Genomic DNA, 192374 nt, shown 5'->3' on the forward strand with positions numbered 1-192374 from the left:
GCGCCCTCCTGATCCTGGCCGGGCTCGGCTGCTTTGTGGCCTTCAACCTCGCAGGCACCACAGTGGATGCACAGGGATTCCTGCACGAGCCCTTTGCCCTGCTGCCCCTCGGCTATCTGCTGCTCTTCAGCGGCATGGTGCTCAACTTGCGCCCTCTGCTGCGCAGGGCCCTCGCCAAAGGGGAAGAAAACCGGCCCTGATGCATCGGGGCTCAGCGATAGCGGCTGATCTCGATGAGGTTCCGATCCGGATCCAGGCAATAGACAGATTCGATGGGGCCGCAGGCACCGCTCTTCGTCACCGGCCCCTCCACTATCTCGACCCCCTGGCTCGCGAGCTGGGCCATCACCTGATCCAGGGGCCAGCGGGTGATGAGGCAGAGATCCCCAGAGCCCACCTGAGCCCGGTTGCGCGGCTCCTCCCCCAGCAACTGCAGATTGATCTTCTGATTGCCAAAGCGCAGGGCCCGGCGCCCCGCCCCGAAGGTGATGGGCTCCATCTTGAAGGCGCGGCTGTAAAACCCCACCGCCCGCTCTATGTCGCTGACCGTCAATACCAGATGGTCGATATGGCTGATCATGCTTGCTCCCTGTGGTGGTGATTGCCACCCCATCATAGCCGCCCACCCCAACGGAAACTGTGGAATGGTGCACAAGGAGTCATCTAACTATCTATTTTATCAGGAAATAGCACATTCTCGTCCCCCGCAGGGCGACGACACAGCCAAGGGGGGTGGGGCGACGGCCACTGGGCAAGATGCGCATCGGCACAGGTAGTGCCGTGATGACAGATACCATTGTGGTCATATCCCTGCTTTTCAAGCGGGAAAATTTGGAACCCGCCTTTGGACTGGGCGTGGGAGGGCCTTGCCATCGGGGGATAAATTCAGTGCTTTTACTCTGATCCAGGGTCCATTTTGGTACGTATCGCTGGCCGGTTTGGGGCACCTCTGGTGTACAATCCCCAGCCCGATTTTCCTCTCCAGTCCGGCCATGGCTCAGGCCGTTTTTCATCCCAGAGTGAGTGACAGTGACCGCGACCCACCCCATGCTCGACAGTTATTACAGCCAGGATCTGGTGTTTTTCTCCATCCTGGTGGCGGTGCTCGCCTCTTACACGGCGCTGAACATGACGAGCCGGGTGAGCCAGAGTCAGGGACGGGCCGCCGCCCTCTGGCTCGCGGGGGGCGCCTTCGCCATGGGGCTTGGCATCTGGTCCATGCACTTCATCGGCATGCTCGCCTTCAACCTGCCCATAGCGCTCGGTTACGATCTGACCCTCACCGGCCTCTCCCTGGTGGCGGCCATCGGCTCCTCGGCCTTCGCGCTCTGGTTGGTGAGCCGCCCCGAGCTGCCCTGGCCTCACGTCGCGGGGGGCGCCCTGCTGATGGGGGCCGGCATCGCCACCATGCACTACATCGGCATGGCGGCCATGAAGATAGATCCCGGCATTCATTACCACCGCGGCCTCTTCGTGCTCTCCATCCTGATCGCCGTGCTCGCCTCCGGCGCCGCGCTCTGGATAGCGTTTCGCCTGCGCAACAGCACGCCGCGCGCCTTCTTTCGCAAGGCCCTCGCCTCCCTGGTGATGGGGGCCGCCATCATCGGCATGCACTACACCGGCATGGCGGCGGCCCAGTTCCCGGAAGGGAGCCTGTGCGGCGCCCTCTATACCGGCCTCGATACCCAGTGGCTGGCGACCGTGGTCATCATAGTGACCCTGGCGGTGTTCGCCATCGCCCTGGTGCTCTCCCTGCTGGATGCCCACGCCGCGCGCCTCTCGACCTCCTTGCACCTGGCTCACGACGAGCTGCTCAAGCTGGCGCTTCATGACAGCCTGACCCGGCTGCCGAACCGGCTGCTGTTTGCCGACCGGCTGGAGCAGCGCATCCAGGAGTGTCAGCACAGCCAGCGCAGCTTCTCCCTGCTGTTTCTCGATCTCGACGGCTTCAAGATCATCAACGATGCCCACGGTCACCACACCGGTGACCTGCTGCTGGCCGAGGTGGCGGCGCGCATCACCGGGCTGCTTGGGGGGAGCGACACCGCCTCGCGCTTTGGCGGCGACGAGTTCGTGCTGGCCCTGGCGCCGGGGGATATCACCCAGACCACCGCCTTCGCCGAGCGGCTGCTGGCAGCCCTGGCCCAGCCCTACCCCTGGGAGCACCACAGCCTGCACATCACCGCCAGCATCGGCATCGCCGTCTATCCCCAGGATGGCACCAGCCTGCACGAGCTGATCCTCAACGCCGATGCCGCCATGTACTACGCCAAGGAGCGGGGGCGCAACGACTACTACTACTTCGACAGCGCCATGAATGCCAACGCCCACCAGCAGTTCCTGCTGCAAAAGGAGCTGCGCCATGCCCTGGAGCGGGGGGAGCTCGCCCTGCACTATCAACCCAAGTACGACGCCCGCAGCGGCCAGGTGGTCGGCGCCGAGGCGCTGCTGCGCTGGCAGCATCCGGAACATGGCGCCATCTCACCGGCCAGCTTCCTGCCCCTGGCGGAGAAGACCCGGCTCATCATCCCCATCGGCAACTGGGTCATCGACGAGGCCTGCCGTCAGATGAGCTCCTGGCGGGAGGCGGGTCATCACGACTGGAGTGTGGCGGTCAATCTCTCCACCATACAGCTGGCCAGCCCCGGCTTGCTGGAGGTGGTGGAGGCTGCCCTCTCCCGCCACCGGCTCGAGGCGCGCCACCTCACCCTGGAGATCACCGAATCCACCGCCATGCAAAACGCCGAGGAGAGCCTGACCATCCTCAATCGCCTGGCAGAGCTGGGGCTAGGCATCTCCATCGATGACTTCGGTACCGGCTACTCCAGCCTGCTCTACCTCAAGCGCTTCCCCGCCAACGAGCTCAAGATAGACAAGGGCTTCGTCACCACCCTGGAGCAGGGAGGCGACGATGCCACCATCATCGGCGCCATCATAGCCCTGGGCCAGGCCCTGGGAATGCGCATCGTGGCCGAAGGGGTAGAGACCCCGGAGCAGCGCACCCTGCTGACCCAGCTCGGCTGCGACACCCTGCAGGGCTATCTGCTGGGGCGCCCCATGGCGGGGGAGCAGTTGCTTGCCCGCTGTGCCCCCGATGCCCCCGGCTCGCGCTGGAGGGTGTGCTCGCCTGACGAATGGGTGAGGCGTGCGCCCGTATGATCGGGGCAATCATCTGCCCGATTGCGCTCCTTCACGGCGCAAGGTAGTCTGCCACAAGACTCGAATGCTCCTTTTCTTGTCGGGCGCGTCGAGTGTTCCCCATAGCAGACCCCCCGTTCAGAGGAGCAACACCCGATGGCCAGATACCAGTTCTTCAGCGTCCCCGCCTCCCGTCGTCAGCAATACACCTATGTCGACATGGCCTCCCCCACCTTCCTCATCGAGAAGGAAGCGCTGCTGGCGCAAGGGTTCGAGGTGGAAGAGGATTTCATTGACGCGGCCACGCCCCGCGAGGCGGTGGAGAAGTACAAGTCAGACTTTCTCTATGTGGCGGACGAGATAGGCAAGTCAGACGAGAGCTATGCCGCGGCGACGGCGATGCTGGAGATGGGCAAACAGATCATTGGCCGCAAGGCGGGCTGAGCAAAGCGGGCCATCGGGGCAAGGCGCCAGATGGCCGACAGACCGTCAGCTGCGGGTCAGCTGCTGGAGCATGGCGATCAGCTCCTCTTCGCTGCCGGGCTCACAGGTCAGTTGCAGGCTGGGCGCGGCGCCCCCCATCAGCATGTAGACCTGGGTGCTGCAGTGATCGTAGTGATACCACTTACCGTCGATACAGACGTCGGTATAGCATCTCGGATCCTTTTTGAGTTCCATACGCACATCCTTATGTTACATCCCGACAACATCACTCCTGACCGTAAAATAACCGGCCCGAGTCCCCTTTGACCTGGATCAAGGGAGATGAGGGGCAGAGGTGGATAGTGGCCGGATCCCGGGTCTGAGCAGTCCCAGATGTCTCCTGCCAGGAGGAAGCAGCCCCCCTCTGCTCCCCGCCGTGCGAATGGCGCAACAAAAACGGCGCCCGAAGGCGCCGTTTTTCATTCCCGTCTTTTGACCGACGGGGAAACAAGCCGCTGGCTTATTCGTCTTCCAGGTAGGCGTAGCCTTGCAGACCCAGCTCCAGCTCGTCGAGCAGGGCCTTGCGGGTCGCGTCGTCCAGCGCCGGGTGGGAGACGATCCGCTGGTAGTTCTCGCGGATCACGGAGGGGTCGATGTTGACGTAACGCAGCAGCTGGTCGACGGTGTCGCCGCGCACCACGTTGCGGATGTCCATCTTGCCTTCCTCGTCCAGCCACACTTCCGCGCAGTGGGTGTCACCGAACAGGTTGTGCAGATCCCCCAGGATCTCCTGGTAGGCACCCACCAGGAAGAAGCCGACGTGGCACTCTTCGTTCTCGCCATACTCCGGCATCGGCAGTGTGCTCTCGACACCCAGACCGTCGACGTAGTGCTCCACCTGACCGTCGGAGTCACAGGTGATGTCCATCAGGATGCCGCGGCGGGTGAGCGGACGCTCGAGGCCGGTGAGCGGCATCACGGGGAACACCTGACCTATGCCCCAGGCATCGGGCAGGGACTGGAACAGGGAGAAGTTCGCGAAGCACTTGTCTGCCAGCTTCTCGGAGAGCTCGTCGGCCAGGGCGCGGTGGTTGCGGTTGACCGGGTTGAGCAGCTCCTTGAGCGCCAGGCAGGTGTTCTGGTGCAGCATCTCGGCCCAGGCGCGCTGCTCGAGGTTCAAGAGCCCCATGGTGAACTGGGCGTTCACATCCCCCAGATCCGCCACAGAGTCGTGGAAGATCTCCAGCAGGGAGGGATCTTCCCCGCGCAGGTCCAGCCAGCCTTTCCACATGTTCTGCAAAATGGTCGGGGCGTCTTCATCCGGCGCATGGATGTCGTTCACTTCCACCCCTTCGGCACCAATCAGATTGGTGACCAGCACGGCGTGGTGGGCGGTCAGGGCACGGCCGGACTCGCTGATGATGGTCGGGTGCGGCAGGTCGAACTCGCGGCACACATCGCCTATGCCCCACACCACGTTGTTGGCGTACTCGGAGAGGCTGTAGTTGGCGGAGCAGTGGCTCTGGGAGCGGGTGCCCTCATAGTCCACACCCAGGCCGCCGCCCACATCGACCACGTCGATGGGCACGCCGAGGCGACGCAGCTCGGCATAGAAGCGGCCGCACTCGCGGATGCCGCCCTGGATGTCGCGGATGTTCGCTATCTGGGAGCCCAGGTGGAAGTGCAGCAGTTGCAGGCAGTCCAGCTTGCCGAGGCTGCGCAGACGCTCCACCAGCGCCAGGATCTGGGAGGCGGAGAGGCCGAACTTGGACATGGAGCCGCCGCTCGATTCCCACATGCCGGAGCCGGTGGAGGCGAGCTTGGCGCGCACCCCGATGTTGGGCTTGATGTTGAGGCGAACTGACTCGTCCAGCACCATTTCCAGCTCGGAGGGTTTCTCCACCACTATGTAGACCTTGTGGCCCATCAGGTTGCCCAAGAGGGCGTGGCGGATGTATTCGCGGTCCTTGTAACCGTTGCAGACGATGACGGACCCTTGCTCATGATGATGGGACAGCACGGCCAGCAGCTCCGGTTTGGAGCCGGCCTCCAGCCCAAGCCGCGGCTTGTCGCTGTAGGACTGACTGATGGTCTCGATGACGCGACGCTGCTGGTTTACCTTGATCGGGTAAACGCACAGGTAGTCCCCTTCATAGCCTGACTTCTCGATGGCCTGACCGAAGGCGTTGAACAGCGCATCGACCCGGCTCTTGAGGATGTCGGGGAAACGCAGCAATACCGGGGTAGTCAGTCCGGACTGGCGCAGCTGTTCGATGGCCTCGGACAGCACGATATGCGCCCCGGGACGAGACTTGTCGGGGGAGACGGTCACATGACCGGCGTCATTGATATTGAAAAAACCCGCACCCCAGTAGGGAACGTTGTAGACCTTCAAGGAGTCCTTGCTGGACCAGTTAGTCATGGGCTATGCCTCGCAAATGAGCGGCCAGAAGGCCGCCTTCGTTACCCTCAATCACATCCAGACCATCGATTGCAACATGCGGCGCGCAAGGGCTGCCTGCGGGCACCCGGTGCGTCACGGCCGGCGGCGGCAGGCGTTGTTGCCTGACCCTGGGCCTTGTCGCAGCCAGATCCTCTGTTGCACATCGCGGCAAGCCAAGGCTGCCTGGTGGATCTTGGGAAGTAACGAGTCTTGATGTGGGGCTGGTGGCTTTACATCAAGCTCAACGGTATGCGGTGCCACTGTAATGGGGCGCCGCGGTACTTTGATGACAACCGGCATCAGCCACGCCGTTCGTTCATCATTCGGCAGCCATCCCGACAAAAGGAGAGAGGTTCAAGGAAGAGAAGGGTAGACGTCAGCACGCACGCGTGTTGATGAACGACAACCACCACAGCCCGCTCAACGCCAGTGACCGCCCATGACAAGGGAAGATGATGAGCCGTTGGCCCACTCGGTCAGTAGGTGATGAGAGTCTGTTGTTCTCCCTGATACCGGAGCCTAACCGGTATTAAAGAAACCATTCCCCAGCAGTGTCTGTCGTTTCTGCGTGCCTCGCCCTATAGGCGTCTGATCCTGTCGGTGTCTGGCGGCCTCTGCCTGCTCAGGGTTACCCTCGGATCGGCGCGGAGTGTACACACTTACCGGCGCCACTGACAATAAAAAATCGTGTTAAAAAACGGGTTTTGATCGATGGGCCAAATCTTGCTGCCAGCAAGGCTGGCTCTGGGATGGCGAGGGATGAGGCCGCTCAGGATAGGCCCTGAAAATAACAGGGGAACCGGCCATTTTTCCCGACCCCTTGCCACTGCTGGGCCGGGGGGAAATTCAGCCCTTTCGCATATGCATGATGAGTTTTAAATTCGGAATTTTTATTCACAAAGCCCTCGAATTGAGCCCCCTTCCCCAGCGTCCCCCCGGGATCCGGGTCCGACAAATCCATCAAAAACTGCGCTGACGCAATAATCAGCCCGGCCGTCTTGTCCACAATGGTGCCTCTTTTGTGGTTTGAGGCCTGCCAATGGATACCCTGCTTGAGCGTTTTCTGCGTTACCTGACTTTTCATACCCGCTCCGATGCGACCAATCCTGCCTGTCCCAGCAGCGAGGGCCAGATCGTCTTCGCCCGCGCCCTCTGCGAGGAGATGACCCAGCTTGGGCTGACCCAGGTCACCCTGGATGAGCACGGCTACCTCACCGCCTGCCTGCCCGGCAACCAGCCACAGGCGCCCGCCATCGGGCTCATCGCCCACATGGACACCGCCGATTACGAGGCAGAACAGGTGGTGCCCCAGCTCATTGAGAATTATCAGGGAGGCGACATCTGCCTCGGCAAGGGGGACGAGGTGCTGGCCATTCGCCAGTACCGCTGCCTGAAAAACTACCTGGGGCAGGATCTCATCACCACGGACGGCACCACCCTGCTGGGGGCCGACGACAAGGCGGGCATCGCCGAGATCCTCACCGCCGCCCAGTACCTGCTGGCCCACCCCGAGATCCCCCGCGGGGATCTCTGGATAGGCTTCACCCCGGACGAGGAGATAGGCCGCGGCGCCGATCTGTTCCCCCTGGAGAGATTTCCGGCCAAGTGGGCCTATACCGTGGATGGCGGTGAACTCGGCGAGCTGGAGTATGAAAACTTCAACGCCGCCAGCGCCACAGTGCGCTTCATCGGCAACAACGTGCACCCCGGCACCGCCAAGGGCAGCATGATCAACAGCCAGACCCTGGCCGCCCGCTTCCACGCCGAGATGCCCCCCGAGCAAACCCCGGAGTGCACGGCAGGGTACGAAGGCTTCTTCCACCTGGCCCGGATGGAGGGCACGGTGGAGGAGAGCACACTGCACTACCTCATCCGCGACTTCGACGATGACTGCTTCGCCGCCCGCAAGGCCCAGCTCAAGGAGCGGGTCGCCTCCCTGCAGCTGGACAACCCCAAGGCGCGCATCACCCTTGAGATAGAGGACAACTACCGCAACATGCGCAGCCAGATAGCGCCGCACATGCACATCGTCGAGCTGGCCAGGGCCGCCATGGAGGCCGCCGACGTGGTCCCCAGGATCAAGCCCATTCGCGGCGGCACCGACGGCGCCCGCCTCTCCTTCATGGGTCTGCCCTGCCCCAACCTCTTCACGGGTGGCCACAACTTCCACGGCAAGCACGAGTTCATCCCGCTGCAATCCATGGAGAAGGCGGTCGCCACCCTGGTGGCCCTGGTGCGGCTCACCTCGGCCTGGCGGGAGCAGTGACGCGCTCCTGAGTGGGCTGGATGGGAGTAATAGCGGCGGTATAAGCGGGGCCTGGCGGGAGCAATAACGGTGGTATGAGCGGGGCTCTCAGCCCCAAGTCATCAAACCGTCACGGCGCTGCCACAAAGGGGAAACCGGGGCGCGACACCCTGAGGCAACGTTCCGCGGAGCCTTGCCCATGTTCAACGTCGATACCCTGCTGGGGCAGCATCTGCCCCGCCTCGCCACCCAACCCCTGATCCGTCCCCTGCTCCGGCAGGGGCTGAGCTGGCTGCTCAACGAGGAGGCCTTCGCCGAGTTTGCCGAGCGCCATCCTCACCTGCGCGGCCTCGACTTCGTCGAGCAGGCCCTCGGCGCCCTCGATTTTGACTACAGGGTGAGCGAGGCCGAGCTCGAGAACATCCCCGCCAGCGGCCGGGTCATGATAGTCGCGAACCACCCCATAGGATCCCTGGACGGGCTGGCCCTGCTGCGCCTGCTCGGCCGCATCCGCCCCGACGTCAAGATAGTGGCCAACCAGCTGCTGGCACAGATTGCCCCCCTGCGTCCCCTGCTGCTGCCGGTGGACAACCTGGGGGGCAAGACCGACCGACGCGCCATCCTGGCCATGGGGGAACACCTGGCCCAGGAGGGAGCCCTCATCATCTTCCCCGCTGGCGAGGTGTCGCGCCTCGGCCCCAAGGGGGTGAAGGACGGTCCCTGGCAGGGGGGCTTCATCAAGCTGGCCAGGCGCACCCGCACCCCCCTGGTGCCCATCCATCTGGACGGGCGCAACGGCCTCCCCTTCTATCTCGCCTCCTGGCTCCACAAGCCCGCCTCCGCCCTGCTGCTGGTGCGCCAGCTGTTTCGCCAGCAGGGGCGACGCATCTCCCTCACCCTGGGGGAGCGCATCCCGCCCCAGAGCCTCGGGGAGCTCGCCCCCAAGACCGCCGCCGCCCTGGTGCGCCGCCATCTCTATCGCCTCGGCAAGGGGAAGAAGGGCCCCCTGGCGACCGAGGCCCCCATCGCCCTGCCGGAGGAGCGCCGCCAGCTCAAGCAGGCCATGGACGGCTGCGAGCTGCTCGGGCAGACCCCGGATGGCCAGCGCATCCTGCTCTATCGTCGCCACGAGCAGGGCCACTCTGTGATCCTGCGCGAGCTGGGGCGCCTTAGGGAGATCGCGTTTCGCGCCGTGGGGGAAGGTTCGGGCAGGCGGCGGGATCTCGATGCCTTCGACGATGACTACCACCACCTCATCCTCTGGGATCCGGCCCGCCTCGACATCATAGGGGCCTACCGCTTCGCCCCCGTGGCCGAGCTGCTGGCGCGCAAAGGGGTGAGCGGCCTCTACAGCCACACCCTGTTCGGGTTTGAAGAGAGGCTGCTGCCCCGGCTGGAACTTGCCATCGAGCTTGGCCGCAGCTTCATCCAGCCCGCCTACTGGGGCAAGCGGGGGCTCGATTATCTCTGGTTTGGCATAGGGGCCTACCTGGCCCGCTACCCCCAGTATCGGTATCTGTTCGGACCCGTGACCCTCTCCGGCAGCCTGCCGCCGGCGGCCAAGGATCTGCTGGTGGCCTTCTACCGCCAGCACTTCGCCCCCGAGCTGGCCCTGGCCCCCTCGCGCCGCCCCTATCCCGAGACGGCGCCCCTGTTCGAGGGGCGCGATTACGGCAGCGATCTCCAGGCGCTCAAGGCCCGCCTCGATCACCTGGGCTGCGCCATCCCCACCCTCTACAAGCAATACTCCGAGCTGTGCGAGCCGGGGGGCGTGCAGTTCATGGACTTTGGCATAGACCCCGACTTCAACCACTGCATCGACGGTCTGGTGTGGGTGGACGTGAGCCGCATCAAGCCCCACAAGCGGGCCCGCTATATCGGCCAACCCGCCCGGGCAGAGGCCGCAGGTTAGCCGCCATGGCAAACAAAAAGGGAGGCTGTCGCCTCCCTTTTGCACTGTGTGGTTGCCTTATTCGGCTGCGGGCTTGCGATCTGCGTGACCAAGATCGCGCTCCGGGGCGATGACGTCCCGCACCCGCTGCTTGATCTCTTTCGCCTCGGGGAAGCCCTCGTCGGCCACCCTGTCCCACACCTGGATCCCGTTTACCAGGATGCGAAACTCCCCCTTGCTGGCGGGCACCAGCGCCACCTCCCCGAGCTCGCTGTCGAAGGTGGAGAGCAGCTCCTGGGCCAGCCAGGCGGCGCGCAGCATCCAGCGGCAGAGGGTGCAGTAGCGGATCTCGATGCGCGGCTTGCTGACGGAGGTCTGTATTTCTGTCATGCGATGACTCCATGAAAATCGGTTAACCAGTGGCGGGCTATGCGCTGCATGGTGGCCTGGGGCAGCTCGAGCAGGGCGGCGGCCGACCTCTGCCCGGCCAGCTGGTGCACCCCTTCGATGATCTCCGCCAGCACCAGATAGACGTACTCGCCGATGACGGCGCCGTGGACGAAGTTCACCGCCTCGCCGCGATTGAGCAGGAAGATGGTGCTGCCATCCGGGCGCGTGAGCGCCAGCACATGGGGGCACACCTCCTCGCTCGGCCAGGGCAGCAGGGAGAGGCAGAAGGCGAACTCGTCGTCCGCCGAGGTGACAGAGGCCACCATGGCACCGGGGCGCAGCGCCTGCAAGTCGGCGATGTCCAGGGCCCCGTTGCCGGTGCAACAGATCACCAGCTCGGCGCGGTCGAGGGCCTCGGCCTTGTTCACCAGCTTGAAGCCGTGGGAGAGCGCCTCCACCTGGCGCAGGGCATCCGTCTCCACCAGCTCCAGATGCAGGTTGCGGCAGCGCAGCTCGCGGGCGATGCTGCGCCCCACCTTGCCATAGCCAAACAGGGCGGCCTGGCAGACATTGAAGGTGCGCCTCAGGGTCCGCGCCAGGGACTCGGCGGAGTAGACCACGCTCAGGCCGATCTGGATGTCTTCCGCCTGCTTGAGGGGGCTGCGCGCCACCGAGATGACGGGGGCGGCCAGCGCCTCCTGTTCATAGCGCTGATGGCCGTTCTCCGTCATCTCCACCACCCCGAGAAAGCGCTCGCCGAAGTGCTCGAAGAGCACCGCCTGGGTCTTGGCGAAGTAGCCGCCTATGTCCAGGATGATGAGCCGCTCGTGGGGGGCCACCAGGGGGGCTATCTGGGCAATGACGCCCTCGGGATCCGAGGTCCAGTGGCGATTGAGGGGCAGCACTGGATAGTGCTGCTGGGCCCAGGCCAGGGTAGGTCCGTGAACGGACTTGGGTTTGGGCAGGATGGCGCCGACCCGCCCCACCCGATCGAGCACCTGGATGAAGTGGGGCCGGTCGGGAAGCAGGTGGGTCACCAGCAGAATGCAGAGATCCCCGAGGCGTCCCTGCTCGGTGAAATGGCGAAAAAACAGATGCTCAGATCCCTGACTGCGCAACTGTGGCCTCCTTAGCGTGCCGCGAGAAAGCAGGCAAACAGAACCCGGCATAGCCGGGTTCTGTGTGTGTCCAGATAATTGAAAATCCTTTTTATCTGAAAGCGCCATGGGGCTCAATCTTTATCTATGCAGACTTTGACTAACCCATCAATTTATAAGGTAATAGCCTGTTTTTCATGCAGAAATTAATAAAGTGATGCCTCTGGCCAGACCCACCACAGACTCAAACCAGCACCGATTGCCCCCACCAGGATCAGCAGACCCCAACGAGACAACCCCGGGCGCTTGCGCAGAGCCCACTCCAGGGGCGGCAGCAACCAGACCGGCAGCAGCACCAGCAGCGGGACTTCCACGTATTGCCAGGCCAGCATCTGCACGAAGGCGAGCGTCAGCCCCAGGGCGGCCGGGGTCACCTTGATGCCCGCAAAGGCACCGAGCAGGGCACGGAAACCGGCGAAGGCGGCCAGGGCCCCCGCCAGCTGGGCGATCAGCAGGCTGCCATCGATGCCGATGACCAGCGCCAGCCAGATGAAGCCCAGGGCAAAGCCCAGCCCCTCCTCGCTGTCACCGCGCCAGCCCGTCCAGCCGAACCAGGCGATGGCGGGCAACAGGGCCAGCCAGATGCGCGGCTCGATGGCGAGGACCGAGGTCAGCCCCTGCCACCACACCAGGGCGCCGAGTACCGCAAACAGCACCAGGGCGGCGCGCTTGTCCTCAACCTGAGCCGCGATGGCGGGCACCAGCAGGGCCAGCGGCAGCCACTGCCACGCCTTGACCGGCAGGCCATAGGCGCCCCCCAGCAGGCAGCCCACCAACCAGAGCGCGAGCGCCCCCCACAGGTAGCCCAGCCGTGGCCAGCGCCATGACAGCAAAGCGGCCCCCAAAGGAGCCGCCAGGGTCTGTAGCAAGAGTGCTGCGCCCATTACTTGCGCACGCCTTCGACGAACAGGTTGATGCTCATCTCGTCCGGAATGCCCGGCAGCATGTAGTTAACGCCAAAGTCGCTGCGCTTGATGGTGGTGGTGGCGTTGAAGCCGCTGCGGTAGCCGCCCCAGGGATCCTTGCCTTCGCCGATGTGGACCATGTCGAAGGCCACGTCCTTGGCGACGCCGTGCAGGGTCAGGGTGCCCTTGAGCACGCCCTTGTCCTTGGTGCCTTCATAGCCGGAGCTGACGAAGGTCATCTTGGGGTACTGCTTGACGTCCAGGAAGTCGGGGCTGCGCAGGTGCTTGTCGCGGGCCTCGTGGTTGGAGTCCACGCTGGCGGCGTCGATTTCGAAGCTCGCCTTGGCGGCGGTCGGATTGGCATCATCCATGCTGAAGGTGCCGCTGAAGGTGTTGAACCGGCCGACCAGCTCGGAGAAGCCGAGGTGGCCCACCTTGAACTGGACTGTGGTGTGAGCCGCATCGACATCGTAGTCGGCCGCCATCAGGGGAGCCGCCATAAACAGGCAGGAAGCCAGCAGGGCCTTGGTCATTTTCATTCCGATCGTTCCTTCATTAGGGGGTTCACATCGATACCCGACATGCTAACCTCCGAGCAGGAATGGATAATCATCGATTTATTAAAATAATTATCAACCGAGAGTGGAATATGGATCAGATTGCCGCCATGCGCACCTTCATCAAGGTGGTGGAGTGCCAGAGCTTTACCAAGGCCGCCCATCAGCTCGGCATCTCGGTCGCCATGACCTCCAAGCTGATGCAGCAGCTCGAGGAGTCATTGTCGACCCGGCTGCTGTCACGCACGACCCGCCAGGTCAACCCCACAGAGGCGGGCCAGTTCTACTACCAGCGCTCCCTGGCCCTGCTGGCGGAGCTGGAAGAGACCCACAGCCAGCTCACCCACAACAACCAGCAACCCCAGGGCACCCTCAAGCTCTCTGTGCCCATGGACTTTGGCTACCTGCACCTCTCCCCTGCCCTGCCGCTGTTTCGGACGCGGTTTCCCGAGCTCAAGCTGGAGATAGAGTACAGCGACCGGCGGGTGGCCCTGGTGGAGGAGGGTTTCGATCTGGCGCTGCGGATCGGCAACCTGCCGGACTCCTCCCTGGTGGCCAAGCCGCTCGCCACCATGAAGTTGGTGGTGTGCGCCAGCCCGGAATACCTGGCCCGCAGGGGCACCCCAAAGACCCCGGAGGATCTCAAGCAGCACGACTGCCTCATCTATACCCTGACCCAGCCGGACTGGGTCTTCAAGCGGGATGGGGAGCAGCAAAGCGTGCGCCCCCAGGGGCCCCTTCGCGCCAACAACGGGGTGGCCCTGACCCGGGCCGCCTGCGACCACCAGGGCATCATCTTGCAGCCCACCTTCATCGTCGGGGATGCGCTGCGCTCAGGCACCTTGGTGCCCCTGCTGCCGGAATGGGAGAAGGGACAGGTGGGACTCTATGCCCTCTATCCGCACCGCCGTTTCGTCTCGGCCAAGGTGCGCTGCTTCATCGAGTTCGTCCAGGAGCGCTACCTGGCTCCCCACTACTGGGACAGGGAGACCTGAGCCCGGGCCGGAGGGTGCTCAGGGGGTGGGGACGACCGGCAGCTCGGCCACCAGCAGCAGACTGTGCTGGGTCAGCCGCCAGCGCGGCAGACGCCGCGCCAGGGTGGCGAGCTGCTCCTCCCCCAGCTCATAGGGCAGGGTGATGTGCAGGCAGTGGCAATCGAGCATGGCCGCCAGTTGCAGGATCAGCGCGAGGTTGGCCTCGTCCGTCTTGCGCTTGTTGATGCGCTTGCCGAGCTCCTGGCGAAAGTGGGTCTCGGGATCCTGGGTCATCGCCTGCCAGCCGTAGCCGAACAGCGGGACCAAGGCGCTGACGATGCCAAGGGCGGTGAGCGGCTGCTTGGGAGGGTGGTAGAGGGCATTGAGGTCCAGCAGTATGGGGCTTTGATGGGGCTCACGACTGCCGGATAAAATAGTATTACTCATTGGATAACCTTATTGATTCCTCTAGACTTCGCCGCATCTTTGACCTGACATGCCAACGAGGTGCTGATGCTAAGCGATATCGAGATCTCCCGCCAGTCCCCCCGTCTCACCATCCAGGCGCTGGCCGAACGCCTCGCCATCCCGCCCCACCAGCTCAGCCCCCAGGGCCACCACAAGGGCAAACTCAGTCTCGACCTGCTCAAGTCCCAGCCCAAGCAGAGAGGCAAGCTGGTGCTGGTGAGCGCCATCACCCCGACCCCCCTCGGCGAGGGCAAGACGGTCACCACCCTGGGGCTCTCCATGGGCCTCAACCACATAGGCCAGCCCAGCATAGCCACCATACGCCAGCCGAGTCTGGGGCCCGTGTTCGGGGTCAAGGGAGGTGCCGCCGGGGGCGGACATGCCCAGGTGGTGCCCATGGAGGAGATGAACCTGCACCTCACCGGGGACTTTCACGCCCTCAGCGCCGCCCACAACCTGGCGGCGGCGGCCCTGGATGCCCGCCTGTTCCACGAGCAGAAACTCGGCGACCAGTTCAGCGCCAGAACCGGTTTGCCGCGCCTCGAGATAGACCCGGCCAACATCCTCTGGCCGCGCACCCTGGACATGAATGACCGGGCGCTGCGCCACCTCACCCTAGGCCAGGGTGGCCCCGCCGATGGGGTGGAGCGTGCCGATCGCTTCGTCATCACCGCCGCCTCCGAGCTGATGGCCATTCTGGCGCTGGCGAGCGATCTGAAAGACTTGCGCGCCCGCATCGGCCGTATCCAGCTGGCGCTGGACCACCGCGGCAACCCCATCACCGCCGAGCAGCTGGAAGTGGCGGGGGCCATGACGGTGCTGCTCAAAGACGCCCTGCAGCCGACCCTGATGCAGACCACGGAGCAGACCCCGGTGCTAGTGCATGCCGGCCCCTTCGCCAACATCGCCCACGGCAACTCCTCCGTCATCGCCGATCGCATCGCCCTGGGCCTCACCGACTATGTGGTGACCGAGGCGGGCTTTGGCTCCGACATGGGGCTGGAGAAGTTCTTCAACATCAAGAGCCGCCAGTCCGGCATCACCCCCGCCTGCGTGGTGCTGGTGGCCACGGTGCGCGGTCTCAAGGCCAACAGCGGCCTGCTCGACATTCGCCCGGGCCAGCCGCTGCCGGCGAGCCTCCAGGGGGAAGACCTGCCCACCCTGAAAGAGGGCTGCGCCAACCTCGCCTGGCATATCCAGAACGCCCGCCGTTATGGGGTGCCCGTGGTGGTCGCCATCAACCGCTTCCCCACCGATAGCCAGGCCGAGCTGGATCTGCTGGCCCGCGAGGCGCTGGCCGCCGGCGCCTGTGACGCCGCCATCTCCCACGCCTTCACCGACGGGGGCAAGGGCGCCAGCGAGCTGGCCCGGGCCGTGGTCGCCGCCTGCGAGCAGCCGAGCCAGGTCAAACTGCTCTACCCAAACGAGATGAGCCTCGCGGCCAAGCTGGCCACCCTGGTGGAGTGCGGCTACGGCGGGCGCGGGGTGCGGCTCTCGGACAAGGCGCGCCAGCAGCTGGCCCGGCTCTCGGCCGAGGGCTGGGATCAGCTGCCTATCTGCGTGGCCAAGACGCCGCTCTCCATCAGCCATGATCCGGCCCTCAAGGGAGTACCGACGGATTTCGAGGTGCCCATCGAGGAGGTGAAGCTCTGCGCAGGCGCCGGTTTCGTCTATGCCCTGGCGGGCCCCATCATGACCATGCCGGGCCTGGGCAGTCTGCCGGCCTACCGTCATATCGATATCGACGATGACGGCGAAATAGTAGGACTGAGCTGATGGTTAGTGGCAGTTGCAGGCCAAGCCACCGCCTCAACAGCCTGCCACCGGTTAGCGCCGTATCGATATCGACGGGGACGGCAAGCTAGTCGGACTGAGCCGACAGCCTCCACGCTCAAGATCGTCGGAAACAACAAGGCCCCGCCAATGGACGGGGCCTTGTTGTTAGTAGCCATACAACTCGCCGGCTTGCCCCTAGAGGCTGAAGCGCTGGGTCATATGGTGCAGGTTGTTGGCCAGCTTGCTCAGCTCGACACAGGCCTGGGCGGTCTGCTGAGCACCCTGAGCGTTCTCGTCGGCGGCATTGTGGATGTTCACTATGCTGCGGTTGAGCTCCTCGGTCACCGCGTTCTGCTCTTCGGTGGCGGTGGCGATCAGGGTGTTCATGTCGCTGATCTGGGTGACGGCGCCGTTGATGCTGTCGATGCTCTCCCCCGCTTCCCGTGCCAGCCCGACGCTCTCCTGCATCTGCTGGCGGCTCAGTTGCATGGCATTGCCCGCTTCGGCGGTGCGCTCCTGCAGCAGCTCAATCATCTTGCTGATCTCGGCGGTGGAGGCCTGGGTACGCTGGGCCAGGGAGCGCACTTCGTCCGCGACGACCGCGAAACCACGCCCCTGCTCGCCGGCCCGGGCCGCCTCTATGGCGGCATTGAGTGCCAGCAGGTTGGTCTGCTCGGCGATGCCGCGAATGACATCCAGCACCATGCTGATGCTGGCGCTGTCCGCTTCCAGCTGCGACACCACAGTGCCCGCCTGCTCAATCTGCCGGGAGACCTGCTCTATGCTGCCGATGGCGCTGCGCACTACCTGGTTGCCCTGGGTCGAGGTGCGGGAGGCATCCTTGGCCGCGCTCATGGCATCCGTGGTGTTGCGGGCCACCTCATTGACGGTGGACTGCATCTCGTTCATGGCGGTGGCCACCTGGGACACCTCGCTCTGCTGGCTGGCCATGCCCCTGGCGGACTGCTCGGAGATGGCGCTCACCTCCTCCACCGCGCTGCTGAGCTGGCTCACCGAGCCGGCTATCTCGCTCACCAGGTCCGCCAGCGACCCCTGCATGCGGTCGATGGCCGAGCCGAGCTGACCCAGCTCGTCGCGGTTGAAGCGACTGCCGCGGATCCACTCCTGCAGCTCCCCCTTGCCGAGATCGCCGCCCGCGATGCGCTGGGCCTGGCGGGCCAGCATGATGAGCGGGTCGCGGATCTGGCGGGTCAGCACCACGGAGAGGCAGACCACCAGCACCAGACCGATCAGCAGGGCCAGGGTGACGCTCAGCTTGGCGGAGTCATACGCTCCCACCACCACCTTGCGGGAGGCATCGGCATAGCCATGGTTGATGCGCACCAGGTCGCCAACCGACTTGGCCAGGTTGGTGTAGAGGGTGATCCCCTCCCCCATGAAGAGGTGCTGGGCCTCGGTCATCTGACCGGCATCCTGCATCTGCCGGATGCGCTGGTGCAGGCCGAGGTATTTCTCCCAGTCCGCCTTGACGATGTCGAAGGTGCGGCGCTCCTCCAGATCCTCCGCCCAGATGGTGGCATCGTGGGCCGCTATCTGCTGCCCGGCCTCCCTCAGGCTCTTCTCGCTCTCATTGCGGTAATGGGCCTGCTGCTGGGGATCATCCGCTACCAGAAAGACATCCAGCTCGTAGCGGCGCACCGCATTGATGGTCTCGCCCAGGGTGCTGGTGCGCACCACGGCGGGCAGTATGCTGTCGGTGAATCCGATGGCGGCCCGGTTCATGGTGCTGAATTCAAACAGTGAAAAGCCGCCGATAAAGGCCATCATCAGGCCGAGTACGGCAAAGCCGGCGGAGAGTTTCTTGCCTATCGTCATGGTGTTCATGGCATGTCCTGCATATGGGTCATCAAGTGGCATTCGTCGGCGCCGGCCCTTCGAGGCGCGAGCACGCTAGCTGCCATCCATAGCAGTCATTCAAACCTCATCCGTATCGGCACGAACGAGGGGGCCAAACGGGTGCCAAACAGGCCATCCCGTGGCACGGAGAGCTGTATCGGCCCGCGCGGGCATCACTTTAGGATTTTTTCAGAAAATAAACCGGAGCGGCAGACGGGAGGGAAGAAGTCGGGGCATGTCGGTGGGACATGCCCCCAGGTGACTAGCCTTTCAGGCCACCGAGAAACTCGGCACGGGTGTCTGGCTGGGTCTTGAACACACCGCCGAGGGAGGTGGTGGTGGTATAGGAGGTCGAATCCATCACGCCGCGCGCCTTCACGCAGAAGTGGGTCGCCTTGATGCTGATGGCCACGTCCCTGGTGCCGAGCAGGGTCTGCAACGCCAACAGGATCTGCTGGGTGAGCCGCTCCTGCACCTGGGGACGGCGGGCGAAGAACTGCACTATGCGGTTGATCTTCGACAGCCCGATCACCTTGCCACGGGGGATGTAGGCCACGTGGGCCAGCCCGTCTATGGTGACGAAGTGGTGCTCACAGGTGCTGGTGAGGCTGATGTCCCGCACCATGATCATCTCGTCCACCTTCATCTTGTTCTCGATCACCGTCACCTTGGGAAAGGTGGCATAGTCGAGGCCGGAGAAGATCTCGTTCACGTACATCTTGGCGATGCGGTGCGGCGTCTCGGCCAGACTGTCATCGGCCAGATCCAGCCCCAGCGTCTCCATGATGGCGCGCATATGGCCTTCGATGTTTTCCTTCTTCTGCTGGCCGTTCAACCCATTGGCCACCAGTGGTGTCTCCAGGCCCTCGGCCTCGAGCGCTGCCCTGACCAACAGGGCTTCCTGGCTAAAGCTCGTCATCTTGTTTCTCTCCCACGCTCAGGGACTGTGCTGGCCATCGACGTGGTGCCGTGGCGCAATGTTACAGGGCGATTATTGTCATAATTCAAACTAACTCAAGCCCGGCACCTGACTTTATGCCAAACCGCCCTGTTTTACCCTCTTCCCCTCCCGTTCGGGGCGCCGGGCACAGGTCTGGCACTCCACATGCAAGCGCGCCTCTCACGCCACCCACAAGGAGGTAATTCAAGGAGTTGACCTCCCTCTCATCGCGGCAAAAATCGGCTTTCCCCCGCGTTCCTGCGCGATCCGCCTGCCCATACGGACGGATTTTTGGGATAATCCGCCCCCTATACACCAGAGAGGTCATGATGATGGGATTCGATACCGGTGCACTCCTCCCCTTGGACAAGGCCCTGCAAGGGATGCTGGAACAACTCGGCTGCCGCTGCGAGACGGAGCAGTTGCCGCTGCCCCAGGCGCTGGATCGGATACTGGCCGAGGAGATAAGCTCCCCCCTGTCGGTGCCCCCCTTCGACAACGCCGCCATGGACGGCTATGCCGTGCGCCTGGCGGATCTCGCCGCCGGCGCCCCGCTCCCCGTCGCGGGCAAGGCCTTCGCCGGCCAGCCCTATGAGGGCGAGTGGCCGGCCGGTCACTGCATCCGCATCATGACCGGCGCCCCTGTGCCGGCGGGCACGGAGGCGGTCGTGATGCAGGAAGAAACGCAGGAAGGCGGCAACAGGATCACTTTTCTGACGACTCCCTTCCCTGGCCAGAACATCCGCCGCCGGGGCGAGGATCTGGCGCAAGGAGCGCAAGTACTGGCCAGCGGCCTGCGCCTCAGCCCCCGGGAGCTGCCGCTGCTGGCCTCCTTGGGCATCGCCACGGTGACGGTGCGCCGTCCCCTCAAGGTGGCCATCTTCAGCACGGGGGACGAGCTCAAGCCCCTGGGCACGCCCCTCGCCCACGGTGACATCTATGATTCCAACCGTTACGGGGTCAAGGCCATGCTGACCCGCATGGGCATAGAGTGCCTGGATCTTGGCATCATCCCCGACGATCCGGCCGCCCTGCGCGCCGCCTTCCAGCAAGCTGACCGCGAGGCGGATGCCCTGATCACCACGGGGGGCGTCTCGGTGGGGGAAGCGGACTTCACCAAGCAGTTGCTGGAGGAGCTTGGCGAAATCGGCTTCTGGAAGCTCGCCATCAAGCCGGGCAAGCCCTTTGCCTTCGGCCGCCTGCCAAACGCCTGGTTCTTCGGCCTGCCGGGCAACCCCGTCTCCGCCATGGTCACCTTCGATCAGCTGGTGCAACCGGCGCTGGCCAGGCTGGCCGGCCACCACTTCGCGCGCCCCCTGCCGCTACAGGCCATGGCGGCCGAGCCCCTCAAGAAGGCGCCGGGACGCCTGGACTTCCAGCGCGGCATCCTGAGCCAGGGGCCTGACGGCCTGGTGGTGCGCAGCACCGGCTCCCAGGACTCCGGGGTGTTCAGCTCCCTGTCCCGGGCCAACTGCTACATAGTGCTCGAGCAGGAACGCGGCAAGGTGGCCGCCGGTGAGACGGTGACCGTCGAGCCCTTCTCGGGGCTGCTGCTGTGAGCGAGATCCTGAGCGATGCGGAGCTGCTTCGCTACAACCGTCAGATCATTCTTAAATCTTTCGATTTCGAGGGGCAGGAGGCGCTCAAGCAGGCCCGGGTGCTGGTGATAGGCGCCGGGGGTCTGGGCTGCGCCGCCAGCCAGTATCTGGCGGTGGCCGGGGTCGGCCACCTCACCCTGGTGGATTTCGATCGGGTGGAGCTCTCCAATCTGCAGCGCCAGGTGCTGCACAGCGACGAGCGCATCGGCATGCACAAGGTGGACTCCGCCGCCAAGACGCTGCGGGCCCTCAACCCCTGGCTAGAGGTTGAAACCCACGCCCTCCTCGCCGACGAGGCGCTGCTCGATGCCCTGTTGCCAGAGCACCAGCTGGTGCTCGACTGTACCGACAACGTCGCCATCCGCAACCTGCTCAACCAGCGCGCCCGCCGGCACAGGGTGCCCCTGGTGTCCGGCGCCGCCATCCGGCTGGAGGGGCAGCTCTGCAGCTTTACCTGGCAGGAGGACGAGCCCTGCTACGCCTGCCTGAGCGCCCTGTTTGGCGAGCAGTCCCTGACCTGTGTCGAGGCCGGGGTGCTGGCCCCCGTGGTCGGTCTGGTGGGCAGCCTGCAGGCGCTGGAGGCCATCAAGCTCTTGGCGGGCATGGGCAAAAGCCACAGCGGCCGCCTGCTGATGATCGACGGCCTGGGTGGCAGCTTTCGCGAGCTGAAGCTCCCCAAGCGCCCGGACTGCCCGGTCTGCTCCCAGCCCTGAGCGGCAAACCGCGCTATCAAAAATGCCGAACCCAGGGGTTCGGCATTTTTGTGCCCATACAGGCTCAGTGAGTCGCCAGGATCCGCTGCAACAGATGATTGAACCCGGCGGGATCTTCCGCGGGCCAGGCGTGATGGCCCTCTGGGGTATGGATGCTGGCGTTGGGCAGGGAGGCGAACTGCTCCACCCGTTTGGCAAGCGGCAGGTAGTCGTGACTGGTGGAGATGATGGCCACCGGCTGCCAGAGGCTGCCGAGCCGGGCGCGCACCGACCAGCCGGGCAGCGCTTCCAGCAGCGCCTTGTAGGTCTTTTTCTTGTTGCTGCGCACGAAGCGCAGCCGGAAGGTGTGGCGCACCTGGGCAAGCTCGGGACCGGGGAAGAGTTCGCGCCCCAGCCACCAGGCCAGCGGCCGCATGCCAAACCAGCGCAGCCACTTGAGGCGCATGGCATGGCGCTCCTGCTCCCTTGGCGTCTCCAGCAGAAACTCGCTGAAGCCGTTGACCAGCACCAGCCCCCGCACCTTGTGGGGCAGTCGCAGCGCCAGCTCCAGCGCCACCATGGCACCCAGGGAGAGCCCCACCACCCAGGCGGGTTCCGGCTGCTCCTCGAGCCAGCGGGCCACGTCCGCCGCCAGGGTGGGCACATCGAAGGGCCCCTCCTGCATGCTCTGGCCGTGGCCGCGCAGATCCAGCGCCACCACCCGGTAGTGCTGGGAGAAGTGCTCGATCTGGGCCTGCCAGTCGAGGCTGGAGGAGCCAAGGCCGTGCAGCAGGAGCAGCAAGGGGCCCTCCCCCGCGCTGCGCAAGGCCAATCCATGGGATTTCATTACCTGGTTGCGACGCACCCGTGCTCTCCCTCTCGACTCGAAAGCGGCCATTGACGGCCTTGCTGCCCATGCTGTGGCGACACGCTCCTCAGCCCTCTCCCACCAGGCTCACCGCCTTGATGTAGGCGTAGAGGCGCTGCCCCGGCACCAGCGCCAGCCGCTGCGCGGAGCGGCTGGTGATCCGGGCCAGCAGTATCTGCTGCCCCAGCGCCAACTGCAACAGGGTTTGCCCCGGCCTCACCTCCCGCGCCTCCAGCAGTCGGGTCTCGAGGCAGTTGGAGAGGCTGGAGTGCGCTATGGGGGCGGTGGCGATCACCAGATCCCGCCCCGCCACCTTGATCTGCAACTCCCCTGTCTCGTCGGGGGCATGCTCCATGGTGACCATCAGGCTCTGATCCCCGAGTTGCAGGGTCGCCATCTGCTCAGCGTCGTCGTAGTGGGCCAGGGTTGCCGTCAGCATGACACCGGCATCGTCGCGACTGGCGAGGGAGAGGTCGGTGCGGGCGAAGATCTCGCTCGGCCTGCCTTGCGCCTCCAGCCTGCCATCTGCCAGCAGCACCAGCTGATCGCAGAGCAGGCTCACCTCCTCCATGGCGTGGCTCACGAAGATCATGGGGATGCCGCTTTCGCGCTGCAACCCCTTGAGCACATGGGCCTGATGGATGCGGCTGCGGCTGTCCAGCGCCGAGAAGGGTTCATCGAGCAGCAGCAGATCCGGCTCTGCCAGCAGGGCCCGCCCCAGGGCCACCCGCTGGCGCTGGCCGCCGGAGAGGCCGTGGGCGGGCTGCCCCAGCAGATCCGCAAAGCCGAGCCGCTCCGCCAGCGCCTCGGGCTGCCAGCGCCCTCGCCCCTTGCCCGCCGCCAGCTGCAGGTTGCCAAGCACCGTCATATGGGGAAAGAGGCGGGAGTCCTGGAACACCAGCCCGATGCGGCGCGCCTCCGGCAGCAGGGCCGCCAGCTCCCGCCCCTGCCAGCGCAGGACGTCCGAGGGGGCACGGTCCAGCCCGGCGATGATGCGCAGCAAGGTGCTCTTGCCACAGCCGGAGGGGCCAAAGAGGCCGAGAATGCCGCCAAGGGGCAGCGCCAGATCGCATGCCAGGGTGAAGGCGCCGAACGCACGGCTGGCCTTGAGGTGCAGGCTCATCCGAACAACCTCCGCTGCCGGCGCTGCAGCACACCGTAGACCAGCACCAGCATCACCAGGGAGAAGCCCATCAGGCCACCCGCCAGGTAGTGGGCGTGCCGATAATCCATGGCTTCCACGTGATCAAACAGGGCGATGGAGAGCACCTGGGTCTCGCCGGGGATGTTGCCCCCTATCATCAGCACCACGCCAAACTCCCCCAGGGTGTGGGCAAAGCCGAGGGCCGCCGCCATCACGAAGCTCGGCAGCGTCATCGGCAAGATGATCTGAAAGAAGCGCTCAAGGGGCCCCAGCCCCAGGGTGGCGGCGGCCTCGAGCTCCTTGTTGCCCATGTTGACGAAGGCGGAGGTGAGCGGCTGCACCACGAAGGGGAGCGAATAGAGGATGGAGGCAAACAGCAGGCCGAGGAAGCTGAAGGCGAGCGGGGTTCCGAAGGTCTCCCGCCACCAGGCGCCGAGACCATACTCCGGCGAGAAGGCGAGCAGCAGATAGAAGCCGAGCACGGTCGGCGGCAGCACCAGGGGCAGCGCCACCAGGGCCTCCACCAGCGGCCGCAGCCGATGCTGGCTGCGCGACAGCCACCAGGCGAGCGGCGGCGACAGCAGCAGCAGGATGGCGGTGGTGCTGGCCGCCAGCTTGAGGGTCAGCCAGACCGCCAGCAGATCCCCTTCACTCATCGCCGACCTCCCGGTTGATAAATGCCCCCAACGGCATGGTATCCATCCTCATTGCAAAGAGTGGCCAACCCGAAGGCCGACCACTCAGGGTATCGCATCTGAACCATCCCCTTATCGGGGCAGGGCATAGCCTGCAGCCTTGATCTGCTCCTGACCGGGGCCCTTGAGCCAGGCCACCAGGGCATCGACTGCTTCCCCCTTCTTCAAGATCAGCCCCTGCTGCTCTATGGGGGGGTAGAAGCTGGCCGGTACCGCCCAGGCTTCGCCAGTCTTGCCCGCTTCCACCAGGTTGGCCCAGGCGACGAAGCCCAGCTTCGCATTGCCGGTGTCGACGAACTGCCAGGTCTGGCTGATGTTGGTGCCGGTCAGCACCCTGTATTGCTTGGGATCGAGCTTGAGGTGGGCCAGGGTTGCCATGGCCGCGGCGCCATAGGGGGCGGTCTTCGGGTTGGCGATGGCCAGCTCCCCCTGCCAGTTGCGCAAGGTGGCCTCGTCAGGGGCAGGTCCCCCCTTCTGCCACAGGCCGAGCTGGCCGATGGCGTAGGTGAAGCGACCGCTCCCCTTGCCCTCCGCCTCCAGTTTTTCAGGGGTGGCCACGTCGGCGGAGAGGAAGAGATCGAAGGGGGCGCCGTGGGTGATCTGGGTGTAGAGCACCCCGGTGGCCGCCGAGCTGATGACGACGCTGTGGCCTGTCTTGGCGGTGAACTCCTTGCCGATGCGCTCTATGGTGCCCTTGAAGTTGGCGGCCACCGCTACCCTGACCTCATCGGCCCGAGCGGCCCCGCTGTGCAAGGCGCCGGCCACGAGGCCGAGCAACACCACAGACAACTGTTTCTTCATTCCCTGTCTCCTTGAGGCTCCGGCGAACCCGAAGCAAGTGGTGGCGAGCGCCCGCGGCGCTCGCCTGTCATCGAACCGGGCTGGCTAGGGCGCTTGCCGCCAGCGGGCAGCGGCGGCGTCATCACTCGCCTTGGCCTCGACCCAGCGCTGAACGCCCTCGGCGGTCAGCTCTTTTTTCCAGAACGGTGCCCGGGTCTTCAAAAAATCCATGATGAAGTGGCAGGCCTCGAATGCCGCGTCCCTGTGGGCGCTGCTCACCGCCACCAGCACGATTTGATCCCCGAGCAGCAGATCGCCGATGCGGTGAATGAGGGTGCACTCCTGCAGCGACCAGCGGCCACGGGCCTCTTTGACTATGTCCGTCAGAGCCTTCTCGGTCATGCCGGGGTAGTGCTCGAGGGAGAGCCCCTTCACCTCCTCCCCCTGATTGAAGTCGCGCACCTTGCCGACGAAGGTGACGATGGCGCCACTGTCATGGCGGGCGGCGAGGCGCTCATACTCCTCCCCCAGGGAGAAGTCGGCCCGCTGCACCAGGATGCGATCCACGGTCATTATCTCGCTCATTCTCAACCTCCGGTCACCGGGGGGAAGAAGGCGACTTCATCGCCATCATTGAGCGGCGTATCCAGCGGCACCAGGGTCTGGTTGACCGCCACCAGCAGCTTGCCCGATTCGAGCGCCAGGGCCCACTTGTCGCCGCGCTCGCACAAGGCCCCACGAAGCGCTTCGGCCGTGGCATAGTCGCTGGGCAGGCAGAGCTCGTCGCAGCCCACCAGCTCCCTTACTTGCGCAAAAAACAGTACCTTGATCATGCCTTCTCTCCTGCCTGGGAGCCCAGCTGGAAGTGGCCGGACTTGCCGCCCTTCTTCTCCACCAGCCTGACTTGCTCGATCACCATGTCCTTTTGCACCGCCTTGCACATGTCGTAGATGGTCAGCGCCGCCACGGACGCCGCGGTGAGCGCCTCCATCTCCACCCCTGTCTTGCCGGACAGCTTGCAGAGGGTACGGATATGGACCCTATTGTGCTCGGGCTGGGCCTCAATCTCTACCTCCACCCGGGTCAGGGCCAGAGGGTGGCAGAGGGGAATGAGATCGGCGGTCTTCTTGGCCGCCATGATGCCGGCGATGCGGGCGGTGGCGAACACGTCCCCCTTGTGGTGCTGACCGCCGAGGATAAGGGCCAGGGTCGCGGGGGCCATGGTCACGAAGGCCTCGGCGCGGGCCTCCCGCTGGGTGACCTGCTTGTCGGTGACATCCACCATGTGGGCTTCGCCGCTCTGGTTGAGATGGGTCAGGTTCATCTATTCCCCTATCGAAAAACAAGATGGATAATCGAGAGAAACTCCCGAGATCATAGATGGGACACGAAGTTGCACGGCCTGGTGCGGGCGTCCAGCTGATCCCGGATGAGCTGCTCCCAGCCGAGCTGGCAGGCGCCGGTGGAGCCCGGCAGGCAGCAGATCAGGGTGCGATTGGCGAGCCCCGCCAGGGCGCGGCTCTGCATGGCCGAGCCCTTTATCTCGGCGAAGGAGAGCTGGCGGAACATCTCGCCAAAGCCCTGTACGGTGCGCTCGAACAGCACCCCTACCGCTTCCGGCACCCGGTTCTGTTCATTGAAGCCGGTGCCACCGTTGATCAGCACCACCTGGACCGCCTCGTCGACGATCCACTGGCTCACCTGGGCCCGGATCCGGAACAGGTTGTCGGCGCACAGGGCCCGATCCGCGAGTTGGTGCCCCGCCTGGGTCAGAGCCGATACCAGATAATCCCCCGAGCTGTCGTCGGCGGCGGTGCGGCTGTCGGAGACCGTCAGCACGGCGATCTTGAGAGGGATGAATTCGCTGTTTTTGGGTGCCATGTTTCTGGATGCCATAGGACAAATCCTGTCAATCATTCATTGACCACGAGAGGAAGAAGAGGGGTACGCGTCGCCCGGCCATGCCGGTCGGTGAAAGCGCGCCGACAGGGGCGCCGCGTTGCCGGGAAGGGATTCTATCAAAAGATGTCTGGCGCAGGGGTTAAAAGGCCCATAAAAATCAAAGGCCATCGAAGCGGCGCTATCCGCTCCGATGGCCCGGCGCCTTAGAACCCTTCCACGCCCTTCATGTCAGGCAGCTGATGCGCTATCCCCTTGTGACAGTCGATGCAGGTATTCTGACCGCTTGCCAGGTTGGTGGAATGCATCTGGGCCGCCCGCCGCCCCTGCAGGGAGAAGTCCATGTACTCGAAGTTGTGGCAGTTGCGGCACTCGCGCGAATCCGTCTCCTTCATCCGCTGCCACTCCCGCTCCGCCATCTCCCGGCGGTGGGATTCAAACTTCTCGCGGGTATCCACCTTGCCGGTCAGCATGCCCCACAGCTCCTTGGAGGCCTGCACCTTGCGAATGATCTTGTAGGTCCATTCGTGGGGCACGTGGCAATCCGGGCAGCTGGCGCGCACCCCGGAGCGGTTCGCATAGTGGATGGTGTCGCGGTACTCCACGAAGACGTTGTCCTTCATCTCGTGGCAACCGGTGCAGAACTTCTCGGTGTTGGAGGCCTCCATGGCGGTGTTGAAGCCGCCCCAGAAGATGACACCGCCGAAGAAGCCCATCAGCAGCAGCACCCAGAGGGCTGCCTTCGAGGGGGACTTGAAGGTGGTCCACAGACGCTGGATAAAGCCGGGTAATTTCATCTGGGGGTCCCTCAGTTCAGCGCTTCAACTGGTTTAAACGTATTTTCCACCAGCGGCTTGGCATCCGCTTGCGGCACGTGGCACTGCAGGCAGAAGTAGCGACGGGGGGACACTTCGCCAAGGGTCATGCCGTCGCGGGTCTCGAAGTGCGTCGGGCTTATCTTGGGCGCCTTCATCTTGCTGGCGTTCTTGAAGCTGTGGCAGGCCAGGCACTTGTTGACCTTGTTGTCCACCTCGTAGTTGCGGGTATCGTGGGGGATCAGCGGCGGCTGATGCATGTACTGGCGATCATAGAGATCCCCATCCTTGCGGTAGTTCTTGAGCGGGGCGGCATCCGCCTCGGTCACCAGATCCGTGCTCCCCCGCTCCGACTTGATCCCCCCCGTGCTGTTGGTGATCTCGGGGGTGGCTGCCATCAAGGAGCCCGCCATCAGGCAGGCCAGCATTGCTCCAATCAGCTTTTTCATTATTTGTTCTCCGACGTTTTCTCTGCCTTGACGGCAAAACCTGTAGTGATTTCGAAAACTTGCTCCGCGCAGACATCGATGCAACGGCCGCAGTTGGTACACTCCTGAGCCACAATCAAGGGCCCGTGACCGCGCCTGGCCCCGTGAACCGGGCCGCGCAGGATGGGACGCTCCGGGCAGACCGCATAACAATCCATGCAGTTGCTGCACCGCTCACGCCCCCTGGCAGAAATCTTGATAAACCCGATCCGGTTGACCAGGGCATAGAAGGCCCCCACCGGACAGAGATGACCACACCAGCCCCGCTCCACCACGAACAGATCGAACAGGAACAGGGCCACCAGCAGACCCCAGCCCGCCCCCATGCCAAACAGCAGGCCGCGCATGGCCAAGGAGACCGGATTGACCAGCTCCCACACCAGCACGCCGGTGATGGCGGGGGCCACCAGCACCATGGCCAGCAGCCAGTAGCGGGTGTTGCGGTTGAACTGGCCGTTGCCCTTGAGCCCGAGCCGGGCCCTGAGCCAGGCGGCGGCGTCCGTGACCAGGTTGACCGGGCAGACCCAGGAGCAGAACACCCGCCCCCCGACCAGCCAGTAACCGGCCAGCACCACTGCCGCCCCCAGCCACAGGGTGGTGATGGGCCAATGGCCCGCCGCCACCGACTGCAGCAGGGTGAGCGGATCCGAGAGGGGCACCGTCTCCAGCAGCAGGGAGCTGGAGAGGTTGCCCTTGAGGATCCAGACCCCCGCGAGCGGCCCCAGCAGGAAGAGCCCCAGCACGCCGAACTGGCAGAGACGGCGCAGCAGCAGGAAGCGGTGGGCGCGCCACCACCCCAGCCTGGCGCTGGCCTCGGCCCCCGGATAACGACTCATAACCCCTCCGGTTTGCGGGTGGGCAGGGTGAGTCGCTCACCGATGAGGGACTTGCCCGCCTTGGCCTTCTCTTCCCAGCCGAGCCGGTAGTGATGACCCAGCTCCCCCTTGGCAAGCCCGCGGGGCACCACCTTGATGGCCGCCGTCTCCAGCACGCAGGCGTGCTCGCACTTGCCGCAGCCGGTGCACAGATCGCTGTGTACCGTGGGCAGGAACATGGCGTGCTTGCCGGTGCGCGGATTGCGTTGCAGTTCGAGGGTGATCGCCTTGTCTATCAGCGGGCAGACCCGATAGCAAACATCGCAGCGCAGCCCCAGGTAGTTGAGGCAGGTCTCGTGATCGATGAGCACCGCCACCCCCATGCGCGCCTGATCGATGTCGGTCATCCCCTGGTCCAGCGCCCCGCTCGGGCAGGCCGCCACGCAGGGGATGTCGTCACACATCTCGCAGGGAACGGCGCGGGCCTCGAAATAGGGGGTGCCCGTGGTCACGGGATCCAGCAGCCGGGCGAGCTTGAGGGTGTCGTAGGGGCAGGCCAGGGCGCAGAGCCCGCAGCGCACGCAGGCACCAAGGAAGTCTGCCTCCCCCAGTGCCGCCGGCGGCCGCAGTGCCTGGGCGGGCACCGCCTGCGCCTGCTGGCGGGCCACCGAGCCCAGACCCACACCCAGGAGGCCCACGGAGCAGGCCCCCTTGGCAAGGTCGGCCAGGAACTGGCGACGGCTGCGACTCATCCCCCCGGCCCCGCCTTACGCCTTCATGACCTTGACGGCGCACTTCTTGTAATCCGTCTCTTTGGAGAGGGGATCCGTGGCGTCCAGGGTCAGCTTGTTGACCAGCTGGCTCGCATCGAAGAAGGGCATGAACACCAGGCCTTTGGGCGGACGGTTGCGGCCGCGGGTCTCGACCCGGGTCTTCACCTCGCCCCGGCGGGAGGCGACGATCACCTCTTCACCACGGCGCACGCCGCGGGCCTTGGCATCTTCCGGGTGCATGAAGAGCACCGCATCCGGGAAGGCGCGATAGAGCTCGGGCACCCGGCGGGTCATGGTGCCGGTGTGCCAGTGCTCCAGCACGCGACCGGTGGAGAGCCACATGTCGTACTCTTTATCCGGTGCTTCGGCGGCAGGTTCATAGGGCAGCGCGAAGATGACCGCCTTGCCGTCCGGCTTGCCGTAGAATTTCACCCCCTCCCCCGCCTTCACATAAGGGTCGAACCCTTCGCGATAGCGCCACAGGGTCTCCTTGCCGTCCACCACGGGCCAGCGCAGGCCGCGCGCCTCGTGGTACTGATCGAAGGGCGCGAGATCGTGGCCGTGACCGCGACCGAAGGAGGCGTACTCCTCGAACAGCCCCTTCTGCACGTAGAAGCCGAAGTGTTCCGCCTCGTCGTTCAGCGCCCCCTTGCTCTGCTCTTTCGGGAACTGGTTCACCTGACCGTTGGCATAGAGCACCTCGAACAGGGTCTTGCCCTTCACTTCCGGCATCTTGGCAATCAGCTCAGCCGGCCACACCTCTTCCACGGTGAAGCGCTTGGAAAACTCCATCAGCTGCCACAGGTCGGACTTGGCCCCTTCCGGCGCCTTCACCTGCTGGTGCCAGAACTGGGTGCGGCGCTCGGCGTTGCCATAGGCCCCCTCTTTCTCCACCCACATGGCGGTGGGCAGGATGAGGTCAGCCGCCTGCGCCGTGACGGTCGGGTAAGGGTCGGAGACCACGATGAAGTTGGCCGGGTTGCGATAACCGGGCAGCCCCTCCTCGTTCATGTTGGGACCGGCCTGCATGTTGTTGTTACACATCACCCAGTAGGCGTTGAGCTTGCCGTCTTTGAGCATGCGGTTTTGCAGCACGGCGTGATAACCCACCTGCTCGGGAATGGTGCCTTCCGGCAGCTTCCAGATCTTCTCGGCGATGGCGCGGTGCGCAGGATCGGTGACCACCATGTCGGCGGGCAGGCGGTGGGCGAAGGTGCCCACTTCCCGCGCGGTGCCGCAGGCGGAGGGCTGGCCGGTCAGGGAGAAGGGACCCGAGCCCGGGGTGGAGATCTTGCCGGTCAGCAGGTGGATGTTGTAACAGAGGTTGTTCGCCCAGACGCCACGGGTGTGCTGGTTGAAGCCCATGGTCCAGTAGGAGACCACCTTCTTGTCCGGATCCGCATAGATCTGGGCCAGTTTTTCCAGCTTCTCTTTGGAGACGCCGGAGAGCTTGGCCACGGAGTCGACGTCGTAATCCGCCACAAACTTCGCGAAGTCGTCGAAGCTCATGGGGGTGGAGTCGCCGCTGTCCGGGTTTTTGGCCTTCTGCTGCGTCGGGTGAGTCGGGCGCAGGCCATAGCCGATGTCGGTGACCCCCTTGCGGAACTGGGTGTGCTTGTTGACGAAGTCCCAGTTCACCTTGTCGTTCTGGATGATGTAGTTGGCGATGTAGTTGAGGATCGCCAAGTCGGTCTGGGGCGTGAACACCATGCCGTTGTCCGCCAGCTCGAAGCTGCGGTGCTCGAAGGTGGAGAGCACGTGCACCTGCACATCCGGGTTGGAGAGGCGGCGATCGGACATCCGTGACCAGAGGATGGGGTGCATCTCGGCCATGTTGGAGCCCCAGAGCACGAAGGCGTCGGCCTGCTCGATGTCGTCGTAGCAGCCCATGGGCTCATCCATGCCGAAGGTACGCATGAAACCGACCACGGCGGAGGCCATGCAGTGACGGGCGTTGGGATCCAGGTTGTTGGTGCGCAGGCCCGCCTTCATCAGCTTGGCGGCGGCATAGCCTTCCCAGACGGTCCATTGGCCGGAGCCGAACATGCCCACCGCGGTCGGTCCCTTCTCTTTAAGGGTGGCCTTGAACTTCTCGGCCATGATGTCGAACGCCTGATCCCAGCTGATGGGGGCGAAGTCGCCATTCTTGTCGAACTTGCCATTGGTCATGCGCAGCATGGGCTGGGTCAGGCGATCCTCGCCGTACATGATCTTGGAGAGGAAGTAGCCCTTGATGCAGTTGAGGCCACGGTTGACCGGCGCATCGGGATCGCCCTGGGTCGCCACGACGCGGCCGGCCTGGGAGCCCACCAGCACGGAGCAGCCGGTGCCGCAGAAGCGGCAGGGCGCCTTGTCCCAGGTGATGGCAGTCTTGTCGGTGCTGGTAATAAGGTTCGCCGCCAGGGTGGGGGCACTGACTCCGGCCACGGCAGCGGCTGCCGCCACCGCATTGGCCTTCATAAAGTCGCGTCGACTCAGCTTCATGACATATCCTCGCATTGCTTAATCACATCAATGACAGCCATTGTCACGAGCCGCGCTGGCTCAGCGTCATGGCGCTTTATTGCTATACATCGGGCATCGCGAACCGCGCGGCCCAGCCTCGTGGCGCTATTCCCTGCCCTCGGCTTCGACTTCATCAAACTGGTGGTAGATCAGGGCGGCGGAGAGCACGCCCGGCATGGCATTGATCGCATCGATGGCCGCCATGATGGGGCGCTGGCTGGGCCCTTCCAGGGTCACCACCAGCTTGCCTTCGTCGCTGACGGCATGGATCTCGGCTCCGTCCAGGGCCGCAATCTGCTCTGCGAGCCGGTGGCGCAAGGGGGGCTGGGTCAGTACCACCAGGCTGGATACATGGAACTCTTCTCGGGTCATATGGTTGTTTTCCAACTTGCTCATCCCTTGCTTCATGTGGCAGATCCCTCATGGGGGGCACCCACCCTGATACTGCCGACCGGACAATCCGCCACGCAGGCACCACAGCCATTGCACGACTCGGTATGGATGCTGGGGGTGGGTACTCGCCCCAGCTGAGGAGAAAAACGGATGGCCTGCTGCTCGCAGCTGTCCTGACAGCGCTGGCAGAAGACCTGGGCACTGGCCAGGCAACCGGCTTCGATGTGAGCCACATAGTCCCAGGGCGCCTGGGTCGTCGGCCTGAACACAGGTGCCTGGCAGGCGCTGACGCATTCGCCACAGAAGGTGCACTCGCCACGCTGGAAGTCCACCGTCGGGAAGCCGCCGTCCCCCTTGATCAGGATCTGCTCCGGGCAGGCCGTCAGGCAGTCGCCACACCGGGTGCAATCGGCCACGAAGTCGGCCCAGGAGACGGACCAGGGCAGCTGCACCTCGGGTCTGGGCGCGCTCAGTCGTCCTCGAAACAGACTGCGGCGGGACAGATTGACCCCATCAGGCATATCAATTCCTCTTCACAGGACAGAATTCGAGCGCGGAACCAGTGACTGGCATTTTCAATACCAATTATAAGCGTGGGTGTATATTGCGACTCTCACAAGTCCAGTGATATACCACCAGGGAGATAAACAGGGGGGATTATTGCGCTGGATCAAACCCTTGGCGCAATAAGGCAGCAGAGGGGCAAGGTAAATTACCCCTATGTGAGGATTGCGTATTAATCGATGGCTATTTCGCTCTGACGGCCGGCACTCAGCCGCCGATGGAGGCGAGATGGGGGGTCATGCCGGCATTGCCCTCGTGCAGACGATGGGTGGCGGCCTTGCCGGAGAGCGCCTGGCGGATCCGCTGTTGCAGGGCCTCCTGCTGACTGTCGTCACTGAGCAGATCCCGCAGCTCCACCCCGTTGTCACCGAACAGACAGAGGTGCAGCTTGCCCACGGAGGAGACTCTCAGCCGATTGCAACCGGCGCAGAAGTCCTTGCTGTAGGGCATGATGAGCCCGACGCCCCCCTGTGATTCGGGGTGCATGAACACCTGGGCCGGGCCGTCGTCCACCGCGCGCAATTGCTGGACCCAGCCATTGCCAAGCAGTTGCGCCTTGATGAGCTCGCCGCTGGTGTGGTGGTCGCGAAACAGGTTGTCCATCTCCCCGGTCTGCATCAGCTCGATGAAGCGCAGCTCGATGGGCTTGTGCCTGATCCAGGCCAGAAACTGATCCAGTTGCTGGTCGTTGAGCCCCTTGAGCAGCACCGCATTGATCTTCACCGACTTGAAGCCGGCGGCCAGTGCCGCCTCTATTCCCTCCATCACCTCCGCCAGCTTGTTCTCGCCGGTGATCTGGTGAAACTGGCGTGGATCCAGGCTGTCGACACTGACATTGAGGGCATTGAGCCCGGCATCGAACCACTCCTGGGCACGCTCCTTCAAGCGGTAGCCATTGGTGGTCATGGCCACCTTCTCGATACCGGGGGTATTGGCCACCGTCTCTATGATGGCGGTGAAGTCACGGCGCAGGGAGGGCTCTCCCCCGGTCAGGCGCACCTTGCGGGTACCCATGGCGGCGAAGCCCGAGACGATGCGGCGGATCTCCTCCAAGGAGAGAAACGACTTACGCCCCTCCTTGTTTCCATCCGGGGGGCGATAACCGTCCGGCAAACAGTAGGTACAACGGAAATTGCACACATCGGTAATCGACAGGCGCAAATAGTAAAAACGACGGGAAAAACCATCTTCAAGTGGCAACATAAACACCTTTCCAAATACGGGAGGCCAGGGCATTTCTTTCCTGACCCTTTCAGCTCGAACGACGGCTGACGGCGTTTTCCCCCTATCTCAATGACTTAGGCAAAAACGCTCGGAGTTCATCTAGTTTTTCGATGCTAGCACATGTTGGAGTACACTCCCATGCTACTTTGTGGGGTCTTTGTCTGATCTGAAGGAAGCCAATCGGCATGGGAAAGTGGTTCAAAGTACACTCGGTCAGCAGCGCCATCGGCCGCTCCATGGTGCTGATCCTGTTCATGGCCAGCCTGATCGCCGTGGTGGCCATGGTCACTCTCTTCTACTCGGTACCCGACGCCAAGGCGATCAACCTGTCGGGCTCATTGCGGATGCAGGCCTATCGCATGGCCTACGAGATCGAGAAGGATCAGGCCGTCCTCGGCCGGCTCGACCAGTTCGAGCAGACACTCCACGCCTCCGAGTTGCAGGAGACCCAGCGCTGGATCACCCCCGCCTCCCTGCGCCGCACCTATGGCGAGGTGCTGCTGCAATGGCAGATGATGCGCGAGCACATCGAGAACGCCACCCCCAGCCGCTACACCGACAACACGGAACAGTTCGTCGCCGCCATCGATGACTTCGTCAACCAGATGCAGTATCACGTGGAGTTCAAGGTGCGCATGCTGGCCCTGGCGGAGGGGCTGGGCTTGCTCGCCATCATCACCATCGCCTGGTTCACGGTGCGTTTCACTCGCCAGCAGGTGGTGGCCCCCCTCAATCAGCTGGTCCATTGCGCCCGCCAGATCCAGCGCCAGGAGTTCGACCTGACCCTGCCCCCCCACTGCGAAAACGAATTGGGGGAACTGTCCGGCGCCTTCGCCACCATGGCGGACGAGCTCGGCAAGCTCTATCGGGAGCTGGAGAGCAAGGTGGAAGAGAAAACCGCCAAGCTGCAGCAGGCGAACGACACCCTCTCCTTCCTCTATTCCACCGCCCAGAAGCTGCACGCGGCGCCACTGAGCCGGCGCACCCTGCAGAAATTGCTGGAGCGGGCCGCCGCCCATCAGCACATCGACCATATCCGCCTGACCCGCTTCGAGCACAACGCCATGCCGGTCTACATCACCGGGCGCACCGGCTGGCCGGGCGATCTGGAGGCCGTGGTGAGCTTCTATCTGCAGATGGATGAGGAGGAGTACGGTAGGCTCGACATGATCAGCGCACACCCCATCGACGAGCGGCTGATGAAGAACTTCTCCATGTTGCTGGCCCAGGTGCTGCACAAGGATCAGACCCTACTGCAACACCAGCGCCTGCTCTTGATGGAGGAGCGGGCCGTCATCGCCCGCGAGCTGCACGACTCGCTGGCGCAGGCGCTCTCCTACCTCAAGATCCAGTCCACCCTGCTCAAGCGCTCCGTCGCCAAGGGGGATAATGGCAAGGCCAAGGCCGCCATGGAGCAGATAGACGAAGGGCTCAGCAATGCCTATACCCAGTTGCGCGAGCTGCTCGGCACCTTCCGCCTCAGCATTGGCGACGCCAACCTCGGCGAAGCCATCGGTGTCATGCTGGAGCAGCTCAAGCCCCAGACCCGGGCCGAGATCAGGCTCCAATACGGACTGACCGACACGGATCTCGAGGCGGGGCAACACATTCACATCCTGCAACTGATCCGTGAGGCAGTGCTCAATGCCATCAAACATGCCTGCGCCCAGCGCATTGACGTTAGCTGTGAGACCCTGGCTGATGGTAACATCCAGGTTCAGATTGCAGATGATGGTGTCGGAATAGGGGGCGCAAGCTCGGCGGTGAATCACTACGGTCTCAGCATCATGAACGAGCGTGCCAGCAAGTTGCACGGTCAGTTGACCATCAGCGAGCCGCCCTCCGGGGGCACCCGTGTACACCTGACCTTTCCCACCAGCCTAACAAGAGACGCCTGATGGACGAGATGAAATATAGTGTTCTGGTCGTAGATGACCATCCCCTGATGCGCAAAGGCATTGTGCAACTGCTGGAGCTGGAAGATAACATCGAAGTGATAGGCGAGGCTTCTAACGGCACTGACGCCGTGGCCATGGCCAAGGAGTCGGAGCCGGACCTCATCCTGCTCGATCTCAACATGAAGGGCTTGTCCGGCCTCGATACCCTCAAGGCCCTGCGCGCCGAAGAGGTCACCTCCCGGGTGGTGATCCTGACCGTCTCCGACGCCCGCCAGGACGTGGTTGCCCTGCTCAAGGCCGGCGCCGATGGTTACCTGCTCAAGGACACCGAGCCCGACATGCTGCTGGGCCAGCTGGCCGATGTCATGACCGGCAAGCAGATCCTGAGCGAGCCGCTGCGCCCCTACCTCGAGAACATCTACGAGCTGGATCACCTGCAGCAGAAGCTGGAAAGCTTGACCCGCCGCGAGATGCAGATCATGCGCGAGATTGCCAAGGGTCTCTCCAACAAACAGGTCGCCTCCGTGCTCCACATCTCGGAAGGCACCGTCAAGGTGCACGTCAAGAGCCTGCTGAAAAAGCTCGAGGCCCAGAGCCGGGTGGAAGCCGCCGTCATGTACCTGGAGCAGCGCAACTAGGCTCCCGTTACCTGCCCCTTCCCATGTCAGCCAGGGCCCCGTCATCCCGGGGCCTTTTGCTGGCTGCCTCCCTCGCCTCACATAACGTCACAGACCCCGCATCTTATTGAGAAAATGAATTATTATGTTCAGGAGACGGCACATGGAGGGCACAGGGCATGACATCCGAACAGATCGAGCTGGTACAGAGGGCCTGGGGCAGGGTCACCGCCCTGAACAACACCTATGTCCAGGAGGTATATGAGGAGCTGTTTCGGCTCTCGCCTGAATTGATCGACCTCTTTCCCGATCCTGCGGGAATGCCGGTCGCCAAGGTATCGGATACCCTGAACACCGTGATCACCAGCCTGGAGCAGCTGGATGCCTTGAGCTTCATCATCCGGGATCTCGGCAGGCGGCATCAAAAATTCAAGGTGCAGTCACACCAGTTCGACCTGTTGAAACAGGCATTGACCCTGGTGCTGGCACGACGGCTGGGAGAGCATTTCACGCCGGCGCTCTCCGATGCCTGGTCACAGATGTACGACGAGATTGCCGCCCTGATGCTGGAAGGGCTCAGTCAGCCCACCGAATCCGTCGCATAGCCCCCTCTGCCATCACGCCCGAGAGAGAGTGCCGCTTAAGATGGACGGCAGATACCCATTTTGCAGAGGAATCATTTGCATTATGCGAACGCAGCCCCATTCTGCAGATGGGGCATGTACGAGCCCCTGCAAAGCCACCTGAATCCCTTCCTGAGCTATCCTCTCCCTGCCCTTGAATCAAATCTTAATAGCTTGATTACTAATGGATATTTAAATTATCGGCATCATTTTCCTGCCGTTCCTCCATTTTCCCCGAGCTCTGGCACAGTCACTGCATTGTCATATCCAGATGCAACTTATCGGAGGATGGAACATGAAACTTCAACACTTGGCACTGTTCCCCTTGCCCTCACACATACTGCCGGGCGGGAAACTCCCCTTGCGTCTGTTTGAGCCTCGCCACCTGCAGATGCTCAAGGAGTCCTTCATCGAAGATCGCGGCTTTGGCATCGTGATGGAAGAGACCACCAGCACGGGCACCTGCGGACGCATACTGCCGGTCGGCACTCGCGTCAAGGTGACTGATTTCTATACCCTCAACGATGGACTGCTCGGGGTCACAGTGCTCGGTCTGGAACGATTCTGCATTCATGAGCTGGAAACGGATGAATCCGGATTGCGCCACGCTCAGGTGGAAACCCTGCCCAACTGGCCGAGCGCGCACTCGGACTTCAGCGACAAGCAGCTGGTCAGCAGATTGCAGGAAGTATTTGAACAATATCCGGAACTGGATGAGCTCTACCCGGACAAGCAGTTCGACGACGCGGCCTGGCTCTGTCAGCGCTGGCTCGAAATCCTGCCCATGCCGATCTATGAGAAACAGATGTTGATTGCCAAACAGAACAGTGAAGCGGCGCGCCAGTTCCTGCGCCGACTGATCGCACAGTGAGTCAGAGAGTGAGTCAATACGTGATTTGCAAAACGCGAATATCCTGACCGGAAATTCTTACAATGAAAAGGCGGAATTCGCAATTTGCAATCACCGGTGGCGATAACAACAGATAACTCCGCTACCAGCCGCAAATAACAGGTCATGAAAAGTTGGCACGACTTTTTCATATAAGACCGTACAACCCGATTTATCCCGTGCTCTCTTCAGTATTTGCTGAAGAATTGGTCAACCACCAGGTTGACCATTTTTTTTACCCAAAATCGGGCTACGGAAGCCGGCAATGGCGCAGCAAACAGCTGCGCAGCCGGGCCAGGCTGATGGGCTTGGCCAGAAAATCGTTCATCCCCTGGGCCAGACAACGCGCCCTGTCCTCCGTCATGGCATTGGCCGTCAGCGCCACTATGGGAACCTCGCACCCCATGGCACGCAAACGGCGGGTGGCCTCCAGCCCATCCATCTGCGGCATCCGCATATCCATCAGGATGAGATCCGGTCGCCGCTCGCCGACCTGGGCCAGCGCCTCCAGGCCATTGCTTGCAAGCCTCACCCGGCACACCAGCTTTTGCAGCATGAGTGACACCACCAGCTGATTGACCGGGCTGTCCTCCACCACCAGCACATCCAGATCCAGCATGGAGAGCCCCTCGATGGCGGGGCTGGTCGACGCGATGCAAGGTGAGGCCATCCCGGGCAACTCGAACCAGAAGCAGCTGCCCTGCCCGGGGGTGCTCTGCAGGCGGATCTCCCCCCCCATGAGTTGCACCAGCCGCCGGCAGATGGCGAGCCCAAGCCCGGAGCCGGAGAAGCGACGGGTGGCCGAGCTGTCGACCTGATAGAACGGCTCGAACAGCAGCGCCTGATCCTCGGGGGATATGCCGATCCCGGTGTCGCTGACCGACACCCTCAGCCGTTCATCCTGCCATTCCAGCGCGAGCCGCACGCTACCGGCGGCGGTAAATTTCACCGCATTGCCGAGCAGGTTGCCGATCACCTGGGACAGGCGGACCGCGTCCCCCTGCAGATGAGATGGCACTTGCTCATCCAGCTGCCAATGCAGCGCTATGCCCTTGGCGCAGGCCTGCGCCTGCAGCGGCTCCACCAGGGCCCGGCACAGCTCGGCGGGTTGGAAGGGCTCGCAGTGCAGGGCCAGGGTATGGGATTCAATCTTCGAGAAGTCGAGCACATCGTCGATGATGGTCTGCAGCAGATGGGCAGAGTGGGTGGCGTGACCGAGCAGGGTCTGTTGCGGGGTCTCGAGCCGGCCATGTTGCAGCAGATCCAGCATCCCCAGCACCGCATTCATGGGGGAGCGGATCTCGTGGGTCATCATGGCCAGGAACTGGGACTTGGCGCGGTTGGCACTTTCGGCCTCATCCCGCGCCCGCGCCAGCTCCTGCTCGCGGCGGATCTGGCTGCCAATCTCCCGCGCCGTGCCCCGATAACCGATGAAGGTACCGCTGGCGTCATGGCAGGGCTCGGCATTGATCTCCATCCAGCAGGGGCCGCTCACCAGCGTCACCTGGGCGCGCATCGCCCGCACCGGCAGATGGCGCGCTATCTGGTGCTGATACTTGCACCAGGCGGGATCCTCCTTGTCGTGGGCAAAGTCATAGAGGCTGCGCCCCGCCTGGCGAACCAGAGCCTCCCCCTGATAGCCGGGGGCGGAGACATAGCTCAGCCTGTGCTCGGGATCCGTCTCCCAGAACCAGTCGGACGCCATGGCGGCAAAGCTGCGAAAGCGTTGCTCGCTCGCTTGCAGCGCCAGGGTCTTGAGGTCGACCTGCTCCTGCAGGCGCGCCCGATAGGCGATGTTGACCAGCGCCTGGGAGATGAGCGGGCGACAACGCTGCATCGCCGCCTTGCTCTGGAGATCGAAGGTGCCCGCGGCACTGTGCCGGCAGATGAGCACCCCCGAGAAGCCCGGCGCCTGCAACCCCGTCATCATGACGCTGGCCCAGCCCGCCGCCCCCGCCAGGGAGGCCAGCTCGGGCAACTGGGCCGGATCATAGATGACCAGGGTTTCACCTGCGATGGCGCGGGAGAAGAGCGGCGTCAGCGGCCAGGTGCGACCGACCTCCCCGGGTTGGGTGCTCAGATGGGTGCTACCCCGCCCCCCATCCCAGGCAACCACGTCAGCCTGTTCGAAGCCGATGAAGGGCTTGAGCGCCAGAATGAGGCTATCCAGCACCTGCTCCAGGCTCTTGGCCTGTGCCAGCGTCGCCACCCCGCACAGCAGGGCCTGTGACTCCTGACGGTATCTGGCCTCCCGCTCCCGGCAACGCATCAGCTCCACCAGCGTGGTTTGCAGCTTGTCGCCCAGGGTCTCGAGTTCGCTATTGCCTATCATCTTGTGTCCAGCACCTTGTCAGCTCTCGAGGAAGATTACGCTCGATACCATGAGGTTGCCATGCGCCAGCTCACCGTGGGGCAATCGCCCCTGCTCGCCGAAGGTAAATGGCGTGATAAAGGGAATCTCCCCCAGCCGTTGGCTGAAATGGCCGACGACATCGCCGAGCGCGTCTCCCAGCGCCAGACGGCAGCCCGCGCAGAACACCACCAGGGCGCCGATAGGCTGCAGGTTCCCCGCCATGCCATATTCGGGTTCGATGCGTACCGCATTCAGGCTGCGCTGAAGCAGGCCCTCCTGACTGCTGTACATGAGTTGCAGGCGCTCCCCCAACCGGGTTTCGGTAAAGAGGCGCAACCCTTCCCGCTCCGTCACCGCCTCGGGGTGGGAGAGCTTGTAATAAGGCATCTCATCCAGGGTTCCGACCTGGCGGGCCAGCGGGGAGAGGGTCGTCTCCCGCAGAATGGGACCCACTGCCCAGGGGAGCTGGCGCTCCGTCCAGCGGGCATAGACCCGGGCCGCAGGTTCATTGTCTATGGTCAGCACCTCGCGGCCATCCAGCGCGGTAATGATGCCATGGCGCTCGGTGGGCACATAACCCGAGTGGAACTGGAAGGCCAGCTGGCAATCGGGATAGAGCACCGCCACCACGCAGCCCTGGCGCCCCTCCCCCTCATCCCAGCACAGCTGCCACTCGCCGGCGACACCGTCGTCCGCCGCCGACCCGCCGACGACGGGAACCGTCGCCCCGAACTCGGCATCTATGCCCGCCAGCACAGCCTCTTCCTGCCCGGGGCTGGTGTGCAGCAGGATGAGTTGCGGCAACTCGCCGGGACGCCCGCCATCGGCGATGGCGCGGCGCAGCAGCTGGCGCACATCCAGCTCGTCCCCTGCCTGACCGGCCACGCCATAGGCTCCCTTGTCGTCATAGAGGGCCGCCACTGCCAGACTCCAGCCCAGCCGGCCATGATGGCCAGCCTGGGTCAGGATACCGCCACAGGAGCTGCACCCGATGAGCCGGGTTTGGGGAAAGCGGGCCTTGAGCGCACGGCGCAGTACCGCGGCATCGTGTGCTTGGGTAAAATAGACCAGCAACAACGACGGGGAATGAGGTGATTGAGCGAGCAACCGTTCAGCTATCTGTTGGGCGGCCAGCGGGGTCGTCTCGGCAAGAGAGTGAGCCGTCAGGAAGTTCAACACCATCTCCTAGTGGTATGTGATGCCGGGTCATCAAGCAAAAATCATACCTTTATCAAACAATTACCTGGCCAGGCGGACTAAACTGATGCGCACTGGCCTCCCACAGGATGACTGCATGTGGCAGAAAAATATCAATGACTTTGACCGGGTCGTCGCCATCGGCGGTGGTCACGGCATGGGTCGGGTGCTCTCTTCCCTCTCGTTTTTAGGCACTCGGCTGACCGGTATCGTCACCACGACGGATGATGGCGGCTCCACCGGGCGCCTGCGCAAGAGCCAGGAGTGCATCGCCTGGGGAGATCTGCGCAACTGCCTCAATCAGCTGGTGACCGAGCCCAGCATCGGCAGCCAGCTGTTCGAATACCGCTTCACGGGTCGCGGCGAGCTGGCGGGTCACAACCTCGGCAACCTGATGCTGCTGGCCCTCGACAACCTCTGTGTCCGCCCCCTGGATGCCATCCGGCTCATTAGCGACATGTTGCACATAGCGCCCAGCCTGCTACCCATGTCCGAGCACCCCACGGATCTGTGTGCCCACACCGTCTGTGGCGATCAGATCCTGGGGGAAGTCTCCATCGATCAGCTCACCACGCCGCCACGGGCCCTGAGCCTGAACCCGGTCGTACCCGCCACCCGCGAGGCGATCGACGCCCTGAGCCAGGCCGACATGATCATTCTGGGGCCAGGCAGCTTCCTCACCTCCATCATGCCGCCCCTGTTGCTGAGCGAGGTCGCCGAGGCGATCCGCGGCAGCGGCGCCATCGTCGTCTTCATCAGCAATCTGGTGGCCGAAAACGGGCCGGCTGGCAAGCTGACGCTGTCCCACCAGCATCGCTGGCTGGAAGAGCGGATCGGTCAGGGCCGGATAGATGCCATCCTGGCCCCCGAAGGCCATGGCGCTCCCGAGCTGCAGCATTGCCTGGTTCAGGCCAGTCTGGGTGAGGCGGCCCTGCCCCATCGCCACGATCGCCTCAAGCTTCGACAGGCGCTGGATGCGGTGATACTGAGCTGGTACGCAGAGCGTGACAAGGCGGGCTAATCCGCCATTGCGACCTAGTGATACTGGGCCAGATGGGAGAAGACCTGCGGCAGGGAGTGCTCGAGCTGTTCGAGCAGGCGAGCGGCCTCCTCCACATCCTCCCGGCGACAGGCAAGCTCCAGCGCCATCACCTGCTGATAGCTGGGCTCGGCACCGTAACTGCCACAGGAGGACTTCATGCTGTGGGCGAGGCGGGCCAGGGCGGTCCAGTCCCGCTGATCAAAGAGCGGCCTGAGCTGGGCGAGCTGCCCGCCCACCTCTTCGACGAACACCGAGATGACGACCGGCATCATGTCATGACCTATGTCATCTGCCAGTTGTCGCAGCACTTTCTGATCCAGCCACTCCATCTTCTCTTCCCTATGATGGTATTCAAACAGACCACAATATAGCCGACCCGCACACCGGCTGTCACCCGCGCTGCGACAAGAGTCGGTTGAAGCGGCTTGCCGCCATCAGAATGTGAGCCAGTTCAAGTTATCAACACGCAGTCCCAGGCAGGAAAGAGATAAATGTTGTCAAAAAATTAACAATGACATAACAATGCAGGCCATGAGAATGATGCGGCTCAGCAACACCTCTCTCATCCCTTTTGCCTGTATGGCTGCTGCGAAGAACCAGGGTAGGATTCTACCCTGGTATTTTTTTATTGGCGGGTCAGCAGCCTGGCTGCATTGCCGTATTCCAGCTCACCCAGCCTGAACAGGCAGAACTCCCCGGGCGCCATCTTCACCCAGCTCTCATTGCCGGTGAGCGGGCGGGTGGCTATCAGCGTCACCACGTCATTCGGGGTGGTCTCGCTCTGGAAGTCGATGGCCACGTCTTCATCCAGCAGACGGGCCTCGCCAAAGGGGGCCCTGCGGGTCAGCCAGTAGAGGTTGTTGCTGCAATAGGTCATCACGAACTCCCCGTCCGACAGCAACATGTTGAATACCCCGAGTCCGCGCAGCTCGTCGCACAGGGTCGCGAGATAGCGGAACATGGCGGGGAAGTTCGCCGGACGCTTGGGGTATTTCTGCTCCAGCCTGTCGAGCAGCCAACAGAAGGCGTGCTCGCTGTCGGTGTCCCCCACTGGACGGTGGCGCCCGGTCCGCAACCCCTTGTAGCCGGTCAGCTGGCCGTTGTGGGCAAAGGTCCAGTAGCGTCCCCACAGCTCGCGGGTGAAGGGGTGGGTGTTCTCCAGCGACACGCACCCCCGGTTGGCCTGCCGGATATGACTGACCACGGCGCGGCTCTTGATGGGCAGCGCCTGCACCAGCTTGGCGATGGGTGACTGGGCACTGGGTTCGGGATCCTTGAAGGTGCGAAAACCCCGCCCCTCGTAGAAGGTGATCCCCCAGCCATCCTTGTGGGGGCCCGTCTTGCCGCCCCGCAGCATCAGCCCGGTAAAGCTGAAGCAGATGTCGGTCGGCACATTGGCGCTCATGCCGAGCAGTTCGCACATGTCCAGTCCACTCCCTGAATTAATTGATCATCTCTGCGTCAATCAGCGAACTCAAGCTGGATGCGAGGCGCCAGGATCGGTCATTTGCCCCCCCGGCTGCCTCACCCGCCTTCTCTGATTACTTGGCCATCTCTTTTTCGACCAGCTGGATCAGGATGTGAATGACCTTGATGTGCACTTCCTGGATGCGGTCGGCATAGCCGAAGTGCGGCACCCGGATCTCGACATCGGCCAGGCCCGCCATCTTGCCACCGTCCTTGCCGGTCAGGGCGATCACTTTCATGCCCTTGGCGCGGGCAGCCTCGATGGCTTTGAGGATATTGCCGGAATTGCCGCTGGTGGAGATGCCGAGCAGCACGTCGCCACGGCGGCCGACCGCTTCCACGTAGCGGGAGAAGACATAGTCATAGCCGAAGTCGTTGGAGACGCAGGAGAGGTGGCTGGGATCGGAAATGGCGATGCCGGCATAGCCAGGGCGGTTCTCGCGATAGCGGCCGGTCAGCTCTTCGGCAAAGTGCATGGCGTCGCAGTGGGAGCCGCCGTTGCCGCAGGAGAGCACCTTGCCCTCCTCCTTGAAAGAGTCAGCCAGCAGTTTGGCAGCCGCCTCTATGTTCTTCAGATTTTGCTCATCGGCCAGAAAGGCCTGGAGCACGCCGGCAGCTTCGGTCAATTCATTGCGGATAAGTTCTTGGTACATGGCGTCTGATGTCTCTTTGTATCGTCCAACATAGGGTTCTGCATTGTCGCACAAGCCAAGCCAATCGTCGCCCCCCCGCCCGCCAAGATGCGGCCCCGCTACGTTAGGCCGATCACGGTGTCAAGGTAACGAGCTTGTAAACATCTTGATAATTTTGTGCACATGAATTACAACAGGGGCCATATCCAACAGGTCAGACCTCTGGATCAGTTAACCCACGTTTCCCAACTTCGGCAACTCATGCAAGGAGCGAAAAATGACGACGACCCTCACTCTGTTCGGGGTGATCCTGGTGATCGGCGCCATGGCTTACCGCCGGGCGTCACTGTTTACCTCCACGCTTGCCACGGCCGCCGCCCTGGTCGCCGGCGCCCTCTATGGCCATGTGCCCCTGCTGGTGTGGGTGCTGTTCGCGGTGATCGCCATCCCGCTCAACCTGGTGGAGTTTCGTCGCAACCAGCTGACCAAACCCCTGTTCAAGATCTACAAATCCATCATGCCGGAGATGTCCCGCACCGAGAAGGAAGCCATAGAGGCGGGCACCACCTGGTGGGAAGCGGATCTCTTTGCCGGCAATCCGAACTGGAAGAAGCTGCACGCCATCCCGGTCAGCACCCTCTCCGCCGAAGAGCAGGCCTTCATGGACGGCCCGGTTGAAGACGTGTGCCGCATGGTCAACGACTGGGAAGTGACCCACGAGCGGGCCGATCTCTCCCCCGAGGTGTGGCAATACCTGAAGGACCACAAGTTCTTCGCCATGATCATCAAGAAGAAGTACGGTGGCCTGGAGTTCTCCGCCTACGCCCAGTCCTGCGTGCTGCAAAAACTGTGCGGCGCCAGCGCCGTGCTCGCCTCCACCGTCGGCGTGCCCAACTCCCTGGGCCCGGGCGAGCTGCTGCAACACTACGGCACCGAAGAGCAGAAAGACCACTACCTGCCGCGCCTGGCCGTCGGCAAGGAGATCCCCTGCTTCGCCCTGACCAGCCCGGAAGCGGGCTCGGATGCGGGCTCCATTCCCGACTTCGGCGTCGTCTGCAAGGGCGAGTGGGAAGGGGAAGAGGTGCTCGGCATGCGCCTGACCTGGAACAAGCGCTACATCACGCTCGCCCCCATCGCCACCGTGCTGGGGCTGGCCTTCAAGCTGCGCGACCCGGATCACCTGCTGGGTGAGGAAGAGGAGCTTGGCATCACCTGTGCCCTGATCCCCACCGACATCAAGGGCGTCGAGATAGGCCGCCGTCACTTCCCCCTCAACGTGCCGTTCCAGAACGGGCCGACCAGGGGTAACGATGTGTTCGTGCCGCTGGACTTCATCATCGGCGGCCCGGCCATGGCCGGTCAGGGCTGGCGCATGCTGGTGGAGTGTCTGTCGGTCGGTCGCGGCATCACCCTGCCCTCCAACAGCACAGGGGGCGTCAAGATGCTGGCCCTGGCCACCGGAGCCTACAGCCGCATCCGTCGCCAGTTCAAGCTGCCCATCGGCAAGATGGAAGGCATTGAAGAGCCGCTGGCACGCCTCGGGGGCAACGCCTACATCATGGGGGCCGCCGCCAAGCTGACGGTGACCGGCATCGATCTCGGCGAGAAGCCGTCCGTCATCTCCGCCATCGTCAAGTTCCACCTCACCGACCGTGCCCAGAAGTGCATCATAGATGCCATGGACATCCACGGCGGCAAGGCCATCTGCATGGGCCCGAACAACTACCTGGCCCGCGGCTACCAGGGTGCGCCCATCGCGGTGACCGTTGAGGGTGCCAACATCCTGACCCGCAGCATGATCATCTACGGTCAGGGTGCCATTCGCTGCCACCCCTACGTGCTGCCGGAGATGCTGGCGGCCAGCCACCCGGACAAGGAGCAGGCGCTGAAGGATTTCGACAAGGCGGTGTTCAGCCACGTCGGCTTTGCCATCAGCAACCTGGTGCGCAGCTTCTGGCTGGGTCTGACCGGCGCCCGCTTCGCTGCTGCTCCTTACAAGGATCAGACCAAGGGCTACTACCAGCAGCTGTCGCGCCTCAGTGCCAACCTGGCGTTCCTGTCCGACATGGCCATGGGCACCCTGGGTGGCGAGCTCAAGCGCAAGGAGCGGGTCTCCGCCCGCCTCGGCGACGTGCTGAGCCAGCTCTATCTCGCCTCCAGCGCCCTCAAGCGCTATCAGGACGAGGGGCGCCAGCAGGCCGACCTGCCGCTGCTGCACTGGGCGCTGCAAGACGCCATGTTCAAGGCCCAGGAAGCCATCGACGAGTTGCTGCGCAACTTCCCGAATCGCTGGATTGGCCTGGCCCTGCGCGTCATCGTGTTGCCGCTGGGTCGCGACATGAAGCGTCCCTCCGACAAGCTGGACAGCCAGGTGGCCCGTCTGCTGCAGACCCCGAGTGCCACCCGCGACCGTCTGGCCGAAGGGCAGTACCTCACCCGCGAGGAGGGCAACCCCTTCGGGTTGCTGGAACAGGCCCTCGATGACGTGCTGACCGCCGAGCCGCTGTTTGACAAGGTGTGCAAGGCAGAGGGTCGCAAGCGTCCCTTCACCCAGCTGGACAAGGTGGCGGACGCCGGCCTGGCCCTGGGGGTCATCAACCAGACCGAGGCCGACCTGCTGCGCCGTGCCGAAGAGAGCCGCCTGCGCACCATCAACGTCGATGACTTCGACCCCATCGACCTGGTGGCCAACAAGGCGCTGTTTGAAGCGTCGGCCTATCACAGGGCAGCCTGATGCCATGAATGCCAAAACGCCTCCTTAATGGAGGCGTTTTTCATGCTGGCATCTGCCCGGCAACCCCGGAGGCAGAAAGAGCGATCGGCTGGATCATATTTTGGATATCAATCCGTTTCCTATCTTGAATGAAGCGGTTAAGGTAAGCACAGGATCACAAACAGGATTGCGTAATGGATGATCAAATCCTGATTATTGACGATGAAGAGCTGCCCCAGACAGCACCGCGACCCGCCGGCTGGAAGGTGATGATAGTGGACGATGAGCCCGAGGTGCATCGCATCACCAAGATTACCCTGAGCAAGTTTGAGTTCGACGGCAAGCCCATCGATTTTCTGCACGCCTATTCGGCCGCCGAGGCCAAGTCCCTGCTCGCCACCACCCCGGATGTCGCCCTGCTGCTGCTCGATGTGGTCATGGAAGCGGATCACGCCGGTCTGGAGGTGGTCAAGTTCGTGCGCGACGAGCTGCAAAACAAGATGGTGCGCATAGTGCTGCGCACCGGCCAACCCGGTCAGGCGCCGGAAGATGACGTCGTCACCAACTACGACATCAACGACTACAAGGACAAGACAGAACTCACCTCCCAGAAGCTGCGCACCCTGCTGCGCGCCAGCCTGCGCTCCTACCGGGACATTCGCACCCTGGAGAGCAATCGCCAGGGGCTGGAGAAGGTCATCGAGGCCTCCAAGGGGATCTTCGAGCAGCGGGCACTGCGGCAGTTCGTCGAAGGGGCCCAGACCCAGCTCAGCGCCCTGCTCAACCTGGAAGAGTCCCAGATCTATGATGTGAAGCATCTGGCCTACGAGGTGCGGGATCAGGTGCTGGAGCCCCTGCTCAGCGACGGCCCGGCCCTGCGCCTCAGTGAAGCGCCGGCCATACTGCGCTGCGCCATGGACAAGGGCGCCAACGTCTACGACGGCAACCAGCTGGTGCTCTACTGCCAGAACCCCCGTCACCACCTGCTGTTCCACATCGAGACCACCCGTCCCCTCAGCCAGATGGATACCGGCCTGCTCAGCCTGTTCACCGAGAACATCATAGTGGCGCTGGAGAACATCCGGCTCAACGAGGTCATCGGCGACAACCAGCGCGAGATCATCTACCGCATCGGCGAGCTGGTGGAGAGCCGCTCCAAGGAGTCCGGCCTGCACGTCAAGCGGGTGGCGCTCTACACCGAGCTGTTCTGCCAGCTGCTGGGCATGAACGAAGACAGGTGCGAGCTCATCAAGCGCGCCTCTCCCCTGCACGACATCGGCAAGGTGGGGATCCCGGATGCCATCCTGCACAAGCCGGGCAAACTCACCCCGGATGAGTGGGAGATCATGAAGACCCACGCCCAGCTGGGGCAAGACATGCTCTCCGGCAGCGATCTCGCGCTGTTCCAGATAGGGGCCACCATAGCCGGGAACCATCACGAGAAGTGGAACGGCAGCGGCTACCCCCGCGGGCTAAAGGGAGAGGCCATCCCGCTGGAGGGGCGCATAGTCGCGCTGGCGGACGTGTTCGATGCCCTGGGGTCGGATCGCTGCTACAAGCAGGCCTGGCCACTTGATGAGGTGCTGGCGCTGATCAGGGCAGAGAAGGGAGAGCACTTCGATCCCCTGCTGGTGGACCTGATGCTGACCAACCTCGAGAAGTTCCTCGAGATCCGCGAACAGTACAAGGACGTCTATATCGGCGCCCACTGAAACAGGGATCCAGCGAGCAGCCACCTCGCCATCATGCAGAAGCCGCCCACAGGGCGGCTTCTTTGCGTTGAGCGTGGCTACTGCTCCGGCAGATTGAGATCCAGCTTGGGCTCCGCCGCCGGGGTCGCGGCCTCGCTTTGTGCCTTCTGGGCCGCCATCGCCTTGTGCAGGGTGCGGCGCTTTTGCAGCAGTATGAAGCCACCCGCCCCCAGCAGGAGCAGCAGCAGGCCGCCACCTCCCAGGGCCCAGGGCAACCAGACCGGGCTCTCCCGCTCCTCAAACCTGGCCTGGGCCGGTACCGCCGCCGAGGTGGGAGACGCCGCTGAAGGAGTGGGCGCCGGTGGCGGCATGATGGTGAACGACTTGACCGGCAGCTGCAGTTGCACCTCGCGGCCGAGTCGGGTGGTGCCAAACAGGGTCGCCTCCACCCTGTACTGGCCTGCCGCCTTGAGGGCGGAGAGATCGACGCCAAGGCGGGGCTCGGTTGCCACCGCATTGAAGGCCATGCTGACCCCTGCGCTGTCGATGGCCTTGCCCTGGATCACCACTGAGGCCGGATCCAGCTCGTCGGCATCGATGAGCAAGGAGAGCCTGGCCCCGGTATCGCCGGAAGGGGCATCCAGGGTGTAGCTCAGCGGCCAGGGGAAGAGCAGCACCTGCTGGGACTCGGCACGGGAGAACACCTGATTACCGGTGCTGTAGAGGGCGCGATACTTGCCTGCCGGTACGTCCAGCACCGCCTCGGCGGTCAGGACGCCATCCCCGGGCACCTCGTCGAGCCCCTTGCCATCATCCAGATAGTGCCCGAGGGTCTCCTCGACGATGGGTTCCCCGCTCTGGGCCGCATCGTTGAACTGCTGCAGCTTCACCGTCATGCCGAGATCGGAGAGGTAGTAGTCCGCCCCCGGCGCTGCCCCGTCGATCAGCAGCCTGGCTTGCAGCTTGACCCGCTCCCCCTGATAGAGGCGGGTCGGCAACGGCTCGCTCTCGAGCCGGATATCGGTGAGCAGGCGCACCCTGTTGTCGGGGTCCACCTCGCCGATGGCCTGCCAGGGACCCGGCATGGGGTTGCGCACCGTGATGAGATCCTGATCCTGCTGCGTCAGCCAGCCCACATCCGGCGGCGTGACCTTGCCCACATAGAGCTTGCTGCCATCCGGCCGCACCAGGATCACCGACGGCGTGCCCGGCTTGCGCTTGATGATGAAGGTGATCTCCTTGACCCCGTAATCGATGCGAAAGCGGTTGTCGAGCAGCGGAATGTCGGAGGGGGCAAACACCTCGTTGGCCATGCCGGAGAGGGAGGTCAGCAGCAGCACGCCCCCCCAGAGCGAACTCATTGCCGCCACAGGCAGGCTCCCCCTTTCTTCTGAACCAGATCCAGCCTGGCCTCATGGGCGGCGACCACCTCGTCGCTGGCGCGCACCACCTTGAGGGGCGCGCGGTTGCTCTCCAGCCGGCGGATCCCGGTGTCCTGGTTGCTGTCATTCTCGTTGCTCTCGCTGGCCAGATTGAGCTTGGTCTGGCCACCCGTCATCAGCAGGTAGACGTCCGCCAGGATCTCCGCATCGAGCAAGGCCCCGTGCAGGGTACGGTGGGAGTTGTCGATGCCGTAGCGATCGCACAGCACATCCAGGTTGTTGCGCTTGCCGGGGAAAAGGTCCCGCGCCATCGCCAGGGTATCCGTGATGCCGCAGATGTCCGCCGTCTTGAAGTCGAGGCCGAGCTTGCTGAACTCATAGTCCATGAAGCTCACGTCAAAGGGCGCGTTGTGGGCGATGATCTCGGCACCGCGGATGAAGGCGATGAAGTCGTCGGCTATCTGGCTGAAGGAGGGCTTGTCCGCCAGGAAGGCATCGGTGATGCCGTGCACGGCGATGGCCTCGGGGTCCACCAGCCGATCCGGCTTGATGTAGACATGGAAATGGTTGCCGGTCAGTTTGCGGTTGATCACCTCCACACAGCCGATCTCGACGATGCGGTGCCCGAGGTAGACGGGGCCGCCTGCCGTGTTCATGCCTGTGGTTTCAGTATCCAGAATGATCTGGCGATTCAGTTGGGGTGTGCTCATGATCGAATCCATGTCAAACTTCGGTTTTATTCGCTAGTTTACCCCAAGACACATGCTAAAAAAGATTGATTTGTATACGGATGGTTCCTGCCTCGGCAATCCGGGCCCCGGCGGCTATGGCGCCGTCATGGTCTATGGCAAGCACCGCAAGGAGTTGGCAGGGGGCTATCGGCTGACCACCAACAACCGGATGGAGCTGATGGCCGCCATCATGGGGCTGCGCACCCTGAACGAACCCTGCCAGGTTCGCCTGACCACAGACAGCCAGTATGTGCGCCAGGGCATCACCCAGTGGATCATCGGCTGGAAGAAGAAAGGCTGGATGACATCCAACCGCCAACCGGTCAAGAACGTCGATCTCTGGCAGGCGCTGGACGCGGAAGTGGCGCGCCACCAGATCGAATGGCTCTGGGTCAAGGGCCACTCCGGTCACCCGGAGAACGAACGCTGCGACGTGCTGGCCCGGGATGCCGCCAGCGGCAAGCAGCTCGCCGAAGACACGGGCTACCAGCCCTGAGATGCCGAAGCGTCTCTATCAATGAAGGGAACAGCCAGCGGTCTGTCGTGGCATCCTCGTCACCAGCCCTGGCGCGCCATGCCAGGCGCCGCCATCGACTCCGGCAGGCGCCAGCGACGGCGCACCGGGGTGACGGGGAAACGCCGCTTGCGGGCGGCTATCACATAGACAGAGGCAAAGGCCCTGCAGTAATCCCGCCCCAGGCTCTCCCGCCACCAGCCGATCCGGCTCTGCTTCCCCATGAAGGAGAAACCGAAGCGCTCGTCAAACATCACCTCGCACCCCAGCAGTTGCAACCAGTCGGTCACCCGGGCCGGGGTGAACATGCGTGCCGACCAGGGCAGGTGTTGTCGCATGAAGGGGAGGTAATGACCCAGGCCGACCAGGCTGGTGGGGTTGTAGCCGCTGACGATGAGCCAGCCGTCATCGGTCAGCACCCGCTCAGCCTCGCGCAGCACCTGGTGGGGATCCGGTGAAAAGTCGAGGCAGTGGGCGAGCAGGCAGGCATCCACGCTGGCGGTGCGGATCGGCAAGGCAAGGGGATCCCCCTTGATATCCAGCAGGCGCCCGCCGGGTGCGACACCTAGCTGGTGGCGAATGGTGGAGCTGCCGCAGGAGAGCTCGGCGCTCAGGGCGCCAATTTTCAGCAGATGGTAGCCAAACAGATGAGGACACCAGTTGTCGAGCCGCTCCTGAAGCTCGGCCGCCACCCAGTCCCCCATGGGCAGTGCCGACCAGCTGGTCGGGATCGCGATCTGTTGTTCGGTACGTGCCAGCTGCATAATGGGACCAATCCGGGGTGCGAATGCCATCTTGTTATATAAGATCCCTTCCACAAAGAGAACACAAAGAGAAGCCGACCCATGTATACCGTCATCACAGTTCCCGCCTTCAGCGACAATTACATCTGGTTGATCCGACACGAAAATCACTGCCTGGTCGTGGATCCTGGCGAGGCGGCCCCCGTGCTGGAGCGGCTCGAGACCCTAGGGCTTGAGCTCGATGCCATCCTGCTGACCCACCATCATCGCGACCATGTGGGCGGCGTCACGGATCTGCTCCACCATTTCCCCCATGCCCGCCTCTATGGCCCCAAGCATGATCCCATGCCGGATCACCACGGCCAGTGGCTCGATGACGGGGATCAGATCAACTGGCACGGCCTGAGCCTGGATGTCCTCCACATCCCCGGCCATACCTTGGGCCACATCGCCTATCACGGCCATGGCATGCTGTTTTGTGGCGACACCCTCTTCAGTGCCGGCTGCGGCCGCCTGTTCGAAGGCAGCCCAGCCCAGATGTATGGATCCCTGCAGCGGCTCGCGGCCCTGCCCGATGACACCCTCCTCTATTGTGCCCATGAATACACCCTCTCCAACCTGCGTTTCGCCCATGCGGTCGAGCCGGACAATCTGGCGATCCAGCGCCGGATCGGGGTGATCAGCAAGCTGCGTCAGCAGGGCCTGCCGAGCCTCCCCTCACGCCTGGGGGATGAGCGGCATTTCAATGTTTTTCTGCGCTGCAATGAGGACTCAGTGAAATTTTCTGCTGAGAAATACGCCCTTAAATGCTTGGAAAATCCAGAGGATACCTTCACCGTGCTGAGGGGCTGGAAGGACGTTTTTTGAACAAACCTTGATCAGGGGGCCATTGCCCCTTATGATGCGAGCTGTTTTTCAAGAGATGACCTGAGCGAGATGAAGCTACGAACGGCCTTATTGGCGGCGCTGTTTCTCAGCGGCTGTCAAAACCTGAGCCATCAGGATGACCGGGCGGTAACGGCAATCGAGCCGATCAAATCCCCCCAAGTCAGCAAGAAAACATACAAAAAACATTCGGCACGCTTCCTGTTCGGCGATGAACAGATTGAAGAGCTGGATGACACGGATAACCTGTGGGTGCGTATCAGCGATGATATGCAGCTGGACTCGCACGAAAATGCTCGTGTCCGCCAGCAGCGTGATTGGTTACTGCGTAATGATAAGCATATGGCGACCATTGCCAGCCGGGCTGAGCCCTACCTGTATCTGATGGTAGAGGAAATCGAACGGCGTGAGCTGCCAATGGAGCTTATTACCATCCCCATGATCGAGAGCATGTTCGATCCCAATGCCCGCTCCCGCAGCAATGCGGTGGGTCTTTGGCAGTTCGTGCCTGCGACCGGCAAGAACTTCGGCCTGCGCCACGACAACTGGTATGACGGCCGCCGCGATGTATTGGCGTCCACCAATGCCGCACTGGACTACCTGGAGTATCTGAACCGTTTCTTCGACGGCGACTGGCTGCAGACCCTGGCCGCTTACAATGCCGGCGAAGGCCGGGTACGCAACGCCATCATCCGCAATCAGAAGGCCGGTCGGCCGACCGATTACTGGTCGCTGGACCTGCCACGTGAGACCCGGATGTATGTACCCAAGATCCTGGCCATGGCCGACATGATCCGCAATGCGGACAAATACAATGTCACCCTGCCGGTGCTGGCCAACAAGCCGCAGCTGCGGACCATCAACACAGGTGGCCAGATCGATCTGAACGTGGCGGCCCAGCTGGCAGGCGTCTCCGCTTCCCAGCTCAAGGCCCTCAATCCGGCACTCAAGCGTGGCATGACCTCGCCGCGAGGCCCCTACAACCTGTTGGTACCCATCGAGTACGCCGACACCCTGGAGCTGGCCCTGGCCGATCTGCCCCAGCGTGAACGTACCCGTGGCGTGCGCTCCTATCAGGTCACCAGCGGCGATACCCTCTCCCGCATCGCCCAGAACCACGGGGTGAGCGTGCAGCAGCTCAAGCTGGCCAACAACCTGCGCGGCAACAATCTGCGCCGTGGCCAGAGCCTGATAATCCCCAACGGGGGACGCGCAAGCCAGGCCGTTCAGAGCAAACCGCAGCAGCTGGCGAGCCGCAGTGGCAGCAAGATCCAGTATCAGGTGCGTTCGGGTGACAATCTGTGGAGCATCAGCCAGGCCCACGGGGTGACCCACGCCGATCTGGCCAAGTGGAACGGCCTGAGCGCCAAGTCAGCCCTGAAACCGGGCATGAAGCTGGTGGTCTGGCCCAAGCAGGGCAAGGGCAGCAACAAATCCATGGTCTATCAGGTGCGTCGCGGGGATTCCCTCTCCTCCATCGCCGCCCGCTTCCAGGTCGCCGTCAACGACGTGATGCGCTGGAACCAGCTCGGCAAGAGCGACTACCTCAAGCCGGGGCAGGAGCTGACCCTGTTCGTGAAGAACAACAGCTGATCGCTTCTCACCGAATAAAAAAATACCCCGCGAGTGCGGGGTATTTTTTTATCTGCATACACCAGCCGAAGCCAATCCCCCTTGTTGGGCGTCAGACTCAGGGAGTGATGGCCTGGGCCGCGAACCGCGCCATGATGGGATTGTGATCCGAGGCATCGGTGGCCGGTGAGCTCACCTCCACCAGGTCCAGGTTGCGGTAGTAGAGGTGATCCAGCGGACGGCCAAAGGCAGTACGGCGCAAGTCGGGCACGGGGATGGCCTCCTGCAGGCCGAGCTCGCCGACCAGCTTGTTCAGCCAGAACTCGCGCTTGTCACTCCAGGTGTTGAAGTCTCCCCCCAGGATGACAGGGCCCTGATGGCGATGGATCAAGGCGGTCAGATCGTTGATCTGCTCGCGGAAGGTGGCCATCCCCAGCTCGAAGTTGACCGCATGCAGGTTGACCACCAGCACGCCGTCAGGATCCCCCTGCAAGGGGTAGAGGCTCACCAGACCGGACTTGGGGATGCGCAGCAGCGGCTCGGGGGAGCGCACGCCACAGACGAAGGCCTGCGGCGTCTTGGCCACCGTCATGACACCGAAGGAGACGCCGCCCTGGGTGAACGCCTGCAACTGCTGCCACTGGAAGTCGCCGGCACGCAGCCATTGCAGCATCTCGGGCCGGGTCGCAGACTCCTGCAGCAGCACCAGATCCTGGGACTTGGCATATTCATCCAGCCCTTCGCGCCAGTTCTTGCGCTGCCCCTTGTAGAGATTCCAGACGGTGATGCCAAACTCGCGGGGCAAGGCAGTGGAGGCCAGCGCCACTAGGGGGGGCTTCTGGCAATCAACGCCGGGCACTATGCCCGCCGCCGTGACCAGGTGATCCTGATCCGGCACCTCGAAACAGCCAACCAGTCCCAGCGTCAGCAGGGACGTCCCCAGAATCCGATAACTATTTTTCATTGGCTAACAATCACCTGCCTCTGCAAGGCGCCATGATCCTCACAGAGGCCATGGACGCCGACTAGTCTCATTATTCGTGTCCGGCCCGACTCATCCATGAGGGATCCCGCAATGGCGAGACAGCACCAGTACCGCGTGACATTTTATGATCAACAAGGAACCTGTCATCAAGTGGAGCTTTCCACCGTCTATCAGATCAGACGGGATCCCCAGTGCGATCTCTGCCTGTTCGACACGGATCAGTGCGTCGGCTCGGAAGAGATGCTGGAACGCATGATACGGCAAAAAACCGGGCTTGAGCAGGAAATATCCATCATCAACGCCCGGCTCATCTGAGCAGGTTCAGACCGGAACGGGACGGGATTTGCCCTGATCGTCGATGGCCACGTAGGTAAAGACCCCTTCCGTCACGCAGTAACGCTGGGCCTCATTCTCCCGCAGCACCGGCTTGACCCAGACCTCCAGCTTGAGGCGCATGGAGCTGCGCCCGACCTTCAGGCAGCGACCATAGCAACACACCACGTCGCCCACCTTGACCGGACTGTGGAAGGTCATGCCCTCCACCGAGACGGTACAGATGCGTCCTTTTGCCAACTCCTTGGCCATGATGCCCCCACCTATATCCATCTGGGACATGATCCACCCCCCGAAGATATCGCCATTGGGGTTGGTATCGGCTGGCATCGCCAGGGTTCTCAGCAACAGCTCCCCATCGGGATGACGCTTTGTCTCTTCCATCATTACCGCTCTCTCTATATGGATGGCGGCATGATAGGGGGCGATCCCGCCCTTGGCAAACCTCAATTGCCGAGCCGACCCGCGCCGCGCGGGGCTCCCGTGCCTAACCACATGCAAAGAAGACCAGGTTGAAACCCATCCTGACTCAGCCTTGCAATGACGCCTGCGCGGCAAACCAGTGGGCCGGATCCGGCCAGCGGTAGACGAAACCCAGTTGCTGGGAGATGCGCTCTCCCTCGATGGGGGAAAAGTCCCCCGCCGGCTCGATGAACTGCGGGGGCGCCAGTCCGAGCAGACGGCTCGCGAAGGGATAGAGCTGCTCCCGGCGTGGGTGGACCGGGGCACTCAGGTTATAGGCGTCCCCCTCCTGCCCCGCCGCCAGCATCAGCTGGCAGGCCGCCACAACATCGTCCAGATGCACCAGGTTCACCGCCTGCCCTCCCCCCGCCAGCGTCTTGCCCGCGAGGAAGCGCCCGGGGTGTCTGTCCGGACCGTACAGACCGGCCGGGCGCAGCACCATGGCGCAGGAAAAGCCTCCCTCCTGGACAGCCAGTTCCGCCGCCCGCATCCGCTCACCCCTGGCGCTGGCCGGACTCGGGATCTCATCCTCCCCCTGCCCTGGCGCCCACACCGAGGTCGCGCTGACAAAGAGCACCTTGCCAGCGCCGGCCGCCCTGGCCAGCTGGCACAGCCGTGCCACCGACGCCGGGTAGTCTTCGGTCTTGCTGGGGGGCACGCAGATCACCAGATCGCGGCAGCGAAACGGCAGCGGGCCCGCCATGTCCGGGGCCAGCAGCAGCGGCCAGGCCGCGATGCCCCCGTCACGCAACCGGGTCGCCTTCTCGAGGGAACTGACCGTCACGGCGACGGACTGACCCTGCCCCTGCAACGCCCTGGCCAGCGGCAACCCCAGCCAGCCTGCTCCCACTATTCCCGTCTGATACTCGTGTTCGGTCGTCATTGGCAAAATCTCGGCAAAAAAAAACGGCCATCCATGATGACCGTCGAAAGTAACGAAGGAAATAGCCGGATGAACCGGTTACCTCCCACAGCGGGAAAATCGGGAGCGCACGCTCCTAATTCGTGGGCCTATCCTAGTGGCAGCGCGGTCAAAAAGCTTTGAAGCGGATCACAGTTGAAAAGGATTTCTGAAAGCGCTTTCACCGTTTGATGAAAAAGCTGGCCCGCTTGGGGCCAACTTCATGACTCAGGCCACGGACTCCCGACGCACCAGTTCAGCTTCAAACTTGAGCGCCAGGCCCTCTACCGGCTTGTGATCCAGCAGGCGCAAGGCCAGCTCGGCGGCCCGCTCTCCCATCTCCTCGATGGGGTAGCGCACCGTGGTGAGCTTGGGATAGATGTAACGGGCATAGGGTATGTCGTCGAAGCCGACCACCGAGACCTGCTGCGGTATCTTGTAGCCCCGCTCCAGCAGGCAGGAGATGGCCCCCGCCACCATGGCATCGTTGAAGCCCAGCACGGCCGTGAAGGGAACACCGCGCTCCAGCAGCTCGCTCATGGCCACATAGCCCCCCTTCTCGTCGGCGAAGGCGCGACCGATGAGGGCAGGATCCAGCTCGATGCCGGCCCGTTGCAGGGCGACGCGATAGCCGGCCATCCGCTGCTGGCCATCCACGAACTCCTCGTCATCCGAGGTGATGAAGGCGATCCGGCTGTGTCCCGCGTCCAGCAGGTGCTGACAGGCCGTGGTGATGCCCGCCTGGTTGTCGAGCCAGACGCAGCGCTCCTCGCAGCCCGGCACCTGGCGATTGATGAAGACGATGGGGGTGGACCCCGACGCCAGCTCGCTCAGCTCTTCGTCCGGCAGCGCCTTGCTGTGCAGGATCAGGGCGTCGCACTGGCGTTGCAGCAGCGCCTGGATGGCGTGACGCTCCCGGGCCGCGTCGTGGTTGCCGGAGACCACTATGGTGAACTTGTTCGCCTTGTCGACCATGCTCTCGATGCCACGCATCATCTGGGCGAAGAAGGGGCCACCACAGAGATCCCCAACCAGGACACCGATGCAGTTGGAACGCTTGCTTACCAGGGCCTGGGCGAAGCTGTTTGGACGAAAACTCAGCTCCTTCATGGCTGCGAGCACGGCCTCGCGCTTCTCGGGTGCCACCTGCGCCGTGTTGTTGATGACTCGCGACACCGTCGAAATGGACACATTCGCCAGCTGAGATACGTCTTTGATCGTTGCCACTCTCAATTCCTTTGTTGGGGAAGCCTGTCTGTGTTGATCGGGCATTATATCGAACCAGTCAGACCAAGACGCGGCGCCCGATCACCTGACAGGTTTCCTTTTGTAACAAAGCTTAAGGGATAATAACCATTCTGAGGCAAGAATGGGAGGCAGTCGCCGACGCGACTGCCTCGGTTCTCAATAGGCGTGATTGAGCTCGCGTTCCGACATGAAACGCAGGGGCTGCTGCAGCTTGTGCTGGTAGATGAGATCGAAGGAGAGCACGTTCTGGACGTAGTTGCGCGTCTCTCTATAGGGGATGCTCTCCACCCAGACATCCATCGGCTTGTTGGTGCTCTGATCCCGCCAGCGCTTGACCCTGCCGGGGCCCGCATTATAGGCCGCCGCCGCCAGGATCCGGTTGCCGTCATAGACGTCCAGCAGCCGCTTGAGGTAGGCGCTGCCTAGGCGGATGTTCATGGCGGGATCGAACAGCTGCTGCTCGTTGCGATAAGGTACTCCCAGCTTGCTGGCGGTCTCCCTCGCGGTGGCCGGCATCAGCTGCATCAGGCCACGCGCCCCGACCGGCGACTGCGCCAGCGGATAGAGGGCGCTCTCCTGACGGGAGATGGCGTAGAGCAGGCTGGTGTTCATGGTGCGCTCCTGCGCCATCTGGGAGAAGGTGCGCTTGAGGGGCAAGGGGAAGCGCAAGTCGATCGCATCCCAGGCCTCGGCCCGGATGCTGGAGAGGATCGCCAGCTCGTGCCAGCCCTGGTTGAGGGCGATATGACCGAACTCCAGGCGCTGGGCCACGGGGTTGCGATCCATGTTGTGGATCCACTCAGAGCGCGCCGCCGTGATCTCGTTCATCGCCAGCAACTCGCGCACCCGCACCAGGAAAGGCCAGCGGCTGCTGGCGGTGCGCCAGTCCGGCACCTTGTGCCCCACGCTCTGGTTCTTGATGCGATAGGGCACACCGGTGCGCTGCGCCGCCATGAAGCCATAGAAGCCGCGCAGATTGGCGGTCTCGAGATAGAGCTCCCGCGCCGGTTTTTGCCGACCCTGCACCTCCAGTGAGCGTGCCAGCCAGTAGCGCCAGCGATCCTCCTTCTGCAGTGCCATGGGCATCCGCTTGACCCAGCCTTCTAGACCGCGCCAATCCTGCTCCCAGATGGCGAGCCGTGCCCGCAGCTCCACCAGCTCGGCATCCTTCATCCGCACCAGGGTCGCATCCAGCCAGCTGCGCTGGGCGAGGGAGCGATCGAGCAGCAGGCGGCGGGCGGCGGCGCGCTCCACCCGGGCAACCTCGGCCTGGTTCAGGCCGAAGCGGCGCTTCATCTCCCCCAGCTGGCGCAGGGCAGGCTCGGGTTGCTCGTTGGCATAGCGTGCCAGCCCGAGGGAGAGCAGCTGCCTCGACTGCGGCGCCGTCGAGAAGGAGGCCGGGTTCATCGCCCTGGCCGGTTGATCAAACAGGGCTATCATCTGATCCCCATAGGGTTTCAGACTGCCCCCCAGCTGGGCGCCGAGGTGGCGGATGAGATTGGGGTTCTGCGCCTCGAAGGCCAGGTTCATCCGCTGCCAGATCTTCTCCTGGGTGCGCAGGCCTGCCTGCTGCCAGTGCTGGAACAGGGGATCGCAGGCATCGGGTCTGGACTGGCCGCTCAGCCAGAGCTTGCCCGCTTCCTGCAGGGCCTCGCTCTTGTGGCCGGTGTAATAGCGGGCCTGGTAGTGCATGCAGAGCAGATCGGTAGAGTTCGGCTTGGCCGGGTAGAAGCGCAGGAACTGGGACCACTGCTGGCTCTGGGCCAGGTAGGTGAGGTAAGCGCGCTCCAGACGGTTGGACTGGGGGGTATCCCCGTGCTGGCGGATGAAGCGGGTCACGTCGTCGTAGTCTGCCGCCCCGGGCCGGAACGCCAACTGGTAGTAATCCAGATAGGGCAGCAGCGGATAGTGGTTGAGACGGGCGCGGATCTGCTGGAAACGCTCCTGATCATTGGCACGCACGGCGTCATAACCCTCGCGATAGAGGGACTGCTCCATGGTTTGCGCAAAGACGGGTGCCACTAGCCCTGGCACACACAACGCCGAAAAGATGATTCCCTGCACGGCTTTCACGAAAGGCATTCTCCCTAAAGAAGAGGCATAACCACCGCCCGCTGGCGGTGGTGAGATACCTTCATTCTACCCGTTAAAGATGGGCGCTACGCCACACTATTTTTGTCGGCAGGGGCGGCGCGATCATGGCGGCTCAGGCGGCTGATGTAGCGCTCCAGATAGGGCACGGGCAGCGGCTTGGAGGCGAGATAGCCCTGGAAGAAATGGCAGCCCTGTGCCTGCAGGAACTCCAGCTGCTGGCGGGACTCCACCCCCTCGGCCGTCACGTTGAATCCCATGTGACGGGCCATGGCGATCACCGCCTCCACTATGGCCATGTTGTCGCCATCCTTGGGGATGTCCTGGATGAAGGAGCGGTCGATCTTAAGCTCGTCGGCGGGCAGCCGCTTGAGGTAGCTCAGGGAGGAGTAGCCGGCGCCGAAATCGTCGATGGCGAAGCTGATGCCAAGGGTCTTGAGCTCGGCCATCTTGCTGATGGTGTCCTCCGCATGACCGAGCACCACGGACTCGGTGATCTCCAGGTTCAGGCAGGAGGGATCCATGCCGGTGGCGGCCAGCACATCGTGGATCCGATCGACGAAATCGTGGGCATGGAACTGCTTGGCACTGACGTTGACCGACAGCTGGGGCACGTGGATCCCGTTCTCTTCCCAGGAGACATACTGGGTACAGGCCTCATGCAACACCCAATTGCCGATATCGACGATGAGATCCGTCTCCTCGGCGATGGGGATGAACTCGGCGGGAGAGACCAGGGCACGGCCAGGCGGCTGCCAGCGGATCAGCGCCTCCACCCCTATGATGTCCCCCCCTTCGACCATGTGCTGGGGCTGATAGTGAAGGGTCAGCTCCTGATTGTTGAGGGCGCTGCGCAGCTCGTTGTGAATGAGCAGACGCCTGTCCGCCTGCAACTGCATGGAGGCATCGAAGAAACGCCGGGTCTTGCGGCCCGCCGACTTGGCCTGGTACATGGCGGTGTCGGCCTGCTTGAGCAGATCCCCGGCCTCCTGCTCCCTTCCGGGGAAGAGCGTGATGCCGACGCTGGCCCCGATGTGCAGCACCTGGCCCCCGTGACTGTAGGGGGCGGCAATCTCGCCGATGAGCCGCTCGGCGATGAGATCGGCCTGCATCTCCGCCTGGGGCGGGCTGATGGAGAGGCCGGGCAGCAGCAACACGAACTCGTCGCCGCCGAGCCGGGCCAGACAATCCCCCTGCCGCACCAGCCGCTTGAGGCGGTTCGCCACCTCCTTGAGCAGCCAGTCGCCGGTGGCATGGCCGAGGGAGTCGTTGATGGTCTTGAAGTGATCGAGATCGATGAACAGCAGGGCGCCGATCAGGTGCTCGCGGCTCGCCTCGCTGAACGCCTGGGCCAGGGTCTCGTGGAGCTGGCGACGATTGGGCAAACCGGTCAGCTCGTCGTAATAGGCGAGATCCTGGATGCGGCGCTCCGCCGCCTTACGCTCGGAGATGTCTTCGAAGAAGATGACGTAGTGGCTGATGCCTCCCTTGTCATCCTGCACCGGCGTGACGATCTCCCACTGGGGATAGACATGGCCGTCGGCGTGCAGGCGCAACGTCTCTCCCTGCCAGCGATCCAGGGCGTTGAGCTCATAGCCGAGCCCCCCGAGCCCGGACCAGAGGTCATTGCCAAGGTGCAGGCCTATCACCCCCTGGCTGTCGAAGCCGGTGATCTGGCTGAAGGCGTAGTTGACCCGCAGGATCTTGAAGTCAGGATCCGTGATGATGATGCCTTCATGGGTTTCGAACGCCACAGCAGAGAGTCGCATCAGGGCGTCGCTCTGCAGACGCTCCAGCTCCGCCACCATGCGCACCGAGAAGATGGTCAGCACGGATCCCAGATCGGCGGTCTGGGTCTGGTTCGGGAACAGTAGGGCGAGATGGCCCAGGATCTGGCCACTGCGATCCAGCAGGGGCTGCGCATAGTAGTGCTGGCCAGGGGGCAGGCAGGTGCAGCCGGTCAGGGGTTCGCTGATGGGGGTCGCACTGGCGGCGCCCCGATAGAGCTGCTGACAGGGCATGTCCGCCAGGGCGTACTCCTTGAAGTCGATGCCGTGGCTCGCCAGCACCCTGAGCCGGTCAAGGCCCACCCGCTCCGTCAGCCAGACCGCGTTGGCCCCCAGGATGTGAGCCAGCTCGTTGACCAGGGTATGGCAGAAATCGAGGCCAGTCCTCGCGGAGAGCGCCTGCGCCAGCTGGGCCAGCAAGGGGGCTTGCAGCAGAGGAAGCGGCGGGGCCAGACTGGCGGGCGGTTCGGCGCGGCTGGCGGCGTTGTGAGCCATCTCCAGGGGCGCCAGCCAGCCGCAGCAGAGCTGCTGGGCCGGCACATACTGGCCGTACCAGAGCACATGATGCACTGTGCCTGCCTCATCGCAGAGGTGACCGATGAACTGGCCGGGCTGGCCCGAATGGTGGAGTCTTGCGAGAAAATCGGCGAAACCGGATTCATCTTCTGGCGCCAGCTGGCTGGCCCAGGGATGAGCCCCCTCACCTTGCCAGGGCTGGCAAGAGAGATGATCAGACAGACTCCACTGCTCATGCTGCCGATCATAAAACCACATCATCTGGGTGGCTTGTTGCTTCATTTACAACTCCAACACTACAACCACGTTATCCACCCCGACACATGCAGAAAAGCATATCCGTTTGTGCGCATATCTCCACCGGCGCATGGCAATCCTTTTGCGATGCGATAAACGATGTGGGTAGAGAAAATGCGAGACTGAGCGGTGAAAACCAGACATCGGGTCGACACAAGGCGCTGCCAAGGGGGGACAGAAACGATCCTATTCGCGCATACTGCCTGCCCGTTTCGCTGAGCTCAAGCGGTTTTTGGCATGAAACGGGAAAAGCTCACAATTTAGGGATTGCCGGATCACCAAGGGGATATTTTGTGACGTACATCACATTTTGATTCAACCACATGGGTAATCTGAGGGTGAAGACACAAGCAAGACGACCCGAAGGGGGCCAATATGAAAATCGAAATGACCAGTAAAATCATCGACATTACCCCAGCCATCCGCGAGCGCATTGAATCCCGTTTTGAAAAGCTCGAGCGTCTTCAGGTGCCTCTTATCACACCCCATGTGATCATCTCCAAAGAGCGTTTGATGTATATCGTCGAAGCCACCGCCGGCATTCCCAACGGCAAGTTGTTTGCGCAGGCAGAGCACGAGGATCTGTATGCCGCCATCACGGATCTGGGCCAGAAACTGGAGCGCCAGCTCAATCGCCATATCGAGAAACCCCTCGCCCGCCGCGCGGCGGTCGTAGGCAAGGACGTTCCCGAGGTGGACGAAGCCGACGCCTAATCCCGGTTATCCCATCCATTGCGCAAAAAAGGCGGGTCATCCCGCCTTTTTGCATCTTCTCCCTGCGCCTCTGGCATCAGGCCAGCCAGCGCAAGCGAGCATCTACCCCCCGCGTCAAATCATCCAGCAACGGCAGCATCAGCAAGGGATCCTCCCCCCTGGGCTCGGAGGCGAGCTTGCCCTGCCAGCGTTCCCGCCCGAGAGCAGACAGATTGTCATACACGGCGGGATCCAGCGCCGGTGTCCGGTTGACCAGCGGGGGAGATCGCAGCGCCAGCCAGAGCCGCACATCGGCCATGCAGCCCCCCTGCTGCAGGCGCTCGTTGAGTGCCCAGGCGCCGGATTCCCCCGGCTCGCCCGCCAAGGCGGCCTCGGGCATCAAACCGAAACGGGTGCGCCATGTCTGCTCTTGCTGCGGCGCCGCCGGCGCGTCCCCAAACCAGGGTTGCTCCTCGACCGCATCGGTCAGCAGCGCCAGGTGCAGCCGGAAGTCGGCCCTGTCTCCCTGACGGAGATCCTGGTTGAGCCGCTGGCCCAATTGGGCTTCATCGACGAGCAATCGATCACGAATGGCACTGGGCAGCATGGGATAAATCTTGGAAATAAGGGTTTCATTGCTTATCGGCCGTCAACCCAATCCTTTAAGCATTAAAAATCCCTGCCAAGGGGTTCACAAGCGCGACAGATCTGTTAGTATGCGCCTCGCACTTGGGGAGGGGTTCCCGAGCGGCCAAAGGGATCAGACTGTAAATCTGACGGCTCTGCCTTCGAAGGTTCGAATCCTTCTCCCTCCACCATTCAAGTGCCACAATCAGGTCATGCCCCGTGGAGGGGTTCCCGAGCGGCCAAAGGGATCAGACTGTAAATCTGACGGCTCTGCCTTCGAAGGTTCGAATCCTTCTCCCTCCACCACTCTTCTGAAGACCCGGCCTGGCGCCGGGTTTTTGCTTTTTCGGGCATCCCAATCCTGCCCTGCCCTGCCCTGCCCTGCCCTGCCAGAATGCTCCATGAAAAACGGGAGGCCAAGGCCTCCCGTTTTCGTGCTCATCCCCTTCACAGGGTGAAGCGATAGAAGATGTCTACCGCCTGGGCCACCCCGCTCATGGCCTGCAGATAGAGTCTGGGCATCAGCTCGTAGCGCAGCTTGAACTCGGCGATGGGGCTGAACACCCCGACGCCGTACTGGAACTGCAAGCCGGGCAGCAGGTAGGCAGACAGGGTCACCTGGGTATCATCACCGCTCCCTGCGGTGTCGAGTGCCACATCGCTCATGCCCAGCGACTCCCCGATGCTGGAGACCACCCCACTCGCCTGGCTCACCGCCCCCGCCACCAGCAGGCCGTTGAAGCCGCCATCCTCGCCACTGGTCTGCAGCCCCTTGCCGCGCAGCAGGTAGGAGAGCTGCTCGGACTGCGCCATCTGCGGCTCGGAATAGACGGTGATCTTCGGCTTGGCCGCCGGTCCCGTCACCCGGACCCCGACGGTGACGTTGTCCTCTATGGTGTCGGGGTCCCGGTAGGTCTCTATGTTGAGATAGGGCTGATCGATGGGGCCGGAGAAGAGGATCCGCCCCTCCTTGATGATGAGGTTCTGGCCGTAGGCCTTGAAGCGTCCATCTTTCAGCTCCAGCTGACCATTGCCCGACATGGGCTTGGAAGGATCCTGGCGAATGCCGAGCGCCCCCGTCACCTTGGTCTTGAGCCCCATGGCCTCCAGCCGGACGTCGTCACCGAGCCGGATGGCGAGCTTGATCTCCATCGGCAGGGGCTCCGCCTTGGGCACCGGCGGCAGATCGTCATAGATGACGGTCACGTCATCCGAGACCGCCACCGCACTCTCCGGCAGTGTCTTGACCAGGATGCGCGACCAGGGGATGTCCACCTGACCGCTGACCCTGGTCTCCTCCCCCAGGGAGATGGCGATGTCAGGCGTTACCCTGACCCGACCCATGCCCGGGTACTGGGCTTCCAGATCCTTGCCCTTGATGGTGAGGCTGCCGGTCACCGGCAGCCTGGCCCAGCTCAGCCAGCCCCCCAGCGCGAGCGGCCCCTTGCCCACCAGCATGGATCCGTCGAGTTCGGCCCGGTTGCCGTCTATCTTGAGGCGGGTCACCAGCCTGGAGAGGGTCACCATGTCGGAGTGGGTCTGCACCTCCCCCTCCAGCAGGTTCAGCTCACCGTACAGCAGGGGCGCGGCCAGGGTGCCATCGAAGCGGGCATCCGCCGAGATGAAGCCTTGCAGGGAGCGCACCTCGGGGATGAGGGGGGCAAAGGTCGCCAGCTTGAGGTCGTCAAACTTGAGCTGACCCGACAGCTGGCCACGGCCAGCGGGCTCCTTTATCAGCAGATCCGTGTCTATGTTACCTATCTGTCTGGAGGCGAAATCGAGCCGGATGGCGGCCTGCTGGCGTTCGAAATCGACCCCGAGCTCGAGGCGCTGGTACTCGGTCTTGATCTCGTCGGCCACCAATGTACCCGGCGTGGTGCGCACTGTGGCGTGCAGGGTCGGCTGGCTGCCGCGCCAGCTGGCGCGCCCGTCCGCCGACAGCACCGCCTGCCAGCGGAAGTTGTCCGGCAACCAGGGGCGCAGCCGCTTGAGGTCGAACTCGCTCAGGGCAAACTCCAGGCTGCCCTGGGCGGCCGAGATCTGGCTGCCCTTGACGCAGAGGCTGGCCTTCTGGGAGCCCAGGCAGAGGTCCCCCATGGTCAGCTGTTGTCTGGGCAAGTCCAGATCCAGGGACCAGGGGGCGGTCAGGGACCAGCGCTTGAGCGGGGTCTTCACCTTGAGCTCGGAGAGGGTGCCGCGCCAGCGATCCCCGCGCAGGCTGCCACTCAGACGCAGGTCCGCAGCCACCGGATCCCCCTTCATGGTCAAGGTGAGCCCGTGGCGGTCGAGATCGCCACTCAGGTTCAGGGCTATCTTGGAGAGCGCCGTCGTCCCCTGCACCAGGCTCGCCACCGTCAGGGCCAGCTCGCCAGCCGGTTTCTCCCCCACCAGGGCGTTGCCCTTGATGACAGTCTCTTTCAGCACGGTTCCGGCATAGGAGAGGCGGCTCGAGACCAGATCCGCATTCACCCTCGGCGCCTGCTGGTTGCCGGTGACGCGCACCTGTCCCTTGAGGTCGCCCCCAAGGCCGGGGTAGATGCCGCCGAGCTTGGGGGCATCTATCTGGGCATCCAGCTTCCAGGCCTGGGCGGTGAGCGCCCCCTTGGCCTGCAACTGGTTGGGACCGCTTTGCAGCGCCAGGGCCGGGATGGTCCACTCCATCTTGTCGTTGCCGCTGAGGGCGCCCTTGAGCGCCAGCGGATACTGGTTGAGCTTGCCGTCCACCTTGAGCTCCGGCAGGGCCAGCTGCCAGTGGCCCGCCTCGTCAAGCTCGAAGCGGCTCGCTATCTTGCCCGCCAGCGTCCCCTTGATCTCGGGCACCAGCTCGGCCGGGTTGATCCCCTTGAATTCGGTGGTCCCCTGCCACTGGACGCCCTTGCGCCAGGCGAGCTTGCCATCGAGTCTGAGCTCCCCCTTCAGGGCGCCCAGCAGCAGCTTTATCTGGCTCAGCTGCTCCAGATCCCCCTTGCCCGAGAGCGCCAGCTTGAAGGGGGGCACGTCCGTGCCCTTGCCGGCGGTGTCGAGTGCAAACTGATAGCCAGAGAGCTTGCCCTTGGCGCTCAGGCTGCCCTTGTCCAGCCGATAGCTCGGCTCATCCTTGGCCGGTTTGTGCAGCGGCCAGCCGAGGCTCTTCCAGTCCAGCGCCAGATCGAAGGGCAAGTCGGGATCCAGCGTCGCCAGCGTCCCCTTGAGGTTGGCCGCGATCGGCCCCTTGGCCTTGAGCGCCAGCCCCAGCTTGCCCACGGAGCCATCCAGGGTCAGGTTCGCCTGCTCGGTGTCGAGCTCCCACTGCTTGAGCCCCTTGCGGGCCTTGGCATCCAGGGTCAGGGCGAGGGGATAATCCGAGGTCAGGCTGACATGGCCCTTGAGCGCCAGATCCGCCATGGCGTGGCGCAAGGAGAGCTCCCGCACCTCGATGCGCTCATCCTGGGCCTTGGCCGACAGCAGCAGCTTGTCGAGCCCCTCGACGAGCTCCCCCTGCTGATAGCGCACCCGGGTCGCCGCCAGGCCTTCCAGCTGGATGGGGAATGGCAGGCGGATCTCGGGCAGCAGGATGGGGGCGGCCGCCTCTGGCTTCGCCTTGGCGGTCGCGGTCTCCTTGGGCTCGGCCTTGGTCGCGCCCTGCGCCTTGGCCGTCTTGCTGGCGGCCGGCTTGGCCGCCTCGTCGGCAGCAGGAGCCTCGGCCAGGGTCAGGTTCAGGCCATCGAGCACGGGCCCGCGCACTATGAGCCCCTTGCGATCCAGGGTGGCGCCTATCTCCAGATCCTTGAGGGTCACCCCAACACCGGGCACGTCCAGGTCCAGATCCGTCACCTTGAGGCTGTCCACCTGGATGCGCAGTGGCAACGGGCGCCAGACGAAGGGCTCGGTGGGCTCTTCCGGCACAGGCTCAGCGTCGGCGACCTTCACCACAGGGTGGGTGACCGTCAGGGATTTTATCCAGAGCTTGCCCTGCAGCAGCTTGCCAAGATCCCAGTCCAGCACGGCCCGCTCGACGGTGACGTCCACCAGCTCGTCCTGCCAACCGACCCCTTCCAGGGTCCAGCCATAGCCGAGTTGGCCCGCCACCAGCTCCCCCTTGAGGGAGGGCAGCGCCCCTTTGGCCTGCTGCCACAGCCACTTGTTGCCCTGATGGGTGAAGCCCAGCAGGCTGACGCCGATGAGCAGCAGGAAGACGAGCCCCATGAGCCACAAGAAAATACGCTTTACCCAGATCACAGCGCAGACCCCCGAGAAAGAGGCAGCCGCAGCGGCCAGGAGAGAGAAGAGAGAGGATGAGTGGGTTCAAACCAGATCATAATTCAGGCCCCAGCGCGAAATGCAGCCGCAACGGCTTGTCCTCCTCCGAGATGGCCACCGCCAGATCCAGCCTGACCTGGCCGATGGGCGTCACCCAGCGCACCCCGACCCCGGTGCCTATCTTCCAGGCCTCGCTGTAGTCCACGGTGGCCGTGCCGCCATCCACGAACAGGGCGCCGAGCCACTTGTCGCTGAAGCGGTAGTTGTACTCCAGGCTGCCCACGCTGGTGTAGCGCCCGCCGGTGAGCTTGCCATCCTCGTCCTTCGGCGAGACCGTCTCATAGCCGTAGCCACGTATGGTCTGATCGCCGCCGGTGAAGAAACGCAGGGAAGGGGGCACCAGGGAGAAGTCATCCCCTATGATGGCCCCCTGCTCGACCCGCATCAGGAAGCGGTGATCCTCCCCCAGGGTGCGCAGCCACTTGCTGCGCCCCCACACCCGCATGAAGTTGATGTCCGAGCCCCAGTAGGGGCTGGAGAATTCCGTCGTCAGCTGCTGACGATCCCCCCACTCCGGCACCAGGCCGCCGCGCACCCGCAACCGTGACCAGGAGACCCCGGGGATCAGCAGCAGACTGTTCCCCTCGTCGTTGCCCTGCACGTAGCGCTCGTTCTCCAGCCGGATGAAGACGTCCCTGTCCCAGCTCTCCGGCCGCCGCTTCCAGCGGTGCACGCCGAAGGTGGCCAGATCGGAGCGGGTATCGTTGTTGTCGGTGTACTGGTAGCCGGCCTGCAGGGAGTAGTAGTCCCGCAGCGGGTTGCCGACCGGGATCTGGTAGTCGAAACTGAGCTCCGCCTCCGGGGCCGAGATCTTGGCGGTGCTGGAGAGGCTGTGGCCGTAGCGGTTGACCCAGGGCTTCTCCCAGGTGGCACTCAGGCGCGGCCCCACGTCCGTGGCATAGCCGATACCGGTTTCGATCTCGTGGTCGACCCGGTTCGAGAGGGTCACCTGCACCGGCACCCGATTGCCCTCGGCCTGGCTTATCATGGGCTTGATGTCCACCTGCTTGAACAGCTTGGTGGAGGAGACATCCTGGGACATCTCGGCCAGCCGGATCGCCAGATAGGGGTCGCCACTCTTGATGTTGATGAGCGGCCGGATGAGGCGCAGGGCCTCCGGCGTCGCATCGTAATTGATCTCGCCGAAGTGATAGCGGGGACCGGAGCGGAACAGGATATAGATCTCGGCCTTGCCCTGATCCGGGAAGACCTTCACCTGGCTCTTGCTGATCTTGGCGTCAAAATAGCCCCGCGCCAGCCCCAGGCTGCCGAGATCCGCCTTGATGGACTCGTACTTGCCGTGGTTGAGGGGATCCCCCTCCTTCAGGGGCAGCTTGTCCAGCAGCTCGCTGTAGACCTCGTCGCTGCCCGCCTCCCCTTCCAGCAGAATGTCGAGGCGCGAGATGAGCACTGGCTCCCCCCGCGCTATCTCGATCACCACCCTGGCGGGGGATTTCTTGTCGCGAGCGAGGGTGATCTTCGGCTGGTAGTAGCCATAGACCTGCAGGGCTTTCTGCACGCTCTCGGTGATCTTGGCACGGGCGGGACGGTACTGGCGCTCCTGGTAGACCGGCAGGGCATTGAGATAGGCCTCGACGTTATCCTTCTGCTCCCCCTTGATGCCCTTGATCTGATAGGTCAGCTTGGCCGCCATGGCGGGGGTCACCAGCAGCCACAGAGAGAGGGCGAGCAGCAAGGTGCCGAGCCCGGGGCGACGGGTTCGCCCGGGTGAGGTGAACCCGGCAGGCAAAATAGGATGGCATCCTGTCAAACGTCAATTTCCCCGAATAACATAAGTAAAAAACTGTTCGATTTAGAATGATAATGGGGCCCACCCCAGGCGAGCGCGGCTCATCCTAGCATAAGCGCAGTCGCGAAATCCCCCTCTCCCCCGGGGCTGGCATCCTCTTCCGGGGCCGGCGTTCACCGGGAACTGAGAGGGAAAACGGCCCACCAGCGGGGAAAGTGCGCACTCTCCCGGCAAGGGTCGTACAAAAAAACGGCACCCAGGCCCGATGCCGGCAGCGCCTTCCCGTCGCCGCCCGTGGCGCAGCTGCGCTCGCCACGCGACAACCCCTGTCGGACTACCCCGGACCTTGAGACCCAGGATCCCCTGACAGGCTTGACATCACCGTCTGGCGCCCCCATTGCCATATCCTGCTATTGAACAGGAAAATAAGTTTAAATCAACAACTTGAATAGGTGGCACTAAAGCTTCGTTCAATCCAATCGATTTATCCCGCTGCCACTGCCACCTTCCCTGCCCCACACTGATGTCATCAAATCGCAGGAGAGATCCCATGCACTTACGTAGCGAACAACTGGCTGACTACATAGCCGACCGACTCGAATTCGTCACCTTCCTGGCCTGTTGCAGTGCCCTGCTGGCCCTGTTGACCGGCATGAACGGTCAGCAGGCCCTGGCCTTCACCGCCCTCAACCTGCCCTTCGGTCTCGCCCTGCTGCTGGGGCTGGCCATGCTGGCACCGCTGCCGGTCCACTGGCGCCTGCCCGGGATAGCCCTGCTGCTGGTCGGCGGCGCCCTGCTCACCCTGCAGCTCGGCGGCGACTGGCTCAATCCCCTGGCCATCTGGAGCCTCTACGCCCTGCTGGGGCTGGAGATCCTCTGGCAGTCTCGCCCCAGGGCACGTCTGGCGACCCATCCCCGCGGCTGATGTGCCGCCGGCGGGGCTGACGCGCGCGCCGAATTGGAGTACCCTTGCGCCCCCTTTACCCTCGCCGAGGAGCGTTCCGATGAAAAAAGCCTGTGCTCAGCACATCCTGGTCAAGACCGAGAAAGAGTGTCTCGAGATCAAGGAAAAACTCGCCAAGGGTGCCGACTTCGGCCAGATGGCCAAGCGCTTCTCCACCTGCGCCTCCGCCAAGCGCAGCGGCGATCTGGGGGAGTTCTCCAAGGGGGACATGGTCAAGGCCTTTGACGATGCCGTCTTCAAGGGGGAACTCCTGACCGTGCTGGGGCCGGTGCGCACCAAGTTCGGCTTCCACCTCATCAAGGTGCTCTACCGCAACTGAGGGCCCTCCCCGCGCCCCAGCCCTGACAAGGGCTCGGCCGGCTTCCTGCCCGGCCGACTCCTGGCCACCGCCCTGCAGCCCCCGCGCCCGGGGCGGCAAAAAGCGCCAAGATAAAGATAATTTACTAACGTTATCAGATAATTAAGTTTATCCTTCTGGGCATTGCTCCATCATAACCAGTGGATCCTGCATATGCACAGCTATTTGTGGTGGCCCCTGCTGGCCTGGTTGCTGCCCCTGGGGGGCGCCCTCGGCAGCCGGGCCCATCTCTGGCCCTGGTGGCTCGGTTTCGCCCTCTGCCTCGCGAGCGCCCTGATCAGCCTCTGGCTCCTGCTGCGCCTGCCCTGGCGCTACCGCAGCTCCCCCTGTCTGTGGGCGGATGCCTGGGGTATAGCCCCCCTGCTGCTGCCCCTGCTGTTTGTCATTCAGGCGCTGCGCTCGCCACTCACCAACGACGTCAGCACGGATCCCCATCATCCGCCCCGTCTGCTGTGGGCCGAGCAGCTGAGGACGGCTGAGGATCTCCCCGTCAATGCCCCCCCCTTGCAAGTTTTCCCCGGCAACCCCGGTCCTCTCTATACCCGAGCCTCCCCGGCCGAGGTGATCGCCGAAGCGGACGAGCTGATGACGGAGCTCGGCTGGCGGGTGCGCCCGAGCCCGGACGGCCTCGATGCCGTGGTCACCACCGGCTGGTTCGGCTTTGAGGATGACGTGGCGCTGCGAGTCTTCGCCGGGCCGAAAGAGACCCGGGTCGACATGCGCTCCGCCTCCCGTCAGGGGCGCAGCGATCTGGGGGTCAACCGGGCACGGATCCAGAACTTCCTGACCCGGCTCAACGAGCGGCTGGGGGGCGCCTACAAACCCAAGATGCAGAAAATGGAACAAGAGGAATAACATGCGCGTTGAGGTCAAGCCTGATCGGGAATATGCCTGGTTTATCCGCCCCTTTTTCTGGCTGCAGCAACGCAACTACGGTCAGGTGCTGATCCCGGGCAAGTGCTGGGGCCGCTCGCCGCGCCTGTTTGCCGCCGTCGCCACCCTCTACGGCGTCATCAACCGCAAGCGCTCCCCCATAGACCCCGTGCTGCGCTCCCTGGTGACGGTGCGGGTCTCCCAGCTCAACTGGTGCCGCTTCTGCGTCGACATCAACGCTATGACCCTCATCAAGCGCGCCGGCTCCAGCGACAAGGTGGAGGCGCTGGCCCAGTGGCGCCAAAGCCCCCTGTTCGATGAGCGCGAGCGGGCGGTGCTCGACTACACCGAGGCCATGACGGGGCTGGACGGAGTGAGCGACCAGCAGGCAGCCCGCCTCAAGCCCTGGTTCGATGACGATGCCCTGGTGGAGCTCACCGGCCTCATCGCCTTCCAGAACATGTCGGCCAAGTTCAATGCCGCCCTCGACATCGCCCCCCAGGGCTTCTGCCAGTTGCCGGTGCAGCCCGAACGCCCGGCGCCCTCCGACAGGGACGGCCAATGAGCCGGGGCCGCCTGCTGCTGTTGCTGATGATGGGGGGTCTGATCGGCGCCTTCTTCGCCTTCGATCTCGATGCCTACCTCAGCCTCCCCCGGTTGCAGGCCCACCAGGAGCAAGCCTCGGCCTGGGTGCAGGCGCACTTCGGCCAGGCGGCCCTGCTGTTCACGCTCCTCTACGTGGCAACCACTGCCCTCTCCCTGCCCGGCGCCGCCCTGCTGACCCTGGGGGGCAGCGCCCTGTTCGGCGTCGGCTGGGGGCTGCTGCTGGTCTCCTTTGCCAGCACCCTGGGGGCCACGCTGGCCTTTCTCAGCGCCCGCTTCCTGCTGCGCGACTGGGTGAGCCGCCGCTTCGGCGACAAGCTGGCCACCTTTGAAGCCGGCATGGCGAAGGATGGGGCCTTCTACCTGCTGAGCCTGCGCCTCATCCCCCTCTTCCCCTTCTTTCTGGTCAACCTGCTGATGGGGCTCACCCCCATCAGAGTCAGTACCTACTACTGGGTCAGCCAGCTCGGCATGCTGCCGGGCACCTTGGTCTATGTGCTGGCGGGCAGCGAGCTCGCCACCCTCACCAGCACGGGCAAGATCCTCTCCCCCGGCCTGGTGGCGGCCCTGACCCTGCTCGGCCTGATGCCCTGGCTGATGCGCTGGCTGCAACGCAGGCTCGCCCTGCGCCGCCTGCACGCCCCCTATCGCAAGCCGGCTCGCTTCGACTACAACCTGCTGGTGATCGGTGCCGGTGCCGGAGGCCTGGTCACCAGCTACATCGCCGCCGCGGTCAAGGCCAGGGTGGCACTGATAGAGCAGCACAAGATGGGGGGGGATTGCCTCAACACCGGCTGCGTTCCCTCCAAGGCGCTGATCCGAAGCGCCCGCTTCGCCGCTGAACAGCGCAAGGCCGGCGAGCTTGGCTTCAGCCCCAGTCAATCACAGGCCGATTTTTCCGCCGTGATGGCACGGGTGGCGACGGTGATCAAGGAGGTCGAGCCCCACGACTCGGTTGAACGCTATCAGGGGCTGGGAGTGGAGTGCATCCAGGGCCGGGCCCGCCTCGTCTCCCCCTGGGAGCTGGAGGTGGACGGCAGACGCCTGAGCAGCCGCCACATCGTCATCGCCACCGGCGCCAGGCCTATTGTGCCCAAGCTGCCGGGTCTCGAGCAGGTGCCCTACCTCACCTCTGACAGCCTCTGGCAGCTGCGCGAACCGCCCCGCCACCTGCTGGTGCTCGGCGGCGGCCCCATCGGCTGCGAGCTGGCTCAGAGCCTGGCCCTGCTCGGCATTCCCGTCACCCTGGTGGAGCTCGCCGATCAGCTGCTGCCCCGGGAAGAGCGGGAGGTGGCCGAGGCGCTGGCCGAACAGATGAGCCGCGACGGCGTGCGGCTGCTCACCGGCTGGCGGGCGGAGCGCGCCGACTACGAGCCCACGGCCGAGGGCACGCTGCCTGTCCGGCTGCAACTGCGCCGGGGGGAGGAAACGCAACTGGTGGAAGGGGATCAGCTGCTGCTGGCCCTGGGCCGGGTCGCCAACGTGAGCGGCTTCGGGCTCGAAGAGCTGGGGGTGGAGCTGGCCCCCCGTGGCACCATAGCAGTCGATGGCTTCCTCGCCACCAACTACCCCAGCATACTGGCGGTGGGAGACGTAGCGGGCCCTTACCAGTTCACCCACTTCGCCGCCCATCAGGCCTGGTATGCGGCGGTCAACGCCCTGTTTGGCCAGTTCAGACGCTTCAAGGCGGACTATCGCGTGATCCCGGCGGCCACCTACACCAGCCCCGAGATTGCCCGGGTCGGCCTCAACCGCAAGGAGGCCGAGGCCCAAGGCATTCCCTTCGAGGCGACCCGTTTCGAGCTGGCCAAGCTGGATCGTGCCATCACCGACGGGGAGCGCCACGGCTTTATCGAGGTGCTGACGGAGCCGGGCAAGGATAAAATCCTCGGCGCCACCATAGTGGGCACTCACGCCGGCGAGCGGATCGCCGAGTTTGTGCTCGCCATGCGCCACCGCCTGGGGCTTGGCAAGATCCTGGGCACCATCCACGCCTATCCCACCCTGATGGAGGGGAACAAATACGTGGCGGGCGAGTGGAAGCGGGCCCACCAGCCCACCCGCCTGCTGGCCCTGCTGGCCCGTTATCACAGTTGGCGCCGCGGCGCCTGAGCCCACGAGACCCTCACCATGTTCAAGACCCGAGTTCGCGCCCTGCTCCGTCCCCTGCTCGCCGCCCCCCTGCTGCTGGCGACCCAGCTCCACGCCGCCGAGACCACCTGGCAACAGACCCTCGCCGAAGCGAAGGGCCAGCGCGTCTATTTCAATGCCTGGGGCGGCAGCCCGGAGATCAACGCCTACCTGGGGTGGGCGGGTCAGGAGATTGAGCGCCAGTACGGGGTCACCCTGGTGCAGGTGAAGGTGGATGACATCGCCCAGAGCGTCAGCCAGCTGCTGGCCAGCAAGCAGGCAGGCAAGACGTCGGGCGGCCCCATCGACCTGCTCTGGGTCAACGGGGAGAACTTCAAGGCGCTCAAGGAGCAGGGGCTGCTGGGGGCCCCCTTCACCCAGGATCTGCCGAACATGGCACTGGTGGACACCAAGCTGCCGGTGCACGAGGACTTCACCCTGCCGGTCGCTGGGCTAGAGGCCCCCTGGGGCATAGGCCAGCTCAATCTGATGGTCGACACGGAGGAAGTCACCACAGTGCCCACCTCGGCGGCCGAGCTGCTCGCCTGGGCCAAGGCCAATCCTGGCCGCTTCACCTACCCCAAGCCACCCCATTTTCATGGCTCGAGCTTCCTCAAGCAGATCTTGCTGGAGCTGACCGCCGATCCTGCGCCCCTCTATCGGGAGGCGAGCGACGCCGACTTTGCCCGCCTCACGGCCCCGCTCTGGGGCTGGCTCGATCAGCTGCACCCCGTGCTCTGGCGCAAGGGCAAGCTGTTCCCCACCAGCGCTGCCGAGACCAAACAGTTGCTCGATGACGGCGAGCTGGCCATGGCCATCAGCTTCAACCCTGGCGAGGCCCAGAGTTCGGTGCAAAACGGCACCCTGCCCCCTGCGGTGAGGTCCGTTGCCATGGCCAAGGGGGCCCTGACCAACAGCCACTTCCTCGCCATCCCCTTCAACGCCAGCGCCCGGGCCGGCGCCAAGGTGGTGGCCAACTTCCTGCTGAGCCCCACCGCCCAGGCCCGCAAGGCGGATCCCGCGTTCTGGGGCGACCCCAGCGTGCTGCGCCAGGATGCCCTGCCGGGGAACCGTCAGCCGGCCCTGCGCTTCAAGGCGGTGGCCGAACCCCATCCCAGCTGGCAGACCCGGCTGGAAGCGGCCTGGGCCGAACGCTACGGCCACTAGACCATGAGCATCCGGCCCTGGCGCCTCCTCTTTCTCCTGCTGTGCGCCCTGTCGCTGGCCGCGCCTGTCGCCGGCGGTCTGCTGCTCCTGCTGCTTGAAGGCCTGGCCAAAGGCCATGTCAGCCTGCTGCTCGCCCAGCCCGGGCTCTGGCACTCGCTGGGCCTGAGCCTCTGGGTGGCGGGGGCCTCCACCCTGGGGGCCCTGCTCTTCACCGCCCTGCTGCTCGCCCGGGGGGAGGGGCGACCCTGGATGCGCGGGTTGCGCAGCCTGCTCTCCCCCCTGCTGGCCCTGCCCCACGTCGCCTTCGCCATCGGCGTGGCCTTCCTGCTCGCCCCCTCCGGCTGGTTGCTGCGCCTGATCTCCCCCGCCCTCACGGGCTTTGACTTGCCGCCCGACTGGCAGACCCTGAGAGATCCCTGGGGGCTCGGCCTCATTCTGGCGCTCATCTTGAAAGAGACCCCCTTTCTGCTGCTGATGGCGCTCTCGGCCCTCGACCCCGTCCGAGTCAGCCGCCAGCAGTGGCTTGGGCAAACCATGGGCTTCAGCGGGCCGCAGATCTGGTGGCGCCTGCTGCTGCCCGCGCTCTGGCCCGCCCTGCGCCTGCCCCTCTATGCGGTGGCGGCCTATGGCCTGGGGGTGGTGGATCTCGCCCTGCTGCTGGGGCCAGATGCCCCTGCCCCCATGGCGGTGCGGCTCTGGCTCTGGTATCAGGACCCGGACCTCCAGTGGCGCGGGGCCAGCGCCAGCGGCGCCCTGCTGCTGCTGGCGCTCAACCTCTTGCTGCTCGCCGCCCTGCGGCTGCTGGAGTGGAGCCACGGGGCGCTTGGCAAGGCCCGCTGGCTGGACGGCAGGCGCAGCCTCCCCTCGCCCTGGCCCGAGCGCCTCACCCGGGCCGGGGTCTGGGCCCTGCTCGCCATCAACCTGCTGGTGCTGGCCTCCCTGCTGCTCTGGTCCCTGGCCCGGCGCTGGTCCTTCCCCGCACTCTGGCCCAGCGAATGGAGCGGCCGCCACTGGCTGGAGCTGCTGCCCACCCTGGGACCCCTGCTGTGGCAGAGCCTGTGGCTGGCCCTGCTCTGCGCCGGCCTCTCGCTGCTGCTGGCGGTGCTCGCCCTGGAGGCCCAGCAGGGCCGCCGTCCCCACCACAGCCAGTGGCCACTCTGGCTCATCTGCCTGCCGCTGCTGCTGCCCCAGGCCAGCCTGCTGTTCGGACTGCGCCTGCAGATCGACTGGCTCGGCGGCGTCGACGGCATAGGACCGGGCTGGGTGCTGTGGAGCCAGCTGCTGTTCGTCTTCCCTTACGTCTATCTCTGCCTGCACGGCCCCTATCGCCAGTTCGACGATCGCCTCACCCGGGCGGCACTCTCCCTCGGGGCCAGCCCCTGGCGCGCCTGGTGGCAGGTGAAGGGGCCGCTGCTGGCGCGGCCGCTGCTGTTCGCCTTCGGGGTCGGGGCGGCGGTGAGCCTGGCCCAATACCTGCCCACCCTGCTGTTTGGCGCGGGCCGCGTGATCACCATCACCACCGAGGCGGTGGCCATAGGCAGCGGCCTCAACCGGCGACTGGCTGGCCTCTATGGCCTGCTGCAACTGCTGTTGCCACTTTTCATCTACGGCCTGGTGCTCTGGCTGCCCCGCCGTATCAACCCCGCACTGAGGCATTGACATGCTGCATACCACCGAGCTCACCCTCTACCTGGATGACCAGCCCCTGCTGACGCTGCCCCCCCTGACGGTGGCCCCCGGCGAGGTGCTGACCCTGATGGGCCCGAGCGGCTGCGGCAAGAGCTCCCTGCTGGCGGCTCTGGCGGGGGTGCTGCCCCCTGGGCCCATCCGGCTGGCGGGGGAGGTACGGCTCGGCGAGCGGCTGCTCACCCCCCTGTCACCCCAGGCGCGGCGCATCGGCATGCTGTTTCAGGACGATCTGCTGTTTGCCCATCTGACGGTGGCAGAGAACCTGATGTTCGGCATGCCGGCTCATCTCGGGGGGAGGGCGGCGAGACGGGCCCGCGCCCTAGAGGCGCTGGCAGAGGTGGGGCTGGCAGGGCAGGCGGACAAACTGCCGGGCCAGCTCTCCGGCGGTCAGAAGGCGCGCGTCGGCCTGCTGCGGGCCCTGCTGGCAGAGCCAGAGGCCCTGCTGCTGGACGAGCCCTTCTCCCGGCTGGACAAGCCGCTGCGCGCGGCCTTCAGAACCCTGGTGTTCGAGCGGCTCAAGACGCTCGGCATGCCCGCCCTGCTGGTCACCCACGACGAGGAGGATGCCCCGGGGGCTATCCTGACACTCACCACTCCCTGCTTGACCAAAGAGGACACCGACCTTGTTTGATCGCCACCTGATCCCCCTCATTCGCCGCCCCCTCCAGCTGCTGGCCGCCCCCCTGTGCCGGGCCGGGCTCAGCGCCAACCAGATAAGCCTCACCGGCTTTGCCGTCGGCATGCTGGCCTTGCCGCTGCTGGCACTGGGCTGGCACGGCTGGGCCCTCGCCGCCATCCTGTTCAACCGGCTGCTGGACGGTCTGGATGGGGCCGTGGCGCGCCAGACGGGGATCACCGACTGCGGCGGCTTCCTCGACATCAGCCTCGACTTCATCTTCTATGCCGCCGTGGTGCTGGGCTTTGCCCTCGGTGCCCCCGCCAACGCCCTGCCCGCCGCCACCCTGCTGTTCGCCTTCATGGGCACCGGCTCGAGCTTCCTCGCCTTTGCCATCATGGCGGGCAAGCGCGGCATCGAGAATCCGGTCTACCACCACAAGTCCCTCTACTACCTGGGCGGCCTCACCGAGGGGAGCGAGACCATAGCCCTGTTCGTGCTGATGTGCCTGTGGCCCGCCGCCTTCGCCCCGCTCGCCTATGGCTTCGCCCTGCTCTGCGCCATCACCACCCTGACCCGGCTCTGGAGCGGCTATCACACCCTGCGTTGAGAGGAGAGGGGCCTGTCGGTGAATTCAGCGGCGGATGAATATGGGCCCCAGGCCCTGCACTGAGCACTTGCGCATGGACGCCAATGTTTTACCATGACGACACTCTTTTTCAGGCTCACGAGAACCATATGCGTCGCCTTCTCCTCACCCTCTCCCTGTTCCCTCTGCTGTATGGCTGCAGCAGCACACCGGCCCCCAAGCCCGTGGTCAAGCCGCAGCCCCAGAGCGCCTTCATCAATCAGACGCCGCCGAGCAAACCTTTCTACCAGCAGGGGGTCAGCAAGGGAGACTTCGCCAACCGCAGCAACGTGGATCAGTTCGTGCAGCGCATGGTCGACAAGCACGGCTTCAACGGCGCCGAGCTGCATCGGGTGCTGGCCCAGGCCGAACGCTACGACTGGATCATCCGGCTGATGGACGCCCAGGCGCCCACCACCACGCCCCCCACAGGGCCGACCGGCGCCTGGAATCGCTACCGCGCCAAGTTCATCACCCCGGACAATGTGCAAAACGGCGTCAGCTTCTGGCGTGAGTACGAGAGCGAGCTCAATCGGGCGCAGCAGATCTACGGGGTGCCTCCCGAGATCATCGTCGGCATCATAGGGGTGGAGACCCGCTGGGGCCGGGTGATGGGCAAGACCCGCATCCTGGATGCCCTGGCGACCCTGGCGTTCGACTATCCGCGCCGGGCGACCTTCTTCACCGGCGAGCTGGAGGCCTTCCTGGTGATGACCCGGGATGAGGGCATGGATCCCACCGAACCCAAGGGTTCCTACGCCGGCGCCATGGGCTATGGCCAGTTCATGCCGTCGAGCTTCCGCAGCTATGCGGTGGACTTCAACGGCAATGGCCACACCAATCTGTGGGATCCGGTGGATGCCATCGGCAGCGTGGCCAACTACTTCAAGGCCCATGGCTGGGAGAAGGGGCAACCGGTGGCGGTGCGCGGTCAGGGCCAGCTGCCCGGCTATGAGCACGGCTTCCAGACCCGCTACCCGGTCGCCACCCTGCGCGGCGCCGGGCTGGCCCCCACAGCGTCGCTCGGCAACCACAAGGAGGCGAGCCTGCTGCGCCTGGACGTGGGCACCGGCTATCAGTACTGGTACGGCCTGCCGAACTTCTACGCCATCACCCGCTACAACCACAGCACCCACTACGCCATGGCGGTGTGGCAGCTGGGTCTGGCGGTCAGGGACGCCAGAGGCGGCTACTGAGCCAGCCCCACCCAACGAAAACGGGCCCATCGGGCCCGTTTTGCTATTCGTTTTCCAGCAGCCAGCGCTTGAGCAGAGCGGCCAGTTGCCCCTGCTCCTCATCCGTCAGCGGGGCCAGCAGGCGCCGCTCGTTCGCCACGTGGCGCTCCACCGCCTGGTCAACCAGCTCCCGCCCCGGCTCCGTCAGGCAGACCAAGAGGCTTCGCCTGTCATCGGGGGAGGCTTCACGTCTTATCAGGCCACGCTGCTCCAGCTTGTCGAGCCTGGCCGTCATGGCCCCCGAGCTCAGCATGGCGGACTGGTAGAGGGCGGTCGGGGTCAGCGGCTCGCCGGCCCGGCGCAGGGTCGCCAGGATGTCGAAGTCTGAGCCCAGCAGGCCGCACCCCTTGAGCTCTTCACTCACCTCGCGCCCGGCGATGGCCGCCATGCGCGCCACCCGCCCCAGCACTCCCATGGGAGAGCAGTCGAGATCCGGTCGCTGCCGCGCCCACTGGGCCAGCAGCAGGTCTACATGATCACTATCCATTCCGGCTCCATTATCTTTTCGAAAAGATACTTGATAATAAACTAACTCGCGGCTAATTTATCTTTACTTGAAGATACTTCATTGCGAGACAACCATGCCACTGCTGATTGCCCTGCTCGCCCCCCTGCTCTGGGGCAGTACCTATGCCGTCGTCAGCCTCTACCTGACCGACTACTCCCCCTACTGGGTGGCCGTCTGGCGGGCGCTGCCGGCCGGCGTACTGTTGTTGCTGCTCCATCCCCGCCGGCCGCCGCTCACCTGGAACCGGCAGTTTCTGCTGGCGTTTTGCAACATCACCGCCTTCTTCGCCCTGCTGTTCGTGGCGGCCTATCGCCTGCCGGGGGCGGTGGCGGGCACCCTGGGCGCCACCCTGCCCCTCATTCTGATGGGGCTGGCCTGGTGGCAGGACGGCAAGCGGCCCAGCCTGAAGTGGCTGCTGCTGGGACTGATGGGGCTCGCGGGTGTGCTCCTGCTGCTCAACCCCTCCGCCAATCTGGATCCCGTCGGCGTGGCCTGCGCCCTGCTGGCCACCCTGCTCATCGGCCAGTCCAGCCGCTGGATGCAGCGCTGGCCGGTGAGCGATCTGCTGGCGCTGACCGCCTGGCAACTGCTGCTCGGGGGCCTGATGCTGATCCCGCTCGCCTGGTGGCTGGCGGGCCCCATGCCGCTGCCCCAGCCGGCGAGTGCCCCTGGGCTCATCTGGCTTATTATGCTCAACACGGCGCTGGCCTACTGGGCATGGCTGTGGGGGCTCAAGCGCCACGGTCCAGAGGTGATGGGCATGCTGGCCCTCACCAACCCCATGGTGGCGGTCTCCTTCGGCGTGCTGCTGGTGGGAGAGACCCTGGACGGCCGCCAGTGGCTCGGTATCGCGGTGATCCTGCTCTCCCTGTTCCTGATGAAGCTGCCGACCCGCCCCCTCTTCAAGGGCGGGCAGGCTACCAAGGCTTGCCCAGACCAGCCGGGAAATGGCTGATCGGGCACCAGATCCCCACCTGGCACACAGCAAAAAGGAGCCGATATGGCTCCTTTTTATGCGCTTCAGTGACTGGCTTCAGGCTCAGACGCCGGCCTTGGCCAGGGCCGCGGAGACGATCTGTTGGGCCTCCTGCTGAATCTGGTCCAGGTGCGCCTCGCCCTTGAAGCTCTCCATGTAGATCTTGTAGATGGACTCGGTGCCCGAGGGGCGCGCCGCGAACCAGCCGTTCTCGGTCACCACCTTGAGGCCACCGATGGCGGCGTCGTTGCCGGGGGCCTTGGTCAGCTTGGCAAGGATGGGCTCGCCGGCCAGGGTCGAGGCTTCCACCAACGCCGGATCCAGCTTGGAGAGCACCGCCTTCTGGGCACTGTTGGCGGGAGCGTCGATGCGGCGGTAGCTGGAGCGACCGAACTTGGCTTCCAGGGCATCGTAGTGGGCCTGGGGATCCTTGCCGGTCACGGCCAGGATCTCGGCGGCCAGCAGCGCCAGGATGAAGCCATCCTTGTCTGTGGTCCAGACGGTGCCGTCCTTGCGCAGGAAGGAGGCGCCTGCGCTCTCCTCGCCGCCGAAGCCAAACTCACCGCTGAAAAGACCATCCACGAACCACTTGAAGCCGACCGGCACCTCTTTCAGGGTGCGGCCGATCTCGCCGGCGACCCGGTCGATCATGGACGAGGAGACCAGCGTCTTGCCGACGGCCGCCGTCTTGGGCCAGCCGGTTCTGTGGGTGAACAGATACTGGATGGCCACCGCCAGATAGTGGTTCGGGTTCATCAGACCCGCCTTGGTGACGATGCCGTGACGGTCGTAGTCAGGGTCATTGCCAAGGGCGATGTCGAACTTGTCTTTCAGGGCAATCAGGCCCGCCATGGCGAAGGGGCTGGAGCAGTCCATCCGGATCTTGCCGTCCTTGTCCAGGGTCATGAAGGAGAAGGTCGGGTCGACGCGATAGTTGACCACCTCTATGTCCAGATCGTAGCGCTTGGCGATCACATCCCAATAGGCGACGCCGGAGCCCCCCAGCGGATCCACACCGATCTTGATGCCGGCGCGCTTGATGGCGGCCAGGTCCAGCACGTTCTCAAGATCGTCCACATAGGGGGTGACATAGTCGTGTTCGACCACGAACTCACTGGCCAGGGCCTCGGCGAACGGCATCCGCTTCACGCCGGCCAGACCGGCTTCCAGAATGGCGTTGGCGCGGTCTTCCACCCACTTGGTGATCTCCCCTTCGGCAGGACCGCCGTGGGGAGGGTTGTACTTGAAGCCACCGTCTTCCGGCGGGTTGTGGGACGGGGTGATCACCACGCCGTCCGCCAGGGCCGCCGGCTTGCCTGCGTTATGGCGCAGGATGGCGTGGGAGATGACCGGGGTCGGCGTGAAGCCCAGACCAGCCTGGATGCGGGTCTCGACGCCATTGGCCGCCAGCACTTCCACCGCGCTGGAGAAGGCGGATTCAGAGAGGGCGTGCGTGTCCATGCCCACAAACAGCGGGCCCTGGATGCCGGCCTGCTGGCGATACTCCACCAGCGCCTGGGTCACCGCCAGGATGTGGGATTCGGTGAAGGCGTTGTGCAGGGCGCTGCCGCGGTGGCCGGAGGTGCCAAAGGCTACCCGCTGCTCGGGGCGGCTCATGTCCGGCTTGTTGAGGTAGTAGGCGCTGACCAGACGGGGAATGTTGGTCAGATCGCTTAAACGGGCCGGCTGACCGGCGTGGGGATGCTGTGCCATGGCGTTTTCCTTGAGCAGAAGCCTTGCCCGGCAAGGCCTTGAGTCGTTGATGCGTTAAACGGTGCCGCACACCCGAGCCGTCAGAGCCTCGTCATAACCCATGCTGGTCATCAGCTGGGCCACCATGTTCTGCTTGCGACTGGTGTTGGTGTTGGTGATGACCCAGAACGGGGTATCCGGCACCTGCTTGGGCTTGGTGGTGCTGCCACTGGCACGCAGCGCCTCGGGATCCCGGGAGAAATAGACGCGCTTGCGCCCCTTGATCTCGGTCGCCTGAGTGAAGCTCTCCGGGTTGTCCCGGTACAGGGTGCTGAGCACCAGCATGAAGCGGTTGATGGACTTCTCTTCTTTTTGCAGCTCGCCGGAATCGAGCAGGGCTTCCAGTCCCATGGCATCGGCCAGGGGTTGAGGCTGAGCAACAGGCGCGGCCGGCACTGTCGTCCCCGCCTTGACGGGCTGTTCCAGCAGACGGCGCAGGATATCGGAAGCACTCTCGCCGATGTGCCGGGTCTGGCTGGCGATAAAGAAGTAGAGATCGTCATCAAGCTCGATGGTTTTCATAGGGATGCGCTGGACTCGTCGAAATTCGGATGCGGCGATTATACATAGGCAGACCCGGCAGCCCAAGGGAGGGGCTGGCAGATGTGCATGAATCTCGGTGAGAATACGGCATAATGGCGAGCCAAGTGTGTGATCCCCCGCACTGATAACCGATCCCGGGCCGTTTTTTTGGAAAAAAACCACAAAAAAATGCCCCCCAAGGAATGAAATCCTTTTCTTTCAGTGTGTTAAAAATTTGGTGAAACAGCCCACGACCGACAAGGTGTCATTTTGCAACAAAACTCATTATTGAATTTCAAGGATCAGGGACAAGGCCCTGTCGTCGTGCTGATCCACGGCCTGTTCGGCAGCCTGGACAACCTCGGCCTGCTGGCCCGCCCCCTGAGCGAGCAATACAGGGTCATCAGCGTCGATCTGCGCAACCACGGCGCCTCCTTTCACTCCGATGAAATGAGCTACCCGCAGCAGGGGGCGGATGTGATCGCCCTGCTGGATCGGCTCGGGCTCGAGCAGGTGGCCCTGGTCGGTCACTCCATGGGGGGCAAGGTCGCCATGCAGGTCGCCAAGCTGGCCCCTGCCCGGGTCGACCGGCTGGTGGTGGCCGATATCGCCCCGGTCGCCTATCCCCATGCCCGCCACCAGAATGTGTTCGCCGGTCTCAACGCCACGCTCACGCGCCCCCCCCAAAGCCGCAGCGAGGCGGAAGCCATCCTGGCCGAACATATCGAGATCCCCGGCGTGCGCCAGTTCCTGCTCAAATCCTTCGTCAAAACCGAGGCGGGCTGGGGCTGGCGCTTCAATGTGCCGGCCCTTGAGCGCAATTACGCCAACATCATGGGCTGGCCCGACGACCAGACCCGCTTCGAGGGGCCGACCCTGTTCATCAAGGGGGGGGATTCCGACTATGTGCAGCCTCAATATACCGAGACAGTGATGGCACAATTCCCGGCCGCCAAGGCCCGTGTCATCGCCGGAACCGGTCACTGGCTGCACGCCGAAAAGCCGGTTTTGTTCAATAAACTGGTTGTGGATTTCCTGTCGACAGGCGGTTAACAGTTTCAAATCCTTTGTGATATAGTGCGCCCGTCATAAGGAGTGTGCGCAATCCATGCTGTATGAACATATCGATCTGATCGAGAGTCTGGGCCTGAAGCTGTTCTTCGTGGCCATCTTCCTGCTGATTGGTCTGGCCATTCACGACGTGCTCAAACGCGGCAACGTGCCCCGTTTCGGCCGCTTTATCGTCTGGCTGGTTCTGTTTCTGGGTTGCGCGGGTTTTGTCGCCAAGGGGCTGATCGAAATGGGCTGGGAAGGCTCTGGGATCGGCTAACTACTTTTCATCTGTGATGTATGGCCAAACAGCAAACTGATCGAACAACACTGGATCTGTTCGCAACTGAGAAGCGCCCCGGCAGGCCAAAGACCAATCCACTCCCCCGTGAGACCCAACTCAAGATCAACAAGCGCAACCAGCTCAAGCGCGATCGGGAGAACGGCCTGAAGCGGGTCGAGTTAAAGGTGGAGGCCGAATTGCTGGAGCGCCTGAACCAACTTGCGCTACAACAGAACGTCAGCCGAGCCGAGCTGATCCAATCTATCCTGAAGCAACAGATTGAGTCTGCGCATGCAGCAGGCATCGCAATCTGAACCGTTAAGCATTAACCAGATACGGGTAACTAAACACTATGGCTAGTGTAGGTCTGTTTTTCGGCAGCGATACCGGTAATACCGAAGCTGTCGCCAAGATGATCCAGAAAGAACTGGGCAAACAACTGATTGAAGTCCGTGACATTGCCAAGAGCAGCAAGGCCGACATCGACAGCTTCGATCTGCTGATGTTCGGTATCCCGACTTGGTACTACGGCGAAGCCCAGGCCGATTGGGATGACTTCTTCCCCGAGCTCGAAGAGATCGACTTCAACAACAAGCTGGTCGCCATCTTCGGCTGCGGCGATCAGGAAGACTATTCCGAATATTTCCTCGACGCCATGGGCACCCTGCGTGACATCGTCGAAGCCAAAGGTGCCATCATCATCGGCCACTGGCCAACCGCGAGCTACGAGTTCGAGGCCTCCAAGGCACTGGTGGATGACAAGCACTTCGTCGGTCTGGGGATCGATGAGGATCGCCAGCCGGAGCTAACCGCCGAGCGCGTCAAGGGCTGGTGCAAGCAGTTGCACGAAGAGATGTGCCTGAGCGAGCTGGAGTGATCTCCCTCCTCTGACAACAAGGGCCCCGTCGGGGCCCTTGTTGTTTCTACTCCTTCATGGCTGGCGCAGCCAGGCTCTGGGTTCTGTGTTCCGGCTTGGGTTTCACATACAGGGTGCGCCTGACCTGGGCCACCAGCTCGCCCCGCTTGTCCTGCACCTGCACCTCGAACTCGGGGAAATGCTTGTTGCCCCCCTCGGTCGCCGCCACTATGGATGCCAGCTTGGCGTCGGTCAGGTTGAACTCCGCCACCAGCATCCCCTTGCCAGGCTTGATGAAATTGATGCTGCCCGCCTTGTCCCAGACGTAATAACGGTTCTTGAAATGGCCCATCAGCATCAGCGGATAGATGGGATCCGTCATGGCGAACATGCTGCCGCCGAACTGGGTCCGGTTGGCGTTCTTGTTCCACCAGCGAGACTTGAGGGTGACCCGACAGAAGCGAAAATCGGGGCTCAATGTTTCTATCTTGATGCCCGCCCCCCAGAACGGGGGCCAGGCGTTGAGGGCGTGGCGCACCCAGGCCGCGTTGCCAAAAAGCCAATCCATGGATCTCATCCGACCAGACTATAGAGAAGTGACATAGTATCAACATTCCCTCGCGGAGCAAGCCCGGTCCGAGCTGGCCAGATTAATCTTCCACAGGGGGGAAATGTGCTAAACCCCTTGAATTACTGGGTTTATTTTTGACTTGGCTACGACCTATAATGTCAGGCCATACGAGTTCGTGGTTGCCATTCCTTCGGCAGTCAATCAGAATAACCACACCTTCGAGAATGCGAATAAATAGAATATGGCAGACAACAACCAAGCGTTAAAAAAGGCCGGGCTCAAGATCACCTTGCCCCGCGTCAAGATCCTGGAAATCCTGCAACAGCCGGACTGCCAGCACACCAGTGCGGAAGATCTGTACAAACGGCTGATCGACCAGGGTGAGGAGATTGGTCTCGCTACCGTCTATCGCGTTCTCAACCAGTTTGATGATGCCGGTATCGTCACCCGCCATCACTTCGAAGGGGGCAAGTCGGTGTTCGAGCTGGCCACCCAGGAACATCACGACCACCTGGTCTGCCTCGATTGTGGCAAGGTGATCGAGTTCTCCGACGAGGTGATCGAGCAGCGTCAGCGCGACATCGCCAAGCACCACAACATCCGCCTGACCAACCACAGCCTCTATCTCTATGGTCACTGCGTGAACGGTGACTGCAAGCACGACGAATAACGCCGTCGGCCGCGAGCAGCCATGAAAAAGCCAGCATCATGCTGGCTTTTTTTGTGTCCGCAATCCGGACCAGAGTGGCAGGGTCTCCCCTGCCCTCTGCCTGTCAGACGGCAGCGATCAGGCCTCGGCCTTGCCCCAGACGTCACGCAGGGCCACGGTGCGGTTGAACACCAGATGCTCGGCGCTGGAGAGCTTGTTGTCGGCGCAGAAGTAGCCTTCGCGTTCGAACTGGTAGGCAAACTCCGGCTTGGCGTCCTTGAGGGAGGCCTCGACCCGGGCACCCTGGATGATCACCAGAGAGTCCGGGTTGAGCGCCGCCTCGAAGTCGTCCTCGGCACCCGGGTTCGGCATCTTGAACAGACGATCGTAGAGACGGATCTCGGCCGGCAGGGAGTGAGTGGCGCTGACCCAGTGGATCACCCCCTTCACCTTGCGGCCATCGGCCGGATCCTTGCCCAGGGTCTCGGGATCGTAGGAGCAATAAATGCAGGTAACCTTGCCGACCGCATCCTTCTCGACCCGCTCCGCCTTGATGACGTAGGCGTTGCGCAGGCGCACTTCCTTGCCCAGCACCAGACGCTTGAACTGCTTGTTCGCCTCTTCTTTGAAGTCCGCCTCGTCGATGAAGATCTCGCGGGTGAAGGTCAGCTCACGGCTGCCCATCTCAGGCTTGTTCGGGTGCGCCGGGGCGGTCAGCACCTCGTCGGCCGCCAGGTTCTCGATGACTACCTTCACCGGATGCAGCACGGCCATGGCGCGCGGTGCATTCTCGTTGAGATCGTCGCGGATGCAGGCTTCCAGCATGCTCATCTCGACGATGTTGTCCTGCTTGGTCACGCCGATGCGCTGGCAGAACTCGCGGATGGAGGCCGGAGTGTAACCACGGCGACGCAGCCCGGAGACGGTCAGCATGCGCGGATCGTCCCAGCCGCTGACGTGCCCCTCGGTCACCAGCAGGTTCAGCTTGCGCTTGGACATGACGGTGTATTCGAGGTTCAGACGGGAGAACTCGTACTGACGGGGATGGCAGTCGATGCTGATGTTGTCCAGCACCCAGTCATAGAGGCGACGGTTGTCCTGGAACTCCAGGGTGCACAGGGAGTGGGTGATCCCCTCCAGGGCGTCCGAGATGCAGTGGGTGAAGTCGTACATGGGGTAGATGCACCACTTGTCACCTGTCTGGTGGTGGTGGGCAAACTTGATGCGATAGATGACGGGATCGCGCATCACCATGAAGGGGGATGCCATGTCGATCTTGGCGCGCAGGCAGGCGCTGCCTTCGGCCAGCTCGCCGCTTTTCATCTTGGCAAACAGCGCCAGGTTCTCTTCCACGCTGCGATCGCGGAAGGGGCTGTTCTTGCCAGGGGCGGTCAGGGTGCCGCGGTATTCGCGCATCTGCTCGGGGGAGAGCTCGTCCACATAGGCCAGACCCTTCTCGATGAGCTCGATGGCATAGCCGTGCAGCTTGTCGAAATAGTCGGAGGAGTAGCAGATCTCGCCGCTCCACTGGAAGCCGAGCCACTGTACGTCCTGCTTGATGGACTCCACGAACTCGATGTCTTCCTTCGCCGGGTTGGTGTCATCGAAGCGCAGGTTGCACTGGCCCTGATAGTCACGGGCGATGCCGAAGTTCAGGCAGATGGACTTGGCGTGGCCGATATGGAGATAACCGTTCGGCTCCGGCGGAAAACGGGTATGCACGCTCTTGTGCTTACCACTCGCCAGATCTTCATCGATGATCTGACGGATAAAGTTGGTTGGGCTGCTCGCCTCGCTCATGAATTCACCTCGAATGTCTCAGCTCATGGGGCAACCGCGCGCCCCCGCTTAGAAACCGACAATGATCCACTATTCATCCATGAGGCTCAACAGGAATTTGCCGCCGCGCCCTGGCTGGCGTCACGCCAGACGCCATTTGCCTCCGGGCAGGGTCGCTTCCCGGCCACAGGCATCCTTTATTTCGCCGCGATCGGCTCTCGGGCAAGCCACTTCCCCACACAGAGCGGGCTGAACGAGGGTGGCATAAAGGGCTTCCTGCGGGCACAAACACATGGCTGCTTGATATTGCGGCGAGATCACACTTCAATGTCCTGAAACAATTTAGCAACATCTGGCCCGTCACACCGCCAAGCTGAACAGAGCTGGAACCAACAAGAACCAGACATTTTCCAAACTGCATCATCCTAGTATCCTATTTACAACTTTGTCATTTTGCTGCGACATCAGGGAAGATGGTCGACAACACCTGTCCCCTCCCTTTCCCCCGAGCCACTCGCCTCATCCTCACACAGGTAGCTGAGCCATGTCCTACTCCGTATCAAGACGTGATTTCATCAAGCAGTGCGTCATAGCCGGCATCGCCGTCTACAGTGCCCCCCTCCTCGCCAACCTCTCCCTGTCCGGCATGGAAGACGAGGTCTTCGATCCCGCCTTGCTCGGCCAGTGGAAGCAGGGGGGCAAGGTCAAGTTCCGCAGCGATGGCCTGGCCAAGGTTACCGGCCAGAAGATCTACAGCCGGGACTATCGCGCCCAGGATCTGGCTGGCTGGCCGTCCCAGCAGCAACATGCGCTGCTGATCCGGCTCGACAAGGCGGATCGCGTCTATCTGGGGCTGGATCTCTCCATGCTGCCCGCCAATGCCCAGCCTCGCCGGGTGATCACGGCCGCCGACCTGGTGCGCGATGGCGTCGAGCTGCCCGCCTTCTACGGCATCAACATGATGGTGAGCGAAGGGGCCACCCCGGACTATCTGGGTCATGCGGCCGCCATGCTGATCTTCGCCGACTTCGCCACCTTCAACCGGGCCAAGCAGATCCTGCAGTTCAACGGCAAGGTGGTGCTCTACGGAGATGTGACCCCCCTGGTCGCCACCACCCGGGATCCCTGGGCCTGCTGGCGCATCATCCGGATCGAGGGCAAGCTCGGCAGGGAGGATCAATACAGCACCTTGAAGAACGGCCTCTTCTTCCCGGCCATCGTCAACCACCAGCCGGTCTGGCCGACGGCCAACGCCGATGGCAACGCGGGCGAACAGGGGATGTATCAGGCCGGACTGGTGCACAAGGAGCTGGAGGCCGAGGATGCCCTGGTGCTGGATCGCACCTACCAGACCCAGTTCATCGAGCCCATGATGATGGAGCCGGAAAACTTCAACGGCTGGTTCGACGCCAAGGCGCGCACCATGCACCTGGTGCTGAGCACCCAGTCCCCTCACGACTTCTACTACGAGGCCGCCGAGATGCTGGCCAGGGGGCCGCTGGCCGGCAAGGTCGACAAGCTGGTGGTGCACTCCCCCTTCATCGGGGGCGGCTTCGGGGCCAAGGATCACACCATATTCCCCTTCTATGGCCTGCTCGCGACCCTTTATGGCGAGGGGCCGGTGCGCCTGGCCAACGATCGTTTCGAACAGTTCCAGGGTGGCCTCAAGCGTCATCCGTTCAACATGCACAACAGGCTGGTGCTCGACAAGCAGAGCGGCCAGTTCCGCGCCCTGATCAGCGCCATGACAGTGGACGGCGGCGGTCGCCTGAACTTCACCGGCTCGGTGGCCAGCGTGGGGGCCAGCGCCATCCAGGGGGTCTACTACCTCCCCAAGAACGACATCACCGCGGTCGCCCTGCCCTCCGAGAACCCGGATTGCGGCTCCATGCGGGGATACGGCTCCCTGCAAACCATGGCGGCCATGGAGATGATGGTCAACGAGGCCGCCGCCCTGCTGAAGATGGATCCGCTGGAGCTGCGGCGCCGCAACCTGATCAGGCCCGGCCAGCCCAATACCCAGGGGGCCATTCCCGAGGGCAACAACCGTTACCCCGAGATCCTGGCCATGGCCGAACAGCACGAGATCTGGGCCCAGCGCCAGGCCAGGAAGCAGGCTTACGAGAGCCAGCATCCGGATCGCCTGCACGGCACGGGTTTTGGCATCACCACCAAGGACTATGGCACCGGCGCCGTGGCCCCCTCCGCCTGCGTCGAGCTGACAAGCAAGGGGGAGATACTGCTGAAAATCAGCGGCATGGAGATGGGCACCGGGATCCAGACCTCCCAGGCCGAGATCGTCAGCCGCTACCTGGGCCAACCGGCCGACACCATAGCGCTCGCCGAAATCGCCCTCTGGGATAGCTTCAAGCTGGTCTCGACCGACAACCCCTACACCATCTCGCAGGCGCGCCAGGACGAGATGCAGAAGAACCCGCGCTGGACCCTGGCCATTCCGCAGGCCTCCTCGGCCTCCATCTCCTCCTACTTCCAGAGTCATGCCACCGTCACCGCGGCCCGCATCCTGTTCGAGCAGACGCTCTGGCCGGCGGCGACCGCCATCTGGCGCAAGCAGTACTTCGTCGGCCAGGCAGGCCTGGATCTCGGCCCCGCCAGCGAGGCAAGCTGGACCCCGGCTGGCCTCACGACCCGTGGCATGCCGCCGCTGCCGCTCGCCCTGCTGGCGGCCCATGCTCACGCCAACGGCCTCATCACAGGCGCCATGGTGCACTGCTTCAACCGCTGGGCCTGGGCCGAGTGCGACTTCACCATAGAGGGTCAGAGCCAGCGCCTGCCCATAGATGCGCTGGCGTTGCGCTACGGCGAGGGCGCCAGCAGCGAGAAACGGGCACAGGCGGATGGCAACGGCTACCAGCTGCTCGACCGCACCCGGGCCCACTACCCCAGCACCAGCCTGAACAATGCCATGGTGACCTACTACGCCCCCTGCGCCACCCTGGTCGAAATAGCCCTGGAGAAGGGCTCGGGCAAAGTGCACATACTGTCTGCCCACAGCTGGCTGGACGCCGGCCGTGTCATCGTCCCCGAGCTGGTGGAAGGGCAGATCCAGGGCGGCCTGGCCATGGGGGTCGGTCACGCCCTGTATGAATACCTGCCCGCCGGGCAGGACGGGCCGGGCAACGGCACCTGGAACCTGAACCGCTACCAGGTCCCCCTGGCGAACCAGCTGCCGGTCTGGAACCTGACCCACACCCTGCTCGATCCCCTCTCACCGACCGATGCCACCAAGGGCATAGGCGAAGTGGTGATGATCCCCGTGGTCGCCGCCCTGGTCGAAGCCATCTATCAGGCGACCGGCACCCGTTTCTATCATCTTCCCGTCACTGCAACCGACATTCAGAAGGCCATCCAATGATCACCGTAAACATGACCATCAACGACCGTCTCATTGGCCCGATCGACGTGGATGACAACACCATGATGATCGACTTCCTGCACGAGTATGTGAACCTGACCGGTACCAAGTTCGGCTGCGGCGTCGGCGTCTGCCATGCCTGCACCATAGTGGTCGACGGGGCGGATGGCAGCAGCGAGAGCGTGCGCACCTGCATCAACGGGGTGGGCCGCTTCAACGGCCAGCGCATCCGCACCGTGGAAGGCCACGCAACGCGCAACAAGCTGGGCAAGATCATCGCCCTGAGCCCGGTGCAGAAGACCTTCCTGGATCACTTCTCCTTCCAGTGCGGCTGGTGTACCTCGGGTTTTGTCAACGAGACCACAGTGCTGCTGGAGCGGCTGCGCAAAGCGCCGGTGGCCATGGCCGATCTCGAATCCACCATAGAGGAGGCACTCAAGGATCACGTCTGCCGCTGCACCGGTTACAAGAAGTACTACGAGGGGGTCAAGGCCATGCTGATCTCGGAGGGGGTAGTACGCACATGATGCTCTCCAGACTCACATTCGCGCTCCTGCTGGGCGCAGGCGCCGTGTCCGCGGCCGACACCCGGGATCCGCTGGTGGCACAGGGGGCATACCTCGCCAAGGTCGGTGACTGCGCCGCCTGCCACACCGCCGAGGGGGGCCAGAAATACGCAGGCGGGCTGGGGTTCAAGACACCTTTTGGCGTCATCTACTCCACCAACATCAGCTCCGACAAGAGTCAGGGGATAGGCAGCTACAGCTATGAGGATTTCTACGAGGTGATGCACAACGGCAACGCCCCCAAGGGACGCCTCTATCCCGCCATGCCCTACACCTCCTATCACCTGGTCACGGATGAGGACATGAAGGCACTCTACGCCTACTTCATGCAGACCAGGCCGGCCGCCACCGTGAACCGCGACAACGAGGTCGGCTTCCCCTTCAACGTGCGCACCGGCCTGATGGCCTGGAACCTGGTGGCCCACGAGGACAGCGCCTTCCAGCCGGATCCGGCCAAGAGCAGCAACTGGAACCGTGGCCGCTACCTGGTGGACGGGCTGGGACACTGCGGCGAGTGCCACACGCCGCGGGATCTGTTCATGGCGATGGACAACTCACGCTACCTGAAAGGGGCCATGATAGAGGGGGTGATGGCCCCGGAGATCACCGCCACCGAACTCAGGCGCCAGGGCTGGACCCATGACTCCCTGACCCGGCTGCTGCGCAAGGGCTACTCGGTCAAGGGGGGCGTCTTCGCCGGCATGTATCCCGTGGTCGAGAAGAGCTTCGCCTACCTGACCGACGAGGACATGCATGCCGTCACCAGCTACCTGCTCGGCAGCGACACCCCGTTGCCGGAGCCTGCACCCAGGCCGGTCACTCTGGACGCATCGCACCCGGGTTACGGGCTCTACCGGGACTACTGCGCCGGCTGTCACGGCCAGCAGGGTCAGGGCAAGCCGAACGTGACCCCCTCCATGTACGCCAACGCCACCCTGGATCAGGCGACCGCGACCAACACCCTGGCGGTGCTGCTGCGCGGGATCCCGGCCCAGAGTTACAGCCAGACCGAGCGCTTCGCCCCCATGCCCGGCTACGCCAGGGAGCTCAACGACCAGCAACTGGCGGATCTGGTGAACTTCCTGCGCCAGACCTGGGCCCATCAGGCCTCCACCCTGAGTGCCGACGACATCAGTACGCTCAAGAAGGAGATCGTCGAGGCGCACCATGAGTGACCCTCAGCTGGAGGTGCTGCGTCAGAGCCTCGCCTGGCTGGCCCAGGGGAAAGGCATCTGGCTGTGCAGCATAGTGGCGACCTACGGCTCGGCCCCCCGCCCCAAGGGGGCCCTGTTCGCCACCGATGGCCTCCACCGCAGCGGCTCCATCTCGGGGGGCTGCATCGAGGATGCCTTCGTCGCCATGCTGGCCAGGGGGGAGCATGACGCCCCCCTGAGCCTGCTGGACTATGGCTCCCACCTGGCCCCCGATGGCAGTGCGTTCGAGCTGCCGTGCGGTGGTCGCATCCGGCTGCTGGTGGAGCGCCTCGAAGGGGACGCGGCCAGTGCGGATCTCGACGAGTGGCTCACCCGGCTGCAAGGGGGTCGCCCCTTCGTGCGGGAGGTGCTGCTCGAGCAGGGGACACGCCGCTATCTGGCCGGGGAAGCGACGGATCCCTGCGAGCAAGAGGCGCCTGGCCGGGTACGCCTGAGCTATGCCCAGCGCTGGCGCCTGCTGCTGCTCGGCATCAGCCAGGTGAGCGAGCAGGTGGCCAGGCTCGGTCAGGCCGCCGGTTTCGAGGTGCGGCTGTGCGATACCCGCGAGCCGTACCGCAGCGACTGGCACTGGGGGCCGGAGCAAGGGGGCATAGCGGTGGAGTGGTGCGATCCCGAGCGCTTCGTCGAGCGCCATGCCACGGCCCAGAGCGCCGTGCTGGCCCTGGCCCACGACCCCAGGATCGACGATGCCGGGCTGATGGCGGGGCTAGAATCCGACGCCTTCTACCTCGGTGCCATGGGGTCGGTGCGCACCAGCGCCCGTCGGCTGGAGCGGCTGCAGCGAATTGCCGAGGCGAGTCAGGCCCAGCTTGCGCGGATCCACGCCCCCATAGGGCTGCCCATCGGCAGCAAGACCCCCATGGAGATCGCCATCGCCGTGCTGGCCGAGGTGATCGCCGTGCGCCAGGGCATCCGATTGAGAGAGGCCACAGATGCAACCTGAGCGCGTCGCCCTGCTGCTGGCGGCCGGCTTCTCCCGTCGCTACGGCAGCGACAAGCGCCTCGCAGGCTCCCCGCCCCTGATCCTGCGCACCCTGGCCACCCTGCTCCCCTGTCATGACAGCGTGCTGGTGGTGCTCAGACAGCGAGACGAGGCACTGCGCCGCCTGCTGGCGGACTCCGGCGCCGAGCTGACCCAGGTGCCACGGGACGGAGGCCTGGGGGACAGCCTGGCCCACGGGGTGCGCACCCTGCTGGGAAGCGGCCGCCCCATCCACAGCCTGCTCATCGCCCTGGCCGACATGCCCCGCCTCTCCCCCGCCAGCCTGCGGGCGCTGCAAGCCGCCCAGACTGGCAGGGAGATAGTGCGCCCCCTCCATCAGGGGCAACCGGGCCACCCCGTCAGCTTCCCCGCGGATCTGCTCCCCGAGCTGGCGAGCCTGGCGGGGGAGCAGGGCGCGCAAGGCGTACTGCTGCGCCATCGGGGGCGCCTGCACACCCTGCCCCTTGACGATCCCGGCTGCGTGCAAGACATCGACTGGCCAGAGGATCCGCTCTGAGCCGCCGACCCCGTCCGACCCGCCTCTCCCCGCTCCTGCCCCCCACGATATGCCGCCTGCGGTATGCCTGATCGCCGGGCAAAAAAAAGCCCCGCACGAGGCGGGGTCACAAGTGATGAAAAACAGACAATACACACACAACAAAGGTTCACACGCACAGTCAACCTTTCCCAAGCCCGATGACCATCGCCCTTGGGAAAGGCGGGTCTTGCGACCCGCCCTGTGTCAGAGACGATACGCTATCAGTTCAGCTCGGTGACGCGGCTGGCGCGCTTGCCGTCGAAGCTGGTGGTACGCAGCCAGACCTTGCCATTGACGCTCGGCTTGGCGGCGGCGTCATAGGCGGTCCAGTTGGTGCCGTCCAGGCTGTACTGGATGGGCAGACTCGGCAGATCCACGTTCGCTTCCAGCTTGCCGTTCACCACCTTGGCACCCGGTACCGAGAGGCGGTATTCCACACCGGCCTGGTCGAGTTTGGGCAGCACGCGCTGACCCAGCAGGTTGGCGAACTGGTTCCACTCCTTGTTCAGGGTGGCCTTGTTGACGTGCTTGGTGGTACCGGAGAACTCGCGACCCTTCACGTAGTCGAGCTCGAAGCCACCCTTGTGCCAGGCGCGCTCGGCCACGGAGAAGATCCGCGGGTAGACCATGTACTCGTACTGAGCGTCGGTGCGCACTGTCTCGCTCCATTGCTGACCGGAGATCCCCTTGAACTTGACCGGATCCTGGTCACCCTTGGCCACGAAGGCGTTGCCGTCGCGGTCAACCGAGGTCTCGGCGTTCTGCGGCAGGTTTTCCGGGGCGAAGGCGAACACCTTGCGGGTGTCGTTGAAGCGGGTCGCCCAGTAGTAGCCGCGCTCGGCCGGGTGTACCTCGTTCGGGAAGTCGAAGTAGAGGTAGTCCGGGTTCGAGAGCACCACATCATAGCCCTTGTGCGCCCACTTCATCGCCTCGTTGAAGCCACCCCAGTAGAGGGTTTCCCAGAAGTTGACCCGGGTCTTCTCGGTGGCGAACACGCTGGCGTCCGTGGCGTACTTCAGACCATCTTCCCACGCCTGCAGGGTGGAGAAGCCGTGGCCCTTGACCATCTCGCTCACTTCCTTGGCGAAGTGGACAGGCAGCTCGGCCACGTCCTTGATCTTGCCATCGTCGATCATCTTCTGGCACATGGGGGACTTGCCGAACGGCTTGTCCTGCTTGCTGGAGTCGACGTTGCCCTTCCAGGCGACCAGCTCTTCTTTCTTGGTGACAGCCGGGTCCTGGTAACCGCCGCCCTGCATGATGTTCTTCGCCTCGTCACCACCGTAGTGCCAGGCGGTCAGGGGCTGGCCGGCGGCCTGGTGCATCTGGGCCACTTCATCCATCACCTTGGCCACGAAGGTGGCGGCACCCGGCTGGCAGGGGTTGATGAAGGACATCTTGTCGTAGAACTGCACCGAAGTGACGTTGGAGGTGTCATCCGGGTCAGTCAGACGGAACTGGTTCGCTTCCGCTTCCTTCCCTTCCGCCAGCAGACGCTTGTAGCGCGCCTCCATGGAGACCACGGCGGCACGGGCGTGCGCCGGCATGTTGATCTCGGGGATCACGGTCACACCGCGGGCCTTGGCGTAACGCACCAGGTCGATGTAGTCGGCCTTGCTGTAGAAGCCGGAGCCCTGGTTGTCGCTGGTGGGGCCTGAGCCGAGCTGCGGCATCAGGCACTTGGTTTCGGACTCGTCGTGGCAACGCTGGCTGCCGACCTCGGTCAGCTCCGGCAGGCCCGGGATCTCGATGCGCCAGCCTTCATCGTTGGTCAGGCCAAGGTGCAGCACGTTGAGCTTCATGGCAGACATCTGGTCAACCAGCTTCTTCATGGTCTCCGGGCTTCTGAAGTGGCGGGCCACGTCGGTCTGCATGCCGCGGTATTCGAAGCGCGGAGCATCCTCGACGCTCATCTGGCTCACCAGCTTGTCGTTGACCCCCAGCAGGGAGATCAGGGACTGGGCGCCCCAGAAGGCCCCGTCGATGTCATGACCCTGCACCACAGTGCCTTTGGCACCTATGGTCATGTCGTAGCCTTCGGCCTGCTTGAGCTTGCTGCCGAGCTTGATGGTCACTGGGTAGCCGGTGTCGGAGAGGGTAACACCCAGCTTGGTCAGTTGAGCCTTCAGGGCCTCGGCGCGATCGCTTGGCAGATCCAGGGCATTGAGCTTGATGGTGGAGAAGTCGACCTGGGGACCGGCCTTGACCACCTGCTTCATCGGGGTCGGCAGGATCTGGTCGTCAATCTTGCCGGCCGGTAGCAAGGTGCTGGTCTGGTTGGCGGCAAAACGGGTCTCGCTGTTCATCAGGATGTTGTTGTCATCCTTGGTGCGCTTCCAGCCGTCGGCCGGCATCGGCTTCTCATAGGTGGTGGCATCGTCGATGTTGCTCATGCTGGCCAGCACTTTCGGCTCGGCCCCTTCGCTGGCGACGTACCAGTTCGGCATGATGTCAGATTCGAACAATACCCAGTACTCCACCACCAGGGGTACTTCGACCGTGGCGTCCTTGGCAAAGCCCTGGAACTTCTCGGTTGGCGTCAAACGATAGAGGTCGCCGGTCAGGTGGGTGATGGTGAACTGGTCGTTGTCCACCCGCTGGATGCGGCGGATGGAGGAGACATAGATGCTCCAGTCCTTGGAGGTGACGTCGGCACCGGTATTGGTCAGGTGCAGCTTGGCAACGCCGCAGCTCGCCCACTCGGAGCCCAGGGCCTGGCAATCGAGGCCGGCGCCGGCACCGTCGTTGGTGACGACTTCGTACTTGACGACCAGGTTGCTGGCGAGGGAATCGACCACGGCTTGCTTGGCGGCATCGGCTGCCTGTACCTGGGCGGCACAAACGGTAGACATGGCAATGGCTAACAGAGAATGTTTCAAGTTCATAACTGCTGCTCTCGTTTGAAGTAAAGGTTGGATTTTCTTGGCTTTTTTTTATATGGGGCCCCTAAGCGGGGCCCTTAGTTATGTCAACAATGGACTTAGACTTGAGGTGAGCGGGTCGCTCGATTAACGCAGGGCTTTCATCTCACCGGCGATGATCTCGGCCAAGGGGCCCAGAATCACCTGCAGGTTCTGCTCACCGAGCTTGACCACACCGGCCGCGCCCAGGGCTTTGAGCTTGCGCTCGTCGACGATGCTGCGATCTTTCAGGGTCAGACGCAGACGGGTGATGCAGGCATCTATGGTCACCAGGTTGTCCTGGCCACCCAGCACTTCCAGATACTGGCGAGCCAGCTCGGTGCGGTCGGTGGTCTGGGCCTGTACCGGCACGGCTTCGTCATCTTCACGACCCGGAGTCTTCAGATTGAACTTGACGATCACGGCACGGAAGATGGCGTAGTAGAGACCGAAGAACACCAGGCCTTGTACCAGCAGCATGTACCACTGGGTCGCCAGCGGGTTGCGCGATTGGATGAACATATCGACGAAACCGGCGCTGAAGCCGAAGCCTGAGATCCAGTGCATGCTGGCGGCGATGAACACGGAGAGACCGGTCAGCAGGGCGTGGATGACGTACAGTACCGGCGCCACGAACATGAAGGAGAACTCGAGCGGCTCGGTCACCCCGGTGAAGAAGGCGGCAAAGGCGGCTGCGATCATGATGGAGGCAACTTTCTCTTTGTTCTCTTTCTTCGCGCTGTGGTAGATGGCCAGTGCCGCACCCGGCAGACCGAACATCATGATGGGGAAGAAGCCAGCCTGGTACATGCCGGTCACGCCCACGACAGCCTTGCCGGCGTCGATGGAGGATTGGCCACCCAGGAAGTTCGGGATGTCGTTGATGCCGGCCACGTCGAACCAGAACACCGAGTTCAGGGCGTGGTGCAGACCGACCGGGATCAGCAGACGGTTGAAGAAGGCGTAGATGCCGGCACCGGTGGAGCCCATGCTGACGATGGATTCACCGAAGGAGACCAGGCCACCATAGATGATGGGCCAGACGGCCATCAGGATGAAGGAGACCACGATCATGACAACGGAGGTCACGATCGGCACCAGACGACGGCCGGAGAAGAAGGCCAGGGCCTTGTGCAGCTCGACGCCACTGAAGCGGTTGTACAGCTCGGCAGCGATGACACCGGTCAAGATACCGATGAACTGGTTCTCAATCTTGCCGAAGGCGGCAGGGACCTGGTCCAGCGGGATTTGCTGGATCTGAGAGACCGCGCCCGGGCTCAGCAGGGTGGTGACCACCAGGTAACCGACCAGACCGGCCAGCGCGGCGGAACCATCTTTATCCTTGGACATGCCATAGGCGACACCCACGGCAAACAGAATGGCCATCTTGTCGATGATGGCGGCACCCGCCTTGATCAGGAAGGCCGCCAGCGCGCTTTCGCCACCCCAGCCGTTCGGGTCAATCCAATAGCCAATCCCCATCAGGATCGCTGCGGCAGGCAATACCGCTACCGGCACCATCAGGGCACGGCCGATCTTTTGCAAATAACCGAGAATGTTCACGGTTCCTCTCCTTAGTTGATGTTTTTCTAGAAATTAAGTGCTTATCACGTTCGACGCATAAGCCATCAAGGCTTGATTGGCAGTCTATGTGTTTTATTTCGCTGCGCAAATTAATAAACCGACTTTCGTGATCATTATCACTCAACAGAGATAAAGGTAGCGGATAGATGTGGCTTAGTTCGCAATCTTTATTTACGCTATAAAACAACTTGAATCCGTGTTTGGTCCCTTGCCGTCAATCCTGTGCGGCAACCGTACTGAGGTATAGAAAATGCGCCTGATCCCGTTGAAGTCTGCCAGCCAGGTGGGTCTCTGGTCTGCTCGTTACATCGTTGACCGCATCAATGCGTTCAAACCGACCGCCGACCGCCCCTTCGTACTGGGCCTGCCCACCGGCGGCACGCCGCTGACGACCTACAAGCGCCTGATCGAGCTACACAAGGCCGGCGAGGTGAGCTTCCAGCACGTGGTGACCTTCAACATGGACGAGTACGTGGGGCTGCCCAAGGAGCACCCGGAGAGCTACCACAGCTTCATGTACAACAACTTCTTCAACCACGTGGACATTCGCCCGGAAAACATCAACATCCTCAACGGCAACGCCGAGGATCTGGTGGCCGAGTGCAAGCGCTACGAGGAGAAGATCAAGTCCTACGGCCGGATCAACCTCTTCATGGGCGGCGTGGGCAACGACGGTCACATCGCCTTCAACGAGCCGGCCTCTTCCCTGGCCTCCCGTACCCGGGTCAAGACCCTGACCGAGGATACCCGCATCGCCAACTCCCGCTTCTTCGGTGGCGACATGGAGCAGGTGCCCAAGCTGGCGCTGACCGTGGGCGTGGGCACCCTGATGGATGCCGAAGAGATCATGATCCTGGTGACCGGTCACGCCAAGGCCCTGGCCCTGCAGGCCGCGGTGGAAGGCTGCGTCAACCACATGTGGACCATCTCCACCCTGCAACTGCATCCCAAGGGCATGATGGTGTGCGACGAGCCCTCCACCATGGAGCTGAAGGTCAAGACGGTCCGTTACTTCCAGCAGCTGGAAGCCGCCAACATCGACCGTCTGTAAGGAGCCGTCATGTACGCACTGACTAATTGCACCCTCTATACCGGCAGCTGCGTGCTGACCGGCCACGGCGTACTGATCGAAGGCGACAGGATTGTCGCCATCTCCCACCTGGCCGAGCTGCCCGCCGGCATCGAGCAAATTGATCTCAAGGGCGCCAACCTCAGCGCCGGCTTCATCGACGTGCAGCTCAATGGCTGCGGCGGTGTCATGTTCAACGGTCATATCACCACCGAGACCCTGGCCACCATGCAGGCGGCCAACCTCAAGTCCGGTACCACCAGCTTCCTGCCGACCCTGATCACCAGTCCGGATGCGGACATGAAGCTGGCGGTGGCGGTGACCCGCGACTACATGGCCGCCCGTCCGAACGAGGTGCTGGGGGTCCATCTGGAAGGGCCTTACACCAACCTCAAGCGCAAGGGCATACACCCGGCCGAGCAGATCCGCCAGCCCGTCGACGAGATGATCGACTTCTTCTGCGCCAACGCGGACGCCATCGCCAAGATCACCCTGGCGCCGGAGCGCAACAAGCCGGAGCACATCCGCCGCCTGGTGGAGGCCGGCATCCTGGTCTCCGCCGGTCACACCGCTGCCAGCTATGACCAGGCCATGGCCGGGTTTGACAACGGCATGCGCTTTGCCACCCACCTCTACAACGCCATGACCCCGACCCTGAACGGTCGCGAGCCTGGGGTGGTGGGTGCCATCTACGATCGCAAGGATGTCTATGCCGGCATCATAGTCGACGGTCACCACGTGCACTGGGCCAACGTGCGCCTGGCACACAGGATCCTCGGCGAGAAACTGGTGCTGGTCACCGATGCCACCGCCGCGGCCGGGGCACCGGAAGGCTTTGAGCAGTTTGATTTTTGTGGCGCAACCGTCTATTTCCGCGATGGTCAGTGCGTCGATGAGAATGGTACACTCGGCGGCTCCGCCCTCACCATGATTGAAGGGGTGGAGAATCTGGTCAAACAGGTCGGATTACCGCTCGATGAAGCACTGAGAATGGCCACCCTTTACCCCGCTCGCGCCATTGGATGGGACTCACGTCTCGGTAGTATCCAGGTCGGAAAAATTGCCAACCTCACCGTCTTTGATCAGGCCTTCACGGTCTGCGGGACCGTGGTTAACGGACACTACACAACACAGTGACACTATGACTGGCGGACAAATAGCAAACGTAGATCTTATCAAGCAGGTGAACAGTGCCGTCGTCTATCGACTCATTGACCTGCAGGGGCCCATCTCGCGGGTCAAAATTGCCGAGTTGAGTCAGCTGGCCCCGGCCAGCGTGACCAAGATAACCCGGCAACTGATCGAGCATGGGCTGATCAGGGAGACGTCGCCCCAGGCGTCAACCGGCGGACGACGCGCCATCTCCCTGACCACCATCAAGCATCGCTTTCAGTTTGTCTCCGCCAAGCTTGGCCGCGGCTATCTGCAGCTCTCCCTGTATGATCTCGACGGCAAGGAGCTCGATCAGCACATCACCCAGGTGACCGAGATCGAGCAACAGCCCGTGGTCGACATGCTGCTGCGGGAGATTGGCGCCTTCATCGACGCCAATACCGAGCGCAGTCGCAACCTCATCAGCATCGCGCTGACCATGCCGGGTCTGGTCAACCCGGAATCCGGCATGGTCATCTATACCCCCACCTACCAGATCCGTAACCTGGGGCTCGCCAAGCTGCTGGAGCACCATTTCAACCTCCCCTGCTACGTGGGCAACGACACCCGCTCCCTCGCACTCGCGGAGCACTTCTTCGGCGAGTCCCGCGACTGCATGGACTCCATCCTGGTGAGCGTGCACCAGGGCACCGGCTCAGGCATCATCACCAAGGGGCAGGTGTTCCTCGGTCATAACCGCAACGTCGGCGAGATAGGTCACATCCAGGTCGAGCCCCTCGGCAAGCGCTGCCACTGCGGCAACTTCGGCTGCCTCGAGACCATCGCCTCCAACGAGGCCATCGTCGACAAGGTGAAGGAGCTCATCAGCCGCGGCCACCTGAGCTCGCTGCAGGAGAAGCACATCACCATCCAGGAGGTGTGCAAGGCCGCCGTGGCGGGGGACGAACTGGCCCGCAGCGTGATCGAGAATGTGGGGGAACATCTGGGGCGGGCCATCGCCATCACGGTCAACCTGTTCAACCCCCAGAAGGTGCTGATCGCCGGTGAAATCACCGCCGCCGAGGAGATCCTGATCCCGGCCATCCGTCGCTGCGTCGAGCACCAGTCCCTGCCGAGCTTCCACCGTGGCCTGCCCATCGTGAAGGCGCGCTTCCAGAACCAGCCCACCATAGGGGGTTTCGCCCTGGTGAAGCGCTCCCTGCTGGAGGGGGATCTGCTGCAGATCATCATGGAGCAGAAGTAAGGCCACGCCTTGCATCAATAAAAACGGCAGCCAGTGGCTGCCGTTTTTTATGGTCGGCTTTCGCCGGTTTACCCCGCCCTACACGGTTTGAACAGATCCAGCGCACCGTCATAGACCTGGGTCTGCACGTCCATGATGCCCAGCATCGAGTGGAACAGGTTATCGTGGGAGAAGCGCTTGCTGTCCGCCTCCTGGCGCAGGCAATCCTGATTGAGCCCGCGATCCCGCTGCAGCTCGGGAGAGAACCAGGTCAAGAGGGGCACCCGGGTCTGATCGTCCGGGGCGAACTTGTAGGGGGTGCCATGCAGGTAGAGCCCCAGCGCGCCGAGGGATTCCCCGTGATCCGACAGGTAGACCAGCCCCACGTTGTACTGGCTCTCCAGGGTCTTGAGCTTGGCGATGAGTTGGGACAGCACCTTGTCGGTGTAGCGGATGGTGTTGTCATAGGTGTTGACCAGCTCCTCGTTGCTGCAGTTCTCGATGTCGCTGCGCGGGCAGTCTGGCAGGAAGACGCGATCGGCGGCCGGATAGCGGCGATAGTAGGTCGGGCCATGGCTGCCCATCAGGTGGAAGGCCACCAGCTTGCTGCCCTGCCTGCCCTTCATCCCGGCGATCTGCCGATCCAGCCCCTGCAGCAAGACCTCGTCATAGCAGGAATCCCCTTCGCAGTATTGGGGGAAGGCCTTGGGTTCGATCTCCAGGGTCGGCACGTGATTGCACACCCCCTTGCAGCCGCCGTCGTTCTCCTTCCACAGCACGGAGACACCGGCGTGCTGCAGCACGTCCAGCAGGCCGTCCCTGGACTTGGCCAGGGTCTCGTCATAACCACGGCGCGTGAGGTTGGAGAACATGCAGGGCACCGAGACCGCGGTGGCGGTGCCACAGGAGCGCACATCCCTGAAGGAGACCAGATCCGGCTCCTTCATGGTGAAACCGTTGGTCTGCTTCTGGTAGCCGTTGAGGGAGTAGTTCTGGCTGCGGGCCGTCTCCCCCACCACCAGGAACATCAGGGTCGGCTTGTCGCTCTTGGCGACCACCCTGGCATCTGTGCCTATCGGCTCATAAGGGACCGGGGTGGCGAAGAGAATATCCCGGGCATAGCGATAGAGGCCGCGCACATAGTTGGAGGGGACTATCTCTTTGACGATGGTGTGGTTGTTGCGCCCGACCGAGGCGTAGTCCTGGTAATAGAGTGCGGCGACGCCGACCAGGGACAGCAGGGAGAGGGCGATACCCGCCAGACGCTGGGCCAGCCCCTTGTACCAGGGGGTTGGGTATTCGATCTTCACCCACAAGAGGGCAAGCACCGGCAGCACGGCGGTGAGCAGGAACCAGAGCACCACTGAACCATTGAGGTAGGAGCTCGCCTCCCCGCTGTTGGTCTCGAGTATGTTCTGCACCATGCCCACATCGAAGATGATGCCGTATTTGAGCATGGCGTAGCTGACCAGGGAGGCGGTGACGATCAGGAAGGTGAAGAAGGGCTTGAGCAGATAGCGGAAGGTGAACGGCAGGAAGACCGCATTGAGGGCGGCAATCAGCACCAGGGGGATGGAGAGGGCAAACCCCGCCTTGACGTGCTCGAGGGCGCTGAGAATACGGTAAAAGTGCAGGAAAATGGGCCAGTTGAACACCAGTGTAAACAGCAGCACCAGCAACAGATTGACCTTCATCACTCCCAGAGTGAGGCGCATAACGATACTCCGACAAACCAGTGATCTGGAGACCCTGCATGGGGGCTCCGTTGTGGGCATCCCTGTCACCCGTCTCTCTTCCCGAGCAGACAACGCGGTGATGGGCACAGCGGCCCGGATGCAAGGAGAGAGTAGGAAGGCAAACTTAAGCGGGCATTAAGGGAGGCACAGCGAAGGAAATGGCGTCAGAGAGGAGTCAGGGAGATAAAAAAACGGCAGCCTTAGGCTGCCGTCTGGTCGGAGGTGACACCCTTGTGGTGCCTCCTGCCGCTAGTGTCTATTTTTGATGGCGATCAGAGCAGCGCGGCCACTTCGTCGGAGATGGAGCCGTTGTGGTAGACCTCCTGCACATCGTCCAGATCTTCCAGCATGTCGATGAGACGCATCAGCTTGGGGGCGGTGTCGGCGTCCAGCTCGGCTTCGGTGGAAGCTATCATGGTCACTTCGGCGCTCTGGGGCTTGAAGCCGGCGGCTTCCAGGCCGTCCAGCACGGTGCCGAAGTCGTTCGGGGTGGTGTAGACCTCGATGGAGCCATCCTCTTCGGTGACCACGTCATCGGCGCCCGCTTCCAGGGCCGCGTCCATCAGGGCATCTTCGTCCACGCCCACGAAGGTCAGCAGACCCTTCTTGCTGAACAGGTAGGCCACTGAGCCGTCGGTGCCCAGGTTGCCACCGCACTTGCTGAAGGCATGACGCACTTCGGCCACGGTACGATTGCGGTTGTCGGTCAGGCACTCCACCATGACGGCGGAGCCCGCCGGGCCGTAACCTTCGTAGACGATGGTTTCCAGCTGCTCGCCATCGCCACCACCGGCGCCGCGCTGGATGGCACGGTTGATGGTGTCACGGGTCATGTTGCCGGTCAGGGCAGCCGCTACCGCCGCGCGCAGGCGCGGGTTGTTGGCGGGATCCGCGTCACCGAGGCGAGCCGAGGTGGTGATTTCGCGGATCAGCTTGGTGAAGATCTTGCCACGCTTGGCGTCTTGCGCCGCCTTGCGGTGTTTGATGTTGGCCCATTTGCTGTGACCTGCCATAAAAACTCTCCGTTATAATGTGAAATCAATGGGATACGGGTCGCATGGCGACCCGTTCTTCAATCTTCTCAGGCGTCAGCCTTGGCATCGGCCTTGGCAACGGTGGCGATGGCCAGCTCGGTCAGCTGGGCCTGGTTGGCGAAGCTGGGAGCATCCGTCATCAGGCAGGCCGCTGCCGTGGTTTTCGGGAAGGCGATCACGTCCCGGATGTTGTCGGTACCGGTCAGCAGCATGCTGAGGCGGTCCAGACCGAAGGCCAGACCGGCGTGGGGCGGGGTACCGTACTTCAGGGCATCCAGCAGGAAGCCGAACTTCAGGCGCTGCTCGTCCGGGGTGATCCCCAGGATGTCGAACACGGTGGACTGCATCTCGCTGTTGTGGATACGCACAGAGCCGCCACCCACTTCGTAGCCGTTGATCACCATGTCGTAGGCGTTGGCATAGGCCCCCAGGGGGTTGGCCTTGAGCTCGTCCGGGCTCAGGTTGCTCGGCGCGGTGAAGGGGTGGTGCATGGCAGCCAGGCCGCCTTCGCCATCTTCCTCGAACATGGGGAAGTCGATGACCCAGAGCGGCTTCCAGACGTTCTCCACCAGACCCAGATCGCGGCCCACCTTCAGGCGCAGGGCGCCCATGGCGTCGCACACCACCTTCTTGGAGTCGGCGCCGAAGAAGAGGATGTCGCCGTCGGCGGCACCGGTACGGGCCAGGATCTCGCGCACTATCTCGTCGGTGAGGAACTTGGCCACCGGAGACTGCACGCCCTCTATGCCATTAGCGGCTTCGTTGACCTTCATCCAGGCCAGGCCCTTGGCACCATAGATGCCGACGAACTTGGTGTACTCGTCGATCTGCTTGCGGGACAGCTCGGCGCCGCCCGGCACTTTCAGGGCTGCCACGCGGCCTTTCGGATCGTTGGCGGGGCCGGCGAACACGGCGAACTCCACCGCGGTCAGCAGGTCGGCCACATCCACCAGCTCCATGGGCAGGCGCAGGTCCGGCTTGTCGGAGCCAAAGCGACGCATGGCCTCGTCGAAGGTCATGATGGGGAAGTCGCCGAGATCCACGTTCAGGATGTGCAGCCAGAGCTTGCGGATCATCTCTTCCATGATTTCACGCACCTGGGGCGCGGTCATGAAGGAGGTCTCCACGTCGATCTGGGTGAATTCCGGCTGGCGGTCGGCACGCAGGTCTTCATCGCGGAAGCACTTGACGATCTGGTAGTAGCGATCGAAGCCGGACATCATCAGCAACTGCTTGAACAGCTGCGGGGACTGCGGCAGGGCGTAGAACTTGCCCTTGTGCACCCGGCTCGGCACCAGGTAGTCACGGGCCCCTTCCGGGGTCGCCTTGGTCAGCATGGGGGTCTCGATGTCGAGGAAGCCCTGCTCGTCCATGAAGCGGCGCACGAAGGCGCTGGCCTTGGCACGGGTCTTCAGGTACCTGGCCATCTCGGGGCGACGCAGGTCCAGGTAGCGATACTTGAGGCTGATCTCTTCGCTGTTGACCTGGTTGAAGTCAAGGGGCAGCGGCTCGGCACGGTTGATGATGGTGAGCTCGTGGGCGAACACTTCGATGGCGCCTGTGGCCATGTCGCTGTTGCGCTGGGAGTCCGGACGGGTACGCACCACGCCGGTCACCTGGATGCAGAACTCGCCGCGCAGCTCGGAGGCCAGGGCGAAGGCGTCCGGCTTGTCCGGGTCGAAGAAGACTTGCACGATCCCTTCCCGGTCGCGCATGTCGATAAAGATGAGGCCGCCGAGATCGCGACGACGGTGGACCCAACCGCACAATGTAATGGTCTGCCCGGCATGGGCCTCATTGACCTGTCCGCAATAGATAGAGCGCATGGACTTCTTCCTTCGAAATGGTAGAGAGACGGTTCACCTTGGGTCGCCGGGCACGACTGGCAAGCACCGTCTGTCTCACAGCTGGCCAGATCCTGGTTCTTACCCGGTTTGAAATCAGTCTCATATCATCCGGCTCCCCGAGCCGGATACTTGCCGCCAATGCCGGCTCGCGCCGAGTGCCCCGTCGAGGGGTCGACGCGCGAGGCGAGAACATCGGCAAGCGTCGTTGTCTGGCAACCTTGTGACCCAGATCATCGCCACCTTAGGCGCACAACCCCGTGAGTCACAACGATTTGGCAAACAAAAGGGCTGGCATTATAGAGGAAAACCCCCATTTGGGTAAAATGGCCCGCAGCCTCCTTTGCCCTGTTTTTTGTTGTCCTGGCGCAAAAAGGGGAGCAAAACAGCATAAATCCGCAGACAGGAACCGACATGAGCCTCTATTTGGGTCTGCCCCAGTGGTCACACCCGGCCTGGCCCGGCCAGTTGCTGGGGGTGGGCGCCAGGCCCGCCGAGCACCTCGCCCACTATGCCCGGGTGTTCAATACCGTGGAGGGCAACACCACCTTCTACGCCTCCCCCACCCCGGACACGGTGCGCCGCTGGGCCGATGCGGTGCCGCCCCACTTTCGTTTCAGCTTCAAGTTTCCGAAAGAGATCAGCCACCAGAGCGATCTGGTGAGCGCCGGCAGGCAGGTGGCGGCCTTCATCGCCCTGCTGGCGCCCCTGCACGGGCAACTGGGGCTGCTCAAGCTGCAACTGCCCGCCCGCTTCGGCCCCGCCGGTCTGCCGCGCCTCGCCGCCTTCTTCGAGAGCCTGCCGCCGGATTTCACCTATGCCCTCGAGGTGCGCCACCCCGACTTCTTCGCCAAGGGGGAAGCGGAGCGGGCCCTGAACCGCCTGCTGATGGACAGGGGCATCAACCGCATCATGCTCGACAGCCGGCCGCTCTTCTCGGTGCCCGCCACCACGGCCGCCATGATCGATGCCCAGGGCAAGAAGCCCAGGCTCCCGGTACACCTGCTCGCCACCGCCAACAGCCCTGTGGTGCGCCTCATCGGCCTTCCTCAAATCGAGGACAATTACCCCTTTTTGCCATCCTGGTTGCCCCGTTGGAAACAATGGCTGGCAGAGGGGAAGGATCTCTACCTCTTTATCCATACCGCCGACAACGCCCGGGCCCCCGAACTGGCCCGTCAGGTCAGTCGGCTGCTCGGTCAGGAGATGGCCCCCTGGCCGGGGGAAAACGATCGCGCGCGCCAGGGCGTGCTGCCCTTTTAGCCACTCCCTTCCCCGCCCCTGTTTCACCGCTAAAAAAAGCCGTTTTTTTGTGGCCCCACTGGGTTCGGCGTCAAGACAAACGCCCGCCTTTCCTCTACACTACCGCCCCAAGCAAGGACCCGGACGCCCGCCATGGCACAGTGTTGCAGGCGACCGTCCGGCTCCCGGGAAAGGGCTCTGACCGCTGTCCATGGCAACACCTGCCGCAGACGGCTCATCCCCATAAAGGACCAGGATGATGGTCCATTGCGAACAGGGCGGGCCCGAAGGATCTCAAGGCCAGCCACCCCGTTCGTAAACCGGTGACGACCCGGACGGGCGTCACCCAACGACTCCATTGAACACACAGTCGGTTCGCGCACCGGCTGTCAGGTTGCGCCAGCATGCACGATCAGATTTTTGCCGCCCCCATCGCCCAATTGGGGGATTTTTGCTTTGACGAACAGGTCGTCGATGTCTTCCCCGACATGATCCAGCGCTCTGTGCCGGGTTACAGCAACATCATCTCCGCCATCGGCATGATGGCCGCCCGCTACGCCCAGCCCCAGAGCCGCCTGTACGATCTCGGCTGCTCCCTCGGCGCCGCCACCCAGGCGATGCGCCGTCATGTCAACCAGCCGGGCTGCCAGATCACGGCGGTGGATCTCTCCCACCCCATGATAGAGCGCGCCCGCGCCCACCTCTCGGGCTTCAAGTCCGAGGTGCCGGTGGAACTGGTGGAGGCGGACATCTGCGACATCGCCATCGAGAACGCCTCCGTGGTGGTGCTCAACTTCACCCTGCAGTTCGTCGAACCCGAGAAGCGCGCCGCCCTCATCGCGCGCATCCATGACGGTCTGCGCCCCGGCGGCATCCTCATCCTGAGCGAGAAGTTCCGCTTCGAGGACGAGCAGGTCAACGCGCTGCTCATCGACTTGCACCTCGATTTCAAGCGGGCCAACGGCTACAGCGAGCTGGAGATAAGCCAGAAGCGCACCGCCCTTGAGAACGTGATGCGCACCGACAGCCTGGAAATCCACCGTGCCCGCCTGCGGGACGCCGGTTTCACCCATCAGGATCTCTGGTTCCAGTGCTTCAACTTCGGCTCCATGATTGCCATCAAATCAAGCGACGCCCAGCCATGATCGATTTCGCCAACTTTTATCAACTGATCGCCAAGAACCGGCTGAGCCACTGGCTGCACACCCTACCCGCCCAGCTGCACGCCTGGCAGCACGACAACCTGCACGGGGATCTGCCGCGCTGGAACCGGGCCCTCAACAAGCTGCCGCAGGTGGTCCCCGGCAACGTCGAGCTGAAAAACCGGGTCGAGGTAGGCAGCCTTGAGAGCATGAACGAGGGGGAGCGCAAGAAGACCGAGAGCCTGCTGCGCCAGTTCATGCCCTGGCGCAAGGGCCCCTTCCATGTGCACGGCATCCACATCGACACCGAGTGGCGCTCCGACTGGAAGTGGGATCGGGTGCTGCCCCATATCAGCCCGCTCGCAGGGCGTTACGTGCTGGACGTGGGCTGCGGCAGCGGCTACCACCTCTGGCGCATGGTGGGGGAAGGGGCCAAGCTTGCGGTCGGCATAGACCCGAGCCCGCTCTTCCTCTGCCAGTTCGAGGCCATTCGCCACTTCGCCGGCAACGATCAGCGCGCCCACCTGCTGCCGCTCGGCATCCAGGAGCTCCCTGAGCTGCGGGCCTTTGACACCGTCTTCTCCATGGGGGTGCTCTATCATCGCAAGTCCCCCATCGAGCACATCGAACAGCTGCGCAACCAGCTCAAAGACGATGGGGAGCTGGTGCTGGAGACGCTGGTGATCGACGGCGGTGTCAACGACGTGCTGGTGCCCACCGATCGCTACGGCAAGATGCGCAACGTCTGGTTCATCCCCTCGAGCGCCGCCCTCAAGCTGTGGGTCGAGCGCTGCGGGTTCAGGGACGTGCGGATAGTGGACGAGAATATGACCAGCACCGACGAACAGCGTCGTACCGACTGGATGATTAACGAGTCCCTGAGTGACTATCTGGATCCCACCGATCCCGCACTCACGGTCGAAGGATACCCGGCACCCAAGCGTGCCGTACTGATCGCCAGAAAGGCCAAAGACTAGCCGATGGCGGCTGTGGAAGTTACACTGACCCAATTCCAGGAAGCACAGTTAAATGAATGACATGAAAAGCAAATTAAAAGGAATGACCCTGCTCTCCCTGCTCAGTCTCGGCGGGTGTGTCAGTATGGAGAAAGCGCCCCCTGTCCCGACCCTGACGCTGGCGGAGCTGCGCAACGAGATCTCGTTGAGCGAGCAACGCCTGCAAACATCCATGGAACAGCAACAGAAGCAGTATGTGCAGCAACAGCACCTGCTGGTTCAGCTCAACACCGATGTCACCAACATGAAAGAGTCCGTGAAGAAAGTCGACAGCAAGCTGGCTACCCTGCCACCCGAGCCCCCCAAACCCATGGCCATTCCCACCGAGAAGTGCCCGGCCCCGAGCCAGGGCCACACGGTCGACGGCAAGCTGCTGGTGGGTGAAGCGGAGTGGATCTGGGTCGATGCCGCCAACGATGCCTTCCAGGCACGGGTCGATACCGGCGCCACCACCTCCTCCATCAGCGCCCAGGAGATCACCATCTTCGAGCGCAACGGCAAGAACTGGGTGCGCTTCTTCCTGAGCCACCAGGAGATGGACGACAAGATCCAGATCGAGGCGCCCCTGGTGCGTCACGTGCGGGTGCGTCAGGCCTCAGCCGACGACCTCGACCGCCGTCCCGTGGTGCGCCTCACAGTGCGCATCGGCGACATGACGGAGAAGGCCGAATTTACCCTGAAGGATCGCAGCGACATGACCTTCCCCGTGCTGCTGGGCCGTGAATTCTTGAAAGACATCGCCGTGGTCGACGTGGCCCGCGAGTATATCCAACCAAAACCCAAGCTCAAGGATGTAAAATAATCCATGGTTTCCCGTAAGCCGTTCTATCTGCTGGTAGCCCTGCTGTTCATTGTCGGCCTGGGAATGACGTTTTATCACCATGTCGCCCTGGACGTGCCCCTCACGCCCGGTGAAAAACGTCAGATCTGGTCTATCGAAGCCAAGCTCGAGTTCGAGGCCACCGGCGAGCCGGTGATCGCCTCCCTGGCCATTCCGGGCACCCAGCCCGGCTTTACCCTGATGAACGAGAACGCCGCGAGCCCGGGCTACGGCCTGTCGTTCGTGGAAAAAGACGGGGATGCCCGCGCCGAGTGGTCCATTCGCAGCGCCTCCGGCCGCCAGGAGCTCTACTACCGGGTCGACATGATGGCGGATGCCCATGCCAAGCCCGCCGCCAACCCCCTGCCGCCCGCCATCGAGAAGCAGATCGAGAGTGAGCCCTACTACGCCACCGCGATGAAGCAGATCCTCGAGCGCGCCCAGGAGCGTTCCGCCGACGGCTACACCCTGACCCGCGAGATCATCAAGGAGATCGAGAAGCAGGAGCAGAACGCCGAGCTGCTGAAATCCCACAAGAGCCGCGCCAGCCTGATCGCCGAGCTGCTCAACAACGCCGAGGTGCCGGCACGGGTGGTGCACGCCCTGAGCCTGGAAGACGGTCGTCGTCGTCAGGAGCTGGTGGACTACCTGCAGGTGTTCAACAGCCCGACCGACTACAAGCTGTTCAACCCGCAAACCGGCGAACAGGGACAACCGGGCAACCTGCTGCTGTGGGAATACAACTCCGGCGCCCTCCTGGACGTCACCGGCGGTCACAACTCCCGCGTCACCTTCTCGATGATCGAGCAGGAGCAACCGGTCAACGTGGCCCTGGCGCAGAAGTTCGAGAAGTCCGAGATGATGAACTTCTCTATCCACAGCCTGCCGCTGGAAGAGCAGGCCCTGTTCAAGGGTCTGCTGCTGATCCCCATCGGCGTGCTCATGGTGGTGTTCCTGCGGGTCATCGTCGGTATCAAGACCTCGGGCACCTTCATGCCTGTGCTGATCGCGGTCGCCTTTATCCAGACCTCGCTGGTCACCGGTCTCATCGGCTTCCTGCTGATCGTCGGCACCGGCCTGGTGATCCGCTCCTACCTCTCAAGGCTCAACCTGCTGCTGGTGGCGCGAATATCGGCGATCATCATCATGGTGATCTCGATGATCGGCATCTTCTCGGCCTTTGCCTTCAAGCTGGGGCTGACCGACGGCATGAAGATCACCTTCTTCCCGATGATCATCCTCTCCTGGACCATAGAGCGGATGTCCATCCTGTGGGAAGAAGAGGGTCCGAAAGAGGTGGTACGCCAGGGTGGCGGCTCCCTGCTGGTGGCGGTCATCGCCTACCTGGCCATGGACAACGAGCTCATTCGTCACCTCACCTTCAACTTCCTCGGCCTGCAACTGGTGCTGATGGCCACCGTGCTGGTGATGGGTAACTACACCGGCTACAAGCTGAGCGAGCTCAAGCGCTTCAAGCCGCTGGTGGACGAGATGAAGTCCGGTGCCACCCCGGGTAAGGACAAGTAACAGATGTGGTTCTGGCAGAAATACACCAGCCCGTGGAGCCTGTCGCAAGCAGGCATCCTCGGCATGAACAAACGCAACCACTCCTACATCAGCCGCTACAACCCGCGTCGTCTCTACCCGCTGGTGGATGACAAGCTCAAGACCAAGCGCATCGCGCTGGACGCGGGGGTGACGGTGCCCGAACTCATCGGCACCATCCGCGAGCAGCACGACGTGACCCGCATCACCGAGCTGGTGAAGGATTGGCCGGGCTTCTGCATCAAGCCGGCCCGCGGCTCCGGCGGCAAGGGGATCCTGGTGATCCTGCGCCAGGAAGAGGGCAGCTTCTTCAAGCCCAACGGCAGCGCCTGCAACGGCCAGGATCTGGAGCGCCATGTCTCCAACATACTGGCGGGCCTCTATTCCCTGGGCGGCAAGCCCGACGTGGCGCTGGTGGAAGGCCTCATCAACTTCGATGACGTGTTCGACGGCTACTCCTTCGAAGGGGTCCCCGATGCCCGGGTGATCATCTTCAAGGGCTTCCCCGTGATGGCCATGATGCGCCTCTCCACCTCGGCCTCGGACGGCAAGGCGAACCTGCACCAGGGCGCCGTGGGGGTGGGTCTGTGCCTGCGCACCGGTCGCGCTCTGCGGGCGGTGCAGTTTGGCAACCCCCTGCGCCACCACCCGGACACCGGCCTCGATCTCTACGATCTCAAGGTGCCCCACTGGGATACCCTGCTGACGCTGGCCGCCTCCTGCTACGAGATGTCGGGGCTTGGCTACATCGGGACCGACATGGTGCTGGACAAGTTCCGCGGCCCCATGCTGCTGGAGCTCAACGCCCGTCCCGGCCTCGCCATCCAGATCGCCAACGGTCGCGGCCTGGTGCCCAACCTCAAGACCATAGAGAAGCTGGGTCAGGTCAAGATGAACGTGGAGCAGCGAGTCAACTTCGCCAAAGATCACTTCGGTATCTTCGACGAATAGCCTGCCTCGCACCTGCAGAAACGCGCCAACAGGCGCGTTTTTTTATGGCCGGCCATGGGCGGCCCCGCAAGACGCCGGGGAAGGCCGATCCCCGTCACATCCCATGGCAACCCCCCTTCAACGGGCTGGCACAAGGGGATAAGCTCCCAAGGCAGTAGTTGCCGCGACGGGCACGGACTGGCGGGCTTACCCCATCCGCTGGCCCCGCGATGCACGGACCCTGCCAGGAGGGCGCCTAATCTCGGCGACAAAGCAGTCTCTCGATGGTAGATTAATCAAATCAAATAGATAGCATCGATCGGGTTTCCCCTATGCAACGTTGGCCCAGCCTGAAACAGCTCCAGTATCTGGTCGCTCTGGACGAGCACAAGAATTTCAATCGCGCCGCCAAGGCCTGTCATGTCAGCCAGTCCACCCTGAGTACCGGGATCCAGACCCTGGAGGACATGATGAACCTGCAACTGGTGGAGCGTGACCACAAGAGCTTCATCATGACGCCGGTCGGCATGGAGATAGTCGCGCGGGCGCGCAACCTGCTCTCCGATGCCCGGGATCTGATGGAGCTCGGCCAGCAGCAGGGAGGCGTCATGCACGGCACCGTCCGCCTGGGTTGCATCCCCACCATAGCCCCCTTCCTGCTGAGCAAGCTGCTGCAGCGGTGCGGCAAGGCCTATCCGGAGCTGGAGCTGCTGCTGCGAGAAGACACCACCACCAACCTGCTCAAGCAGCTGGAGCAGGGCCAGCTCGATCTGCTGATCCTGGCGCTGCCGGTGGAGATAGGGGGCTTTCACAGCAAGACGGTGGGGCAAGATCCCTTCCACATGGTGATGCCCTCCCACATGGCGGCGGGGCTGCACATGCCGTTCGACTACAAGGAGCTGCCCAACCAGAGCATCTTCCTGCTGGAGCGGGAGCACTGCCTGACCGAGCACGCGGTGAGCGCCTGTCGGCTGAGGGACAAGAGCAAGATCAACCCCTTCGCCGCCACCAGCCTGCACACCCTGGTGCAGATGGTGGGCGCCGGCCTTGGCACCACCTTCCTGCCCCAGATGGCCATAGATGCGGGCATCCTCGACAACTCGGATCTGGTGGCCATTCCCCTGCCCGGGGAGAAGCCTTATCGGGAGATAGGCCTGGTGTGGCGCCCCAGCACCACCCGGGTGCAGACCTTCTACAAGATTGCCGAGCTGCTCACGCCGCTGATAACCCCCAAGGCGGCGGAGTGACGACTGGCTTGCCGGGGGCTGGTCTTCTGCCCTTGGCAAGCATTTATGCTATTGCTGTTCAGCTTCCAGGCAGGAACATCGTCTATGATGAATCCCGTGCCCTATCAAGGAGTTGAGATGTTTCGCACCCTGCTGCCGCCCCTGCTGGCCCTGCTTGTCGTCGCCTGCTCCAGTACTCCGGAGCCGCCACCGCCTGCCCGCCAGGCCAGTGCCTTCGACGGCTTCTATCAGCAGTGGCGCGGCGTCCCCTACCGCATGGGTGGCACCGGTCGCGCCGGCCTCGACTGCTCCGCCTTCACCCAGCTTGCCTACCAGCAGGTGCTGGGCTTCACCCTGCCCCGCACCACGGAATCCCAGGCCAGCCTCGGCAGGCCGGTGGACAGATACCGGCTGCAGCACGGGGATCTGGTGTTCTTCAAGACCGGCTGGCAGCAGTACCACGTCGGGGTCTACACCGGCGCCGGGGAGTTCATTCACGCCTCCACCAGCAAGGGGGTGATCCGCTCGCGCCTCGACAACGTCTACTGGAACAGCCGCTACTGGCAGGCCCGCCGCCTGACCCAGTAGCCGCCACCAACGAATCGAAAAGAAGAAGGCCCCGAGGGGCCTTCTTCATTATGTGCTGCGCAGAGGCTCAGTGCTTGCGGTGCCAGCGGGGCGAGGTGGCCCGCTCCCCCCAGGGGGTGACGCAGGGCAGCAGGGCTCCCTCGATCAGCCCATCGCTGGCCGCCAGCGCCTCGGCAATCTTCTCGTGGAGCAGGCGCAGCAGGTTCTTCTCCTGCTCCGCCAGGGAGTGGCCCGCGGCGAAATACTCCCGCTGATGTTGCAGCGCCAGCTTCTGGGCAAATTCATAGGTGTTGAAACTGTCCGGCATCCGCTCGATCACATCGTCCAGCCGGGCCAGCAGGCTGTGCAATTCCCTGGTCATGTGCTGCTCTCCATTTGAGTTAATGAGCAAAAACTACCCCTTATTGGATAATCCACCAATCGAGATACCCCAAAACTGTGGGGCCGAGCACAGTTCCGGCGGGCAGGCCCCCCAGTCGCCCTCGCTCCGGCACACCCCTGTTTACAAGCTGGCAACAAGGCGTTAGGCTTGGACCGACTAATCAGTCGGTCAGTTTTTGTGCGGAGCAAACCATGGAAGCCATACGAACAGAGTCCCCAGACAAGTTCTCCCTGCCCGAGCAGTTGCACCGCCTCAAGCAGGCCTGCCAGGCCCATCCCATGCCGAGCCAGGCACAGCGCCGCAACCGGCTGATCGCACTCAAGGGGGCCCTGCTCGCCCACAAGCAACCCCTGTGCGACACCCTGGCCCTGGACTATGGCCAGCGCAGCGACTATGACTCCCTGGTCGCCGACATCCTGCCCTGCGTCATGCAGATCAACTACAGCCTGAAACGGCTCAAGGGGTGGATGAGGCCGGTGCGGCGTCATCCCGGCCTGCTGCTGGCCCCCGCCAGGGTCGAGGTGCACTATCAGCCGCTGGGCGTCATCGGCATCATGGTGCCCTGGAACTTCCCTGTGATGCTGAGCCTGGGGCCCCTCATCGGCGCCATCGCCGCCGGCAACCGCGCCATGATCAAGCTCTCCGAGTTCACCCCCCACACCAACGCCGTGCTGCGCACCCTGCTGGCCCAGGTGTTTGACGACGACGAGGTGGTGGTCATCGAGGGGGACGCGGGACTCGCGGCCGCCTTCAGCACCCTCCCCTTCGATCATCTGTTGTTCACCGGCTCCACCGCGGTGGGCAGGCGGGTGATGGCCGCCGCCGCCCCCCAGCTCACGCCGCTGACCCTGGAGCTGGGTGGCAAGAGCCCCTGCCTCATCGCCCCCGATATGCCCCTGGCCCTGGCGGTGGAGCGGATGATCTTCGGCAAGAGCCTCAACGCCGGCCAGATCTGCGTGGCCCCGGACTATGTGCTGCTGCCACGGGGGCAGGAGCAGGCCTTTATCGAGGCCTATCAGGCGCACTTTCGCCGCCTCTATCCCAAGGGGCTGGATAGCCCGGATTACGGCTCCATCATCAACGGGGCCCAGTATGAGCGGCTCACCGGCTGGCTGGCGGAGGCGAAACAGGCGGGCGCCGAGGTGCACCCTTGCGCCTCGCCGGCCCGGGATGACGGCACCCGCCGCCTGGTTCCCCACCTGCTGACCGAGGTGCCAGGCCACTGCCAGCTGATGCAGCAGGAGATCTTCGGCCCCCTGCTGCCCCTGGTGCCCTATGACAGCATCGAGGAGGCCATTGCCTATGTGGCGGCCCGGCCACGCCCGCTGGCGCTCTATCTGATGAGCCTGGATCCGGCGCTGCAGCACCGACTCATCCGGGAGACCCACGCCGGTGGCATGGCCATCAACGAGTGCCTGTTCCAGGTGGCGGCGGACGACGCCCCCTTCGGCGGCATAGGCCCCTCCGGCATGGGTCACTACCACGGCCACGAGGGCTTTCTCACCTTCTCCAAGGCGAAAACCGTGCTGCGCCGCGGCCGTTTCAGCGCCGGGACCCTGATCCACCCCCCTTATCGGCGCTGGTACCAGCGGCTGATGATGACCCTGTTCCTGCGCTAGGAGGCAGCATGAGCGATCCCATGACAGACAAACGCCGCCAGATCCTGGATGCCGCCCTCGCCCTGTGCGCCGAGGATGGCCTGCAGGGGGCCGCCACCGCCCGCATCGCCCGGGCGGCCGGGGTGGCCAACGGCACCCTGTTCCACCACTTTCCCAGCAAGGAGCTGCTGATCCAGCAGCTCTACCAGGACGTCAAGCTGCGCCTTGGCGCCGCCATCAACGAGGCGGATCCGGCCCTGCCCCTCAGGGAGCAGGCGCGCCACTACTGGTGTCAGGCGATGAGCTGGATGCAGGCCCATCCCCACGAGCTCAAGTTCGTGCTGGGCTTCTTCCACTCCCCCCTGCTGGCCAGATCCCTGCGCAGCCAGATCCTGGGGGAGACACTGCGCTTCCTGCCGCGCCTGCTCGCCCGGGGTCAGGCCAGCGGCGAGCTGATGCAGGCGCCCCCCGTCCTGATGCTGGAGGTGTGCCAGAGCCAGTTTCTGGCCTGCGCTTCCCTCTTTGTCGACCAGCCCGAGCTCGGGGAGGATCCCCACTGGCAGGCCAGCGCCTTCGCCCTCTTCTGGTCCGCCATCGCAGGAGGCCTTGATGACGCTTGATCCTTGGCTTGCCACCGGCAGGCGCCTCTGGATAGGGGGCCTGCTCTGGGTCATCGGCCGCACCCTGTGCCGCGCCGCCCGGGTCGACGAGGCGGTGCGCCGCGAGCTCGCCCCCCTGCCGGAGGGGCTCTGCATCCGGCTGGAGGTGCATGGGCTGAACCATGGGCTGACCCTGCACAAGAGGGCCGGGCGCTGGCGCTGCGAACCCGCGCCCCTTGGGGCAACAAGTCCTCATGTTCTGCGGGTCTGCTTCAAGCACCCCGCCATCGCCTTTCGCGCCCTCAGCTTTCGCCTCGGCATCAATCAGGCCTTCTGCGAGAACCGGCTGCTGGTGGAGGGGGATCTCGGTGCGGCCATGCACCTGGTGCGGGCGCTGGAGCAGCTGCAAGCCCTGATCCTGCCTGCCTTCATCGCGCGGCCCCTGCTGCGCCACTACCCGAGCCCGCGCCACAAGCTCGCGCGAGCCTGCCACATCTACCTGGGTCTGCTGACCGGTTGAAGAGAAGGATGAACACCATGAGCCGTTATTACGATTTCTTCTGTCCGGTCAGATTGATGGCGGGGGAGCAGGCGCTGGAGCAGCTCCCGGACGAGCTGATGGCACTGGGGGCACGCCGTCCGCTGCTGCTCACCGACAAGGGAGTCGGCGGCAGCGGGCTCGCCACCCTGCTGGCCAATGTGCTGGCGGAGGGGGGCCTGCCGGTGGCCGCCATCTGGGACGAGATCCCCGCCGACTCCTCCACCGCCGTGGTGGAGCGCATCGCCGCCCGCTGGCGGGAGCTGGGCTGTGACAGCCTGGTGGCCCTGGGGGGCGGCTCCGTCATCGATACCGCCAAGGCGGTCAACATCCTGGTCACTCTGGACGGGGAGCGGCTGCTGGATCACGCGGGGGCAGGCTGCCTGACCCGGCCCCTCAAGCCGCTGGCGGTGGTGCCCACCACGGCGGGCACCGGCTCCGAGGTGACCCTGGTGGCGGTGATCCGGGACGAGGGGAGCGGGCGCAAGGTGCCCTTCACCTCCCCCTTCCTGCTGCCCCAGCTGGCGGTGCTGGATCCACGCCTCACCCAGGGGCTGCCGCTGCCCATCACGGCCGCCACCGCCATGGACGCCATGACCCACGCCATCGAGGCCTTCATCGGCAACGGCAAGAACCCGGTCAGCGACGCCCTGGCCCTGATGGCGGTGGAGAAGATAGCCGATGCCCTGCCCAGGGTGCTGCTGGCCCCCGAGGACAAGCACCTGCGACTGCAGCTGGCGGAGGGCTCCACCCTGGCGGGCATGGCGTTTTCCAACTCCATGGTGGGGCTGGTGCACGCCCTCGGCCACTGCCTGGGGGCCCGCTGCCACCTGCCCCACGGCCTGTGCATGAACCTCTTCCTACCCACTGTGCTCGACTACAACAGGCCGCAGATAGACCCTGAGCTGGCCCGTCTGCTGCTGCCGCTGGCGGGGCCTGAGCGCTTCGCCGCCACCCCAGAGGCGCTGCGCCCCCAGGCCACCCTGGATGCACTCTGCGCCCTGCGCGACACCCTGTGGGAGGCGGTGCGGCTGCCGCGTACCCTGGCGGAAGCCGGGGTGACGGACAGAGCCGTGCTCAAGGATATCCGGGATCTCGCCATCAACGATGGCGCCCTGCTCTACAACCGCAAGGATGCGGACAGGGAACAGCTGCTGGCGCTGCTGGAGCAGGTGTGGGAATGACCCCCAAGCCAGCTCGCAGAGGGCCGGGGGCGCAGGATCAGATGGGCGGCGTGAAGACCCCGGTGGAGAGGTAGCGATCCCCCCGATCGCAGATGATGGCCACCACCACCCCCTGGCTGATCTCTGCCGCCACCCGCAGGGCACCGGCCACGGCGCCCCCCGAGCTGACCCCGCAGCAGATCCCCTCTTCCCGCGCCAGCCGGCGCATGGTGGCGAGCGCCTCCTCCTGGGTCACATCCAGCACCCGATCGACCCGCTCTGGCTCGAAGATGGCGGGCATATAGGCGGCGGGCCAGCGGCGAATGCCGGGGATCTGGCTCCCCTCTGCCGGTTGCAGGCCTATCACCTGCACCGCCGGGTTCTGCTCCTTGAGGTAGCGGGAGACCCCCATGATGGTGCCCGTGGTGCCCATGGCCGAGACGAAGTGAGTGATTGCCCCCTCGCTCTGGCGCCAGATCTCGGGGCCGGTGGAGAGGTAGTGGGCATCCGGGTTGGCCGGGTTGTTGAACTGATCGAGCACCAGCCCCTCGCCGCGGGCCTGCATGGCCAGCGCCAGATCCCGAGCTTCTTCCATGCCGTTTTCAACCAGCACCAGCTCGGCGCCGTAGGCCTGCATGGCGTCGCGCCGCTCCTGGCTCATGGTACTGGGCATGACGAGGCGCATCCGGTATCCCCGGGCCGCCGCCACCATGGCCAGCGCTATGCCGGTATTGCCCGAGGTGGCCTCGATAAGCCGTGCTCCTGGCCCTAAGTGACCGCTCGCCTCCGCCGCCCGGATGAGGTTCAGGGCCGGCCTGTCCTTGACCGAGCCGGCGGGGTTGTTGCCCTCCAGCTTCACCAGCAGGGTCACGTCGGGACAGGGGTTGATGCGACGCAGGCGCAGCAACGGGGTATTGCCAATCAGATCTTCCAGGGTGGCGAAGGCCATAACGGGATCCATCCTCTGCTAACTGTTCTATACCTTGCCTAGCGAGCCGCTCGCAGGCCGGTCAGTGTAAGCGAGCCTCCTCGGCCCGCAAAGAGCACGGTTGGCAAAGTCCGGCCAGCATGCTCTGATACCCCTTCCCCACCCTTTGAGGAGCCTCCATGAGCGACATTCTTCATCAGGCCGACCAGCAGCAGTTCATCTGCGTGGTGGACGGCAAGACCTCTCGCCTCAGCTACCGCATGCTGGACGCAACCACGGTGGACGCCTGCAGCACCCAGGTGCCGTCCGAGCTGCGCGGGCAGGGCATTGCCGACAGGCTGGCGCGCCGCTTCTACGACTGGACCCGGGCAGAGGGGCTCACCATAGTGCCGAGCTGCAGCTACATAGATGTCTGGCTGCGCCGTCATGCCGGTTGAGGCACAAGCCCCCCGGGAGGCGCAGTTGCAAGCCCACACCGAGGCCCTGCTGCGGGCCGATCCCCTGCGCATGGCCTGCCTCTGGGCAGCGCGGGAGCTGGCCCTGCCGGACTGGGCGCTGGGGGCGGGCTTTGTGCGAAACCTCATCTGGGATCATCTCCATCACAAGGCCGAGCCCACCCCCCTCAACGACATAGATCTTGTCTATCTGGATCCGAGCGATCCGGAAGGTGCAGCCGAACGGGATCACGAAGCCTGGCTGGCGGAGCGTCTGCCCGGCCAGCGCTGGGAGGTGCGCAACCAGGCCCGCATGCATGTGCGCCAGCAAGTGGCTCCCTTTGCCAGCTCGCTGGCGGCGCTCGGCCACTGGGTGGAGGTGCCCACCTGCATCGGGGTCCGCCTGCTGGAAAACGATGAGTTCCAGTTGCTGGCACCCTACGGCTTTGGCCCCAACTGGTCCCTGCAGGTGAGCCCCAATCCCCGCTGCCGGCAGGAGAGCCGGATCTTCATCGACAGGATCAGGGACAAACAGTGGCAGATCATCTGGCCTGATCTGGTGGTGAACTGGCCATGACCGGATTGCAATGGGCCGACAACCTTGGGCACACTAAGGAAAAGCTGTTTATAACTCAATGGGTTAAATAATGCGCGACTTCTTCTCTCTCGAACGCTGGCTGCCGGGCCTCGCCGCCCTGCTGCAATATCAGCGGGCCTGGCTGATGCCGGATCTTCGCGCTGGACTCTCGGTGGCGGCCGTGGCCCTGCCCGTGGCCATCGCCTATGCGGAGCTCGCCGGGGTAGGCGCCATCGTCGGCCTCTACTCCTGCATACTGCCCATGGTGGTCTACGCCCTCTTTGGCACCTCCCGCCAGCTCATCGTCGGCCCGGACGCCGCCACCTGCGCCGTCATCGCCGCCGTGGTGACGCCGCTTGCCGCCGGGGATCCCACCCGCCAGTGGCAACTGGTGATGACCATGACCGCCATGACCGGCTTCTGGTGCCTCATCGCCAGCCGCTTCAAGCTGGGGGTGCTGGCGGACTTTCTCTCCCGCCCCATCCTGATGGGGCTGCTCAACGGGGTGGCCATCACCATCATGGTGGGTCAGCTCTCCAAGATCTTCGGCTTCACCTTCAGCGAGCGCTATCTCATCGAGCGGATCCTGAATGGCACCGACTACATTACCCAGACCCATCTGCCCACCCTGGCCATGAGCCTGACCGCCCTGCTCACCCTGCTGCTGGCCAAGCGCTACAAGCCATCCTGGCCCTCCTCCATGGTGGCCATGGTGGTGACGGCGGCCCTGGTGTGGGCCCTCAATCTCGGCCAGTTCGACATCGCCACCCTGGGGGCCGTGGGCTCGGGCCTGCCCGCCTTCCAGATGCCGGAATTCCCCCCCGGCCTGATGCGCGAGCTGGTGCTGCCAGCGCTCAACCTCGCCATGGTGAGCTTCGTCTCCATGATGCTCACCGCCCGCAGCTTCGCCGCCAAGAACGGCTACGAGATCGATGCGGACAAGGAGTTCAGGGCGCTGGGCATGGCAAACCTCGCCTCTGCGGTCTCTCAGGGGTTTGCCATCAGCGGGGCGGATTCACGTACCGCGGTCAACGACGCCAATGGCGGCAAGAGCCAGCTGGTCTCCATCATAGCGGCCGCTGTGATCGCCCTTATCACCTTCTATTTGACGGCGCCGCTTAAGTTCATCCCCACCGCCGCCCTCGGGGTGGTGCTGGTGATGGCCTCCCTGTCGCTCACCGATTTTCGCGGCCTCTGGGCCCTGCGCGACTCGGACCGCGCCGCCTTCTGGCTGGCCCTCATCACCTTCATCAGCGTGCTGACCATGGGGGTGATCCCGGGGATCACCCTGGCGGTCTTGCTGGGCCTGTTCCAGTTCCTGCGCAACGTGATGCGCCCCACCGATCAGCTGCTCGGCATGGACGACGAGGGGGTGGTGCGCACCCTGGGGGACAACGAGCAGGCCAAGGCGATTCCCGGCATCCTGGTCTATCGCTTCAACTCGCCGCTCACCTACTTCAACGCCCCCTACTTCAAGCGGCGGGTGCTGGCGCTGCTGGTGCAGGATCCCCATAATCCCAAGTGCCTGGTGGTGGATGCGGTGGCCTGCTTCACCCATCAGGACATCAGCGTGATGAGCATGGTGGGGGAGCTGCACAAGGAGCTCAGACGCCGTGGCATCCACATGGTGATGGCCGGTCGCCACGGCCAGATGACCCAGTGGCTCAAGCAGGCGGGGATCCGGATAGGCGACGAGGGGGTCATCCTCAGTCCCGACATGTATCAGGCCCTGCGCATGACCCGCTGCTATCGGGAGCCGGTGTTCAAGGATGACGAGGTGGTGGAGAGCACCACGGATACCCTGCTCTCCCGCTGGCCCCAGGACGACGAGCTGCCGGACTCGGCGCACCTCACCCGGCCCTGCGAGCAGGAAGCGGGCGCCACCCCGGTCTGACGGCGCCACCCAGCGAGAGGGTGCCGGGCCGGCCCGTCCCCCTCTTTGCTCAGGGCAGGATTGCACCCCGCACCCGCTTGGTGTTAAATGCCCGTCCAGATGGCGCTGACGAGGGCCATCCCCAGTATTTGGACATCCCATGCAGACTCAATCCCACACGGGCCCGGGCTCCCTCTTCGCCCTGACCTGGCCACTGTTCATCGATCTCGCCCTGCACTTCCTGACCGGGGCCCTCAACACCTTCATGGTGGGCCACGTCTCCTACCAGGGGGTGGCGGCGCTGGCGGTGGGCAACCAGGTGTTCGACCTCGCCATCACCCTGTTCAGCTTCGTCAGCATAGGCACCAGCGTGGTGATCACCCAGTACCTGGGAGCGGGGGATAGGGAGAAGGCCCGCGTGGTCATCCACACCGCCATCGGCTTCAACCTGCTGGTGGGGATGGTGGCCGCGGTCGGGGTCATGGCCGGTGCCAGCACCATGCTGGCGCTGATGAACCTGCCCGCCCACCTGATGGGGGATGCCACCCTTTACCTGCAGATCATCGGGCTCTGCCTGCTGCCGGAGGCGGCGGCGCTCTGCCTGGCCGCCACCCTGCGCGCCCATGGCCACACCCGTCAGGCCATGTACGTGACCCTCATCGTCAACCTCATCACCTTCGTCGGCAACCTGCTGCTGCTCTACGGCTGGTTCGGCCTGCCCCAGCTCGGGGTCGCCGGGGTCGCCATCAGCACTGTTGCCGGGCGCATCGTCGGCGTGGTGCTGCTGGTGTGGCTGGTGGCGCGCAAGACCGGCATACGGCTGCGACTGCCGGAGATCCTCCGGCCAAGCCGCGCCATGCTGGACAAGGTGCTGCACATCGGTCTGCCGGCGGCGGGGGAGAACCTCTCCTGGATGCTGCAGTTCATGGTGGTGACCGCCTTCGTCGGCCTGCTCGGCGACAAGGCGCTGGCGACCCAGTCCTACTTCTTCCAGATCTGCCTGTTCATCCTGCTGTTTGGCCTCTCCATCGGCCTTGGCAACGAGATCATCATCGGCCACCTGGCGGGGGCCCGTCGCTTCGAGCAGGCCTATCGCCAGCTCATCAAGAGCCTCAAGCTCGGCCTCATCGTCACCAGCCTGATTGCCCTCGCCGCGGCCCTGAACGGACGCGCCATCATCAGCCTGTTCACCGACGACGCCGACATCATCACCCAGGTGGCGCAGCTGTTCCTCATCAGCCTCATCCTCGAACCCGGCCGCACCTTCAACCTGGTGGTGATCAACGCCCTGCGCGCCACCGGGGATGCCCGTTTCCCGCTCTACATGGCGCTCGTCTCCATGTGGGGCATTGCCGTTCCCCTCGCCTATTTCCTTGGTATCATGCAGGGCTATGGCCTGGTAGGCATCTGGTTGGCGCTGGCCTGCGACGAGTGGGTTCGCGGTCTGGCCATGTTCTGGCGCTGGCGCAGTCGTCGCTGGCAAAACAAAATTCTTGTCGAAACATAAGCGGAATCACAATGAAGAAAATCGGACTCTTGTTGGCGGCCATCCTGCTCAGCCCGCTCGCCATGGCACAAACCGCTCCGGCGGCCCCCAAGGCGCAAGCCCCCCAGACCTGGTACGTGGCCCCCATCGTCATCGACCAGACCAGCGAGGCGCAGAAGGCCCTGACCAAGGACTTCATGGCCCAGATGATCAAGACCATCAAGATCAACGAGTACCAGACCGGCAAGGCGGTGGGCAAGCACAAGGATCCCAAGTGGCTGATCCGCACCAAGCTGGTGCCCGCAAGCACCGACCCCCTGGTCGGCAAGAAGCATGCCCAAGGCCTGACCTACGGCAAGGGCATCCCCACCCAGGAGATAGTCGGCGAGCTCATCATGAACGGCACCCTGGTGGCCCATGTGGGCCAGGGCTGGCGTGAGCCCATAGTGCCGGGCACCCCGGTGGCCGAGAAGATCACCATAGCCAACTACCAGTACGCCATCGGCAACGAGGCCAAGGCCCCGGATCTGGAAGAGCTGGCGGCCCAGATAGGCTTCGAGGTGGGCAAGGTGATTGCCCGAGGCGGTCAGCCCCTGCCCGAGAAGAAAAAGAAAAAAGAGTAAACGCCACACCTGTTACCAAGAAGGGGCCTTGCGCCCCTTCTTGCTGCCCGCCCGGCGGCCCTTGGCTGTCATCAAAGAGTCACAACTGTGAACAGGATCCCGATTCCCACCTCTCTGCCCTCCTCATAAATCACTTATCTGCTTGTGATTCAATCAGTTAAAAATCATCCGCCAGATGCAGCAAACCCATTGCCCCAAATTGGATCGGGATCACATTTATCTCCCGGGGTAAGGGGTAGTTTGAAGGTCAAGGCACAATCAAACGACACCAAGGAGGCTTCATTACATGTTCCCGGAGTACAGAGATCTCATCTCGAAACTGAAGAGCAGTGATGTCCATTTCCAAAAGAAGTTTGACTTGCACAACGACCTGGATGCGGAGATCAGGAAGCTGGAAAAACATCACGCCAGCGATTACAGCTCCGAGGTGAAGGATCTGAAAAAACAGAAACTTAAACTGAAAGAGGAGATATACGACATCCTCAAACAACATCCACACTAGACGCCTCGACGAATACCCGGATAAGCAACTTATCCCCCAGCCCGGCTTAAAGCCGGGCTTTTTATTGCCCGCTCACGACGGTGCGGGGCAGACCATGTCAGGGCGCCTCTTGGTATTGCGGACCGCTACCGGCTTACCTACCGCCAGCAGGGCACGCGCCAGTGGCAGCCCGAGCCAGCCCGCCCCCAGAATGCCGCTAGGCTGTGTTCTCAAAATGCTGGTTTTCTCTCCACCAATAGTTCCCGTAAGTAACGAAGGCAGAAAGCCAGCTTGATAAAGGCTGCAAAACTTCCCGCCAGCTTTTCATACCTCGTTGAGAATCGGCGAAACTTCTTCAGCCATCCGAAGCACCGTTCGACCACATTTCTCCTACGATAACGAGCTTTGTCTAACACCAGTGGACGTCCCTTATGGTGCCGTTGCTGGTCGCTGCGTTGCGGGATAACCGCTTTTATCTTTCTGCGCCGGAGTTCTGCCCGCAGAGCCCTGCTGCTATAGGCCTTATCTGCGGCAAGATGCGTTGGCCGCGTGCGATAACGGCCTGATGAAGTCGGGATCCTTGCCATGGCCAACGCACTTGTCGCATATCTGATTTCCGCTGATTGCCCCGGCGAAAGGCAGAACCCCAGCGGTAAACCATTACCATCAGTGACCAAGTGAATTTTGCTGCCAAAACCACCACGAGAGCGACCAAGAGCTTGATTCACCGGAGTGTTTTTTTACGCGCTCCGGCAGCATCTTTGGATGCCCTGACATTGGAGCCGTCAATGCACCACAGGTCGAAGTCGATAAGCCCTTCTTCATTGAGATGCAGTTGCAGTGCCGCAAGGATGGCATCGATGCGGCCTGTGCTTTGCCAACGTCGAAAGGAGTTGTAGACCGAGTTCCATGGGCCGAAACGTTCTGGCAGATCTCGCCAAGGTGCACCGGTGTGAAGTATCCAGAGAATGCCATCAAGCACTTGGCGTGGCTCACGAGTAGGGCGTCCGCTTATGCGGTGATGTGGAAACAGGGGCTCGATAAGCCCCCATTGTGCATCGGTTAACTGATAGCGACGGGACACTACATAGGTCTTAAGCTGTTGAGAAGATGTGAGATTATATCTTCATCACTTTAAGAACACAGCCTAGCCCCGGTTATATGTTGTTCTGTCATCATCCCTTCTCCTGCTTGACGCTATTTGCCCCGCAGCTTACCTGCCTTGGTCGGAAAAGGAAGCCTTAACCTGCAGATAGATAAATGCCACCGATATAGTGACATTATTTTTTTAGAAACGAATGATTACAATGTATTTTTTTGTTTTTTTTAAAAAAACACCATTCGTTCTAAGTCGCAATTAAGTAACAATTTAATATTTACCTCATGATGTTAGAATTTTCATAACATCTTTATAATCCATTGGTTCACCACCACTATTTCTAAATGTGTAAATTTTTCTAGAATTTTCCCAACTAGAGCCTAATGAAACATTGTAGTTAGCTTTCCAGTATTCTTTTGTTGCTACAAAGGAATCTGAAGGAGATGCTGCAGTAATGATGCTGATAATTTCCATTGCCATCATAGAGATTTTTTCAACAATTCCACTGGAGTATTCATGTGCAATTGACTCTATATTTAAATGTATACATAGATGACAAAAATGAGTTGATGTGTAATTCTCAACACCATATACATATTTTAGAGAGTCTACCATCTCCAAAAAATTCAAATTTAAGAATGAGTTTGGATTTTTGTTGGCCAAAACAAGCTCAAGATGAAATAATCGTGAGTTAGGCAATATCGGACTAGGAATAACTTCCGGGTAGCTAATTACTTCACCACAGATATAAAAATATTCCTCTGGAATATCAAACATATCATTCCCAGTAATAGCGATCATATGCCTTGCTTTATTTGGATCTAAAATTTCCACTCCAGATAAACGTAATAGTGCCGACTTGATATTTTGTTGGCCATGCTCAAATTCTATTTCATCAGGCAACCTTAACACAGATGCGAAACCATCCTTACTTCTTCCTCGCGTTTGAGATGGATAGCCCAGTAATGAAAAATGTAGCCAACCACAAACAATATGCTTTCCGTCAACCCAATCAATATGTTCATCTGGTTCTGGTATATGTTCAAAAGGCCAAGATTCAAATTTCTCAATCAAGCAAAAAATCGATTTTTCCCATCCAGCTTTAAGTCGCTCTTTTGAAGCAAGCTTTTCTAACTGCGCTTTCCAACCAACTCTAGTTTTTATTTTATAGTCTAAACATACATTCAATTCTTGATTATATAACCTGATATAGCCAGCCTCTGTAACGCGAGCATCATTAACACCAGTCCAATCAGCTTGACCATCCACGCTAATGAAGTCTAATTCTCTACCAATGTAACTTTCGGTAACGATATAAGTACTTGGACATAAATCCAGATCGATCTCTGTGCCTTCCTCATCATTGTTTCTAGCCGCAATATATGATTTTCCAAATCGAAGGCTAAAACCGCATAGTTTTTCTTTCATCCAATCCAACAGCAAATAAACAACTTTATTCTTGAACGATTCAATTGATGCTAATGAGTCGAGCCCTTCCACAACCAGTTGAGAAAATAAAAATATATATCCCCCACCCTCTTCAATGGTTAATGGTAACGGTGCTTTGTAAGGCTCAAAGCGGTCCGTATCCATTCTGCTTGCTAATATTCTTATCTTAAGATTTGGAAAAACATCTTTGAATTTCTCCTCTAAAACCACCAAATTATCTTCGCCAGCATGCTCTTTAATTACATAAGGTAGATCATCTACGTGCTCTCTAACAAGAAATGGAATTCGAACAGAAGGCTCTCTTTTACAGATAGACTCGCCATCAAACCATATAGACCTAAGTAATGGACTTTCTAAAACTAACAATCCAAGCTCATCACCATCTATGAATGACAACTGGAGATTTGGATAATTATCAAGGTACTCTCTTTTGGCTTGGGGAGAAATTTTTGCATTGGTTATAAATAAACCTTTTGAATAGTTAAATTTAATCAAAGCCATTGGTAGCTCAGATAACTCCCTAGAACTGCATGTCTTTTCACCATCTTCATGATATTTACATTGAACTAATGTTCTCTCACCATCGAGCTCAGCATAGAGATCTCTCCCCCCATCTCCAGGCCCGTCTGTTTTGTGTATTTTGGAAAACCCCTTTGAAAACAACAAGTCAGAAACAAGATCAATTAATATTCTGGAATCTATATTTTTCGTTATTAATTCCCTGATGTTTTCATAGCCTTTGTACCCCATATAAGTAAAACCTCCTAATAACAAAACCTCAAAGTTTTATGAAGGAAAAACTCCACATTAACACCTTATACTATTTTCATCTAATGTATAAGTAATAAAAATATTTCTTTCATGAGGGCATTTCATTAAAACTTTAACTGTAAAGACAGATGCAAAATGAAAACTTCGATTTTCAACACTCTGCACTCACTATACATATAAGCGGGCCAATGGCCCGCTTGGTTATATTTCACTCACCTATCCTCACACCGGCGGATGGAAATGGCTGGCCTCGCGGGTAGCCATCTCTTCGTAGGTGGCCCACTTCTGCCACGCCACTTTTTGCGCCACCTGCATCAGCCGTTCGGCCTCCTCCGGATGGCTCTGGGCCAATACCCGATAACGGGTCTCCTCCTGCCGGTATTCAGCGAGGGGGATGGAGGGGCGCAGGCTGTCGAGACTGAAGGGATTCTGCCCCGCACTGCGCAGTACCGGGTTGTAGCGCATCAGCGGCCAGTGACCGGAGGCCACGGCGCGTTTTTGCTGAGTCAGGCCAAACTCCATATCGATGCCGTGAGCGATACAGTGGCTATAGGCGATGATCAGCGACGGACCCGGATAGGCTTCGGCTTCACGCAAGGCCTGCAGCGCCTGCTGCGGGTTGGCACCAAAGGCGATGCGGGCAACATAGACGTTGCCGTAGGAGATGGCCTGCAACGCCACATCCTTCTTGGCCAGCGTCTTGCCCCCCGCCGCAAATTTGGCGACGGCGCCGAGCGGGGTCGATTTCGACATCTGGCCGCCGGTGTTGGAGTAGACCTCGGTATCCATCACCAGCACGTTCACATCGCGACCGGAGGCGAGCACATGATCGAGCCCCGCCGAGCCGATGTCATAGGCCCAGCCATCGCCGCCAATGATCCAGACCGAACGGCGCACCAGCTGATCGATAAGCGACAGCAGTTCGCGGGCCTTGCCGGATTTCACCTCTTCCAGCCGCTCGCGCACTTGCGCCACCCGGGTGCGCTGGGCGCGGATCTCCGACTCCAGCCGCTGCGGGGCAGTGATCAGGGTATCAACCAGCGCTTCCCCCAGCTCCCCCTTCATCGCCGAGAGGGCCGCCACCGCCTGACCGTGATGCTGATCGGCGGTGAGACGAAAACCAAAGCCGAACTCGGCGTTGTCCTCGAACAGGGAGTTGGACCAGGCAGGCCCCTTCCCTTCCGCGTTCTTGGCCCACGGGGTGGTCGGCAGGTTGCCGCCATAGATGGAGGAGCAACCGGTGGCGTTGGCCACCAGCATGCGATCGCCAAACAGCTGGGTCAGCAACTTGAGATAGGGGGTCTCGCCACAGCCGGCGCAGGCACCGGAGAACTCGAACAGGGGTTCGAGGAACTGGGTGCCGCGCACCGTGGAGAAATCCACCCGCTCGCGGGCAGGCCAGGGCAGGCTCTCGAACCAGCGCAGCGCCTGCTTCTGGCCAGCAAGATGGGGCGCCTTGTCCATCATGGTGATGGCGCGCTCGCCCTCGTGTTCCTCATCAGCCCCGGCCCGCACCGGACAGGCCTGCACGCACTGGCCGCAGCCGGTGCAATCCTCCGGATAGAGCTGCAAGGTATAGCGGCTGTCGGGGAACCCCTTGGCGGTAACGGGCACCGACTGGGCCGCCTCGGGGGCGGTCGCCAGCCAGTCATGGTGGTAGAACTTGGCCCGCAGCGCAGCATGGGGGCAGACAAAGACGCAGTTGCCGCACTGGATGCAGATATCCGAATGCCAAATCGGGATCTCGCGGGCGATATCCCGCTTCTCGAAGCGGCTGGTGGCGGTGGGGTAAGTGCCGTCCACCGGCAGCATGGAGACGGGGATCAGATCGCCGCGCCCTGCCAGCATCTCTCCTGTGACCCGTTGGACAAACTCGCTGCCACCCGGTGCCAGTGGCAGCGGATAGTCGCTGATCTGCTCCTCACCGGCCGGGATCGCCACCTTGCTTAAGTGAGCCAGGGTATCGTCCACCGCCGCGAAGTTGCGCGCCACCATCTCGGGCCCCTTGCGGGCATAGCTCTTCTCGATGCTCTCCTTGATCAGCGCAATCGCCTCGTCCCGCGGCAACACCCCGGCCAGCGCGAAGAAGCAGGTCTGCATGATGGTGTTGATGCGATTGCCCATGCCGTTTTGCTCGGCCACCCGATCCCCATCGATGCAGTAGAGCTGGATATTGAGGGCGCGAATACGTGCCCGCAGCCGCTCGGGCAGCTGGCCCCACACCTTGTCCGCCTCGTAGGGAGCGTTAAGCAGCAGGGTCGCCCCTTCGGCGGTGTGTTCCAGCAGATCCACAGATTCGACAAAGCCCCACTGGTGGCAGCCGATAAAGCTCGCCTGTTCGATAAGCCAGGGGGCGTCGATGGGCTCGGGGCCAAAGCGCAGGTGGGAGACGGTGCGCGAGCCCGACTTCTTGGAGTCGTAGACGAAGTAGCCCTGGGCATGGAAGCCCTCCAGCTCGCCGATGATCTTGATGCTGTTCTTGTTGGCGCCCACGGTGCCGTCGGCGCCGAGGCCGAAGAAGAGCGCCCGTACCCGGCTGACAGGCTCCAGATCACCGATGGGGTGCCAAGCCAGACTGAGGCCCGACACATCATCAACAATCCCCACGGTAAAGCGGGGGCGCGGCGCATCGGAGGAGAGCTCCTCGAACACCGCCGCGCACATCGCGGGGGTGAACTCTTTGGAGGAGAGGCCGTAGCGACCGCCACTGAGCCAGGGCAGCCGCTTGATAAGGCCGCGCTGCAAGCCGTCGATCAGCGCACTCTGCACATCCAGCAGCAGCGGCTCGCCCCCCGCCCCCGGCTCCTTGGTGCGATCCAGCACGGCGATGCGCCGTACGCTCTGCGGCAGCGCATCGAGCAGCGCCTGCACCGGGAAGGGGCGATAGAGGCGCACAACCAAGACCCCTGTCTTGCGATCTTGCCGGTTGAGCCAATCGACCGTGGTGCGGGCGGTGGCCGCCCCCGAGCCCATCAGCACGATGATGTCGGTGGCATCGGTTGCGCCGTGGTACTCCACCAGGTGGTAGTGGCGGCCGGTCAGCTTGCCGAGGCTCTCCATGCACTGTTGCACCCGCGCCGGCACCGCCTCATAGAAGGGGTTGACGCTCTCGCGGGACTGGAAGTAGGTGTCCGGGTTCTGGGCAGTGCCGCGCATCACGGGATGATCCGGGTTCAGCGCCCGCGCACGGTGGGCACGCACCCAGTCGTTGTCGATAAGGGCCCGAATTTCATCTTTGTGCAGCGCAGTGATCTTGTTCACCTCGTGGGAGGTACGAAAGCCGTCGAAGAAGTGGATAAAGGGCACCCGGCACTGCAGGGTGACGCTGTGGGCAACCAGCGCCAGATCTTGCGCCTCCTGCACCGAGCCGGAGGCGAGCATGGCAAAGCCGGTGCTGCGCGCCGCCATCACGTCCTGATGATCGCCAAAAATCGACAGCCCCTGGGCGGCCAGCGAGCGGGCCGCCACATGGAACACAGCCGAGGTCAGCTCCCCGGCAATCTTGTACATGTTGGGCAGCATCAGCATCAGCCCCTGGCTGGCGGTGAAGGTGGTGGCCAGCGCCCCCGCCTGCAGTGCGCCGTGTACCGTACCGGCCGCTCCCCCTTCACTCTGCATCTCCACCACGGTGGGGATGTTGCCCCACAGGTTGCGCTGCCCCTCCGCCGCCCAGGCATCGGCCAGTTCGGCCATGGTCGAGCTCGGGGTGATGGGGTAGATGGCACACACTTCGCTCAGCTGGTACGCCACCCGGGCCGCGGCTTCGTTGCCATCGACCATGATCAGTTCATGTTTCATTGGGACTCCTCAGGTTGGCGCAGCAGGATGGCGTGACAAGGGCACTGGTCATGACAGGCACCGCAGCCGGTGCAGCGCTCGGCATCCACCTGATAGCCTTTGCCCGGCCCCAGCTTGGCGATGGCCTGCTCGGGGCAGCTGCCGTAGCAGCCGTCGCACTCGAAGCAGTTGCCGCAGGAGTAGCAACGCGCCGCCTCGTAGCGGGCGGCCACCTCATCCAGCCCACCTATGATCTCGCCAAAGTCGTCTCGCGCCCACGCCGGTTTGATCGGCTGACTGCTGGCCGGAGCCTGGGTCTGGAACCAGAGCTGCAACTGCTGTGGCCCCACCAGCGGGTAGGAGAGCGGTTTGTGGTAGTGGCGACCGCGCAGCCAGGCATCCATATGGCGCGCCGCCTTCTTGCCATGGCCGGTGGCGATGGTGACGGTGCGCTCGGAGGGCACCATGTCACCACCGGCAAACAGACCCGGCACATCCGTCATCAGGTTCTCGCCAACCTGTACCACCCCTTCCTTGTTGACCCGCACGCCGGGAATACTCTCCAGCACCGAGAGGTCGACCTCCTGACCGAGCGCCAGAATGAGGGAGTCCGCTTCGAGGGTTTCAAACTGGCCGGTGGGCACCGGCTTGCCCTGCTCATCCAGCGCCATCACCTCCACTTCGATGCGGGTGTTGTCGAGCTGGCGAATGCTGCGCAGCCAGTTGATCTTGATCCCCTCCTCCTCGGCCTCAAGGGCCTCGAAGGCGTGGGCAGGCATATGATCCCGGTCGCGACGGTAGATGATCATCGCCTCTTCCACCCCGAGGCGACGGGCGGTGCGGGCCGCGTCCATGGCGGTGTTGCCGCCGCCATAGATAGCCACCCGTCGTCCCAGTTTGGGGGGCGGCAGACCCTGCTCTTCGGCGAGGCTCGCCTGCTCGAGGAAGCTCACCGCATCGAGGATCTTGCCCGCCTCCCGGGCCGGAATATCGACCCGCTTGGCCAGATGGGCGCCGATGGCCATAAAGACGGCGTCAAAGCCCCCCTCATCACGCGCCTTGAGCACGTCTTCCACCTTGTGGTTGAGGGTCAGCGTCACCCCGGCCGCCAGGATGCGGGCCACCTCCCTGTCCAGCACGTCGCGGGGCAAGCGGTAAGCGGGAATGCCGAAGCGCAGCATGCCGCCCGCCAGTGGCCCCGCCTCGCGGATCTCCACCCGATGTCCAAGCCGGTTGAGGTGCCAGGCGCAAGAAAGACCGGAGGGCCCGGCGCCGATCACCAGCACCTTCTTGCCGCTGGCAGGGGCAGGTGGCGCAGGCTGCCAGCCTTTGGCCAGCGCCTCATCGCCGAGGAAACGCTCGATGGCATGGATGGAGACGGCCTCGTCCACCTGGGCCCGGTTGCAGGCGCTTTCGCAGGGGTGATAACAGACCCGGCCATGGACGGCGGGCAGGGGGTTTTCTTCGATGAGTCGCTGCCAGGCCGCCTCGAAGCGGCCCGCTTCGGCCAGGGCAAGCCAGGCCTGGATGTTCTCGCCGGCCGGGCAGGCATGGTTGCAAGGTGGCAGGGCCGGTTGCCAGACGGGCAGCCGGGTGCGGACCGGGCCTGTTCCCGTCTTCTGGGAGAGATCCGGCTGTGGGGTCATATCCAGTTGTTTGCTCATACATTGCTTTCTTCTTGTTGGGTAACAGGCCCGCTCCGATGGCGCTTGATACCGCGTTGCCTGGGCAGACGGTGGCCGGAGAGGGAAGAAGCGAAAGCGTCAGAAACTGGAAGCTGGCTCGATGATGGGCCGTTTTTTGTACGACATGGTGGATCAGGATCAATAAATGTTGCGCTTTATGAGGCGTTTCCCCCGGGATACGACCCCGATCACATGGCGCCGTTGGCCTGCACCGATCAGGCGCCTCCTCGCCTGCCCCCCATGATGGGGGGCAAGAGAGGATTGCCGCACGGGGCAGGAATCGTTATCTTGCCCTCTTCACTGGAATCGCCACAGCACAAGGACCCTGACATGCCCAGCCTCGCCAGCATACATCTCTACCCCATCAAATCGACGGCGGGCATGCCGCTGACCCGTGCCCGGGTGACCGAGGAGGGGCTGCTGGGGGATCGCCGCTACATGGTGGTCAAGCCGGACGGCACCTTCATCACAGCCCGCACCCATCCCCAGCTGCAACTGGTGACGGCCACCCCGGTGGAGGGCGGCCTGCAACTGCGTTATCCGGGAATGGCGCAGCTCAGGCTGCAGGAAGCAGACTTCAGCCGCGCCCCCCAGGCCACAGGCGTCTGGGGCGACAGCTTCCATGCCCTGCACACCCAGTCCCAGGCCGATGAGTGGCTGAGCCGGGTGGCGGGGGAGCCGGTTCGCCTGCTCTGGCTCGGCGAAACCTCTGACCGCTTTCGGGAGAAGACCGGCACCCGGGTCAGCTTTGCCGACGGTTATCCCCTGCTGCTGATCAGCCAGAGTTCGCTGGATGACCTCAACCTGAGATCCGATGCCCTGCACCAGATGAGCCAGTTTCGCACCAATCTGGTGGCGAGCGGCACCCGCCCGTTCGAGGAGGATGGCTGGAAGCGGATCCGCATCGGCGAGGTGGAGTTTCTGGTGGCCAAGCCGTGCAGCCGCTGCATCATGACCACGGTGGAGGCGGGCACGGATCGCTTCAACGCGCTGAAAGAGCCGCTCGCCACCCTCACCCGCTACCGCCGTGGCGAGGATGGGGAGGTCTATTTTGGCCAGAATCTGGTGGCGCTGAACGAGGGCTGGATTGAGGCCGGGAGCGAGATCCAGGTGCTGGAAACCGCCCGTCCCCCCGTCTACCCCAATGCGGCGCCGAAGAAGCGGGAGCTGGTCTGCGTCGCCCGCGAGCCCCTGGCCCGGGATCTGGAGACCTTCTGGTTCGAGGCCGCCGACGGCGAGCCCCTGCCCGACTACCTGCCGGGCCAGCACCTGCCCATCAGCCTCGACATCAAGGGGGAACGGCAACAGCGCCGCTACACCCTGAGCTCCACCCCGGAGAGGCCCGAGCGTTACAGCATCAGCGTCAAGAAGCTGGCCGATGGCCGCATCTCCCCCTGGCTTCACCATGAGCTGCGCGTGGGCGATCACCTGCTGGCCGCCCCCCCAGCCGGCGAGTTTCACTTAGGCACAGAGCGCAAGCTGCTGCTGCTCTCGGCGGGCTCAGGCGTCACCCCCATGCTGTCCATTGCCCGCACCCTGGCGCTGCGCGGGGAGCTGGAAGATGTTCACTTTATGCACCTGTGCCGCAGCGAGGCCGACATTCCGGCCGCCGCCGAGCTGCACGCCATGAGTCAGGCAGGCATGCAACTGACCCTGATCCTGAGCCAGCCCGATGGCCACTGGCAGGGCATGAGCGGTCGCCTTGGCAAGGGGCACCTCGAGCAGGTCAGGGATCTACTGGCACGGGAGATCTTCCTGTGCGGCCCCCACGGCTTTATGAGCGAGGCGGCCAGGCTGCTGCAGGAGCAGGGGGTCGCCGCCGAGCGCATCCGCCAGGAGAGCTTTGGCGGGGCCATCCTCTCGGTGGCCCGTCCCCACAAGGCAGTGCAACTGCGCATCGGCGAGCAGACCTTCGCTGGCAACAATCAGGGCACTGTGCTGGATCAGGCCCACAAGCAGGGGGTGGAGCTGCCCTGGAGCTGCCGCGCCGGCATCTGCGGCAGTTGCAAGCAGACCCTGCTCGAAGGGGAGGTGGATCACCCGGACGCCCCGGCCATCACAGCCGCCGAGCGAGCCGCGGGCAAGATCCTCACCTGCTGCGCCGTGCCCCTCTCCGATCTGGTGATCAAATAGGAGGATGGCGCCGCACGGGTCGGCGCCATCATCGCAAAGCAAAACGGCTGCCCTGAGGCAGCCGTTTTCTTATCGTGTCTGGCAATCAGCCACGCAGGGCGGCGATGCGCTGCTCGATGGGCGGGTGGCTCATGAACAGCTCGCTCATGGAGCGCTTGCCGTTGATGCCGAAGGCCATCATGGTGCCTTCCATCTGCGGCTCGGCGCCACGGGAGAGGCGCTGCAGCGCGGCTATCATCTTGTCGCGACCGGCCAGCTTGGCGGCACCGGCGTCGGCGCGGAACTCGCGCTGACGGCTGAACCACATGACGATCATGGAAGCCAGCACGCCGAACAGCATCTCCAGCACGAACACGGTGATCATGTAGGCAAACCCACCGGAGCTGCTGCTCTCCTCGTCGTTGTTGGAGCTGAAGAAGTTGCTGATGACGCCGGCCACTATGCGGGCGAAGAACATCACGAAGGTGTTCACCACCCCCTGGATCAGGGTCAGGGTCACCATGTCGCCGTTGGCCACGTGGCTCACCTCGTGGGCCAGCACGGCTTCCGCCTCGTCACGGCTCATGCTGTAGAGCAGGCCGGAGGACACGGCAACGAGGGAGTCGTCGCGGCGGGCGCCGGTGGCGAAGGCGTTCATCTCGGGGGAGTCGTAGATCCCCACTTCCGGCATCTTGATGCCAGCCTCACGGGCCTGACGGGCGACTGTGCTCACCAGCCAGTGCTCTGTCTCGTTGCGGGGCTGCTCGATGACCTGGACGCCATAGCTGCGCTTGGCCATCCACTTGGACATCAGCAAGGAGATAAAGGAACCCCCAAAACCGAACACGGCACAGAACACCAACAGACCGGAAATGCTGGACTTGTTGATCCCCAGAACCGAGAACAGGATATTGAGTACCACCCCCAGCACCAGCATGACGGCCAGGTTGGTCACCAGGAATAGCATAATTCGCTTCATATTGACTCCTTGTGAGATATAGATGCATGGTTCGGGCCAATTCACAATCGACCCGATACCACACCTGCCCCCGATCATAGACAGACTCGATGAATGTTTGCTGAATGTTGGGCCTCAGAGCAGGGACGAGATGTCGAGACAATCGCGCAGATCCGCCTCGAGCGGCTGGTCAACGAAGGGGATCTCCCCCAGAAATGGGGCCGGCAACATGGCTTTCAAGGTGGCCAGGTTCTCCTGGTAGCGACTCATGTGCGGATCCACCCGATTGACCACCCAGCCTGCCAGGGTCAGCCCCTGATGGCGGATGGCGGCGCAGGTGAGCAGGGCATGATTGAGGCAACCCAGCTTGGCCCCCACCACCAGGATCACCGGCAGGCGCTCAAGGGCGACCCAGTCGGAAGCAGCTGCTGGTGATCGAGCGGCAAAAACCGGCCCCCGCCCCCTCGACTATCACCCGTTCGGCCCCGGCCCGCTCAATCTCCCGCAACCCGGCAGACAGGCCCGCCAGGGGTGCTCGCCCCCACCTCCCGGGCGGCTATGTGGGGCTATGGGGGGTTCGAAGGCGTAGGGGTTGACCGAGTCGATGGGCAGCGGGAGGCTGGCGGCCGCTTGCAGCTGCTGGGCATCGAGGTTGCGAAGCCCCTCCGGGGTGCGGGCACAACCGGCGGAGATCGGCTTGTAGCCGGCGCAGGGGATGCCCCGGGCGGCGAACGCCTGCAGCAGGGTACGGGCGACCAGGGTCTTGCCCACGTCGGTGTCGGTGCCCGTGATGAAATAGGATCTGACCATGATGATTCCTCAGCGCAGTTCAAGGTGGCGCTCTGGCACCACCTGGGTATCAATGATGGGCTTGTGCCGGGCGGCTCACCTCGCCCGGCCCAAGGCAAAAACGGGTGTTCCCGCAGCCGGTCAGCGGCGGACAAGGCGCCCGAGACAGACCTCATAGCTGGCGGCCAGCAGGCCGTCGGGCTGGCGGTGGCGCTCATAGGCTTCCCCGAGACGCCTCAGGCGCTGGCGGTTGCCCAGCCCCGCAGCCCTGTCATCATTGACCTGGCTGGCCCCTATGCCCTTGAGATCCCGCAGCAAGTCGTTGAGCTCCAGATAGGCGAGGGACCAGGTGACAGAGGTCAGCTCAGGCGCCTGAAAACCCGCGGCGCCAATGGCCTGCTGCAACTGGGGCAGGGCGAGGAAGCGGTTGACGTGGGCATGCCCGTCGACGGCGCCCCAGGCCTCGCGCAACTGCCAAAGCGACCCGGCCAGCAGGGTCGAGAAGAAGATCTGACCACCGGGCTTGAGCACCCGGTGGATCTCGGCAAACGCCTGGGCCGGGCGCTCGCACCACTGCAGGGCCAGGCTGGAGAAGACCCAGTCCAGGCTCTGATCCGCGAAGGGCAGCGCCTCCGCATCGCCGCACACCAGCCGGGCGCCGCTGCCACGCAGGGCGGCCTGCGCCAGCATGCCGGGGGCGAGATCCAGCCCGTGCAACTGCTGACAACGACCCGCCAGCGCGGGCAGGAAGAAGCCGGTGCCGCAGCCCAGATCCAGCCCGGCCCCCGGGCGCATCTCGTTCATACTCCCTTCGCCCATGCGTACCAGCAGCGCCTGCCCCACCTCCTGCTGGAAGCGGGCGTGGGCGTCGTAGTGACGGGCGGCGGCGCCGAAGCGACGGGCGAGCTGGGCCTTGTCGACCTGCTGGAAACGCTCATGCAGCATGGGCGCCTCCTCTCTGATCACTGGATGGGCAGGGACCCAGGGCCTCGAGCAGGCTATCCACATCCTGCTCGCGGTGGGCGGCACTCAGGGTGATGCGAAGGCGCGCCGTGCCGACCGGCACAGTGGGCGGGCGAATGGCGCTCACCCAGACACCGCGCTCCCGCAGCCGCTCGGCCAGTTGCAGGGCGGCACTGCTCTCCCCCACCAGCAGGGGCTGGATCGGGGTCTCGCTTGCACCCAGCGTCCAGCCGAGCGCCTGTGCCCCTTGCCGAAAGAGGGCTATAAGGCGAGCGAGGTGCGCGCGGGCCTCGTCGGCGGCGCGCACCAGCTCGATACTCTTGCTCACCGCGCAAGCCTGCGCGGCGGGCATATGGGTGCTGTAGACATAGTGGCGGGCAAAGTTGACCAGGTACTCCACCAGCTCGCGGCTGCCCCCCACGAAGGCCCCGGCCACCCCGAGCGCCTTGCCAAAGGTGCCCATCTGGATGTGCACGCTGGCCGGGTCCACCCCTTGCGCCGCCAGGGTGCCGCGCCCCTCAGGGCCCAGCACCCCGAGGCCGTGGGCATCGTCGATCATCAGCCAGTTGCCGCTCTGGGCTGCCAATGTCGCGAGTTCAGCCCAGGGCGCCTGATCCCCGTCCATGCTGAACACCCCCTCCGAGACGATCAGGCCCCGTTTTGGCTCAAGCTGACGCGCGAGCGCGACCATGTCGTTGTGGCCGAAGCGCTTCATCCTGCAGGGCAGCTGGCTGCCCATCTCTTGCAGGGAGGCGTGGTTGAGCCTGTCCTGCCACAGCAGGTGCTCCTTGCCGAGCAGGGCCTTGAGCACCGCCTGATTGGCGGAGAAACCGCAGTTGAACAGCAGCACAGCCTCCACCCCGAGCCACTCTGCCAAGGTCTCCTCAAGCTCTTGGTGGGCGCGGCTGTAGCCGGTCACCAGAGGCGAGGCGCCGGCGCCCGCGCCATAGCGGTCGATCCCCTCCTTGAAGGCGGCCTTGATGGCGGGATGATCGGCGAGCCCCAGGTAGTCGTTGGCAGAGAGGTTGAGGTAGTCGCGCCCCGCCACCCTGAGCCGCCCGCCGCTCGCCACATCCACAGGGGTGCGTCGGCGCAGCAGGGCGGCCTGCTCACGTTCGGCCAGGGCCTCCCCCAGCGCAAAGGGGCCGGTGACAACAGGGGAAATCATGGACGGACGGCACCTGCGCGGGAACGGGTGGCATCGTAGAAGAGCTCGCTCGGCTCGCTCTGGCGGCTCACCTCGGCCAGCAGCTCCTCTTCCTGAACCTGATCCGGCTTCTGGGCCCGCTGGGCGGGGCGGATGCCGAGGCGCTTGAACAGCTGCATGTCGCTGTTCTCATCCGGATTCGGGGTGGTCAACAGCTTGCAGCCATAGAAGATGGAGTTGGCACCCGCCATAAAGCACATGGCCTGCATCTGCTCATTCATCTTCTCCCGCCCGGCGGAGAGACGCACGTGGGAGGCAGGCATCATGATGCGCGCCACGGCTATGGTGCGGATAAACTCGAACGGGTCCAGATTCTCCTGGTTTTCCATGGGTGTCCCCTTCACCTTGACCAGCATGTTGATGGGCACGCTCTCCGGGTGGCGGGGCAGGTTGGCCAGCGCCATCAGGAGGCCCGCCCGATCCTTTGCCTGCTCCCCCATGCCGACGATGCCGCCGGAGCAGACCTTCATGCCGGCGCCGCGCACGTGCTCCAGGGTATCCAGGCGGTCCTGATAGGTGCGGGTGGTGATGATGTCGCCGTAGAACTCCGGCGAGGTGTCGAGGTTGTGGTTGTAGTAATCAAGCCCGGCAGCACCCAGGCGCGCCGCCTGATCCGCAGTCAGCATCCCTAGCGTCATGCAGGTCTCCATCCCCAGCCCGCGCACCTCCTCGACCATGCGCAGGATATAGGGCATGTCCCTCTCTTTGGGGTTGCGCCAGGCGGCCCCCATGCAGAAGCGCGACGAGCCGTTGGCCTTGGCCTCGCGGGCCCGCTCCAGCACCTTTTCCACCTCCATCAGCCGCTCGGTCTCGAGCCCGGTGTGGTAGCGGGCGCTCTGGGGACAGTATTTGCAATCCTCCGGGCAGGCGCCGGTCTTGATGGAGAGCAAGGTGCTCACCTGCACCTCGTTCGGGTCGAAATGGGCGCGGTGTACCGTCTGGGCCTGGAACAGCAGATCGTTGAATGGCAGGGCAAACAGGGCCTGGACCTCGGCGAGGGTCCAGTCGTGACGAAGGGCGTGGCCGCCCAGGGTGAGAGCATTCATACATGGCTTCCAGTTGTTATAAGTGGGATCCTGCGCCGCCATCCTGGGATGAAGGACCGCAAAAGCCGCCACCGGCCGACCTACTCGCGGTGAGGACTGGCGCCAAGTGGCTGAAATTGTTGGCTAGTGTAGAGAGCGCGCGTAGACTGTCAACACCGACCAGATCAAACCAATTGACAATAGAACACAAAATGACCAACCAAGAATTCGACCTGCACCACGTCTGGCACCCCTATACCTCCCTCACCCATCCCCTGCCCTGCTATGAAGTGGCCAGCGCCAAGGGGGTGACCCTCACCCTCAGCGACGGCCGTGAACTGGTGGATGGCATGAGCTCCTGGTGGGCCTGCGTCCACGGCTATCAGGTACCCGAACTCGATGCCGCCGCCACCGCCCAGCTCGGCAAGATGTCCCACGTGATGTTTGGCGGCCTGACCCATGCTCCTGCGGTGGCGCTGTGCCGCAAGCTGGTGGAGATCACGCCAAAGGGGCTGGATCGGGTGTTTCTGGCGGATTCCGGCTCGGTGGCGGTGGAGGTGGCGCTCAAGATGGCCCAGCAGTACTGGCACGCCAGGGGGACGCCCCGCGCCAAATTCGTCTCCTTGCGGGGCGGCTATCACGGCGACACCTTCGGCGCCATGAGCGTCTGCGACCCGGATGGCGGCATGCACGAGCTCTACAAGGGCTTCCTGCCGGAGCACCATTTCGTGACCGCCCCCAGCTGCCGCTTTCATGCCCAGTGGGACGAGAGTTGCGTGGTGGAGCTGGCGGAGCTGGTTGCCGATCGCCACGAAGAGATAGCCGCCATAGTGCTGGAGCCCATAGTCCAGGGGGCGGGCGGCATGCGCTTCTATCACCCCCGCTACCTGCAGTGGGTGCGCGCCCTGTGCGACGAGTTCGGCCTGCTGCTCATCGCCGACGAGATAGCCACCGGCTTTGGCCGCACCGGCCAGCTGTTTGCCTGCGACTGGGCGGGGATCAGCCCCGATATCATGTGCCTTGGCAAGGCGCTCACCGGTGGCTACCTGACGCTGTCGGCCACCCTCACCACGGAGCAGGTCGCCCGCACCATCTGTGACGGCAAGGCCGGGGTCTTTATGCACGGCCCCACCTTTATGGGCAATCCATTGGCTTGCGCAGTCGCCAACGCCTCCATCGATCTGCTGCTGGCCTCACCCTGGCAGGAACGGGTAACCGCCATCGAACATCAGCTGCGCACCGAGCTGGTGCAGCTGACCCTCCATCCGGCGGTGGCGGACGTGCGGGTACTCGGCGCCATCGGCGTGGTGGAGATGAAAGAGCGGGTGGACGTGGCGCGCATCCAGCGCAAGTTCGTGTCGCTTGGGGCCTGGATCCGCCCCTTCGGCAAGCTCATCTACCTGATGCCCCCCTTCGTCATCAGCCCCGAGGAGCTGCGGGTATTGACCCGCGCCATCCATGAGGCCATCACCAGCGGCGAATTCTGAGTCTGGATGAATAGGCTCTGCATGAGAATGCAGGGCCTTTTGGCTCTTTTTCATCAGAATGTGAGCGAGACACCAGAACCCGCCAGGCGAGGAGAGTAGACTGCGCGGGTTTTACCCAACAGATGTACCTTTCCCATGCGCCTCTCCATCACTGCCAAGATCAATTTCTTCCTGCTCTTCATCTTCTCCATGGTATTGGTGTTTTCCGCGGCCTATCAGGCGGTGCGCGAGCGCGACCTCATCCTGACCCTCATCAAGGAGCAGAGCCGCGAGCAGACCGAGGCCTATTTCGACGGCCTCAACATGCTGATGCTGACCGGCAAGATGGAGGCCCGCGACACCCTGCGTGCCAAGTTTCTCGATCACGCCCACGTGGAAGATGCCCGCATAGTGCGCGGGGCGCCGGTCAACAAGCAGTATGGGCCTAGCCGCGACAGCGAGGCCCCCAAGGACAGATTCGATGCCCTGGCCCTGGCGGGCAAGGGGAGCCTGGAGGTGGTGCACGACGGCACCCACAGCAAGCTGGTGGTGACTCGCCCCCTGCTGGCCAAGAAGGATTTTCGCGGCACCGACTGCACCAGCTGTCACCAGGTGGCGGAGAACACGGTGCTGGGGGCGGTGCGCTTTGACTACTCCCTCGACACCCTCTTTACCCGGGTCGAGCAGAACATACTCACCTCGGCCCTGAGCCTCACCCTCATCTTCGGGCTGGGGCTGCTGCTCACCCTCTGGGTCATACGCACCTGGATAGTCCGCCCCCTCAACCAGCTGACCCGCTCCATGGAGGAGGCCACCGATCTGCACGACTTCGGCCACCGGCTGGAGGGCGATGAAGGGGACGAGATAGGCCGGGTGGCCCTCGCCTACAACCAGATGCTCGACAGCGTGGAGCGCCAGCTCGGCAAGCGCCCCGCCCCCTCGTCCCAGGACGAGAAGCCGGCGGATCACGCCAGGTAATAAAACAGCAGGCTGGCGGCCAGGATCAGCAGCAGAAGGAACAGATTGACGCGCAGGGCATCCTCTTGCTGGCGGCTGCGCCTGCGCTCCAGCGCTCTCGTCCCAGGAGGAGAAGCCGACGGATCACGCCAGATAGTAAAACAGCAGGCTTGCGCTCAGGATCAGCAGCAGGAGGAACAGATTGACGTGCAGGGCATCCTCTTGCCGTCGGCTGCGGCTGCGCTCCAGCGCTCTCGTCCCAGGAGGAGAAGCCGGCGGATCACGCCAGGTAATAAAACAGCAGGCTGGCGGCCAGGATCAGCAGCAGGATGAATAGATTGACGTGCAGGGCATCCTCTTGCCGTCGGCTGCGCCTGTGCTCCAGCGCCAAGACCACCAGGGTCAACAGGCAGCAACCCCAGAGCCCGTGCACCAGCCAGGGGGTGAGGGCGGGATCCCACTCCTGGCGCACCTTGACCCCGCCATAGACCAGAAAACCGTAGGCCGTCTGCGGCCTGGCGAAGTGGTAAAGGGAGAGCAGGACGATAAAGCCGCTCCAGCAGAGGATCACCAGCCCCTGGAGAACCCGTATCCAGCCATCCGGCCCCCGCCTGCGTTCCTTCACTCTCACCCCCTGCCCAACCGACCGGATCCATGCAAGATTCATGGGGAAAACCCCGCAAGGGTCCGACATTTTTGCTTGTTTATCAAACCCGCGCGGGTAAGATTAACGGCTTAGTCTGCCATGGTGGGCCACTCATGCCCGGGCCAGACCCCTAGTGTTGCAAATAGCGCTGCAAGAACAAGCTGGAGACAATATTTCGATGACGCACGCATCCGTAGTAGATGTGCTGACCGGTAAGTATGCGGTTGGCACCACCCAGACAGTGAAAGGGTGGATCCGGACCCGCCGCGATTCCAAGGCGGGGATCTCATTTTTGGCCATATCCGATGGCTCCTGTTTCCATCCGGTACAGGCCGTCGTTCCCAATACCCTGGCCAATTACGAGAATGAAGTGCTGCGTCTGACCACCGCCTGCTCAGTGGAAGTGACCGGTGTGGTCGTGGCTTCCCAGGGCAGCGGCCAGGCCTTCGAGCTGCAGGCCTCCGACGTCAAGGTCGTGGGCTGGGTCGAAGACCCGGACACCTACCCCATGTCTGCCAAGCGCCACAGCATCGAATACCTGCGCGAGCAGGGTCACCTGCGTGCCCGTACCAACGTGGTCGGCGCCGTGACCCGGGTGCGCAACTGCCTGGCCCAGGCCATTCACCGCTTCTTCCACGAAGAAGGTTATCTGTGGATTGCCGCGCCGCTCATCACCGCCTCCGACACCGAAGGGGCCGGCGAGATGTTCCGCGTCTCCACCCTGGACATGGAAAACCTGCCGCGCACCCCCGAAGGCAAGGTGGATTACGACAAGGACTTCTTCGGCAAGGAGACCTTCCTGACCGTCTCCGGCCAGCTCAACGTCGAGACCTATGCCTGCGCGCTGTCCAAGGTCTACACCTTCGGGCCGACCTTCCGCGCCGAAAACTCCAACACCAGCCGCCATCTGGCCGAGTTCTGGATGGTGGAGCCGGAAGTTGCCTTCGCCAACCTGGAAGACAACGCCGCCCTGGCCGAAGCCATGCTGAAGTACGTCTTCAACGCCGTGCTGACCGAGCGCCGCGACGATCTGGAGTTCTTCGCCCAGCACATCGACAAGGATGCCATCGACCGTCTGGAGCGCTTTGTCGCCTCCGACTTCGCCCAGATTGACTACACCGACGCCATCGAAGTGCTGAAGAACTGCGGCAAGAAGTTCGAGTTCCCGGTCTCCTGGGGTATCGATCTCTCCTCCGAGCACGAGCGCTATCTGGCCGAGGAGCACTTCAAGTCTCCTGTGGTGGTGAAGAACTACCCGAAAGACATCAAGGCCTTCTACATGCGCCTCAACGACGACGGCAAGACCGTCGCCGCCATGGACGTGCTGGCCCCGGGGATCGGCGAGATCATCGGTGGCTCCCAGCGTGAGGAGCGTCTCGAGGTGCTGGATGCCCGTCTGGCCGAGATGGGCCTGAACAAGGAAGATTACTGGTGGTATCGCGACCTGCGTCGCTACGGCACGGTGCCGCACTCCGGCTTCGGCCTGGGCTTCGAGCGCCTGGTGGTCTATGTGACCGGCATGGGCAACGTGCGCGACGTCATCCCCTTCCCGCGTACCCCTCGCACCGCCGAGTTCTAATCGCGGACAGCACGCGAATCGCAAAAAGCCGACCCTGTGGTCGGCTTTTTTATTTCCTGCTCTCCCGGCAAGGATGATCTCCTCCTTTCATCCTGATCTCGAATAAATCCCCCCCTTCCCCTGCCTGTCATTCCCACTCCCCCTGTTCAAGGGCATATCCATAGTTTTTATGCACTTAAATCGGAAAAGGGTCTGTTATTGAACCACCTCAATTTTTTACCCCTTTAGGGGTGCCAGAATACCCACTAACCCTTTAGGGGCAAATAACCACAACAGATGCTCCCGGGCCCCAGGGCCAGTGCGGACATGGATTCAATCACACGAGGTAATGGAATGATCTTGATGGAATTTTTGGTGGTGCTCGGCTGCTTGCTGCTGGGTACCCGCTTTGGGGGCATGGGACTGGGTCTCATCAGCGGCATAGGTCTGTTCCTGCTGACCTTCGTGTTCGGTCTGGTGCCGGGGGAGCCGCCTGTTCAGGTGATGCTGACCATACTGGCGGTGATCGGCTGCGCCGCCACCCTGCAGACCGCCGGTGGCCTCAACCTGATGATGCAGGTGGCCGAGCGCCTGCTGCGCCGCCACCCCCAGTACATCACCCTGCTGGCGCCGCTCACCACCTGGACCCTCACCTTCCTGTGCGGTACCGGCCACGTGGTCTACACCATGTTCCCCATCATCGCCGACATAGCGCTGCAGAAGAACATCCGTCCCGAGCGCCCCATGGCGGTGGCATCCGTTGCCTCCCAGATGGCGATCTGCGCCTCCCCGGTCTCCGTTGCCGTGGTCTCCATGGTCTCCATTCTGGCGGCCGGTCACGGCATAGGTCAGGCCTACGGCCTGCTCGACATCCTGATGATCGCCATCCCCTCCTCTCTCACGGGTGTGGTCATGGCGGCTCTGTGGAGCCTGCGCCGCGGCAAGGATCTGGACAAGGACGAAGAGTTCCAGGCCAAGATCCAGGATCCGGAGCAGCGCGCCTTCGTCTACGGCGGCGGTGAAACCCTGCTCAACACCAAGTTCCCGAAAGAGGCCTACTGGTCTACCTGGATCTTCTTCGCCGCCATCGCCGCCGTGGTCTTGCTCGGTGCCAACGAAGGTCTGCGTCCTGTGTTCACCATCAAGGACAAGACGGGCCCCCTCTCCATGAACCTGGTGATCCAGATGATGATGCTGATCGCCGGCGCCATCATCCTGATGCGCTGCAAGGTCAAGCCGGGCGACATCTCCAACGGTGCCGTCTTCAAGGCCGGCATGGTCGCCATCTTCTCCGTGTTCGGGGTTGCCTGGATGAGCGAGACCTTCTTCCAGGCCCACATGCCGCTGCTCAAAGAGACCCTGGCCCACGTGGTACAGGCCCAGCCCTGGACCTATGCCCTGGTGCTCTTCCTCATCTCCAAGCTGGTGAACAGCCAGGCCGCCGCGCTCACCGCCATCGCCCCCATGGGTCTGGCGCTCGGAGTGGAGCCGAAACTGCTGATCGCCTTCCTGCCGGCGAGCTACGGCTACTTCGTGCTGCCGACCTACCCGAGCGATCTGGCCTGTATCGGTTTCGACCGCTCCGGCACCACCCGCATCGGCAAGTTCATCATCAACCACAGCTTCATCATTCCTGGGCTGATCGGGGTCAGCAGCTCCTGCGCCCTGGGATATGTGCTGACCACCATCTTGCTGTGATCCAGACGGCGTTCGCCACGTCATCCCCAACGGGCCCCTTCGCGGGCCCGTTGCCTTTCCCCCCTCCCGCTTTGCCAAGCGCCCGCCGGCTCGGTAGCATGCCTCATCTTTCATGATTGGAATCAATCCCCATGTCTCGCGTCATCCTGCTCTGGAGCGGTGGCAAAGATGCCATGCTGGCCCTCTGTCATGCCCGCAATGCAGGTCACCAGGTGGTGGCCCTGGCCACCTTCGCCCCCCCTGAGCCCCGTTTTCTCGCTCACCCCTTGCCGCTGGTGCGCCGTCAGGCGGCGGCCCTCGAGCTGCCCCATCTGCTGGTCACCATAGAGACGCCGTTCGAGCAGAGCTATGAGACGGCGCTGAGCCGCCTGCAGCAGGAGTGGAAACTCGACGGAGTAGTGACCGGCGATATCGACAGCGTGGGGGGCGCGCCAAACTGGATCCGCGAGCGCAGCCAACCGCTCGGGCTCGCCGTCCATACCCCGCTCTGGCAGCAATCTCGCGAGGCGCTGCTGGCGGATATGCTGGCGCGTGGCATCGTCGCCCACCTCTCCTGCGTCGATACCCGGGTGCTGGCGCCGGAATGGGCCGGGCGAGTGCTGGATGCGGCCACCCTGACCGAGTTGCAGCAACTGGCCGAGCGTGAAGGGTTCGATGCCTGCGGCGAGCAGGGGGAGTATCACACCATGGTGACCGACGGCCCGGGCTTTGCCGCCCCGCTGCGCCTCGATGGCTGGCAGGTGGCGCGCCAGGATCATCTGGCCTATCTGCTGGAGGACGAGGGGTGACGCCTCACTAAGGCGGCACATAAAAACGGGAGGCGATGGCCTCCCGTTTTGCTTGCCTTTCACACCGACCTATCTGGCCAGCTTGCCCAGCACCCGCTGCAGCAGGCGAATGCGCGGCGCTATGCTGTCGAGCAGCAGGAACTCGGCCTCCGAGTGGAAGCCGCCCCCCATGGGGCCGAAGCCATCCAGGGACGGCACACCCGCGGCGGCGGTGAAGTTGGCATCCGAGCCGCCCCCCGCCTCCAGCCAGTTGAAGGGGATCCCCTCCTGCGCTGCGGCCGCCTCCACCAGCGCCATCAGGGCCCGGGTGTCCTCACTCGGGCGCATCGCCGGCTTGAAGCTCTGGCGATCCACCTCGACCCGGCAACCGGCAAGGAAAGGATTCTTGGCCATGAAGCTGAGCCGGTCATGCACCGCCTGCGCCTCCTCGTTACTCCAGAAGCGCAGGTCGACGATCGCCTCGGCGAAGTCCGGCACCACGTTGACGCCGGTGCCCCCCTGCACCACCCCCACGTTCATGGTGGTGCCCGTCTCCAGGTTGACCTGCTCGTTGATGGCCAGCACCCAATGGGCGAGCTCGGTAATGGCGGAGATACCCTCGGCCAGGGCAGAGCCCGCATGGGAGGCCTTGCCGTGGAAGCGGATGCGGTACTTGGCGTTGCCCTTGCGGGCGCTGATGAGGGAGCCATCGGGGCGCGCCGCCTCGGCCACCAGCACGCAGCCACTCTGCTTGGCTCGCTCGACCAGCCAATCCTTCGACCAGGGGGAGCCAATCTCCTCGTCGCAGTTGCAGCAGACCAGCACCTTGAGCTTGGCCAGCACGGCCGGGTCCATCCCCTTCAAGGCATACCAGGTGGAGAGCAGGCCGCTCTTCATGTCAGAGACGCCGGGGCCGAAGGCCTGATTGCCTTCGACTGTCAGCGGGCGTTTGGCCGCCGTCCCCTCGGGGAAGACGGTGTCCATGTGGCCCACCAGCATCACGTCGTAGTGATCGGAACCCGGTGCATTGGTTGCCTCGAGGCAGGGACCGCACTCGGCGGCGAACTGGTGGCGGGTCACCTGCCAGCCGATGGCCTCATATTTCTCGGTCATGATGTCGGCCACTGTCGCCACCCCTGCCGGGGTGCGGGTGCCGCAATCGAGGTTGATGAGGGGGGCCAGATCCGCCAGATAGGCGTCCAGAGAAAAAGCGTTATGAGAGTCTGTCATTGTCATCTCCTTGGACGGGAGGGCGCACCTCCCGCCCGACGGCCGAATGAAAGGGGCGGACGGCTCGTGCCATCCGCCCCGCCATTACATAAACAGCAGATAGTTGAGCAGCAGCGCCGTCACCAGGGCTCCGGCCATGGGTACGCAGGTGCGCTTGACCACCACGAAGGGGGAGACCTTGGCGATGCCCGCGCAGGCGATGAGCACCGCCGCTATGGGGGAGACGGTGCGGCCTATGCTGGAGGCGAGCTGCATCGGCAGCAGCATGGTCACCGCCGGCACGCCGAACTTGGCCGCCACCGCGGGGGCCAGGGTGGAGAAGCTCAGGAAGGCCGCGTTGCCTGAGCCCATGATGACGGCCGCCACCATGATGAGCCCCACCATCACCAGGGTCATCAGGCCGCTGCCGATCCCGGCATTGCTGGCAGAGTGCAGCAGGGTGTCGATGGCGCCTATGGCCTTGAGGGACTCGGCAAACAGCTCGGCACAGACGATGAGCGCCACCACGGGGCCAAACACCTTGCCCATGCCGTCGAGGAAGCTCGACAGTCCGGCCATGGCGGTGCGCACCGAGCGGGTGCGCAACAGCTCGCACAGCATGCCGATGAAGACCGACAGCAGCATGGCCACCTCCACGCTGACGCTGATGGTGGTCACCAGGAGCTTGGAGAAGGTCATCATCAGCACGAAGGGGATGATGGGCAGCAGGGCATACCAGGTCGGTGCTGGCACCTCCTCCTTCCCCTGCTCGTCCAGCTCGGCCGGATCGCCCCGGTGCAGGGCGGGATCCCAGCCATCCTGGCGATCGCAGTGACGCTGCCAGAAGAAGTGCAGCACCATGGTCACCAGCAGCATGGGAGCCACCAGCCAGATCTGGTAGTCGACGAAGTAGCTGGTCGGATCCATGCCGGACTGACCGGCGGAGAAGATGGCGTTGGTCTGGGTCGGACCGATCTCGAACGCCTGGGAGGTGGCGATGACGCCGCAGGCCGACGCCGGGCTGATGCCGAGGTTGCGCATCACAGGGTACATGGTGACCATCAAGAGCAGGCCTAGGCCGGTGGCGGAGGTGACGAACAGCGACACGAACACCGCCACCAAATAGCAGATGGCCAGCATCAGGTAGCTGGACCGGATGCCCGCCACCGGCTTGACCGCCACCCGCACCAGGGACTGGGAGGCGCCGATATGGGACATGTAGGTGGCAAAGCCCGCCACCGCCATGATGGTGAGGCCGAGCCCCGCCGCCCGGTAGGAGAAGATCCCCTTGAACACCTCGAACAGGTCGAACAGGGCGAACCCCGTGCTCTTGTCGGCAGGCAGAATGGGGTGCAACCCCAGCCAGTAGGCCACCGCGAAGATGGCCATGCCTGCCAGCGCCAGCACCGCCTGCGGGTTGTAATCCTTGACGATGCCGTAGACCACGGCCATCAGCACGAGCAAGACGAATAAGAGTTCCAAAGTGCGCTCCTGATAAGATTATCGAGGATCGAAATCTAGTGGCGAGTTCCTCCTTTTCCCTTGATCCCTATCAATAAAAGTGGCTTGAATGAAAAAAGGCAGCATTAAATTTTGATAAATCAAATAAATTTGGTACATCAATCCAGTCACGACGCACTAGAATGCCCTGCATGAGATCCTGGCCAACAACCTCCACTTTTTTTGCGTTGGATCAACGCCCGTCAGGGGTGAACTGGCCAAGATGCCCGTCGATACAGAGCGACCATTTCGCACCGGAGAGAGTTATGACAAGCCAAGCCACCGCAGGTGTCTCTACCTGCGACTACAAGCTGTGGGACATCCTCGTCGAGTCTGCAAAGGAACGCACCACCATTCGTTATTCCAAGCTGGCCAGGCAGGCCGGGCTGGAACAGTGCCAGGATGAGCTGCGCACCCTGCTGCAACGCATCCGCATGTACTGCACCGAAAACAACCTGCCGATCCTCTCCGCCATAGTGGTGGACGACGTGGGCAAATACACCGGCCTCTCCTCCAGCCTGCCGGATGCGCCCTGGGAGCGGGCCCGGGTCTTCGACCACCAGTGGACCACCCTGCACTGATAGCACCCTTCCCCCAAGACGCGCCCCAGGCGCGTTTTGGCTATCTGGCCCCTCGCTTTTTCCCCCCTCCCCGCTGGTAAAACCAGCCAGCCCGGCCATGAGCGTTGCCATGGCTGGGCCACAATGCCAGAATCGGGCCCTTGCATGATTTCACGTTCGGATTTCAGGGCCCCGGGCCCGCAGATATAGGATCTCCCATGGCCACCACCCTCTATGGCATCAAGAACTGCGACACCATCAAGAAGGCCCGCAAGTGGCTGGACGAGGCTGGCATCGACTATCGCTTTCACGATCACAGGGCCGACGGCCTCGAGCCTGCCCGGCTGGACGGCTGGCTGGCCCAGCTGGGCTGGGAAGCCCTGCTCAACACCCGAGGCACCACCTTCCGCGCCCTGCCGGAGGAGGCCAAGCAAGGGCTGGACAGCGCCAAAGCCCGCGCCCTGCTGCTGGAGCACCCCGCCATGATCAAGCGCCCGCTGCTGGACCGCGATGGCGAGCTGACCCTGGGGTTCAAGGCAGACCACTACCAATCCCTCTTTTCTCGTTAAACATTTCTGTTAAGGAACGCCGATGTCGGATGTCATCGCACTGGCCAAGGATCTGATCCGCCGCCCCTCAGTTACCCCGCTGGACGAAGGGTGCCAGACCCTGATGGCGGAGCGCCTCGCGCGCCTCGGGTTCGTCATCGAGCCCATGGTGTTCGAAGACACCACCAACCTCTGGGCCCGCCGTGGCAGCGAGGGGCCACTGTTCTGCTTCGCCGGCCACACCGACGTGGTGCCCGCCGGCCCGCTGGAGAAGTGGCACACGCCGCCGTTCGAGCCGACCATCAAGGACGGCATGCTCCATGGCCGCGGCGCCGCCGACATGAAGGGGTCCCTCGCCGCCATGGTGGTGGCCACCGAGCGCTTCGTGGCCCAGCATCCGGACCACAAGGGCTCCATCGCCTTCCTCATCACCTCGGATGAAGAGGGCCCCTTCATCAACGGCACGGTGCGCGTCATCGACACCCTGGAGGCCCGCCACGAGAAGATCCGCTGGTGCATCGTCGGCGAGCCCTCCTCCACCAGCCTGGTGGGGGACGTGGTGAAGAACGGCCGCCGCGGCTCCATCACCGGCGATCTGCTGGTTCGCGGGGTACAGGGCCACGTGGCTTACCCTCACCTGGCGGACAACCCCATCCACAAGGCGGCGCCGGCCCTGGCTGAACTCGCCGCCACCGTCTGGGACGAGGGCAACGCCTACTTCCCCCCCACCAGCTTCCAGATAGCCAACATCCAGGCTGGCACCGGTGCCTCCAACGTCATCCCCGGCGAGCTGCAGGTGCAGTTCAACTTCCGTTTCAGTACAGAGCTCACCGATCTCGACATCCGCGAGCGGGTCGAGGCGCTGCTGACCCGTCACGGTCTGGACTTCGAGCTGAAGTGGACCCTCTCAGGCCAGCCCTTCCTGACCGACACCGGCGCCCTGCTGGAGGCCACAGTTGCCGCCGTAGCGGCGGTCAACGGTCAGCAACCGGCCCTGCTCACCACGGGGGGAACGTCCGACGGGCGCTTTATCGCGCCCACCGGCGCTGAAGTCATCGAGCTGGGCCCGGTCAACGCCACCATCCACAAGGTGAACGAGTGCGTGAAGGCGGAGGATCTGGATCTGCTGGCGGACATGTACCAAGGGGTGCTGGAGCACTTGCTGGCATGACCCAGGATCAACTGCTTGGGCTCGACGAGAGCCACCTCATCCTGGTGGGGCGCGGCCCCCACCGTCTGACCGCCGCCACCGCGGCGGCCTTCAACGACATGCAGGTGGCGGCCGCCCATGAGGGGTTCAACCTGCAGGCCGCTTCCAGCTGGCGCAGCTTCGAGCGCCAGCTCGCCATCTGGAATGGCAAGTGGCGCGGGGAGCGGCCCCTGCTGGATGCGAACAACCAGCCGCTGGATGCGCTGCAACTGGGCGAGACCGAACGGCTGCACGCCATACTGCGCTGGAGCGCCCTGCCGGGCACCAGCCGCCACCACTGGGGCACGGATCTCGACATCTATGATCCCGACTGCCTGCCCGCAGGTACCAGGCTGGCGCTGGAGCCCTGGGAGTACGAGGCGGGAGGCTGGTTTGCCGATCTCGGCGAGTGGCTCGGGGATCACATGAACGACTTCGGTTTCTTCCTGCCCTATGCCAAACAACTGGACGCGGTCCAGGGGGTCGCCTACGAGCCCTGGCACATCAGCTTCGCCCTGGAGTCCGCTGAACAGCGGCTGGATCCGGATGCACTGGCGCTTTGCCTGCAACAGGCGGATATTGAAGGCAAGGCGTGCATACTGTCCCATCTCGACGAGATCCTGGCCCGTTATGTCACTGCCGGTCACACCGAAAGGAGAATCTGATGAGTCTGTGGTTATGGATAGGCCTGCCGCTGCTGTTTCTGCTCGGCCTGTTTCTCAATGCCATCAAGGACATGAAACAGCTCGAAAAGCAGTTGCCGAAATACAGGGACAAGATCCGGGAAGTCAAGGACGACGAGGACGACTGATCTCTTCGCAGGAGCCTGATGGCGCTCCTGTTTCCTTGCCGGGCTCGATGCCAGCCTGCTGGCACTTCGGTTTCGCCCCCTGAAAATGGGCACGATTGCCACCCTGCCCTCTTCGCTCCCTCTTTAGCCTCGCGCCCGCTGCTTAAAACAGCACAACAACCGCAAAAACTGCAAATCGATGCACAATTAAGCCACACAAAGGGTGCACCCGTATATAATGCGCCTGTTTTGCCGTCCGCTATAAGGAGCTTCGCCATTGGATGCCACCACCATCAACAGTTTCTTTTTTATCGGTGCCTTGTTGGTGGGAGCCAGTGTCCTGTTAAGTGCGCTCTCGTCCCGGGTCGGCATCCCCATCCTGGTCATCTTCCTCGCCGTCGGCATGCTGGCCGGTGAGGATGGCCCCGGCGGCATCCACTTCGCCGACTACTCTGTCGCCTACCTGGTGGGCAACCTGGCGCTCGCCATCATTCTGCTGGATGGCGGCATGCGCACCCGGGTCTCCTCCTTTCGGGTCGCACTCTGGCCCGCCCTGTCGCTCGCCACCGTCGGGGTGGCCATCACCACAGGCCTGACGGGTCTTGCCGCCGCCTGGCTGTTTGATCTGAACCTGATGCAGGGGATGCTGATCGGCGCCATCGTCGGCTCCACCGATGCGGCGGCTGTGTTCTCCCTGCTCGGCGGGCGCAGCCTCAACGAGCGGGTCAGCGCCACCCTGGAGATAGAGTCCGGCAGCAACGACCCCATGGCGGTCTTTCTCACCGTCACCCTGATAGAGGTGCTGGCCACCGCCCAGCAGGGGCTGGACGCCGGCTTCCTGCTGCTGCAACTCATCAAGCAGTTTGGCCTGGGCGCCGGCATAGGCCTAGCCGGGGGCTGGCTGCTGTGGCGGCTCATCAACACGGCCCGCCTGGCCCCCGGGCTCTATCCGCTGCTCACCGTCAGCGGCGGCCTGCTCATCTTCGCCCTCACCACGGCGGTGGGGGGCAGCGGCATCCTCGCCATCTACCTCACCGGCCTGTTGCTCGGCAACCTCTCCCTGCGCAGCCGCAGCACCACCTTGTCGGTGCTGGACGGCCTGACCTGGCTCAGCCAGATCGGCATGTTCCTGGTGCTGGGGCTGCTCGCCACCCCGAGCAATCTGCTGCCCATCGCCGTGCCGGCGCTGGCGCTGGCCATGTGGATGATACTCTTTGCCCGCCCGGTATCGGTCTGGATAGGCCTGCTGCCGTTCAAGAACTTCGCCCCCCGGGAGCGCTGGTTCATCTCCTGGGTCGGCCTGCGTGGCGCCGTGCCCATCATACTGGCGGTCTTCCCCATGATGGCGGGGCTGCCCAACGCCCAGCTCTACTTCAATGTCGCCTTCTTCGTGGTGCTGGTCTCCCTCATCCTGCAGGGCAGCTCGCTGCCGCTGGCCTCAAGGCTGGCGCGGGTGGAGGTGCCGGCGCCGCCGTCCCCCATCAACCGCTCCGGGCTCGAGATCGATCTCGACAGCCAGTGGGAGACCTTCGTCTATCGCCTGAGCGCCGAGAAGTGGTGCATCGGCTCGCCCCTGCGGGAGCTGCGCATGCCCCAGGGCACCCGCATCTGCGCCCTGTTCCGCGGCCAGGAGCTGCTGCACCCCTCGGGCAGTACCTGCCTGCAGTCGGACGACATCCTCTGCGTCATCGGCCACGAGCGCGATCTGCCCGCCCTCGGCCAGCTGTTCAGCCAGGCGCCTGAGCAGGATCTGGGCCCGCGCTTCTTCGGTGACTTCCTGCTGGAGGCGACCGCCAGGCTGGTGGATCTCGCCCCGCTCTACGGGCTGGATGTGAGCGAGGTGGCGGATCAGACCCTGGGCGATTTCATTGCCCATCAGTTGGGCGATAATCTGGTAGTGGGTGACCACGTCGCCTGGCAGGGCCTGCTCTGGACGGTGGCGGAGATGGAAGAGGGTGAGCCTCGCAAGATAGGGGTACGCTTCCTGGAAGAAGATCCGGTCTAGGACGCAAGCCGGACCCTGTTCAATACACATACTCGGCGCCCGTTCCCGCCAAGACGGTGAACCGGCGCCCGGCGAGAAGGGAGTGACCCATGCCTTATCAAACCCAGTTGTCTGGTCTCTATCCTCCCTCCCCCCGACTGGGGCTGATCGAGGGTTTCTTCGGCAAGGGCTGGAGCTGGGAGGCCCGCGCCCGCTACGCCCAGTGGCTGCCCCGCCATGGCTACGGCTTCTACCTCTATGCCCCCAAGGAAGACGGCTACCTGCGCAAGCACTGGGCCGAGCCCTGGCCGAGGGAGCAGCTCGACCACCTGCGCCAGCTGGCCCGGCAGTGCCGGGAGAACGGCCTCGCCTTCGGTGTGGGGTTGAGCCCCATGGGCGCCCATCACGACTACGCCCACAAGCGCCCGGCCCTGCTCGAGAAGGTGCGCCTCATCGAGGAGGCGCTCCAGCCCGACATATTGGCTGTGCTGTTTGACGACATGAAGGGGGATACCCCGGACCTCGCCCACTGGCAGCTCACCATAGCCCACGACATCGCGGCCCACACCAGTGCCAGCCGTCTCATCTTCTGCCCCAGCTACTACTCGACGGATCCCGTGCTGGAGAAGGTGTTCGGCGCCATGCCCCCCCACTATCTGACGGATCTGGGCCAGGGGCTGGACAAGCGCTTCGACATCTTCTGGACCGGCCCCAGGGTCTGCTCCACCGAGTACCCGGCCGCCCACCTCAGGCAGGCCGCCGACTGGCTGCACCGCAAGCCGTTCCTGTGGGACAACTACCCGGTCAACGACGGCAGCAAGGCGAGCAGCTTCCTGCACCTGCGCGCCTTCGAGCACCGCCCGGCAGAGCTCGCGGATCTCACCGCCGGTCATGCGGTCAATCCCATGAAGCAGGCGGCGCTCTCTGTGCTGCCGCTCGCCACCCTGCCCATGAGTTACCGGCTCGGCCGCCAGTACGATCCGGATCAGGCGCTGCACGCCTCCCTCAACGCCACCTGCGGGCCGCAGATCTCCGCCATGATAGAGGCCGACCTGCCGCTGTTTCAGGACATAGGGCTGGCCCAGCTGACACCTGAGCAGGTGACTCACCTCAAGGCCCGCTACCTGCCATTCCAGGATCAGGGCTGCGTCGCCGAGATCCTGCGCTGGCTGGACGGCGAATACGTGTTCGATCCCGACTGCCTCACCGACTGACCCCGGCCGTCAGCCGCCCACGAAAAAGGCCACCTCCCGGCAGGGAGGTGGCCTTTTTCATTCCTATCCCCTCAGCCGAAGGCCAGCCAGACGCCCACAAACAGCATGAGCGAGCCGGCGATGCGGTTCATCAGGGTGACGTTGCCGCTCTTGGCGAGGAAGTGACGCAGGGTGCGGCCACCGCTCGCATAGAGCAGCAGGCAGGAGAACTCGATGACTAGGATGAGCACCACCAGGGCGCTGATCTGGGGGGCCATCGGCTTGGCCGCATTGATGAAGGGGGGCAGCAGGGAGACCATGAAGGCCCACCCCTTGGGATTGGCGATGGCGGTGACGAAGCCTTGCAGCGCCAGCCCGAGCGGCTTGGTCTCCTGGCCGGCGGAGAGATCCGCCGGAATCGCCATCTTGCCCTTGGCCTGCCACATCTGGATGCCGAGCCAGACCAGATAGGCGCCGCCCACGTACTTGAAGGCCGAGAACAGGGCCGGGTAGTTGAGCATGACGGCCGCCACCCCGACCACAGAGAGCACGGAGACCAGGCCGACGCCGATGAGCTCCCCCCACATCATGTGCAGGGTGCGGCGCACCCCCAGACTCATGCCCAGGGTCATCGCCAGGGTCATGCACATGCCGGGGGTCACGGAGACAAAGAAAAACGTGGGAATAAAGAGTGCCAAGATGGCGGGATCAATCCAGTGAGACACACTACACCTCCAGGTAACAAGCAGTCGATCTTGCCTATCACACTCTTTTAACACAAGAAAAACCTTTGCGTTCAGCAAGAATTCAGCATTAAAAACCCTGTGACAAGAGTTGTCGCGCCTGTGTAAGATGCCGCCTCACTCCTCTTTTGGGTTAGGATCTTTCATGTCTTTGAATAATCTGTCCATTCGTCTGCAAGTTCTCATTCCACTACTGCTCGCCAGCCTGCTGATGCTGCTCATGGCCGTGATCAGCAAGCAGGAGATAGACGGTGCCATCAAGGACATGAACGATACCACCGCCAGCGTCACCCGCCACAAGGACGACATCGCCGCCCTGATCCACGCCACCTACCGGCTGCGTACCAACGCCATCTACGGCCTCTATGATCAGGCGCGCTTCGCCCAGTTGCCGAGCCAGCTCTCCGCCGCCGAGCAGGAGATAGGCACCATATTGTCGCGGCTGGTGATCCCGGGGGCCGAGCAGGACAACGGCCAGGTGGCCGCGGCCCTGCAGGCCTATCTCGGCCATACCCGCAGCAACATGCTGCCGCTGCTGGCCGCCAAGCACGCAGGCAGTGGCGAGCCCGCCGGCTATGAACAGTCCCGGCTGCGCTTTCGCGAGCTGGGGGAGCAGCTCATCAAGCAGATTGACACCCTCTCTGCCCACATCAATCAGCTGATCCAGCAGGAGATAGCCCAGGAGCAGGCCCACTACCATGCCACCCTGCTGCAGACCCTGCTGCTGATGGGGGCCACCCTGGTCGCGGCGCTCTGCGGCGGCTGGTGGCTCTCCGGTCGCATCGTCCAGCCCATAGGCCAGTTGCAGGAGGTGATGCACGCCGTCGCCCTCGGTCGCTTCAACGTGCGCGCCAAGGCCGAAGGCAACAACGAGCTGGGCCAGCTGGCCAAGGACATCAACCAGACCCTGAGCCAGCTTGGCAGCACTATCCATGCCCTGACCGGCATCAGCGGCAACGTGGCCTCCGCCGCCACCGAGCTGGCCGCCGTCATGACCCAGTCCGAGGCCAACGCCCAGCAGCAGCGCAGCGAGACCGAGCAGGTGGCCTCCGCCGTCACCGAGCTGGCCAGCACAGCGGACAACGTCAACCACAACGCCGCCCTGGCCGATGAGCTGGCGCGGGACGCCAACCGCCGGGTCGAGCAGGGACTGGCGCTGTTTGCCGAGAGCATCCAGGCCAATGGTCGCATGACGGGCAGCCTGGAGAACGCCGCCACCGTGGTCGCGCGGCTCAAGTCCCAGTCCGAGCAGATCGGCAAGGTGATAGAGGTGATCCAGAGCATCTCGGAGCAGACCAACCTGCTGGCGCTCAACGCCGCCATCGAGGCCGCCCGCGCCGGTGAAACCGGCCGAGGCTTTGCGGTGGTGGCCGACGAGGTGCGCCTGCTGGCGGCGCGGACCCAGGACTCCACCAAGGAGATCCAGGTCATCATAGAGCAGTTGCAGAGTCAGTCCCTCTCCGCCAACAGCGGCGTGCAGGAGACCCTGGAGATCCTGGGCCACAACCAGCGCCTCTCCGCCGAGGTGCAGGCGCTGCTGGGGGGCATCACGGAGGCGGTCAACCAGATCAATGGCGCCAATGCCCAGGTGGCCACCGCCGCCGAGGAGCAATCCTGTGTCACCGCCGACATCAGCCGCAACATCACCAACATCCACGAGATAGTGAACCAGAACGTGGCCGGCATCAGCCAGAGCGCCGCCGCCAGTCACGAACTGTCACAGCTCGCCGAGCAGCAGCGCAGGCAGCTCGCCCAGTTCCAGCTGTAATACTCCCCTCTCGTTGACAGACTCCGGGCCCCGCCCCGGGGTCTGCCCCCTCGTGTTTAAAACGGCTTTTTGCCCACAAGGCGCCATTAGGGGCTGGGCTGCATCCGCAAATATGGGTATGGTAGAGGCACGTCATTCCCCCTCACCCAGAGAACACCATGAGCCTGAAGTTCAAGAAACCCGCTTTTATCACGCTGGGCCTCGTCGCCCTGCTCTCCGCGCTCTGGCTCGATTTCTATCTGCCGGAACACACCATAGCCACCATCACGGGGGTCGAGGTGAAGCGCACCGACAAGGATGGTCCCATCAGCCAGAAGAACCCGGCCGATGGCCCCATCACCGACGTCTATTACATCTACACCGAGCGTCCCGGCGAGAAGATCCGGGTGTTCCGCAATGAAGATACCGGCTGGGGCTGGCCCTTCTACTTCAAGTTCAATGCCGCCGACGTCCAGGCCAAGGCCAAGTCCATGGAGTTCGAGAAGCGCCTGGCCATCATCACCTCCTACGGCTGGCGGGTTAACATGTTCTCCCTCTTCCCCAACGTCACCAAGATAGAGAGCACCCAGCCCGATGCCTCCACCTGGAGCTTCTTCCGCTGGTTCTGGTTCGGCGTCTGGGCATTGGTGATGGGCAAGGCCGCCATCGCCACCTGGCGCTACTTCGACCGTCTCGAGGACGAGATATGAGGAGCACACCGGCATCAGGCGGAGACGGGCAATGAGCGAACCGAGCAAGACCCGCACCAGCTTCTATCGCCGCCTCTACGTGGCTCACCTCATCAGCCAGGGCACGGACACGGTGCCCGCCATCATGGCCGCCACCGGCATGCCCAGGCGCACCGCCCAGGATACCCTGAGCGCCCTGGCCGAACTCGATATCAGCTGCGCCTTCGAGCAGACCGAGGGGGCTCGCCACCTGCAGGGCCACTACCGCATCAGCGACTGGGGGCCCATCAATCCTGACTGGATCAAGGCCCAATTGCCGGTCATCAAGGGGACGTTGGGATATCCCTGAACAGGGATGACCAGGGGATCAACCAATCCGGCGTGGATAACGACCCAGTTGGCTGTCATCAAGCAGACCCTGGGTTATCCCTGAGGGCTAGCCGGCAACAGATAAAAAGAGAGGGGAGCCCAGGCTCCCCTCTCTCATGGTCATCAGAATGTCCTTCCCTATTCCGGGAAGGACTCTTCCGGCAGCGGCTCCGCCGACTCCCCCCGGGTGCAGTCGATGATGGAGCGCTTGGGGTTGCCCGGATCGCGCAGCAGCAGGGGGGCCTCCCCTCTGTCGTGCTTCTGCTCGTCGGCAAACTCGCTGCCATAGGCGTTGTGGGTCAGCCTGCGTGCATTGGCGATGGGGGTATCCACAAACAGGGCGTGCACCTCGAAGGTCGAGGCCGGGATCAGAAAGCCCGTGATGGGCAGGCCATGAAGCTCCTGGTGGGTCTTGTACCAGGCGAAGCCGTCTGACGTCTTGTCGGGGGTGAAGCTCTTGAGCAGCGGGTGGGACGGCTCACCGCTCTCGCTGTCGAGATGGAGATCGTCCAGATCGCAGGTCGCCAGTCCCTGCCACATCCTCTCGAAGGGGGTGGCACAGGCCGTCAATTGCATACATGTCAGCAGTGCCAACGTCCCTTTCCACATGCCCAACCCCTTATCCGATGTCGAAGAACTTAGTCAAATGCCCTTAGGCGCCCCACCAGCAGATCGATGAAACCGACCCTGTCCAGCCCCAGCAGCACCCGCGCATTGGCCGGTTTGCCGGTGAGCCCGTAGCGATCCACCACCGTCATCCCCACAGTATGCCTGCCCTGGGTCTCTATGCCGACCCAGCAGTCCTGCCCATGGAACAGCGACGGCGCCAGCAACCAGGCGATGGTACAGGGGTCATGGAGCGGCGCGCCAGCAAATCCCCACTTGGGATCCCGATGGTAGATCATGAAGAAGTCGAGCAGGTCCGCCACGCACTGGGCCACCGGGTTGGGGATGGCACGCACCCGCGCTATATCCTCGTCCATCACCTGGGCCTCGTGGGTCACATCCAGCCCGCACAGGGTGATGGGAATGCCGGCGCTGAACACCATATCGGCCGCTTCCGGGTCCACATAAATATTGAATTCCGCCGCCGGGGTCCAGTTGCCCGCCCCCGCCGCGCCGCCCATCAAGACGATGCGGCCAATCCTGGATTTCAACTCGGGGTGGGCCGCCAGCAGCAGGGCGATATTGGTGAGGGGACCGGTCGGCACCAGGGTGACCGGCTCCGGGCTCTCGCGCAGGCACTTGGCCATCAGCTCGAGGGCCGTCATGGCCTGGGGCGCAAAGGCGGGATCCGGCAGTGTGGGGCCGTCCAGACCCGACTCCCCGTGCACGTTGTCGGCAATGATAAGCTCGCGCATCAGCGGCTTGGGTGCCCCCGCCGCCACCGGAATGTCGTGGCGACCGAGCAGGGTGAGGATGCGCAGGGCGTTGTTGAGGGTCTTGTCCGGGGTCTGGTTGCCCGCGCTGGTGGTCACCGCCAGCACCTTAAGTTCGGGGCTCGCCAGCGCCAGGATGAGGGCGATGGCATCATCGTGGCCGGGATCGCAATCGAGAATAACGGGCAACGCCATGGAGAGGCTCCTTACGACATGACAGGGAGCCATACCTTAGCAAGCCAGCGCCGAATGAACTCGGGAAGGGGTCACAAAACGGCATCGTCCTGCATTATCAATCACTTGCCACCAGATACCCCAGGCAGGATCTGGCTAGCTCACGCCGATTCGCCCCGCGCCACCGCTTGGAGTATGATCGCCACCCGTTTCCAGCCCGTGCGCCCCATGTCTGTTATCGTCGATACCTTTATCGCCCCCCCTTGCAATGCCCAAATAGAGGCCCTGTTCGAGGATGAACACCTGCTGCTCATCAACAAGCCGAGCGGCCTGCTGAGCCTCTCGGGCAAGAACCCGCAGAACCTCGACTCGGTGCATTATCGGCTGGTGCAGGATTACCCCGGCTGCACCCTGGTCCATCGCCTCGACTTTGGCACCTCGGGTCTCATGGTGGTGGCCAGAGACAAGGGCATCAACGGGATGCTGTGCCAGCAGTTCAGCCAGCGGGCGGTGAGCAAGGCCTATGACGCCCTGCTGTGCGGCCACTTGGCGGACGATGAGGGGGTGATCGAGGCCCCCATCGCCAAGGATCCGGCGATCTTCCCGCTGATGAAGATCTGCGCCAGCGGCAAGCCCGCCCGCTCCCGCTATCGGGTGGTGGAGCGACTGATGCGCGAGGGCGCGAGGGGCGAGCCCTTGCCATTGACCCGGGTCAGCCTGGTGCCGGAGACAGGCCGCACCCATCAGCTGCGCATCCACAGCCAGTGGCTGGGTCACCCCATACTCGGCTGCGATCTCTACGGCGGTCTGGTGCTGCCGGGTTGCGAGCAGGCGCCACGGCTGATGCTGCATGCCAGCGCGCTGGATTTCGTGCATCCGGTGAGCGGCGAGCCGATGGCCGTCAAGTGTGCCGCCCCCTTCTAGGGACGTTGGCCGACATCAAACACATTGGGAGGGGAAAACACAGAGAGGCAAAGGGGAACAGGGCAAACGGCGGATAAAGATAGGGGCCGCGCTTTCGCAACGGCCCCCACCCCCCACTCTTTGTGGTGCTATCAGATCAGCTTGCGGGCGGCGCCCAGCACGATCTTGATGGCATCAGATTCGGTTCTCGCCATGGTTTCGGCGTTCGGGATTTCCTGCTGGGTACGGTTCACGATGACACCGGCTACCATGCCGGCGCGCAGGCCCTGGCTGGAGCACATGGTCAGCAGGGTGGCAGACTCCATCTCGTAGTTCAGCACGCCCATGGCTTGCCACTCTTTCATGGAACCCTGGAAACGGCTCACTACGCGACCGGATACGGTGTCGTAACGCTCCTGACCCGGGTAGAAGGTATCGGAAGAGGCAGTCACCCCCACGTGCAGGGTGGAGCCCAGCTCCTTGGCGGTGTTGACCAGCGCGGTGGTGCAGTCGAAGTCGGCCACGGCCGGGAACTCCATGGGTGCAAAGTGCAGGCTGGCACCGTCGAGGCGCACCGAACCTGTGGTGACGATGACGTCGCCCACGTTCAGGTGCGGCTGGATGGCGCCAGTGGTGCCGATGCGCAGGAAGGTGCGGATACCCAGCTGGGCCAGCTCTTCCACCGCGATGGAGGTGGACGGGCCGCCGATGCCGGTGGAGCAGATGATCACGGCCTTGCCGTCCATCTCGCCGCGCCAGGTAGTGAACTCACGATGGCTGGCCAGGTGCACAGGGTTGTCCAACAGCTCTGCGATGCGCTTCACGCGCTCGGGGTCACCGGGAACGATCGCCAGGGTGGCGCCTTGCAGATCCGCTTTCTTCAAACCCAAGTGAAATACATCAGACATAGTGGACTCCTGGTTGCATCCCGCCGCCTCGCAGCCGAGCGCAGTTAAGGTGATTCTTTATGGTATTTTCGAGCCTGTTTCCCTCCATCGGGGAAGGCGCCAACTATGGTCGAAAGCGCTTTCCAATTCCTTGACGCGCTTCACACTTCCGCGCATCCGAGGCGCTAAAAAACCGGCAAAACGTTTGCTAACTTGATGAATTTCTTGAAAAACGTTTTTACACCGAACAAGAGGCAAACACCCTTGTCAATCCCCGTCTGGCCCCGGTTTTTCGGTCCGTGATCGAGTCCATAAAGTTGCCAATCAGATACCATTGACCCCTTTTCATCCCCTCTGACGCTGTTATGTTGACGCCCGTATACCACTTAATGGCTAATCAAACGGAGTCCACCATGGCGACATTCAAGTTCTACATTCCCGCGGTCAATCTGATGGGGGCGGGCTGCCTGCAAGAAGCGGCGGCCGACATCCAGGGTCATGGCTTTCGCAAGGCGCTGATCGTCACCGACAAGATCCTCAACCAGATAGGGGTGGTCACCAGGCTCACCAGCCTGCTGGCAGAACATGGCATTGAAAGCGCAGTTTTCGACGACACCAGGCCGAACCCCACCATGAGCAACGTGGAATCGGGTCTGGCCATGATCAAGGCCCATGGCTGCGACTGCGTCATCTCGCTGGGGGGCGGCTCCCCCCATGACTGCGCCAAGGGCATCGCCCTGGTGGCCACCAACGGGGGCAGCATCCAGGATTACGAAGGGGTGGACTGCTCCGCCAGGCCGCAGCTGCCGCTCATCGCCATCAACACCACGGCCGGTACCGCCTCCGAGATGACCCGCTTCTGCATCATCACCGACGAGACCCGTCAGGTGAAGATGGCCATCATCGACAAGCACGTCACCCCGCTGATGTCGGTCAACGATCCCGAGCTGATGCTGGCCAAACCCGCCGGTCTCACCGCCGCCACCGGCATGGATGCCCTGACCCACGCCATCGAGGCCTATGTCTCCACCGCCGCCACCCCGGTGACCGATGCCAGCGCCGTGATGGCCATCGAGCTGATTGCCAAGCACCTGCGCACCGCCGTCAACCAGGGGGACGACCTGCAGGCCCGCGAGCAGATGGCCTACGCCCAGTTCCTGGCCGGCATGGCGTTCAACAACGCCAGCCTCGGCTATGTACACGCCATGGCCCACCAGCTCGGCGGTTTCTATGATCTGCCCCACGGGGTCTGCAACGCCGTGCTGCTGCCCCATGTGCAGGCCTACAACGCCCGGGTGAGCGCCGCCCGCCTCAAGGAAGTGGCCCGCCACATGGGGGTGGACGTGAGCGCCATGAGCGACGCGCAGGGTGCCGAGGCGGCGATTGCCTCCATCAAGCAGCTGGCGCTGGACGTAAAGATCCCGGCCGGGCTGGAGCAGCTCGGGGTCAGGGCCGATGACTTCGACATCCTGGCCAGCAACGCCCTGAAAGATGCCTGCGGCTTCACCAACCCCAGGCAGGCAAGCCATGAGGAGATAGTCGCCATCTTCCGCGCCGCCATGTGAGACGCGCCATTGTGTGTCAGGGCCGCCACGCGGCCCTTTTTATTGGCAGGAGGATCAATGGCTTTTTACTTCCGCACGGGGAGTGGGTATGATTTGCCGAGCTAAAAAAGACTGTATGGATGATCTGAACCCGATATGCGGATGAAACACCTGATTGCCGCGGCCCTGACCGCCCTCACCCTGTCCGGTTGCAGCCTGGTCTATCGCATCGATATTCCTCAGGGCAACTATGTGGAACAAAAGCAGGTCGACAAGCTGCGCCAGGGCATGACCCGCGAGCAGGTCGAGTTCGTGCTGGGTTCTCCCATGCTGCGCGACGGCTTTGACCCCAACACCTGGTACTATCTCTATGAGTTCCAGCCTGGTCGTGGTGACAAGGAGCGCAAGGAGCTGACCCTGAACTTCGTGGGTGACAGACTCGCCACCGCCACGGGTGACTTCCCCCTCCCCGCCGCCTTCACCACCCCGCTCTGACAGCATCATAAAACCGGCCAAGGCCGGTTTTCTCTTGTCTGGCATTCGATCGGGTGTCGCAGGGGCGCTCCCTGAACCATGATCAAGGACGTCAACGCCCCTCATCATCCCCTCAAGGAGATCACATGAGCCAGATCCTGATCGCCGGGGCAACCGGCCTGGTCGGCCAGGCCCTCATCCGCCAGCTCGGCCCCGAGCACCAGCTGACCCTGCTCTGCCGCCAGCCGGGCGAGGCAGCCCCCAACCGGCACTGGCTGCCGGTGAACTTCGAACACCTCGACGAGGTGGCGCTGCCCGGCACCATCGACATGGCCTTCTGCTGCCTCGGCACCACCCGCACGGACGCCGGCTCCGATGCGGCCTTTCGCCGGGTCGATCACGACTATGTGCTGGCCTTTGCCGCCCTCGCCCGTCGCCACGGCTGCCGGCGCCTGCTGGTCGTCTCCAGCCTGGGGGCCAACCCGCACTCTCCCGCCCTCTATCCCCGCACCAAGGGCGAGATGGAGCAGGCCTTGCTGGCCCAGGCGTGGCAGCGACTCGTTATACTGCGCCCCGCCATGCTGCTCGGCCATCGCGAGCCTTCGCGCCGCTCCGAGCAGATAGTTCAGGCCATCTATCCCTGCATAAAGCCCCTGCTGCAAGGGCCCCTCAGGCGCTGGCGGGCCATAGAGGCGAGCCAGGTGGCCCATGCCATGACGGTGCTCGCCAACCAGGCTCAGGGGGTAGAGATAGTGCAGAACGAGCGGTTGCTCACCCTGTAAGGCCCAGGCCAGTGCAGCCCCTGTGGCAAAACATCCAATAGAAAAGAGGCGCCATGGCGCCTCTTTTCATTGCTCGGCCTTCCCCGCATCAGGTCGATTCGCCATCGTCCCGCTTGCGGTGCACGTCGGGGCGTCCGCCGGTGACCACGTCGGCCCGCCCCTCCTCCTTGGCCTTCTCGGCCCGCTTCTTGCGCATCTCCTTGGGATCGGCGATGAGGGGGCGGTAGATCTCGATGCGATCCCCGTCCTGCACCGGCTCGCTCCCCTTGACCGGACGGCTGTAGATGCCGAACTTGTTGACCGAGAGATCGATCTCCGGGTGCTTCTGCACTATGCCGGACTGCTCGATGGCAGCCAGCACGCTGGTGCCTGGGGCCACCCGGATGCACAGCACGGTTTGTCGCTCGGGCAGGGCATAGGCGACTTCGATATTGAGCAGATCAGACACCGTAGACCACCTTGGCGCGGTTGGAGAAGGCGAGCACCATGGAACTCACCAGGTCACGGAAGATCTGGCCAAAGGCCAGCTCGATCAGCTTGGAGGTAAATTCAAAGTCGAGATCGAACTCCACTTTGCAGGCATCCACGTCCAGCGGCGTGAAGGTCCACCAGCCCGCCAGCGTCTTGAAGGGACCTTCCACCAGCTCCATCTTGATTCGTCGATTGGTATCGAGCTGGTTGCGGGTGGTAAAGGTCTTGGCGATGCCCGCCTTGGCCACATCCACCGAGGCCATCATGTAGTCCTCACCGGTCTCGTGAACGCGGCTGCCGACACAACCGGGCAGAAACTCGGGATAAGCGTGAACATCATTGACCAGACGGAACATCTGTTCCGCGCTGAACATCACCAGGGCACTGCGAGTAATACGGGGCATGGGCTTTCCTCATCCAATCGGGCCGATTTTATCACCTTGCCAGCCAAAATCACCGCCGAAACTGCTCACCTGGCCGCCACGCGCGCAATTGCCGCCCCTGATGACCAGCTTTACCCCACCTTGCCAGCCAAAAACATCACCGAACTGCTCACAAAGCCGCCACTCGAGTGGTTGCGCGTTTTACAGCCGCCGCCACCCACGTATAATGCGCCTTCCTAAACATTGCCGAAGGCCCCCGTCATGAGCAAAAAGAACAGTAAAAACAAAGCCGGGTCCAGCACCATTGCACTCAACAGAACCGCCCGCCACGAGTACTTCATCGAAGAGCGCGTGGAAGCCGGTCTGTCCCTGCAAGGGTGGGAAGTCAAATCCCTGCGGGCGGGCAAGGCCAACATCAGCGAAGCCTATGTCATCTTCCTGCAGGGCGAAGCCTTCCTGTTCGGCTCCAGCTTCCTGCCGCTGAACGCCGCCTCCAGCCACGTGGTGTGTGACCCGACCCGCACCCGCAAGCTGCTGCTGAGCCGCCGTGAGCTCGACAAGCTCGAGAGCCTGGTTGCCCGTCAGGGCTACACCATAGTGCCGCTGGCGCTCTACTGGAAAGAGTGCTGGGTCAAGGTCGAGATCGGCCTGGTGAAGGGCAAGAAAGAGCACGACAAGCGGGAAGACACCAAGGCCCGGGAATGGGACCGGGAGAAGGCCCGCATCATGAAGAACAAGAACCGCGGTTGATTGTGCGCCGCCAGCGCCCGTGCGGCGACCAATAAACCAGCAATCGACCGGCCCGTGCCGGTCGATTGCCATCAACGCCTTGCCATGGCAGGATTTTTGCGTACAATCGCTTTTGACAACTTGGGGCTGATTCTGGATTCGACAAGATTCACGAAACCCAAGGTGCATGCCGAGGTGCGGTAGGCCTCGTTAACAAACCGCAAAAAAATAGTCGCAAACGACGAAAACTACGCACTCGCAGCTTAATAACCTGCGCTGAGCCCTTCTCCCCTAGCTTGCCTGTGTCCTAGGGAATTGGAAGGTCATCCTTCACAGGATCGTGTGGAAGTCCTGCTCGGGGCGGAAGCATTAAAACCAATCGAGCTAGTCAATGCGTGGCGTGTCTCTCCGCAGCGTGTTGGCGAATGTAAAGAGTGACTAAGCATGTAGTACCGAGGATGTAGTAATTTTGGACGGGGGTTCAAATCCCCCCAGCTCCACCAAACGTTTGGAAAAGGCCACTTCGCAGGAAGTGGCCTTTTTTTTATGGCTTGCGTTCATGTCTGAGCCGGCGCTGGCAGCCTGGTCGGGGCTGTGGAGGGTGGAATGGCCCTGATGCCGCCCTCTGCCGTGGCAAAGGGCGGGTCTCGCGAGGGAGACTAGTCGCCGGATGTCAGGATCAGTCTGCGCCAGGGGCCCGTGATGTCACAGTGCCCCGTTTCATCGGTATTTTCCCAACCCAGCCGGTGATAGAACGCCAGCGCCGTGGTGTTGCGGGTGGCCACCTTGAGGGATGCCGGGGGCTTGTGTCCGGCCAGCCCGGCGGCCAGCAAGGCCCGCCCCATTCCCTGCCCATGCCAGTCGGCCACCACATAGAGGTGATGCACGAAGCTGTCTTGGCCCCATATGGAGACAAATCCGCAGGGGGTACCGCCCTTCTCCGCCACCCAGATCTGCTCACCCCGGGTCTGCTCGGCAAAATCCTCCAGCCTAAACAGGGAGGGCTCGACCCAATGAAAGGCCTGCCGCCTCCCCTTGAGGAACAGTTGCGCCAGCATGGGTTCATCTGCATCTCGCATCATTCTGATCATGAAGACATCCTTGATTTGCCTGCTCACTGCCTCCCACTCTCGATGGATCCCGCCGCGCTGTCAAATCGGCAATATGGACCCCCTTGAATACATGATGCTGTGACGCAGGGCTGCCTATTTTGTCGCCTTAGGGGCTATACTGCCTGGGTCCCGTCCATGACTGGTTTGAGGTTCACTGATTTATGGATAACAAGCAAATAGAAGGCAGCATTCTGGTACCCGCCCATATCGACGATGTCTGGCGGGCCTGGACCACGGAGAGCGGTCTGCGCAGCTTCCTGGCGCCGGAGTGTCTGATGGTGCCGGAACCCAACGGTCCTTTCGAAATCTATTTCAGGCCAGAAGCCCCGCTGGGGGAGCGCGGCAGTGAAGGGTGCCGGGTGATGGCGGTCATGCCCCATGACTTGCTCAGCTTCAGCTGGAATTTCCCGCCCCAGTTTCCCCATATCCGTCAGCAGAAGACCCAGGTCAGCCTGCGCTTCGTGCCCGAAGGTCAGGGCACCCGGCTCTATTTCCTGCAAACCGGCTGGGCCAATGACCCGGATTGGGACCTGGGCTATGCCTACTTCAGGGAGGAGTGGCTGGAGCTCAGTCTGCCAAGGTTGCAGTATCGCTTCACCCACGGCCCCATCGACTGGAACAACCCGCCGGGCAAACAGCAGTTGAAATCCCTGGCCCAGTGAGGGGGATTGAAATGAAAAAGGACCCTGTACGGGTCCTTTTTCTATGGCATTCAGGCGGTTATTCCACCGGCTCTTCGTCGAACAGGGGGTGGTAGAGCACCTCGCCCCGCAGGCCGGCCAGTCCCCCGGGCTGCAGCTCCATCGCCATGAAGCAGTCGGCGGGCACCTCGTAGATGCAGTGCAGGCCGAAGTCACTGGCGGGCCTGAAGCCGAAGCGGCCATAGTAAGCCGGATCGCCGAGCACCACCACCGCCTTCCAGTCCATCTCCAGCGCCGTATCCAGCCCTTCCCGCACCAGATCCGAGCCTATGCCCTGCCCCTGCCAGTCCGGATGGACGGCCACCGGCGCCAGCCCGAGCCAGGGACCTTCCTGGCCGTCAATGGTGATCGGGCTCAGCATCAGGTGCCCCATGAACTCGTACTCTTCCTCCTCGACCATGGTGACCACGGCGGCCCCACACTCGCGCAGGCGATTGACCAGTTCGGCCTCGTCGGGACGACCAAAGGCGGCGCTCACCAGCTCGTAGACTGGCAGCATGTCGCCGGGACGCTCGGTTCTCAACATACAGGGTTACTCCTCGTACAGCAGGGCGGCCATTATTTCACAGAAGTGGCCCCGGACTTGAGTGCCTTTATCCGAAAATGGGAGGGCTGACTCAGGAAAACGAATGGCCATTCGTGCACAAAGCGTCGCCATGCACCTTCCTCCTACCGGCTTCGCCAGCATCAAGCACCAGGCTCCCCCAGCAATCGCAGCAGATACCCGAGGCCAAGCTCGTCCCTGTCCTTGAGCAGGACGCCGCCACCATGGGCCTGCACTCCGGGGGCCTCAGGCGCCAGCCAGGCGAGCGGATGGCACCTGACCGTCAGCCCTTCGGGGAGGCGCCGCTCGCCGCTCGCCTCGGCCCCTTCCATGAAGAGCGCCACCTCCTGCCCCCCGATCTCGTCCTCATGGAGGATGGCCACCGCCACCCGATCGTCTTCGAGCCAGGGGGCCAGCGCCCCCTTGAGGCCATCCGGCAGGTGCGGCGGGCGATCCAGCCGCCAATGATCCAGTTCAGCGGGTTGGCGTGCCGACCCGGGCCGCCGACCGCCATGGCGCATCCCGAGCTTGGCCATCACCCGGCCGGAGGCCAGGTTGCCCGGCATGTGGCGGGCGGTCAGGGCAGGCAGGCGCAGCTGCTCGAAGGCAAAGGCCCTGACCAGCCGCGCCGCCCGGGTGGCCAGCCCGCGGTTTTGCCAAGGGACACCCACCCACCAGGCCAGCTCGCCGTGCCAGTGCAGGGAGATGACCCCGAGCAGAGGGGCCGGCTCATCACCTGGGGGCAATGTCAGGGCCCAGGTCCTCCCCAGCCCAAGGGCGGCCTTGCGCCCGCTCATGGCGAGCCAGTCGCGGGCCGCCTCCGGTGGATAGGGGTGGGGGATGTTGAGGGTGTAGCGGGCAAGCGCCGCATCCGAGCAGTAGCGCAGTATGGCCGGCTCGTCGGCGGCTTGCAGCGGCCGCAGCACCAGGGCCGGGGAGGCTGCGCCCCCGGGTTCACGCAGCAGGGGCGTGGTCAGACGCCGGGCCAGCAGGCGTTGCAGTGCGGCGGCCAGATCCCCATCGGCGCCGAGGCGCATGTCCGCCCCATTGGGCCCCAGGGTGAGCAGGCCGCTCTCCTTGGCCAGGGTCAGGAGGACGCTGGAGGCAGAGATCAGGATCTGGCGGCTAGGATCCGCCGTCATGAGGGGCGACTCATCCTCCCCCAGCCAGGCGGCGAGCAAGCCGCTGGCCGAGAGGATGCCGTCGGGCGGACAGCGGGCCCAGGGCGCAGGGGTCACTGCCCCTTGCTCGCCGCCCCTGCCGCGCAGCAACTGCCAACGGTTGCCCTGCCCCTGCCACCCCTGCAGCGCCTCCTGCCAGCAGGGCTGCCAGAGCGCCTCTTCTATCAACAGTTCCATGCTTCCCCCTGCGACCGCCGAACGGCGCAGCATAACCGGCTGCTAATGGTTTGTTAACCCATATCTTTAGCGTGGTTAAACGGCATACCCCATGAAAAAATGCCATATGGCCAGCTTGATGGCGGTCACATTAATGCCCCCCTGCCCTTCCTATCATGCCCCCATCTCGCTGCGGCTGGCGCCGCTCGTGAATGACAACGCATAACAAGAGAACACACTATGCAGCAAACCAGCCCACTCAAAACGGTGTTAGTCAGTACCCTGGCGACCGCCCTGCTGATCTTCGTGGCCCAGTACCTCATCGGGAAACAGGAGATCAGGATAGGCATCGCCATCATCCCCATACTGCCCATGCTCTTTGCCGTCATCATCGGCATGATGGTCTCCGCCAAGCCCGTCAAGGATCGCATCCCCGGCTGGAAGCGCCTCTTTGGCGAGAAGGAAGAGGCCTTCTGCGGCAAGATGGTGGGCTTCAGCCTGCTGATCCTGGGCACCCAGTATGCGGGCATGATCATACCCAACCTCAAGATGATCCTGAGCGTCGGCGTGCCGCTCTTCCTGCAGGAGATAGGCAACCTGCTGCCGATCCTGATCGCCATTCCGCTGGCGGTGAAGTTCGGCTTCGGCCGCCGCGCCATCGGGGCCTGCTCCTCCATCAGCCGCGAGCCCTCGGTCGCGGTGATCCAGGGCAGGTTCGGCACCGGCTCCCAGGAGTACATCGGCGTGCTGGCTATCTACCTGTGCGGCTCCGTCATCGGCACCCTCTGGTTCAGCGTGCTCGGCAGTATCGCCCCGCTTACCGGTCTGCATCCGCTGGCGCTGGCCGCCGGCTCCGGCGTGGGCTCTGGCTCCATGCTGAGCGCCGCCTCCGGCGCCCTGATCAACGGCCTCGACGAGGCGCTGGCCCAGCAGGTGTTGAGCATAGCCGCCGCCTCGAACCTGCTCTCGTCGGCGCTGGGAGCCCTCTCCCTCACCTACCTGGGGCTGCCGCTTGCCGAGAAGATCTTCGCCATCTCTACCAAAGGAGAGAAAGCATGAAAAGCATCGTGATGGATATGCGCTTCGTCTTCCTGGCGATCCTGCTGGCCATGTTCACCCAGACCCTGACCACGGGCACCCCGCTCTGGCTCATGGGTGACAGCTTCGTCGCCATGTCCCTGGTGGTGTTCGCCTCCCTGGTGGCCAAGCGCTATCTGCCCTCGTCCTTGCCGGCCTTTGCCTATGCCACCATCATCGGCATCCTCATCTGCCTGCCCGAGACCCCGGTGCGCGGCCTCTTCATTGACGCCGTGGCCAGGATCTCCTTCCTCTCCTGCTGCGTGCCGCTGCTGGCCTTCGCCGGTCTCTCGGTGGGCGGCCAGCTCGAGGAGCTCAAGAAGATGTCGTGGAAGGTGATCCTCATCTTCATGATCGTCTCCACCTGCTGCTTCTTCGGCGCCTCCCTGGTTGCCCAGCTCGGTTTCTCCATTCAAGGGATCATCTGATGAACCACTACCATATCGAACCTGACCTGCTTGCCCTGTGCGACTTCAGCCAAGAGGTGCGCCACCACCTGCACCGTATCCCGGAGTACTCCGGGGCCGAGTTCAAGACCTCCGCCTACTGCCGGGGATTGATGGAAGAGTTCGGCTACCAGATCACCCTGTACCCGGGCTTCACCGGTTTTCACGGGGATCTGCACATAGACCCTGCGCTGCCCACCATCGCGTTTCGCGCCGACATGGATGGCCTGGAGATGCACGACATGAGCGAGGTGGCGTTCAAGTCCACCCACGAGGGAATGGCCCACAACTGTGGCCACGACTCCCACATGGCGATCGCCCTGACCACGGCAAAATTCCTGGCAGGGCACCAAGAGCGGCTGCGCTACAACGTCCGCGTCATCTTCCAGATGGCGGAGGAGGACATGCGGGTGCCGGGGGCCGAGAAGATGGTGGAGCTCGGCTGCATGAAGGGGGTGGACGAGGTCTATGCCCTGCACAACGACGGCGCCATGGAGACGGGCACCATCAAGTTCAACCAGGGGGTCATGTCCTCCTGGGGCTCGGCCTGGACCCTGGATGTGCACGGCATCTCGGCCCACGGCTCCACCCCCCACAAGGGGCTGGATGCCATCCGCGAGGCGGTGCGGATCATCGAGGACATGGACTACATAGTCGCCAAGCGCACCAGCCCGTTCAGCCCGGCGGTCTTTGGCTGCGGCATGATCAACGGTGGCACCATTCCCAACGCCGTCGCCGATCATGTGCAGGCCCGTGGCACCATCCGCGCCATGGACGCCGAAACCGACCAGATCCTGAAAAACAGCTTCAGGGACCTCATCGCCCAGAGCGAGCTGCGCGGCTTCAAGACCACCATGGTCCATGCCGGCTACCCGGCGGTGGAGAACCATGCCGAGGCCTGCGAGCGCCTGCTGCAAGCCGCCGCCGAGGTGCTGCCCGCCGAGGGCATCAATGCACAGGGCCAGCCCATGACCGGCAGCGAGGACTTCAGCTACATGATCAACGCCACCCCGGATCGCAAGGGGGCCATGTTCTTCCTCGGCAGCGGCTGCCAGGCCAAGGGGATCTGCAACTACCTGCACGCCAATCCCTACTACCTGGATGATGACTGCCTGCTGGTGGGAGCCCAGATCTTTGTCAATCTGGCGACCAGGGCAGCCTGAGAGGCAACAGGGGCTCTGCAACTACCTGCATGCCAATCCCTATTACCTGGATGATGACTGCCTGCTGGTGGGAGCCCAGATCTTTGTCAATCTGGCGACCAGGGCAGCCGAGTCACCCGACGGAAATAAAAAAGAGAGGCCAATGGCCTCTCTTTTTTGCCTCTGCCATTTCGCGCTGCATCGCAGCCCCGGCTAGTTGTCTCTGTCGTTCAGGGCCGCAGCACGGATCCGGCGCTACAACCAGGGCAGGGTCGTCGACGGGGCGGGCGTCCCCTGGTTGAGCAGCGCCAGCTGCACCGTCTCCCGGCTCACATGGGGGGCATAGAGGTGGATGAAGTCGTACATGTAGTCCCGCAGGTGGGCATGCCTGCGCAGGCAGACATGGGCCACGCTCGAGGCGATCAGATGATCGATGTTGAGGCAGACCAGGCTCTCCCTGTCCCCCTCGTCGAACGCCGAGGTGGCGATCACCCCGACCCCCATGCCGAGACGCACATAGTGCTTGATGATGTCGCTGTCGGTGGCGGTCAGCACTATGCGGGGGCTGAGGCCATGACGACCGAACGCCTTGTCCATCTTGGAGCGACCGGTGAAACCGAACACATAGGTGATGAGGGGAAAGCGGGCCAGATCCGCCATGGCGAGCGGCTGGCAGTCGAGCAGCGGATGACCGTGGGGCACCACAACGCCGCGCCCCCAGCGGTAACAGGGAACGGTCGCCAGCTCGTCGAACAGGTGCATGGACTCGGTGGCGATGGCCATCTCCACATCCCCGTTTTGCACCATCTGCGCCAGCTGGGCCGGCGCCCCCTGATGCAGCTGTATGCTCACCTCGGGGTAGCGGCGAGAGAATTCCGTAATGACCGACGGCAGCTTGTAGCGGGCCATGGTGTGGGTAGTGGCGATGCGCAGCACCCCGCTGGTGGCCAGCTGATCCCCAAGGGAGAGCTGGCCAATCTGTTCCACCTGGGCCACCACCCCCTTGGCCAGCTCCATCACCTGCTCCCCCATGGGGGTCAGGCCCACCAGGTTCTTGCCCTTGCGGGTGAACAGCGCCAGCCCCAGCTCGTCTTCCAGCATCTTCATCTGCTTGCTGAGGGTCGGCTGGGAGGTGTAGAGCTTCTCTGCCGTCGCCGAGATGTTGAAGTTGTTCTTCACTATCTCGGTGAAGTTCTTGAGCCTGGCTATGTTCATCAGGGGGCCAGTCGCTCTATGTGCCAGCCATCCCCCTCGCGGGTGTAGTAGAAGCGATCGTGTAGGCGATGCTCCCCGCCCTGCCAGAACTCCACCGTCTCGATCCGCACCCGGAAACCACCCCAGAAGCTCGGCAGCGGCACCTCGCCATTGGCAAACTTCTGCTTGAGCTCCAGGAACTTGGCCTCCAGCACGCCGCGGGCCGAGATGCGGGTCGACTGCTTGGAGACCCAGGCGGCTATCTGGCTATCCTTGGGACGGCTGTGGAAGTACTTCATCACCTCGAAGGTGCTCATCTTCTCCACCCGGCCGGTCACGTGCACCTGTCTGTCCAGGGGGTGCCAGGGGAAGAGCAGGCTGATGCGGGGGTTGCCCTCCAGCTGATGCGCCTTGCGGCTGCCCATGTTGGTGTAGAACACCATGCCTTCGGCATCGTAGTGCTTGAGCAGCACGGTACGCTGCCAGGGCTGGCCGTCGGCATCCACTGTGCCCACCACCATGGCGGTGGGGTCGGTCAGCCTGGCCTCGCACGCCTGGGCCAGCCACTTCTCGAACAGGGCGAGAGGCTCGGCCGGCAGATCGGCCCGGTGCAGTCCGCCCCTGGTGTATTCACGACGCAGATCAGCCACATCCATCATCTTGATTTTCCTTCTCTCTTTCTTTGCCGCCCCTGCGGCTATGGGTGCAGGCATTGTGCGACGAGCACGCCATGGGTACAAGCCTGGGGGCGGCCAAATGCCGGCACAAGAAACACAAAGGGAGGCCTATGCCTCCCTTTTTCTGCCGGCAGCTTGCCGCCTGCCTATGGTTTGCCGTCAACCGGCGGGCAATGGGCTAGCATTTGCCGGTTATATTCCGCCGCATAGGCGCTCAGCCTGGCGTGGGCCTCCTTCTGATCCGGCTTGATGACATCGCCGAGCCCCTCCAGATAACGCACGCCGCAGCGGGCCTTGGCCGCCGCCTGCTGATCCGCCGCGATGCCGGGTGCCACCTCGCCACGACCGGCCCGCACTATCAGCCGGTAGTCCTGCCTTGCCAGGCTGGCACTGACCGCCTGATCCAGGGTGTCGGCATCGGCCTGACAGCCGCCGAGCAGGGCGAGCAGCAGCACGCCGGCCAGCCTCATGCCCGCCTCCGTTGCCAGCCCAGCAGCGCCAGGGCCAGGGTCCAGAAGCCGAGGGCGCCACCGCCACCACCGCCGCCCTCTTCCCCACGTTGGGTCACCGACAGCTTGAGCGGGCTGATGGCGAAGAAGAGGTTGTCACTGCAGGCAACCTTCAGCCTGGCGGTGCCGTCGTTGCCTGCGGGTATGGTGACGCTGGCCGAGCCCGAGTTGGGCTGGCCGCTGGCGAGCAGGGTCCAGCTCACCCCCTCGTCCCGGGTCAGGGAGAGATCCACCTTGCTGCAGTTGATGGGGGCCGCGTTGGTGCCGGCCACGTCCCAACTGATGGTCTGGCTGGTGCCAGCTCCCAGCGGGGTCACCAGCGGGCTGGTCAGGGCAAAGGCCTTGCCGGTGTTGACCACCTGGATCTTCATGTCGTCACTGGCGACACCGCCCTTGCCATCCCGCACCGTGAGGCGGAAGTTGAGATCCCGGTTGGTGGCAGGCCAGGCCTCCCCCTTCGCCAGGGTGTTGGTGAGCAGGGAGGGCAGGCTTGGCAGGGTACGCTCCGGCAACGCGGTCGGCGCCACGAAGCGAAACAGCGGGCGACTGCCGTCGTCCACCATGCTGGCGACGCTGAAGGACTCGGTGCCGAGATCGATCTGCTCCCAGGTGTAACTCAGGGGATCCTGATCCAGATCCGCCCCGGCGCCCTTGAGCACGAAGGGGGTGTTGGCCGGGATCACATAGTCGTTGCCGGCGGCGACCTGGGGCGCGTTGTTGGTCAGGCGCTGGGGAGTGCCGCAGCTCGCGACCGTGGCCATGTGGGCTCGCATCTGCTCGATGGACTTGCTGTGGAAGTAGGGCAGGCTGTTGGCCTGCAGGTTCTCCTCCCCACAGATCCCCGCGTAGGCCATGATGGAGCTGCCGCTGCCGGGCTCCCAGGCCTGGCTGGCCTCCCGGTTGCCGCCGCCGCAGCTGCCTGTGGTGCCGTTGAAGGTGTGGTCGGCGCCGAACTGGTGGCCAATCTCGTGGGCCACGTAGTCGATAAAGAAGGCATCCCCCACCGGATCGGGGGAACCCGTCATGCCCGCCGATTTCTCCGCGGTGCAGAGCACCCCCAGCCCCGCCAGGCCGCCGCCCCCGGTGTTGACCACGTGCCCTATGTCGAAGGGGCCGAGCTTGGTGCCAGCCTGGCTCTGTGCCTGCTGCTGCACAGTGACGTTGGCATCTATGTCACCGTCATCGTTGTTGAAGGGATCGGTGGCGGTGTCGGTGAAGATGATGGTGTCGTTGCCGCTGGCGAGCTGGAACTCGGCGGCGACGTCACGCTGGTACACCTCGTTGACCCGGTTGAGCAGGGTGGCGATGGCGCCGAGACCCGCCTCTACGGTGCCGCCGTGATACTGGGTGTACTCCCCCGCCGCCGAGATGGCGATGACGTAGAGCTTGCGCTCGTTGCCATCCACCAGAACCTGACGGGCCAGCGCCTTGGCCTGGGAGCCGATGACCCTGTCCGCCTCTTCCTCCAGCCGGCTGTGGGCATCCTGCTGGTAATAGATGGCGTAGCCTTCACCGTTTCTGAGCGGGTCCACGAACACCATGCGGCCCTGGTGGCTGAACATGGCGTGGAACCCCTGGGGACCGAGATCGAAGCGCCCCGTCTCCATCGGATTGGACTCGTCATACCCCTTGAATGCCAGAATGCCGGGATACCTGGCGGCGAGATCCGATGGCAGCAGATCATAGGCCTGCAGGTTGAAGGTGACCTCCTTGCCATCCGGCAGCGGCAGGGTCAGTCGGGGCTCCCCTCCCTGCAAACCGGCGAAGTGATCGGCCGGCACAGTGGCAATGCGATATTGGCTGGCCCGCACCTCATAGCCATCGGCGGCGGTGGCCCGCGCCGCCACCGTATTCCACTCACTGGCGGCCAGGCCGGTGGCGTTCATCAGACCGGCCACCAGCAACGCCAGCGGAGAGTATTTCATCAACTGCATCTTTGTAATTCCTTTTTCCATGCGTTCGCCTGAACTGCCTCAGCATCATTTTCCTGCCAGGGTGAGAAGTCCAGCCCCATCCTCTGTACATTCCCCGAATGGGGACGGTTGCACCAATGCAGTCTAGCCCCTATCATGGCGCGGATTTGTCCGTTTCAGAACCCTCCTGTGTCACGGGCCGGTTCATCCTTTTTTGGCCAAGGTTAATCTCATGCTCAAATCCCCACTGTTGCCCCGTTTCGGGGATCTGGTCGTTGCCATTGTTGACGATGTACTCGGTCAGGGTCTCACCCTGGACCGCGCTTATGCCCGTCACTTCTCCGGCATCGAACTCAAACCGCAAGAACAGGCAAGGATTGCCCTGGTCACCGGCGACCTGCTGCGTCGTCTCAGCCTCTATTGCTTCCTGACCGGCATCCAGGTCCGTCAGGCCGAAAAGAATGTCTGGCCGCTGCTGCACAGCTGGCACGCCTTCCACAAGATTGCCCAGCCCAACAACCCGACCCTGGATCGCTTCAATGAAGAGGCATTCCGTCGCCGTCTGACCGAGGCCAAAAAGAACCCGGTGCTGATGGATGGTTGCCCGAGCTGGCTGGAGAAGCTGGGCAGCGAGCAGCTGGGGGAGGCCTGGCCTGCCGAGCGTGCCGCCCTGGCCTGGATGCCCAAGCGCTACCTGCGGGTCAACACCCTCAAGTGCACCCGGGAAGAGCTGCAGGCCATTCTGGCCAAAGAGCATGTCACCACCATTCCGGTTGACGGGGTGGAGACTGCCCTGCAGGTCACCTCGGATGCCGCCCTGTTCCGCACCAAGGCCTTTGCCGATGGCTGCTTCGAGCAGCAGGATGCCGGCTCCCAACTGGTCGCCGCCGCCCTGGAAGTGACCCCGGGCATGCGGGTCATCGACGCCTGCGCCGGTGCCGGTGGCAAGACACTGCACATCGCCGCCATGATGGAAGGCAAGGGCCGCCTGCTGGCGATGGACGTGGAAGAGTGGAAGCTGGAGAACCTCAAGCAGCGCGCCCGCCGCGCCGGTGCCCACAACGTGGAGACCCGGGTCATCACCAGCAGCAAGACCGTCAAGCGCCTCAAGGAGAGCGCCGATCGCGTGTTGCTGGATGTGCCCTGCTCCGGTCTTGGCGTGCTCAAGCGCAATCCGGATGCCAAGTGGCGCGACACCGCCGAGCGTCTGCCGGTGCTGGTCGCCCTGCAAGAAGAGATCCTGCAGCGCTACAGCCAGATGGTGAAGGTGGGCGGTCTGCTGGTCTATGCAACCTGCTCCATCCTGCCAGAGGAGAACCGCCAGCAGGTGGACAAGTTCCTCGCGGCCAACGAGAACTATCGCCTGCGGGATGACCACACCGTCAGCCCCTCCGAGACCGGTTTCGACGGTTTCTACATGGCACGGATCGAGCGGATCGCCTAAGGCCCTGCGCACCCATAGAAAAGGGGAGCCAATGGCTCCCCTTTTTGCATGATGGGATGCGACCTTATTCGGCGGCGGCATCATCCTGCTTGTGCTTGGCGGCGACTTCCTTGATCAGGGTCTGCAGCTCGCCAGCCTGGAACATCTCGATCATGATGTCGCAACCACCGACCAGCTCACCTTCCACCCACAGCTGCGGGAAGGTCGGCCAGTTGGCAAATTTCGGCAGCTCGGCACGGATGTCCGGGTTTTGCAGGATGTCGACGTAAGCAAAGGGCTCGCCACAGGACATCAGGGCCTGGGAGGCCTGGGCAGAGAAACCGCAGCTGGGTAGCTTGGGGGATCCCTTCATGTACAGGATGATGGGATTCTCAGCCAGCTGCTGTTTGATCTTTTCAATAGTTTCCATAAATGCCTCACTAGAGCGATTTCGGCGGCCATTCTACTGCAAACCGGGCAGACCACAAACTGGCAAACCGTCCCGGATGCAAGAAGTGATGAATCAATACGCCGCAGCTTGATCCGGATCATGGCGAGAATCAAGAGTTGTTCGCCCATCTTTGATGCTGCTACAATCGACGGGCTTTGGGCCGCCTGGCCCCATCATTTCAAGAACAATTCTTTTCAACATAGAAAAGAGTACGCAATGTCTTGCAACCGTAGCCTTCGCACGGCCCAGCCAATGGAGAGTAGAAAATGGCTTTCGAACTTCCCGCTCTGCCCTATGCAATCAATGCTCTGGAACCGCACATCTCCCAGGAAACCCTGGAATATCACCACGGCAAGCACCACAACACCTACGTGGTCAACCTGAACAACCTGGTGCCGGGTACCGAGTTTGAAGGCAAGTCTCTGGAAGAGATCATCAAGACCTCCACTGGCGGTGTCTTCAACAACGCCGCCCAGATCTGGAACCACACCTTCTACTGGCACTGCCTCTCCCCGAACGGCGGTGGCGAGCCCACCGGCGCCCTGGCCGATGCCATCAACAAGGCGTTCGGCTCCTTCGCCGAGTTCAAGGATGCGTTCACCAAGTCTGCCATCGGTAACTTCGGTTCCAGCTGGACCTGGCTGGTGAAGAAAGCCGACGGCTCCCTGGCCATCGTCAACACCTCCAACGCCGGCTGCCCGCTGACCGAAGCCGGGACCACCCCGCTGCTGACCGTCGACCTGTGGGAGCACGCCTACTACATCGATTTCCGCAACCTGCGTCCGAAGTACATGGAAACCTTCTGGGCCCTGGTCAACTGGGAATTCGTGGCCAAGAACCTGGCTGCCTGATAGCCTCTTTCTTGCCAAAACGCCCCGCACTGCGGGGCGTTTTTTTATGGCGAACAGGCAACGAAAAAGGCGCCATGGGCGCCTTTCTGATAACCATGGGTCGTTACTGGTCTATCTCGTCCAGATACTCGTCCAGGCTGCTGTCATCCTCCTGCTGGCCCTGCTGCTTGAGCTCAGGCTGGCGACCCGTCACCTTGCCGTCGTTGTACTGCAGGTAGAAGTCCTTGGTCAGGGCATAAGGATCGAGCGCATTGTCGATGATCCGCTCCTGATCGATCAGCTTGGAGCGCGTGCCCAGGCCATCCAGCGCCCAGTGCACCACCCGCAGCGGGAAGGTCAGCAGGGCGTAGGGGAAGTACACGGTATCAATGGTATCCCCCACCAGCTCGCGGGTGGTGGTCGGGCCGTAGACGGGCACCATGATGTAGGCACCATCCCCGATGTCCGCCTTGCCGAGCACAGTATCCATCTCCAGCATGTTGCGCTCGAGGCCGGCATGCTTGGCCACGTCGAAGATCCCCAGCAGACCTATGGTGGTGTTGAGGGTGAAGCGGCCCAGGTTGGTCCCCGCCCCCTTCAGATCGCCGACCAGCAGGTGGTTGATCATGCTGCTCGGCTCGTCGAAGTTCTCCACCAGGTTGTCGATGCCGTCTTTCATCCCCTGCGGCACATAGCGTGCATAGCCATGGACCACGGGGCGGGCCACGTAGGGCTCCAGCACGTCGTAGTTGATGGCCCACATGGCCCGGTTCGCCCCCTGGAAGGGGTCACGGGGATCGCTGGCCGTGCTGGTTGCCTCTGGGCGGCTGGGGGTTTCGTTGAGATCCAGGCTCTCTGGGCCCGGCTTGGGAGGGCCACCGGCACAACCCCCCAACAACAGTGCCACTGCCAATGCTCCTGAACGCAGATACATATGAAAGTCCTAAGCTTTTTTGGGAATCTTTATGGATTATAGGTAGGCCCGCCCCGTCCCGGGGTCGGGCCAAGGGGGTATTAGAGTGCGTGATCGATGCGGATGTCAATCGGCGCTGTGGGGATGGTGGTGGTCGGCACTGTGACCGAGACCCCCTCGAAGGCGCCTTCCTTGTTCATGACGTTGCCGCCCCGGGAGAGGCGAGCCTTGAACTGCAGCTCGGGATAGGCCGCCAGCTTGCTCCCCTCGATCATGGCATCCCCATCCCCCAGTGACAGGGTGAGGGGCAACTGCGGACCCGGGATGCGCTTGACAGCGATGGGCATGGGCGGGCCATTGGGGATCACCGCAAAGACGAACAGGTGGGCATCCTCCGGCAGCTGGATGCCCGGCGCCAGAGTGATGTGCAGGGGATACTCTCCCTCCTTCACCGCCACTACCTGGGCCTTGCCCTGCTCGGCCTGGGCGGCGGGTGCGGCTGTCACGGCGATGCCGCGCTGACGCAGTTGCTGCTCGGCATACTCGATGGAGCGCTCCACCATGGCGTGACGGGTCGAGCCCTGCTCCAGCAGCGGCAACATGGCTCGCCAGCGCACCAGCGCGGTCTGGAAGTCCTCTTTCTGCAGCGCCATGAAGGCATGGACCGAACGCGCCTCTATGTTGGCCGGATCCTGGGCGATGGCCGCCTGCAGCAGCTGATCCGCCCTGGCCTCCTCCCCCGTCATCATCAGGGCCTGGGCATAGGGTACCGCCACCATGGCCTTCTGCGGGGCCAGGGAGTAGGCCCGCTCCAGCGCCTCGCGGGCCATCTCGGGGTCGTTGCCATCCAGGGTCAGACGCCCCAGCAGCAGCCAGCCGCGGTAGTCGTTCGGTTCATCCTTGAGGCGGGTACGCAGGCCTAAGGTGAAATCCAGCAGATCCTGCTCTGTCACCTCGGCATCCCGCTCCACCAGGATGCGGTTACTGAGCTCACCCAGACGGCTGCTGGCATCCTGCCAACGGCTCACCTCCTGCCAGGCCCCCAGCTGGTAATAAAGCCCCAGGCTCACCACCACCAGCACCAGCACACCCGGGATCCAGATCAGGCTCTTGCCGCCGCGGGCGCTCTGCTCCACGTCGGGGATGTCGTCCAGCAGGCTGCGTTGCAGCTCCACCAGAGACTCGGACTCCTCGGCCAGTATCCCCTGCTCACGCTCCTCGCCTATCTCCCGCAGACGCTGACGGTAGAGCTGCTTGTTGAGGGCCGAACGGCTGATGCTCTGGCGACCCTCGCCGCGCCACAGCGGCAGGATCAGCGCCAGGCTCGCCAACGCCAGCAGGGCCGCGATCACTATCCAAAATGCGGTCATTGTTTCTCTTCCTCTTTGAGCAGCTCGGCCAGACGGCGCCGCTCTTCTTCGCTCAGGGCGTTATCCATTCGTTTTGTCGCCGCCGGGGCACGGCGGCTGCGCACCACCACAGTGGCGGCACCGATGACGATGACCAGCAGGGGGCCCAGCCAGAGGATCAGGGTGGAGGCCATCAGGGGGGGATCATAGAGGATGAAGTTGCCGTAACGGGCCACCATGTAATCCACCACCTCCTGCTTGTCCTTGCCGTCCCGCACCATCTGGTAGGTCTTGTCCCTCAGATCCTTGGCGAGCCCCGCATTGGAGTCGGCGATGTCCTGGTTCTGGCACTTGGGGCAGCGCAGCTCCTTGGTCAACTCGCGGAAGGTCTGCTCCTGGGCATCGCTGTCGAAGGTGTAGACGTCGATGGCGGCGCGAGCCTGGCCGGCACCCAGCAGGCCCGCCAGCAGCAACAGGGATGCAATAAGCGTTTTCATCAGAGTTGCCCTCACTTCATGGCCTCGAAGATGGGTTTGAGGGTCGAGGCCCAGACCTCGGGATTGACGTCCCCCACGTGGCGATAACGGATGATGCCCTGGCTGTCGATGAAGAAGGTCTCGGGGGCGCCGTAGACCCCCAGATCCAGCCCCAGCATGCCGTCCGGATCGTAGAGGTTGACCTCATAGGGGTTGCCGAGCTCCGCCAGCCACTTGATGGCCTTGTCCCGCTCATCCTTGTAGTTCATGCCGACGATGGGAATGCCCTGCCCCGCCAGCTGCTTGAGGTAGGTGTGCTCCCCATAGCAGGTCGGGCACCAGGTGGCCCAGACGTTGAGCAGCATGGGACGCCCCTTGAAGATGCTCCTGTCATGCTGCTTGTCGAGGTCGTAGATGTCCTGCAGGGTGAACACGGGCACCTCCTTGTCCACCATCACGGATTCCAGCTTGGTGGGGTCCGAGTAGAGTCCCTTGAACAGGAACACGGCCCCCATCAGGAAAATGATGAAGGGCAGCAGAAACAGCCAGGTCTTCTTGCTCATGCCTTGGTCTCCTCGTCACGACGGCCGAACCGGTAGCGTTTGTCCAGCATGGCCAGCACGCCGCCGATGGCCATGAAGACGCCGCCGAACCAGATCCAGCGCACGAAGGGCTTGTAGTAGATCCGCACCGCCCAGGCGCCGTTGTCGAGCTGCTCGCCCAGCGCCGCATAGAGATCCCGGGTGAAGCCGGCATCGATGGCGGCTTCGGTCATCGGCATGCGACTGACCTTGTACATCCGCTTCTCGGGCTTGAGCAGGGCTATCTGCTTGCCGTTCCTGTGCACCTCCAGCACCCCCTTGAAACCGTCGTAGTTGGGGCCGTTCTTTTCGCTGATGCCGGCAAACACGAATTCGTAGTCGGCGAAGTGCACCCGATCGCCGGCCTGCATCCGCAAGTCCTTCTCGATGCTGTAGTTCTGGGTGCAGGCGATGCCGATGATGCTGACCGCGAGCCCCACGTGGCCGAGGATCATGGCCCAGTGGCTGTTGCCTAGTTTGCGTACCCCGGTGGCAAAGCCGTGCTTGTGGGTGGCGCGCACCCAGGTCTCCTGGATGCTGGTGATGATGATCCAGCTGCCCAGGCCGATGCCGAGCGCGGCCCAGGGCTTGAACTCCCCGGCGAAGAGCTGCGGCAGCAGCAGGGCGGCGGCCAGGCTCAGCCCCAGGGCCAGCACCACCTTGCCCTTGAGCTCACCGAGCTCCTGACGGCGCCAGCGGAACAGCGGCCCCACCCCCAGCAGCAGGGCGAACGGGATGATCAGCCAGCTGTAGATGTGGTTGAAGAAGGGGGTGCCGATGGAGATGCTGCCAAGCCCCAGCTCCTTGTGCACCAGGGGCAGCAGGGTGCCGAGCAACACCGTCAGCAGGCCTGCCACCAAGAGGATGTTGTTGCCAAGCAGCAGGGTCTCGCGGCTCCAGAGCTCGTGCTTGCCGTGGCTCTTCACCTGGGAGCCCTTGAAGGCGAACAGCAGCAAGGAGCTGCCTATCACCGCCAGCAGGAAGCCCAGGATGAAGAGGCCGCGGGTCGGGTCGGAGGCAAACGCATGGACCGACACCAGCACGCCGGAGCGCACCAGGAAGGTACCCAGCAGGCTCAGGGAGAAGGCCGAGAGCGCCAGCAGCACAGTCCAGGCCTTGAAGGTGGCGCGCTTCTCGCTCACCGCCAGGGAATGGAGCAGGGCCGTGCCCGCCAGCCAGGGCATGAAGGAGGCGTTTTCCACCGGATCCCAGAACCACCAGCCGCCCCAGCCGAGCTCGTAATAGGCCCACCAGGAGCCGAGCACTATGCCAAGGGTCAGGAAGACCCAGGCCGCCATGGTCCAGGGACGGGACCAGCGCGCCCAGGTGGCGTCGAGGCGCCCCGTCATCAGGGAGGCGATGGCAAAGGCGAAGGCCACCGAGAAGCCCACGTAGCCCATGTAGAGCATCGGCGGGTGGAAGATGAGACCCGGGTCCTGCAGCAGGGGGTTGAGGTCGCGCCCATCCACCGGGAAGTACGGCAGGGTGCGGGTGAAGGGGTCAGAGGTGAACAGCACGAAGGCGGTGAAGCCCACCGAGATGAGGCCGAGCACCCCCAGCACCCGCGCCACCGCATCCAGCGGCAGGCTGCGGCTGAACAGGGCCACGGCCGCGGTCCAGCCCCCCAGGGTCAGCACCCAGAGCAGCAGGGAACCCTCGTGAGCCCCCCACACCGCCGAGATGCGGTACTGCAACGGCAACAGGCTGTTGGAGTTGGTGGCCACATACTGCACGGTGAAGTCGTTGTCGACGAAGGCCCAGGTGAGGCAGAGGAAGGAGAGCAGCAGCAGCAGGAACTGGCTGTAGGCGAGCGGACGGGCCGCCGACATCATGCCGAGACGCCCCAGTCGGGCGCCGATCAGCGGGTAGCTCCCCAGCAGCAGGGCGGTGGCAAAGGCCAGGATCAGTGCGAATTGCCCCAGTTCAGGGATCATGGCTGACTTCCTTTCAATTGCGCCGCGACCAGAACCGGTGCACAGGCATGAGACGGTGAGAACTGCCCTACTTCGGGGATCATTGACTATTTCCTTTCGATGGCGCTGTGAGACATACCGATCCGGCGGCGAAACGAGGTGAACACAAGGTCAAGGCTGCCAACGTCATTGCTTGGCCCCCTGCAATTGCGCCTCGGTATATTCGGGCTTGAAGTGCATGCCATTGGTGGCGTCCGCCACTTCCGGCGGCATGTAGTTCTCGTCGTGCTTGGCCAGCACCTCGAAGGCGGCCACCGTGGTCGCATCCTTGAGGGTGCCCTGAGCGACTATGCCCTGCCCTTCCCGGAAGAGATCCGGCAATATGCCGTCAAACTCCACCGTCACCAGATGGCCGCCGTTGTCCACCAGCTTGAAGGCCACCTTGAGGCTCTGGGGATCCCGCTGCACCGAGCCCGGCACCACCAGGCCGCCGATGCGCAGGCGCTGACCCTCTTCCGGCTTGATCTTGTCCGGCCCCTTGCCCTCCACCAATTCGCTCGGGGTATAGAAGAGATCGATGTTCTGGCTGAGGGCATAGAGCACTAGGCCAGTCACGCTGGCGAGGCCCAGGCTGATGGCCAGAATGATGGTGAGGCGTTTCTTGCGTCTCGGGTTCATAGGGTGTTCTCCATCTGCTGGGCCGCCTTGCGACGGGCCTCGCGGGCCTGCTTGTTGCGCAATTCGCCGAGCAGGCTGCGGGTTTTCAACCGGGTGGAAATGACGATGCCGACCAGGCAGAGCGCGGTCAGGCCGAAGGAGAGCCAGACGTAGAAGGCGTAACCGCCCATGGCCATGAAGTCGCTGAATGAGGCAAAGTGCATGCTTACTTCTCCTGTCTGGCGATGTCGGCAACCCAGGGGCGGTGCCACTCCCGCATCAGGAGTTCGTTGCGAAACCGCATCAGGGTCAGGGCCCCGAGGAAGGTGGCAAACGCCAGTATCATGATGAGCAGCGGCCACAGCATCTCGGGGGAGATGGAGGGCTTGTCAAACTTGGTGATGGAGGCGCCCTGGTGCAAGGTGTTCCACCACTCCACCGAGTAGTGAATGATGGGCAGGTTGATCACCCCCACCAGCGCCAGTATGCCGGCGGCGCGCCCCGCCACTACCTTGTCGCTGAAGGCGTTGTAGAGGGCGATGACGCCGAGGTAGAGAAACAGCAGGATGAGCTCGGAGGTGAGGCGCGCGTCCCACACCCACCAGGTGCCCCACATGGGCTTGCCCCAGGCGGCGCCGGTGAAGAGGGCGATGAAGGTGAAGACGGCGCCCACCGGGGCGATGGCCGCCACCGTCATGTCCGCCATCCGCAGTTGCCACACCAGGCCGATGAAGGCCGCCACCGCCATGGTGGAGTAGGCCCCCATGGAGAGGATGGCGGCAGGCACGTGGATGTAGATGATCCTGAAAGAGTCTCCCTGCTGATAATCGGCGGGGGCAAAGGCCAGCCCCCAGACGGTGCCTATGATGAAGGCGAGCAGGCTTGTCACGACAAACCAGGGCAGCAGGGTGCCGGCCAGCCCATAGGCGCGCTCGGGTTTGGCATAAGGGTGCAACCATTTCCACATAGCTCACAGAACCTTTCAGTTATTAATTTTTAAGTGGCGAGGCCTACCATACCCA

180 protein-coding genes, 2 tRNA genes, 1 other RNA gene, 2 pseudogenes and 1 riboswitch are annotated in these 192374 nt (G+C 63.3%); of the genes and pseudogenes, 93 read left to right on the forward strand and 92 right to left on the reverse strand.

All coding sequences use genetic code 11. The features are described from left to right. Positions 1–200: DUF3955 domain-containing protein (locus ACWPWQ_RS10045; protein WP_454009694.1), on the forward strand; the 200-nt coding region annotated here is incomplete at its 5' end. 11 nt (positions 201–211) lie between these two features. Here ACWPWQ_RS10045 and ACWPWQ_RS10050 read toward each other — a convergent pair. Further along, entirely contained in the window at positions 212–580 is a 369-nt protein-coding gene (locus tag ACWPWQ_RS10050; RefSeq protein ID WP_043130083.1) for a VOC family protein, read from the reverse strand. Positions 581–1029: 449 nt separating this feature from the next. Between ACWPWQ_RS10050 and ACWPWQ_RS10055 the strand changes: the two genes are divergently transcribed. Together ACWPWQ_RS10055 and ACWPWQ_RS10060 are read left to right on the forward strand one after the other, a co-directional pair. Beyond that, complete coding sequence (locus ACWPWQ_RS10055; RefSeq protein WP_454009695.1) at positions 1030–3159, forward strand: putative bifunctional diguanylate cyclase/phosphodiesterase; 2130 nt, start codon at positions 1030–1032, stop codon at positions 3157–3159. A gap of 135 nt (positions 3160–3294) precedes the next feature. Then, a complete protein-coding gene (locus ACWPWQ_RS10060) occupies positions 3295–3582 on the forward strand; it encodes a hypothetical protein (RefSeq protein ID WP_139439313.1) in 288 nt (95 codons plus the stop codon). 45 nt (positions 3583–3627) lie between these two features. On the opposite strand, the gene ACWPWQ_RS10065 is transcribed toward ACWPWQ_RS10060, so the two are convergent. From ACWPWQ_RS10065 to ACWPWQ_RS10075, 3 genes are all read right to left on the reverse strand, one after another. Beyond that, positions 3628–3816, reverse strand: a complete 189-nt coding sequence (locus ACWPWQ_RS10065) for a hypothetical protein (RefSeq protein WP_454009696.1) — start codon at positions 3814–3816, stop codon at positions 3628–3630. 265 nt (positions 3817–4081) lie between these two features. After that, positions 4082–5983 (reverse strand): biosynthetic arginine decarboxylase, encoded by a 1902-nt coding sequence (speA, locus tag ACWPWQ_RS10070; RefSeq protein ID WP_139439311.1) that lies wholly within the window; start codon positions 5981–5983, stop codon positions 4082–4084. Positions 5984–6773: 790 nt separating this feature from the next. Further along, a complete protein-coding gene (locus ACWPWQ_RS10075; RefSeq protein ID WP_454009697.1) occupies positions 6774–7010 on the reverse strand; it encodes a hypothetical protein in 237 nt (78 codons plus the stop codon). A 33-nt stretch (positions 7011–7043) separates the two neighbouring features. On the opposite strand from ACWPWQ_RS10075, the gene pepT reads away from it, so the two are divergent. Further along, positions 7044–8270: a peptidase T gene (pepT, locus tag ACWPWQ_RS10080; protein ID WP_139439309.1), complete on the forward strand. Its 1227-nt coding sequence runs from the start codon at positions 7044–7046 to the stop codon at positions 8268–8270. A gap of 178 nt (positions 8271–8448) precedes the next feature. Further along, a complete protein-coding gene (locus tag ACWPWQ_RS10085; RefSeq protein ID WP_454009698.1) occupies positions 8449–10161 on the forward strand; it encodes a lysophospholipid acyltransferase family protein in 1713 nt (570 codons plus the stop codon). 57 nt (positions 10162–10218) lie between these two features. Here the strand turns inward: ACWPWQ_RS10085 and ACWPWQ_RS10090 are convergent, their stop codons facing one another. The 4 genes from ACWPWQ_RS10090 to ACWPWQ_RS10105 form a co-directional block, all read right to left on the reverse strand. Further along, positions 10219–10530 (reverse strand): SelT/SelW/SelH family protein, encoded by a 312-nt coding sequence (locus ACWPWQ_RS10090; RefSeq protein ID WP_202046279.1) that lies wholly within the window; start codon positions 10528–10530, stop codon positions 10219–10221. After that, entirely contained in the window at positions 10527–11648 is a 1122-nt protein-coding gene (locus ACWPWQ_RS10095; RefSeq protein ID WP_454009699.1) for an adenosylhomocysteinase, read from the reverse strand. Before ACWPWQ_RS10095 ends, ACWPWQ_RS10090 begins: the two co-directional genes overlap by 4 nt. A gap of 185 nt (positions 11649–11833) precedes the next feature. Continuing rightward, complete coding sequence (locus ACWPWQ_RS10100) at positions 11834–12571, reverse strand: hypothetical protein (RefSeq protein WP_454009700.1); 738 nt, start codon at positions 12569–12571, stop codon at positions 11834–11836. Beyond that, positions 12571–13131: a YceI family protein gene (locus ACWPWQ_RS10105; protein ID WP_202046282.1), complete on the reverse strand. Its 561-nt coding sequence runs from the start codon at positions 13129–13131 to the stop codon at positions 12571–12573. Before ACWPWQ_RS10105 ends, ACWPWQ_RS10100 begins: the two co-directional genes overlap by 1 nt. 110 nt (positions 13132–13241) lie before the next feature. On the opposite strand from ACWPWQ_RS10105, the gene ACWPWQ_RS10110 reads away from it, so the two are divergent. Beyond that, positions 13242–14144 (forward strand): LysR family transcriptional regulator, encoded by a 903-nt coding sequence (locus ACWPWQ_RS10110; protein WP_404838117.1) that lies wholly within the window; start codon positions 13242–13244, stop codon positions 14142–14144. Positions 14145–14162: 18 nt separating this feature from the next. Here ACWPWQ_RS10110 and ACWPWQ_RS10115 read toward each other — a convergent pair whose 3' ends face one another. Next, complete coding sequence (locus ACWPWQ_RS10115; protein WP_454009701.1) at positions 14163–14570, reverse strand: hypothetical protein; 408 nt, start codon at positions 14568–14570, stop codon at positions 14163–14165. A gap of 66 nt (positions 14571–14636) precedes the next feature. Between ACWPWQ_RS10115 and ACWPWQ_RS10120 the strand changes: the two genes are divergently transcribed. After that, a complete protein-coding gene (locus ACWPWQ_RS10120; protein WP_454009702.1) occupies positions 14637–16367 on the forward strand; it encodes a formate--tetrahydrofolate ligase in 1731 nt (576 codons plus the stop codon). A gap of 195 nt (positions 16368–16562) precedes the next feature. Here ACWPWQ_RS10120 and ACWPWQ_RS10125 read toward each other — a convergent pair whose 3' ends face one another. Continuing rightward, positions 16563–18212: a methyl-accepting chemotaxis protein gene (locus ACWPWQ_RS10125; protein ID WP_454009703.1), complete on the reverse strand. Its 1650-nt coding sequence runs from the start codon at positions 18210–18212 to the stop codon at positions 16563–16565. A gap of 274 nt (positions 18213–18486) precedes the next feature. Beyond that, entirely contained in the window at positions 18487–19143 is a 657-nt protein-coding gene (folE, locus tag ACWPWQ_RS10130; RefSeq protein ID WP_106887327.1) for a GTP cyclohydrolase I FolE, read from the reverse strand. A gap of 353 nt (positions 19144–19496) precedes the next feature. Between folE and moeA the strand changes: the two genes are divergently transcribed. Next, positions 19497–20723: a molybdopterin molybdotransferase MoeA gene (gene moeA, locus ACWPWQ_RS10135; RefSeq protein ID WP_454009769.1), complete on the forward strand. Its 1227-nt coding sequence runs from the start codon at positions 19497–19499 to the stop codon at positions 20721–20723. Further along, entirely contained in the window at positions 20720–21475 is a 756-nt protein-coding gene (gene moeB, locus ACWPWQ_RS10140) for a molybdopterin-synthase adenylyltransferase MoeB (protein WP_265435690.1), read from the forward strand. The genes moeA and moeB overlap by 4 nt, the downstream gene beginning before the upstream one ends. Before the next feature lie 64 nt (positions 21476–21539). On the opposite strand, the gene ACWPWQ_RS10145 is transcribed toward moeB, so the two are convergent. From ACWPWQ_RS10145 to moaA, 16 genes are all read right to left on the reverse strand, one after another. Next, positions 21540–22319, reverse strand: coding sequence for an alpha/beta fold hydrolase (locus ACWPWQ_RS10145; protein ID WP_041206121.1), 780 nt, complete (start codon positions 22317–22319; stop codon positions 21540–21542). A gap of 70 nt (positions 22320–22389) precedes the next feature. Beyond that, the gene (modC, locus tag ACWPWQ_RS10150; protein ID WP_404838111.1) at positions 22390–23445 is read right to left on the reverse strand and encodes a molybdenum ABC transporter ATP-binding protein; all 1056 of its coding nucleotides are present in this window, start codon (positions 23443–23445) and stop codon (positions 22390–22392) included. Then, on the reverse strand, positions 23442–24122 hold the full coding sequence (modB, locus tag ACWPWQ_RS10155) for a molybdate ABC transporter permease subunit (RefSeq protein ID WP_139439297.1): 681 nt from the start codon (positions 24120–24122) through the stop codon (positions 23442–23444). The genes modC and modB overlap by 4 nt, the downstream gene beginning before the upstream one ends. Positions 24123–24233: 111 nt before the next feature. After that, a complete protein-coding gene (gene modA, locus ACWPWQ_RS10160) occupies positions 24234–24962 on the reverse strand; it encodes a molybdate ABC transporter substrate-binding protein (protein ID WP_454009704.1) in 729 nt (242 codons plus the stop codon). Between the two features lie 84 nt (positions 24963–25046). Continuing rightward, positions 25047–25526 carry a molybdopterin synthase catalytic subunit MoaE gene (moaE, locus tag ACWPWQ_RS10165; protein ID WP_454009705.1) on the reverse strand — a complete coding sequence of 160 codons (480 nt, stop codon included), beginning with the start codon at positions 25524–25526 and terminating at the stop codon, positions 25047–25049. Positions 25527–25528: 2 nt separating this feature from the next. Beyond that, positions 25529–25774, reverse strand: coding sequence for a molybdopterin synthase sulfur carrier subunit (gene moaD, locus ACWPWQ_RS10170; protein ID WP_454009706.1), 246 nt, complete (start codon positions 25772–25774; stop codon positions 25529–25531). After that, positions 25771–26265, reverse strand: a complete 495-nt coding sequence (gene moaC, locus ACWPWQ_RS10175) for a cyclic pyranopterin monophosphate synthase MoaC (protein WP_454009707.1) — start codon at positions 26263–26265, stop codon at positions 25771–25773. The genes moaD and moaC overlap by 4 nt, the downstream gene beginning before the upstream one ends. A 50-nt stretch (positions 26266–26315) precedes the next feature. Next, positions 26316–26822: a molybdenum cofactor biosynthesis protein B gene (moaB, locus tag ACWPWQ_RS10180; protein WP_106887335.1), complete on the reverse strand. Its 507-nt coding sequence runs from the start codon at positions 26820–26822 to the stop codon at positions 26316–26318. A gap of 224 nt (positions 26823–27046) precedes the next feature. Continuing rightward, positions 27047–27637, reverse strand: coding sequence for a cytochrome c3 family protein (locus ACWPWQ_RS10185; protein ID WP_139439292.1), 591 nt, complete (start codon positions 27635–27637; stop codon positions 27047–27049). An 11-nt stretch (positions 27638–27648) separates the two neighbouring features. Beyond that, positions 27649–28104 carry a nitrate reductase cytochrome c-type subunit gene (locus ACWPWQ_RS10190; RefSeq protein ID WP_139439291.1) on the reverse strand — a complete coding sequence of 152 codons (456 nt, stop codon included), beginning with the start codon at positions 28102–28104 and terminating at the stop codon, positions 27649–27651. Continuing rightward, the gene (gene napH, locus ACWPWQ_RS10195; RefSeq protein WP_454009708.1) at positions 28104–28979 is read right to left on the reverse strand and encodes a quinol dehydrogenase ferredoxin subunit NapH; all 876 of its coding nucleotides are present in this window, start codon (positions 28977–28979) and stop codon (positions 28104–28106) included. Before napH ends, ACWPWQ_RS10190 begins: the two co-directional genes overlap by 1 nt. Next, a complete protein-coding gene (gene napG / locus ACWPWQ_RS10200) occupies positions 28976–29710 on the reverse strand; it encodes a ferredoxin-type protein NapG (protein ID WP_454009709.1) in 735 nt (244 codons plus the stop codon). The genes napH and napG overlap by 4 nt, the downstream gene beginning before the upstream one ends. A 15-nt stretch (positions 29711–29725) precedes the next feature. Then, entirely contained in the window at positions 29726–32215 is a 2490-nt protein-coding gene (gene napA, locus ACWPWQ_RS10205) for a nitrate reductase catalytic subunit NapA (RefSeq protein WP_454009710.1), read from the reverse strand. Between the two features lie 126 nt (positions 32216–32341). Continuing rightward, a complete protein-coding gene (locus ACWPWQ_RS10210) occupies positions 32342–32632 on the reverse strand; it encodes a chaperone NapD (protein WP_226989672.1) in 291 nt (96 codons plus the stop codon). 8 nt (positions 32633–32640) lie between these two features. After that, on the reverse strand, positions 32641–33150 hold the full coding sequence (napF, locus tag ACWPWQ_RS10215) for a ferredoxin-type protein NapF (RefSeq protein ID WP_247626833.1): 510 nt from the start codon (positions 33148–33150) through the stop codon (positions 32641–32643). Between the two features lie 250 nt (positions 33151–33400). Next, on the reverse strand, positions 33401–34396 hold the full coding sequence (moaA, locus tag ACWPWQ_RS10220) for a GTP 3',8-cyclase MoaA (protein WP_454009711.1): 996 nt from the start codon (positions 34394–34396) through the stop codon (positions 33401–33403). Then, positions 34384–34523, reverse strand: a riboswitch (molybdenum cofactor riboswitch). (Overlaps the previous gene by 13 nt.) 79 nt (positions 34524–34602) lie before the next feature. Here moaA and narQ point away from each other — a divergent pair. The 4 genes from narQ to ACWPWQ_RS10240 all read left to right on the forward strand — a co-directional run bounded on the left by narQ (position 34603) and on the right by ACWPWQ_RS10240 (position 38426). Continuing rightward, on the forward strand, positions 34603–36315 hold the full coding sequence (gene narQ, locus ACWPWQ_RS10225; protein ID WP_404838104.1) for a nitrate/nitrite two-component system sensor histidine kinase NarQ: 1713 nt from the start codon (positions 34603–34605) through the stop codon (positions 36313–36315). Then, entirely contained in the window at positions 36315–36953 is a 639-nt protein-coding gene (narL, locus tag ACWPWQ_RS10230) for a two-component system response regulator NarL (protein ID WP_005325544.1), read from the forward strand. Before narQ ends, narL begins: the two co-directional genes overlap by 1 nt. A 158-nt stretch (positions 36954–37111) precedes the next feature. Then, the gene (locus ACWPWQ_RS10235) at positions 37112–37537 is read left to right on the forward strand and encodes a globin domain-containing protein (RefSeq protein WP_342057887.1); all 426 of its coding nucleotides are present in this window, start codon (positions 37112–37114) and stop codon (positions 37535–37537) included. A 313-nt stretch (positions 37538–37850) separates the two neighbouring features. Beyond that, positions 37851–38426, forward strand: a complete 576-nt coding sequence (locus ACWPWQ_RS10240) for an LON peptidase substrate-binding domain-containing protein (RefSeq protein WP_139439283.1) — start codon at positions 37851–37853, stop codon at positions 38424–38426. Positions 38427–38694: 268 nt separating this feature from the next. Here the strand turns inward: ACWPWQ_RS10240 and ACWPWQ_RS10245 are convergent, their stop codons facing one another. Further along, positions 38695–40776, reverse strand: coding sequence for an ATP-binding protein (locus tag ACWPWQ_RS10245; protein ID WP_454009712.1), 2082 nt, complete (start codon positions 40774–40776; stop codon positions 38695–38697). Positions 40777–40794: 18 nt separating this feature from the next. Continuing rightward, positions 40795–41979: an FIST signal transduction protein gene (locus ACWPWQ_RS10250; RefSeq protein ID WP_454009713.1), complete on the reverse strand. Its 1185-nt coding sequence runs from the start codon at positions 41977–41979 to the stop codon at positions 40795–40797. Positions 41980–42091: 112 nt separating this feature from the next. Between ACWPWQ_RS10250 and ACWPWQ_RS10255 the strand changes: the two genes are divergently transcribed. Further along, on the forward strand, positions 42092–43015 hold the full coding sequence (locus ACWPWQ_RS10255) for a gluconeogenesis factor YvcK family protein (RefSeq protein WP_139439281.1): 924 nt from the start codon (positions 42092–42094) through the stop codon (positions 43013–43015). A 14-nt stretch (positions 43016–43029) separates the two neighbouring features. Here ACWPWQ_RS10255 and ACWPWQ_RS10260 read toward each other — a convergent pair whose 3' ends face one another. From ACWPWQ_RS10260 to lpcA, 3 genes are all read right to left on the reverse strand, one after another. Continuing rightward, positions 43030–43365, reverse strand: coding sequence for an Hpt domain-containing protein (locus ACWPWQ_RS10260; RefSeq protein ID WP_043132862.1), 336 nt, complete (start codon positions 43363–43365; stop codon positions 43030–43032). Positions 43366–43661: 296 nt separating this feature from the next. Next, a complete protein-coding gene (locus ACWPWQ_RS10265) occupies positions 43662–44459 on the reverse strand; it encodes a class II glutamine amidotransferase (RefSeq protein ID WP_202046300.1) in 798 nt (265 codons plus the stop codon). Positions 44460–44577: 118 nt separating this feature from the next. Further along, positions 44578–45156 carry a D-sedoheptulose 7-phosphate isomerase gene (gene lpcA, locus ACWPWQ_RS10270; protein WP_005325554.1) on the reverse strand — a complete coding sequence of 193 codons (579 nt, stop codon included), beginning with the start codon at positions 45154–45156 and terminating at the stop codon, positions 44578–44580. A gap of 256 nt (positions 45157–45412) precedes the next feature. Between lpcA and fadE the strand changes: the two genes are divergently transcribed. Continuing rightward, entirely contained in the window at positions 45413–47869 is a 2457-nt protein-coding gene (gene fadE, locus ACWPWQ_RS10275) for an acyl-CoA dehydrogenase FadE (RefSeq protein WP_454009714.1), read from the forward strand. A 173-nt stretch (positions 47870–48042) separates the two neighbouring features. After that, the gene (locus tag ACWPWQ_RS10280; RefSeq protein ID WP_454009715.1) at positions 48043–49560 is read left to right on the forward strand and encodes an HD domain-containing phosphohydrolase; all 1518 of its coding nucleotides are present in this window, start codon (positions 48043–48045) and stop codon (positions 49558–49560) included. A 77-nt stretch (positions 49561–49637) separates the two neighbouring features. Here the strand turns inward: ACWPWQ_RS10280 and ACWPWQ_RS10285 are convergent, their stop codons facing one another. Next, on the reverse strand, positions 49638–50900 hold the full coding sequence (locus tag ACWPWQ_RS10285) for a TIGR03503 family protein (RefSeq protein WP_454009716.1): 1263 nt from the start codon (positions 50898–50900) through the stop codon (positions 49638–49640). Beyond that, positions 50897–51631 (reverse strand): DNA polymerase III subunit epsilon, encoded by a 735-nt coding sequence (gene dnaQ, locus ACWPWQ_RS10290; protein ID WP_342057881.1) that lies wholly within the window; start codon positions 51629–51631, stop codon positions 50897–50899. The genes ACWPWQ_RS10285 and dnaQ overlap by 4 nt, the downstream gene beginning before the upstream one ends. Before the next feature lie 52 nt (positions 51632–51683). Between dnaQ and rnhA the strand changes: the two genes are divergently transcribed. After that, positions 51684–52148 carry a ribonuclease HI gene (rnhA, locus tag ACWPWQ_RS10295; protein ID WP_025326391.1) on the forward strand — a complete coding sequence of 155 codons (465 nt, stop codon included), beginning with the start codon at positions 51684–51686 and terminating at the stop codon, positions 52146–52148. Between the two features lie 59 nt (positions 52149–52207). On the opposite strand, the gene ACWPWQ_RS10300 is transcribed toward rnhA, so the two are convergent. Next, the gene (locus ACWPWQ_RS10300; RefSeq protein WP_162519303.1) at positions 52208–52930 is read right to left on the reverse strand and encodes a class I SAM-dependent methyltransferase; all 723 of its coding nucleotides are present in this window, start codon (positions 52928–52930) and stop codon (positions 52208–52210) included. 81 nt (positions 52931–53011) lie between these two features. Between ACWPWQ_RS10300 and gloB the strand changes: the two genes are divergently transcribed. Further along, positions 53012–53776, forward strand: coding sequence for a hydroxyacylglutathione hydrolase (gloB, locus tag ACWPWQ_RS10305; RefSeq protein WP_247626843.1), 765 nt, complete (start codon positions 53012–53014; stop codon positions 53774–53776). 87 nt (positions 53777–53863) lie between these two features. Here the strand turns inward: gloB and ACWPWQ_RS10310 are convergent, their stop codons facing one another. After that, on the reverse strand, positions 53864–54082 hold the full coding sequence (locus ACWPWQ_RS10310; protein WP_241672827.1) for a hypothetical protein: 219 nt from the start codon (positions 54080–54082) through the stop codon (positions 53864–53866). A 54-nt stretch (positions 54083–54136) separates the two neighbouring features. On the opposite strand from ACWPWQ_RS10310, the gene ACWPWQ_RS10315 reads away from it, so the two are divergent. Beyond that, positions 54137–55387 carry a LysM peptidoglycan-binding domain-containing protein gene (locus tag ACWPWQ_RS10315; RefSeq protein WP_241672826.1) on the forward strand — a complete coding sequence of 417 codons (1251 nt, stop codon included), beginning with the start codon at positions 54137–54139 and terminating at the stop codon, positions 55385–55387. Positions 55388–55484: 97 nt separating this feature from the next. Here ACWPWQ_RS10315 and ACWPWQ_RS10320 read toward each other — a convergent pair whose 3' ends face one another. Continuing rightward, positions 55485–56330 carry an endonuclease/exonuclease/phosphatase family protein gene (locus ACWPWQ_RS10320; protein WP_454009717.1) on the reverse strand — a complete coding sequence of 282 codons (846 nt, stop codon included), beginning with the start codon at positions 56328–56330 and terminating at the stop codon, positions 55485–55487. Positions 56331–56441: 111 nt separating this feature from the next. Between ACWPWQ_RS10320 and ACWPWQ_RS10325 the strand changes: the two genes are divergently transcribed. Then, positions 56442–56666: a hypothetical protein gene (locus tag ACWPWQ_RS10325; protein ID WP_025326386.1), complete on the forward strand. Its 225-nt coding sequence runs from the start codon at positions 56442–56444 to the stop codon at positions 56664–56666. A gap of 6 nt (positions 56667–56672) precedes the next feature. On the opposite strand, the gene yciA is transcribed toward ACWPWQ_RS10325, so the two are convergent. The 5 genes from yciA to ACWPWQ_RS10350 all read right to left on the reverse strand — a co-directional run bounded on the left by yciA (position 56673) and on the right by ACWPWQ_RS10350 (position 63971). Beyond that, complete coding sequence (gene yciA, locus ACWPWQ_RS10330; protein WP_005325590.1) at positions 56673–57071, reverse strand: acyl-CoA thioester hydrolase YciA; 399 nt, start codon at positions 57069–57071, stop codon at positions 56673–56675. A gap of 142 nt (positions 57072–57213) precedes the next feature. Beyond that, positions 57214–58029, reverse strand: a complete 816-nt coding sequence (locus ACWPWQ_RS10335; protein WP_454009718.1) for an NAD-dependent epimerase/dehydratase family protein — start codon at positions 58027–58029, stop codon at positions 57214–57216. Between the two features lie 246 nt (positions 58030–58275). Continuing rightward, entirely contained in the window at positions 58276–59274 is a 999-nt protein-coding gene (locus ACWPWQ_RS10340; protein WP_041206143.1) for a LacI family DNA-binding transcriptional regulator, read from the reverse strand. A gap of 177 nt (positions 59275–59451) precedes the next feature. Then, complete coding sequence (locus tag ACWPWQ_RS10345) at positions 59452–61368, reverse strand: transglycosylase SLT domain-containing protein (protein ID WP_454009719.1); 1917 nt, start codon at positions 61366–61368, stop codon at positions 59452–59454. Positions 61369–61454: 86 nt separating this feature from the next. Then, positions 61455–63971, reverse strand: coding sequence for a putative bifunctional diguanylate cyclase/phosphodiesterase (locus ACWPWQ_RS10350; RefSeq protein WP_202046310.1), 2517 nt, complete (start codon positions 63969–63971; stop codon positions 61455–61457). 390 nt (positions 63972–64361) lie between these two features. Between ACWPWQ_RS10350 and hpf the strand changes: the two genes are divergently transcribed. Then, positions 64362–64700: a ribosome hibernation-promoting factor, HPF/YfiA family gene (gene hpf, locus ACWPWQ_RS10355; protein WP_005325604.1), complete on the forward strand. Its 339-nt coding sequence runs from the start codon at positions 64362–64364 to the stop codon at positions 64698–64700. 76 nt (positions 64701–64776) lie between these two features. On the opposite strand, the gene ACWPWQ_RS10360 is transcribed toward hpf, so the two are convergent. After that, entirely contained in the window at positions 64777–65286 is a 510-nt protein-coding gene (locus tag ACWPWQ_RS10360) for a VC2046/SO_2500 family protein (RefSeq protein WP_454009720.1), read from the reverse strand. A 126-nt stretch (positions 65287–65412) separates the two neighbouring features. On the opposite strand from ACWPWQ_RS10360, the gene ACWPWQ_RS10365 reads away from it, so the two are divergent. Beyond that, positions 65413–65497 (forward strand) — tRNA-Tyr (locus tag ACWPWQ_RS10365). A gap of 30 nt (positions 65498–65527) precedes the next feature. Then, positions 65528–65612, forward strand: a tRNA-Tyr gene (locus ACWPWQ_RS10370). A gap of 141 nt (positions 65613–65753) precedes the next feature. Here the strand turns inward: ACWPWQ_RS10370 and tamB are convergent. Together tamB and tamA are read right to left on the reverse strand one after the other, a co-directional pair. After that, positions 65754–69524 carry an autotransporter assembly complex protein TamB gene (gene tamB, locus ACWPWQ_RS10375; protein ID WP_454009721.1) on the reverse strand — a complete coding sequence of 1257 codons (3771 nt, stop codon included), beginning with the start codon at positions 69522–69524 and terminating at the stop codon, positions 65754–65756. A 76-nt stretch (positions 69525–69600) separates the two neighbouring features. Then, positions 69601–71376, reverse strand: a complete 1776-nt coding sequence (tamA, locus tag ACWPWQ_RS10380) for an autotransporter assembly complex protein TamA (protein WP_139436419.1) — start codon at positions 71374–71376, stop codon at positions 69601–69603. A gap of 529 nt (positions 71377–71905) precedes the next feature. Between tamA and ACWPWQ_RS10385 the strand changes: the two genes are divergently transcribed. The 10 genes from ACWPWQ_RS10385 to mltB all read left to right on the forward strand — a co-directional run bounded on the left by ACWPWQ_RS10385 (position 71906) and on the right by mltB (position 81579). Next, positions 71906–72280, forward strand: a complete 375-nt coding sequence (locus ACWPWQ_RS10385) for a hypothetical protein (RefSeq protein WP_139436421.1) — start codon at positions 71906–71908, stop codon at positions 72278–72280. A 79-nt stretch (positions 72281–72359) separates the two neighbouring features. After that, positions 72360–72638 carry a peptidylprolyl isomerase gene (locus ACWPWQ_RS10390; RefSeq protein WP_042650241.1) on the forward strand — a complete coding sequence of 93 codons (279 nt, stop codon included), beginning with the start codon at positions 72360–72362 and terminating at the stop codon, positions 72636–72638. A gap of 192 nt (positions 72639–72830) precedes the next feature. Then, positions 72831–73532: a DUF1499 domain-containing protein gene (locus ACWPWQ_RS10395; RefSeq protein WP_454009722.1), complete on the forward strand. Its 702-nt coding sequence runs from the start codon at positions 72831–72833 to the stop codon at positions 73530–73532. Between the two features lies 1 nt (position 73533). Continuing rightward, entirely contained in the window at positions 73534–74115 is a 582-nt protein-coding gene (locus ACWPWQ_RS10400) for a carboxymuconolactone decarboxylase family protein (protein WP_139436425.1), read from the forward strand. Beyond that, entirely contained in the window at positions 74112–76265 is a 2154-nt protein-coding gene (locus ACWPWQ_RS10405; protein ID WP_454009723.1) for an FAD-dependent oxidoreductase, read from the forward strand. Before ACWPWQ_RS10400 ends, ACWPWQ_RS10405 begins: the two co-directional genes overlap by 4 nt. Before the next feature lie 18 nt (positions 76266–76283). After that, positions 76284–77450, forward strand: coding sequence for an ABC transporter substrate-binding protein (locus ACWPWQ_RS10410; protein ID WP_454009724.1), 1167 nt, complete (start codon positions 76284–76286; stop codon positions 77448–77450). A gap of 3 nt (positions 77451–77453) precedes the next feature. Further along, positions 77454–79109 (forward strand): ABC transporter permease subunit, encoded by a 1656-nt coding sequence (locus ACWPWQ_RS10415; RefSeq protein WP_454009725.1) that lies wholly within the window; start codon positions 77454–77456, stop codon positions 79107–79109. A gap of 1 nt (position 79110) precedes the next feature. Continuing rightward, positions 79111–79770 carry an ATP-binding cassette domain-containing protein gene (locus ACWPWQ_RS10420; protein WP_454009726.1) on the forward strand — a complete coding sequence of 220 codons (660 nt, stop codon included), beginning with the start codon at positions 79111–79113 and terminating at the stop codon, positions 79768–79770. Next, positions 79763–80365 carry a CDP-alcohol phosphatidyltransferase family protein gene (locus ACWPWQ_RS10425; RefSeq protein ID WP_319917738.1) on the forward strand — a complete coding sequence of 201 codons (603 nt, stop codon included), beginning with the start codon at positions 79763–79765 and terminating at the stop codon, positions 80363–80365. The genes ACWPWQ_RS10420 and ACWPWQ_RS10425 overlap by 8 nt, the downstream gene beginning before the upstream one ends. Before the next feature lie 128 nt (positions 80366–80493). Next, complete coding sequence (gene mltB, locus ACWPWQ_RS10430; protein WP_139436436.1) at positions 80494–81579, forward strand: lytic murein transglycosylase B; 1086 nt, start codon at positions 80494–80496, stop codon at positions 81577–81579. A gap of 43 nt (positions 81580–81622) precedes the next feature. Here the strand turns inward: mltB and ACWPWQ_RS10435 are convergent, their stop codons facing one another. After that, entirely contained in the window at positions 81623–82105 is a 483-nt protein-coding gene (locus ACWPWQ_RS10435) for a MarR family winged helix-turn-helix transcriptional regulator (protein ID WP_319917737.1), read from the reverse strand. A 94-nt stretch (positions 82106–82199) separates the two neighbouring features. On the opposite strand from ACWPWQ_RS10435, the gene ACWPWQ_RS10440 reads away from it, so the two are divergent. Continuing rightward, on the forward strand, positions 82200–83081 hold the full coding sequence (locus tag ACWPWQ_RS10440; protein WP_454009727.1) for a DMT family transporter: 882 nt from the start codon (positions 82200–82202) through the stop codon (positions 83079–83081). Positions 83082–83165: 84 nt separating this feature from the next. On the opposite strand, the gene pgm is transcribed toward ACWPWQ_RS10440, so the two are convergent. Continuing rightward, complete coding sequence (gene pgm, locus ACWPWQ_RS10445) at positions 83166–84815, reverse strand: phosphoglucomutase (alpha-D-glucose-1,6-bisphosphate-dependent) (RefSeq protein WP_454009728.1); 1650 nt, start codon at positions 84813–84815, stop codon at positions 83166–83168. A 54-nt stretch (positions 84816–84869) separates the two neighbouring features. Further along, positions 84870–85376 carry a replication initiation negative regulator SeqA gene (gene seqA / locus ACWPWQ_RS10450; protein ID WP_307765509.1) on the reverse strand — a complete coding sequence of 169 codons (507 nt, stop codon included), beginning with the start codon at positions 85374–85376 and terminating at the stop codon, positions 84870–84872. A 288-nt stretch (positions 85377–85664) separates the two neighbouring features. On the opposite strand from seqA, the gene ACWPWQ_RS10455 reads away from it, so the two are divergent. From ACWPWQ_RS10455 to fldA, 4 genes are read left to right on the forward strand one after another with little or no spacing between them, the layout of a single operon-like run. Next, complete coding sequence (locus ACWPWQ_RS10455) at positions 85665–86429, forward strand: alpha/beta fold hydrolase (protein ID WP_454009770.1); 765 nt, start codon at positions 85665–85667, stop codon at positions 86427–86429. Positions 86430–86484: 55 nt separating this feature from the next. Further along, positions 86485–86706 (forward strand): DUF2788 domain-containing protein, encoded by a 222-nt coding sequence (locus ACWPWQ_RS10460; protein WP_106887376.1) that lies wholly within the window; start codon positions 86485–86487, stop codon positions 86704–86706. Between the two features lie 20 nt (positions 86707–86726). Further along, positions 86727–87023 carry a LexA regulated protein gene (gene ybfE / locus ACWPWQ_RS10465; RefSeq protein WP_005325670.1) on the forward strand — a complete coding sequence of 99 codons (297 nt, stop codon included), beginning with the start codon at positions 86727–86729 and terminating at the stop codon, positions 87021–87023. Positions 87024–87061: 38 nt separating this feature from the next. Next, the gene (gene fldA / locus ACWPWQ_RS10470) at positions 87062–87586 is read left to right on the forward strand and encodes a flavodoxin FldA (protein WP_005325673.1); all 525 of its coding nucleotides are present in this window, start codon (positions 87062–87064) and stop codon (positions 87584–87586) included. 46 nt (positions 87587–87632) lie between these two features. Here fldA and ACWPWQ_RS10475 read toward each other — a convergent pair whose 3' ends face one another. Next, entirely contained in the window at positions 87633–88133 is a 501-nt protein-coding gene (locus tag ACWPWQ_RS10475) for a DUF4442 domain-containing protein (protein WP_247626857.1), read from the reverse strand. A gap of 244 nt (positions 88134–88377) precedes the next feature. On the opposite strand from ACWPWQ_RS10475, the gene fur reads away from it, so the two are divergent. Next, the gene (gene fur / locus ACWPWQ_RS10480; RefSeq protein ID WP_005325677.1) at positions 88378–88806 is read left to right on the forward strand and encodes a ferric iron uptake transcriptional regulator; all 429 of its coding nucleotides are present in this window, start codon (positions 88378–88380) and stop codon (positions 88804–88806) included. A 117-nt stretch (positions 88807–88923) separates the two neighbouring features. Here the strand turns inward: fur and glnS are convergent, their stop codons facing one another. Next, entirely contained in the window at positions 88924–90585 is a 1662-nt protein-coding gene (glnS, locus tag ACWPWQ_RS10485; protein WP_454009729.1) for a glutamine--tRNA ligase, read from the reverse strand. A 523-nt stretch (positions 90586–91108) separates the two neighbouring features. Here glnS and ACWPWQ_RS10490 point away from each other — a divergent pair. The 5 genes from ACWPWQ_RS10490 to ACWPWQ_RS10510 are packed head-to-tail and all read left to right on the forward strand — an operon-like array spanning position 91109 to position 97219. Beyond that, positions 91109–93940, forward strand: a complete 2832-nt coding sequence (locus tag ACWPWQ_RS10490) for a xanthine dehydrogenase family protein molybdopterin-binding subunit (RefSeq protein ID WP_454009730.1) — start codon at positions 91109–91111, stop codon at positions 93938–93940. Beyond that, positions 93937–94467, forward strand: coding sequence for a (2Fe-2S)-binding protein (locus ACWPWQ_RS10495; RefSeq protein ID WP_139436452.1), 531 nt, complete (start codon positions 93937–93939; stop codon positions 94465–94467). The genes ACWPWQ_RS10490 and ACWPWQ_RS10495 overlap by 4 nt, the downstream gene beginning before the upstream one ends. After that, on the forward strand, positions 94464–95681 hold the full coding sequence (locus tag ACWPWQ_RS10500; protein WP_139436454.1) for a c-type cytochrome: 1218 nt from the start codon (positions 94464–94466) through the stop codon (positions 95679–95681). Before ACWPWQ_RS10495 ends, ACWPWQ_RS10500 begins: the two co-directional genes overlap by 4 nt. Then, positions 95674–96663, forward strand: a complete 990-nt coding sequence (locus tag ACWPWQ_RS10505; RefSeq protein WP_454009731.1) for an XdhC family protein — start codon at positions 95674–95676, stop codon at positions 96661–96663. The genes ACWPWQ_RS10500 and ACWPWQ_RS10505 overlap by 8 nt, the downstream gene beginning before the upstream one ends. Further along, entirely contained in the window at positions 96653–97219 is a 567-nt protein-coding gene (locus ACWPWQ_RS10510; RefSeq protein ID WP_454009732.1) for a nucleotidyltransferase family protein, read from the forward strand. The genes ACWPWQ_RS10505 and ACWPWQ_RS10510 overlap by 11 nt, the downstream gene beginning before the upstream one ends. Positions 97220–97461: 242 nt before the next feature. Here the strand turns inward: ACWPWQ_RS10510 and ACWPWQ_RS10515 are convergent, their stop codons facing one another. Together ACWPWQ_RS10515 and nagE are read right to left on the reverse strand one after the other, a co-directional pair. Beyond that, a complete protein-coding gene (locus ACWPWQ_RS10515; protein ID WP_454009733.1) occupies positions 97462–100125 on the reverse strand; it encodes a beta-N-acetylhexosaminidase in 2664 nt (887 codons plus the stop codon). Positions 100126–100248: 123 nt separating this feature from the next. Further along, positions 100249–101703 (reverse strand): N-acetylglucosamine-specific PTS transporter subunit IIBC, encoded by a 1455-nt coding sequence (nagE, locus tag ACWPWQ_RS10520; protein WP_005325683.1) that lies wholly within the window; start codon positions 101701–101703, stop codon positions 100249–100251. Positions 101704–101974: 271 nt separating this feature from the next. On the opposite strand from nagE, the gene nagB reads away from it, so the two are divergent. From nagB to nagC, 3 genes are read left to right on the forward strand one after another with little or no spacing between them, the layout of a single operon-like run. Further along, on the forward strand, positions 101975–102775 hold the full coding sequence (gene nagB, locus ACWPWQ_RS10525; RefSeq protein WP_139436464.1) for a glucosamine-6-phosphate deaminase: 801 nt from the start codon (positions 101975–101977) through the stop codon (positions 102773–102775). A gap of 9 nt (positions 102776–102784) precedes the next feature. Continuing rightward, on the forward strand, positions 102785–103930 hold the full coding sequence (nagA, locus tag ACWPWQ_RS10530) for an N-acetylglucosamine-6-phosphate deacetylase (RefSeq protein WP_202046332.1): 1146 nt from the start codon (positions 102785–102787) through the stop codon (positions 103928–103930). A gap of 4 nt (positions 103931–103934) precedes the next feature. Next, on the forward strand, positions 103935–105149 hold the full coding sequence (gene nagC / locus ACWPWQ_RS10535; RefSeq protein ID WP_162519201.1) for a DNA-binding transcriptional regulator NagC: 1215 nt from the start codon (positions 103935–103937) through the stop codon (positions 105147–105149). A 68-nt stretch (positions 105150–105217) separates the two neighbouring features. On the opposite strand, the gene ACWPWQ_RS10540 is transcribed toward nagC, so the two are convergent. The 3 genes from ACWPWQ_RS10540 to aspS all read right to left on the reverse strand — a co-directional run bounded on the left by ACWPWQ_RS10540 (position 105218) and on the right by aspS (position 109724). Continuing rightward, positions 105218–106843: a phosphoethanolamine transferase gene (locus ACWPWQ_RS10540; RefSeq protein WP_454009734.1), complete on the reverse strand. Its 1626-nt coding sequence runs from the start codon at positions 106841–106843 to the stop codon at positions 105218–105220. Positions 106844–107136: 293 nt separating this feature from the next. Then, complete coding sequence (locus tag ACWPWQ_RS10545; RefSeq protein ID WP_005325689.1) at positions 107137–107877, reverse strand: YebC/PmpR family DNA-binding transcriptional regulator; 741 nt, start codon at positions 107875–107877, stop codon at positions 107137–107139. Between the two features lie 68 nt (positions 107878–107945). Further along, complete coding sequence (gene aspS / locus ACWPWQ_RS10550) at positions 107946–109724, reverse strand: aspartate--tRNA ligase (protein ID WP_454009735.1); 1779 nt, start codon at positions 109722–109724, stop codon at positions 107946–107948. A 432-nt stretch (positions 109725–110156) separates the two neighbouring features. On the opposite strand from aspS, the gene ACWPWQ_RS10555 reads away from it, so the two are divergent. From ACWPWQ_RS10555 to ACWPWQ_RS10590, 8 genes are all read left to right on the forward strand, one after another. Then, positions 110157–111005, forward strand: coding sequence for a DUF72 domain-containing protein (locus tag ACWPWQ_RS10555; protein WP_454009736.1), 849 nt, complete (start codon positions 110157–110159; stop codon positions 111003–111005). Positions 111006–111388: 383 nt separating this feature from the next. After that, a complete protein-coding gene (gene cmoA, locus ACWPWQ_RS10560; RefSeq protein ID WP_205641370.1) occupies positions 111389–112129 on the forward strand; it encodes a carboxy-S-adenosyl-L-methionine synthase CmoA in 741 nt (246 codons plus the stop codon). Beyond that, entirely contained in the window at positions 112126–113103 is a 978-nt protein-coding gene (cmoB, locus tag ACWPWQ_RS10565) for a tRNA 5-methoxyuridine(34)/uridine 5-oxyacetic acid(34) synthase CmoB (RefSeq protein ID WP_454009737.1), read from the forward strand. Before cmoA ends, cmoB begins: the two co-directional genes overlap by 4 nt. Positions 113104–113155: 52 nt before the next feature. Next, positions 113156–113944, forward strand: coding sequence for an ATP-dependent zinc protease family protein (locus tag ACWPWQ_RS10570; RefSeq protein ID WP_041204232.1), 789 nt, complete (start codon positions 113156–113158; stop codon positions 113942–113944). A gap of 3 nt (positions 113945–113947) precedes the next feature. After that, positions 113948–115489: an inactive transglutaminase family protein gene (locus ACWPWQ_RS10575; RefSeq protein WP_454009738.1), complete on the forward strand. Its 1542-nt coding sequence runs from the start codon at positions 113948–113950 to the stop codon at positions 115487–115489. A gap of 3 nt (positions 115490–115492) precedes the next feature. Then, positions 115493–116458 carry an alpha-L-glutamate ligase-like protein gene (locus ACWPWQ_RS10580; RefSeq protein ID WP_454009739.1) on the forward strand — a complete coding sequence of 322 codons (966 nt, stop codon included), beginning with the start codon at positions 115493–115495 and terminating at the stop codon, positions 116456–116458. Between the two features lie 311 nt (positions 116459–116769). Further along, complete coding sequence (locus ACWPWQ_RS10585; RefSeq protein ID WP_202046339.1) at positions 116770–117684, forward strand: hydrogen peroxide-inducible genes activator; 915 nt, start codon at positions 116770–116772, stop codon at positions 117682–117684. A 117-nt stretch (positions 117685–117801) separates the two neighbouring features. Beyond that, positions 117802–118251 carry a C40 family peptidase gene (locus ACWPWQ_RS10590; RefSeq protein WP_202046340.1) on the forward strand — a complete coding sequence of 150 codons (450 nt, stop codon included), beginning with the start codon at positions 117802–117804 and terminating at the stop codon, positions 118249–118251. A 67-nt stretch (positions 118252–118318) separates the two neighbouring features. Here ACWPWQ_RS10590 and ACWPWQ_RS10595 read toward each other — a convergent pair whose 3' ends face one another. Beyond that, positions 118319–118612, reverse strand: a complete 294-nt coding sequence (locus ACWPWQ_RS10595) for a hypothetical protein (RefSeq protein WP_025326337.1) — start codon at positions 118610–118612, stop codon at positions 118319–118321. A 212-nt stretch (positions 118613–118824) separates the two neighbouring features. On the opposite strand from ACWPWQ_RS10595, the gene ACWPWQ_RS10600 reads away from it, so the two are divergent. The 4 genes from ACWPWQ_RS10600 to ACWPWQ_RS10615 are packed head-to-tail and all read left to right on the forward strand — an operon-like array spanning position 118825 to position 122552. Further along, positions 118825–120252, forward strand: a complete 1428-nt coding sequence (locus tag ACWPWQ_RS10600) for a coniferyl aldehyde dehydrogenase (protein ID WP_454009740.1) — start codon at positions 118825–118827, stop codon at positions 120250–120252. Between the two features lie 8 nt (positions 120253–120260). After that, positions 120261–120851, forward strand: a complete 591-nt coding sequence (locus tag ACWPWQ_RS10605) for a TetR/AcrR family transcriptional regulator (protein ID WP_454009741.1) — start codon at positions 120261–120263, stop codon at positions 120849–120851. Next, positions 120841–121350 carry a hypothetical protein gene (locus ACWPWQ_RS10610; protein WP_454009742.1) on the forward strand — a complete coding sequence of 170 codons (510 nt, stop codon included), beginning with the start codon at positions 120841–120843 and terminating at the stop codon, positions 121348–121350. The genes ACWPWQ_RS10605 and ACWPWQ_RS10610 overlap by 11 nt, the downstream gene beginning before the upstream one ends. Before the next feature lie 17 nt (positions 121351–121367). After that, positions 121368–122552: an iron-containing alcohol dehydrogenase gene (locus ACWPWQ_RS10615; RefSeq protein ID WP_454009743.1), complete on the forward strand. Its 1185-nt coding sequence runs from the start codon at positions 121368–121370 to the stop codon at positions 122550–122552. A 37-nt stretch (positions 122553–122589) separates the two neighbouring features. On the opposite strand, the gene cysM is transcribed toward ACWPWQ_RS10615, so the two are convergent. Next, positions 122590–123492 carry a cysteine synthase CysM gene (gene cysM, locus ACWPWQ_RS10620; RefSeq protein WP_454009744.1) on the reverse strand — a complete coding sequence of 301 codons (903 nt, stop codon included), beginning with the start codon at positions 123490–123492 and terminating at the stop codon, positions 122590–122592. A gap of 146 nt (positions 123493–123638) precedes the next feature. On the opposite strand from cysM, the gene ACWPWQ_RS10625 reads away from it, so the two are divergent. From ACWPWQ_RS10625 to ACWPWQ_RS10650, 6 genes are all read left to right on the forward strand, one after another. Further along, the gene (locus tag ACWPWQ_RS10625) at positions 123639–123896 is read left to right on the forward strand and encodes a GNAT family N-acetyltransferase (RefSeq protein WP_202046346.1); all 258 of its coding nucleotides are present in this window, start codon (positions 123639–123641) and stop codon (positions 123894–123896) included. Beyond that, positions 123886–124470, forward strand: a complete 585-nt coding sequence (locus ACWPWQ_RS10630; protein ID WP_454009771.1) for a nucleotidyltransferase family protein — start codon at positions 123886–123888, stop codon at positions 124468–124470. The genes ACWPWQ_RS10625 and ACWPWQ_RS10630 overlap by 11 nt, the downstream gene beginning before the upstream one ends. Positions 124471–124540: 70 nt before the next feature. Then, the gene (locus ACWPWQ_RS10635) at positions 124541–126364 is read left to right on the forward strand and encodes a SulP family inorganic anion transporter (RefSeq protein ID WP_043131609.1); all 1824 of its coding nucleotides are present in this window, start codon (positions 124541–124543) and stop codon (positions 126362–126364) included. A 139-nt stretch (positions 126365–126503) separates the two neighbouring features. Continuing rightward, positions 126504–127850, forward strand: coding sequence for an MATE family efflux transporter (locus tag ACWPWQ_RS10640; protein WP_454009745.1), 1347 nt, complete (start codon positions 126504–126506; stop codon positions 127848–127850). Positions 127851–127861: 11 nt separating this feature from the next. Further along, positions 127862–128452 carry a hypothetical protein gene (locus ACWPWQ_RS10645; protein WP_454009746.1) on the forward strand — a complete coding sequence of 197 codons (591 nt, stop codon included), beginning with the start codon at positions 127862–127864 and terminating at the stop codon, positions 128450–128452. Positions 128453–128738: 286 nt separating this feature from the next. After that, positions 128739–128954, forward strand: coding sequence for a YdcH family protein (locus ACWPWQ_RS10650; RefSeq protein WP_005313020.1), 216 nt, complete (start codon positions 128739–128741; stop codon positions 128952–128954). Positions 128955–129074: 120 nt separating this feature from the next. On the opposite strand, the pseudogene ACWPWQ_RS10655 reads toward ACWPWQ_RS10650, so the two are convergent. The 5 genes and pseudogenes from ACWPWQ_RS10655 to ACWPWQ_RS10675 form a co-directional block, all read right to left on the reverse strand. Beyond that, positions 129075–129170, reverse strand: a pseudogene (locus tag ACWPWQ_RS10655) (SDR family NAD(P)-dependent oxidoreductase); the annotation flags it as partial. Next, positions 129164–130017 (reverse strand): IS5 family transposase gene (locus ACWPWQ_RS10660; protein ID WP_454008829.1). Its coding sequence is split into 2 segments (ribosomal slippage): positions 129164–129675 and positions 129675–130017, totalling 855 coding nucleotides; the frame shifts between segments, so codons are not numbered across the junction. The pseudogene ACWPWQ_RS10655 and the gene ACWPWQ_RS10660, both read right to left, overlap by 7 nt. A 297-nt stretch (positions 130018–130314) precedes the next feature. Further along, a complete protein-coding gene (locus tag ACWPWQ_RS10665) occupies positions 130315–132231 on the reverse strand; it encodes a restriction endonuclease (protein ID WP_454009747.1) in 1917 nt (638 codons plus the stop codon). 243 nt (positions 132232–132474) lie between these two features. Beyond that, complete coding sequence (nifJ, locus tag ACWPWQ_RS10670) at positions 132475–136050, reverse strand: pyruvate:ferredoxin (flavodoxin) oxidoreductase (protein WP_454009748.1); 3576 nt, start codon at positions 136048–136050, stop codon at positions 132475–132477. Beyond that, positions 136047–137693 carry an NAD(P)-binding protein gene (locus ACWPWQ_RS10675; protein WP_454009749.1) on the reverse strand — a complete coding sequence of 549 codons (1647 nt, stop codon included), beginning with the start codon at positions 137691–137693 and terminating at the stop codon, positions 136047–136049. Before ACWPWQ_RS10675 ends, nifJ begins: the two co-directional genes overlap by 4 nt. Positions 137694–138044: 351 nt before the next feature. Between ACWPWQ_RS10675 and ACWPWQ_RS10680 the strand changes: the two genes are divergently transcribed. Further along, positions 138045–139847: an MOSC N-terminal beta barrel domain-containing protein gene (locus tag ACWPWQ_RS10680; RefSeq protein WP_454009750.1), complete on the forward strand. Its 1803-nt coding sequence runs from the start codon at positions 138045–138047 to the stop codon at positions 139845–139847. Positions 139848–139932: 85 nt separating this feature from the next. Here ACWPWQ_RS10680 and htpX read toward each other — a convergent pair whose 3' ends face one another. The 5 genes and pseudogenes from htpX to bioB form a co-directional block, all read right to left on the reverse strand. Continuing rightward, a complete protein-coding gene (htpX, locus tag ACWPWQ_RS10685) occupies positions 139933–140805 on the reverse strand; it encodes a protease HtpX (RefSeq protein WP_171269207.1) in 873 nt (290 codons plus the stop codon). Positions 140806–140919: 114 nt separating this feature from the next. Further along, positions 140920–141594 (reverse strand): annotated as a pseudogene (bioD, locus tag ACWPWQ_RS10690) (ATP-dependent dethiobiotin synthetase BioD). A 120-nt stretch (positions 141595–141714) separates the two neighbouring features. Beyond that, positions 141715–142518, reverse strand: a complete 804-nt coding sequence (bioC, locus tag ACWPWQ_RS10695; RefSeq protein WP_202046355.1) for a malonyl-ACP O-methyltransferase BioC — start codon at positions 142516–142518, stop codon at positions 141715–141717. After that, on the reverse strand, positions 142508–143704 hold the full coding sequence (gene bioF, locus ACWPWQ_RS10700) for an 8-amino-7-oxononanoate synthase (RefSeq protein WP_454009751.1): 1197 nt from the start codon (positions 143702–143704) through the stop codon (positions 142508–142510). Before bioF ends, bioC begins: the two co-directional genes overlap by 11 nt. After that, positions 143701–144789 carry a biotin synthase BioB gene (gene bioB, locus ACWPWQ_RS10705; RefSeq protein ID WP_043131627.1) on the reverse strand — a complete coding sequence of 363 codons (1089 nt, stop codon included), beginning with the start codon at positions 144787–144789 and terminating at the stop codon, positions 143701–143703. Before bioB ends, bioF begins: the two co-directional genes overlap by 4 nt. Before the next feature lie 191 nt (positions 144790–144980). On the opposite strand from bioB, the gene bioA reads away from it, so the two are divergent. After that, a complete protein-coding gene (gene bioA, locus ACWPWQ_RS10710) occupies positions 144981–146255 on the forward strand; it encodes an adenosylmethionine--8-amino-7-oxononanoate transaminase (protein WP_454009752.1) in 1275 nt (424 codons plus the stop codon). 135 nt (positions 146256–146390) lie between these two features. Further along, positions 146391–147212 carry a HAMP domain-containing protein gene (locus ACWPWQ_RS10715; RefSeq protein ID WP_454009753.1) on the forward strand — a complete coding sequence of 274 codons (822 nt, stop codon included), beginning with the start codon at positions 146391–146393 and terminating at the stop codon, positions 147210–147212. 259 nt (positions 147213–147471) lie between these two features. On the opposite strand, the gene ACWPWQ_RS10720 is transcribed toward ACWPWQ_RS10715, so the two are convergent. Continuing rightward, complete coding sequence (locus ACWPWQ_RS10720; RefSeq protein WP_247626885.1) at positions 147472–147816, reverse strand: hypothetical protein; 345 nt, start codon at positions 147814–147816, stop codon at positions 147472–147474. 199 nt (positions 147817–148015) lie between these two features. Between ACWPWQ_RS10720 and asnS the strand changes: the two genes are divergently transcribed. The 3 genes from asnS to ACWPWQ_RS10735 all read left to right on the forward strand — a co-directional run bounded on the left by asnS (position 148016) and on the right by ACWPWQ_RS10735 (position 151881). Beyond that, complete coding sequence (gene asnS / locus ACWPWQ_RS10725; RefSeq protein WP_139435166.1) at positions 148016–149416, forward strand: asparagine--tRNA ligase; 1401 nt, start codon at positions 148016–148018, stop codon at positions 149414–149416. A gap of 333 nt (positions 149417–149749) precedes the next feature. After that, complete coding sequence (locus ACWPWQ_RS10730; RefSeq protein WP_454009754.1) at positions 149750–151093, forward strand: anaerobic C4-dicarboxylate transporter; 1344 nt, start codon at positions 149750–149752, stop codon at positions 151091–151093. 131 nt (positions 151094–151224) lie between these two features. After that, a complete protein-coding gene (locus tag ACWPWQ_RS10735) occupies positions 151225–151881 on the forward strand; it encodes a Dph6-related ATP pyrophosphatase (RefSeq protein ID WP_454009755.1) in 657 nt (218 codons plus the stop codon). A 69-nt stretch (positions 151882–151950) separates the two neighbouring features. Here the strand turns inward: ACWPWQ_RS10735 and ACWPWQ_RS10740 are convergent, their stop codons facing one another. Together ACWPWQ_RS10740 and dcuC are read right to left on the reverse strand one after the other, a co-directional pair. After that, entirely contained in the window at positions 151951–153090 is a 1140-nt protein-coding gene (locus tag ACWPWQ_RS10740; RefSeq protein ID WP_454009756.1) for a M20 family metallopeptidase, read from the reverse strand. An 84-nt stretch (positions 153091–153174) separates the two neighbouring features. After that, positions 153175–154551, reverse strand: coding sequence for a C4-dicarboxylate transporter DcuC (gene dcuC, locus ACWPWQ_RS10745; RefSeq protein ID WP_139435179.1), 1377 nt, complete (start codon positions 154549–154551; stop codon positions 153175–153177). Between the two features lie 284 nt (positions 154552–154835). On the opposite strand from dcuC, the gene ACWPWQ_RS10750 reads away from it, so the two are divergent. The 7 genes from ACWPWQ_RS10750 to ACWPWQ_RS10780 all read left to right on the forward strand — a co-directional run bounded on the left by ACWPWQ_RS10750 (position 154836) and on the right by ACWPWQ_RS10780 (position 160854). Further along, the gene (locus tag ACWPWQ_RS10750) at positions 154836–155150 is read left to right on the forward strand and encodes a hypothetical protein (RefSeq protein WP_162519153.1); all 315 of its coding nucleotides are present in this window, start codon (positions 154836–154838) and stop codon (positions 155148–155150) included. 197 nt (positions 155151–155347) lie between these two features. Beyond that, entirely contained in the window at positions 155348–155698 is a 351-nt protein-coding gene (locus ACWPWQ_RS10755; RefSeq protein WP_404838055.1) for an ArsC family reductase, read from the forward strand. A gap of 22 nt (positions 155699–155720) precedes the next feature. Further along, positions 155721–156848: a succinyl-diaminopimelate desuccinylase gene (dapE, locus tag ACWPWQ_RS10760; RefSeq protein WP_454009757.1), complete on the forward strand. Its 1128-nt coding sequence runs from the start codon at positions 155721–155723 to the stop codon at positions 156846–156848. Next, positions 156845–157531, forward strand: a complete 687-nt coding sequence (locus ACWPWQ_RS10765) for a M15 family metallopeptidase (protein ID WP_265437405.1) — start codon at positions 156845–156847, stop codon at positions 157529–157531. Before dapE ends, ACWPWQ_RS10765 begins: the two co-directional genes overlap by 4 nt. Next, positions 157531–157677: a hypothetical protein gene (locus ACWPWQ_RS10770; protein ID WP_005325762.1), complete on the forward strand. Its 147-nt coding sequence runs from the start codon at positions 157531–157533 to the stop codon at positions 157675–157677. Before ACWPWQ_RS10765 ends, ACWPWQ_RS10770 begins: the two co-directional genes overlap by 1 nt. A 256-nt stretch (positions 157678–157933) precedes the next feature. Beyond that, a complete protein-coding gene (locus ACWPWQ_RS10775; protein ID WP_139435189.1) occupies positions 157934–159661 on the forward strand; it encodes a potassium/proton antiporter in 1728 nt (575 codons plus the stop codon). A gap of 89 nt (positions 159662–159750) precedes the next feature. Beyond that, positions 159751–160854, forward strand: a complete 1104-nt coding sequence (locus ACWPWQ_RS10780) for a beta-N-acetylglucosaminidase domain-containing protein (protein WP_454009758.1) — start codon at positions 159751–159753, stop codon at positions 160852–160854. Between the two features lie 71 nt (positions 160855–160925). Here the strand turns inward: ACWPWQ_RS10780 and ACWPWQ_RS10785 are convergent, their stop codons facing one another. Further along, entirely contained in the window at positions 160926–161558 is a 633-nt protein-coding gene (locus ACWPWQ_RS10785; protein WP_139435193.1) for a LysE family translocator, read from the reverse strand. Between the two features lie 163 nt (positions 161559–161721). On the opposite strand from ACWPWQ_RS10785, the gene ACWPWQ_RS10790 reads away from it, so the two are divergent. The 3 genes from ACWPWQ_RS10790 to ACWPWQ_RS10800 all read left to right on the forward strand — a co-directional run bounded on the left by ACWPWQ_RS10790 (position 161722) and on the right by ACWPWQ_RS10800 (position 164361). Then, positions 161722–163344 carry a methyl-accepting chemotaxis protein gene (locus ACWPWQ_RS10790; RefSeq protein WP_265436750.1) on the forward strand — a complete coding sequence of 541 codons (1623 nt, stop codon included), beginning with the start codon at positions 161722–161724 and terminating at the stop codon, positions 163342–163344. Between the two features lie 158 nt (positions 163345–163502). Then, complete coding sequence (locus ACWPWQ_RS10795; RefSeq protein WP_139435198.1) at positions 163503–164033, forward strand: DUF1523 family protein; 531 nt, start codon at positions 163503–163505, stop codon at positions 164031–164033. A 31-nt stretch (positions 164034–164064) separates the two neighbouring features. Further along, positions 164065–164361, forward strand: a complete 297-nt coding sequence (locus ACWPWQ_RS10800) for a winged helix-turn-helix domain-containing protein (RefSeq protein ID WP_202046376.1) — start codon at positions 164065–164067, stop codon at positions 164359–164361. A 158-nt stretch (positions 164362–164519) separates the two neighbouring features. On the opposite strand, the gene ACWPWQ_RS10805 is transcribed toward ACWPWQ_RS10800, so the two are convergent. Further along, positions 164520–164990 carry a hypothetical protein gene (locus ACWPWQ_RS10805; protein WP_139435202.1) on the reverse strand — a complete coding sequence of 157 codons (471 nt, stop codon included), beginning with the start codon at positions 164988–164990 and terminating at the stop codon, positions 164520–164522. Positions 164991–165019: 29 nt separating this feature from the next. After that, positions 165020–165955: a pyrimidine-specific ribonucleoside hydrolase RihA gene (gene rihA, locus ACWPWQ_RS10810; protein ID WP_247626898.1), complete on the reverse strand. Its 936-nt coding sequence runs from the start codon at positions 165953–165955 to the stop codon at positions 165020–165022. Between the two features lie 174 nt (positions 165956–166129). Between rihA and ACWPWQ_RS10815 the strand changes: the two genes are divergently transcribed. Beyond that, entirely contained in the window at positions 166130–166858 is a 729-nt protein-coding gene (locus ACWPWQ_RS10815) for an RluA family pseudouridine synthase (protein WP_454009759.1), read from the forward strand. Positions 166859–166989: 131 nt separating this feature from the next. On the opposite strand, the gene udp is transcribed toward ACWPWQ_RS10815, so the two are convergent. Continuing rightward, positions 166990–167745: a uridine phosphorylase gene (gene udp, locus ACWPWQ_RS10820; protein WP_025326293.1), complete on the reverse strand. Its 756-nt coding sequence runs from the start codon at positions 167743–167745 to the stop codon at positions 166990–166992. Positions 167746–168137: 392 nt separating this feature from the next. Between udp and yiaY the strand changes: the two genes are divergently transcribed. The 3 genes from yiaY (at position 168138) to ACWPWQ_RS10835 (ending at position 170524) form a co-directional block, all read left to right on the forward strand. Further along, positions 168138–169289 (forward strand): L-threonine dehydrogenase, encoded by a 1152-nt coding sequence (yiaY, locus tag ACWPWQ_RS10825; RefSeq protein ID WP_404838049.1) that lies wholly within the window; start codon positions 168138–168140, stop codon positions 169287–169289. A 135-nt stretch (positions 169290–169424) separates the two neighbouring features. After that, the gene (locus ACWPWQ_RS10830; RefSeq protein WP_005325779.1) at positions 169425–169763 is read left to right on the forward strand and encodes an outer membrane protein assembly factor BamE; all 339 of its coding nucleotides are present in this window, start codon (positions 169425–169427) and stop codon (positions 169761–169763) included. A gap of 125 nt (positions 169764–169888) precedes the next feature. Next, positions 169889–170524, forward strand: coding sequence for an NAD(P)H-binding protein (locus ACWPWQ_RS10835; protein ID WP_454009760.1), 636 nt, complete (start codon positions 169889–169891; stop codon positions 170522–170524). A gap of 88 nt (positions 170525–170612) precedes the next feature. Here the strand turns inward: ACWPWQ_RS10835 and ACWPWQ_RS10840 are convergent, their stop codons facing one another. Together ACWPWQ_RS10840 and ACWPWQ_RS10845 are read right to left on the reverse strand one after the other, a co-directional pair. Continuing rightward, on the reverse strand, positions 170613–170972 hold the full coding sequence (locus tag ACWPWQ_RS10840) for an RnfH family protein (protein ID WP_202046383.1): 360 nt from the start codon (positions 170970–170972) through the stop codon (positions 170613–170615). Then, positions 170965–171399, reverse strand: coding sequence for an SRPBCC family protein (locus ACWPWQ_RS10845; RefSeq protein WP_139435216.1), 435 nt, complete (start codon positions 171397–171399; stop codon positions 170965–170967). The genes ACWPWQ_RS10840 and ACWPWQ_RS10845 overlap by 8 nt, the downstream gene beginning before the upstream one ends. Before the next feature lie 240 nt (positions 171400–171639). Here ACWPWQ_RS10845 and smpB point away from each other — a divergent pair, with 240 nt between their 5' ends. Together smpB and ssrA are read left to right on the forward strand one after the other, a co-directional pair. After that, a complete protein-coding gene (gene smpB / locus ACWPWQ_RS10850; RefSeq protein WP_041206169.1) occupies positions 171640–172128 on the forward strand; it encodes an SsrA-binding protein SmpB in 489 nt (162 codons plus the stop codon). A 122-nt stretch (positions 172129–172250) separates the two neighbouring features. Beyond that, positions 172251–172610: a transfer-messenger RNA gene (ssrA, locus tag ACWPWQ_RS10855) on the forward strand. Positions 172611–172766: 156 nt separating this feature from the next. On the opposite strand, the gene ACWPWQ_RS10860 is transcribed toward ssrA, so the two are convergent. Next, a complete protein-coding gene (locus ACWPWQ_RS10860; RefSeq protein WP_454009761.1) occupies positions 172767–173198 on the reverse strand; it encodes a GNAT family N-acetyltransferase in 432 nt (143 codons plus the stop codon). Between the two features lie 182 nt (positions 173199–173380). On the opposite strand from ACWPWQ_RS10860, the gene ACWPWQ_RS10865 reads away from it, so the two are divergent. Further along, complete coding sequence (locus tag ACWPWQ_RS10865) at positions 173381–173881, forward strand: SRPBCC family protein (protein WP_202046392.1); 501 nt, start codon at positions 173381–173383, stop codon at positions 173879–173881. Between the two features lie 58 nt (positions 173882–173939). Here ACWPWQ_RS10865 and ACWPWQ_RS10870 read toward each other — a convergent pair whose 3' ends face one another. Both ACWPWQ_RS10870 and ACWPWQ_RS10875 read right to left on the reverse strand, forming a co-directional pair. Then, the gene (locus ACWPWQ_RS10870; protein WP_139435242.1) at positions 173940–174446 is read right to left on the reverse strand and encodes a GNAT family N-acetyltransferase; all 507 of its coding nucleotides are present in this window, start codon (positions 174444–174446) and stop codon (positions 173940–173942) included. A gap of 161 nt (positions 174447–174607) precedes the next feature. After that, the gene (locus ACWPWQ_RS10875; RefSeq protein WP_454009762.1) at positions 174608–175822 is read right to left on the reverse strand and encodes a GNAT family N-acetyltransferase; all 1215 of its coding nucleotides are present in this window, start codon (positions 175820–175822) and stop codon (positions 174608–174610) included. A 219-nt stretch (positions 175823–176041) separates the two neighbouring features. Here ACWPWQ_RS10875 and ACWPWQ_RS10880 point away from each other — a divergent pair, with 219 nt between their 5' ends. Genes ACWPWQ_RS10880 through ACWPWQ_RS10890 form a run of 3 tightly spaced genes read left to right on the forward strand, consistent with a single transcriptional unit; the run spans position 176042 to position 178487 of the window. Further along, the gene (locus tag ACWPWQ_RS10880; RefSeq protein WP_429109514.1) at positions 176042–176860 is read left to right on the forward strand and encodes a DUF3100 domain-containing protein; all 819 of its coding nucleotides are present in this window, start codon (positions 176042–176044) and stop codon (positions 176858–176860) included. Next, entirely contained in the window at positions 176857–177306 is a 450-nt protein-coding gene (locus ACWPWQ_RS10885) for a hypothetical protein (protein WP_139435248.1), read from the forward strand. The genes ACWPWQ_RS10880 and ACWPWQ_RS10885 overlap by 4 nt, the downstream gene beginning before the upstream one ends. Continuing rightward, positions 177306–178487: a M20 metallopeptidase family protein gene (locus tag ACWPWQ_RS10890; protein WP_454009763.1), complete on the forward strand. Its 1182-nt coding sequence runs from the start codon at positions 177306–177308 to the stop codon at positions 178485–178487. The genes ACWPWQ_RS10885 and ACWPWQ_RS10890 overlap by 1 nt, the downstream gene beginning before the upstream one ends. Positions 178488–178721: 234 nt before the next feature. Here ACWPWQ_RS10890 and ACWPWQ_RS10895 read toward each other — a convergent pair whose 3' ends face one another. The 4 genes from ACWPWQ_RS10895 to ACWPWQ_RS10910 all read right to left on the reverse strand — a co-directional run bounded on the left by ACWPWQ_RS10895 (position 178722) and on the right by ACWPWQ_RS10910 (position 182780). After that, a complete protein-coding gene (locus ACWPWQ_RS10895) occupies positions 178722–179681 on the reverse strand; it encodes a LysR substrate-binding domain-containing protein (RefSeq protein WP_454009764.1) in 960 nt (319 codons plus the stop codon). Then, on the reverse strand, positions 179681–180319 hold the full coding sequence (gene pdxH, locus ACWPWQ_RS10900) for a pyridoxamine 5'-phosphate oxidase (RefSeq protein ID WP_139435254.1): 639 nt from the start codon (positions 180317–180319) through the stop codon (positions 179681–179683). The genes ACWPWQ_RS10895 and pdxH overlap by 1 nt, the downstream gene beginning before the upstream one ends. A 164-nt stretch (positions 180320–180483) precedes the next feature. Further along, on the reverse strand, positions 180484–180807 hold the full coding sequence (locus tag ACWPWQ_RS10905; RefSeq protein ID WP_139435256.1) for a hypothetical protein: 324 nt from the start codon (positions 180805–180807) through the stop codon (positions 180484–180486). Next, a complete protein-coding gene (locus ACWPWQ_RS10910) occupies positions 180804–182780 on the reverse strand; it encodes a reprolysin-like metallopeptidase (protein ID WP_454009765.1) in 1977 nt (658 codons plus the stop codon). Before ACWPWQ_RS10910 ends, ACWPWQ_RS10905 begins: the two co-directional genes overlap by 4 nt. 211 nt (positions 182781–182991) lie before the next feature. On the opposite strand from ACWPWQ_RS10910, the gene ACWPWQ_RS10915 reads away from it, so the two are divergent. Next, positions 182992–184203 carry an RsmB/NOP family class I SAM-dependent RNA methyltransferase gene (locus tag ACWPWQ_RS10915; RefSeq protein ID WP_247625826.1) on the forward strand — a complete coding sequence of 404 codons (1212 nt, stop codon included), beginning with the start codon at positions 182992–182994 and terminating at the stop codon, positions 184201–184203. A gap of 64 nt (positions 184204–184267) precedes the next feature. Here the strand turns inward: ACWPWQ_RS10915 and ACWPWQ_RS10920 are convergent, their stop codons facing one another. Continuing rightward, positions 184268–184612: a Grx4 family monothiol glutaredoxin gene (locus ACWPWQ_RS10920; RefSeq protein ID WP_139435261.1), complete on the reverse strand. Its 345-nt coding sequence runs from the start codon at positions 184610–184612 to the stop codon at positions 184268–184270. Between the two features lie 287 nt (positions 184613–184899). On the opposite strand from ACWPWQ_RS10920, the gene sodB reads away from it, so the two are divergent. After that, complete coding sequence (sodB, locus tag ACWPWQ_RS10925) at positions 184900–185484, forward strand: superoxide dismutase [Fe] (RefSeq protein ID WP_005331469.1); 585 nt, start codon at positions 184900–184902, stop codon at positions 185482–185484. Between the two features lie 103 nt (positions 185485–185587). Here the strand turns inward: sodB and ACWPWQ_RS10930 are convergent, their stop codons facing one another. The 8 genes from ACWPWQ_RS10930 to ACWPWQ_RS10965 all read right to left on the reverse strand — a co-directional run bounded on the left by ACWPWQ_RS10930 (position 185588) and on the right by ACWPWQ_RS10965 (position 192319). After that, complete coding sequence (locus tag ACWPWQ_RS10930) at positions 185588–186397, reverse strand: MlaA family lipoprotein (RefSeq protein ID WP_454009766.1); 810 nt, start codon at positions 186395–186397, stop codon at positions 185588–185590. 80 nt (positions 186398–186477) lie between these two features. Then, the gene (ccmI, locus tag ACWPWQ_RS10935; RefSeq protein WP_454009767.1) at positions 186478–187746 is read right to left on the reverse strand and encodes a c-type cytochrome biogenesis protein CcmI; all 1269 of its coding nucleotides are present in this window, start codon (positions 187744–187746) and stop codon (positions 186478–186480) included. Further along, a complete protein-coding gene (locus ACWPWQ_RS10940) occupies positions 187743–188222 on the reverse strand; it encodes a cytochrome c-type biogenesis protein (RefSeq protein ID WP_319916494.1) in 480 nt (159 codons plus the stop codon). Before ACWPWQ_RS10940 ends, ccmI begins: the two co-directional genes overlap by 4 nt. An 11-nt stretch (positions 188223–188233) precedes the next feature. Continuing rightward, on the reverse strand, positions 188234–188764 hold the full coding sequence (locus ACWPWQ_RS10945; RefSeq protein WP_139435269.1) for a DsbE family thiol:disulfide interchange protein: 531 nt from the start codon (positions 188762–188764) through the stop codon (positions 188234–188236). Continuing rightward, positions 188761–190716: a heme lyase CcmF/NrfE family subunit gene (locus ACWPWQ_RS10950; RefSeq protein ID WP_454009768.1), complete on the reverse strand. Its 1956-nt coding sequence runs from the start codon at positions 190714–190716 to the stop codon at positions 188761–188763. Before ACWPWQ_RS10950 ends, ACWPWQ_RS10945 begins: the two co-directional genes overlap by 4 nt. Positions 190717–190881: 165 nt before the next feature. After that, a complete protein-coding gene (gene ccmE / locus ACWPWQ_RS10955; RefSeq protein ID WP_025326269.1) occupies positions 190882–191373 on the reverse strand; it encodes a cytochrome c maturation protein CcmE in 492 nt (163 codons plus the stop codon). After that, a complete protein-coding gene (ccmD, locus tag ACWPWQ_RS10960) occupies positions 191370–191576 on the reverse strand; it encodes a heme exporter protein CcmD (RefSeq protein WP_106887463.1) in 207 nt (68 codons plus the stop codon). Before ccmD ends, ccmE begins: the two co-directional genes overlap by 4 nt. Positions 191577–191578: 2 nt before the next feature. After that, entirely contained in the window at positions 191579–192319 is a 741-nt protein-coding gene (locus ACWPWQ_RS10965) for a heme ABC transporter permease (protein ID WP_025326267.1), read from the reverse strand. Positions 192320–192374: the final 55 nt, after the last annotated feature.

Source organism: Aeromonas sp. Marseille-Q7275 (assembly GCF_965119515.1).

Bases quoted from the DNA above. Each gene is read 5' to 3' on its own strand.
- ACWPWQ_RS10050 (WP_043130083.1), bottom strand. From the start codon at position 580: ATGATCAGCCATATCGACCATCTGGTATTGACGGTCAGCGACATAGAG.
- ACWPWQ_RS10060 (WP_139439313.1), top strand. From the start codon at position 3,295: ATGGCCAGATACCAGTTCTTCAGCGTCCCCGCCTCCCGTCGTCAGCAA.
- ACWPWQ_RS10065 (WP_454009696.1), bottom strand. From the start codon at position 3,816: ATGGAACTCAAAAAGGATCCGAGATGCTATACCGACGTCTGTATCGAC.
- speA (WP_139439311.1), bottom strand. From the start codon at position 5,983: ATGACTAACTGGTCCAGCAAGGACTCCTTGAAGGTCTACAACGTTCCC.
- pepT (WP_139439309.1), top strand. From the start codon at position 7,044: ATGGATACCCTGCTTGAGCGTTTTCTGCGTTACCTGACTTTTCATACC.
- ACWPWQ_RS10085 (WP_454009698.1), top strand. From the start codon at position 8,449: ATGTTCAACGTCGATACCCTGCTGGGGCAGCATCTGCCCCGCCTCGCC.
- ACWPWQ_RS10090 (WP_202046279.1), bottom strand. From the start codon at position 10,530: ATGACAGAAATACAGACCTCCGTCAGCAAGCCGCGCATCGAGATCCGC.
- ACWPWQ_RS10100 (WP_454009700.1), bottom strand. From the start codon at position 12,571: ATGGGCGCAGCACTCTTGCTACAGACCCTGGCGGCTCCTTTGGGGGCC.
- ACWPWQ_RS10105 (WP_202046282.1), bottom strand. From the start codon at position 13,131: ATGAAAATGACCAAGGCCCTGCTGGCTTCCTGCCTGTTTATGGCGGCT.
- ACWPWQ_RS10110 (WP_404838117.1), top strand. From the start codon at position 13,242: ATGGATCAGATTGCCGCCATGCGCACCTTCATCAAGGTGGTGGAGTGC.
- ACWPWQ_RS10115 (WP_454009701.1), bottom strand. From the start codon at position 14,570: ATGAGTAATACTATTTTATCCGGCAGTCGTGAGCCCCATCAAAGCCCC.
- ACWPWQ_RS10120 (WP_454009702.1), top strand. From the start codon at position 14,637: ATGCTAAGCGATATCGAGATCTCCCGCCAGTCCCCCCGTCTCACCATC.
- ACWPWQ_RS10125 (WP_454009703.1), bottom strand. From the start codon at position 18,212: ATGAACACCATGACGATAGGCAAGAAACTCTCCGCCGGCTTTGCCGTA.
- folE (WP_106887327.1), bottom strand. From the start codon at position 19,143: ATGACGAGCTTTAGCCAGGAAGCCCTGTTGGTCAGGGCAGCGCTCGAG.
- moeA (WP_454009769.1), top strand. From the start codon at position 19,497: ATGGGATTCGATACCGGTGCACTCCTCCCCTTGGACAAGGCCCTGCAA.
- modC (WP_404838111.1), bottom strand. From the start codon at position 23,445: ATGAGCCTGCACCTCAAGGCCAGCCGTGCGTTCGGCGCCTTCACCCTG.
- modB (WP_139439297.1), bottom strand. From the start codon at position 24,122: ATGAGTGAAGGGGATCTGCTGGCGGTCTGGCTGACCCTCAAGCTGGCG.
- modA (WP_454009704.1), bottom strand. From the start codon at position 24,962: ATGAAGAAACAGTTGTCTGTGGTGTTGCTCGGCCTCGTGGCCGGCGCC.
- moaE (WP_454009705.1), bottom strand. From the start codon at position 25,526: ATGAGCGAGATAATGACCGTGGATCGCATCCTGGTGCAGCGGGCCGAC.
- moaD (WP_454009706.1), bottom strand. From the start codon at position 25,774: ATGATCAAGGTACTGTTTTTTGCGCAAGTAAGGGAGCTGGTGGGCTGC.
- moaC (WP_454009707.1), bottom strand. From the start codon at position 26,265: ATGAACCTGACCCATCTCAACCAGAGCGGCGAAGCCCACATGGTGGAT.
- moaB (WP_106887335.1), bottom strand. From the start codon at position 26,822: ATGGCACCCAAAAACAGCGAATTCATCCCTCTCAAGATCGCCGTGCTG.
- ACWPWQ_RS10185 (WP_139439292.1), bottom strand. From the start codon at position 27,637: ATGAAATTACCCGGCTTTATCCAGCGTCTGTGGACCACCTTCAAGTCC.
- ACWPWQ_RS10190 (WP_139439291.1), bottom strand. From the start codon at position 28,104: ATGAAAAAGCTGATTGGAGCAATGCTGGCCTGCCTGATGGCGGGCTCC.
- napH (WP_454009708.1), bottom strand. From the start codon at position 28,979: ATGAGTCGTTATCCGGGGGCCGAGGCCAGCGCCAGGCTGGGGTGGTGG.
- napG (WP_454009709.1), bottom strand. From the start codon at position 29,710: ATGAGTCGCAGCCGTCGCCAGTTCCTGGCCGACCTTGCCAAGGGGGCC.
- napA (WP_454009710.1), bottom strand. From the start codon at position 32,215: ATGAAGCTGAGTCGACGCGACTTTATGAAGGCCAATGCGGTGGCGGCA.
- ACWPWQ_RS10210 (WP_226989672.1), bottom strand. From the start codon at position 32,632: ATGAGCAAGTTGGAAAACAACCATATGACCCGAGAAGAGTTCCATGTA.
- napF (WP_247626833.1), bottom strand. From the start codon at position 33,150: ATGCCTGATGGGGTCAATCTGTCCCGCCGCAGTCTGTTTCGAGGACGA.
- moaA (WP_454009711.1), bottom strand. From the start codon at position 34,396: ATGTTGCCACTTGAAGATGGTTTTTCCCGTCGTTTTTACTATTTGCGC.
- narQ (WP_404838104.1), top strand. From the start codon at position 34,603: ATGGGAAAGTGGTTCAAAGTACACTCGGTCAGCAGCGCCATCGGCCGC.
- narL (WP_005325544.1), top strand. From the start codon at position 36,315: ATGGACGAGATGAAATATAGTGTTCTGGTCGTAGATGACCATCCCCTG.
- ACWPWQ_RS10235 (WP_342057887.1), top strand. From the start codon at position 37,112: ATGACATCCGAACAGATCGAGCTGGTACAGAGGGCCTGGGGCAGGGTC.
- ACWPWQ_RS10240 (WP_139439283.1), top strand. From the start codon at position 37,851: ATGAAACTTCAACACTTGGCACTGTTCCCCTTGCCCTCACACATACTG.
- ACWPWQ_RS10245 (WP_454009712.1), bottom strand. From the start codon at position 40,776: ATGATAGGCAATAGCGAACTCGAGACCCTGGGCGACAAGCTGCAAACC.
- ACWPWQ_RS10250 (WP_454009713.1), bottom strand. From the start codon at position 41,979: ATGGTGTTGAACTTCCTGACGGCTCACTCTCTTGCCGAGACGACCCCG.
- ACWPWQ_RS10255 (WP_139439281.1), top strand. From the start codon at position 42,092: ATGTGGCAGAAAAATATCAATGACTTTGACCGGGTCGTCGCCATCGGC.
- ACWPWQ_RS10260 (WP_043132862.1), bottom strand. From the start codon at position 43,365: ATGGAGTGGCTGGATCAGAAAGTGCTGCGACAACTGGCAGATGACATA.
- ACWPWQ_RS10265 (WP_202046300.1), bottom strand. From the start codon at position 44,459: ATGTGCGAACTGCTCGGCATGAGCGCCAATGTGCCGACCGACATCTGC.
- lpcA (WP_005325554.1), bottom strand. From the start codon at position 45,156: ATGTACCAAGAACTTATCCGCAATGAATTGACCGAAGCTGCCGGCGTG.
- fadE (WP_454009714.1), top strand. From the start codon at position 45,413: ATGACGACGACCCTCACTCTGTTCGGGGTGATCCTGGTGATCGGCGCC.
- ACWPWQ_RS10280 (WP_454009715.1), top strand. From the start codon at position 48,043: ATGGATGATCAAATCCTGATTATTGACGATGAAGAGCTGCCCCAGACA.
- ACWPWQ_RS10285 (WP_454009716.1), bottom strand. From the start codon at position 50,900: ATGAGTTCGCTCTGGGGGGGCGTGCTGCTGCTGACCTCCCTCTCCGGC.
- dnaQ (WP_342057881.1), bottom strand. From the start codon at position 51,631: ATGAGCACACCCCAACTGAATCGCCAGATCATTCTGGATACTGAAACC.
- rnhA (WP_025326391.1), top strand. From the start codon at position 51,684: ATGCTAAAAAAGATTGATTTGTATACGGATGGTTCCTGCCTCGGCAAT.
- ACWPWQ_RS10300 (WP_162519303.1), bottom strand. From the start codon at position 52,930: ATGCAGCTGGCACGTACCGAACAACAGATCGCGATCCCGACCAGCTGG.
- gloB (WP_247626843.1), top strand. From the start codon at position 53,012: ATGTATACCGTCATCACAGTTCCCGCCTTCAGCGACAATTACATCTGG.
- ACWPWQ_RS10315 (WP_241672826.1), top strand. From the start codon at position 54,137: ATGGCGACCATTGCCAGCCGGGCTGAGCCCTACCTGTATCTGATGGTA.
- ACWPWQ_RS10320 (WP_454009717.1), bottom strand. From the start codon at position 56,330: ATGAAAAATAGTTATCGGATTCTGGGGACGTCCCTGCTGACGCTGGGA.
- ACWPWQ_RS10325 (WP_025326386.1), top strand. From the start codon at position 56,442: ATGGCGAGACAGCACCAGTACCGCGTGACATTTTATGATCAACAAGGA.
- yciA (WP_005325590.1), bottom strand. From the start codon at position 57,071: ATGATGGAAGAGACAAAGCGTCATCCCGATGGGGAGCTGTTGCTGAGA.
- ACWPWQ_RS10335 (WP_454009718.1), bottom strand. From the start codon at position 58,029: ATGACGACCGAACACGAGTATCAGACGGGAATAGTGGGAGCAGGCTGG.
- ACWPWQ_RS10350 (WP_202046310.1), bottom strand. From the start codon at position 63,971: ATGAAGCAACAAGCCACCCAGATGATGTGGTTTTATGATCGGCAGCAT.
- hpf (WP_005325604.1), top strand. From the start codon at position 64,362: ATGAAAATCGAAATGACCAGTAAAATCATCGACATTACCCCAGCCATC.
- ACWPWQ_RS10360 (WP_454009720.1), bottom strand. From the start codon at position 65,286: ATGCTGCCCAGTGCCATTCGTGATCGATTGCTCGTCGATGAAGCCCAA.
- ACWPWQ_RS10385 (WP_139436421.1), top strand. From the start codon at position 71,906: ATGCACTTACGTAGCGAACAACTGGCTGACTACATAGCCGACCGACTC.
- ACWPWQ_RS10390 (WP_042650241.1), top strand. From the start codon at position 72,360: ATGAAAAAAGCCTGTGCTCAGCACATCCTGGTCAAGACCGAGAAAGAG.
- ACWPWQ_RS10395 (WP_454009722.1), top strand. From the start codon at position 72,831: ATGCACAGCTATTTGTGGTGGCCCCTGCTGGCCTGGTTGCTGCCCCTG.
- ACWPWQ_RS10400 (WP_139436425.1), top strand. From the start codon at position 73,534: ATGCGCGTTGAGGTCAAGCCTGATCGGGAATATGCCTGGTTTATCCGC.
- ACWPWQ_RS10405 (WP_454009723.1), top strand. From the start codon at position 74,112: ATGAGCCGGGGCCGCCTGCTGCTGTTGCTGATGATGGGGGGTCTGATC.
- ACWPWQ_RS10410 (WP_454009724.1), top strand. From the start codon at position 76,284: ATGTTCAAGACCCGAGTTCGCGCCCTGCTCCGTCCCCTGCTCGCCGCC.
- ACWPWQ_RS10415 (WP_454009725.1), top strand. From the start codon at position 77,454: ATGAGCATCCGGCCCTGGCGCCTCCTCTTTCTCCTGCTGTGCGCCCTG.
- ACWPWQ_RS10420 (WP_454009726.1), top strand. From the start codon at position 79,111: ATGCTGCATACCACCGAGCTCACCCTCTACCTGGATGACCAGCCCCTG.
- mltB (WP_139436436.1), top strand. From the start codon at position 80,494: ATGCGTCGCCTTCTCCTCACCCTCTCCCTGTTCCCTCTGCTGTATGGC.
- ACWPWQ_RS10435 (WP_319917737.1), bottom strand. From the start codon at position 82,105: ATGGATAGTGATCATGTAGACCTGCTGCTGGCCCAGTGGGCGCGGCAG.
- ACWPWQ_RS10440 (WP_454009727.1), top strand. From the start codon at position 82,200: ATGCCACTGCTGATTGCCCTGCTCGCCCCCCTGCTCTGGGGCAGTACC.
- pgm (WP_454009728.1), bottom strand. From the start codon at position 84,815: ATGGCACAGCATCCCCACGCCGGTCAGCCGGCCCGTTTAAGCGATCTG.
- seqA (WP_307765509.1), bottom strand. From the start codon at position 85,376: ATGAAAACCATCGAGCTTGATGACGATCTCTACTTCTTTATCGCCAGC.
- ACWPWQ_RS10460 (WP_106887376.1), top strand. From the start codon at position 86,485: ATGCTGTATGAACATATCGATCTGATCGAGAGTCTGGGCCTGAAGCTG.
- ybfE (WP_005325670.1), top strand. From the start codon at position 86,727: ATGGCCAAACAGCAAACTGATCGAACAACACTGGATCTGTTCGCAACT.
- fldA (WP_005325673.1), top strand. From the start codon at position 87,062: ATGGCTAGTGTAGGTCTGTTTTTCGGCAGCGATACCGGTAATACCGAA.
- ACWPWQ_RS10475 (WP_247626857.1), bottom strand. From the start codon at position 88,133: ATGGATTGGCTTTTTGGCAACGCGGCCTGGGTGCGCCACGCCCTCAAC.
- fur (WP_005325677.1), top strand. From the start codon at position 88,378: ATGGCAGACAACAACCAAGCGTTAAAAAAGGCCGGGCTCAAGATCACC.
- glnS (WP_454009729.1), bottom strand. From the start codon at position 90,585: ATGAGCGAGGCGAGCAGCCCAACCAACTTTATCCGTCAGATCATCGAT.
- ACWPWQ_RS10490 (WP_454009730.1), top strand. From the start codon at position 91,109: ATGTCCTACTCCGTATCAAGACGTGATTTCATCAAGCAGTGCGTCATA.
- ACWPWQ_RS10495 (WP_139436452.1), top strand. From the start codon at position 93,937: ATGATCACCGTAAACATGACCATCAACGACCGTCTCATTGGCCCGATC.
- ACWPWQ_RS10500 (WP_139436454.1), top strand. From the start codon at position 94,464: ATGATGCTCTCCAGACTCACATTCGCGCTCCTGCTGGGCGCAGGCGCC.
- ACWPWQ_RS10505 (WP_454009731.1), top strand. From the start codon at position 95,674: ATGAGTGACCCTCAGCTGGAGGTGCTGCGTCAGAGCCTCGCCTGGCTG.
- ACWPWQ_RS10510 (WP_454009732.1), top strand. From the start codon at position 96,653: ATGCAACCTGAGCGCGTCGCCCTGCTGCTGGCGGCCGGCTTCTCCCGT.
- ACWPWQ_RS10515 (WP_454009733.1), bottom strand. From the start codon at position 100,125: ATGAACTTGAAACATTCTCTGTTAGCCATTGCCATGTCTACCGTTTGT.
- nagB (WP_139436464.1), top strand. From the start codon at position 101,975: ATGCGCCTGATCCCGTTGAAGTCTGCCAGCCAGGTGGGTCTCTGGTCT.
- nagA (WP_202046332.1), top strand. From the start codon at position 102,785: ATGTACGCACTGACTAATTGCACCCTCTATACCGGCAGCTGCGTGCTG.
- nagC (WP_162519201.1), top strand. From the start codon at position 103,935: ATGACTGGCGGACAAATAGCAAACGTAGATCTTATCAAGCAGGTGAAC.
- ACWPWQ_RS10540 (WP_454009734.1), bottom strand. From the start codon at position 106,843: ATGCGCCTCACTCTGGGAGTGATGAAGGTCAATCTGTTGCTGGTGCTG.
- ACWPWQ_RS10545 (WP_005325689.1), bottom strand. From the start codon at position 107,877: ATGGCAGGTCACAGCAAATGGGCCAACATCAAACACCGCAAGGCGGCG.
- aspS (WP_454009735.1), bottom strand. From the start codon at position 109,724: ATGCGCTCTATCTATTGCGGACAGGTCAATGAGGCCCATGCCGGGCAG.
- ACWPWQ_RS10555 (WP_454009736.1), top strand. From the start codon at position 110,157: ATGAGCCTCTATTTGGGTCTGCCCCAGTGGTCACACCCGGCCTGGCCC.
- cmoA (WP_205641370.1), top strand. From the start codon at position 111,389: ATGCACGATCAGATTTTTGCCGCCCCCATCGCCCAATTGGGGGATTTT.
- cmoB (WP_454009737.1), top strand. From the start codon at position 112,126: ATGATCGATTTCGCCAACTTTTATCAACTGATCGCCAAGAACCGGCTG.
- ACWPWQ_RS10570 (WP_041204232.1), top strand. From the start codon at position 113,156: ATGAATGACATGAAAAGCAAATTAAAAGGAATGACCCTGCTCTCCCTG.
- ACWPWQ_RS10575 (WP_454009738.1), top strand. From the start codon at position 113,948: ATGGTTTCCCGTAAGCCGTTCTATCTGCTGGTAGCCCTGCTGTTCATT.
- ACWPWQ_RS10580 (WP_454009739.1), top strand. From the start codon at position 115,493: ATGTGGTTCTGGCAGAAATACACCAGCCCGTGGAGCCTGTCGCAAGCA.
- ACWPWQ_RS10585 (WP_202046339.1), top strand. From the start codon at position 116,770: ATGCAACGTTGGCCCAGCCTGAAACAGCTCCAGTATCTGGTCGCTCTG.
- ACWPWQ_RS10590 (WP_202046340.1), top strand. From the start codon at position 117,802: ATGTTTCGCACCCTGCTGCCGCCCCTGCTGGCCCTGCTTGTCGTCGCC.
- ACWPWQ_RS10595 (WP_025326337.1), bottom strand. From the start codon at position 118,612: ATGACCAGGGAATTGCACAGCCTGCTGGCCCGGCTGGACGATGTGATC.
- ACWPWQ_RS10600 (WP_454009740.1), top strand. From the start codon at position 118,825: ATGGAAGCCATACGAACAGAGTCCCCAGACAAGTTCTCCCTGCCCGAG.
- ACWPWQ_RS10605 (WP_454009741.1), top strand. From the start codon at position 120,261: ATGAGCGATCCCATGACAGACAAACGCCGCCAGATCCTGGATGCCGCC.
- ACWPWQ_RS10610 (WP_454009742.1), top strand. From the start codon at position 120,841: ATGACGCTTGATCCTTGGCTTGCCACCGGCAGGCGCCTCTGGATAGGG.
- ACWPWQ_RS10615 (WP_454009743.1), top strand. From the start codon at position 121,368: ATGAGCCGTTATTACGATTTCTTCTGTCCGGTCAGATTGATGGCGGGG.
- cysM (WP_454009744.1), bottom strand. From the start codon at position 123,492: ATGGATCCCGTTATGGCCTTCGCCACCCTGGAAGATCTGATTGGCAAT.
- ACWPWQ_RS10625 (WP_202046346.1), top strand. From the start codon at position 123,639: ATGAGCGACATTCTTCATCAGGCCGACCAGCAGCAGTTCATCTGCGTG.
- ACWPWQ_RS10630 (WP_454009771.1), top strand. From the start codon at position 123,886: ATGCCGGTTGAGGCACAAGCCCCCCGGGAGGCGCAGTTGCAAGCCCAC.
- ACWPWQ_RS10635 (WP_043131609.1), top strand. From the start codon at position 124,541: ATGCGCGACTTCTTCTCTCTCGAACGCTGGCTGCCGGGCCTCGCCGCC.
- ACWPWQ_RS10640 (WP_454009745.1), top strand. From the start codon at position 126,504: ATGCAGACTCAATCCCACACGGGCCCGGGCTCCCTCTTCGCCCTGACC.
- ACWPWQ_RS10645 (WP_454009746.1), top strand. From the start codon at position 127,862: ATGAAGAAAATCGGACTCTTGTTGGCGGCCATCCTGCTCAGCCCGCTC.
- ACWPWQ_RS10650 (WP_005313020.1), top strand. From the start codon at position 128,739: ATGTTCCCGGAGTACAGAGATCTCATCTCGAAACTGAAGAGCAGTGAT.
- ACWPWQ_RS10665 (WP_454009747.1), bottom strand. From the start codon at position 132,231: ATGGGGTACAAAGGCTATGAAAACATCAGGGAATTAATAACGAAAAAT.
- nifJ (WP_454009748.1), bottom strand. From the start codon at position 136,050: ATGAAACATGAACTGATCATGGTCGATGGCAACGAAGCCGCGGCCCGG.
- ACWPWQ_RS10675 (WP_454009749.1), bottom strand. From the start codon at position 137,693: ATGAGCAAACAACTGGATATGACCCCACAGCCGGATCTCTCCCAGAAG.
- ACWPWQ_RS10680 (WP_454009750.1), top strand. From the start codon at position 138,045: ATGCCCAGCCTCGCCAGCATACATCTCTACCCCATCAAATCGACGGCG.
- htpX (WP_171269207.1), bottom strand. From the start codon at position 140,805: ATGAAGCGAATTATGCTATTCCTGGTGACCAACCTGGCCGTCATGCTG.
- bioC (WP_202046355.1), bottom strand. From the start codon at position 142,518: ATGCTGCATGAGCGTTTCCAGCAGGTCGACAAGGCCCAGCTCGCCCGT.
- bioF (WP_454009751.1), bottom strand. From the start codon at position 143,704: ATGATTTCCCCTGTTGTCACCGGCCCCTTTGCGCTGGGGGAGGCCCTG.
- bioB (WP_043131627.1), bottom strand. From the start codon at position 144,789: ATGAATGCTCTCACCCTGGGCGGCCACGCCCTTCGTCACGACTGGACC.
- bioA (WP_454009752.1), top strand. From the start codon at position 144,981: ATGACCAACCAAGAATTCGACCTGCACCACGTCTGGCACCCCTATACC.
- ACWPWQ_RS10715 (WP_454009753.1), top strand. From the start codon at position 146,391: ATGCGCCTCTCCATCACTGCCAAGATCAATTTCTTCCTGCTCTTCATC.
- asnS (WP_139435166.1), top strand. From the start codon at position 148,016: ATGACGCACGCATCCGTAGTAGATGTGCTGACCGGTAAGTATGCGGTT.
- ACWPWQ_RS10730 (WP_454009754.1), top strand. From the start codon at position 149,750: ATGATCTTGATGGAATTTTTGGTGGTGCTCGGCTGCTTGCTGCTGGGT.
- ACWPWQ_RS10735 (WP_454009755.1), top strand. From the start codon at position 151,225: ATGTCTCGCGTCATCCTGCTCTGGAGCGGTGGCAAAGATGCCATGCTG.
- ACWPWQ_RS10740 (WP_454009756.1), bottom strand. From the start codon at position 153,090: ATGACAGACTCTCATAACGCTTTTTCTCTGGACGCCTATCTGGCGGAT.
- ACWPWQ_RS10750 (WP_162519153.1), top strand. From the start codon at position 154,836: ATGACAAGCCAAGCCACCGCAGGTGTCTCTACCTGCGACTACAAGCTG.
- ACWPWQ_RS10755 (WP_404838055.1), top strand. From the start codon at position 155,348: ATGGCCACCACCCTCTATGGCATCAAGAACTGCGACACCATCAAGAAG.
- dapE (WP_454009757.1), top strand. From the start codon at position 155,721: ATGTCGGATGTCATCGCACTGGCCAAGGATCTGATCCGCCGCCCCTCA.
- ACWPWQ_RS10765 (WP_265437405.1), top strand. From the start codon at position 156,845: ATGACCCAGGATCAACTGCTTGGGCTCGACGAGAGCCACCTCATCCTG.
- ACWPWQ_RS10770 (WP_005325762.1), top strand. From the start codon at position 157,531: ATGAGTCTGTGGTTATGGATAGGCCTGCCGCTGCTGTTTCTGCTCGGC.
- ACWPWQ_RS10780 (WP_454009758.1), top strand. From the start codon at position 159,751: ATGCCTTATCAAACCCAGTTGTCTGGTCTCTATCCTCCCTCCCCCCGA.
- ACWPWQ_RS10790 (WP_265436750.1), top strand. From the start codon at position 161,722: ATGTCTTTGAATAATCTGTCCATTCGTCTGCAAGTTCTCATTCCACTA.
- ACWPWQ_RS10795 (WP_139435198.1), top strand. From the start codon at position 163,503: ATGAGCCTGAAGTTCAAGAAACCCGCTTTTATCACGCTGGGCCTCGTC.
- ACWPWQ_RS10800 (WP_202046376.1), top strand. From the start codon at position 164,065: ATGAGCGAACCGAGCAAGACCCGCACCAGCTTCTATCGCCGCCTCTAC.
- ACWPWQ_RS10805 (WP_139435202.1), bottom strand. From the start codon at position 164,990: ATGTGGAAAGGGACGTTGGCACTGCTGACATGTATGCAATTGACGGCC.
- rihA (WP_247626898.1), bottom strand. From the start codon at position 165,955: ATGGCGTTGCCCGTTATTCTCGATTGCGATCCCGGCCACGATGATGCC.
- ACWPWQ_RS10815 (WP_454009759.1), top strand. From the start codon at position 166,130: ATGATCGCCACCCGTTTCCAGCCCGTGCGCCCCATGTCTGTTATCGTC.
- udp (WP_025326293.1), bottom strand. From the start codon at position 167,745: ATGTCTGATGTATTTCACTTGGGTTTGAAGAAAGCGGATCTGCAAGGC.
- yiaY (WP_404838049.1), top strand. From the start codon at position 168,138: ATGGCGACATTCAAGTTCTACATTCCCGCGGTCAATCTGATGGGGGCG.
- ACWPWQ_RS10830 (WP_005325779.1), top strand. From the start codon at position 169,425: ATGCGGATGAAACACCTGATTGCCGCGGCCCTGACCGCCCTCACCCTG.
- ACWPWQ_RS10835 (WP_454009760.1), top strand. From the start codon at position 169,889: ATGAGCCAGATCCTGATCGCCGGGGCAACCGGCCTGGTCGGCCAGGCC.
- ACWPWQ_RS10845 (WP_139435216.1), bottom strand. From the start codon at position 171,399: ATGCCCCGTATTACTCGCAGTGCCCTGGTGATGTTCAGCGCGGAACAG.
- smpB (WP_041206169.1), top strand. From the start codon at position 171,640: ATGAGCAAAAAGAACAGTAAAAACAAAGCCGGGTCCAGCACCATTGCA.
- ACWPWQ_RS10860 (WP_454009761.1), bottom strand. From the start codon at position 173,198: ATGATCAGAATGATGCGAGATGCAGATGAACCCATGCTGGCGCAACTG.
- ACWPWQ_RS10865 (WP_202046392.1), top strand. From the start codon at position 173,381: ATGGATAACAAGCAAATAGAAGGCAGCATTCTGGTACCCGCCCATATC.
- ACWPWQ_RS10870 (WP_139435242.1), bottom strand. From the start codon at position 174,446: ATGTTGAGAACCGAGCGTCCCGGCGACATGCTGCCAGTCTACGAGCTG.
- ACWPWQ_RS10875 (WP_454009762.1), bottom strand. From the start codon at position 175,822: ATGGAACTGTTGATAGAAGAGGCGCTCTGGCAGCCCTGCTGGCAGGAG.
- ACWPWQ_RS10880 (WP_429109514.1), top strand. From the start codon at position 176,042: ATGCAGCAAACCAGCCCACTCAAAACGGTGTTAGTCAGTACCCTGGCG.
- ACWPWQ_RS10885 (WP_139435248.1), top strand. From the start codon at position 176,857: ATGAAAAGCATCGTGATGGATATGCGCTTCGTCTTCCTGGCGATCCTG.
- ACWPWQ_RS10890 (WP_454009763.1), top strand. From the start codon at position 177,306: ATGAACCACTACCATATCGAACCTGACCTGCTTGCCCTGTGCGACTTC.
- ACWPWQ_RS10895 (WP_454009764.1), bottom strand. From the start codon at position 179,681: ATGAACATAGCCAGGCTCAAGAACTTCACCGAGATAGTGAAGAACAAC.
- pdxH (WP_139435254.1), bottom strand. From the start codon at position 180,319: ATGATGGATGTGGCTGATCTGCGTCGTGAATACACCAGGGGCGGACTG.
- ACWPWQ_RS10905 (WP_139435256.1), bottom strand. From the start codon at position 180,807: ATGAGGCTGGCCGGCGTGCTGCTGCTCGCCCTGCTCGGCGGCTGTCAG.
- ACWPWQ_RS10910 (WP_454009765.1), bottom strand. From the start codon at position 182,780: ATGCAGTTGATGAAATACTCTCCGCTGGCGTTGCTGGTGGCCGGTCTG.
- ACWPWQ_RS10915 (WP_247625826.1), top strand. From the start codon at position 182,992: ATGCTCAAATCCCCACTGTTGCCCCGTTTCGGGGATCTGGTCGTTGCC.
- ACWPWQ_RS10920 (WP_139435261.1), bottom strand. From the start codon at position 184,612: ATGGAAACTATTGAAAAGATCAAACAGCAGCTGGCTGAGAATCCCATC.
- sodB (WP_005331469.1), top strand. From the start codon at position 184,900: ATGGCTTTCGAACTTCCCGCTCTGCCCTATGCAATCAATGCTCTGGAA.
- ACWPWQ_RS10930 (WP_454009766.1), bottom strand. From the start codon at position 186,397: ATGTATCTGCGTTCAGGAGCATTGGCAGTGGCACTGTTGTTGGGGGGT.
- ccmI (WP_454009767.1), bottom strand. From the start codon at position 187,746: ATGACCGCATTTTGGATAGTGATCGCGGCCCTGCTGGCGTTGGCGAGC.
- ACWPWQ_RS10940 (WP_319916494.1), bottom strand. From the start codon at position 188,222: ATGAAAACGCTTATTGCATCCCTGTTGCTGCTGGCGGGCCTGCTGGGT.
- ACWPWQ_RS10945 (WP_139435269.1), bottom strand. From the start codon at position 188,764: ATGAGCAAGAAGACCTGGCTGTTTCTGCTGCCCTTCATCATTTTCCTG.
- ACWPWQ_RS10950 (WP_454009768.1), bottom strand. From the start codon at position 190,716: ATGATCCCTGAACTGGGGCAATTCGCACTGATCCTGGCCTTTGCCACC.
- ccmE (WP_025326269.1), bottom strand. From the start codon at position 191,373: ATGAACCCGAGACGCAAGAAACGCCTCACCATCATTCTGGCCATCAGC.
- ccmD (WP_106887463.1), bottom strand. From the start codon at position 191,576: ATGCACTTTGCCTCATTCAGCGACTTCATGGCCATGGGCGGTTACGCC.
- ACWPWQ_RS10965 (WP_025326267.1), bottom strand. From the start codon at position 192,319: ATGTGGAAATGGTTGCACCCTTATGCCAAACCCGAGCGCGCCTATGGG.